197 protein-coding genes, 5 pseudogenes and 1 riboswitch (1 of these 203 cut by a window edge) are annotated in these 230,686 nt (G+C 66.5%); of the genes and pseudogenes, 77 read left to right on the top strand and 125 right to left on the bottom strand.

Translation table 11 applies throughout. The features are described 5' to 3' along the window. Positions 1–58 precede the first annotated feature (58 nt). The 4 genes and pseudogenes from ABD05_RS39465 to ABD05_RS28595 form a co-directional block, all read left to right on the top strand. Positions 59–361 (top strand): annotated as a pseudogene (locus tag ABD05_RS39465) (hypothetical protein); the annotation flags it as partial. A 209-nt stretch (positions 362–570) separates the two neighbouring features. Continuing rightward, entirely contained in the window at positions 571–1,449 is an 879-nt protein-coding gene (locus ABD05_RS28605; protein WP_047903301.1) for a MipA/OmpV family protein, read from the top strand. Between the two features lie 91 nt (positions 1,450–1,540). Beyond that, entirely contained in the window at positions 1,541–3,235 is a 1,695-nt protein-coding gene (locus ABD05_RS28600) for a VRR-NUC domain-containing protein (protein ID WP_047903300.1), read from the top strand. Beyond that, positions 3,232–5,532 (top strand): ATP-dependent DNA helicase, encoded by a 2,301-nt coding sequence (locus tag ABD05_RS28595; RefSeq protein ID WP_047903874.1) that lies wholly within the window; start codon positions 3,232–3,234, stop codon positions 5,530–5,532. The genes ABD05_RS28600 and ABD05_RS28595 overlap by 4 nt, the downstream gene beginning before the upstream one ends. Before the next feature lie 95 nt (positions 5,533–5,627). On the opposite strand, the gene ABD05_RS28590 is transcribed toward ABD05_RS28595, so the two are convergent. Next, positions 5,628–6,398, bottom strand: a complete 771-nt coding sequence (locus ABD05_RS28590; protein ID WP_047903299.1) for an IclR family transcriptional regulator domain-containing protein — start codon at positions 6,396–6,398, stop codon at positions 5,628–5,630. A gap of 159 nt (positions 6,399–6,557) precedes the next feature. Between ABD05_RS28590 and ABD05_RS28585 the strand changes: the two genes are divergently transcribed. Both ABD05_RS28585 and ABD05_RS28580 read left to right on the top strand, forming a co-directional pair. Beyond that, complete coding sequence (locus tag ABD05_RS28585; protein ID WP_047903298.1) at positions 6,558–6,791, top strand: AbrB/MazE/SpoVT family DNA-binding domain-containing protein; 234 nt, start codon at positions 6,558–6,560, stop codon at positions 6,789–6,791. After that, a complete protein-coding gene (locus tag ABD05_RS28580) occupies positions 6,778–7,191 on the top strand; it encodes a PIN domain-containing protein (protein WP_047903297.1) in 414 nt (137 codons plus the stop codon). Before ABD05_RS28585 ends, ABD05_RS28580 begins: the two co-directional genes overlap by 14 nt. A gap of 42 nt (positions 7,192–7,233) precedes the next feature. On the opposite strand, the gene ABD05_RS28575 is transcribed toward ABD05_RS28580, so the two are convergent. Next, the gene (locus ABD05_RS28575; RefSeq protein WP_047903296.1) at positions 7,234–7,629 is read right to left on the bottom strand and encodes a DUF4440 domain-containing protein; all 396 of its coding nucleotides are present in this window, start codon (positions 7,627–7,629) and stop codon (positions 7,234–7,236) included. Positions 7,630–7,805: 176 nt separating this feature from the next. Between ABD05_RS28575 and ABD05_RS28570 the strand changes: the two genes are divergently transcribed. Beyond that, positions 7,806–8,417 carry a hypothetical protein gene (locus ABD05_RS28570; RefSeq protein ID WP_047903295.1) on the top strand — a complete coding sequence of 204 codons (612 nt, stop codon included), beginning with the start codon at positions 7,806–7,808 and terminating at the stop codon, positions 8,415–8,417. A gap of 128 nt (positions 8,418–8,545) precedes the next feature. Here the strand turns inward: ABD05_RS28570 and ABD05_RS28565 are convergent, their stop codons facing one another. After that, positions 8,546–9,847: a UDP-N-acetylglucosamine 1-carboxyvinyltransferase gene (locus ABD05_RS28565; protein WP_047903294.1), complete on the bottom strand. Its 1,302-nt coding sequence runs from the start codon at positions 9,845–9,847 to the stop codon at positions 8,546–8,548. A gap of 203 nt (positions 9,848–10,050) precedes the next feature. Beyond that, positions 10,051–11,358, bottom strand: coding sequence for a shikimate transporter (gene shiA / locus ABD05_RS28560; protein WP_047903873.1), 1,308 nt, complete (start codon positions 11,356–11,358; stop codon positions 10,051–10,053). Positions 11,359–11,716: 358 nt separating this feature from the next. Here shiA and ABD05_RS28555 point away from each other — a divergent pair, with 358 nt between their 5' ends. Then, positions 11,717–12,844, top strand: coding sequence for a 4-hydroxyphenylpyruvate dioxygenase family protein (locus tag ABD05_RS28555; RefSeq protein ID WP_047903293.1), 1,128 nt, complete (start codon positions 11,717–11,719; stop codon positions 12,842–12,844). A 32-nt stretch (positions 12,845–12,876) separates the two neighbouring features. On the opposite strand, the gene ABD05_RS28550 is transcribed toward ABD05_RS28555, so the two are convergent. From ABD05_RS28550 to ABD05_RS28530, 5 genes are all read right to left on the bottom strand, one after another. Next, complete coding sequence (locus ABD05_RS28550) at positions 12,877–14,112, bottom strand: NADH:flavin oxidoreductase (protein ID WP_047903292.1); 1,236 nt, start codon at positions 14,110–14,112, stop codon at positions 12,877–12,879. Between the two features lie 354 nt (positions 14,113–14,466). Then, positions 14,467–15,798 carry a type II toxin-antitoxin system HipA family toxin gene (locus ABD05_RS28545; protein ID WP_047903291.1) on the bottom strand — a complete coding sequence of 444 codons (1,332 nt, stop codon included), beginning with the start codon at positions 15,796–15,798 and terminating at the stop codon, positions 14,467–14,469. A gap of 2 nt (positions 15,799–15,800) precedes the next feature. Next, positions 15,801–16,250, bottom strand: a complete 450-nt coding sequence (locus tag ABD05_RS28540) for a helix-turn-helix domain-containing protein (RefSeq protein WP_047903290.1) — start codon at positions 16,248–16,250, stop codon at positions 15,801–15,803. 157 nt (positions 16,251–16,407) lie between these two features. Next, positions 16,408–17,532, bottom strand: a complete 1,125-nt coding sequence (gene ribBA, locus ABD05_RS28535) for a bifunctional 3,4-dihydroxy-2-butanone-4-phosphate synthase/GTP cyclohydrolase II (protein WP_047903289.1) — start codon at positions 17,530–17,532, stop codon at positions 16,408–16,410. After that, on the bottom strand, positions 17,529–18,467 hold the full coding sequence (locus ABD05_RS28530; RefSeq protein ID WP_047903288.1) for an alpha/beta hydrolase: 939 nt from the start codon (positions 18,465–18,467) through the stop codon (positions 17,529–17,531). The genes ribBA and ABD05_RS28530 overlap by 4 nt, the downstream gene beginning before the upstream one ends. A gap of 280 nt (positions 18,468–18,747) precedes the next feature. Here ABD05_RS28530 and ABD05_RS28525 point away from each other — a divergent pair, with 280 nt between their 5' ends. Then, positions 18,748–19,938 carry a helix-turn-helix transcriptional regulator gene (locus ABD05_RS28525; RefSeq protein WP_047903872.1) on the top strand — a complete coding sequence of 397 codons (1,191 nt, stop codon included), beginning with the start codon at positions 18,748–18,750 and terminating at the stop codon, positions 19,936–19,938. 213 nt (positions 19,939–20,151) lie between these two features. Here the strand turns inward: ABD05_RS28525 and ABD05_RS28520 are convergent, their stop codons facing one another. Then, positions 20,152–20,817, bottom strand: a complete 666-nt coding sequence (locus ABD05_RS28520) for a cation diffusion facilitator family transporter (protein WP_047903287.1) — start codon at positions 20,815–20,817, stop codon at positions 20,152–20,154. A gap of 220 nt (positions 20,818–21,037) precedes the next feature. Next, a complete protein-coding gene (locus ABD05_RS28515; RefSeq protein ID WP_047903286.1) occupies positions 21,038–22,222 on the bottom strand; it encodes a thiolase family protein in 1,185 nt (394 codons plus the stop codon). A gap of 364 nt (positions 22,223–22,586) precedes the next feature. Between ABD05_RS28515 and ABD05_RS28510 the strand changes: the two genes are divergently transcribed. Beyond that, complete coding sequence (locus ABD05_RS28510; protein ID WP_047903285.1) at positions 22,587–23,606, top strand: DNA-binding protein; 1,020 nt, start codon at positions 22,587–22,589, stop codon at positions 23,604–23,606. 120 nt (positions 23,607–23,726) lie between these two features. On the opposite strand, the gene ABD05_RS28505 is transcribed toward ABD05_RS28510, so the two are convergent. Beyond that, positions 23,727–25,298 carry a hypothetical protein gene (locus tag ABD05_RS28505; RefSeq protein ID WP_047903284.1) on the bottom strand — a complete coding sequence of 524 codons (1,572 nt, stop codon included), beginning with the start codon at positions 25,296–25,298 and terminating at the stop codon, positions 23,727–23,729. A 308-nt stretch (positions 25,299–25,606) separates the two neighbouring features. Here ABD05_RS28505 and ABD05_RS28500 point away from each other — a divergent pair, with 308 nt between their 5' ends. From ABD05_RS28500 to ABD05_RS28470, 7 genes are all read left to right on the top strand, one after another. After that, entirely contained in the window at positions 25,607–26,227 is a 621-nt protein-coding gene (locus ABD05_RS28500) for a TetR/AcrR family transcriptional regulator (RefSeq protein ID WP_047903283.1), read from the top strand. A gap of 234 nt (positions 26,228–26,461) precedes the next feature. Continuing rightward, the gene (locus tag ABD05_RS28495; protein ID WP_047903282.1) at positions 26,462–27,505 is read left to right on the top strand and encodes an NADP-dependent oxidoreductase; all 1,044 of its coding nucleotides are present in this window, start codon (positions 26,462–26,464) and stop codon (positions 27,503–27,505) included. Positions 27,506–27,598: 93 nt separating this feature from the next. Continuing rightward, complete coding sequence (locus ABD05_RS28490; protein WP_047903281.1) at positions 27,599–27,898, top strand: putative quinol monooxygenase; 300 nt, start codon at positions 27,599–27,601, stop codon at positions 27,896–27,898. 140 nt (positions 27,899–28,038) lie between these two features. After that, a complete protein-coding gene (locus tag ABD05_RS28485; protein ID WP_047903280.1) occupies positions 28,039–28,494 on the top strand; it encodes a (2Fe-2S)-binding protein in 456 nt (151 codons plus the stop codon). Between the two features lie 84 nt (positions 28,495–28,578). Then, complete coding sequence (locus tag ABD05_RS28480; RefSeq protein ID WP_047903279.1) at positions 28,579–30,798, top strand: xanthine dehydrogenase family protein molybdopterin-binding subunit; 2,220 nt, start codon at positions 28,579–28,581, stop codon at positions 30,796–30,798. 15 nt (positions 30,799–30,813) lie between these two features. Continuing rightward, complete coding sequence (locus ABD05_RS28475) at positions 30,814–32,112, top strand: c-type cytochrome (protein WP_047903278.1); 1,299 nt, start codon at positions 30,814–30,816, stop codon at positions 32,110–32,112. A 153-nt stretch (positions 32,113–32,265) separates the two neighbouring features. Next, a complete protein-coding gene (locus tag ABD05_RS28470; protein WP_047903277.1) occupies positions 32,266–33,711 on the top strand; it encodes an NAD-dependent succinate-semialdehyde dehydrogenase in 1,446 nt (481 codons plus the stop codon). An 81-nt stretch (positions 33,712–33,792) separates the two neighbouring features. Here the strand turns inward: ABD05_RS28470 and ABD05_RS28465 are convergent, their stop codons facing one another. Beyond that, positions 33,793–34,842 (bottom strand): hypothetical protein, encoded by a 1,050-nt coding sequence (locus ABD05_RS28465; RefSeq protein ID WP_047903276.1) that lies wholly within the window; start codon positions 34,840–34,842, stop codon positions 33,793–33,795. 858 nt (positions 34,843–35,700) lie between these two features. On the opposite strand from ABD05_RS28465, the gene ABD05_RS28460 reads away from it, so the two are divergent. Beyond that, the gene (locus ABD05_RS28460; RefSeq protein ID WP_047903275.1) at positions 35,701–36,072 is read left to right on the top strand and encodes a DUF4430 domain-containing protein; all 372 of its coding nucleotides are present in this window, start codon (positions 35,701–35,703) and stop codon (positions 36,070–36,072) included. A 43-nt stretch (positions 36,073–36,115) separates the two neighbouring features. Here the strand turns inward: ABD05_RS28460 and ABD05_RS28455 are convergent. The 3 genes and pseudogenes from ABD05_RS28455 to ABD05_RS28445 all read right to left on the bottom strand — a co-directional run. Further along, positions 36,116–36,406, bottom strand: a pseudogene (locus ABD05_RS28455) (type VI secretion system-associated FHA domain protein); the annotation flags it as partial. A gap of 2 nt (positions 36,407–36,408) precedes the next feature. Beyond that, positions 36,409–37,491, bottom strand: a complete 1,083-nt coding sequence (locus tag ABD05_RS28450; protein WP_158361687.1) for a phosphotransferase family protein — start codon at positions 37,489–37,491, stop codon at positions 36,409–36,411. Positions 37,492–37,728: 237 nt separating this feature from the next. Further along, positions 37,729–38,130 (bottom strand): annotated as a pseudogene (locus ABD05_RS28445) (type VI secretion system-associated FHA domain protein); the annotation flags it as partial. Positions 38,131–38,298: 168 nt separating this feature from the next. On the opposite strand from ABD05_RS28445, the pseudogene ABD05_RS28440 reads away from it, so the two are divergent. After that, a pseudogene (locus ABD05_RS28440) lies at positions 38,299–39,237 on the top strand (ISNCY family transposase); the annotation flags it as partial. Positions 39,238–39,267: 30 nt separating this feature from the next. Here the strand turns inward: ABD05_RS28440 and ABD05_RS28435 are convergent. After that, positions 39,268–39,657 carry a hypothetical protein gene (locus ABD05_RS28435; RefSeq protein WP_047903272.1) on the bottom strand — a complete coding sequence of 130 codons (390 nt, stop codon included), beginning with the start codon at positions 39,655–39,657 and terminating at the stop codon, positions 39,268–39,270. A 769-nt stretch (positions 39,658–40,426) separates the two neighbouring features. Between ABD05_RS28435 and ABD05_RS28430 the strand changes: the two genes are divergently transcribed. Genes ABD05_RS28430 through ABD05_RS28415 form a run of 4 tightly spaced genes read left to right on the top strand, consistent with a single transcriptional unit; the run spans position 40,427 to position 45,133 of the window. Beyond that, a complete protein-coding gene (locus ABD05_RS28430) occupies positions 40,427–41,101 on the top strand; it encodes a hypothetical protein (protein ID WP_047903271.1) in 675 nt (224 codons plus the stop codon). Next, the gene (locus ABD05_RS28425; protein WP_148669156.1) at positions 41,098–42,141 is read left to right on the top strand and encodes a hypothetical protein; all 1,044 of its coding nucleotides are present in this window, start codon (positions 41,098–41,100) and stop codon (positions 42,139–42,141) included. Before ABD05_RS28430 ends, ABD05_RS28425 begins: the two co-directional genes overlap by 4 nt. After that, positions 42,138–43,772 (top strand): Dyp-type peroxidase, encoded by a 1,635-nt coding sequence (locus ABD05_RS28420; protein WP_047903270.1) that lies wholly within the window; start codon positions 42,138–42,140, stop codon positions 43,770–43,772. Before ABD05_RS28425 ends, ABD05_RS28420 begins: the two co-directional genes overlap by 4 nt. A 14-nt stretch (positions 43,773–43,786) precedes the next feature. Next, positions 43,787–45,133: a cytochrome P450 family protein gene (locus ABD05_RS28415; RefSeq protein WP_053059988.1), complete on the top strand. Its 1,347-nt coding sequence runs from the start codon at positions 43,787–43,789 to the stop codon at positions 45,131–45,133. A gap of 154 nt (positions 45,134–45,287) precedes the next feature. Here ABD05_RS28415 and qhpG read toward each other — a convergent pair whose 3' ends face one another. From qhpG to ABD05_RS28380, 7 genes are all read right to left on the bottom strand, one after another. Continuing rightward, positions 45,288–46,823: a flavin-dependent monooxygenase QhpG gene (gene qhpG, locus ABD05_RS28410; protein WP_047903269.1), complete on the bottom strand. Its 1,536-nt coding sequence runs from the start codon at positions 46,821–46,823 to the stop codon at positions 45,288–45,290. After that, a complete protein-coding gene (locus ABD05_RS28405) occupies positions 46,820–47,980 on the bottom strand; it encodes a radical SAM/SPASM domain-containing protein (protein WP_238594142.1) in 1,161 nt (386 codons plus the stop codon). Before ABD05_RS28405 ends, qhpG begins: the two co-directional genes overlap by 4 nt. A 241-nt stretch (positions 47,981–48,221) precedes the next feature. Then, the gene (locus ABD05_RS28400; protein ID WP_047903267.1) at positions 48,222–49,085 is read right to left on the bottom strand and encodes a hypothetical protein; all 864 of its coding nucleotides are present in this window, start codon (positions 49,083–49,085) and stop codon (positions 48,222–48,224) included. Then, positions 49,075–50,511 carry a hypothetical protein gene (locus tag ABD05_RS28395; RefSeq protein WP_047903266.1) on the bottom strand — a complete coding sequence of 479 codons (1,437 nt, stop codon included), beginning with the start codon at positions 50,509–50,511 and terminating at the stop codon, positions 49,075–49,077. The genes ABD05_RS28400 and ABD05_RS28395 overlap by 11 nt, the downstream gene beginning before the upstream one ends. A gap of 9 nt (positions 50,512–50,520) precedes the next feature. Then, complete coding sequence (locus tag ABD05_RS28390) at positions 50,521–52,038, bottom strand: ferritin-like domain-containing protein (protein ID WP_047903265.1); 1,518 nt, start codon at positions 52,036–52,038, stop codon at positions 50,521–50,523. Positions 52,039–52,251: 213 nt separating this feature from the next. After that, on the bottom strand, positions 52,252–54,243 hold the full coding sequence (locus ABD05_RS28385; RefSeq protein WP_047903264.1) for a flavin monoamine oxidase family protein: 1,992 nt from the start codon (positions 54,241–54,243) through the stop codon (positions 52,252–52,254). Between the two features lie 33 nt (positions 54,244–54,276). Beyond that, a complete protein-coding gene (locus ABD05_RS28380; protein ID WP_047903867.1) occupies positions 54,277–55,473 on the bottom strand; it encodes an FAD-dependent oxidoreductase in 1,197 nt (398 codons plus the stop codon). Between the two features lie 325 nt (positions 55,474–55,798). On the opposite strand from ABD05_RS28380, the pseudogene ABD05_RS36875 reads away from it, so the two are divergent. Further along, a pseudogene (locus tag ABD05_RS36875) lies at positions 55,799–56,227 on the top strand (transposase family protein); the annotation flags it as partial. Positions 56,228–56,402: 175 nt separating this feature from the next. Here the strand turns inward: ABD05_RS36875 and ABD05_RS28375 are convergent. The 6 genes from ABD05_RS28375 to ABD05_RS35360 all read right to left on the bottom strand — a co-directional run bounded on the left by ABD05_RS28375 (position 56,403) and on the right by ABD05_RS35360 (position 60,833). Further along, the gene (locus ABD05_RS28375; RefSeq protein ID WP_047903263.1) at positions 56,403–57,170 is read right to left on the bottom strand and encodes a glycine betaine ABC transporter substrate-binding protein; all 768 of its coding nucleotides are present in this window, start codon (positions 57,168–57,170) and stop codon (positions 56,403–56,405) included. A 67-nt stretch (positions 57,171–57,237) separates the two neighbouring features. Beyond that, a complete protein-coding gene (locus ABD05_RS28370; protein ID WP_082146285.1) occupies positions 57,238–58,374 on the bottom strand; it encodes an L-dopachrome tautomerase-related protein in 1,137 nt (378 codons plus the stop codon). A 128-nt stretch (positions 58,375–58,502) separates the two neighbouring features. Beyond that, positions 58,503–58,805 (bottom strand): response regulator transcription factor, encoded by a 303-nt coding sequence (locus ABD05_RS28365; RefSeq protein ID WP_238594191.1) that lies wholly within the window; start codon positions 58,803–58,805, stop codon positions 58,503–58,505. Between the two features lie 107 nt (positions 58,806–58,912). Next, positions 58,913–59,515 (bottom strand): helix-turn-helix domain-containing protein, encoded by a 603-nt coding sequence (locus ABD05_RS28360; RefSeq protein WP_148669155.1) that lies wholly within the window; start codon positions 59,513–59,515, stop codon positions 58,913–58,915. Positions 59,516–59,840: 325 nt separating this feature from the next. Next, positions 59,841–60,179: a DUF3331 domain-containing protein gene (locus ABD05_RS39560; protein WP_158361684.1), complete on the bottom strand. Its 339-nt coding sequence runs from the start codon at positions 60,177–60,179 to the stop codon at positions 59,841–59,843. Positions 60,180–60,239: 60 nt separating this feature from the next. Next, a complete protein-coding gene (locus ABD05_RS35360; RefSeq protein WP_053059984.1) occupies positions 60,240–60,833 on the bottom strand; it encodes an acetolactate decarboxylase in 594 nt (197 codons plus the stop codon). A gap of 23 nt (positions 60,834–60,856) precedes the next feature. Here ABD05_RS35360 and ABD05_RS28345 point away from each other — a divergent pair, with 23 nt between their 5' ends. Beyond that, positions 60,857–61,666, top strand: a complete 810-nt coding sequence (locus tag ABD05_RS28345) for a response regulator transcription factor (RefSeq protein WP_338012464.1) — start codon at positions 60,857–60,859, stop codon at positions 61,664–61,666. Here the strand turns inward: ABD05_RS28345 and ABD05_RS28340 are convergent. The 5 genes from ABD05_RS28340 to ABD05_RS28320 all read right to left on the bottom strand — a co-directional run bounded on the left by ABD05_RS28340 (position 61,663) and on the right by ABD05_RS28320 (position 71,386). Continuing rightward, on the bottom strand, positions 61,663–67,227 hold the full coding sequence (locus ABD05_RS28340) for an ATP-binding sensor histidine kinase (protein WP_047903261.1): 5,565 nt from the start codon (positions 67,225–67,227) through the stop codon (positions 61,663–61,665). The genes ABD05_RS28345 and ABD05_RS28340 overlap by 4 nt on opposite strands. A 271-nt stretch (positions 67,228–67,498) precedes the next feature. Next, positions 67,499–68,422, bottom strand: a complete 924-nt coding sequence (locus ABD05_RS28335) for a LysR family transcriptional regulator (RefSeq protein WP_047903260.1) — start codon at positions 68,420–68,422, stop codon at positions 67,499–67,501. A gap of 123 nt (positions 68,423–68,545) precedes the next feature. Further along, on the bottom strand, positions 68,546–69,103 hold the full coding sequence (locus ABD05_RS28330; protein ID WP_047903259.1) for an ester cyclase: 558 nt from the start codon (positions 69,101–69,103) through the stop codon (positions 68,546–68,548). A gap of 65 nt (positions 69,104–69,168) precedes the next feature. Continuing rightward, positions 69,169–70,350 carry an MFS transporter gene (locus ABD05_RS28325; RefSeq protein ID WP_047903258.1) on the bottom strand — a complete coding sequence of 394 codons (1,182 nt, stop codon included), beginning with the start codon at positions 70,348–70,350 and terminating at the stop codon, positions 69,169–69,171. A gap of 151 nt (positions 70,351–70,501) precedes the next feature. After that, positions 70,502–71,386, bottom strand: coding sequence for a LysR family transcriptional regulator (locus ABD05_RS28320; protein WP_047903257.1), 885 nt, complete (start codon positions 71,384–71,386; stop codon positions 70,502–70,504). Between the two features lie 127 nt (positions 71,387–71,513). Between ABD05_RS28320 and ABD05_RS28315 the strand changes: the two genes are divergently transcribed. Further along, positions 71,514–71,981 (top strand): cupin domain-containing protein, encoded by a 468-nt coding sequence (locus ABD05_RS28315; protein ID WP_148669154.1) that lies wholly within the window; start codon positions 71,514–71,516, stop codon positions 71,979–71,981. Between the two features lie 105 nt (positions 71,982–72,086). Here the strand turns inward: ABD05_RS28315 and ABD05_RS28310 are convergent, their stop codons facing one another. The 3 genes from ABD05_RS28310 to ABD05_RS28300 all read right to left on the bottom strand — a co-directional run bounded on the left by ABD05_RS28310 (position 72,087) and on the right by ABD05_RS28300 (position 75,120). Continuing rightward, positions 72,087–73,127, bottom strand: coding sequence for a polysaccharide deacetylase family protein (locus ABD05_RS28310; RefSeq protein WP_420796374.1), 1,041 nt, complete (start codon positions 73,125–73,127; stop codon positions 72,087–72,089). 229 nt (positions 73,128–73,356) lie between these two features. Beyond that, positions 73,357–74,691 carry an MFS transporter gene (locus tag ABD05_RS28305; RefSeq protein ID WP_082146247.1) on the bottom strand — a complete coding sequence of 445 codons (1,335 nt, stop codon included), beginning with the start codon at positions 74,689–74,691 and terminating at the stop codon, positions 73,357–73,359. Positions 74,692–74,727: 36 nt separating this feature from the next. Then, on the bottom strand, positions 74,728–75,120 hold the full coding sequence (locus ABD05_RS28300) for a 5-carboxymethyl-2-hydroxymuconate Delta-isomerase (RefSeq protein WP_148669153.1): 393 nt from the start codon (positions 75,118–75,120) through the stop codon (positions 74,728–74,730). A 98-nt stretch (positions 75,121–75,218) separates the two neighbouring features. Here ABD05_RS28300 and ABD05_RS28295 point away from each other — a divergent pair, with 98 nt between their 5' ends. Continuing rightward, positions 75,219–76,181 carry a LysR family transcriptional regulator gene (locus tag ABD05_RS28295; protein ID WP_047903253.1) on the top strand — a complete coding sequence of 321 codons (963 nt, stop codon included), beginning with the start codon at positions 75,219–75,221 and terminating at the stop codon, positions 76,179–76,181. A gap of 55 nt (positions 76,182–76,236) precedes the next feature. Here the strand turns inward: ABD05_RS28295 and ABD05_RS28290 are convergent, their stop codons facing one another. The 5 genes from ABD05_RS28290 to ABD05_RS28270 form a co-directional block, all read right to left on the bottom strand. After that, positions 76,237–77,139 carry a LysR family transcriptional regulator gene (locus ABD05_RS28290; RefSeq protein WP_175804783.1) on the bottom strand — a complete coding sequence of 301 codons (903 nt, stop codon included), beginning with the start codon at positions 77,137–77,139 and terminating at the stop codon, positions 76,237–76,239. Positions 77,140–77,287: 148 nt separating this feature from the next. After that, complete coding sequence (locus ABD05_RS28285; protein ID WP_047903251.1) at positions 77,288–77,998, bottom strand: SDR family oxidoreductase; 711 nt, start codon at positions 77,996–77,998, stop codon at positions 77,288–77,290. Positions 77,999–78,066: 68 nt separating this feature from the next. Further along, positions 78,067–79,194 carry an alkene reductase gene (locus ABD05_RS28280; RefSeq protein ID WP_047903860.1) on the bottom strand — a complete coding sequence of 376 codons (1,128 nt, stop codon included), beginning with the start codon at positions 79,192–79,194 and terminating at the stop codon, positions 78,067–78,069. Between the two features lie 99 nt (positions 79,195–79,293). Then, positions 79,294–79,698, bottom strand: coding sequence for a VOC family protein (locus tag ABD05_RS28275; RefSeq protein WP_047903250.1), 405 nt, complete (start codon positions 79,696–79,698; stop codon positions 79,294–79,296). 308 nt (positions 79,699–80,006) lie between these two features. After that, positions 80,007–81,137 carry an alpha/beta fold hydrolase gene (locus tag ABD05_RS28270; RefSeq protein ID WP_047903249.1) on the bottom strand — a complete coding sequence of 377 codons (1,131 nt, stop codon included), beginning with the start codon at positions 81,135–81,137 and terminating at the stop codon, positions 80,007–80,009. A 254-nt stretch (positions 81,138–81,391) separates the two neighbouring features. Here ABD05_RS28270 and ABD05_RS28265 point away from each other — a divergent pair, with 254 nt between their 5' ends. Then, positions 81,392–82,024 carry a TetR/AcrR family transcriptional regulator gene (locus ABD05_RS28265; protein WP_047903248.1) on the top strand — a complete coding sequence of 211 codons (633 nt, stop codon included), beginning with the start codon at positions 81,392–81,394 and terminating at the stop codon, positions 82,022–82,024. A gap of 51 nt (positions 82,025–82,075) precedes the next feature. On the opposite strand, the gene ABD05_RS28260 is transcribed toward ABD05_RS28265, so the two are convergent. From ABD05_RS28260 to ABD05_RS28240, 5 genes are all read right to left on the bottom strand, one after another. Further along, entirely contained in the window at positions 82,076–83,617 is a 1,542-nt protein-coding gene (locus ABD05_RS28260; protein WP_047903247.1) for a UxaA family hydrolase, read from the bottom strand. A 48-nt stretch (positions 83,618–83,665) separates the two neighbouring features. After that, a complete protein-coding gene (locus tag ABD05_RS28255) occupies positions 83,666–85,003 on the bottom strand; it encodes an MFS transporter (RefSeq protein ID WP_047903246.1) in 1,338 nt (445 codons plus the stop codon). A gap of 39 nt (positions 85,004–85,042) precedes the next feature. Continuing rightward, on the bottom strand, positions 85,043–86,350 hold the full coding sequence (locus ABD05_RS28250) for an enolase C-terminal domain-like protein (RefSeq protein WP_047903245.1): 1,308 nt from the start codon (positions 86,348–86,350) through the stop codon (positions 85,043–85,045). Positions 86,351–86,432: 82 nt separating this feature from the next. After that, on the bottom strand, positions 86,433–87,545 hold the full coding sequence (locus ABD05_RS28245; RefSeq protein ID WP_047903859.1) for a mannitol dehydrogenase family protein: 1,113 nt from the start codon (positions 87,543–87,545) through the stop codon (positions 86,433–86,435). Positions 87,546–87,562: 17 nt separating this feature from the next. Further along, positions 87,563–88,585, bottom strand: a complete 1,023-nt coding sequence (locus tag ABD05_RS28240; RefSeq protein WP_047903244.1) for a zinc-binding alcohol dehydrogenase family protein — start codon at positions 88,583–88,585, stop codon at positions 87,563–87,565. 366 nt (positions 88,586–88,951) lie between these two features. Here ABD05_RS28240 and ABD05_RS28235 point away from each other — a divergent pair, with 366 nt between their 5' ends. Then, positions 88,952–89,653: a FadR/GntR family transcriptional regulator gene (locus tag ABD05_RS28235; protein WP_238594141.1), complete on the top strand. Its 702-nt coding sequence runs from the start codon at positions 88,952–88,954 to the stop codon at positions 89,651–89,653. A 300-nt stretch (positions 89,654–89,953) separates the two neighbouring features. On the opposite strand, the gene ABD05_RS28230 is transcribed toward ABD05_RS28235, so the two are convergent. Together ABD05_RS28230 and ABD05_RS28225 are read right to left on the bottom strand one after the other, a co-directional pair. Continuing rightward, positions 89,954–90,721: a coniferyl-alcohol dehydrogenase gene (locus tag ABD05_RS28230; RefSeq protein WP_047903242.1), complete on the bottom strand. Its 768-nt coding sequence runs from the start codon at positions 90,719–90,721 to the stop codon at positions 89,954–89,956. 57 nt (positions 90,722–90,778) lie between these two features. After that, positions 90,779–92,257 carry a benzaldehyde dehydrogenase gene (locus ABD05_RS28225; protein WP_047903241.1) on the bottom strand — a complete coding sequence of 493 codons (1,479 nt, stop codon included), beginning with the start codon at positions 92,255–92,257 and terminating at the stop codon, positions 90,779–90,781. Positions 92,258–92,539: 282 nt separating this feature from the next. Between ABD05_RS28225 and ABD05_RS28220 the strand changes: the two genes are divergently transcribed. Then, on the top strand, positions 92,540–94,393 hold the full coding sequence (locus ABD05_RS28220; RefSeq protein ID WP_047903240.1) for a sigma-54-dependent Fis family transcriptional regulator: 1,854 nt from the start codon (positions 92,540–92,542) through the stop codon (positions 94,391–94,393). 118 nt (positions 94,394–94,511) lie between these two features. Here ABD05_RS28220 and ABD05_RS28215 read toward each other — a convergent pair whose 3' ends face one another. After that, a complete protein-coding gene (locus ABD05_RS28215) occupies positions 94,512–106,883 on the bottom strand; it encodes an LWXIA domain-containing protein (protein WP_047903239.1) in 12,372 nt (4,123 codons plus the stop codon). Between the two features lie 589 nt (positions 106,884–107,472). Between ABD05_RS28215 and ABD05_RS28210 the strand changes: the two genes are divergently transcribed. Both ABD05_RS28210 and pal read left to right on the top strand, forming a co-directional pair. Next, positions 107,473–108,684 carry a porin gene (locus tag ABD05_RS28210; RefSeq protein ID WP_047903238.1) on the top strand — a complete coding sequence of 404 codons (1,212 nt, stop codon included), beginning with the start codon at positions 107,473–107,475 and terminating at the stop codon, positions 108,682–108,684. A 412-nt stretch (positions 108,685–109,096) separates the two neighbouring features. After that, on the top strand, positions 109,097–109,588 hold the full coding sequence (gene pal / locus ABD05_RS28205; protein WP_047903237.1) for a peptidoglycan-associated lipoprotein Pal: 492 nt from the start codon (positions 109,097–109,099) through the stop codon (positions 109,586–109,588). A gap of 152 nt (positions 109,589–109,740) precedes the next feature. Here pal and ABD05_RS28200 read toward each other — a convergent pair whose 3' ends face one another. Next, complete coding sequence (locus ABD05_RS28200) at positions 109,741–110,178, bottom strand: hypothetical protein (RefSeq protein WP_238594140.1); 438 nt, start codon at positions 110,176–110,178, stop codon at positions 109,741–109,743. A 241-nt stretch (positions 110,179–110,419) separates the two neighbouring features. Between ABD05_RS28200 and ABD05_RS38680 the strand changes: the two genes are divergently transcribed. Further along, entirely contained in the window at positions 110,420–110,593 is a 174-nt protein-coding gene (locus ABD05_RS38680; RefSeq protein WP_167347858.1) for a hypothetical protein, read from the top strand. Positions 110,594–110,688: 95 nt separating this feature from the next. Here ABD05_RS38680 and ABD05_RS28195 read toward each other — a convergent pair whose 3' ends face one another. The 3 genes from ABD05_RS28195 to ABD05_RS28185 are packed head-to-tail and all read right to left on the bottom strand — an operon-like array spanning position 110,689 to position 115,519. Further along, positions 110,689–111,948 (bottom strand): cytochrome c, encoded by a 1,260-nt coding sequence (locus tag ABD05_RS28195; protein WP_047903236.1) that lies wholly within the window; start codon positions 111,946–111,948, stop codon positions 110,689–110,691. Next, positions 111,945–112,631 carry a (2Fe-2S)-binding protein gene (locus ABD05_RS28190; protein WP_047903235.1) on the bottom strand — a complete coding sequence of 229 codons (687 nt, stop codon included), beginning with the start codon at positions 112,629–112,631 and terminating at the stop codon, positions 111,945–111,947. Before ABD05_RS28190 ends, ABD05_RS28195 begins: the two co-directional genes overlap by 4 nt. Further along, entirely contained in the window at positions 112,628–115,519 is a 2,892-nt protein-coding gene (locus ABD05_RS28185; protein ID WP_047903234.1) for a xanthine dehydrogenase family protein molybdopterin-binding subunit, read from the bottom strand. Before ABD05_RS28185 ends, ABD05_RS28190 begins: the two co-directional genes overlap by 4 nt. 534 nt (positions 115,520–116,053) lie before the next feature. Between ABD05_RS28185 and ABD05_RS28180 the strand changes: the two genes are divergently transcribed. The 11 genes from ABD05_RS28180 (at position 116,054) to ABD05_RS28120 (ending at position 127,502) form a co-directional block, all read left to right on the top strand. Further along, the gene (locus ABD05_RS28180; RefSeq protein ID WP_047903233.1) at positions 116,054–117,604 is read left to right on the top strand and encodes a sensor domain-containing diguanylate cyclase; all 1,551 of its coding nucleotides are present in this window, start codon (positions 116,054–116,056) and stop codon (positions 117,602–117,604) included. Positions 117,605–117,861: 257 nt separating this feature from the next. After that, positions 117,862–118,137, top strand: a complete 276-nt coding sequence (locus ABD05_RS28175) for a hypothetical protein (protein ID WP_047903232.1) — start codon at positions 117,862–117,864, stop codon at positions 118,135–118,137. Between the two features lie 346 nt (positions 118,138–118,483). After that, a complete protein-coding gene (locus tag ABD05_RS28165) occupies positions 118,484–119,518 on the top strand; it encodes a succinylglutamate desuccinylase/aspartoacylase family protein (protein WP_047903230.1) in 1,035 nt (344 codons plus the stop codon). 108 nt (positions 119,519–119,626) lie between these two features. Then, complete coding sequence (locus ABD05_RS28160; protein ID WP_047903229.1) at positions 119,627–119,923, top strand: type II toxin-antitoxin system MqsR family toxin; 297 nt, start codon at positions 119,627–119,629, stop codon at positions 119,921–119,923. Between the two features lie 2 nt (positions 119,924–119,925). Continuing rightward, the gene (locus ABD05_RS28155; protein ID WP_047903228.1) at positions 119,926–120,327 is read left to right on the top strand and encodes a type II toxin-antitoxin system MqsA family antitoxin; all 402 of its coding nucleotides are present in this window, start codon (positions 119,926–119,928) and stop codon (positions 120,325–120,327) included. 315 nt (positions 120,328–120,642) lie between these two features. Next, on the top strand, positions 120,643–121,203 hold the full coding sequence (locus ABD05_RS28150) for a GNAT family N-acetyltransferase (protein ID WP_047903227.1): 561 nt from the start codon (positions 120,643–120,645) through the stop codon (positions 121,201–121,203). A 54-nt stretch (positions 121,204–121,257) separates the two neighbouring features. After that, positions 121,258–122,199: an ABC transporter substrate-binding protein gene (locus ABD05_RS28145; protein WP_047903226.1), complete on the top strand. Its 942-nt coding sequence runs from the start codon at positions 121,258–121,260 to the stop codon at positions 122,197–122,199. A gap of 51 nt (positions 122,200–122,250) precedes the next feature. Then, complete coding sequence (locus ABD05_RS28140) at positions 122,251–123,300, top strand: LLM class flavin-dependent oxidoreductase (RefSeq protein WP_047903225.1); 1,050 nt, start codon at positions 122,251–122,253, stop codon at positions 123,298–123,300. A gap of 7 nt (positions 123,301–123,307) precedes the next feature. Then, a complete protein-coding gene (locus ABD05_RS28135) occupies positions 123,308–124,660 on the top strand; it encodes an LLM class flavin-dependent oxidoreductase (protein ID WP_047903224.1) in 1,353 nt (450 codons plus the stop codon). Positions 124,661–124,741: 81 nt separating this feature from the next. Beyond that, positions 124,742–126,532, top strand: a complete 1,791-nt coding sequence (locus ABD05_RS39325; protein WP_082146246.1) for an amino acid ABC transporter permease/ATP-binding protein — start codon at positions 124,742–124,744, stop codon at positions 126,530–126,532. Positions 126,533–126,566: 34 nt separating this feature from the next. Beyond that, positions 126,567–127,502 (top strand): ABC transporter substrate-binding protein, encoded by a 936-nt coding sequence (locus ABD05_RS28120; protein ID WP_047903223.1) that lies wholly within the window; start codon positions 126,567–126,569, stop codon positions 127,500–127,502. A 355-nt stretch (positions 127,503–127,857) separates the two neighbouring features. On the opposite strand, the gene ABD05_RS38405 is transcribed toward ABD05_RS28120, so the two are convergent. Genes ABD05_RS38405 through ABD05_RS39460 form a run of 4 tightly spaced genes read right to left on the bottom strand, consistent with a single transcriptional unit; the run spans position 127,858 to position 129,416 of the window. Continuing rightward, on the bottom strand, positions 127,858–128,001 hold the full coding sequence (locus ABD05_RS38405) for a hypothetical protein (RefSeq protein WP_158361681.1): 144 nt from the start codon (positions 127,999–128,001) through the stop codon (positions 127,858–127,860). Positions 128,002–128,009: 8 nt separating this feature from the next. After that, a complete protein-coding gene (locus ABD05_RS28110; protein WP_047903856.1) occupies positions 128,010–128,810 on the bottom strand; it encodes a Fic family protein in 801 nt (266 codons plus the stop codon). 34 nt (positions 128,811–128,844) lie between these two features. Next, the gene (locus tag ABD05_RS28105) at positions 128,845–129,099 is read right to left on the bottom strand and encodes a hypothetical protein (RefSeq protein ID WP_047903221.1); all 255 of its coding nucleotides are present in this window, start codon (positions 129,097–129,099) and stop codon (positions 128,845–128,847) included. An 8-nt stretch (positions 129,100–129,107) separates the two neighbouring features. Next, entirely contained in the window at positions 129,108–129,416 is a 309-nt protein-coding gene (locus tag ABD05_RS39460; RefSeq protein ID WP_338012469.1) for a hypothetical protein, read from the bottom strand. A gap of 461 nt (positions 129,417–129,877) precedes the next feature. Between ABD05_RS39460 and ABD05_RS28100 the strand changes: the two genes are divergently transcribed. The 3 genes from ABD05_RS28100 (at position 129,878) to ABD05_RS28090 (ending at position 133,139) form a co-directional block, all read left to right on the top strand. Further along, on the top strand, positions 129,878–130,795 hold the full coding sequence (locus ABD05_RS28100; protein WP_047903220.1) for an alpha/beta hydrolase family protein: 918 nt from the start codon (positions 129,878–129,880) through the stop codon (positions 130,793–130,795). Further along, complete coding sequence (locus tag ABD05_RS28095) at positions 130,792–131,223, top strand: MarR family winged helix-turn-helix transcriptional regulator (RefSeq protein ID WP_047903219.1); 432 nt, start codon at positions 130,792–130,794, stop codon at positions 131,221–131,223. The genes ABD05_RS28100 and ABD05_RS28095 overlap by 4 nt, the downstream gene beginning before the upstream one ends. A 473-nt stretch (positions 131,224–131,696) precedes the next feature. After that, positions 131,697–133,139 (top strand): sialidase family protein, encoded by a 1,443-nt coding sequence (locus ABD05_RS28090; protein WP_047903218.1) that lies wholly within the window; start codon positions 131,697–131,699, stop codon positions 133,137–133,139. A 60-nt stretch (positions 133,140–133,199) separates the two neighbouring features. Here the strand turns inward: ABD05_RS28090 and adhP are convergent, their stop codons facing one another. After that, positions 133,200–134,228 (bottom strand): alcohol dehydrogenase AdhP, encoded by a 1,029-nt coding sequence (gene adhP / locus ABD05_RS28085; RefSeq protein ID WP_047903217.1) that lies wholly within the window; start codon positions 134,226–134,228, stop codon positions 133,200–133,202. A gap of 229 nt (positions 134,229–134,457) precedes the next feature. Then, the gene (locus tag ABD05_RS28080; RefSeq protein WP_047903216.1) at positions 134,458–134,967 is read right to left on the bottom strand and encodes a 6,7-dimethyl-8-ribityllumazine synthase; all 510 of its coding nucleotides are present in this window, start codon (positions 134,965–134,967) and stop codon (positions 134,458–134,460) included. Positions 134,968–135,033: 66 nt separating this feature from the next. Then, a riboswitch (FMN riboswitch) is annotated at positions 135,034–135,190 on the bottom strand. Between the two features lie 378 nt (positions 135,191–135,568). Between ABD05_RS28080 and ABD05_RS28075 the strand changes: the two genes are divergently transcribed. From ABD05_RS28075 to otsA, 3 genes are all read left to right on the top strand, one after another. Continuing rightward, complete coding sequence (locus ABD05_RS28075; protein ID WP_238594139.1) at positions 135,569–137,647, top strand: TonB-dependent receptor; 2,079 nt, start codon at positions 135,569–135,571, stop codon at positions 137,645–137,647. Positions 137,648–138,112: 465 nt separating this feature from the next. Then, entirely contained in the window at positions 138,113–139,732 is a 1,620-nt protein-coding gene (locus ABD05_RS28070) for a methyl-accepting chemotaxis protein (RefSeq protein ID WP_082146244.1), read from the top strand. A 655-nt stretch (positions 139,733–140,387) separates the two neighbouring features. Beyond that, complete coding sequence (gene otsA, locus ABD05_RS28065; RefSeq protein WP_047903213.1) at positions 140,388–141,794, top strand: alpha,alpha-trehalose-phosphate synthase (UDP-forming); 1,407 nt, start codon at positions 140,388–140,390, stop codon at positions 141,792–141,794. Positions 141,795–141,818: 24 nt separating this feature from the next. Here the strand turns inward: otsA and ABD05_RS28060 are convergent, their stop codons facing one another. Both ABD05_RS28060 and ftsH read right to left on the bottom strand, forming a co-directional pair. Continuing rightward, complete coding sequence (locus tag ABD05_RS28060; RefSeq protein ID WP_047903212.1) at positions 141,819–142,268, bottom strand: OsmC family protein; 450 nt, start codon at positions 142,266–142,268, stop codon at positions 141,819–141,821. 83 nt (positions 142,269–142,351) lie between these two features. Beyond that, on the bottom strand, positions 142,352–144,325 hold the full coding sequence (gene ftsH / locus ABD05_RS28055; protein ID WP_047903211.1) for an ATP-dependent zinc metalloprotease FtsH: 1,974 nt from the start codon (positions 144,323–144,325) through the stop codon (positions 142,352–142,354). A 473-nt stretch (positions 144,326–144,798) separates the two neighbouring features. Here ftsH and ABD05_RS28050 point away from each other — a divergent pair, with 473 nt between their 5' ends. Then, entirely contained in the window at positions 144,799–146,463 is a 1,665-nt protein-coding gene (locus tag ABD05_RS28050) for an acid phosphatase (RefSeq protein WP_047903210.1), read from the top strand. A gap of 111 nt (positions 146,464–146,574) precedes the next feature. Here the strand turns inward: ABD05_RS28050 and ABD05_RS28045 are convergent, their stop codons facing one another. Further along, positions 146,575–148,071: an FAD-dependent oxidoreductase gene (locus ABD05_RS28045; protein WP_047903209.1), complete on the bottom strand. Its 1,497-nt coding sequence runs from the start codon at positions 148,069–148,071 to the stop codon at positions 146,575–146,577. 338 nt (positions 148,072–148,409) lie between these two features. After that, complete coding sequence (locus ABD05_RS28040; protein WP_047903855.1) at positions 148,410–148,619, bottom strand: hypothetical protein; 210 nt, start codon at positions 148,617–148,619, stop codon at positions 148,410–148,412. 461 nt (positions 148,620–149,080) lie between these two features. Between ABD05_RS28040 and ABD05_RS28035 the strand changes: the two genes are divergently transcribed. From ABD05_RS28035 to ABD05_RS28015, 5 genes are all read left to right on the top strand, one after another. Then, positions 149,081–149,497 (top strand): nuclear transport factor 2 family protein, encoded by a 417-nt coding sequence (locus tag ABD05_RS28035; protein WP_047903854.1) that lies wholly within the window; start codon positions 149,081–149,083, stop codon positions 149,495–149,497. 3 nt (positions 149,498–149,500) lie between these two features. Then, entirely contained in the window at positions 149,501–150,358 is an 858-nt protein-coding gene (locus ABD05_RS28030; RefSeq protein WP_047903208.1) for an SDR family NAD(P)-dependent oxidoreductase, read from the top strand. Between the two features lie 40 nt (positions 150,359–150,398). Beyond that, positions 150,399–151,157: an SDR family oxidoreductase gene (locus ABD05_RS28025; protein WP_047903207.1), complete on the top strand. Its 759-nt coding sequence runs from the start codon at positions 150,399–150,401 to the stop codon at positions 151,155–151,157. Positions 151,158–151,194: 37 nt separating this feature from the next. Further along, positions 151,195–152,031, top strand: a complete 837-nt coding sequence (locus tag ABD05_RS28020) for an SDR family NAD(P)-dependent oxidoreductase (RefSeq protein ID WP_047903206.1) — start codon at positions 151,195–151,197, stop codon at positions 152,029–152,031. A gap of 73 nt (positions 152,032–152,104) precedes the next feature. Then, positions 152,105–153,013: an NAD-dependent epimerase/dehydratase family protein gene (locus ABD05_RS28015; protein WP_047903205.1), complete on the top strand. Its 909-nt coding sequence runs from the start codon at positions 152,105–152,107 to the stop codon at positions 153,011–153,013. A gap of 115 nt (positions 153,014–153,128) precedes the next feature. On the opposite strand, the gene ABD05_RS28010 is transcribed toward ABD05_RS28015, so the two are convergent. The 5 genes from ABD05_RS28010 to ABD05_RS27990 all read right to left on the bottom strand — a co-directional run bounded on the left by ABD05_RS28010 (position 153,129) and on the right by ABD05_RS27990 (position 158,578). Further along, positions 153,129–154,994, bottom strand: a complete 1,866-nt coding sequence (locus ABD05_RS28010) for a phosphoenolpyruvate carboxykinase (GTP) (protein WP_047903204.1) — start codon at positions 154,992–154,994, stop codon at positions 153,129–153,131. Between the two features lie 527 nt (positions 154,995–155,521). Further along, entirely contained in the window at positions 155,522–156,298 is a 777-nt protein-coding gene (locus ABD05_RS28005) for a glucose 1-dehydrogenase (RefSeq protein WP_047903203.1), read from the bottom strand. A gap of 97 nt (positions 156,299–156,395) precedes the next feature. Continuing rightward, the gene (locus ABD05_RS28000) at positions 156,396–157,151 is read right to left on the bottom strand and encodes an SDR family NAD(P)-dependent oxidoreductase (protein ID WP_047903202.1); all 756 of its coding nucleotides are present in this window, start codon (positions 157,149–157,151) and stop codon (positions 156,396–156,398) included. A 9-nt stretch (positions 157,152–157,160) separates the two neighbouring features. Next, a complete protein-coding gene (locus ABD05_RS27995) occupies positions 157,161–158,027 on the bottom strand; it encodes an SDR family NAD(P)-dependent oxidoreductase (RefSeq protein ID WP_047903201.1) in 867 nt (288 codons plus the stop codon). A gap of 50 nt (positions 158,028–158,077) precedes the next feature. Further along, entirely contained in the window at positions 158,078–158,578 is a 501-nt protein-coding gene (locus ABD05_RS27990; protein ID WP_047903853.1) for a nuclear transport factor 2 family protein, read from the bottom strand. A gap of 212 nt (positions 158,579–158,790) precedes the next feature. Here ABD05_RS27990 and ABD05_RS27985 point away from each other — a divergent pair, with 212 nt between their 5' ends. Together ABD05_RS27985 and ABD05_RS27980 are read left to right on the top strand one after the other, a co-directional pair. Further along, positions 158,791–159,303: a nuclear transport factor 2 family protein gene (locus ABD05_RS27985; protein WP_047903200.1), complete on the top strand. Its 513-nt coding sequence runs from the start codon at positions 158,791–158,793 to the stop codon at positions 159,301–159,303. A gap of 51 nt (positions 159,304–159,354) precedes the next feature. Further along, positions 159,355–160,071, top strand: a complete 717-nt coding sequence (locus ABD05_RS27980; protein ID WP_047903199.1) for an EthD domain-containing protein — start codon at positions 159,355–159,357, stop codon at positions 160,069–160,071. Between the two features lie 411 nt (positions 160,072–160,482). Here the strand turns inward: ABD05_RS27980 and ABD05_RS37985 are convergent, their stop codons facing one another. The 5 genes from ABD05_RS37985 to ABD05_RS27965 all read right to left on the bottom strand — a co-directional run bounded on the left by ABD05_RS37985 (position 160,483) and on the right by ABD05_RS27965 (position 164,167). Further along, positions 160,483–161,277, bottom strand: a complete 795-nt coding sequence (locus ABD05_RS37985; protein ID WP_148669149.1) for a hypothetical protein — start codon at positions 161,275–161,277, stop codon at positions 160,483–160,485. Positions 161,278–161,429: 152 nt separating this feature from the next. Then, positions 161,430–162,623 carry a hypothetical protein gene (locus ABD05_RS37980; RefSeq protein WP_148669148.1) on the bottom strand — a complete coding sequence of 398 codons (1,194 nt, stop codon included), beginning with the start codon at positions 162,621–162,623 and terminating at the stop codon, positions 161,430–161,432. A gap of 397 nt (positions 162,624–163,020) precedes the next feature. Further along, positions 163,021–163,401 carry a DsrE family protein gene (locus tag ABD05_RS27975; protein WP_047903198.1) on the bottom strand — a complete coding sequence of 127 codons (381 nt, stop codon included), beginning with the start codon at positions 163,399–163,401 and terminating at the stop codon, positions 163,021–163,023. A 10-nt stretch (positions 163,402–163,411) separates the two neighbouring features. Next, positions 163,412–163,825 (bottom strand): DsrE/DsrF/TusD sulfur relay family protein, encoded by a 414-nt coding sequence (locus ABD05_RS27970; protein WP_047903197.1) that lies wholly within the window; start codon positions 163,823–163,825, stop codon positions 163,412–163,414. 15 nt (positions 163,826–163,840) lie between these two features. Beyond that, positions 163,841–164,167 carry a DsrE family protein gene (locus ABD05_RS27965; RefSeq protein ID WP_047903196.1) on the bottom strand — a complete coding sequence of 109 codons (327 nt, stop codon included), beginning with the start codon at positions 164,165–164,167 and terminating at the stop codon, positions 163,841–163,843. A 526-nt stretch (positions 164,168–164,693) separates the two neighbouring features. Between ABD05_RS27965 and ABD05_RS27960 the strand changes: the two genes are divergently transcribed. The 4 genes from ABD05_RS27960 to ABD05_RS27945 all read left to right on the top strand — a co-directional run bounded on the left by ABD05_RS27960 (position 164,694) and on the right by ABD05_RS27945 (position 167,290). Continuing rightward, positions 164,694–165,209 (top strand): YbaK/prolyl-tRNA synthetase associated domain-containing protein, encoded by a 516-nt coding sequence (locus tag ABD05_RS27960; RefSeq protein ID WP_047903195.1) that lies wholly within the window; start codon positions 164,694–164,696, stop codon positions 165,207–165,209. Positions 165,210–165,259: 50 nt separating this feature from the next. Beyond that, on the top strand, positions 165,260–165,898 hold the full coding sequence (locus ABD05_RS27955) for a helix-turn-helix transcriptional regulator (RefSeq protein WP_047903194.1): 639 nt from the start codon (positions 165,260–165,262) through the stop codon (positions 165,896–165,898). Between the two features lie 51 nt (positions 165,899–165,949). Next, entirely contained in the window at positions 165,950–166,924 is a 975-nt protein-coding gene (locus ABD05_RS27950) for a threo-3-hydroxy-L-aspartate ammonia-lyase (RefSeq protein ID WP_047903193.1), read from the top strand. Between the two features lie 117 nt (positions 166,925–167,041). Further along, positions 167,042–167,290 carry a hypothetical protein gene (locus ABD05_RS27945; protein ID WP_047903192.1) on the top strand — a complete coding sequence of 83 codons (249 nt, stop codon included), beginning with the start codon at positions 167,042–167,044 and terminating at the stop codon, positions 167,288–167,290. 39 nt (positions 167,291–167,329) lie between these two features. Here the strand turns inward: ABD05_RS27945 and ABD05_RS27940 are convergent, their stop codons facing one another. From ABD05_RS27940 to ABD05_RS27920, 5 genes are read right to left on the bottom strand one after another with little or no spacing between them, the layout of a single operon-like run. Beyond that, positions 167,330–168,154 carry an SDR family NAD(P)-dependent oxidoreductase gene (locus ABD05_RS27940; RefSeq protein WP_047903191.1) on the bottom strand — a complete coding sequence of 275 codons (825 nt, stop codon included), beginning with the start codon at positions 168,152–168,154 and terminating at the stop codon, positions 167,330–167,332. Position 168,155: 1 nt separating this feature from the next. Next, the gene (locus tag ABD05_RS27935; RefSeq protein WP_047903852.1) at positions 168,156–169,031 is read right to left on the bottom strand and encodes an SDR family NAD(P)-dependent oxidoreductase; all 876 of its coding nucleotides are present in this window, start codon (positions 169,029–169,031) and stop codon (positions 168,156–168,158) included. Between the two features lie 30 nt (positions 169,032–169,061). After that, the gene (locus ABD05_RS27930; RefSeq protein WP_047903190.1) at positions 169,062–170,054 is read right to left on the bottom strand and encodes an NADP-dependent oxidoreductase; all 993 of its coding nucleotides are present in this window, start codon (positions 170,052–170,054) and stop codon (positions 169,062–169,064) included. A gap of 43 nt (positions 170,055–170,097) precedes the next feature. Continuing rightward, positions 170,098–170,730, bottom strand: coding sequence for a Dabb family protein (locus tag ABD05_RS27925; protein WP_047903189.1), 633 nt, complete (start codon positions 170,728–170,730; stop codon positions 170,098–170,100). Continuing rightward, positions 170,720–171,064, bottom strand: coding sequence for a hypothetical protein (locus ABD05_RS27920; RefSeq protein ID WP_047903188.1), 345 nt, complete (start codon positions 171,062–171,064; stop codon positions 170,720–170,722). The genes ABD05_RS27925 and ABD05_RS27920 overlap by 11 nt, the downstream gene beginning before the upstream one ends. A 168-nt stretch (positions 171,065–171,232) precedes the next feature. Between ABD05_RS27920 and ABD05_RS27915 the strand changes: the two genes are divergently transcribed. The 4 genes from ABD05_RS27915 (at position 171,233) to ABD05_RS27900 (ending at position 174,381) form a co-directional block, all read left to right on the top strand. Next, positions 171,233–172,252 carry an AraC family transcriptional regulator gene (locus ABD05_RS27915; RefSeq protein WP_047903187.1) on the top strand — a complete coding sequence of 340 codons (1,020 nt, stop codon included), beginning with the start codon at positions 171,233–171,235 and terminating at the stop codon, positions 172,250–172,252. Positions 172,253–172,348: 96 nt separating this feature from the next. Next, positions 172,349–172,921, top strand: a complete 573-nt coding sequence (locus ABD05_RS27910; RefSeq protein ID WP_047903186.1) for a TetR/AcrR family transcriptional regulator — start codon at positions 172,349–172,351, stop codon at positions 172,919–172,921. A 22-nt stretch (positions 172,922–172,943) separates the two neighbouring features. Further along, a complete protein-coding gene (locus ABD05_RS27905) occupies positions 172,944–173,939 on the top strand; it encodes an alpha/beta hydrolase (RefSeq protein ID WP_047903185.1) in 996 nt (331 codons plus the stop codon). A 19-nt stretch (positions 173,940–173,958) separates the two neighbouring features. Further along, positions 173,959–174,381: a DUF6331 family protein gene (locus ABD05_RS27900; protein ID WP_047903184.1), complete on the top strand. Its 423-nt coding sequence runs from the start codon at positions 173,959–173,961 to the stop codon at positions 174,379–174,381. Here ABD05_RS27900 and ABD05_RS27895 read toward each other — a convergent pair. Further along, the gene (locus ABD05_RS27895) at positions 174,378–175,010 is read right to left on the bottom strand and encodes a LysE family translocator (protein ID WP_047903183.1); all 633 of its coding nucleotides are present in this window, start codon (positions 175,008–175,010) and stop codon (positions 174,378–174,380) included. The genes ABD05_RS27900 and ABD05_RS27895 overlap by 4 nt on opposite strands. 116 nt (positions 175,011–175,126) lie before the next feature. Between ABD05_RS27895 and ABD05_RS27890 the strand changes: the two genes are divergently transcribed. Next, a complete protein-coding gene (locus ABD05_RS27890; protein ID WP_047903182.1) occupies positions 175,127–175,588 on the top strand; it encodes an Lrp/AsnC family transcriptional regulator in 462 nt (153 codons plus the stop codon). Positions 175,589–175,705: 117 nt separating this feature from the next. On the opposite strand, the gene ABD05_RS36835 is transcribed toward ABD05_RS27890, so the two are convergent. From ABD05_RS36835 to ABD05_RS27835, 10 genes are all read right to left on the bottom strand, one after another. Continuing rightward, positions 175,706–177,073, bottom strand: coding sequence for a collagen-like triple helix repeat-containing protein (locus ABD05_RS36835; protein WP_082146243.1), 1,368 nt, complete (start codon positions 177,071–177,073; stop codon positions 175,706–175,708). A 372-nt stretch (positions 177,074–177,445) separates the two neighbouring features. Beyond that, entirely contained in the window at positions 177,446–178,237 is a 792-nt protein-coding gene (locus ABD05_RS27875; protein ID WP_047903181.1) for a DUF2182 domain-containing protein, read from the bottom strand. Continuing rightward, positions 178,234–178,878, bottom strand: a complete 645-nt coding sequence (locus ABD05_RS27870; protein WP_047903180.1) for a DUF1326 domain-containing protein — start codon at positions 178,876–178,878, stop codon at positions 178,234–178,236. The genes ABD05_RS27875 and ABD05_RS27870 overlap by 4 nt, the downstream gene beginning before the upstream one ends. A gap of 179 nt (positions 178,879–179,057) precedes the next feature. Further along, a complete protein-coding gene (locus ABD05_RS27865) occupies positions 179,058–179,357 on the bottom strand; it encodes a hypothetical protein (RefSeq protein ID WP_047903179.1) in 300 nt (99 codons plus the stop codon). Positions 179,358–179,655: 298 nt separating this feature from the next. After that, positions 179,656–179,904 carry a hypothetical protein gene (locus tag ABD05_RS39060; protein WP_047903178.1) on the bottom strand — a complete coding sequence of 83 codons (249 nt, stop codon included), beginning with the start codon at positions 179,902–179,904 and terminating at the stop codon, positions 179,656–179,658. Positions 179,905–179,985: 81 nt separating this feature from the next. Next, a complete protein-coding gene (locus tag ABD05_RS27855; RefSeq protein WP_047903177.1) occupies positions 179,986–180,513 on the bottom strand; it encodes an acyltransferase in 528 nt (175 codons plus the stop codon). A 2-nt stretch (positions 180,514–180,515) separates the two neighbouring features. Further along, positions 180,516–181,460: an electron transfer flavoprotein subunit alpha/FixB family protein gene (locus tag ABD05_RS27850; protein WP_047903176.1), complete on the bottom strand. Its 945-nt coding sequence runs from the start codon at positions 181,458–181,460 to the stop codon at positions 180,516–180,518. A gap of 21 nt (positions 181,461–181,481) precedes the next feature. Next, complete coding sequence (locus ABD05_RS27845; protein ID WP_047903175.1) at positions 181,482–182,231, bottom strand: electron transfer flavoprotein subunit beta/FixA family protein; 750 nt, start codon at positions 182,229–182,231, stop codon at positions 181,482–181,484. 38 nt (positions 182,232–182,269) lie between these two features. Further along, complete coding sequence (locus tag ABD05_RS27840) at positions 182,270–183,058, bottom strand: SDR family NAD(P)-dependent oxidoreductase (RefSeq protein ID WP_047903174.1); 789 nt, start codon at positions 183,056–183,058, stop codon at positions 182,270–182,272. A gap of 61 nt (positions 183,059–183,119) precedes the next feature. Then, entirely contained in the window at positions 183,120–183,956 is an 837-nt protein-coding gene (locus ABD05_RS27835) for an alpha/beta fold hydrolase (RefSeq protein WP_047903173.1), read from the bottom strand. Between the two features lie 139 nt (positions 183,957–184,095). Here ABD05_RS27835 and ABD05_RS27830 point away from each other — a divergent pair, with 139 nt between their 5' ends. From ABD05_RS27830 to dmpG, 6 genes are all read left to right on the top strand, one after another. Continuing rightward, positions 184,096–184,875: an SDR family oxidoreductase gene (locus ABD05_RS27830; protein ID WP_047903172.1), complete on the top strand. Its 780-nt coding sequence runs from the start codon at positions 184,096–184,098 to the stop codon at positions 184,873–184,875. 154 nt (positions 184,876–185,029) lie between these two features. Then, positions 185,030–186,595, top strand: coding sequence for a DUF1302 domain-containing protein (locus ABD05_RS27825; protein ID WP_047903171.1), 1,566 nt, complete (start codon positions 185,030–185,032; stop codon positions 186,593–186,595). A gap of 41 nt (positions 186,596–186,636) precedes the next feature. After that, entirely contained in the window at positions 186,637–188,019 is a 1,383-nt protein-coding gene (locus tag ABD05_RS27820; RefSeq protein ID WP_047903170.1) for a DUF1329 domain-containing protein, read from the top strand. 94 nt (positions 188,020–188,113) lie between these two features. After that, positions 188,114–188,896, top strand: a complete 783-nt coding sequence (dmpE, locus tag ABD05_RS27815; RefSeq protein WP_047903169.1) for a 2-oxopent-4-enoate hydratase — start codon at positions 188,114–188,116, stop codon at positions 188,894–188,896. Between the two features lie 10 nt (positions 188,897–188,906). Next, complete coding sequence (locus tag ABD05_RS27810) at positions 188,907–189,806, top strand: acetaldehyde dehydrogenase (acetylating) (protein WP_047903168.1); 900 nt, start codon at positions 188,907–188,909, stop codon at positions 189,804–189,806. A 16-nt stretch (positions 189,807–189,822) separates the two neighbouring features. Continuing rightward, positions 189,823–190,854: a 4-hydroxy-2-oxovalerate aldolase gene (dmpG, locus tag ABD05_RS27805; protein WP_047903167.1), complete on the top strand. Its 1,032-nt coding sequence runs from the start codon at positions 189,823–189,825 to the stop codon at positions 190,852–190,854. 63 nt (positions 190,855–190,917) lie between these two features. On the opposite strand, the gene ABD05_RS27800 is transcribed toward dmpG, so the two are convergent. Continuing rightward, the gene (locus ABD05_RS27800; protein ID WP_082146242.1) at positions 190,918–191,820 is read right to left on the bottom strand and encodes a LysR family transcriptional regulator; all 903 of its coding nucleotides are present in this window, start codon (positions 191,818–191,820) and stop codon (positions 190,918–190,920) included. Positions 191,821–192,003: 183 nt separating this feature from the next. Between ABD05_RS27800 and ABD05_RS27795 the strand changes: the two genes are divergently transcribed. Next, on the top strand, positions 192,004–193,362 hold the full coding sequence (locus tag ABD05_RS27795) for an alpha/beta fold hydrolase (protein ID WP_047903165.1): 1,359 nt from the start codon (positions 192,004–192,006) through the stop codon (positions 193,360–193,362). A gap of 226 nt (positions 193,363–193,588) precedes the next feature. On the opposite strand, the gene ABD05_RS27790 is transcribed toward ABD05_RS27795, so the two are convergent. Next, positions 193,589–193,837, bottom strand: coding sequence for a hypothetical protein (locus tag ABD05_RS27790; protein WP_047903849.1), 249 nt, complete (start codon positions 193,835–193,837; stop codon positions 193,589–193,591). After that, entirely contained in the window at positions 193,834–195,081 is a 1,248-nt protein-coding gene (locus tag ABD05_RS27785) for an alkaline phosphatase family protein (RefSeq protein ID WP_053059982.1), read from the bottom strand. The genes ABD05_RS27790 and ABD05_RS27785 overlap by 4 nt, the downstream gene beginning before the upstream one ends. Before the next feature lie 144 nt (positions 195,082–195,225). Between ABD05_RS27785 and ABD05_RS27780 the strand changes: the two genes are divergently transcribed. After that, complete coding sequence (locus tag ABD05_RS27780) at positions 195,226–196,299, top strand: alpha/beta fold hydrolase (protein WP_420796364.1); 1,074 nt, start codon at positions 195,226–195,228, stop codon at positions 196,297–196,299. 167 nt (positions 196,300–196,466) lie between these two features. Here ABD05_RS27780 and infA read toward each other — a convergent pair whose 3' ends face one another. The 31 genes from infA to ABD05_RS27625 all read right to left on the bottom strand — a co-directional run bounded on the left by infA (position 196,467) and on the right by ABD05_RS27625 (position 228,631). Further along, positions 196,467–196,730, bottom strand: a complete 264-nt coding sequence (gene infA, locus ABD05_RS27775; RefSeq protein ID WP_047903163.1) for a translation initiation factor IF-1 — start codon at positions 196,728–196,730, stop codon at positions 196,467–196,469. A 474-nt stretch (positions 196,731–197,204) separates the two neighbouring features. Then, positions 197,205–197,408, bottom strand: coding sequence for a cold-shock protein (locus ABD05_RS27770; protein WP_006483056.1), 204 nt, complete (start codon positions 197,406–197,408; stop codon positions 197,205–197,207). Positions 197,409–197,690: 282 nt separating this feature from the next. After that, the gene (locus ABD05_RS27765; protein WP_047903162.1) at positions 197,691–198,770 is read right to left on the bottom strand and encodes a 3-ketosteroid-9-alpha-monooxygenase, oxygenase component; all 1,080 of its coding nucleotides are present in this window, start codon (positions 198,768–198,770) and stop codon (positions 197,691–197,693) included. A 71-nt stretch (positions 198,771–198,841) separates the two neighbouring features. Then, positions 198,842–201,301: an efflux RND transporter permease subunit gene (locus ABD05_RS27760; RefSeq protein ID WP_047903161.1), complete on the bottom strand. Its 2,460-nt coding sequence runs from the start codon at positions 201,299–201,301 to the stop codon at positions 198,842–198,844. A 64-nt stretch (positions 201,302–201,365) separates the two neighbouring features. Further along, on the bottom strand, positions 201,366–202,325 hold the full coding sequence (locus ABD05_RS27755; protein WP_047903160.1) for a WD40/YVTN/BNR-like repeat-containing protein: 960 nt from the start codon (positions 202,323–202,325) through the stop codon (positions 201,366–201,368). Positions 202,326–202,481: 156 nt separating this feature from the next. Further along, positions 202,482–203,687, bottom strand: a complete 1,206-nt coding sequence (locus tag ABD05_RS27750) for an acetyl-CoA C-acyltransferase (RefSeq protein WP_047903159.1) — start codon at positions 203,685–203,687, stop codon at positions 202,482–202,484. 17 nt (positions 203,688–203,704) lie between these two features. After that, a complete protein-coding gene (locus ABD05_RS27745; RefSeq protein WP_047903848.1) occupies positions 203,705–204,190 on the bottom strand; it encodes a MaoC family dehydratase in 486 nt (161 codons plus the stop codon). Further along, complete coding sequence (locus tag ABD05_RS27740) at positions 204,190–204,990, bottom strand: SDR family oxidoreductase (RefSeq protein WP_047903158.1); 801 nt, start codon at positions 204,988–204,990, stop codon at positions 204,190–204,192. Before ABD05_RS27740 ends, ABD05_RS27745 begins: the two co-directional genes overlap by 1 nt. Then, positions 204,987–206,183 (bottom strand): acyl-CoA dehydrogenase family protein, encoded by a 1,197-nt coding sequence (locus ABD05_RS27735; protein WP_047903157.1) that lies wholly within the window; start codon positions 206,181–206,183, stop codon positions 204,987–204,989. Before ABD05_RS27735 ends, ABD05_RS27740 begins: the two co-directional genes overlap by 4 nt. After that, entirely contained in the window at positions 206,180–207,514 is a 1,335-nt protein-coding gene (locus ABD05_RS27730; RefSeq protein ID WP_047903156.1) for an acyl-CoA dehydrogenase family protein, read from the bottom strand. The genes ABD05_RS27735 and ABD05_RS27730 overlap by 4 nt, the downstream gene beginning before the upstream one ends. 3 nt (positions 207,515–207,517) lie before the next feature. Further along, positions 207,518–208,408, bottom strand: a complete 891-nt coding sequence (locus tag ABD05_RS27725) for an SDR family oxidoreductase (RefSeq protein ID WP_047903155.1) — start codon at positions 208,406–208,408, stop codon at positions 207,518–207,520. Positions 208,409–208,441: 33 nt separating this feature from the next. Then, positions 208,442–209,593, bottom strand: a complete 1,152-nt coding sequence (locus ABD05_RS27720; RefSeq protein ID WP_047903154.1) for an acetyl-CoA C-acetyltransferase — start codon at positions 209,591–209,593, stop codon at positions 208,442–208,444. After that, entirely contained in the window at positions 209,593–210,660 is a 1,068-nt protein-coding gene (locus ABD05_RS27715) for an acyl-CoA dehydrogenase family protein (RefSeq protein ID WP_047903153.1), read from the bottom strand. Before ABD05_RS27715 ends, ABD05_RS27720 begins: the two co-directional genes overlap by 1 nt. A 35-nt stretch (positions 210,661–210,695) precedes the next feature. Then, complete coding sequence (locus ABD05_RS27710; protein WP_047903152.1) at positions 210,696–211,865, bottom strand: acyl-CoA dehydrogenase family protein; 1,170 nt, start codon at positions 211,863–211,865, stop codon at positions 210,696–210,698. Next, positions 211,862–212,671, bottom strand: coding sequence for an enoyl-CoA hydratase family protein (locus tag ABD05_RS27705; RefSeq protein ID WP_047903151.1), 810 nt, complete (start codon positions 212,669–212,671; stop codon positions 211,862–211,864). Before ABD05_RS27705 ends, ABD05_RS27710 begins: the two co-directional genes overlap by 4 nt. Positions 212,672–212,690: 19 nt before the next feature. Next, positions 212,691–213,791 carry an NAD(P)H-dependent flavin oxidoreductase gene (locus ABD05_RS27700; RefSeq protein WP_047903150.1) on the bottom strand — a complete coding sequence of 367 codons (1,101 nt, stop codon included), beginning with the start codon at positions 213,789–213,791 and terminating at the stop codon, positions 212,691–212,693. After that, on the bottom strand, positions 213,788–214,708 hold the full coding sequence (locus ABD05_RS27695; protein ID WP_047903149.1) for an enoyl-CoA hydratase: 921 nt from the start codon (positions 214,706–214,708) through the stop codon (positions 213,788–213,790). The genes ABD05_RS27700 and ABD05_RS27695 overlap by 4 nt, the downstream gene beginning before the upstream one ends. A gap of 8 nt (positions 214,709–214,716) precedes the next feature. Next, positions 214,717–215,514: a CoA-transferase subunit beta gene (locus ABD05_RS27690; protein ID WP_047903148.1), complete on the bottom strand. Its 798-nt coding sequence runs from the start codon at positions 215,512–215,514 to the stop codon at positions 214,717–214,719. A gap of 10 nt (positions 215,515–215,524) precedes the next feature. Then, the gene (locus ABD05_RS27685; RefSeq protein ID WP_047903147.1) at positions 215,525–216,418 is read right to left on the bottom strand and encodes a CoA transferase subunit A; all 894 of its coding nucleotides are present in this window, start codon (positions 216,416–216,418) and stop codon (positions 215,525–215,527) included. A 9-nt stretch (positions 216,419–216,427) separates the two neighbouring features. Further along, positions 216,428–217,324: a VOC family protein gene (locus ABD05_RS27680; protein ID WP_047903146.1), complete on the bottom strand. Its 897-nt coding sequence runs from the start codon at positions 217,322–217,324 to the stop codon at positions 216,428–216,430. Between the two features lie 268 nt (positions 217,325–217,592). Then, entirely contained in the window at positions 217,593–218,009 is a 417-nt protein-coding gene (locus tag ABD05_RS27675; protein ID WP_238594138.1) for a type II toxin-antitoxin system VapC family toxin, read from the bottom strand. Then, entirely contained in the window at positions 217,996–218,232 is a 237-nt protein-coding gene (locus ABD05_RS27670) for a FitA-like ribbon-helix-helix domain-containing protein (RefSeq protein ID WP_014899176.1), read from the bottom strand. Before ABD05_RS27670 ends, ABD05_RS27675 begins: the two co-directional genes overlap by 14 nt. Positions 218,233–218,645: 413 nt before the next feature. After that, positions 218,646–219,305 carry a hypothetical protein gene (locus tag ABD05_RS27665; RefSeq protein WP_047903847.1) on the bottom strand — a complete coding sequence of 220 codons (660 nt, stop codon included), beginning with the start codon at positions 219,303–219,305 and terminating at the stop codon, positions 218,646–218,648. Positions 219,306–220,092: 787 nt separating this feature from the next. Beyond that, entirely contained in the window at positions 220,093–220,866 is a 774-nt protein-coding gene (locus ABD05_RS27660; protein WP_047903144.1) for an SDR family NAD(P)-dependent oxidoreductase, read from the bottom strand. Between the two features lie 32 nt (positions 220,867–220,898). Next, the gene (locus ABD05_RS27655; protein WP_047903143.1) at positions 220,899–222,485 is read right to left on the bottom strand and encodes a FadD3 family acyl-CoA ligase; all 1,587 of its coding nucleotides are present in this window, start codon (positions 222,483–222,485) and stop codon (positions 220,899–220,901) included. A 41-nt stretch (positions 222,486–222,526) separates the two neighbouring features. After that, on the bottom strand, positions 222,527–223,570 hold the full coding sequence (locus ABD05_RS27650) for a ferredoxin--NADP reductase (protein WP_047903142.1): 1,044 nt from the start codon (positions 223,568–223,570) through the stop codon (positions 222,527–222,529). Between the two features lie 10 nt (positions 223,571–223,580). Beyond that, the gene (locus ABD05_RS27645; RefSeq protein WP_047903141.1) at positions 223,581–223,808 is read right to left on the bottom strand and encodes a hypothetical protein; all 228 of its coding nucleotides are present in this window, start codon (positions 223,806–223,808) and stop codon (positions 223,581–223,583) included. A gap of 38 nt (positions 223,809–223,846) precedes the next feature. After that, the gene (locus ABD05_RS27640; RefSeq protein WP_082146283.1) at positions 223,847–224,365 is read right to left on the bottom strand and encodes a flavin reductase family protein; all 519 of its coding nucleotides are present in this window, start codon (positions 224,363–224,365) and stop codon (positions 223,847–223,849) included. Continuing rightward, positions 224,365–226,122: an FAD-dependent oxidoreductase gene (locus tag ABD05_RS27635; RefSeq protein ID WP_047903139.1), complete on the bottom strand. Its 1,758-nt coding sequence runs from the start codon at positions 226,120–226,122 to the stop codon at positions 224,365–224,367. Before ABD05_RS27635 ends, ABD05_RS27640 begins: the two co-directional genes overlap by 1 nt. A gap of 10 nt (positions 226,123–226,132) precedes the next feature. Beyond that, complete coding sequence (locus ABD05_RS27630; protein ID WP_047903138.1) at positions 226,133–227,326, bottom strand: acyl-CoA dehydrogenase family protein; 1,194 nt, start codon at positions 227,324–227,326, stop codon at positions 226,133–226,135. A gap of 165 nt (positions 227,327–227,491) precedes the next feature. Then, positions 227,492–228,631: an LLM class flavin-dependent oxidoreductase gene (locus ABD05_RS27625; RefSeq protein WP_011355016.1), complete on the bottom strand. Its 1,140-nt coding sequence runs from the start codon at positions 228,629–228,631 to the stop codon at positions 227,492–227,494. Between the two features lie 261 nt (positions 228,632–228,892). Between ABD05_RS27625 and ABD05_RS27620 the strand changes: the two genes are divergently transcribed. Both ABD05_RS27620 and ABD05_RS27615 read left to right on the top strand, forming a co-directional pair. Further along, on the top strand, positions 228,893–229,243 hold the full coding sequence (locus ABD05_RS27620) for a VOC family protein (protein ID WP_047903137.1): 351 nt from the start codon (positions 228,893–228,895) through the stop codon (positions 229,241–229,243). A gap of 232 nt (positions 229,244–229,475) precedes the next feature. After that, positions 229,476–230,686, top strand: partial view of a DHA2 family efflux MFS transporter permease subunit gene (locus ABD05_RS27615; RefSeq protein WP_047903136.1) — the 5' portion only. The gene runs 178 nt beyond the window's last position; only the first 1,211 of its 1,389 coding nucleotides appear in the window; the start codon lies at positions 229,476–229,478; its stop codon lies beyond the right edge, outside the window.

Here is a 230,686-nt window from a genome sequence, read left to right as displayed (position 1 = left end):
CCGGCCGGTGCGCCGGGCATGGCACACGCACCGTCGGCGTGGACGAGAGGACATCGTGATGAATGCAATCAAGGAAAGGATACGTTACGACGCGAACGCATGCGGTGGCGATGTCGAATCGCACTCGTTGCGTCATCACATCGAGGCATTGCCGGGCGGCGTGCTGCATATCGGCTTTCGCGCCAACGGCCGCCCGGTCGCCGTCACCGTCTCGTTCGACGATGCCGCATTCGACACCTGTACGCAATGGGACGCCAGCCAGAAACAACTCGCGCTCGGGCGGCTCGCGGACGGCTTCCCGCGGATGATGTCGACGCGCAACCCGGCCACGCTGGCCGGCGACTATCACATCGAGCGTTTCCGATTGGGCAACGCTGCGCCCATTCACTCCGGAACGACGCAAAGTGCCCGCGCGCAGCGGGCGCTTTGCGTCTGCGCGCGTGTCGCGTAGGATGTCCGTTAATTCAGCGCACGCTACGTTCGCGCCGCAGGCAGTCAGCTGCTGCAGCCGAAGAGGCGCGAAGCGCTTTCCCTCAGGTTCGTTTCGCGCAACCGACGGAGATCGCCTTGATGACTGTTGCTCGCCCGTTGCTGTCACCCGGCGCACGCCGGTTCGTATCCGGCCTGTCCGCATGCGCGGCGCTCGCCGCGGCCGGCGCCCGCGACGCGTCGGCCCAGACGCCTTCGCCGCTCGGCGAGTGGCAATACTCGGCGGGCGTGCCGCTCGAGAAACTGTTCGATCCGACCATCTCCACGTGGCAGGTCAGCGTCGGCGCCGCAATGACGCTGCAGCCGCGTTATGCGGGCTCCGACCGCTATCGCGTGCTGGGCGGCCCGAATCTCGACATCCGCTATCGCGACCTGTTCTTCCTGTCGACCGGCGAGGGGCTGGGTGCGAACGTGCTGCGCGGGCCGAACTGGCGCGTGAGCCTGTCGGTCGGCTATGACCTCGGGCGCCGCTCGGCCGACGATCTCGGCCACCTGAACGGCCTCGACAACATCAACGCGGCGCCCGTGATGAAGCTGGCGGCCGATTACGTGATCTCGAAGGAATTCCCGCTGGTGCTGCGCGCGGATGTCCGGCGCAGCATCGGCGGCTCGAACGGCTGGACCGGCGATTTTTCCGCGTACATGCCGATGCCCGGCAGCAACGAAAACTTCTTCTGGTTCGCCGGGCCGACCGTGTCGTTCGCCGACTCGCGCTACATGAACAGCTGGTTTGGCGTGAGCCAGGGCGCCGCCGCGCGTTCGGGGCTGCCGGCCTATTCGTCGGGCGCGGGGATCAAGTCGGCTGGCGTGGGCGTGACGATGGTCTGGTTCGTGAACAAGCACTGGTTCGTGACGATGGACGGCGCGATCGAGCAGCTCGTCGGCCGCGCGGCACGAAGCCCGATCACGCAGCAGTCGACCAACGGCGTGTTCGACATGTCGGTGAATTACCAGTTCTGATCCCGGCGTTCTGGCCGGGCAGCGGCATGCGGCACTTCCCGTCACATTTGATATGATTCCGACCTGTACAAACGTACAGTGATCGATTCCCGTGACGCCCGCTTCGCCGACGCCCCCGGCGTTTTACTACCTGACCAATTTCGAACGCGCGCTGGCCTGGCTCGGCGAGCGTTACGACGACCTGCTCGACCATCAGGAGCAGGCGTTCGTTCGCGATTTCGCGACGCTGCCGCAGGCGTCGCGCGCGCTGCTCGTGCGGATGCTGATGCGCAACGGGTCCGACTTCCGCGCCAGCAAGCTCGCGTACGACGAAATCGGCTGCACGCTCGATGCGGCCGCGCCGCTCGTCGAACTCGGCTGGGTCGATCCGGCGCCCGCGCTGACGCTCGACGAGCTGTTCGCGCTGTCGACCAAGGTCGACCTGCTGCGCATCTTCCCGTCGCTCGCCGCACATGCCGGCGAGCGCAAGCCCGAATGGCTCGAACGGCTGCGGCCCGCGCACGATGCCGCGCAGCCGCTCGATGCCTGGTGCGCGCAGGCCGGCGACCGCGTGCTGCGCGTGACGGTCGGCGCGCTGTGCGACCGGCTGCGCCTGATGTTCTTCGGCAATCTCCATCAGGACTGGAGCGAATTCGTGCTCGCCGATCTCGGCGTGTTCCAGTACGAAAACGTGCCGATCGCGCCGTCGTCTCGTGCGTTCCAGCAGCGCGGCGACGTCGACGCGTATCTCGCGCTGCAGATGTGTCGCGACGCGCTCGACGCGTGGCCCGACGATCTGCCGTTCGACGACCTGCTGCGCGCGATCGACGCGGTGGGCTGCGCGCAGCCGTGGCTCGCGACGCGTCGCGCGAAGCTGCTGTTCGCGCTCGGGCAGACCTGCGAGCGCCGCGCCGACTGGGCCGCCGCGCTCGACGCTTACACGCGCAGCGCATGGCCCGGCAGCCGCCATCGGCGCATCCGCGTGCTCGAGCGCTGCGGGCGTGACGACGACGCGCTCGCGCTGGCGCTCGATGCGCGCGGCGGTTTCGAGAGCGACGAGGAGCGCCAGCGCGTCGAGCGCATGCTGCCGCGCCTGCAGCGCCGCGTCGGCCAGCGAGTCGAACGCGCGGCTGCCGCGCCGGACGTGCCGCGCGAAACGCTCGTGCTGGTGCGCCCCGATGCGTTCGTCAGCGTCGAATTCGCGGTGCGCGACCATCTCGCGCAACCGGCGTCGCCGGTCCATTACGTCGAGAACACGCTGATCAATTCGCTGTTCGGGTTGCTGTGCTGGGAGCCCGTGTTCGCAGCCGTGCCCGGCGCATTCTTCCACCCGTTCCAGCGCGGCCCGGCCGACCTGCACGCGCCGGATTTCGCCGCACGCCGCGCGGACGCGTTCGCCGCCTGTTTCGCGCAGCTCGATTCGGGCGCGTACCGCGACACGATCCGCCGGCATTTTGCGACGAAGGCGGGGCTGCAGTCGCCGTTCGTGTTCTGGGGCGTGCTGACTGACGAACTGCTCGACGAGGCGCTCGCGTGCCTGCCGCCCGAGCACTTGCGGCTGTGGTTCGCGCGCCTGCTCGCGGATATCCGCAGCAACCGCTCGGGGCTGCCCGATCTCGTCCGCTTCTGGCCCGGCGAACGCCGCTACGAGCTGATCGAGGTGAAGGGCCCCGGAGACCGGCTGCAGGACAACCAGACGCGCTGGCTCGCGTACTGCGTCGCGCACGGCATTCCGGTGCGCGTCGTCGATGTCGAGTGGGCTGGCGCTGGCGTTGCGCACGCCGAAGCGGCGGGGCTGTCCGCGTGAGCTACGTCGTCGCGGTGCGGGCGATGTGCGAGTTCACCGCGCGGCGCGGCGATCTCGACCTGCGCTTCACGCCCGCGCCGACCGCGCTCGAAGGCATCGCCGGCCACGGCGCGGTCACATCCAACCGCGGCGCGCGCTACGAAACCGAGATCGCGCTGACGGGCACGTGGGGCACGCTCACCGTGCGCGGCCGCGCGGACGGCTACGATCCGGTGGCGAACCGTATCGAGGAAATCAAGACCTACCGCGGCAGCCTCGACGCGATGCCGGCCAACCACCGCACGCTGCACTGGGCGCAGGCGAAGGTCTATGCGCACCTGATGTGCGATGCGCGCGGCCTCGCGGAAATCGACGTCGCGCTCGTGTATTTCGACATCGTGTCCGAGCGCGAGACCGTGCTGACGGAAACGCTGGCCGCGAGCACGCTTGCGGCATTCTTTGCCGAGCAGTGCGCATGCTTCGTCGGCTGGGCCGAGCGCGAGACGGCCCATCGCGCTGCGCGCGATGCGGCGCTGCGTGCGCTCGCGTTTCCGCACGGGCAGTTCCGCAGCGGCCAGCGCGAGCTGGCGGTTGCCGTCTATCGCGCGGCGCGCGACGAACGCTGCCTGATGGCGCAGGCGCCGACCGGCATCGGCAAGACGGTCGGCACCGTGTTCCCGCTGCTGAAGGCGTGCGGCGAGGGCGAGCTCGACCACGTGTTCTTCCTGACCGCGAAAACGCCCGGCCGCGCGCTCGCGCTCGAAGCGGCGACGACGCTCGGCGCCGGCACGCCCGCGCTGCCGCTGCGCGTGCTGGAGCTCGTCGCGCGCGACAAGGCGTGCGAGCATCCGGACAAAGCGTGCCACGGCGAATCGTGCCCGCTCGCGCAAGGCTTCTACGACCGGCTGCCGGCCGCGCGCGACGCGGCGATCGGCGCCGGGCTGCTCGATCGCGATACGGTGCGCGCGGCCGCGCTCACGCACGATGTCTGCCCGTACTACCTCGCGCAGGAACTCGCGCGCTGGTCGGACATGATGATCGGCGACTACAACTACTACTACGACGGCAGCGCGATGCTGCACACGCTCGCGCAGCAGAACCAGTGGCGCGTCGGCGTGCTCGTCGACGAAGCGCACAACCTGCTGGACCGTGCGCGCAAGATGTACAGCGCGTCGCTCGATCCGTTCGCGTTCGCAGCCGCGCGCGAAGCCGCGCCCGCGGCGCTGCGCAAGGCGTTCGACCGGCTCGCCCGCGCGTGGGGCACGATCAATCGCGCGCAGGCCGAGCGCTATGTGGCGTATCCGGACATTCCGGGCCCGATCGTGTCGGCCGTGCAGAACCTCGTCGCGGCGATCGGCGAACACCTGACCGACGCGCCGCGCGCGAACGGCGACGCGCTGCTGCGCTTTCATTTCGAGGCGATCCAGTTCGGCGTGCTCGCCGAAGCCTTCGACAGCGCGTCGATCTTCGACGCGACGCTGCACGGCGTACCGATGCCGCGCCAGCCGGCGCTCGACGGCGTCGCGTCGGCCGGCCGCCGGCGCCGCGTCCAGTCGACGCTGTGCGTGCGCAACGTGATCCCGGCCGGATTTCTCGCGCAGCGCTACGAAGCCGCGCGCGCGACCGTGCTGTTTTCGGGCACGCTGAGCCCGTTCCATTTCTACCGCGACACGCTCGGGCTGCCCGGCGACACGGGCTGGCTCGACGTCGACGGGCCGTTCCGCGCCGAGCAACTGACCGTGCGCGTCGCGAGCCACGTATCGACGCGCTGGCGCGACCGCGACCGTTCGCTCGAACCGATCGTCGACCTGATCGCCGCGCAATACGCAACCAGGCCCGGCAACTACCTCGGTTTCCTGAGCAGCTTCGACTACCTGGGGCGCGTGGTCGCGCTGATGCAGACGCGCCATCCGGACGTGCCGGTGTGGGCGCAGGCGCCCGGCATGGCCGAAAGCGAGCGCGACGCGTTTCTTGCGCGCTTCGACGCGGGCGGGCGCGGCGTCGGCTTCGCGGTGCTGGGCGGTGCGTTCTCGGAAGGCGTGGACCTGGTCGGCGAACGGCTGATCGGCGCCTTCATCGCGACGCTCGGGTTGCCGCAGGTCAACGATGTCAACGAGCAGATGCGGCGTGCGATGGACGCGCGCTTCGGCAACGGCTACGACTACATGTACCTGTATCCGGGCTTGCAGAAGGTCGTGCAGGCGGCCGGGCGCGTGATCCGTACCGAGCACGACGAAGGCGTCGTGCATCTGATCGACGATCGTTATCGGCGGCGGGAGGTGCGCGATCTGCTGCCGCGGTGGTGGCGGATCGGGTGAACGGGCGAAAGCCCGGCCGGCAGACGACCGGTTGCGGCGCAGCGGTGTTGTCCGTCGCGTAGCGGTGTCGCGGCGTCACCCTGGGCCGGGAGGCACTACAGCACGTTCAGCATCGCGAGCGCGGCTTCCTGCAGGTGCGGCAGCACGCGCCGCACGGCGGCGTCGGTCGTCTCCGTGCCGATCGGCATGTTCGTGCTCAGCGCGGCGACGACTTCGCCGTGACGGTTCTTCAGCGGCACCGCGATCCCGCGCACGCCGACCTGCAATTGCTGTTCGATCGCCGCGTAACCGGCGTCGCGCGCGTGGTCGACCTGTTCGAGCAGGCGCGCCTTGTTGGTGATCGTGTGCGGCGTGAACGGCGTCAGCTCGGTGTCGTCGAGCCACGCGCGCACCGCCTCGCGATCGGGATGATGCGCGAGCAGCACGACGCCCGGCGATGTCAGCGGCGCCGGCACGCGCGCGCCGAGCACGAAGCCGGTCGTCATCACGCGCGACACGCCGTTGCGCGCGATGAACACGAGTTCCCAGCCGTCGAGCACGCTCACGTAAGCCGATTCGTTCAGCGACGCGCTCAGTTGCTGCAGATAGGGCTGGACCGTGCGCGGCAGCCGCGCCGAGTCGAAGTACGACCAGCCGACCCGCAGCACGCGCGGCGTCAGGCCGTACAGCTTGCCGTCGGTGTAGACGTAGCCGAGCGATTCGAGCGTCAGCAGGTAGCGCCGCGCGGCCGTGCGCGTGAGGCCGGTGCGTGCAGCGGCCTGCGTGGGCGTCATGCGCGCGTGCTGGCTGTCGAATGCTTCCAGGATCATCAGGCCTTTTTCGAGGCCGGCAATCCAGTCGCGTCGGTCGAGCTCGGGCTTTTTCATCGTCGGGGAGCGGCGCCATCATGCGCGGTGATCGCGCGGGAGTGGGCGATTATCGCGCGATTCGAACGACGGCGGCATCCGATGCATGCGTTATGCCCCGATTTTGCAGGCGAGATATGGAGGATATACAATCATCGATGTATATCCGAGGAGGTACGTATGCAAGTCGCAAAGTGGGGCAATAGCCTGGCCGTCCGCCTTCCCGCCAGTGTGGTTGATGCACTGGAGCTGCGCGAAGGGGACGATATCGAAATCGTGGTCGATAGCCCGCGCGTTTTTGCCGTCAGTCGCAAGCCCAGGCCCGATGAACTTCTGCAACGGCTGCGGCGTTTCAGGGGCAAGCTGCCCGCCGATTTCAAGTTCAGCCGGGACGATGCGAATGAGCGGGGTTGAGTCGGCGAAATCGTTCGTCGACAGCAATGTCGTGCTTTATCTGCTGTCCGAGGACGAAACCAAGGCAAATCGCGCGGAGGCGCTGTTCCTTCGGCGGCCCACCGTCAGTGTCCAGGTACTGAACGAAGTCGCCAGCGTCTGCAGCCGAAAATTGCGGATGCCGTGGAGCGACGTGGGGCAGTTTCTGGAACCGATCAGGAGCTTGTGCCATGTCGTACCGGTCACGATCGATACGCATGACCTGGCGCGAAGGCTCGCGGAGCGGCATGGCTTGTCCTTCTATGACGCGTGCATCGTCGCCGCCGCGTCGCTCGAGGGTTGCGAGTACCTGTACACCGAGGACATGCACGACGGCCTGCGCGTGGACGGCGGTCCGGTGCTGCGAAATCCGTTTGCCTGAACGTCGCGAATTCCGGGCGTGCTACCGACAGGAACGCTGCGGTCAGGCCAGGCGATGCGCGTCGATTTCCTTGTGCTCGTAGCACAGGGCCGCAATCCGCCATCGTGCGTCGTTGATGCACCACAGCTCCAGAAAATCGAAGCGGGAGTCGATCGCCCGGTCCTTCCATATTGACCCGACACCCGATATCGTCGCCCATTGTCCGTGCTCGACGATTTGCATGGCTTCGTCCCGATACGCGACACGCGGTGTGCCCGACGCGCAGTCGGCCGCAAGGGAGCGCATCCGTGCGAGATATTGCGTCTTCGTCCGAACTCGATTCTCGTGCTGGATGAAAAAGTGCGGGCTCGCCACGAAATCGATCTGCTCGAAGTCGGCATGACAATACGCATCGAGCCAGACGTCCCGCATCTGCGTCAGGGTGAATCGGGGTTTCATGTGCTACGTCATCTCCTGTCGGATCGCTGGTTGAGTGGCGATCGTCGGCAATCGCTCGGGAAGGAAAGCAGCCTAAGCCGGGGCAGGCGCGGGAGCAATTGGACAAGTCTGAATCAGTTTTTTCCGTGAGCCATCGGATCGTGCGCATGACACGATCATCGTTTTTGGAACCCAACATGAAATTTCGTGAATTCGCGGTGGCCTTGTTCGCTGCGGCCGTGCCGGCGCTCGCTGGCGCCAGTCCTGCAAGTGACGCCGGGCTGACTCGTCCGGCCATCGACATCCGCGCATGGCCGCGCATGTCGTCGCCGGCATTCGGCTGCACCCTCGAAAAGACTTTCGACTACCGCGACAAGCGCTTCAATTGCACGCTGAAGAAGTACCGGAACACTGGCGACGCTTGCAAGAACACGAAGGCGTACTACGAAGGCCCCGCATTCCCCGACCGGCTCGCGGCCCGCGTGCATCCGCTCGCGACGAAAGTCGAGCTCGACTGGGAGCATGGCGACCTGCAGATGGTCACCGTCACGCTGAAGGGAACGTGGAACGAAGCGGACGTGCGCAAGGCGTTCGGGTTGCCGCACGCGGCGGGGCGCAAGCTGACCGAAGCGGAACTGCGCAAGCAGCCGGACAACCTGATGGACACGAGCATCCAGTATCCGTCGAGCCCGACCGACGACAGCCTCGGCAGGCGGCCGAGCGATCCCGCGCACGGGACGACCGCCGTGATGCTGTACGGCTTCGACCATATGGGAGCAGGCGACGTCGGGTGCGGGGAGGGCGAGTAACGCCCGGAAGCGAAACGGCGGCCCTTCAGGGCGCGCCGGTTGCCGGGCAGTCTGCCGACGCCGGCCAGGGAAGGCGGGAAAACGGATGCGGCGCCGACTTCACGCGAGCCGCACCCGCCCGAGCGGCATTATTCGCTGCTCGTCCACTCGACGTTCGCGCCGACCGAGCGCAGGTTCTCGACGAAATGCGGATGCGCGCGGCGGATCGGCAGCGCGTTCATGATTTCCGAGCGGCCTTCGATGCTCGCAGCCACCATCAGCAGCGCGATCGCGACACGGATGATGTACGGGCTCTCGACGCGTGCCGGCGTCAGTTGCAGCCCGCCGAACGTGATCAGCCGGTGCGGATCGGACAACAGCACGTGCGCGCCGAACTTCGACAGTTCGCCGGACCAGCCGAGCGCACCGTCGTAAACCTTGTTCCAGAACATCGCGCTGCCTTCCGCGCGCACGCCGAGCGCGATGAAGATCGGCAGCAGGTCGACCGGCAGGTACGGCCACGGCGCGGCCTCGACCTTGGTCAGGATGTTCTGCGTGAACGGCCGGCGCACGCGCAGCGGGCCGTCGCGTTCCGCGCGCGACCAGCCGTCGCGGTGCGTGACGTTGACGCCGAACTTCGCGAACGTGCGGTCGATCAGCGGGAAATGCTCGGGCGACGAGTTGCGCACCGTGATGTCGCCGCCCGTGATCGCGCCGAGCGCGAGGAACGTCGCGATCTCGTGGAAATCCTCGGCGAAGCGGAATTCGCCGCCGCCGAGCTTGCCGCCGCCCGTCACGCAGAGCCGCGACGTGCCGATGCCCTCGATCGTGACGCCGATCATCGCGAGGAACTGGCAGAACTCCTGCACGTGCGGCTCGGACGCCGCGTTCATCAACGTCGACGTGCCGCTCGCGGCCGTCGCGCACAGCGCGAAGTTCTCGGTAGTCGTCACCGACGCGTAGTCGAACCAGTGATCGTTGGCCGTCAGCGGGCCGTCGGTGCGGACGATCAGCGAATCGGGCGTGCGTTCGATGTGCGCGCCGAAGCGCTCGAACACCTCGACGTGCGGATCGATTTCGCGCACGCCGAGCGTGCAGCCTTTCACGTCGTTCTCGAGGCGCGCGACGCCGAAGCGCGCGAGCAGCGGCGGAATCAGCATGATCGACGAGCGCATCGCCTCGGGCAGCCGGTGGACGGCTGGATCGAACTTCGTGTTGCGATGGTGGAGTTCGAGCAGGCCCGTCGTGAAGTCGACCGACACGTCGCTGCCGAGCGTGCGGAAGATGTCGAGGATCTTGCGCACGTCGGTGATGTCCGGCACGCCGACAAGGCGCAGCGGCTGATCGGTCAACAGGGTGGCGCACAGGATCGGCAGGACGGCGTTCTTGTTCGCGGACGGCTTGATGTCCCCGCGCAGCGGAGTGCCGCCGTGGACGATGAGATTCGACATGATATGGGGGCGTATCGGTGACTGACGTAGGCCCATATGATGCCATTGGTCGGCGGGCGGCGTGGAATGTTCAGAAGGGAAAAGGGGGATCGGCGCGCGCGATTGACGGTGTTTGACGTTGAGTTGGGGGGTACCGCCGTTCGGCTGGCGGCCGACGCAGGGAATGGCCGGCCGCGGATCGGGCCGGCCACGCGCTCACTTCGTCACTGCGCTGCCCGCATCCGCGCGGCGACCACCAACGAGATCAGGCAACCCACCGCGAGGTAACCGGCGACGAGGTGCCACGAGCCGCCGGCCAGGCTGACGAGGCCGATCGCGATGAACGGTGTGAACCCGCCGCCGACGACGCTCGCGAACTGGTAGCCGACGCCCGCGCCGCTATAGCGGTATTCAGCGCCGAACAGCTCGGTGAACAGCGGCTGCTGGACGCTCACGACCATGTCGTGCGCGGCGTTCGCGAGCAGGATCGAGAAGATCACGATCCACGCGATCGACCGCGCTTCCAGCGCGACGAAGAACGGCACCGCGGACGCGAGGCCGATCAGCGCGCCGATCAGGTAGATGCGGCGCAGGCCGTAGCGGTCGGCCAGCCACGCGAAGCACGGGATCGTCACGCAGCTCACCGCACCGACCAGCAGGCCGATGTTCAGGAACAGGTCGCGCGACATGCCGAGGTTGGTCGTCGAATAGCTGAGCGCGAACGCGGTGACGATATACATCGTGAACAGTTCGGCGAGCCGCAGCGCGATGATCAGCAGGAACGCCTTCGGATGGCGCGTCAGCGCTTCGAGCACCGGCAGGCGCAGCTTGCGGTTGCCGTGTTCGACCTTCTCGACGAACTCCTGCGATTCGTCCATGCTCTTGCGCACCCACAGCCCGATCAGCACCAGCACGATGCTGAACACGAACGGCAGGCGCCAGCCCCACGACTTGAACGCGGCTTCGCCGAGCGTGTGGCTCAGGATCGACACGATGCCGGTGGCCAGCACGAGCCCGACGCCGTAGCCGACCTGCACGCCGCTGCTGTAGAACGCCTTCTTTTGCTTCGGCGCGCTCTCGACGGCCATCAGTGCCGCGCCGCCCCATTCGCCGCCGACCGCGAAACCCTGGATCGCACGCATCAGCACCAGCAGCACCGGCGCCCACCAGCCGATGGTTGCGAAGGTCGGCAGCAGGCCGATCGCGACCGTCGACAGCCCCATCAGCATCACGGTCAGCACGAGCATCCGCTTGCGGCCGAGCCGGTCGCCGTAGTGGCCGAACACGACGCCGCCGAGCGGCCGGAACAGGAAGCCGACGCCGAACGTCGCGAACGCCGCGAGCGTGCCCATCGTCGGGCTGACTTTCGGGAAGAACTCGGAATTGAATACCAGCGCGGCGACGATCCCGTACAGCAGGAAGTCGTACCAGTCGACGACGGCGCCGACGAAGCTGCCGATCGCGGCCTTGCGGGCCTGGCTGCGCGCGCGGACGCCGGCAGCGGCGTCGAGGGTGTCGAAGGTTGGGGTCATCATGGTGTCTCCTGGCACGGCGCATCGTGGAATCGTGGCGGCGCCGCGTCCGATGCTGCATTGAAGTCGATGGGTGAACGGAGAATAGGGCGCACGCCGCACGGCGGCAATTGGCCGATCGGACAAAGTGCGCGATTATCGTTCATATTCGTGCGATTATCGAACGCTTTCCGGGTTTGCACTAGGCGGCGCGTCGATATCCCATTCGGCCAGGGTGTGCCGCCGTGAACGATCTGGTTAAAATCTGCAGCATGAAAACTCGCCCGTTCGGGGCGGATGCGCGATCGCCACATCGGCCGCGCATACCGCACGCGCCGGGCGCGCCATCCCCATCGACCGCATGCCCCCGGAGACTGGAATGCCCGGCAATACCCACCCCTTGTCCAGCGATACGCCGCCCGTCGCCGATCCGGCCGCCAATCCGCTCGGGATGGCCGGCCTCGAATTCGTCGAGTTCGCGGCGCCCGTGCCGGAAGCGCTCGCGCAACGCTTCGAGCAGCTCGGGTTCAAGGCGATCGCGCGGCATGTCAGCAAGAACGTCACGCTGTACCGGCAAGGGCAGATGCATTTCCTGATCAACGCCGAGCCCGATTCGTTCGCCGCGCGCTACGCGGAGGAATACGGGATGGGGGTCTGTGCGATCGGGCTGCGCGTGGCCAGCGCACGGCGCGCGTTCGAGCGTGCGATCGAGCTCGGCGCGTGGGCGTTCGAGGGCGAGCGGGTCGGCGTCGGCGAGCTGAAGATCCCGGCGATCCAGGGCATCGGCGATTCGCACCTGTATTTCGTCGACCGCTGGCGCGGACGTGACGGCCAGCGCGGCGGCGTCGGCGACATCTCGATCTTCGACATCGATTTCCGCCCGATCGACATCGCGACCGCGCATACCGATCTCGATTGCGTGGGCGTCGGCCTGCAGCAGGTCGACCATTTCACGCAAACCGTCGGCGCGGGGCGCATGCGGGAGTGGCTGGATTTCTACCACGACCTGCTGCATTTTCGCGAAATCCACGAAATCGACGCGCACTGGCATGTGTCGGAGGACTCGCGCGTGATGGTTTCGCCGTGCGGCGCGGTGCGGATCCCGGTCTACGAGGAAGGCACGCGGCGCACCGAGCTGATGCACGCGTATCTGCCCGACCATCCGGGCGAGGGCGTCCAGCACGTCGCATTGTCGACCGACGACATCCTGTCGTGCGTCGACGCGCTGCGTGCGAACGGCGTCGAATTCATCGAGCCGCCCGCACGCTATTACGACGACGTCGATGCACGGCTGCCGGGGCACGGCGTCGATCTCGACGCGCTGCGCCGTCGCGCTGTGCTGGTCGATGGCGAGATCGGCAGCGACGGCGTGCCGCGCCTGTTCTTCCAGACCTTCGTCAAGCGCCGGCCCGGCGAGATCTTCTTCGAGATCGTGCAGCGCAAGGGGCACCACGGGTTCGGCGAAGGAAACCTCGCGGCACTCGCCCGCGCGCGCGACGCCGGCTGAGCGGCCTGCGCACCTGCGTCACGCGTCAGGTTTCACGCGGCGGCGGCCGGCACGCGGTTCGGCGCGGGGTCGTTCGGCTCGCGCAGTACACACGCCGTGCCGCCCGGCGTGTACATCGACACGACGCAGCGGTTGCACGACGTGCAGCCCGACTGAGTCAGCCGGCCGTCGCGCAGCCCGTTCACGAAACCCGGTTCGAACACGAGCGCCCGCGCAAGCGCGACCGCGTCGAAACCTTCGCGCATCGCCTGCTCGACGTTTTCGCGCGAACGCACGCCGCCGAGATAGGCGAGCGGCATCCTGACGGCCGCGCGCACCTTCGTCGAATGTTCGAGGAAATACATCTCGCGAAACGCGCCCATCTTCGGCTCGGTGAGCTTCTGCAGCGTCATCGCGGTGCGCACGATCGCGTTGTCGGCGTTCGCGCGCGCTTCGCCCGGCAGCGGGCTGCCGAACAGCTGCCACACCGATTCGACGTTCATCCCGCCGCTCAGCACGAGCAGGTGCGCGCCTTCGGCTTCCAGCCGCCGCGCGATCTCGCATGCGTCGTCGGCGGTGCCGCCACCGCGCACGCCTTCGGTCACGCCGATCTTGCAGACGACGGCGAGATCGCGGCCCACCGCATCGAGCACGCGGCGCAGCACCTCGACCGGGAACGCCGCACGGCGTGCCGCGTCGCCGCCGTATGCATCGCGGCGGCGGTTGTACAGCGGCGACAGGAACTGGCTCAGCAGATAACCGTGCCCCATGTGGATTTCGACCGCATCGAAGCCGGCGTCGCGCGCATGCCGCGCCGCCTGCGCGAATTCGTCGGCGATCGCCGACATCTGGTCGCGCGTCATCGCCTGCTTCAGGAAGCGGCCGCTCATCACGCCGACCTTGTTGAAGCCGCCCGATGCACTCAACGGGCGTTTCGTCGACAGCGACGGCAGGAACGTGAAGCAGCCGCCGTGCGTGATCTGCGCGGAGGCGGCCGCGCCGTGGCGATGGACGGCGTCGGTCAGCGCGCGGAATTGCCGGACGGTCGGCACGTCGAGTCGCGCCTGGTCGACGAACGTGCGGCCGTCGTCGCTGATCGCGCAGTACGCGACGGTCGTCAGCGCGGCGCCGCCTTCGGCAATGCGCTCGTGGAAGCCGACGAGCGCGCGCGACGGCACGCCGTTCGGCGTCATGCCTTCGTTGGTGGCGGACTTGATCAGGCGGTTGCGCAGCGTCAGCGGACCGATCTGCAGCGGGCTGAACGCGGTCGTGAGGTCGGCGGATTCCATGAGGGCGCGGGCGTCGGGATGGGCACGGCGACCATTGTGCGGCGGCGGTGCAGGCGCGCATCGTCCGGGTGGATGAGCCTTTCGTCCGGACCGGCTTGAAATGAAATGCCCGCAGGCTTCACCGCCCGCCGGGATGAATTGCCGACAACGTCCGATCCGGTACGCGTGCGACGTGTCGATGCGCTTGCCGCCCGCGCCATCGTTACGCGGCGGTTCGCTGTCGTCTAAAGCGGCGAGCACCATGTCGCGCAATCGCGCGAATCCGGACGAATCCGGACGAACCATCGATTCGACGCGTTGAAGCGCCGCATCACGCCCCAGGCCCGGCACACCGCGGAGAAACATCGCGCGCGATCACCCACCCCCAAGCTTGCGGCTCTGGCGACGCATGCCGCCGAAGATCGCGTCCGCCACATCCGCCGGAAAATCCGCGGGGATCTGCGCGGCGACTTCGGCAATCGCGGGCTCCGTGCGCGCTTCGACGGCCGCCATCGCGGCGCGCACGTCATCTTCGGTCAGGCCGACGCGCCGGCCCTGCGCGATCCAGTGACGCGGCTGGATCTCGCCGATCACGTAGTGCCGGTTCTTCCCGCACACGGCCATTGCGAGCCGCGTGCGGCGCGGCGGCAGCTGGTTGCGGCGCGTGCCGACGATCGGATGCGCGGACAGCACGTCGTACAGCGGCGTGCTGCGGTAGGTGTTGCCGGGCAGATGCGCGATGCTGAAGTTCTTCGCATGGCCGTCGATCGCCGCCAGTACCCAGAACACGAGCTGCGCGACGAAGAAATTCCGCCTGTCGTGCGCGGCGTCGGCCGAATTCGCGAGGATGCCCATGATCGTCTCGATGCCGGGGCCGCCGTCGGATTCGTATTTCGCGCCCGACGGCGTGCCGGTCGCCTGGCACATGTCCTCCTGCGGCAGCCGCAGGATCCACGTGCCGTCGCGCGAAGGACGCCGGTCGAAGCGCTCGACGATCAGCGCCTTCTGGTCGTCGAACCGGCCGATTTCGCACGGCGCGACCGGCAGGCCATATGCGGCGACGAGCTTCGAGCACAGCCATTCGTTCTCGACGGACGTCCGCATGTCGGCCTGCATGTTCCCGACGCGCCCGAGCGGCAGCTTGAAGATGTGCGTCGTCGGCGTGCTGCCCGACGGCCGCAACCAGCGGTTCCGCTGGCGCAGCAGCGCGGTCTTTTCCTGCGCGCCGGCGATCGACAGGCGCAGGTCGACGTCCGGCTCCGCGCGGCCGGGCAGCGGCGCGGCGGTCGCGTGACGCAGCACGTCGGCGACGGCTGCGTCGTCGAGCGTCACGCCGTCGATCGCCTCGAGGTCGACCGGCGTCTCGCCGGGCGGCAGCATCTGGATCGCGCCGACGCAATCGCGGCCGATCGACGCGAGCAGTTCGAACGGCGCCGTCGATCGGAGCCGGTAACGCTGCGCGATGCGGCGGCGGATCGGCTCGCTGTCCGGCAGCAGGTTGTCGAAGTAGTCGGCGACGATCGTGCCCTGGTGAGGCTGGTTGCCGGGCGTGAAGGGCAGCGACAGCGACAGCGGCCGCCCTTGGGGATCGTCGAGCCAGCCCGGCAGGTAGACGAGGCGCTCGACGCCGCGCCGGACTTCCCAGTAGCCGACCGGAATGCCGTTCATCCACAGGTCGAGCCGGTCGTGGCGGGTACGCGCGGCCACTGTCACCAGTCCTCCCGTTTCGAGACGCGCGGCTTGCCCGGTGCTGCCGTCGCCGGCCGCTTGCGCGCGGCGCCGGTCGCGGTTCCCGTTTGGGCTTTTGCGGATTTTGCTGCCGTTACACCGCGCGTCGCATCCGGTGTGCGTGTTTTCGCGGCCGGCTTGCGAGCCGCCGGCCGGGCATCTGTACTGGCACCGGCTTCGGCTTCGGCATCGGCGGGCTCCCCCAATTCATCCTGCACGCCCAGGTCGAGCGTCATCCGAACGCCGAGCGTGTTCAGCACCTTGAAAAGCCGTTCGATGCTGACTGCCGACGGATTGGCTTCGAGCTGCGCATAGGATTGCTGCGTGACGCCCAGGCGGGCGGCCAATTGCGCCTGCGTGAGCCCCGCGGACTTCCGGAAGCCGACGAGTATCGGGCGCAACTGGGTCAGGGTCTGGACAGGAAAGGCCATCGGGCGCTCCGCAGGATGACAGGCGATCGTTTGTAATCGGAAAATACAGTCTATGGCATGTATTGTCAAAATACAAATCTTAGACTGTATTTAACAAAAACAAACGATAGCCTGTTTCTCGAAATGCCGACCGGCCATCCCGCGCATCAGCCGCGCATCACGCCGCCCGAAGCGGGTTCGCGTGCGCGCTCCGCGTGCTTTCCGGATCGTCGTCCCCGAGCGGAATGAACGCCATGATCTCCAGGTCGTGCCCCGACAGCGCCGGCAGCCGGAACGGGCTCGACAGCACGTTCAGCCGCCGCACGCCGACATCGCGCAGGATCTGCGATCCGATCCCCGTCACGCGTCCGTCGCGACGCACATTGCCGGCCGGCATCCGCATCGCGTCGCCGCGCATGTCGCAGTCGAGCAGCACCGCGACCCCGCAGCCGGCCGCATCGATACGCTGCAGCGCGGCGTGCAGCGGCCACGAATGCGCGGACGGCTCCGCGTCGAGCAGGTCGAGCAGCGAATGGCATTCGTGCACGCGCGTCAGCACGGGCGTCGCCGGATCGGGTTCGCCGCGCACGAGCGCGAGATGCGGCGCGCCGTGCACGCTGTCGCGGTACTCGATCGCGCGGAACCGTCCCCACGGCGTATGCAGCGGCCGCTCGCCGACGCGTTCGACGAGCGACTCGTGCTCGCGGCGGTAGTGGATCAGGTCGGCGATCGTGCCGATCTTCAGCCCGTGATGCGCGGCGAACGCCTTCAGCTCCGGCAGCCGCGCCATCGTGCCGTCGTCGTTCATCACCTCGCAGATCACCGACGCGGGCGTAAGCCCGGCCAGCGCCGCGAGATCGCAGCCTGCCTCGGTGTGCCCCGCGCGCACGAGCACGCCGCCCGGACGCGCGGCGATCGGGAACACGTGGCCGGGCTGCACGAGATCGTCGGGGCGGGCACCCGCACGGACCGCCGCGCGGATCGTATGCGCGCGATCGGCCGCCGATATGCCGGTCGTCACGCCTTCGGCCGCCTCGATGCTGACGGTGAACGCGGTGCCGAACGGCGTGCCGTTGCGATCGGCCATCGGCGGCAGCCGCAGTTGCTCGCAGCGCTCGGCGGTCAGCGTCAGGCAGATCAGCCCGCGCCCGAAGCGCGCCATGAAATTGATCGCGTCGGGCGTCACGTGATCGGCCGCGATCACGAGATCGCCTTCGTTCTCGCGATCCTCTTCGTCGACGAGCAGGACCATGCGGCCCGCACGAAGCTCGTCGACGATCTCCAGCGTGCCGGCGAGCGTCATTGCGCCTCCGTCGCGTCGAATGCGCGGCGCAGCGCGTCGGCGCCGAACGTCAGCACGCGGTCGGCCGCATCGACGGCGCCGAGCATGCTCGCGAAACCGTGCAACTGGCCGGGCCAGCGCACGAGCGTCACCGGCGTGCCGGCCTGCGCGAGACGCAGCGCGTACGCTTCGGCCTCGTCGCGCAGCGGATCGAATTCGGCGCTGACGATCGTCGCCGACGCTGTGCCCGCGACGTCCGGTGCGGCAAGCGGGCTCGCGAGCGGCGACGCGCGATCGGCGCCGTCGTCGAAATAGTGGCCCTTGAACCAGCGCATCATGTCCGCCGTCAGGAAATAGCCGTCACCGAGCGATTCGTACGACGGATGCTCGGTCGCGCAATCGACGACCGGATACAGCAGCAACTGATGCGCGATGGCGATGCTCGAGCCTCGCAACTGCAACGCGGCGACCGCCGCGAGATTGCCGCCGGCGCTGTCGCCGGCCACGGCCACCGCGCCGGCGCGCGCGCCGAGATCGCGCGCGCTGGCGGCGGCCCAGCGCACGGCATCGCACGCGTCGTGCGCGGCCGCCGGGAAACGCGCCTCGGGTGCGAGCCGGTAGTCGACCGACAGCACGAGCGTGCGCGCCCGTTTCGCGAGGCTGCGGCACAGGTTGGCGTGCGAATCGATGCCGCACGACACGAAGCCGCCGCCGTGGAAGAACACGGTCAGCGGCAACGGCCCGTCGGCATCGGGCCGATACAGCCGCGCTGACAACTGACGGCCCGACGCGGGGATCTGCCAGTCCTCTTCGGCGGCGACGGCGTCGCCGGGCGCGAAGGCACCGCCCGCGGCGAGGCTCGCGCGGTACGCGGGAACGGTGAGCTGCGCGAAATCGATCGCGGGTGCCTGGGCGAATGCGGCGAGCAGCGCCTGCGCCTGGGGGTCGAGCGGCATGGGAACTCCTGTCTGAATCGGATTCGTCTGAATCAGGTAAACCCGTGTCGCGGTTTTCCCTGAGTCCGCGCCGGATGCTTGCCGGCACGGCCTGACGGGCATTCCAGCGCAGCGGGCAGCGCGCCACATCATCCGATTGGACGATGGTTCGCACGCCCGGATGGCCAATTCTCACCATTCAGTGAATCTCCCGATGACGCCGGAATTTAGACGCGTCTTAATCAAGGCGGCGCGGCTGAGTCGCACCGGAAACATGTCGTATGGAGGATGGAGCGTGCTGATGGAGACGAGATGGGCTCCGCAAGAGAGCCAGGCAACGAGTGACGAGGCCGATATCGGCGTCGCGGATTTCAGCGAGCTGATGGCGCGCATCTACCAGGGGCCGCTGGAGACGCCTCCATGGGCCGGTGCGCTCGAACTGGTCCGCCGCTGGCTGCAGGCGAACTACGTGACGCTGATCCTGCGCGCGGCCGCGAGCGACCGCCGTGCGCCGCTGTCCGTGCATGCATCGGAATTCGGCCCGGTCGTCCCGGGCGATGGCGAGGCTTCGTACAACAACTACTACTATTCGCTCGACCCGTTCGTCGGCCTGCCGGCCGATCGCGTGGTCACGGTCGACGACGTGTTCGGCGACACGGGCTGGCTGTCGAGCGAACTGTACAAGCAGTTCCTGAAACCGCAGGACGTGCGCTATATCCTCGGCGCCGACCTGCGCACGCCGTCGGGCGTCGAGTGCCGGTTCCGCGTGTGCCGCAACCATGCGTCGAAGCAGTTCTCCGCGCGCGACAAGGCGATCTGCGCGCTGCTGCTGCCGCACCTGAAGCGCGCGGTCGAACTGCATTCGCGGCTCGACACGGCCGAGGTCGAACGCTCGATCTATGCGAACGCGATCAACCGGATGCAGATCGGCACGATCACGCTCGACGAGAACGGCACGATCATCGACCTGAACGGCGTCGCCGACGAGATCCTCAAGCAGAACAACGGTCTGACGATTGCGCGCGGCACGATCGAGGCAACCGACGCGCAGGAGAACCGCACGCTGAAGCGGCTGATCCGCCACGCGGTGATGGGGCACCACGGCACGGCCGCGGCGACCGTCGAGGCCATGCCGATCACGCGCAGCTTCGACAAGCCGCGCCTCGGGCTGCTGGTGCGCACGGTGCTGCTGTCCGACTGGTCGGAGGACAACAAGCGGCGGCCGGCCGTCACGCTGTTCCTGCGCGACCCCGACCGCAAGCCGCAGGGCGCGCAGGAAATCATCCGCAAGCTGTTCGACCTGACGCCCGCCGAGACATCGCTCGCGCTGCTGCTGACGAACGGGCTGACGCTCGAGGAAGCGGCGGAGGAATCGGGGATCAGCAAGAACACCGCGCGCACGCACCTGCGTGCGATCTTCTCGAAGACGGGCGTCACGCGTCAGGCGACGCTCGTGCGGATCCTGCTCGGGAGTGTGGTGCCGCTCGGGTAAGCGGCTCCCGATGTCGATCCATCGAAACTGGCCGTATTCGTCTGGGGAACCATCGACATCGGTCAACGCGTCGCGTAACGCACGGAGATGACGGCATCACGCAAAAGAGGCTCGCATTACGCGAGCCTCTTTGCCATTCCGCTCAGCCGATCACCGGTAGCGGGTATCGGGTGTTTCATGCCTAGGCGCCATGCACGACGCTGCCGACAGCGTTCACGAACCGCGCGTCGAGCGATTCGCCCATGTAGCGAACACCGGCCATTGCGCACAGCCGCGCCGGATAAAGCCGGCGCCCGTGCGGATCACGAGCGCGCCGATCGTGAGCGCGGCCACGTCGTCGAGACGGCCGAAGCCGACCAGCGCCGCGCTCATCGCAAGCGCCGCCAGCAACGACGACAGCGCATCGGTACGCACATGCCAGCCGCTCGCCTCGAGCAGCGCGGAGCCCGTCTCGCGCGCCTTGCGCAGCATCCAGTGCGACAGCGCGGCCTTGCCGGCGAGCGTGACGGCAACGAGCGCGAGCGTCGTTGCGCCCGGCTGCACGACGGGCGGCGTGTCGAACCGGTTCATCGCGTGCCAGATCATCTGCGCGCCCGTCGCGGCGAGCAATGCGCCGAGGCCCGCGAGCGCAAGCGGTTCGTAGGTCGGGCGCCGCTCCGGCGGCAGGCGCGCGTCGAGCCGGCACGCGACGAGGATCAATGCATCGGCCGCGAGATCGATCGCCGCGTGCGCGACGTCCGCGAGCAGCCCCGACGAATGCGCGGACCATGCCGCGCCCGTCTCGACGGCGAGCAGCAGCAGGTTGATCGCGAGGCTGACGGCGAGGGCGCGGGACGTGGCCGCATAAACGTGGGGCGTGGCGCGCGACGTACGCTGCATGGCGAATTCGTCTGTCGATAGCGTGGGTGAGCCCCGAACGCTACCGGTCGACAGTGGCAGCTCCGTGACACGGGCGGAGTCGCCGAATCCGCGCGGGATGCGCAGGCAAACGCGCTGACCGTCCACGCAAAAAGCGATGAGCGGCGAAGCTTGCCGGCCGTCCCGCTTCCCGGAAAGCCTGCACCGCGGACGTTTTCGCCCGCGGCTTTGCCGTTTCGGCTCAAAGCGCCTCGATTGCCAGCGCGATGCCTTGGCCGCCGCCGATGCACAGCGTCACGACGCCGCGCCTGATGCCGTCACGCCGCATCGAATGGATCAGGCGGGTCGTCAGCACCGCGCCCGTCGCGCCGATCGCGTGACCGTGCGCGATCGCACCGCCTTCGACGTTGACGATTTCCTCGGCGATGCCGAGCTGACCCGCCACCGCGAGCGGCACGACCGCGAACGCTTCGTTGATCTCGAAACGCTCGACGTCCGCCAGCGCCCAGCCCGCACGTTCGAGCGCGATCTTCACGGCCGGAACGGGGCCGAGCCCGAACATGCCCGGCTCGACGGCGGCGACGCCGAACGCAACCAGCCGGGCGCTCGGTGCGATGCCGTGCGCATCGGCGAACGCGCGATCCGCAACCAGCATCGCCGACGCGCCGCTGTTCAGGCCCGGCGCGTTGCCTGCGGTAATCGTGCCGTCCGGGCGGAACGCGGGTTTCAGTTTCGCGAGTGCTTCGAGCGTCGTCTCGGGGCGCGGCGTCTCGTCGCGCGCAAACGCGACGCGCGCCTTGCGCTGCAGGACCTCGACCGGCACGAGCTCGGCGTCGAACTTGCCGTCCGCGAGCGCGGCGGAGAAACGCTGCTGCGAGCGCAGCGCCCAGCGATCCTGGCGATCGCGCGAGATGTCGAGCTGGCTCGCGAGATCCTCGGTATGCCATCCGGAATGCTGGTCGGAGAACGCATCGACGAGGCCGTCGCGCAGCATGCTGTCGCGGATCGGTGCGTCGCCCATCCGGTAGCCCGAGCGTGCGCCGTCGAGCAGGTACGGCGCACGCTCCATGCTTTCCATGCCGCCGGCGACCGCCGCATTCGCGTAACCCAGCAGGATCTCCTGCGCGGCATTGACGACCGCCTGCGCGCCGGAACCGCAAACGCGGTTGACCGTCAGCGCGGGCACCTTGACCGGCAAGCCGGCGCCGATGGCGGCTTGCCGGGCCGGGTTCATCTTGTTGCCGGCCTGGATCACGTTGCCCAGCACGACCGTGTCGATCGCCGCGCCGTCGAGGCCGCTGCGCCGCAAGGTTTCGCGTACGGCGATCGCCCCGAGTTCGGTGGCCGGCGTGTCCTTCAGGGACCCGTTGAACGTGCCGATCGGCGTACGGACGGGGTGGCAGATGACGACTTCACGTGTACTCATGATGCATTCCTGGATCGCGTTGCAAGGTGCGCGGGCGAGTCGGTCGCGAACGGGGCACGCCGCGCGCTTCGCGTCGCCGTTTCGATTGCGCCGTGATGCGGGCAGGGCCGCCGACGCCGTGCAGGGTGGCTGCATCCGATGCCCGGATCGCAGGCCGCTACGTGTGGGAAAGGTATCTATGCATATGCATACTGTCAACGGGGCTATTGCGAACGACCAAGGAAGAGCGGCGACTCCGGCGGGGGCATACCGATACTCCAAGATCTCGACATTATAGAAATAATGTCAAAACAATAAGCGGTGATGATTGGATATCGAACGGTTTACGTTATATTATTTACGAAATTCACGACGAAACCCCACCATGTCCGATCTCGCCGCTGACGAACCCCGCCTGACCGCCGAAATCGAGCGCCTCAAGGCCGACTTCCCGAAAACCCGCGAGCTGTATCGCGAGGCCTGCGCGCTGCTGTTCTTCCGATTCGGCATCACGCCCACCGCGAACCGCCTGTACCAGCTCGTCCGCAAGGGCAGCATGAGCACGCCGACGGCCGTCCTCGGCGAGTTCTGGGCCGAACTGCGGGAAAAGAGTCGCGTGCGGATCGAACATCCCGACCTGCCGGCCGATCTGCAGACGGCAGCCGGCGAGCTGGTCGCGGCGTTGTGGAATCGGTCGAGCAACGACGCGGCAACAGCGCTCGATGCACTGCGCGCGGAAGTCGAAGCCGAACGGACGACGGCGAAGGCGGAAGTTGCGACGCTGCAAGCCGAGCTGGCCCGCACCGAAACCGCGCTCGAGCAACGCACGGCCGCGCTGCTGGCTGCGCAGGTGCGCATCCAGGAACTGGAGCAGGCGAGGGCAGCCGACGACGCATCGCGGCGCGCGCTGCAAGCGGAGATCGAACGCCTGAAGGCAGACAACGCGGAAGGCGACCGCGCACTCGCGCAGGCGCGCGCGGATTTCACGACCCAGCTCGATCGGCTGCGCGACGACGCGGGCCGGGCCGAGGAACGCTTGCGCGCATCGGAAAAGCGGGCGCTTCAGGAGATCGATCGCGAGCGGCTCGCGGCCGCGCGGCTGCAAAAGGAACTCGACGCGACAGCATCGCGCGCCGAGCAGCGCGATGCGCAGCAGCGGAACGATGTCGCGGCACTGCAGGCACAACTCGGCGATGCGCTGCATCGATGCGGGGTGCTTCAAGGGCAGCTCGACGGCGCGCAGGCGACCGATGCGGCGCGCGTCGAAGAGCTCGATGCGTTGAGGCGGGAGATGGCGGTGCTTGCACGGCGGGCACCGCTGCGCGGCGCCAAGACGGCTCCCGCCGCGCAGCGAAGCGAGCGGCGGGAGCGCACAAGAAAGCGCGCCGACGACGCGCCGCGCTGACGGTGAAACCGCTGAAACCGCAAGCGTGCGTCAACCGATCGCGACGCACGTCCGAAGCAGGCAAGCGGACCAACAGCCGAGCGCTACACACGCCAACGCTCGCCCACCCGCCCATCCGGATCAACTCGACACATACCGCGACGGCAGCGGCGGCGCGTCCGCCGGGATCGTGACCAGCGACGTGTTCAGCCAGCCCTGCGGCGTGCCGTTCGACTGCGCATAGGCGCCGACGTACGGCATCATCCGCGTCGTCTGGTAGACCTGCGGCGTCCAGCCGGCCGGCGCGAGGAAGATCGACGTCGCGCGCTTCTCGCTGTACGCGGACGCCCCGTACGTCGAGATGTTCCACAGCGTCTGCTGATACGTCGCGTAGTCGGCGTTGTGACGCGAACCGCCGGCCTGCCAGCCTTCGAGCTGGATGAACGTGTTGTACGTGCCGGCGCCCGCGAGCAGGTTGTTGACCGTGCGCCCGTACAGGAACGACAGGATCAGGCCGCAGTTCGCCGGCGCGAAATCGCTGCCGACGCTCAGGTAATAGCGGCCCGTCGTGTTCACGACCGACGCGTAGTGCGAGTTGCCGATATCCGTCGACGTCGTCAGCCCGCTCGCGCCCATGAAGCCGTCGAACGCCTGCATCGTGACACCCGCCGGCAGGTCGCTCGTCGCGCTGATCGCGACGATGTGCGAACCGGCCGCCAGCAGCGTCAGGAACGCGGACAGCGTGCCCGCGATCCAGTTGCCTTGCGCATCGACGAACGGAAACGCGCGATAGCCCGTCAGCGCGAAGACCGCCGGATCGGAGCCGGCCTGCCACGTGATCTGCGGCACCCACATCGTCAGCGGGCCGGCACTCGACGCACCGGACACGTATTGCTTCAGCGCGTCGATGAGTTGCGCATCGGCGTCGGGCAGCACCGTATACGACGCGCCGTTCTGCCAGCGCTGCACCCATTGCGCGACGAAGCCCGCGAGCTGGCCGCCGGTGAAATCGGCGGGCGGCACGTAGCCGAGGGGGCCCGTGCCCTGGTACGCGGACTGGATCGCCGCGGCCGTGCGCACATTGCTGCCGAACATGCTGTTCGCGAAATCCTGGCAGTTGTTGGCCGGCGGCGTCGCGAGCTGCGCGAGCGGGACGACCCATGCACCGTTCGCGGTCGCGACCCCGCGATACAGGTTGAGATTCGCGACCGAGTCGTGGCCGGGAAACGTGGCGGCATCGGCGCCCGACACATAGCCGGCCGACGGCGTGACGCTGACGGTGGTCGGTTGCGATCCGAACGGATGCGTGTACGAAATCGCAAACGATGCGTCGCCACCGGCCAGGCTGAACGATCCGGTGCAATCGCCCCAACTGTTCGACGCGCTGACGGCGGTCGATTGTCCGGTCGCGACCAGTGCGTGCGATGCCTGCGGCAGCGAGCCGCTCTGGCTCGCCGCGTTGCCGTACGCGAGCGTCGTCGACGGGATCGCATTGACGACGTTGATCGTGATCGAGCGGTCGGCGATGCCGTAGCTGCGCGCGGACGCATCGGCGGCGCCGTTGGCGGCGAACGACGACGCGGACGTCGTGTTGGCGTCGCCGCCGCACGCGGCCAGCGTGCCGACGAGCGGCGACAGGGTCAGCGCGGCGCCGTGCTGGATGAAGCGCCGGCGGTTCGGCGCGGTCGGGCGGGCGGGTTTCGAAGCGGTCATGAGCGTTCCTGGTCGCGGGGTTCGGGAAGAGGCAACGACGGTCCGGCGCATTGCACACGTGTGCAATGCCGGCCGCAGCTTCGCGTTTCGCCGGCACATGCGCCGCGCGTATTTATGCGTGAGATCGATGAAACGCCCGCGACGAAACCGAGTCGCTCGTGTGACGGCGCGCACGTGGCAACACCGCAGCGGGTGGGGGAACGCCGGCGGGCCATTGGGTGCCACGCGGGGATCGGGTAAAGTGCCGCTCAACATGCCGGTTCGACGCTGCTAGACGACCGGTCTAATCGTTGCTACCATACGCCATCATGAATGCATCTTCAGGCGCGGAAGTCCGCCAGCACATCCTGAACATCGCGAAGCCGATCATGCTCCACAAGGGGTTTTCGGCGGTCGGTCTGAACGAGATTCTCGCTGCGGCGGGCATCCCGAAGGGCTCGTTCTACCATTACTTCGGCTCGAAAGAGGCATTCGGCGAAGCGCTGCTCGAAGCGTATTTCGAAGGCTATCTCGCGCATCTCGACAACCTGCTCAAGCATCAGGCCGGCACGGGCGCCGAACGCCTGATGACGTACTGGGGCAACTGGCTGCACACGCAATGCGCGGACGATCCCGAAGGCAAGTGCCTCGCGGTGAAGCTCGGCGCGGAAGTGTCGGACTTGTCGGAAGCGATGCGCGCGGTGCTGCGGCATGGCACGAGCCAGATCATCGAACGGCTCGCGGGCGGCATCGAGGCAGGGCTGGCCGACGGCTCGCTGCGTGCGGTCGACGATCCGCCGCACACGGCCGCGATCCTTTACGAGCTTTGGCTGGGCGCAACGCTGCTGGAAAAGATTCACCGCAATCGCAAACCGCTCGAAAGGGCGATGGTCGAAACGCGGCGCATGCTGAACCTGCCGCCGGCCGCGCTCGACGAAGTGCAGTCGTAACCCGGGCGCGCATTGGCGCGCCTTGTTTTTGCCTTGATTCTAGACGACTGGTCTACTTATATACGCATGACGAACGCCTCGCTCCGCGTTACGCTGTCCCGATTGTTCCAACCGCACGCATGCAACCGCGACGGCCCAACCGCCGACGCTGCCACGCGTGCGCGCCTTCTGCTGGTCCATCCCTGATCCGATCGTGCCCACGAAGCACGTTAATTCCCGTTGACGGAGACTCACATGCCGCAAAGCAAGACCGCAAATCGCCAGATCCTCCTGACTTCGCGCCCGGTCGGCGCACCGACGCCCGGCAACTTCCGCACCGAGTCCGGCGACGTGCCCACGCCCGGCGCCGGCCAGGTGCTGCTGCGCACGGTCTGGTTGTCGCTCGACCCGTACATGCGCGGCCGGATGAGCGACGCGCCGTCCTATGCCCCGCCGGTCGAACTCGGCCACGTGATGGTCGGCGGCACGGTCAGCCGCGTCGTGTCGTCGAACCTGCCCGCGTTCCGCGAAGGCGATCTCGTCGTCGCGGGCGCCGGCTGGCAGGACTATGCGCTGTCCGACGGCCGCGACCTGATTCCGCTCGGCCGCGACTTCGCGCATCCGTCGTACGCGCTCGGCGTGCTCGGCATGCCGGGCTTCACCGCATACACCGGGCTGCTGAAGATCGGCGAGCCGAAGGCCGGCGAAACCGTGGTCGTCGCGGCAGCCAGCGGCGCGGTCGGCTCGGTCGTCGGCCAGATCGCGAAGCTGAAGGGCTGTCGCGTGATCGGCGTCGCGGGCGGCGCCGACAAGTGCGCGTACGTGACCGACACGCTCGGCTTCGACGCGTGCGTCGACCACCGCGATCCGGCGTTTGCCGCGAAGCTGAAGGACGCGTGCCCGAACGGCATCGACGTCTATTTCGAGAACGTCGGCGGCGAGGTATTCGACGCCGTGTGGCCGCTGCTCAACGATCACGCACGCGTGCCGGTGTGCGGGATCATCGCGCATTACAACGACACCGCATTGCCAGCCGGCCCCGACCGCCTGCCGGCGCTGGTGTCGACGATCCTGCGCAAGCGCATCCGCATGCAGGGGTTCATCATCCTCGATCACTATGCGACCGGTTATGCGCCGTTCCTGAAGGAGATGAGCGAGTGGGTCGCGCAGGGCAAGGTGAAGACGCTGGAAGACGTCGTCCCCGACCTGGCCGACGCACCTGAAGCGCTGATCGGCCTGCTGGCCGGCAAGAACTTCGGCAAGGTCGTCGTGCGCGTGGGCCCGGACGAACTGGCCTGATGCCGCGGCACGGCAACACACCACGGTTGCACGCTGGCGTCGCGCGACGCCGGCTTGTGGCATGCTCGATTCCGTTTCGAAAGGAGTGACAAGATGGCGCTTCACGTGATTGCTTCGCTGTTCCTGAAACCCGAACACGCGCAGGCCGCCGAGGCCGAACTGCGCAGCATGGTCGTCAAGACGCGCGCCGAACCGGGCAACCGGCGCTATGACCTGTTCCGCGAGCAGGACGGCTCGCCGAACCTGCACCTGTACGAGATCTACGACGACCAGGCCGCATTCGACGCGCACCTCGCCAGCCCGTATTTCGGCGAATTCCGCACGAAGTCGGCCGACTGGTTCACGGCACCGCCGGTCATCAAGGTGCTGTCGGGCGTCGACGTGGCCGAGTAACTGCGCAGGACCACCGCCGCGGCTCGTCCCACCCGGGCCGCGCGGCACCCGTCGCGCACCGCGCGACGGCGATAACAACGACGACACCGCGCGGCGCGTCATGCGCGCCGCTTCCCCAATACACCGGCCCCGGAGGCTGAATGGTCACCCTCAACATCAACGGCGAAACCCGCACGGTCGACGCCCCCGACGACATGCCCTTGCTCTGGGTGCTGCGCGACGTCGTCGGCCTCACCGGCACGAAGTTCGGCTGCGGGATCGCGCAATGCGGCGCGTGCACCGTGCATCTCGACGGCGTCGCCGCGCGCTCGTGCGTGCTGCCGGTCGCGGCCGTCGCGGGCCGCAAGATCACGACGATCGAAGCCGTCGGCGCGACGCCGGCCGGTCACAAGGTGCAGCAGGCGTGGCGCGAGCTCGACGTCGTCCAGTGCGGCTACTGCCAGTCGGGGCAGGTGATGGCGGCCACCGCGCTGATCGCGTCGAACCCGGACCCGAGCGACGCCGACATCGACGCGGCGATGGCCGGCAACATCTGCCGCTGCGGCACGTACAACCGGATTCGCGCGGCGGTCAAGCAGGCCGCGAAGGGGGCGTGAGATGAAACAGCCCCCACGTTCACTTTGTTCACTGCCCCCCGAGGGGGCGGTCAGCCCCCTTGAGGCGGCTCTGCGGAGGCTGACATGTCGCGAGGACTGATCGAAGCAGGCCGGGCCGGCGCGGGCGTGTCGCGGCGGTCGTTTCTCAAACTCGGCATGACGCTCGGCGCGGCGGCGGGCGGCGGCTTGCTGCTCGGCTTCAGCCTGCCGGCGGCAGGCGACGACACGCGCCGTTCGGTGATCGGCGGCGACGGCGATGAAACCGCGCGCGCCGGCGTGTTCGCGCCGAACGCGTTCGTGCAGATCGACCGCAGCGGCAAGGTCACGCTGGTGATGCCGAAGGTCGAGATGGGGCAAGGTGTCTATACGGCGCTGCCGATGCTGATCGCCGAGGAACTCGAAGTGCCGCTGTCGAGCGTGACGCTCGATCATGCGCCGCCGAACGAGAAGCTGTTCCTCGATCCGCTGCTCGGCGGCCAGCTCACCGGCGGTTCGACGTCGGTGCGCTACGCATGGGAACCGCTGCGCCGCGCGGGCGCAACGGCGCGCACGCTGCTGGTCGCGGCGGCCGCGAAGCAATGGAATGTCGATCCGGCAACCTGCCGCGCGGCGAACGGCGAAGTGCAGCACCCGCCGAGCGGCCGGCGCGCGTCGTACGGCCAGTTGGCCGACGCAGCGGCGAAGCTGCCGGTGCCGAAGGACGTCGCGCTGAAGAAGCCGGAGGATTTCAAGCTGATCGGCACGCCCGCGAAGCGCCTCGATTCACCGGAGAAAGTCGACGGCACCGCGCAGTTCGGGCTCGACGTGCGCCTGCCCGGCATGCTGTACGCGGTGATCGTGAACAGCCCGGTGTTCGGCGGCACGGTTGCAAGCGTCGACGATACCGCCGCGAAGAAGATTCCCGGCGTGCGCCAGGTCGTGCGCGCCGACAACGCGGTCGCGGTGGTCGGCGATCACACGTGGGCCGCGAAGCGCGGCGCGTCGGCGCTCGTCGTGAAGTGGAACGAAGGCGCGGACGCGAAGGTGTCGATGAAGGACATCGTCGCCGATCTCGCGCAGGCCGCGGCGAACGGCAAGGGCGCGGTCGCGCGCAAGGACGGCGACGTCGGCAAGGCGTTCGCTGGCGCGAAGACGCGCATCGACGCCGTCTACGAACAGCCGTTCCTCGCGCACGCGACGATGGAGCCCGTGAACTGCACGGTGCACGTGCGCAGCGACGGCTGCGAAATCTGGGTCGGCACGCAGGTGCCGACGCGCGCGGTCGACACCGTGCAGCGGCTCACGAGCTTTCCGCCGGACAAGATCGTCGTGCACAACCATCTGCTCGGCGGCGGTTTCGGCCGGCGGCTCGAGACGGACATGATCGGCCAGGCCGTGAAGATCGCCAAACAAGTCAACGCGCCCGTGAAAGTCATCTGGACGCGCGAGGAGGACATCCAGCACGACATGTACCGGCCGTACTACTACGACCGGATCTCGGCCGGACTCGACGCGAACGGCAAGCCGGTCGCGTGGCAGCACCGGATCGTCGGCTCGTCGATCCTCGCGCGCTTCGCGCCGCCCGCATTCAAGGACGGCGTCGATCCCGACGCGGTCGAAGTCGCAACCGACCTGCCGTACGACCTGCCGAACCAGTTGATCGATTACGTGCGGCAGGAGCCGCGCCACGTGCCGACCGCGTTCTGGCGCGGCGTCGGGCCGACGCGCAGCACCTTCGTCGTCGAGAGCTTCATCGACGAGCTGGCCGCGCAGGCCAGGACCGACCCCGTGCAATACCGCCGCGCGCTGCTCGGCAAGACGCCGCGCGCGCGCAACGTGCTCGACGTCGCGACCAAGGCGGCCGGCTGGGGCCCGTCGCTGCCAAAGGGGCAAGGGCGCGGCGTGTCGGTGATGCACGCGTTCGGCAGCTTCTTCTCGATCGTCATCGACGTCGCGGTGGACGATGGCGAGGTGCAGGTCAAGCGCGTCGTGTGCGCAGTCGACTGCGGGATGGTCGTCAACCCGAACACGATCGAGGCGCAGGTACAGGGCGGCATCATTTTCGGGATCACGGGCGCGCTGTACGGCGAGATCACGATCGAGGACGGCCGCGTGACGCAGAGCAACTTCACCGACTACCGGATGCTGCGGATCAACGAGACGCCGCCGATCGAGGTACACCTGGTGAAGAGCGGCGAAGCGCCGGGCGGGATCGGCGAACCGGGCACGGCCGCGACCGCGGCGGCGCTGTCGAACGCGATTTTCGCGGCAACCGGCAAGCGGCTGCGCAAGCTGCCGGTCGGCAACCAGTTGAAGACGGTCTGAGGGGAGGGAACGAACATGCGAAACCTGACCCTGAACACGCTCGGCGCATCGCTGCTCGCGCTGTCCGCACTGCTGGCCGGCCCGGTCGCGCACGCCGCGCAAACGGCACCGGCCGACAGCGAGCTCGTCGCGCGCGGCGCCTATCTCGCGAAAGCCGGCGACTGCGTCGCGTGCCACACGGCGCCGCGCGGCACGCCGTTCGCGGGCGGCCTGAAGATGGTCACGCCGATGGGCGCGATCTACACGACCAACATCACGCCCGATCCGGACACGGGCATCGGCGGCTACACGGAGGCCGAGTTATCGAGCGCGTTGCGCCGGGGCGTTGCGAAGGACGGCCACCACCTGTATCCGGCGATGCCGTATCCGTCGTACGCGAAGCTGAAGGACGACGATGTCAAGGCGCTGTATGCGTACTTCATGCACGGCGTCGAACCGGTGAAGCAGGCGAACCGGCCGTCCGACATCCCGTGGCCGCTCAACATGCGCTGGCCGCTCGCGCTGTGGAACGCGGTGTTCCTCGACACGACGCCGTATGCGGACAAGCCGGCCAAGGACGCGACGTGGAACCGCGGCGCGTATCTCGTGCAGGGGCTCGGGCATTGCGGGTCGTGCCACACGCCGCGCGGTGTCGGCTTCCAGGAGAAGGCGCTCGACGAAGGCGGCACGGCGTTCCTGTCGGGCGCGCCGATCGACAGCTGGTTCGCGTCGAACCTGACCGGCGAGCACAACACGGGGCTCGGCCGCTGGAACGAAGCCGACGTCGCGCAATTCCTGAAGACCGGCGCGAACCGGCACGCGACCGCGTTCGGCTCGATGGTGAGCGTGATCAACCACAGCACGCAGGCGCTGAGCGACGACGATCTGGCCGCGATGTCCCGCTATCTGAAATCGCTGCCGGCCGCGGGCGGCACGGGCGCGCCGCCGTACAGCTACGATCCGAAGGCGACGCAGGTGGTGCTGGGCCGGCCGGCAGCCGATCCGGGCGCGAAGGTGTATAACGCTTACTGCCTGCATTGCCACGGCGCGGACGGGCGCGGTTACGCGCCGCTGCTCGCGCCGCTCGCCGGCAATCCGAACGTGCTCGAAACCGATGCATCGTCGCTGATCAACGTGACGCTGAACGGCAGCGACACGCTCGTGATCGACGGCGTGCCCTCCGCGTATCCGATGCCGGCGTTCTCGAACCAGTTGAACGACCGGCAGATCGCCGACGTGCTGACGTTCATGCGCGCCGGCTGGAACAACGGCGCGCCGCCGGTGCAGGCGGCGGACGTCGCGAAACTCCGCAAGGCGACGGCGGCCGCGCGCTGAGCGCGGCTCCATGCGGAACGAAGGCAGGCCGATGCGCCTGCCGTCTGCACCGCCGGGTGGATGTCAGCCCCGGCGGCCTTGCTCTTTCTGTCAACCTGCGCGCGGCCGTTCGCGGCAGCGCGCGTTTTATCGACGCAATGTAGGGGTGTCTGGATGGCTAACGTGACTTATACGGATACGCAGCTGCTGATCGACGGCGAGTGGGTCGACGCCGCGAGCGGCAAGACGATCGACGTCGTGAACCCGGCGACCGGCAAGACGATCGGCAAGGTGGCCCACGCGGGCATCGCCGATCTCGACCGCGCGCTCGCCGCCGCACAGCGCGGCTTCGAAGCATGGCGCAAGGTGCCCGCGAATGAACGCGCTGCAACGATGCGCAAGGCGGCCGCGCTGGTGCGCGAGCGCGCCGACGCGATCGCTCAGTTGATGACGCAGGAACAGGGCAAGCCGCTCACCGAGGCACGCGTCGAAGTGCTGTCGGCGGCCGACATCATCGAATGGTTCGCGGACGAAGGCCGCCGCGTGTACGGCCGGATCGTGCCGCCGCGCAACCTCGGCGCGCAGCAGACGGTCGTCAAGGAGCCGGTCGGCCCGGTCGCGGCGTTCACGCCGTGGAATTTCCCGGTCAACCAGGTCGTGCGCAAGCTGAGCGCCGCGCTCGCGACCGGCTGCTCGTTCCTCGTGAAGGCGCCGGAGGAAACCCCCGCATCGCCGGCCGCGCTGCTGCGCGCGTTCGTCGACGCAGGCGTGCCGGCCGGCGTGATCGGCCTCGTGTACGGCGATCCGGCCGAAATCTCGTCGTACCTGATCCCGCACCCGGTGATCCGCAAGGTCACGTTCACGGGTTCGACGCCGGTCGGCAAGCAGCTCGCCGCGCTCGCGGGCCAGCACATGAAGCGCGCGACGATGGAGCTGGGCGGGCACGCGCCGGTGATCGTCGCTGAAGACGCCGACGTCGCGCTCGCCGTGAAGGCCGCCGGCGGCGCGAAGTTCCGCAACGCGGGGCAGGTCTGCATTTCGCCGACGCGCTTCCTCGTGCACAACAGCATCCGCGACGAATTCACGCGCGCGCTGGTCAAGCATGCCGAAAGCCTGAAGGTCGGCAACGGCCTCGAGGAAGGCACGACGCTCGGCGCACTCGCGAACCCGCGCCGCCTGACCGCGATGGCATCGGTCGTCGACAACGCGCGCAAGGTCGGCGCGAGCATCGAGACGGGCGGCGAGCGGATCGGCTCGGAAGGCAACTTCTTCGCGCCGACGGTGATCGCGAACGTGCCGCTCGACGCGGACGTGTTCAACAACGAGCCGTTCGGCCCGGTCGCGGCGATTCGCGGCTTCGACAAGCTCGAAGACGCGATCGCGGAAGCGAACCGTCTGCCGTTCGGGCTGGCCGGCTATGCGTTCACGCGTTCGTTCGCGAACGTGCACCTGCTCACGCAGCGCCTTGAAGTCGGGATGCTGTGGATCAACCAGCCGGCGACGCCGTGGCCGGAAATGCCGTTCGGCGGCGTGAAGGATTCGGGCTACGGGTCGGAAGGCGGGCCGGAAGCGCTCGAGCCGTACCTCGTCACAAAGTCGGTGACGGTGATGGCGGTTTGACAACAGGTTGAGCGTCGTGATGCCGCCGCTTCCGCGTATGGGGCGGCGGCGTTTTCTTGGCGCATTGACCGACGGCGAACCTCAGCGGGCCGGCAGAATGCCTTCAAAGACGCCTTTCACTGCCTTCTGCTGGTCGGGGTTCAGACTTCCGTAGGTTAGCGGAACCGTGCCGCATTGGGCGACCTTCGCGCTTGCGACCTTTCCTTTCGCGACTGCCCATTCGGCCGACAGATTGCCTTCGAATGTCACGCCGAAGGGGCTATTGGCACCTGCCGCCTGGCCCCAGCCGTTCACCATCATGGTTTCCTGCGCTCCGCCCCACGCGATCGGGTGCTTGCCGTTCTGCGACTCGCCGCGGTTCTGGCAGGACCCGGCATTCGGCACGCAGTGGCCCCCGATGATTTGCTCCGGCGTGGCCTTCTTCACGCCCGCCAGGTCCATCAGCATGTAGTTCTCGAGATTGACCAGATAGTCGCGATTGCTTTCGGCGATCAGGATCGCCGCCATCGCGTTGCCGAGCGCCTGATCGTTCGCGGCGGTTCCGCTCAGGCCGCCCGAGTAAACCGTCTTCATCGCGTTGAGCAGGTCCGCCGGCGTCCTGCCTTTGGTGGCCCTGGCAAACATCGTCGGGTAGTCGCTGGCGAAACACGTGCTCGAGTTCCCGTTCGCGCGTCCCCAGAAGTGAATGTAGTTCGAGTATTGCCCGCCTCCACACTGACGATAATAAATGGCCTGGTTCATCGAGAAGAACTGACTCTGGTTTCCTGCTCCCGCGCATTGATACGCCGCGAGACGCAGGAACTTCGACGGGCTCACGACATTGCCGAAGTAGTTGCGGGTGCCGGGACCGTCCGCAGGGAGGTGATCGTTCGCCCCGTCGCAACGTTTCGGGTCGGGCGGGGGCGTTACCGGCGTCAACGCCGTATTCCCGGCGGCGTCGACTCTCGCGTTCGCGACCTTGAGCGCGGCGTCGCGCAACACATCCGACGTCACGTAGAGCGGCGATCCGCGCATGTCGACGGCATAGCAGGCGGTCGCCCCCTGCGCCTGCGTGGCGAAGGAAAGTGCGGCGGCAAACGAGCATGCGGCGATCCCAAGGGTGCCGCCGGTAAGGTTACGATCGATATCCATGAACGGGCTCCAGTGATTTCGTGGATGGGAGAAGGCCCACGAGCGGGCATGCGTCAACGACAAGCAGGCGCACGCAGACGGCCTGTGGGCCGAAAGCGCTGCCCGACGTCATGGGGTGAAGGACACAGGAGGAAGGGACGTTCGGGGCGAGCTGTTGTGACCTGCCCGGGGAGCGGAGGGGCGCTGTGCGTTAATCACGCCCGAGCGGTATTACGGGCCGCCGGTCCATTGGCTATTCTCTGATCGATACGAATATCGGAATTTCACGGACGGCAAGGCGCGCGTAATGGAGAAATGACGATTGCGCCATAGGCTCTTCAACTGCGTCGCCCACATAAATGCGGACAGGTTCTCGAAAACCAGCTCAGTTCAGTCGCCCCTTGCATCCCCAGCCGTCTTCAGCCATCGCGGGCGAAACCGTGCTGTCGCCACGCCGAGCGCGCCGTCGGCACCGGTGATCGTCGGGGTTCCTTTGTTTGTCGTGACGATCGACGTCCGCGGCGAAGCGAACCCGGACCAGTCGAGTGACTGACATTGCGGGGTGGCGGTCCATCGCCTATTCTCTGACCAATACGAATATCAGGATTTCACGGACGGCAAAGGCGCCTGTAATAGAAAAACGGAAAATGCGCCATTCGAAACGGAAATCATGCTGACAGAATTTGCAACAATCACCGAGCGATGCCATTTGATTGAAACAGTCTGCCTGTGATTCGGCGATCGGCTTGAATCGAGCGATCAGCAAACGATCGATACAGCTTTCCGGCACCCAGGTCAGAACCTGGCGCTTTCGACAAACAACGAAAAAGAGCAGAGAGACGCAGTTCAGGCATTAACCACCACTACGGAGATATCTTCATGGCCAGCTCGGTAGCGAATCAATTCGTCGATTGGGGTTCAGAATTTCACAATCCGCCGTGGCAAGCGAACGACAGCATCGCGATTGCCCCCGGCGTGACAACCGTATTCGATCTGCTGACGGCCGACGGCGTGTCGCCGGCTCTCAGCCCGCAATGGCAGGGTTCAGGCGCGAGCCTGTTCATTACGGCCTTGGGGGGAGTAGAGGCCAACCAGGGCGGCAACGGCTACTGGTGGGTGTATTTCGTCAACGGCCAGATGCCCGACGTCTCATGTGCGGTCTACACGCTGCAACCCGGCGATAGCGTGGCCTGGGACTACAAGCACTACTCGAGCGGCTTGAAGCAGGCGGTTCATCCGCCGCTGGTTTGACGTTCGTCGCGCGATCCATGCGACGCGGCCGGCATCGGCCCCTTCAATGCCGGCCGCTCCCCCGATAACGCTCCACCTCCGCGTCGTACGCCGCCAGAAACGCCTTGCCGAACACCGACGCGAAATCGTCCTCGATCGCGAACACCGTATCGCGATGGGTTACCGCGTAGCGATCCCACATCCGCGCCTTGTACAGCGCGGGCACGCGCTTCTCGTACCAGCGCATCGCATCGTCGCGCTCGCGCAGCCGTTGCGGCGAAAAGCGCGTCAGCATGTCCATCAGCGCGGCGCGCATGCCGGCGACCATGCCGATCTGGTGCGCGTGCAGATCCTGGATCAATCCTGCGTCGCGACCAGCGCCGCCGTCTGGCCCAGCCAGTCGGCCGGATCGCCGCGATGATAGATCTGCTCCGACGGTTCGATATTGTCGATGAATCGCTGGTAGATCACGGCCCGTCTGGCCGTGGCGATCGGTGCAAGCAAGGCGGCGGCACGCACCGGGTCGCAGCCCGGCACCTTCGCCAGCCATTCGCGATTCCAGTGATCCTTGATCGTCGCCGCGTAGTCGCGCGGAACGGCGTCGAGAAACGCGGACTGGTCGAGCAGCGGGTGGCCGATTCCGCTGTCGCCCCAATCCAGCAGCGTGAGTTCCGATCGCGTGCCGCGAAAATTGCCGGGATGGCAGTCGCCATGAACCAGCGTATTCGGCAATCCGCATGCATCGATCCCGGTGAACCGCTCTTGAAGGCCGCTCACGAAATGCCGTAGCGATGCACATTCGGCGCGCGACAGTCCTTCGCCGGTCCGTTCGACGACATCGGCGATATCGGCAGCCAGACCCGCGCCGCGCCAGTCGGGTAATCGCATCGCGTGCAATTCGTCGACGCGATCGATCCACGAAGCCTGGATGTCGACCAGCAGCGTCACCATGCCGAGCAGTTGCGGCAGCGCTGCGTCGAACAGGTCATTGCCGGGGATCTCCGCGAGCAGGATGCGTCCGCATTCGTCGTGCCCCAGCAGCGTCGGCACGCGCCGGCCGGCCAGCGCCGTGATTACGCGGCCTTCGTGATCGAGGAAGGGCGGCACCACTTTCAGCCAGGCCGATTGCGCCCCGATCGGAATACGCCAGACGCTCGAAAGGTTCCAGGTTCGGACCTGCACGGGTTTGGCGGTAGGCGACAGGCCATGACCGGCGAGCACGCGCGCCGCCCAGCCGAGATCGTCCGCCGGGCCGCCCGGCCGCGCGTAACTTCGGCGCAGCGAATGGGGCTCGATATTCCCCGTCCAGGATTCGGCCGCAACCGGTTCCGCAATCTCAGCCAGATAGGTGACTTCGCCGCCGGGCGCGCGGTCGCGAACGGTTTCCAGCAGGCGCAGGATCGTCACGTCGACGCCATGGCGTTCGCGCGCGGCCCGCACGACCGACTCGACTTCCTGCCACCACGGGATCGCGACTGGCATCGGCGGCAGGCAACCGACCACCGCGCCATCCGGCGTCACCAGCACCAGCCGCGCGACGCGCGGCGGCAGTGCCGCTGGATCGAAAGTCCCCGTCATCGTGCTCATTTCGCTCCTGACCGGCGTCGGTTGCCTGTGCAGGGCGAGCGTATCCCAATTCGCGAATGCTCGGCTACGGGGGTTACGCGGTGACGCGACTCAGTGCCGGCTGCTGCCGCGATAGCTTTCCACTTCCGCGTCGTACGCCGCCAGAAACGCCTTGCCGAACACCGACGCGAAATCGTCCTCGATCGCGAACACCGTATCGCGATGGGTTGCCGCGTAGCGATCCCACATCCGTGCCTTGTATAGCGCGGGCACGCGCTTCTCGTACCAGCGCATCGCATCGTCGCGTTCGCGCAGCCGTTGCGGCGAGAAGGGCGTCAGCAGATCCATCAGCGCGGCGCGCATGCCGGCGACCATGCCGATCTGGTGTGCGTGCAGATCCTGGAACGCATCGCTGACCGCGCTCTGCGGCGACATGAAGCCCGGCAGCGGCAGCCCGAACATCTGCCGCAGCACGGCGCCGCCGTCCGGCAGCAGCTTCAGCGGGGTGCGTTTCCCGCGCAATCAATACGGGCGAAGGGCAAGACGGATCACCTGGTAAATTTATTATTTTACATAACGTGAATTATCGATAGTTTGCGTTGTAGTGGCTAGATTGAAATGTCCGCTTTTCGACCCATCGTAAGCTGACCGACCGCTGGCAATCCAGCGCCGGAGGCTGCGATGGCTGCAACGGAACGGATCACGATGACGATGCGCGAGTTGGACAGGTTCAAGGTCATTCAGGACGTGGCGGACGGCAAGCTCACGCCGTGGCGCGCAGCGGAACGGCTGGAACTGACGACGCGGCAGGTTCGCCGGCTGGTCGCCAGGCTGCGGGAACACGGGCCTCAAGGTCTCGTGTCGGGACGGTTTGCGAAGCCCAGCAACAATCGGCTGGACGCTGTCATTGCCGACCGGGCACTATCGATCATCCGCGATCGCTACGCCGATTTCGGACCGACGCTGGCCTGCGAGAAGCTCTGGGAATGTCACGGCATTCGGCTGGCCAAGGAGACGGTCAGGACGCCGATGACGGAGGCTGGGCTCTGGATTCCGCGTCGGCAGCGTCCGCCGAAGGTTTATCAGCCGCGAGCGCGCCGGGCCTGCCTGGGTGAATTGATCCAGATCGATGGCAGCGACCATCGGTGGTTCGAGGAACGGGCGCCGGCCTGCACGCTGTTGGTGTACGTCGACGACGCGACGAGCCGGTTGATGATGCTGCACTTTACGCAAACCGAATCGACCTTCAGCTACTTCGAAGCGACGCGCGCGTACATCGAACGGCACGGCAAACCTAGGGCGTTCTACAGCGACAAGGCCAGCGTGTTCCGCAACGTGAAGCCAGGCAAGACAGGTAACCGCGTGACACCGTTCGGCCGCGCGATGTACGAACTGAACATCGACACGTTCTGCGCGAACAGCAGTTCAGCCAAGGGACGAGTCGAGCTCGCACATCTGACGTTGCAGGACCGATTGGTCAAGGAGATGCGATTGCGCGGCATCAACACGGTGGCCGACGCCAACGCTTACGCGCCCTCCTTCATGGCCGCCTACAACGCGCGCTTCGCGAAGCCGCCGAAGAGCGGCTTCAATGCGCACCGGCCGTGCGGCAGCGATGATTTGCCGCCGCCAACGTCATGACAAATCAGCTTAGCCGAGTGCGAACTTCAACGTGCCCAGGCTGCCGACTTCGACCACGCCATCGCTATTGACGAAGGAACGCGTACCTTCGGCAACGATTGTGTTGTTGGTCAAATAGGCGCCGTTCCAGCTATCGACAATGTTGTAGGGACGTTGGTCGGGGCGCTGGCTGCCGCCGAAGCTAATGTTGAATGGCGCGACGCCGTCCTTGCCTTGGGCCTTGCTGAACACCCAGCCATAGTGTCCAACGTTGCCTTCGGAAGTGAACGCGCCGATCGGACTATAGTTGGTGGTATAGACACCGGCGATGACGCCATTGGATGCATCGGCGGACGTGATTTTGAATGTGAAATTCTTGTCCGACGAGATATAGGTGCCGGTGAGAGGTACATTGGCCATGGGAATCTCCATTTTTTATGAATTTGGAGGATGCAGTCAAGCGCGTCGGTCGCGCACCTGCCAGAGCAATATAGGCGTCGGATATCGTGGATACACCCTGTAAAGCTTGACAGGGCTGAAAAGCAAAGACGCATGTTTTTCCGCGTAGATATCCATACGAGTGAACGCCTGTGGCATTCGCAGCCCCTCACGGCGCCACTAGCGCTGCGTCGACCAGTGCAAAAAGTCAGCGCAATTTCACATTCTCAATCACGCCTCCCACGTCATTTCGAGGGTCGGCACGTTTTGATGTTTGCTGCGATTGCGGGGAAGTTTGGGTCCGGTATGTCGTCGAGAGCGGTTTTTGATAGCACGGTAACCCGAGTCCAGGGCCCCCCTCTGCGTCACTGCTCGTCACTATTGAGCCAATTATTCAACAATCCTGCGGTTGTGGGCGTTCGGCCATTCCATTTATGCTCACAAAAGTCCCATTGATACCGGCCTCCGCAAGTTCTCCGTAAAGTGTTTATCTTTTGTGCGCGGACATGACCTCGTTTTTTTGCCGAAAAAGATGAGAAGAAACCATTTTTAATTGCTCATAAAAAAGTCGTTGCCGACGAATTTCACTGTGCTATTCTCACCGCCAAGGAGTGCTGCGGCTTCAAACTCCGAAAACCTGAAAACACGTTATATGACGGGACCGGCTGCCAAAGCCTGTCCGCCGAAAAAGCAAACGACCAACCTCCCCGTTCCGCGATCGCGCCGGTGAGGGCCTGACGGGAGACGGGGCATGTCGAATGTTGCTGGCAAAGCCTATGGCATGAACGTCGTGACGCCGATGCCGCCGCATCGGACGTGGATCAACCGATTCATCTTCATGATCGCGCGGGCGCTGCCCGCCACGCTGACCGGACTGATCGGTCTATCGATCATCCATTTTGCGCGCTGGGCCATCATCCGCCGAAAAGACTGGCCCGATCTCGGCCAGCCCAAGTCCGATCTGAAAAACGATTACATGCTGTTCATCAGCAACTTCAACGGCACCTGGGATCAGTATATCGACGCCTTTTCGGACGGCATTCCGAGTGGCCTTGACCTGTTCTGGTATGCCAGTACCAAATATCCGCATTCCATTCCGATCACGCCGTTCAAGAATTACATTCGCGCGAATCAGATCGATACCGACTACTACTACAACGCAACGCCCGGCGCCGCTCAACGCGACATCAAGGCCGCATTGCGTGTGCGGTCGAATTTGGTCACGCTCGCGGATCAATATGCGACGTTGTCCCCCGATGCTTTTGCGCAAGCCTATCGCGCAATGCTCGTCGCCGTGCAGAACGATCTCGGCACGCACGGCTTCGCGCCCGTCGCGTCGAACGACACGGCCAACGCCGATACCAACCGCCAGCCCTTCGTCGATCGGGCCTGGCCCAAGAGCAAGGCAGGAGGCACCCAATCGTGAACCTTGACGGTGGTCATTATTTCCTTACCGTGCTGTCGCCGGTTCGGGTCGAGCCGTGGAAGGACAACGACGGCAACGTGACGTCGCCCACGTCGTCGCTGCGCCAGGTGCTCGCCACGCTGCCGACTGCGATGCAAAGTAAGGCATGCGAGGCCGGCGGCCGTAACAGCCCGTTCTCGCGCTCCCACAGCACGCACTTCGCCCGCTTCGCGGTGATTGACCAGCCGGCCTTCAACGGTCGCGTGCCGGTCGACTCGCTCGTCGACGCGATCCGGAAAACCAATCTTCTCGAGGATCAGCACGTCGACAACCTATCGACGTCGTGGCTGCTCCTGAGCGTGGATTTCGATCCCGCGCCCAGTCACGCCAGCGACAACGACGGCGGCCTGCACGATTATCTCGTCAGCTTGTGGAATGTGATGCGCGACGAGCTGAGCGCGGTCTATCGACATTGCTACGGCTTCGAGGCCGTCGGCACCGGCGACGAATTCGCGCATTACATCAAGCGCTGCCAGGTCGAAACGACGATGCCGTTCAACGATTACTGGATCACGACGCCGCCATTCCTGTCGCGGTCGATTTCGATTCCGAAGATTGGCGCGGCGATCGCGGTTTTCACGCTGGTGGTGACGCTCATCGTAGCGATGGTGGCGGGCAAATTGGCATGGCTCGCGCTGCCCGTAGCGCTCGCGTTGGGCATCTACGGCGCTTATCGGTACGTGATGAAGTGCGGTGAAGTACCGTTCGATACCGCGCCGTTCTCCGATCTGCGCTCGGTGCTGAAGTCGTTGTATCTCCAACAGAATTTCGCGCGCTTCGCGATCGATCACCAAGGCGACGATCCGGCGAGGCTTCACGCGGCGTTCGGCGATTTCCTCAAGGCGCACCGCCCCACTGACATCGTGAGCCCGACCCAGCCGCCGGGCGTCATCGACACCGACGTTCCTGCCGCCGACAGAGTCGGCCCGAGCGTCAGGGCAACCGTTCCCGCCGCCGCCATGGCCAACTCGAACGAGGCACCAGGGGTGACCCAGTCATGACAGAGCAACAGTACGACGTCGATCTCGATCTCGCCGATATCCAGGGCAACATCCTCACCGCATATGGCCGTCAGGGCTTTCCGAAAGGACGCTTCATGCTGCTCAACGTGCGTAACGCCGCCAGGGGACGCGCGTTCGTCGAGCATATGCGCCGGAAAGCGACCACCGCGATGCGATGGCCTTCCCTTCGTCATCCCACGTTGAGGCCCACGGGCAAGGTCTCGGTGGAGCGGCCGGACGTGACGATCAACCTCGCATTCACGTTCTGGGGGCTGGTCGCGCTCGGCGTGCCGACGCGCACGCTGCGCGGAATGCCCGACGATTTCATCGACGGCATGGCGGCACGCGCATCGATCCTCAGCGACGACGCGACCGACTGGGACCCGGTCTGGAACCAGTCGGAAACGAAGGACCCAAGGAACCAGCCGCACATTCTCGTGATGCTCAATGCGCGGATGCAGGATGACGGCACCGCTGTTCCCGGTTTGCAGACGGTCACCGACGAGATCATCGGCTGGTGCACACATGCCGACAGCGGCGTTGCTCTGTGCGTGGGTCATCGTGGCTCGGACGAGCGCTGGCAGGATCTGTCCGCGATCACCCGGGAATTCGGCGGCAAGATCGTGGCGACGCCCGACGAGCATTTCGGCTTTACCGACGCGATCAGCGATCCGGTCTTCGACGGGCAGGTGCCCGGCAACAGGAAGGTCGCGATGGAAGCGGCCGTCGGCCAGGGCAAGGTGGACGGCCAAGGCAACTGGTCGCCGCTCGCGCGCGGCGAGTTCCTGCTGGGTTGGCCGGATGAAGCGCAGGAAATCCCCGGCGCCGCGATGCCGCTCGATTTCAGCCGCAACGGAACGTTCTTCGCGTATCGCAAGCTGCATCAGGACGTGAGCGGTTTTCACGGCTGGATCGACAAGACGGCGGACCAGCTGAATGGGCTTTGGCGCCTCGGGTCGCAAGACGAAGCGAAGCAGACACTGATGGCAAAAATGGCCGGCCGCTGGCAGGACGGGGTGCCGCTGATGGCGGCGTCGACCTTTGCCGAATGGCAGGCCTTCAACGCCCAATACCCGCTTTTCGACAAGGACAAACCAGGCGAGCTCAATCCGGAACGGTCGCGCCGCCTGGTCGATTTCGTCTATCGCGGCGATCTCGATGGCCTGCGCTGCCCAATGGGCGCGCATACGCGCCGCATGAACACGCGCGACCTGCTCGATCCGCACGTCGGCGACGACAATCCGGCCAACCGTGCCGGGTCCGCGCTCAACAACCGCCGGCGCATCCTGCGCCGCGGTCTTCCATACGGCAGCAAGGACGACGCCCACGGCGAGCACGGGATCGTCATGCTTGCGGTCTGCGCGAACCTGTCGCGCCAGTTCGAGTTCGTTCAGCAGCAGTGGCTGAACTACGGCCTCGATTTCAATCTCGGCAACGACACCTGCCCGCTCGTCGGCAGTCATGCGCCGAATGCGCGTTACGTGATCGCGGCCGATCCGAAATCGGGCAATCCGCCATTCATCGCGAGCGGCATCCCGAACTTTGTCGAGACGCGCGGCGGCGACTACTTCTTCATGCCCAGCATGACGGCATTGCGCCTGATCGGCATGGGCCTGACCGATCCTACCTGACGCGGAGCGGGCCGATGTCCTTTGCTTTTGCATCGAACCTGTTCCATGCGATCGCGCTCGAAGCCCACTCGCTGGGCAAGGGTGTGCTCGCCGGCGACGAGATCGCGGCGAAGCTCGCGAGCGGCAGCGGCGATCTCGCGGCGCGGCTGAAAGCCGTGCTGACGGATCCTGCCGGCCAGCGCTCGGTATTCACGTCACTGCGCGCGTTCGCGCCCAATATCGCCACGGACAAGACGTTCGTCACCGCCTATCCGTGCGACGGGTCGGTCATCGTCACCCTGGCGGCAGACGTGCGCGAGGTGCTCGATCGGCAAGGCGACTTCGAGGTCGTCTACGAGCCGAGGATGCGCAAGATCACTGGCGGCCCGAATTTCTTCCTCGGGATGCAGGATGGCGCCGAGTATCAGCTCAACGCGTCGATCATGCGACTCGCCGCGCAGCGCGGCGACGTGGTCGACATCGTCGTCCCGAAGGCGCGCGATGCGGCCCGGCGGATCGTGGCCGCGCATCCGCACGAGATCGATCTGCCGCAGGTGCTGACCACGGTCGTGCCCGCACTGATGGTGCGGGAGTATTTCGGCGTCGATACCGCGTCTGTTCCCGATCTCGTCGAATGGACGACCGCGATGTTCTGGTATCTGTTCGCCGATCTGCAAGGCGATCCGGTGGTGGAAAGCAAGGCGCTCGATTACGCGGGCCAATGCCTGAGCGCGATCGATGCGGCAATCACCAGGCTCGACGCGAACCCCGGCGGCCCCGTCACCGTGCTGAAGCGCGCGGTTGCACTGCGCGATGCCGGCACGGGCGGATTCGGCGGCGCCGGTATTCGCAACAACATGATCGGCCTCGTGATTGGCGCGATTCCGACCATTTCGAAGGCGTGCGTGCAGGCGCTCGACGTGCTGCTCGATCATCCGGACATGCTCGCGCAGGCCCAGGCCGCGGCGGCGCGCGGCGACGAGCAGGCGGTCGGCTCGATCCTTTTCGAGGCGCTGCGGTTCAATCCGGTCAATCCGGTGATCTATCGTCGCGCAACGCGTGACTGCGAGATCGCGTCGGGCACGACGCGCGCGTGCCAGGTGAAGAAAGGCGCGATGGTGTTCGCGTCGAACCTGTCCGCGATGTTCGATGCGGCCGTGGTCGACGATCCGGACGCGTTCCGCACCGACCGGCCTTGGGACATCTATATCCTGTGGGGCTATGGCCTGCATCGCTGCTTTGGCGATGCGATCAATCGCGCAATCATTCCGGCGCTGATGACGCCGCTGTTGGCAGGCGCGCCGCTGGCGCGCGCCGACGGCGCTGCGGGGCGGCCGGATACCGAAACGCCGTTCCCGCAACATTTCACGGTCATGCGATGAACCAAAAATTGAGGTGCTGCGGGGAAAGCCAGGATGGCGGCTGCAGTTGTTGAACGCCTAAGAATGGTGTCGGAACGAAAACGAGTCGGTCAACAAAACGGGGGAGCCGCGATCGTTCCGGCCGCGCTGAGCGCGTTCGCCTGAATCAGGAATCCTATGATGGTTGGATAGGTATTCCCGCGCTGAAGACAGCGGGCTCGACCATTTGCTTGCTCCACAGCCATTCGAGCAGCTGTTGCGCCCTGGCCGCTTCCATCGATCTGCCGAGAAACGCAATCAGCTCGAGCGGATGCGTTGCCCGCGTCAGCATGTCGAGGAGCGGAAACAGCGCCACGCCATTCCAGAACGCGACGGGTCGATCAAGACTCGGATGCTGCAAGGCAGGATGCGCGGTGACGCGGTCGCCGGTCGCGCAAGGCACCACGACAATGCCGGTATTGCGGGCGAAGCGGATCGGACTGTGCAAGGGCAACGGAGGCGCGGGCTCGCTGGGCTGGGGCTGGTTCGACGGCACGTGCGCCAATTCGTCTTGCAGCGCGTGCGTCATGAGGCCTACGCGCGCCGCGGTTTCGTCGCCGAGCGAGGACGTCGCAACCGTATCGGACGTCAATGCGGGCGTCGAGCGCAGGCGCCAGAAAGGCGATTCGGCGCACCATGCCTGACGGTAGTACCCGGCGGTCCATGCGAGGTGACGCGCCGCGCTTTCGATCAGGCGCGATTCGTAAAAGCGCTGCGCCAGTTCGTGCTCCGAGGCATCGCTTGCCCGGCACCACGTGTTGATCGCGATAGCGGCCTGGAGCGAGAAGCGCATCGCCTTCTCGACGCCCGAGGATGAGATCGGGTCGAGCGCGAAGGCCGCGTCGCCGAGCTTGATGCGTCCGTCCTGCCAGGAGAGCGCGTCGACGTAGGGCGTCGATACGCACATGCGCGGCGAATCGCACCAAGGCAAACCTGCAATGTCCTTGAACAAGGCGCTTCGCGTGCAGGCGTTGCGCAAGACAGACTCCGGCTCGCGTTCGAGCGCGTCGTCCCGCGCGGAGGGATCGAACGTGAACATGACGCGGTAACGGCCGCCCGGCAGCGCAGCGCCCCACATCCATCCGTTATCGAGCGCTTCCACGCGCGTGGCGGCATCGGCATGCGCAGCCGGTGTTTCCATCGCGGCTTCGGCCCATACCGTGGACAGCCGAGGCGCGTGCAAGCGCTGCGGCTCGCGCCGGCTCTGCCGGCCCTGGGCATCGAGCAGCACGTGCGCCTCGACGTTCCGCAGCCCGTCGGGCGTAGCGATTTGCACGCGCCAGGCACCGGGCGCTCCGCCGACTTGCGCGAGGCTCGCCGGCCGCAGCACTTCCACGCCGCGCGCCACGGCCAAGCGCAGCAGCGCCGCATCGAATGCGGCGCGCTCCACGACGGCGCCGTCGTGCGCCACCGTCTCGATCGATTCGCTCGTCCAACGTACGCGCGTGGGCTTGCCTGCGAGGATGGGAACGGATTCGAGCACCTCGTCCGCGTCGAGGTAGCCGATGATGTTTCTGACACCCGGCGTCAGCGCTTCCCCGATCTGCGGACGAGGCCATAACGGGCTTCGCTCGACGAGCAGCACGCGATGCCCGAGATGGTTCAAGCGAAGCGCCACGCACAGGCCCGCGGGACCTGCGCCGGTCACGAGCATGTCGAACGTGCGATTCACGCCGTTCCCGCACCACTGGACGACGCGCCAGGCGAACCGGCAAACCAGGCCGGCGCATAGCGCGCGAGCCTGCCGTGCGCGCCGATTGCATAGTGCAGCCAGCCGCGGATGTAATCGCAGGCGCTGCGTCCGCGCTCGAGGACCTCGTGATGGCATCCGCCGCCGCAAAGATAGCGCGCCCAGCATGCATTGCAGGGCTGTTGCTTGTGCACGTGACGCTCGGCGAGCCAGATCGTCTGGCGCGCCTGATCGACGCCCGTGGAGAGATGCCCCATGACGCCGGCCTCGTCGCCGACGAAGCGGTGACACGCCGCCAGCTCGCCATCGGCGGAGACGCCGAAATACCCCGCCCCTGCGCCGCACGGATACGGCCGATGCGTGCCGCGCTGGATTTCGCGCAGCGCGTTCTGCATGTTCGAGAACGGGTAGCGCTCCCCGCGCATGACCTTTTGCTCGAACGCGAGCCCGCAGGCGATCATCCCTTGCAGCATGTCTGCCATATCGTCCGGGCCCATTTCCGCGCGGCCGTTCGAAGCGCGCAGCAGCGGCGAGAAGCCGACGCTGTGGAACCCCATGTCGACGAAAGTATCGAGCGTGCTCGGCAAGTCGAGATTGAACGGCGTGACGGTCACGCGCGCCGAGACCTGCATGCGCCGCTGGCGCGCAAGCAACGGCGTCACGCGCTCGACGATGTGATCGAACGAGCCCATGCCGCCCTTGAACGGACGCAAGCGGTCATGCACGGGCGCGGGGCCGTCGAGGCTGACGGTGACAGCGAAGCCGTGCTCTTCGAAGAACGCCCCGTCGTCTTCCTGCAGCAGACTGCCGTTCGTCGTCACTGAAAATTGGCATCGGATTCCGCGGGCATCGGCGCGCTCCCGCGCGTGGACCGTCGCCGCGCGCAGCACCGCGCGATTGGCGAGCGGCTCACCGCCCATGAATGCAAGATTGATCTTGCCGCCCTCGCTCGCCTGCTCGATCAGCAGGTCGACTGCCGCAAGCGCGGTTTCGAGCGGCATGTTCTTCGCCTTGCCGCCAAATTCCCCTTGCTGGGCGTAGCAATAGGTGCAGCCGAGATTGCATTTCTGCGCGACGGCAAGCGACAACGCGTGCACCGGCATCTCGGTCAAAGGCTCGTCGTCGATCGCCGGGCGCATGTCGAGCCCGCGGCTCGCGACCAGCGACGCGACGGCCTGCGCATCCCCGTCCTCGAGCGCGGCCTGAAACGCGTCATGCAGATCGTGCGGCACATGAAACAGGCGGCTTCCGTTCACGAGCAACAGTTGCGCGCCCTCCGCATCCTCGACCACGTGGATCCCGGGATGCCGCGGGCGCGACGCCTCGACGATGCGCGCCGCCATCGCCGACGCCAGCGGCGCGAGCGTCTCGACGGCGGGGTCAGGTTTCATCGGCATCCTTGCCGCGGATCACGAACTGCAGATCCTCCTGCCAGGACCGGAACAGATCGTCGTAGGACCACAACCGCGTGTCGACGCGATTGTCCGGCACGTACGTGCCCGTGCGGCGCTTGGCGAGCCACATGTCGCCGCGCGCCAGCCCGTCGTCGCCCGGCTCGACATTGACGAAGTCGGGTCGCGACGCGGCCCAGTAGTAGCACGCGCATTCGCGATAGTCGTTCTGCCAGGGCGCGCAGAGGCCTTGCGTCAGCTCGCCCGGCTTCAGCATCTCGAGGTTGAAGCTGGCGGTGTCGCCCTCGAAAAAGCGCCTCAGCGTGAGCGTCGCCTTCAGGGTCTCGGTTTTGCCTTGGTCGTAGTACACCTCTTCCAGGGCGTTCTCGTGAGCCGTGAATTCGCATTCGACCGACTTGCCCTGCAAATGCACGATGCGGGCGATGGAGTTCGACCACTCCATGAACGACACCGCATGGGGATTGGGCGCGCTCGCCAGCGTGACAGGATCCCCGTCCGGCAGCACCGGCCCTTTCGTGAGGACCATCGTGCCGACCTTGTGGCCGTCGAAGCTCAGCAGGCGGCGCGTCTTGAGATACTCGTAGCCGCGCTCCGCATCGACGACGTAGTTGTTGTTCTCGACCAGGGTGATGCCGACGAATGCGCGCCGCCAGAGATTGCGGAAATCGAACTCCAGGCCCGGGAAGCAATTCGAAATCGCCGTGCGCGGCATCGCCGACGCAGGGTTGCCCACGCCGCGATGGTGAATCTGCGCGGTCAGGTTGGACGCGCGGATCTCCCCGTTGCCGGGCTGCTCGAGGTCTTTCGGAACGTTCGGATCGTTAGCCGACATGCTTGTCTCCCTTCGGATCAGGTTGTCCGAACATCGCGTCTCGCGCCGCCTTGATCACAAGGTTGATGTGGCGGCGCGTGAGCGTCAGGCTACGGCCATCCGCCCCGCGCATCAGGGCCGGCATCTTGCGCAAGCCCTCGGCGGTCAGGTCGCCGATCTCCTCGGGCTGGCGCAGCAGCTTGGCGAACCACGGCGCGCCACCCGCCGCCAGCGTGCTGAACACGCGCTCGTGCAGCGCACGCAGCGCGAGATTGTCGACGATCGATTCGGCGGCGATCGGCTCGTAATAGCGCTCGAAGTCGGCCGTGTTCTGCCGCACCATCGTGCTCGCGACGTTGAGCCTTCCGTTGACCGGGTTGCCGTTCATGACGGCGGTGTTCATGAGGCGGATCGTTTCGAGCGCACGCAGGACGATCTCCGTGGCTTCGTCGATCGATACGCTCTCTTCCGGGACGTGGATGCCGTGGAGAATCTGCTCCATCTCGTCAGACACCACGCGCACCGGCATGGTATCGGGCGCATAGGCCGGCGGCCCGGCGCCGATATAGCCGTGCGCGCGCAGCGTGGAGCCGTCCTTCCTCGTCAGCACGACTTGCACGTGGCCATCGCATTCGTCGTCGAGATAGCCCCAGCTGACTTGATTGCCATCCTTGTCGGCGTATCCGGCAAAAATCTGCGCGGGGTTGGTCGGCGCGGGATGCGCCTTCGTGGGGCCACCCGCCTCCCTGAAGCCGAGCCACTTGCCGGGCGTCTCGGCGTAGAGCAGGAGATCGTCGCGATCGATGACGGGATCGGGCTTCAGCTCGTCTTCGCGTTCCTTGTCCGAGGTGCGGCGCACCAGCCGCGTGCCGTACACGATACCGGCGGCAGGGGTGTAGCGCAGGCGGATCTCGGGGAACTGCGCCGTCGGCTTGACGAACTGGACGTGGCCGAGCGGAAGATACCGCCCCTGGCGAAAGTGCTCGCAATGGCCTTGCATCGCGTGCCGCTTGTGATCCTTGAGGCCGGTCAGGTTCGCGTGGATCTTGTCGTTCGCGTCGTTGGTGCGGCGGTAGATCTTGATGTTGCCCAGATGGATATCCCAATGCAGGGCGTCGAGATCGAGTTGTTCCGTCGCGAGCAATTGCAGCGTGAGCGGCTGCAGCGTATGGGGCGCCTCGCTCGTGCGCGCAAACACTTCGAGAAAAGGCGCGACAGGCCGCACCTTCCTGTTCTCGTCCTTGAAGCGAATCGTGTCGGGCACATAGGCTTTCACGATCTCGCCGCTTTCGGGATCCACCTCCAGCGTGGTGCACGGCACGATGCGTCGAAAGTCGAGCGGGTTGTCGGGATCGACGACGAGGTCGAACGCTTCCAGCGGCGTCGCCGCAGCGCCCAGCCTGCCGACCGCGATGGGCGGCAAGATCCGGAGTTCCAGTATCGGCATGTGCGGCTCCTAGAGTAGCGCCAGGTCGACGTCGCCGGACAGGATGCGCCTGGCGACAGCGGCCAGGTTCTTGTCGGCTTCGCGCAGACTGAGCAAATACGGATGGCGCGCGGCATCGGTCCTGGCCAGCAAGGCCACCACGAGGTTCTCCGAGGCCGCGAGCAGATCGAGGTGCCCGCGCCAGCGGTTTGCCTCACCGAACGGGCTGTTGAGCGTATAGGGCATCTGGAACGGCGGCCCCGCGAGCGACGCGTCCGGCTCAATCGACACGCGCGACTGCATCAGGATCTCCGAGAGCGCGCGCAGGTTGTACATCTCGCCGAACGCCGCATTGACGATCGTGCCGCGCGGCGTGAACTGCCCGGCCGCAGTGAGCCCGCCGTAGAGCGTGAAGCTGTGGATCAGGTACTGCAGCAGCATGCGGTAGCGCAGGTTGAACAGCGACGCCCACAGCTGGGTCACCGGCTCGGTGATGGGCGTCACGGGTGCGCCGCCCTGCTCCGGCTCGAGCTCGGGGTCGAGCGCCACGTAGGGATTGACCGCGACGGGCCGCGAAGGCCGCCAAGTGTCGACTACCTTCGCCGCGTGCAGCTCGGCCGCCGCTGCCGGATAGGCTTCCGTCCAGGCTTCTTCGAGAAAGTCGTCGGGGCGTGCGGCAAGCCAGATGTCGACGCCGCACAGCTCGCCTTCGAGGACCGCAAGCATCTCGACATAGATCCGCAAAAAGCGCACGAAATGCGAGGGATCCTTGCCGTGGGGCGCCTCCCCTTGCTTGGAGATTTTATCCAGCGCGTTCACCGCGTCGTCGCGCGAGGTGGCGGGCATCACGAGCACGTCCGGCGTTCCGCCTAGAGAGCGACCGCCGCTGCTGCCCCGGTGGCCGCCCTTGTACCCGCGTCCCCATTCGGCGAAATCCGCCTGGCAGCGGTAGGTGTCGGCCTGGAAGACATCATCGGGCAGGTGGTCCCTGACGAGCGGAATCAGCGTATGAAACAGCTCGGCGACCTTATGAGGCCTGGATGCCTGCTTTCCGACGCGTCGGCGGATATCCTTGCCCAGCTCGCCGCCGTCCCAATCGAGCGGCGCCTCCGTATAGACGTATTTCGCGAGCGAATCCAGCGTCAGCGGTTCGAGCATGAAAGGGAACGGATAGAACGGCGTATCCCACGGGTAATCGTCACGCTCGAAATGCAACGGCGAGCCGATCAGACGCAGCACGTTCTGCACCGTGATCAGGTGGCCCATCTCCTCCTTGGCGATGCCGAGGATGGTTTCCTGCCAACTGCGGACCGTGTCGCGAAACGCCGCCGGCACCTGCGGCCCGCCCAGCGAATAGCCGGCGTACAGATACTGCACCATCAGGCAATGCTCGATTTCCGCGTCGATGGACAGCAGATAGGTGACGTAGTCGCGCGTCGAGAGCTCATGCTTGATGGAATAGTCTTCGGCGACCGGCTCGCCAAGCGCAAGCCGCTCCAGGGATGAACCGCCGGGCGCGAGATGCCGCCACAATCTGAGAGATTGCATTGCCGCTCCTTATTACCTGCGTCTGAAAAAGAGGGTCGTGCAGAACTACAGGGAATGGCTGGTACTTCGGTATTGATGCGCGCCAAACGTCTTTCGACTAGCCGCGCGGTCGTTCGAGCGGGCGCGTCACCGCCCCTCCCGCTCGTCTTTCTCGGCTCCGGCTCTCCGTAGAGATCCGCGGCACGTTTGACTGCGACCGCATGCGCCGAACAATCAGATTGGCCGGCAGATGAACGGGTATTCGGAATCATCGATCAACGGCTCGATGTCGAAGAAATCGTTGAGCACCGATTCCGCCGTGCAATAGGCGCCTTCCACCCAAGCCTGATCGTTTGAGTAGCATTCCCCTACGATAAAGACGGGCGCATCCTTGCCGTCAATCAGCTGCGACGGCTTGCGTATTTTTTGCTGGACGTCGGCAACGTCGTAGTGCGCAGCCCACGCATGGTAGCCCGCACGGAACGGCGGCAGCGACCAGTCGACATAGGCCGCCTCGAGCGGCTCGGGCACGTCCGCAAAGTCCGAGTTCGGCCCAAAGTGCAATTCCGCCAGCTGCTTTCGCAGCATCTTGACCATTCTGTCGGGCACCTTGCGCGGCCCGATCAGGGGTTGGATATCGTCGGCGATCGGCACATGCCGCTCTTCGTTCGGCCCGAGCTCCAGCTCGCGCCAGAACGTCGTGAAGGTTTCGTCGTCGTAGGAAGCCAGCAGGCCGTAGACCGGCTTTGTATTCTTGTCAGCCGCGTTATTGCCGAAGTAGACCACCATGCGGATCGGCGTGTCGGTCACGCTCGGTCCCATGGTGTTGCGCTTTGCGACGGCGAGCAGCAACGTTTCCTGCTTGACGGTCATCCGCTCGTCGGCAGCTTCTTCCACAGCCTTGACCAGCTCGTCGGCGCTCGCGAACTGGACATTCAGGATCGTGTCCGAACCGGACATCGCCTGCACGAACACGGGCGGAAAGTCCTGCTCCTTGAGCGACGCGATCACGGCATCCGTTACTTCATAGCCGTTGATCTTTGGCGGATAGGGCGTAACCGGGTCCAACCACCATTCATTCTCGAAGAACATGCCGACCTTGTAAGACGGTTGCATGATGGCCGACTCGAGATAGAGCTTGACCTTCTGGTCGTTCAGGACGTCCAGTCCGCCCCGATCGTCATAGCGGGAGCCCTGGGCAACCTGTTCGAGCGCCGCGCGCGGCATGGCCAGCCAGGCGGCCGACGTGGTCTGACGGGCAGCCTCCCGGTAGGGATCTTCCCGCTTCGCGATCGTGTAATGGACGACGCCGTCCTCGACATGGATGGAGCGCAGCCGCTGGTTCGGGTAGTACTGAAGCGTGACGCCTCGCTGCCTCGCCAACTGCTCAATGGCCGCAAACAATGCGTGAAACATGCCCGAGTAGCCGGTCGTCAGCGTCATGTACTGATTGCCCGGCGTGAATTCGTTGTTCGACTCGAAGGCGACCGCGGCATTCCAGTTGATCACGTTGGACGAGTATCCGTTGCCGTCCGCGGCGTACTGATAGCCTTCCGAGCCGAGCTGGTCGTACATCAGGTTCCAATAGCCGATGTCCTTGAGCAAATCGCCTTTCTGGAAGATGGAGCTCGACGGCAGTTCGGCCGTGATGCGGCCATGCTGATAAAACGCGTCCCACTGCTTGCGTGTGCTCGGACCACTGGTGCTCGTGACCGACAACGCTTCGACGACGGCGAAGCCCTGGTCGGGCGTGGTCGCGGCACCAAAGTTGTTGGCCGCGTACGGCGCCGGCGTGCGCGAAGAAATATCGTTTTGATAGAGATTCCTGGCGCGCAGGTAGTAGAGGGGATTGCTCGATTCGTTGAAAGGCACGGCATAGCGGTCGAGCCCGAGCTTGGCGATCACCGTCGTGACCAGCCGGTGGCCCTGCGCTTTACCGTCGTTTTTGCCGTTCCATTGCGAATAGCGCATGCCGCCCAACTCGAGGTACGAATGGTCGGGATTGTTCTGGTAGTGCCAGGTGCAGACCCGGGCACCGGGTGCACGGGTGCCCCGAAATTCCTTCGAAAAATCGTACTTGCCCCAGTCGAAGAGTTCCAGGACGTCGCCCTGCTGCAACTGCCGATGCGGATCGCCCCCCGCTCGCGTCCGGCCATTCAACAGTCGCCAGGCCGTGTATAGACCGGCGGCACCGCACCCGAAGATCGAATAGGTCTTGCTTGCCATGGTGTCCTGCTCCCGTAGATGCCCGGCCTGCGCTCAGGCCAGCTTGTTGAAATAGCGGCTGCCGGTGGAGAAGTGCGAGATGTCGAATGGGGTATGACCGTCCAGGGTCAACTGGCAAAGAATTTCGCCTAGCAGCGGAACGAACTTTCCGGCCCAGCCGGTCGCATAGATGACGATGTCGCGGTGGTTCTGCACATAGTCGGGCGCGAAGTCGATCAGCAATTCCTTGTTCGCAATCTTGCTGAGTGCAACGAGGCAGGTCGACGTGAAGCGCGGAACCGGCTCGAGACCATCCATATGCTCGCCGACCCACTCGGCCGTGAACGCGAGCTCCTGAGGATTCGGAATGGGCGTGCGCTGATCGGGGGACGTCAGCGGCGCGAGGACGAAATCGGAGGCGACACGGATATAGCCTGGGTAATTCCAGGCTACCTCCGGGAAGCCGTAGAACTGATTGCCGTTGTCGCCCACCGGGTTCTGGAAAACGAACCAGGTGGGGTACTGGATATCCGGCCGAGTCTTGCGGTAGTAGGCCGAGGCCATATTCCAGTAGGTCGCCGCGATACGGAACCCCAGCAGCTTGAACACGTCGTCGGCATAGGGGCCCGGCGTCAGCACCAGCTTTTCGGCACTGAAGGTCCCAAGCGGAGTCTTCACTTCAAATAGGCCCTGCCGACGCTCGATGCCGATGACCGGCGCCTCCTGCAACAGCTGCACGAAGGGGGAGCGCTGATTCCAGTCGAGCAGCGTCCGCTGCGTGGCCGCGAGATCGATGCTGGCGCCCTGGGCCTGAAATAGTCCCGTATACGTCGACGGCAGATTGCGAAAGTGAAAACGCCTCTCCAATTCGCGCGCATCCAGCGTTTCATAGGCAACCCCTTCGGCCTTCAGCGCTTGCTCGGCGGCGGGGATATTGCCCTCTGTCGACTTGACTGACGGATCGCCGAACCACAAGGTGCCGACCGTGTCCATGAGCGGCAGCGGCGTCAAGCCTTGCAACTCGTCCCAATAGGGGATCGACTGCTTGACCAGCTTGACCATGTAGGCGTCGGGATAGGGAATGCGGAACTGGCGCGACACGCCAGCCGAGCTGCCAAGCTGGTTCACGAAGGTGAACTGCTCGAGCACCAGCGTCCTGGCCTTGCGCTTGCCGAGATGGTAGGCGGTCGATAGGCCCATGGGCCCTCCACCGACAACGATGACGTCATAGCGATGCGTTGTGTCGTGCATGTTGGGGCTCCAGGGCATCCGGAAGCACATCGATTTCAGCGATCCGCGAGATCACGGTCCTGATTGATGCAGCAATGGCCGAGTCGCTAAGTCGAGCTTCAGAGAGGCTTTGAAAAGCGGGATTGAATACGCCAATTTCATGCGTGGGGATGCGTCGTCGTCCGTATCACGCTTAGCCAGCCGCTGCGGTCGAATTACATGCCTGGCCACGGATGTGAGCAAGCTGGCAATCCTGACAGGAGGTTGAGATCTCAATCCCGGTTCGTCGCGACGAATCAGGGTTTCCTCCAATGTTCTTATGGATGATGTAGATGTGGTACATGAGAAGGTTTACCAGCCGCGGGCGCGGCGTGCTTGCCTGGGTGAACTGGTGCAGATCGACGGTAGAGATCATCGGTGGTTCGAGGAGCGGGCGCCAGCCTGCACGTTGCTGGTGTACGTGGACGACGCGACGAGCCGACTGATGATGCTGCACTTCACGCAGACAGAGTCCACTTTCAGCTACTTCGAGGCAACGCGGGCATATCTGGAGCGCTACGGCAAGCCGGTGGCGTTCTACAGCGACAAGTACAGCGTGTTTCGCAGCCCGAACGCGGGTAAATCAGGCAGCAGCGTCACGCAATTCGGCCGGGCGATGTACGAGCTGAACATCGACACGTTCTGCGCGAACAGCAGTTCGGCCAAAGGGCGTGTCGAGCGTGCACACCTGACGCTGCAGGACCGATTAGTCAAGGAGATGCGATTGCGCCGGATCAAGCCGGATCAACACGGTGGCCGACGCCAACGCTTACGCGCCCTCCTTCATGGCTCCGCGGCGCCCCATTCACTCCAGTACCGGGATCGCCCCGTTTGCACCAGCTCGACCAGGCGCCAGCCCACCTCCACGATCTCCCAAATCATCCCGCAAACGGATCATTCAACAGCGGCACTCAGGTGGCGCGAAGCCAAACATCGGCTGCCTCGAGGGGCGTCTTGCCTTCTCGGCAGACGAGGTAGTCGAGCTGGCTGACTGCCTCGTTGCCGAGCGTTAGCGATGCAAGCGTGCCGAGCAATTCAGAGCTGAGCCGTTCTACACAACCGCGGTGAGCAATCAGTGTCGCGCGATCCGCGCCGCGCAGGAGCCCGAGCGGATCGCGCAGCTCGCGAATGCGATATCTTGCATGCAAGAACTGCGGCCGCCAAAGCGGCAAAACTACCCAAGCACGGCGCTCCACGGCGTCCTCGAAGCGCCGATAGCACGCTTCTTCGTCGCCAGTTTGGAACTGGTAGCCGTCTGCATCAAGTTGGTAGCGGTGCACAATCTCCCGCGAGAACCTGCTGATACCGGCACCCGGATTGATGCCGCGTATCTGTTTCTCCATACGCCTGACGACTTCAGGTCGCTTCAGGTCTCGAATCTCGGCAACCTCGTCTTCCGGCACGTAATCCGGTACACCCCATATGCAATACGGCTCATAGAGTACCCCAAGGGAATAGGTATCTGCAGCGTATGGCCGCAGATAATCGCCATGACTGTCCGGCAGCCATGCGGATACCAGCATGTCCACACGGCTTTCGCCATAACCTCGAAACATCGCCTCGTGCGGCTCGGCGGAAGTAATCACCCTGTGTCCCGCACGTTCGAGCAGGCGCTGCACAACGGCAGCGCTTGCAGCGTGAAAGCTCAGGTCAATGTGACCGAGACGGATTGTGCTCATGGGTGCTCCCGAATTGACGAACTAAAACTCTGGTCGACTGATCCTCGACGTCGACGCCATACAGATCTCACAGCTTTAGCTTGTAGAGATGAATCGGCATCTTCATGGTGGACCGGCCGTTATTGAACACCGCCGCACCATCAAGTTGCGCTGCGGGCAGATAGATATTCCCTTTGCCGTCGAGAAACGGCGCATCGACCCAGCGAAGGCGGCTGTCACGTGCGACCAACGCAACCGACCCGTCAGGACTGCGACGCATTAGCGCGTTCTCATCGAGCTGCGTGTAGTACAGCGTGCCGTCCCGTGCCATCGCCGTTCCGCCCACGGCCGGAAGATCGAACCATTTGACGACATGCTGGGCAAGCTGTGCGTCGGCAAGCGTTTCGTCATCCAGATAGCGCGTTTCGATCCGATACATCGGGCCCGAGAGCGGTGCGAAATAGAAGTATCGGCCGTCCACGCTAAGTTCGAGGTCGTCGGCATTGACATGCAGCGGCGCGCCATCCGGCGCGCTCAGAACTTTGCCGTTCACGACGATGAGATCTTCAGGGCGCGCCTTCGTAAAGTGCTCATCATCAAAGCGGCGTCTCACCGCCCCACTGTCGAGATTGAGCACCATAAGTGCGCCCGCTCCTGCGTCCGTAAGATACGCGCGCCGACCGTTGAGCCGGATGTCGTCCACATATGAATTCGCACGCAGAGCCGCAGCAGGGATCGGATAGATCCTGAGCACCTTGTCATCATTCGCGTCGACATGAACAACCTTCGCGCCGCCGGGAACAATCGCACCGCCGAACAATGGTGCGCCGGTATCGACCACCCAGAAGGAACCATCTGCATCCACGTGTAGCGCATTGACACTCACGAATGTGTGCGTTGCATCAGCCCCGGGTCGCCAACTGTTCCATTCGCGCGATGGCCAGGGAATGAGCGCGCCGTCCGGCTCGGCCACGGCGACGGCCGGCCCAATATTGCCTGCCCAAATGGGGGCGCTTACGATGATGCGGCTTCGCGAGTCGACCGCGACGGCGTTCCATGGCATCTGCGAAGACGTCCTGACTGTCTCGAGCTGCGCGGCAACCGTACGCGACGGATCATCGGGCGCACCCGCCGAAGCCGCCAGCGCGGCGAATAGCACGCCGGCACCGCAAAGGGATCTGTAAAAGAACACGATCGAACGCAAGATTGCCTCCGCCAGTTGCATGTACACGACCAAGTATCGTTCGATGCCGCGCTTCCGTCTTGGATCAGATCAGCACACTTTGAACGAAATGCATGGCGCCCCCCTTCCCGGCTTACGACCGGCAGACCGCGTTATGGCGCTCGCAATATTCATATGGACTCCAGCACATACTTCAGCCATCCTGAGAGCAGTGCGAGATCGAACGGTTTCTGCAGCAATGCAAGACCACCGGCGTCGACTGCTCGCCGGGCCATCTCGGCCGTCGCATAGGCCGTGATGAAGATGACTGGCGGTGCGTACCCGCCGGTCAGAAGTTCACGATGTAACTCAATGCCAGACATCCCAGGCATGCAGACATCTGCTATCAAAAACGCGATTTCGCGAACGCTGGCGCAGTCGAGAAGCGACCGAGCCGAATCAAACGTATCCACTCGCCACCCCGACGAACGCAAAAAACTCGACAAAGCAAGCCGAACAGCCTCGTCGTCGTCAACGATACAAATCGTCTTTCCAGTGCGCAAGACAAGGACCTCTCGCCGAACGGAGCTACCCGCCGTGCCTAGTCATCCGGGCGTGTGCCTGCAGTTTCCGTGGTTGTCGCGGATACAGTCTCGAGGCAGACGCGTCGCCATTGTCCCGGTGGCATGCCGAATCTCGCCGAGAACACACGTGTGAAGTGACTCTGATCGGCAAAGCCACAAGTCCCTGCAATCTCGGCGATGGAATTGCGAGCGTCACGCATAAGCGCCATGGCTGCCGCCAGGCGTTGCGACATAAGCCAGCGATGCGGCGTCGTACCTACCGATTCGCGAAACGCCCGGACGAAATGATTGACCGAGAGATCGCACTGTGCGGCGACATGTCCCACACAAATATCCTCGTTCAAGTGCGTACTCATATAGTCCTGCGCCCGTCTCAACTGCCACGGTGCCAGCGCGCCGCGCGGCGGCCGCGAATCTCGAGCACGACCGTAAGTGCGGATCACATGTTCGCGTAGCGCCAGCACAAGATGGCGAGTCAGGTCTTCGCTCCCGTTCCGCCGGTCATCGAGCACGAAGACGAGAATCTCACTCAACAGGCGAGTCACCGCCTCTTCATTGGTCCGGCTCGGCGGCTCATCCGCCATGATGTCACTTCTTGCGATGCCACCATTGGTCGACATACTCTTGTTCCGTCCCGTCGTGATAGCCAGCACATTCGGCAACGAAATCGCGAGTCGCACGTCAAGCGCAATCGACTGCCGCCGCTCAGTAAAGGCACGATAGCGCAACGCGAACACGCGAAGGGCCGCTCAATCCACGTGAATCAGGCAGAGGATCCACCCGGATTCAAAGTTATAGCCGGCACGGGTGGAATACCAGCCTACGTTCGAATGGACGTAACGCGCCGAATGGTGAAGTCACCATACTCGGGTATGAGCCGTCGAACTAACCGCGCGGGATTGCCACTTGTGTATTGCCGTCGCTCCGCAGACCAGCATCTGGCGCTCAGACAGCGTGAATCGCAATCACGTCGGCTCGAATCATCGAGTGTGCGTTACGTGGCCTGGCGGCACGACGACTGAGTGGCCGAAACACACTGTCGCCACGGTTGATCGGTCGCCCGGAAAGCGCGCAGCGCCCTCCACGAGCGGCCTTGCCCACGATCCACTTCTGCTCTTCGTAGTTGCACTCCGTGGCATCGTGCCACGACAGCGAAATGGTCGTTGCATCAAGCTGCTCAAGGAGCACGATCGTTGGAACCGCGCCGGCCGACGACCCACGTTCGGGTGATTGCACGCGTGCCGCCAATACCCTGTGTTCACATTGGCTCACGGAGAACAACATTCGCAGCGTATGTCTCCAGATCTCAAAGTCGTCACATTGCATGGCTGCCCCGTCTTCCATTCAGGTTTGCAACGATTGCGTCCGCAGGCAGTGCCAGATGAAATCGGTAAGTGGTTCCATCCTGAGTCGCAATGTGCCTGAGATGCACGCGACGAGATGACCGGTTCCACGACGCCCCGGCGAGACGAATTGAAAGTGATAGCCGGGCAGACTGAACACGCTGGACACACCGGGCGACCACAGACCGACGACGGTGCCGGACACGTCCGTCAGCTCACACACAGAAATATTGCCGCGAATGGCGTGGGGATATAGCCCGGCAGACTTTGTATCATGCGTAGGCTCGGTACGAATCAGCGGAAACACGCCATCGAGCCGGAACGCGTAGAAAATATGACTTGACGGACGCCTCGCATCACACAAGGCCTGGAGCTTCGAGAGCGATTCGGAAGGCGGGATCTCAACGTCGATCAACGGTTCGAATTCGGTGAAGGTGGCAAGTGGCATCGCTGCGGGATCGGCCCATGGCCCGATTTCGCGCCTCGTGTCCGTTGCATGCACGGCCCGGCATTTCGTATCGAATGAGTCGGCCGGCGCGCCAACGTCATGAGCAGACTCGCGCAGCGTCGTGAGTGCGTCGGTGTCATTCAACATCGGAACCTCTGTTCGGCTGGAAGATGGCCGCGCCACGTCCAGACCAGGAAGCGGACCGCCGCTCATACGCGACATGGCAACGTCGACGTCCCAAGTATGCGTTTGACCAACGACTTTTTATTGAACAAAATCACCGGCAGTTTTTTGAAATGAACGCCGCGACGCCGGAAAGCCCGGCGCTCGCCTTATACACTCATAGGCGCCAGATGGGGAACACCGAAATAGCCATGGTCCATATCGTCGACGACGACGAACCGTTTCGCGACGGCCTGAGCCGCTTATTGCGCTCGGTAGGGCTGCGAACTGCGCTCTACGACACGCCTGAAGCGTTCGTGACCAGCCACCGACCACTCGTCCCTTCATGCCTCGTGCTCGACGTGCGTCTGCGCACCAGGAACGGGCTGGCACTCCATGAGGAGTTCATGAAGCTCGGTCTGAACATGCCTGTCATCTTTGTGACCGGCTACGGTGATATCGAGATGTCCGTCAAGGCGATGAAGGCCGGGGCGCACGACTTCTTACCCAAACCGTTCCGCGAGCAGGACATGCTCGATGCCGTGTCCCACGCGATCGAAAAGGACCGCGAACGTCTGGCTCGAGAACACGAACTCGCCGACCTGAGAAATCGCTATGAATCTCTGACGGCCCGCGAAAAGCAGGTATTGGGATTCGTGCTGGGCGGACTCATGAGCAAGCAGATCGCGACGGAAATTCACCTGAGCGAAATCACCGTCAAGCAGCACCGCGGTCAGATCATGAAGAAGATGGATGCTCGGTCGATTGCCGAATTGGTACTCATGACCGCTTCGCTCGGCATTCAGCCGACTCGCTAATTGCGCATTTCTGACGGATCACCCGTTCGCCGGCCGAATTCTTCTGCAGCCGATATCTGTTGCGCGGGCAGAACGAATCGGAACGCGGCCCCGACAGAGTCGACCGCCGCGACGTCGAGCGTGCCGCCGTGTGCTTCCACAATCGAACGACAGATCGACAGGCCCATACCGAGCCCGTCGACCTTGGTTGAGTAGAATGCCTCGAAGAGCCGCTGCAGGTCGCCGTCGCCGAGGCCCGGGCCATTGTCACGCACCACAACGGCAATCTGACCAGTGCCGAACGCATGCGCATCGACGAAAATACGGCGCCGGCGATCCGTAATGGCACGCAGCGCTTCGATTGCGTTGAGCATCAGATTGATCAGCACCTGTTGGATCTGCACGCGGTCGGCAACGATATTCGCCAGATCCTTGGCTACGTTTTCCTCGATCACGACGTGCTGGTTTCGGCATTCGCGGTGCAACAGAACTTTCGTTTCTGCAATCAGATCTCCGAGGCTCACGAGCCCACGATGCGGCGTTGCTCCACGTGCGAGGCTGCGCGTGCCGCGGATCACGTCGTTCGCGCGGTTTCCCTCGGTCACGATACGCTGCAATGCACAGCTGACCTCGCCGAGATCGGGCTCCTCGCGTAGTAGCCAGCGCAAGCCCGCCGTGCCGTTCGCAATAATGGCCGAGAGCGGTTGATTGACTTCGTGCGCAATCGACGCGGCAAGCTGACCGAGCATATGGACCCGCATCACGTGTGCGAGCTCATTTCGGGCGACCTGCAGGGCTTGCTCACGCTCCTCGCGATCGGTGATGTCCATCGTCGTGCCGACGTAGCGCGGCGACTCTTCATTACGCGTCTGGATATCGCCGACTGCCTCGAAATGCCGGCTCCCTGCTTCGTCCTCCAGACCGCGGAACTGAAAACGAAATCCTCTCCTGTTCCGCACCGCGTCATCAAGCACATGTCGCACGTGATCGCGGTCGTCAGGGTGAGTCGCCTCGAGAAGGCGGTCTAGCGTCACCGGTTTCCCTGCACTCTCCAGCCTTAGCATATGCAGAAGTTCGATAGAACACGTCACCTTGCCCGATTCCACGCACCAGTGCCAGTTTGCCGTACCACTGATTCGCTGCGCCTGCGCCAGTGCGGCCTCCTTTTCGCGCAGCATTGCCTCTATCCGTCGCCTCTCGCTATTTTCCTCGGATATGTCCGCGTACAGCCTCGCGACCTCCATCGAGATAACGGCCTGGGCGAGCATCCTCTCCAGCACCGCCAGCTTTCGAGCGGGAAGCGCACTCGCAGCCCGGTGACACTCGAGATACAACGCGCCGACCGATTGACCGTGCTTGACCACCGGCACGCACAATGCGCCGACTATGCCGCCCGAACGGAAATAGGCATCCGACGCGTAACGCTGTCGAATTGCCGTCTGGTCGAGCACGAGCGGCCGGCAATCTGCGATTACGCCATGAATGAACCACAACGGGAGCGAAGCCGAGACGGGGCCATCCAACCCAAGCTCCACCGTTACCGCCTCCCCGTCACGCCGCGCAATCGCGAATGTCTCCAGTAGCGCGCCACGTCGCAAGAACGCACCGAAGTCCGCATCCACGTACGCGAGCGTCGACGTCATGAGGTTTCGCATCAGCCGCTCGACAATGACCTCGCCCGAAATCGCGTGCGTCGTGTCGATAAGGTAACGTACGTCGTCATCACTCAGATGCTGATCGTTCGTGGTGTCCGGGCGTGCGCGGGCGTTGCTGTCCTGAACGGCGTACTCCATTTCGAGTTGCTCGGCCTTTGCCGAGGCGCCCCATTTTCGATAGGAGGAACAAGCTCGGTCGGCGTAGCTTTGGCCGAGTCCTTCGAGCCCGTGCCGTAGACAAAAGGTAGCCGCGCGCTCGAGTGCGATGGCTTCGTAATGTACGAAGCCGTTTTGCTTCGAGAGCCGCACGGCTGATTCGTAATGCCCGAGCACTTCGAAATGGCGACCGTCACATCGCGCAGCCTCGGCGACCAGTAAATCCCGCTTGTCGGAAAAAGTGGCATCGCAAGAATTGGCCCACTGCGTCAGCTTCTCGATGGATACCTGTAACTGCTCGCGACGCGCACGAATTCCTTCACGGTCCGTCGTGCCTCGCTCGTTCGCATCATGAATTAACGCGGCGCAGGTCAGACCGCGGAAGAATCGAAGTTCGAACAGCTGAAAGAAGCCAGTCAAGGACCAGGCTACCGCTTCGGCCCGAACGAACGCGTCCTCCGATTCCGCATAAGCCCCTGCCATATAACACGCCACGCCCTTCATGATCCAGTACATACAGCAAAGGCTGGCATTTCCGTCATCCTTCAGGCGACTCTCGAAGTCAGCTTCGCTGAACGTCTCGTGATCAAAGCACGCGAGCGCTACGGTCCGGCCGGTCATCGCGTCGACGAAACAGCGCTGGACGACCATCATCTCCGCAAGATCACGAAAACCGGCACGCAGTCCGAAAATCCGCCCTGCTTCCACTTCGCGCCGCACTTCGTCGAGCGGAACTCCGATGGCCAGCGAGTTCGTCACCAGGATGCTGCGTACCGTGCACGCGATATCGAACTCGCCGGATTCGTGTGCCGCCTCGTACGCCTGCTGGATGATCTCCCGTGCCACGTACAACGGCTGCGTCCAGCAACTGACTAGTTCGAGTCCCACCAGTGTCTTGGCCTTGGCTGCGAGAAGCCCTCGTGACAGTACCAGGTCCCGCGCCAGCAAACCGAATCGGTAGCCATCGTGGTAACGGCCCAGCAATTCACCGATCGCCACACCGAACGAGCTGAGCGCATGTGCCGAATTGGCCGTTACGCCGTAATCAAGCGTGAGCTCGACCATCTTAGCCAGATGGAGCACGAAGAGGTTGCGGCTGGTATAGAAGCTCGGCAGCAACAGACTTGATAGCACATTGACCGCCACGACCATTCGGTGATCCGTCATGTCGGGCAAGTTCATCAGCGACTCGATCGACCGGCCCGTCAGCTTGGCGAATACCACCTCGCAGCCCGCGTGGACCGCATCGTCTCCCGGATACTGAGCCAGGCTGATCCCAAAGTCATCCCGCAGAAATCGAAGCGCAATGGCCGCCGCCGCCTCGTTGCGCGATCTCAACATGTTGAGGGTTACCTCGAGCTGTACCACATCGGCTCTCTGCTCCCGGGTGAGTCGCGCGTTGTGCAATCGGGTTATCGAAGCCTCGGCGGCGTCGAGCGCGCCGCGCAGCAGGTCACAATGCGCCGCTTCATGGACGATCTGCACATGGAGGGGATCACGCACCTCAAGGTCGTGCGGATGCATCAGCCCACTGCCTGCTTCGAGGTACTGCGCCGCTGCGCCGTGCGCACCGGAGGCTTTCGCACACATGGCTGCCTCCAGATTGCTCCGCGCCGCGTCCACACGCTGCTCGCGCGAAACAAGCAACGATCTCGCACGATTCAAATGGTCGGCGACGTCGAATCGCAGTGCCGGATCGTTCGGCATGGCCCTCAGGATCGTGGCTATCCGCAGGTGCCATTCCGCGCGTTCGCTTGGACGCTGCATCGAATGCATCACTTCCCGAATGCGATCGTGAACGAACGAGTAATCACCGCTGCGACGCATGATCATTCCGGCGACTACAGCTGGTTGCAGGCGAACGTGCAACGCTTCCTCGTCGAGGTCGACGGTGCGGGCGAGCACATCCACCTGCGCGACGTTGCCGATGCATGCCATGGCGAAAAGCACGTCGCTGGTGGGTTGCGGCAATGCGCCGGCACGTGAGCGTATCAACGCCACGAGATTCGGTGCGCCCAGCGCGGCATTGACTTGTTCCGGCGTCCATTCCCAACGTCGACTCACCAGGTTGCGCGTGACGATGCGCTCATCGACGAGCTTCCGGACGAGTTGGAGCGTGAATAGCGGATTACCGGATGTGCGTGCATACAGGAGTTCGGCAAGCGGCATGGTCTCGCCTGGATTCGTGCCGAGTACGTCGCCGAGGAGTTCGGCTGCCGCGTTGCCTTGCAACGCGTCGATCCGCAGGGAATGGATCGTCGCCGCGCATGCGGGTTCTACCTTCAATTTCCCCTGCGGGTCATCGCGCACATCATCGGCTCCGTCGCGCGAGACCACCACAAGAAGGAGGAAAGAGATCGCACTGCGCTCCAGCATTTCGGTCACGAATCCGAGGGTCGCGTCATCGGCCCATTGAATATCGTCGAGAAAGATCACGAGCGGATGAGCTGGCAGTGCAAACACATGCAGAAAACGGGCCAGCGTTTCATGCCAGCGTGCACGTACCGAGTCCGCTCTTATGTCAGGGGCAGGCGGTGGATCGCCCAGCAATGTACGCGCCTCTGGAATCGCGTCGGTGATCAGCGCACCAAGGCCACCCACTGCGCTCAGCGCTGCCTGCCGCAGTTGCTCCAGGTCGGTGCGTTCGGCGATCTCGCGGCTAATGAGACGACCGAGCATCTCGCACAGCGTCCGATATGGAGACACACCAGGGTGCGGGTCGAACTTGCCCGCCGCAACGAGCCATCCGTTCTCCCGCTGAATACGACAGAACGTATCGACGACAGCCGACTTTCCTGATCCCGCTGCACCGGATGCGCACACTAGCGCGGTGGTGCCACGCTGGGCGACCTCTTCGGCCCACTGATTCAGCACGTGGAGTTCGGAGTCGCGCCCGTACAGACGACGCGGCCGGTTCAGCGGCGGTGGCGCATCGTAAGCACCGAGTTGGAATGCGGGTATCGCGCGCCCCCGTGTCAGCGCTGCGAGCGCACACCGCAGATCTGCTTCCACGCCAGCCGCAGACTGGTAGCGATCGTCGGCCTCATGCTCCAGCAAGCGCGCAACGATATCGGCAAGCGGTCGCTGAATTTGGCTGATGCTCCCGACTCCCACAGATCGAACAGACGCAACGGGCCACCGTTGCGCCTCGCTCGCGGATGTGGATAACGGTTCGATCAGCAGCCCGTGCATCCAGCAACCGAACGCATACAGGTCAGCGCGATGATCGACGTAGCGGTTCGACCCTAGCCGCTGCTCCGGTGCACACCAGACCGGTGCGAGTCCGCAATCCGACATGCGCTCATTCGAGTCCGGCATGAAGCGTACGCGCGACGCAATTCCGAAATCGGTAAGCCATGCTCGGCGTAGATCGACGCTGACGAGTATCGCATGCGGGCTCAGGCCTCCATGCGTGATACCGCGACCGTGCAGTCGCCTGATTGCGTCGACCACGCCAAGCGCCAGCACGAGCCGCTGCGTAATATCGAGCGTCTCGGCACATAGGGCGGCGAGCGGATCACCGCCAGGATCGGCAAGTGCCAGTGCAATCTCGTTTTCGTGGCGCGTGAGACCGATCGGCACGGCGGCCCAGTCGGGGTCGAGCTGGTTTGCCAGCGAGAGTTCGTTCTGAAAGCGGGCCTCGGCCGAGCGCGATGGTACGTTGGCGGGAAGCGTTACGAGCAGGACCGGTCGTCCCCCGTCGCTCAAGCCGCGTTTGACGATCAAGCGGTCGGATCGAATGACTGCAAGCTGAATGAACGATCGCTGCATGTTCTCGGTGATTTCGTGGCAACGCTTTCGGGATGATATGCCGGGCATACGAGCCGTATAAGGACGGCGAGCGGACATTCCGTGAAGGGATACCACGCGCCCGGCCCACGCATGATAGGTCCAAGTCGCCTTGGACAGGCGACAAACATTCGCGGCATTCCGGCATCACAGAAACGACTCGAAGCCATGAGAGCCGCCGACATCCCCTCGCCTCGCTCACAGGCCGCAATGATCTCCACAGGTCCAATCGACCGCCACCGAGAGCCGCAAACTATCTCAGGAACGGCGCCAATGCTTCTGAGGCTTCGGAGAACCGCTTCTCGAGGAAGTCGAGCAATGTGCGCACGCGCGGAGCCATATAAGGCGTGCGTTGAAAGAGCGCGTTCACAGGCACGTCCGGGCAGCGCCACTCCGGCAGGAGCAGCTTCAGCCGCCCAGCCTGCAGATCGGCGCCGATGTCCCAGATCGACTTCATGGCCACGCCGCAGCCTTCCATAGCCCATTCGCGGGCAAGCGAACCATCGTTGGTCTGACGTGAACTGTCGAGCGGCGCGGTGAACAACGCGGTCTCCCCATCGCGCGCGAAACGCCAGTTGTTCGCCGCGCCCGCTGCCGAAGAAAGTACGATGAACCGATGCTCGCGCAAATCGTCGGGATGGCTCGGCATACCGTGCGCAGCAATGTAGTCGGGCGACGCACATAGCGCGCGGCGATTGTCGGCCATGCGCTTGGCGACCATCGAACTGTCGGCCGGCACGCCGAAGCGGATCGCGAGATCGATGTCGTCCTGCAGCAAATGCGACAGCGAATCGGAGAGGACGAGCGTCAGCGTGACGTTCGGATGGCGTTCGTTGAATTCGTCGAGCCATCGACGTAGCACGGTGCGTCCGAAATCGGAGGTGGCCGATACGCGCAACGCCCCACTCACCGATTCCCGTCCGGCCTGCAACGCCGCGCGCGCATCTTCCAGGGTTTGCAGCGCATGCTGGCAGTGTACGAGATACAGGCGGCCTTCGTCCGTGAGGCGCAGCTTGCGGGTCGAACGCTCGAACAGCTGCGTATGGAGTTCTCCCTCGAGCTTTACGAGCCGGGCGCTCGCCGCGGCGGGAGACAGACCGAGCTTTCTGCCGGCAGCCGAAAGACTGCCTTGGCTTGCTGTTTCAACGAAAAGGCGAATATCACCGAGATTGTCCATGATCGCGTCACGCGAAAAGAATATTGGGTTGTGCCGCGCGATGCCCCGCGTGGACCCGGGCATGGTAACGCGATGCGGATCGACCAAGGAAAGGCCGACCGGCAGGATCGGCCCCAGACCCGCTTACTTGGCGACCACGCCGAGCTGCTGGAGGAACGTCAGATTGTCTTCGAGATGCCAGTTGTCGGCGATCTTGCCGTCGCGAATGCGATAGATGTCCGTAGCGATGAAGTCGACCACCTGCCCCTTTCCCTGCACGCCGTTGAAGCTGCCCGTGAAGTGACCGGTGAAGTGCAGATGGGTGATGACGCGATCGCCTGCGACGATCATCTGTTCGACCTCGGCGTGAACGTCCGGCACGGCGCCATGGAAGCCCTTCGATGCCGCCAGGGGCCCCGCGATGCCCTGCGGCCGGCCGGCGGGCAACGTGCGGTCGGTGAAATCGGCCGCTAGCGCCTCGCGAGCCTGTGCCTCGTCGCCCGTGCTCCAGAACGTATCGTAGAGGCGTGCCGCACGGATCTGTTGTTCGGCCTGATGCTTCGAGAGACTCTTGTCGACAATCAGCGTTTTCGGCTGCACGAGATTGTCGTCGGTGGCGGAAACGGCAGGCAATGCGGCAGCGGCCGTGGCGGCTGCCAGCGCGACGCGGGAAACGGTGGAAAGGACGGTGCTGGATTTCATGTCAGGCTCCTTGGTGGTGTGCTCGATGAACGGATTGAATCCGGAAGTGACGCGACTTGGGATGTTCAGGCTGTAAGACGTGCTGCGCGATTCGTTTGTGCTGCCTCGCGTCGATCGATCCGGGACGCGAAAGCGGTCACCGCAATCGCCATCAACGTCACCGCGGCGGCCACGAGCGGCAGCGTGTCGAGTGCCTGCCCGTGCGAAAGCGCCAGGCCGCCGAGCCACGCCCCCATCGCGTTACCCACGTTGAACGCGCCGATGTTCAGCGTCGATGCGAGGTTCGGTGCGCTTGCAGCTTTGCTCAGCACGCGCATCTGCAGGCCCGGCACGGTCGCGAATGCTGCAATGCCCCAGATGAAGATCGTCACAACCGATGCCACGGGATGATGCATGGTGCGACTGAACACCACCATGATCGCGACCAGCAGCACGAACACTCCCATCAACGCCCGCATGACGCCGCGATCCGCAAGCTTGCCGCCAAGTGCATTGCCGATAGCCAGGCCGATGCCGAACAGCACAAGAATCTTCGTCACGCCGCTCGGCGCGAACCCGCCCGCCTGCTCGAGCACGGGCGTGATATAGGTGAACACAACGAACATGCCGCCGAAGCCGAGCACGGTCATCAGCAGCGCGAGCAATACCTGCGGGTTCTTGAGCACACCGACTTCATGCGCAAGGCTCGCGGACTGTACTTCGTGCGTTTTCGGCACAAGCGCCACCAGAGCCAGCGCCGCAAGCACGCCAGCACCGGCGACGGACCAGAACGCGGCGCGCCAGCCGAGCATCTGGCCAATGAAAGTGCCGAGCGGCACCCCAAGCACATTCGCGAGCGCAAGACCGGTAAACATCAACGCTACGGCGCTTGCACGCTTGTCCTGCGGCACGAGCGACGCGGCGACGACCGACCCGATGCCGAAGAACGAACCATGCGCGAACGAAGTGACGACGCGGGCGATCATAAGGCTCGTATAACCAGGCGCGACCGCGCACAGAATATTGCCGACGATGAAGATCCCCATCAGCAGCAGAAGCGCCCACTTGCGCGGCATGCGGCTCGTGAGAACGGCGAGCAGAGGCGCGCCGACGGCGACACCCAGCGCATAGCCGCTCACGAGCAGCCCCGCCGACGGGATGGAAACCGAAAGCGACTGCGCGACATCAGGCAGGATGCCCATGATGACGAACTCCGTGGTGCCGATGGCAAAGGCGCTCAAGGCCAGCGCGAGAATGGGAAGTGGCATGGCTGTCTCCAGGAAGGCGGCGAAGCCGCAGTGGACATGGAGTCATTCTGCTTGCCACCGTGCCGATTGATAATTGGCCTGCGTCTTGAATTATTTTCAATCCACACAAGAAAATCGGCGGGATCGCGGCACTCGCATGATCTGGCCCCGATCACTCCTCACCGGCCAGGGCGTTGACCAGCGCACGCACGCGAGCGGGTCTCGTACGCGATCCCGGCATCACGAGATTGATGGGCAGCGGAGCGGGACGACAGGTCGGCAACACTTCCACGAGCGTGCCGCTACGCAGGTGGGCATTGGCGAGGAACGCGGGGAACTGCGCGAGGCCCGCGCCGAGTGCGGCGGCTTCCGCGAGCGCTTCACCGTGGTCGATGCGGAAGCCCGACTCGATAGTCAGCGCGACCGTTCGACCGTGCTCGATGAACTCGAGTGGCCGGTCGCGGCCGGTGGTCGGCATGCGAAACGCAATCAGGCGATGCTTCCGCAAATCGTCAACTGAACGAATCGTCGGGTTGGCCGCCAGGTAATCCGGATGCGCACAAAGGATCAGCGCCTGCTCGCCGATGCGACGGGCGACAAGCGAAGAGTCGTCCAGTGCACCGAACCGCACCGCCGCGTCGATACCCTCGTCGAGAAGGTTGACGCGCCCATCGGCAAGGCGCAGGTCGATTTCCAGTAGCGGATGACGTTGCTGCAAGCGCGTAAGAATCGGCAATAGAACGCGTGAACCATAGCCGACCGGCGCCGCGATGCGGAGTGGGCCGGCAGGCTCGTCGCGCGCGCCGACCGCCCCCAAATCGAGTGCCTCGATTTCTTCGATCAAGCGTTCACTTTTCGTATATAGCTGCCGCCCTTCCGCCGTGAGACTGACCGAACGCGTCGTGCGATGAAAAAGCTGTACGCCGAGATCCTTCTCGAGCCGTGCCACGCTTTTCGCAACGGACGAAGGCGCGAGGCCGAGGTCGCGCGCGGCCTTCGCAAAGCTGCAATGACGCGCGACGGCCGCGAAATGGACAAACTGGCTCAGGTTCTTCATCAGGCAATTCCGGACAGCATGTCTTCAGTGATACGACTCACGCATCGGTTGAATCCTCGCGTCGTTCGCATAAATTAAGTGGCATCACGCTTATCCCGCCCATCTCCCATTGAAAGGACCATGAACGGTGTTCATCCTCAACCAGACACCCGCTGAATATGATTTCGGCGGCTCCCGCACCCGGCTTGTCGTACCTGGCGAGCACACCGGCGGTGCGTGGTGCATGCTCGAAATCTTCGCGCCCGCCGGTCGCGCCACACCCGTGCACCGCCATGAGCGTGAAGACGAAACACTGATCCTGCTGAGCGGCGATCTGGAGGTCGTCGTCGACGGCACGCCGCATCACTTGCATCCCGGCGAAAACGTGGTGCTTGGACGCGGCACGACGCATCAGTTCGTGAATCGCGGCGCAACGACTGCGCACTATCTGCTCGTGTGCTCGCCGGCCGGCTTCGATCGCTTCGTCGAGACGTGCTCCGATACGTACGACGGCGCTGCGGTGCCGGCACCGCCCACCGACGCGTCGAAGACTCGCATGCGCGAAGCGGCAAGCCGGTTCGGCATCGTCCTGATACCTCCTCCAGCGCAGCAATGACACCTCGCACAACGACCACGCCGAGCAGGGGCTCATGCTCTGCCGGTCCGGCAATTCGAGCGACTCCGCACGATCGAACCGGTGCGGAGCCGCTCGGGCAGCGCCCTAGATTGTCTCGCTTTCGCGTACCGTAATCGGGCTTTTCAGTACGAACCGTGCAATGTCGTCCTTGCGCATGAACGCAACGCCGGGATGGCTCTTCGCATAACGCAGGAACGCGTCCCATGCACGCGTCATCTGCGGCGTTCCGCTGATACGATCATGCGCGCTGATCGACATCATGCGTCGACGCGTTCCCGCCTCTTCGTACAGCTGATCGAAGTCGAACTTGATCTGTTCGAGGAATTTGTCCGGAGAGTAATTCCGGCCCTCGACCAACAGGATGTCGTTATTGCGCAGCGTGTACGGAACCACAACGAAATCCTTGCCATTGACCTTTTCGATGAACGGCTCATCACGGCTCGTATCATCGATGTGATACACGTAGCCGAGCTCCTGCAGCAACGACAGCGTGTTCGGACCGCGTCGCAACCAGTTCGCGTTATAGCCGATCGGGCGTTGACCTGTCACCTCTTCTACCATCGATCGCGCCTGGATCAGGAATTCGCGTTCCTGTGGTCGCGACATCGCGTACTGCGAGTTCCACGTCGGCCCGTGGCCCGACGCTTCGTGGCCGCGCGCCACGATCTCCCGAGCAAGCTCCGGATGCCGCTTCGCTGCCTCGCCGATCATATGAGTCGTCACCTTCACGTCATGACGATCCCAGAGATCCAGCATCCGGGGAATCCCTTCGCGGTATCCATACGCAAACCACGCTTCGGCGGCAAGATCGGCGGGGACACTCGCCGGGAAATCGACCTTCGGGAACGGATTGTCTGCGCCCTTCGGGGGCTGCCCGCCCGCCTCGAACTGCATCGAGATTGAAATAACCAGCCGCGCGCCGTTAGGCCAGAATTCTCCCTGCCCAGACGCAGCTACCGCGCTCAATCGGGGACTACTCGTTTGCGCGCTGACCTGTGCCGTTTGAAGCATCGCACCGACGGCGAAAGCGCCTGCGCCGACGCCGGCCTTGGTCAGGAAGGAACGGCGCGTCGGCTGATCCGGCGCCTGATTGGCTGGATCACGATCCGCTTGATCGACTTGAATTGCCATGGATAATCTCCTCATGACGCGCAAGCGCGTCTCTGTCACCGCATTGCGGTGCATGATGACGAATGAACAGGTATTGAATGTCGCGCCAAACCGTGCGCGTGAAATGAATTTTCGGCAAGCACCCATACTTTGAAAATGGGCCTTGAAATGAATAGACTTTCAATCCAGACCAAAAAATTCCTATCCCATCGAGACACGGCACGCAAACTCCGCATGCATCTCTTCAAGGCCTCGCCGCCCGCCGATAAATAGCGGTGAGTACCGCCGCAGCCAAAGCACTCAGTGCCAGCAACATGGTCGGCCCGATCGCATCGTGATGACGGTCCTTCAACCACCCAAACGCGATCGGTCCGGCAAAGCCCGCGAGGTTCCCGAAACAATTGATCGTCGCGATCCCCGCTGCCGCGGCCGTGCCGGTCAATCGCATGGTCGGCAGGTGCCAGAACAGCGGCAATGCCGTCAGCGTGCCCGCAGCGGCTAGCGAAAGCCCCGCGATCACTGCAGGCAGAACGCCACTGAACAACGCGCTCACGATGAAACCACCCGACGCCACACAGGCGCCGCCTACAACATAGGCTGCCCAGTTACCTGCACGGTCCGCGCGACGTGCTCCGATATTCATCGCCAGCACCGCAATCAAATAAGGAATCGCACTGCAAAAGCCGATCCATGACAGTTTCGTCAGACCCGCGTCCTTGACGAGCGTCGGAAGCCAAAAGCCGATTCCGTACAGACCGACGAGAAGCAGGAAATAAATCGTCGTCAGCAACACCATCTCCGATGCCGACAACCGAGATGCGCGCTGCGTCTCCTCGGCACGACCTGCGTTGACATCGAGGCCTCGCAACACCGTGTCCGCCTCTTCCGGCGACAGCCAGCGTGCATCGGCCGGGCGGCTCGGTAGCAGATAATGCACGACGAGACCCACGACGACCGTCGGCAGGCCTTCGATGACAAACGTCCATTGCCATCCGGACAGCGCCGCGAACCCGTCGAGATTCGTCATGATCCAACCCGACAACATGTTGCCGACAATGCCCGCGACCGCCGTCGCGCTCATGAACAGCGTCGTCATCCGACCGCGCCGGTGAGCAGGAAACCAGTAGGTCAGGTACAGCACGATGCCAGGGAAAAATCCGGCCTCCGCTACGCCAAGGATCAACCGCTGCAGATAGAAAGTGGCTGGAGAATTGACCCACGCCGCAGCAGCCGAAACGATACCCCAGGTCACCATGATGCGGGCAATCCACAAGCGCGCGCCCACACGATGCAGCAGAAGGTTGCTCGGTACTTCGAACAAAAAATAGCCGACGAAGAATATGCCGGCGCCGATACCGTAGACGGTATCGCTCAATCCAAGCTCACCCGCCATCTGCAGCTTCGCGGCCCCGACGTTAACCCGGTCGAGATACGCAAGAACCTGTGCAACCAGAAGCAACGGCATCAGTTTCCAACCGATGCGTCGATAAAGTGCGTCGAGATCCTTTGGCAACAAGTTTGCCGGGATTGCTTTTCGTTCGTCGGGCGTATCGCACCCGGTGCTGCGCGTGATGTCCATTTCAGTCTCCATGAATTCTTGTTGACACGTGCCAGGTCACGTAGACGCGCCGGTCTCGGCGTTGGTCCCGTCACGAACGGTCTTGATGTAAGGCGCACCGCTGAAATCGCAGACGAGTACGCAGCACTGCCAGCCGAACGCCGGTTGGATACGCTCGACGTCATCTCGCACGACGTCGTGAATCAGTCTCCCCATTTCGTGCAGTACCCGCTCGCTCCTGGGCTTCGTCAGCAACAACCTGACGACGACGAATTCGTTTGTCGGATCATCTCCGGACAAGAACTGTTCGGCCGTATAGGTTCGGCTCTTCAATTCGGCGAGCAAAGCATGCCCTTGTGCTGCGAGCCGTTCGTGCAACGTACTCATCAACGATCGGAAATCGACCAGCCGCGCAATTCGGGGCGTAGATTCAATGATCAGATGCGGCATATCTTCACCTCTGTTGAGAGCATGCGTTGGCGAGAGGTTAGGACCCGGGCCAGTTGATGTAAATTAATGTCTTACGTATCGATTCATTAGCCCCCGTTATGCATTCAGCTATCGATCTTCGCCTGTTGCGCAGCTTCGTTGCGGTCGCACGCTCCGGCAGTGTGACCCGAGGGGCAGCCCGGCTGCACTTGACTCAATCCGCACTGTCGCAGCACCTCCGTGAGCTGGCGGATCTGCTCGGCGTGACGTTGTTCGATCGAGTGGGCCGCGGCATTCTGCTCACTCAAGCGGGCGCGGATCTGTTCGGGGAAATCGAGCCGATCCTGGATAAACTCGACGTGACGCTTGCCAACGTCCGAAACCGCTCGCTCGAAGTTCACGGCACGTTGCGCATTGGTGCGATCGACACATACGCAAGATCGCTCGTGATACCGACGATATCAACGCTACTCGCGCGACATTCTCAGCTACACGTGTCCGTTCACGAAATCCCGGCCGCAGCGATCGATCAGGGGCTGATCGAAAATGAACTGGATATCGGCGTGTCGTTCTCTCACTTGTCGAATGCGGACATCGAGCAGAGAACGTTGTTCACGGAACGGCTGGCGCTCGTCCGGCGATCTACCCATCGCAGGATCGGAAAGACCGTCAGCCTGCAGGAAGTTGCGCCCCACCCGCTCGCGCTGCTGAATCGGGCATTCGCCATGCGCGGGCAGATCGACGCCGCATGTGCGAATGCAAACATCGCGCTGAACGTTCGGGTGGAGGCCGCCAATGTCGATTCGCTGATACGGCTCGTCGAGAGTGCCGACTACGCAACGATCGCGAGCCCGCTGGCAGTGCAGCCCGGCTCGCGAATCGTAACGATGACTATCGTGGACGACGGCCTGGCGCGCATCGCTGCATTGCGCTGGCGACGCGGCAAGACCTTTACACCCGCCATGGAGCGTTTTGAAGAGGCGCTGTTGCAAACGATCCGTTCGTCTGGCCTGGAAACGCCAGGCGACGATTCGGTACGCACGTCAGAGCCATCCCGCCGTCCGCGTATTGGGAAGCGCTAACGGCATTCTGAACACGCCTGCGGCGCAGACGTAACCGCTGCTCCGGAGGCGGATACTACCCGTCGCCCCAACTCCGTACGGACGTGAGCGATTCGCGGAGAAATTCCGCGAAAACACGGACGCGCGGTACCAGCAGGCGGCCGTGAGGCAAGATCGCATGCAACGGCGCGGCAGCTAGCTTGTATCCGGGCAGCACACGCCTCAGGCGCCCGGCACGAAGATCGTCACCGACGTCCCAGATCGATTTCACTGCGATTCCGGCACCGGCAAGCGCAAAACGATGAGCGGCCTCACCGTCGTTCGTCAAAACCCTTGCCGTGACGCGGATCGACGTTGGCTCGTCGGCGATAAATTGCCATTCCACACGGCGTTGCCGGCCGATCAGAATACAGGCGTGGCCCGTCAGATCCGATGGTGTTTTGGGCACGCCGGCACGCTCAAGATAGTCCGACGATGCACACAGCACGCGGAAATTGGGCGCGAGCGTTCGGGCAACCAACGACGAATCGGGTAGTTCGCCGAACCGTACAGCGAGATCCCAACCACCGTCGAGCAGATCGGCGACCGCGTCGGAAAGATGCAGTTCGACAGTCACATCGGGATGAAGGTGCTGGAACCGACTGACAATCGGTACGATCCATGCACGCCCGAGTTGCCCCGGCGCAGTCACTCGCAAGCTACCGCTCACATCGTTGCGACGCGACTGCAACAGCGTCTCTGCCTGTGCGATTTCATCAATGATGCGCAGAACCTGTTCGTGGAATAACGTGCCCTCTTCCGTCAACACTTGCCGTCGCGTCGTTCGCAGCAGCAAGCGCACACCGACGGTGGCTTCAAGTTGCGTCAGTCGCTTGCTCACGACGGAAAGCGGCAAATCCAGATGACGCGCGGCCGCGGACAAACTACCGTGGGATACGATTTCCGCGAACGTGAACAGCGCCGGAAAATTGTCTAACAAGCGTCTCTCCCCGAAATCGATATTCGCGACAAATACAGCGCGCGGCGTGTCCCGAAGAACGACGATCGAGCATTCCCGACTAGTCGATCGGCACGCCCCGCCAGGACCACGCTGGTCCTGGCGGGATCAAAGTTCAATCGACGAGGCGCTACGCGATCGCGCCACCCCCGTCGACCAGCACCGTCGAACCCGTCGCGTACGGGGTCGACGCGAGGTAGAGTATGGCGTTCGCAACGTCCTCAGGTTGCCCGACACGACCGGCCGGCAATCGTGCCGCGGCGCCTTCGTACATCCTGTCGCGCGTTTGCGCATCGATCTTCGACCAGAGAGGTGTCGCAATCAGGCCCGGGGATACCGTGTTGACACGTACCGGTGATAGTTCAAGCGCAAGTCCTCGCGCCAGCGATTCGAGCGCTGCGTTGATCGCGCCTTGCAAGACCGAGGTCTTGCTCGGCCGCACACTCAGAAAGCCCGACACGAATGTCAGGGAACCGCCTTGCCGAATGCGGACGGCCCGCGCGACGCGATACGCTCCCCAGAACTTGCTGTTCATCGCCGCGTAGGCGTCGGCGAGTTCCAGACCGCGCACCGGACCCGTGGGTGTCTGGGCGGCCGACACGACAACGTGGTCGAATTCGCCTGCCGAATCGAGAAATGCACGTACGCTCGCGTCTTCGGTAATGTCCATGACGCCGGTGCGCACGCCATAACCGATCCTATCTGCGCTCGCCGTCAGCTTTGCCGCGTCGCGCGATGCAATCGTCACGCTCGCTCCGCACTCCGCAAATGCACGCGCGGTCGCTTCTCCAATCCCGGAGCTTCCGCCAACCACCAACACCTTTTGATCATTGAGTTTCATCGCCCGTTTCCTCCGTTAAAAAGTGCGTTCCCGTACGCAAAGCCGTGCCCGTAGCACGCATCAAAAGTTCAGGACGCCGCTTGTGGCAAAGAGTCGTTGGCTCTCCAAGCCGGATAGTCGCTGTAGCCGTGGGTGTCACCGCCGAACAACGTGTCGCCGTCGAAGTTGGCAAGCGGCAGATTCTCTGCGAGACGGCGCGGTAAATCCGGGTTAGCGATGAAGTTTCGGCCGAAAGCAACGAAGTCGGCGTAGCCATGCGAAAGGACCCAGTTTGCGCGCTCGACGTCGTACTTTCCCGCGACGATGATCGGTCGCGTGAAACGTGCGCGAACCTCCCGCCGAAAGATCTCCGTGAATTGCGGTGCGTCGTCCCAATCGGCTTCGACGAGGTGCAGGTAAGCCACGCCGCGCGCTTGCAGATACCCCGCGACATCGAGGATCGTCGGCAAGATGTCAGGACACGCCATGCCGCGAGCCGTCAAAAACGGGGCGATACGGATTGCCGTGCGCGATGCGCCGACCTCGTCCGATACGGCATCGACGACCTCCGTCAGGAAGCGTGCCCGGTTCTCGCGCGAGCCTCCGTATTCGTCGGTCCGAACGTTCGACGTCGTTCGGAGAAACTGATCGATCAGGTAGCCGTTTGCACCGTGGATTTCGACGCCGTCGAAGCCTGCCGATATTGCGTTGCGCGCGGCCCGCCTGAAATCCTGGACGACCTGCTTTACCTCTGCCGTCGACAACGCACGCGGTATCGGACAGTCGACCATCGCTCCCTTTCCCGTGAGCGGATCGACTTTCCAGATCTGCCCTTCGAACGCCACCGCCGATGGCGCGACCGGCAATGCACCGTCGTGGAAAGCCGGATGCGACATCCTGCCTACATGCCAGAGCTGTAAAAAAATGCGCCCTCCCTCCGCATGCACCGCCTCTGTCACGGTACGCCAGCCTTCGATCTGCGCGTCGCTGTGAATGCCAGGTGTAAACGAGTAGCCCTTGCCTTGCGGAGAAATCTGCGTGGCTTCGGTCACGATCAGCGCCGCTGACGCACGCTGCGCGTAATAACGCGCGTTGTCGGCGGTCGGAAAATCGCCGGGCTGAGCGCTTCGAGCCCGGGTCATCGGGGCCATCACAACCCGGTGCGTGACGTCGCGTCCGGCGAGCGTGGCGGCGGTAAAAAGATTAGGATCGCTCATCATGAAGAAATATTCGGTGTATTGAATCGGCAATCGCCATCTGGCAAATGCACCAGGCGTGTCCATCGCTAACGGGTGACGTGCGGCCGACACACCGACTTAAATTGTCGGAATCTCGCTTTGACTATTGGTTGTGAGCGTCGTAACGAATTCGACGCAAACGCCCGGCGCAATAGACACGAACAGCTGCAGCTCGTTGGACAACGGTACGTCACTCAATGTGTAGCGGATCCGCCTGCTGGTCAGCCGCTCGATCAACGCCTCCCATTCGCGGTGTGCGTCGACGCGCAGCGCAATGTGATCGATACGTGGTGCGCTACGGCCTGTCTGCGCAGGAAGCGTCGCGCGCGTAACGTGAATCATCGGGTGACTATCGAGGTACAACCAATAGCCGTCCACGCTGAACGGCGGTCGAGGCCCGGTATCGAGACCGACAACCTCATCGAAAAAGCGGCGGGTACCGTCTATGTCATCGGTGACGATGGTGGCGTGGTCGAAATGCATAACTCATGTCTATACGAGAGCGCGATGTTGTATTTTGTTGCACCTCGGTCGATCTTGATAATTGGCTTCGCGATTGAATGATTTTCAACGACGACAAGAAGATGGGAAGTGCATGTTTCCACCCTTCCGATCAGCCGAGTCAGTTGCGGAGAAAATTGAACAAGATCAAAAAGGAAAACGGGTGCGCCCCACAAGGTCGCACCCGTTACGTCCCCTCGCCATACCGGGATATCTCCCGATCACTAGCATAAGCCGACCGGCAACTCCTGGCCGATCGCCCGCGCGAACCGGATAAGACGGTTCTCGTCCTAACTGTTGACGTGATTCACCCCGCCCACCTGCCTGGCGAAAGCGAGGAGAAGCGCGCTGAGCCGAGCCGGCTGCTCCTGTTGAATCCAGTGACCGGCGCCGTCGATCAACTCGATGCCACCCATCCTCGTCGTCGCCTTCGTCCTCATGAGATCGAGCGCGCCCGGCGACACATAGGTCGCCCAATCGCTCTTGCCGCCGATGAAAAGCGACGGGACATCGATCGTCCTGCCCGAGAACAGGCGCAATTCAGCATTCAAGGCAGGATCGGTATAGACACGGTAAGTCTGCAAGCCGCCCTGGAACCCGGTGCGGCCATACTCCTCCGCATACACGGCAAGTTCGGGTTCGGTGAGCCATTGACAGGCCTTGACCTCGGCAGCCGAAGGTTGGAATGGAGCGACGTTCTCGGGCATCGTCTTGCCGCGTTCCATGACGTAATAGGTCGGTACCTGTGCAAACTCTTCGGCCGTTCGCGCCTTCAATGGACGCGGCCTGTTACCCGGCCAGTCCGCGCTCTTTACGTAAAAGAATGTCCGAAGAAACGCGTGCAAGCCTTGCGGGGGGTGTGATAAGTCGTGGTTTGCTTCGCTTGTGCTGAGATATTGCTGATAGATCACTCTGGGCGGATCGAGCGCTGCCAGCGCGGCGGCCAGCTTCTGATTGTCGGTGTTCGGTTGAACCGACGATGCGCCGCTTTCCGCAGTGTTGAATGGGAATGCCGGCGTGCCGGGGAACGGCGCACTCAGCAGCACCACCGACGGAAACACATCAGGTCGGGCCACCGCACAATAGGCCGCGACGGGCGATCCGAAGTCGTGCCCGACCAGCATGGCCGTCCGCTGATACCCCAAGGCCGAAACCAGCCCGAGTGCGTCGCGCGTCACGTTCAGCAGGCTGAAAGGCGCAAGCGGCGCGTCATAGTCGTTCACCCAGCCGGTGGTGCGACCGAAACCTCGCTGGTCGGGCGCCACGACATGGTAGCCGGCATCAGCCAACAAGGGCATCAGGTGTCGCCAGCCATAGGCCAAATCCGGGAAGCCGTGTAGCAGCAGCGCGAGCGGCCGGCCGGGGCTCTCGAAACCGGCCTCGAGGATATGGACATCGAGGCCGTTGACGCCGTGGATCATGCGCGAGCGTACCTGCTTGGGGAGCGTTCCACCCCCATACGGTGATGCGGTCACGTCAGTTCCTCCCCCAGGGTTTGCACTCGCTGGTCGAAGCAGGGCCACAACCAGGCTGGCCGCCCCCATCGTCAAGACAGCTCGCCGGGACGCCGACGGCTCGATCTGGTCGCGTGGCATAGTTCACCCCAAAATATGGTGATCACCATACTATGGCGATTGCCATATATGAGTCAAGCGAGACGTGATATGGTCGCGGCATGACACGTAAAACCGACGCCCGCACACGCGCGATTGCCACGGCCACGCAACTGTTTCGCGTTCAAGGCTACACAGCGACTGGATTGACCCAGATCCTCGAGGAAAGCGGTGCGCCCAAAGGATCGTTCTACTTCCACTTCCCGCGCGGCAAGGCGCAGCTCGCAGAAGAAGCCATCGATCAGTACGTCGCGAGCAGAATGGCCGTGCTACGGAAAATATCCGCGGATACGGCGGGTAACGCGCTGGATTTTGTCCATCGGCTCTTCGAAACATTCGCGGCCGAGATGGTCGACTCCGATTTCCAGTATGGTTGCCTGATGCAGAACCTGGCGAACGAGCTGCCTGCGCTCAACGCCGAGCTGACCGAACGGGTAGCGCGCGGGTTCGTGGATTCGACCGAGATCATTGCGGCGCATTTCAGGGGCTGCGGGTTCTCTCCGATGCATGCGTCCTCTACCGCAGCCGCGTTGGTGGCCGCCCTCGAAGGCGCACGAACCATCGCCCGCCTGGAACGCACGCCGGCCATATTCGAGGCGCTGGCGAAGGTCAGTGTCCAGACGTTGGCAGCTTCGGAGTGCGATCCGAACTCGATCGCTCCACCCGAGCATGGAAAGTCGAACCAGGCGCTTTAACAGTTGGGGAATGCCAGAGAGTCGAGTGCGCGCCAGGTTGAGCACCTCGTGTTACGTCACCACGCCGACCTGCCAGGGCACGAACTCGTTCTGCCCATAACCGTGCAACTCGCTTTTCGAATACGCGCCCGATGCGCAGTCGAGCATGCGCCTGAAAATGTCGTCGCCGAGCTGGCCGACCGTCGTCGTGCCGTCGATCACGCCGCCGCAATTGATGTCGATGTCCTCTTCCTGACGCTCCCACAGCGCCGTATTCGTCGCAAGCTTCAGCGACGGCGCCGGCGCGCAGCCGTATGCGGATCCGCGCCCCGTCGTGAAGCAGATCAGGTTCGCGCCCGACGCGACCTGCCCGGTCGCGGACATCGGATCGTAGCCCGGTGAATCCATGAAGACGAGGCCGTGCGCATCGATCCGCTGTGCGTACTCGAACACGTCGACGAGGTTCGTGGTGCCCGCTTTCGCGATCGCGCCCAGCGATTTCTCGAGGATCGTCGTGAGTCCGCCCGCCTTGTTGCCGGCCGACGGATTGTTGTCCAGCGCGGCGCCATTGCGCGCGCAATAGCCTTCCCACCACGCGATTCGCGCGAGCAGTTTCTCCCCGACCTCGCGGCTGACGGCGCGCCGGGTAAGCAGATGCTCGGCGCCGTAGACCTCCGGCGTCTCGGAGAGTATCGCGGTGCCGCCCTGGCGTACCAGGCGGTCGACCGCCGCACCCAGCGCAGGATTCGCGGAGATGCCCGAATATCCGTCGGAGCCGCCGCACTGCAGCCCCACCACGAGATGCGATGCCGGCACCGCAACACGCGCCGTGCGGTTCGCATCCGCGAGCATGTCCGTGACCATCGCGATGCCGCGTTCGATCGTCTTGCGCGTGCCTCCGCTTTCCTGAATCGTGAAATGCCGCAAGCGTGCGGCATCCGCGTGCCCGCCTTCGCGAAGCACATCGCCGATCTGATTGGTCTCGCACCCGAGGCCGATGAACAGCACCGAATGGAAGTTCGGATGCACGGCGTAGCCGGCCAGCGTTCGGCGCAGAATCTCGATCCCCTCGCCCCGCGAGTCGATTCCGCAGCCGAGCCCGTGCGTGAGCGCGATCACCCCGTCGATGTTCGGATATCCGGCCAGTGCCTGCGGGTGCACATCGCGCCGGAAATGGTCGGCGATCGCGCGGGCTACCGTCGCGGAACAATTTACGCTCGTCAGGATGCCGATGTAATTGCGCGTCGCGATCCGTCCGTCAGCCCGGCGAATGCCCATGAAGGTCGCCGGTGTTTCGTCGAACAGCGTCGGACTCGCGGCCATGCCGAAGTCATGCTCGCGCGCGAACTCGGCCATGCCGAGATTGTGCACGTGCACGTGCTGGCCGCGCACGATCGCTTCGCGCGCGACGCCGATGATCTGGTTGTAGCGCCTGATCGGCTCGCCTTTCGCGATGTCGCGCGTCGCGATCTTGTGACCGGGCGGAATCAGGCCGGCAACGACGAGCGCCTCGGATGCGATCCGGGCGCCGGATACGAGCTGGCGCGTCGCGATCACGACATCGTCATTCGGATGCAGTCGGATCGCGGCCTGTTCGGTGGCGGAGATGGTCATGATGATGATCCTGGATAGGTCGTGTGAGGTGGCGAGCCGGTGGAGGCTTCACCGATGCGTGCCGACCTGTGCACCGCCGTGCGTGCCTTCGGCCGCCGCGTGCCCCATGCCGCGCAGCGAACGCAGCAGCAGCACGCTGACGAAGCACAACGCGGCGACGACCACGAAGCCGGCGCGCGCATCGTGCGACGCCGCGTCCGCGAACGCCTTGATCTGCGGCGACACGAAGCCGCCGAGATTGCCGATCGACACGATGAACGCGATGCCGCTCGCCGCGCCCGTCCCGCCGAGATAGCGTGTCGGCAGGCACCAGAACACCGGCTGGCACGCGACAAGGCCGGGAATCGCGATGCAGAATGCGAGCAAGGTCAGCGCCGGCGTATTGATCACGGACAGCGACGCGAACGCGAGAATCCCGACCGTCAGCATGCCGGCCGCGACCTGCAGATGATTGTCGCGACGATCCGCGAAGCGGGTCGCGACGATCATCGCGGCGATCGTGCACAACCAGGGAATCATCAGCAGCAGACCGATTTTTCCATTGATCTGGGAGCCCATCGTCGCGGCGAATTTCGACGGCAGGTAGAACGCGAGCGGCGCATTGCCGATCTGGATGCAGAAGTACGCGGCAATGAACGTCAGCACGCGGCGGTCCTTCAGCACGCCGAACACGGTCGTCGACAGATGCCGCGGCTTCGCGCGCTCCTCGGCGTCGAGTGCGCCGCTCAGCGCCCGCTTCTCGTCCTCGGTCAGCCAGCGCGCGTCTTTCGGCCGGCTCGTCAGGTAGAAGAACGCGATCACGCCGACCACGGTCGCCATCAGGCCCTCGACCAGATACATCCATTGCCAGTTCCGCAAGCCGAACATGTCATGCATCTGCAACAGGAAGCCCGACAGCGGGTTGCCGATCAGCATCGCGATCGGCACGCCGAAGTAGAAGAGCCCGAGCGCGCGGGCGCGCCCCTTCGCCGGAAACCAGTAGGTCAGGTACAGGATGATCCCGGGAAAGAATCCGGCCTCCGCCGCACCGAGCAGGAAACGGATCCAGTAGAACTGCGTCGGCGTGTGGGCAAACATCATCGATGCCGACACGAAGCCCCACGTCACCATGATTCGGCTCATCCATACGCGGGCGCCGACGCGGTTCATGATGAGGTTGCTCGGCACCTCGAACAACGCGTAGCCGATGAAGAAGATACCGGCGCCGAATGCGAACGCGGCGTCGCTCAGGCCTGTGTCGGCCTGATAGGCGATCTTTGCGAAACCGACGTTCGCGCGGTCGATGAACGCCAGCGCGTACATCAGCGTCAGGAACGGCAGGAGCCGGATCGCGGCCTTCCTGACCGCGCCGGCGAGGTGCTGCGATTGTTGCGGATCATGGGTCATCGTTGTCTCCGGGATTGTTCTCGTCGTGGGGCCGATCGCTCACGCCCGCCATTCGGGCCCGTTCGGGTACGCAAATGCGTCGAGCGATGCCGCCTTCATCGTGACGCCGTAACCGGGCGCCTCCTGCGGCATGTAGCGCCCGCGGCGAATCACGATCGGCGCCTCGAAATGCTCGTGCAGGTGATCGACGTATTCGAGCACGCGCCGATCCAGCGAGCCCGACACCGCGATGTAGTCGAACAGCACGATGTTCTGCGAGTACTGGCACAGGCCGACGCCCCCGCCGTGCGGGCACACCGGCACACCGAACTTCGCGGCCATCAGGACGACGGCAAGCACTTCGTTCAACCCGCCGAGCCGCGCGGGATCGAGTTGGCAGAAGTCGAGCGCGCCCGCCTGGAAGAACTGCTTGAACATCACGCGGTTGTGCGCGTGCTCGCCGGTCGCGACGCCGATCGGCCCGATTCGCTGCCGGATCGTCGCGTGACCGAGAATGTCGTCCGGGCTGGTCGGCTCTTCGATCCACCACGGGTCGAACTGCGCGAGCACGCGCATGTTCGCGACGGCCTCGTCGACGCCCCAGTTCTGGTTCGCATCCATCATCAGCTTGCGCTCCCAGCCGAGCTCCTCGCGCAGGATCCGCGCGCGCCGCACGTCCTGCTCGAGATCCGCGCCGACCTTCTGCTTCAGGTGCGTCCACCCGTCCGCGACCGCCTCGCGTGCGAGCATGCGCATCTTGTCCTCCGGGTAGCCGAGCCAGCCCGCCGCGGTCGTGTAGCCCGGGTAGCCGTGCTCGTGCATCTCCCGTTCGCGCAGCGCCTTGCCCGGCGCCACCCGGCGCAGCATCGCGACGGCTTCCTCGCGGGTCAGCACGTCGTCGATGTACGTGAAGTCGACGCAACTCACGAGTTGTTCCGGCGTCATGTCGACGAGGAGCTTCCAGACCGGTTTTCCGGCAGTTTTCGCCCAGAGGTCCCAGATCGCATTGATCAGCGCGGCCGTCGCGAGGTGCACCACGCCCTTCTCGGGGCCGACCCAACGAAGCTGGCAATCGCCCGCGACCATCTCATGCCAGTACGCGCCGAAGTCTGCCGTGATCTCCACGAGCGAGCGGCCGATCACGAACAGCTTCGCGAGCGACTTCACCGCCTCGACGCACAGTTCGTTGCCGCGGCCGATCGTGAAGGTCAGGCCGTGCCCGTCGATGCCGTTCCGCGCATCGGTGACGAGCGTCACATAGGTTGCCGAGTAGTCCGAATTTCCGTTCATCGCGTCGGAACCGTCCATGCTCTTCGACGTCGGGAAGCGGATGTCGCGTACCTGCACATCGATAATGCGTGTCGTCATCGCCGTTTGTCTCCTTGTCGTTTCATCTTGTCTTGTCGCCGCGCCCGGACGCCACTGCAACGGGCCCGCACGCTGCGGCCGTTCATCCAAGCGCCGCGATCAGGCGCGGCTGCCCGATGGGCAACTTCAGCGCGCGCGCCATGTCGAGCACCGGGCGCAGGCGTCGCATCTTCTTCATGTCGTGATTGCCGGCAATGTCGGCCAGCCGGTGCGCAAGGAATGGATTCGCGAACCGGTCGCGAACCTCGTCCAGATACGAGAGCGCCGCGTCGCGCTCGCCGAGCGCGACGAACACCGGCATCACCTCTTCGTTCCACACCGCTTCGAGCGGTTCGCGGTAGGCGGGATCGTCCATCGCCGCGCCGACCGTCATGTCCGCCGCACTGCCGAGCGCGAGCCATTGCTGCGCGAGCATCGTGTGTCCAAGATTGAGCAGCAGCAGTTTCAGGCGCTCGTAGCGCTCGAGATCGTCGGTCACGACGATGTCCGGGTGTTCGCACGGCAACGTCATCCCGGCGGTGCGCTGGACGGCCCACAGCGCATACGGCTCGGCAACCGCGCCGACCGGATGGATCGGCTCCGACACGATGCGGTCGACGAGGGAATTGACCCACACGCAGCCCCCGATCAGGTAATCGACGAATGCCGCGTCCGCGCGCCAGCCCCGCGCGACGCCGACCACCAGGTCGCGCAGCGTGTCGCCGTTGCGGGCGACGAGTTCGCACGGCAGCAGCGTAATGGGCGCACCGCCCGCCCGGAAGCGCTCGTGCAGGAGCACCGCAAGCTTCGCCGCGAAGCCGCGCGGCGTGCGGCGCCCGTCGAGCAGGTCCGCACCGTCGTCGTCGAACAGCGCATAACCGCTGTCGCCGGTGTTCGATACGATCACCCGGACGTCGAGCGCCACGCGCTCTCGCAACAGCGCCCAGTCCTCGCTCGCATGCAGCGCTTCCGTGATCGCGACGCAGTCGACCTGCCGGTCGATCGTCGCGCCGCTCCGCCTGCCGCGGATTCTCACCGGATAGCGCCCCGCCGCGCGCAGCGCATCGATGCGCGCGCGACTCTCGGCGCTCGACGTCGTCTGCACGACCGTCACCGCACCGAGCGCACGGCCGACGGCCAGCGCTTCCGACGTGAACAGGTCGACATGCGCCTGCAGGAAGCGGCTGGTACCGAATTGCAGGATCGGATTGGTCATCGGTTTGCCGTCCGCGCTCAGCATTCGACGAGCGCCTTGATCACGCCGGCGTCCGGTTCGAGCAGCTCCGCGAAGCGGTCAGGCAGATCGGCCAGGCTCAGCGCGTGCGTCTTCAGCGAATCGGTCGGGACCTGGCCGGCACGCATCGCGGCGAGCACCGTTTCGAAGTCCGTCGGCGTCGCGTTGCGGCTCGCGAGCAGCGTCGTTTCGCGCTTGTGGAATTCCGGGTCCGAGAACGAGATGCGACCTTTCACGAGCGAGATCAGCACGTACTTGCCCCCGTGCGCGACGAAGTCGAGGCCGCGCTCCATCGCTGCGAGATTGCCGGTCGCATCGAACACGACGTCGAAAAACTCATCGTCGGTCAGCGCGGCGAGACGCTGCACGTCCGCCCCCTCCCCCGTCGTATCGAGCGGCACGGTGGCGTGCGCACCCAGCGCCGTCGCGCAAACCGCGAGCCGGTCTGCGCGACCGTCGAGCACGCTGACCTGCGCGCCGCGCAGCGTCGCGAAAATCAGCGCAGCCATGCCGATCGGACCGGCGCCGACGACCAGCACGCGCTGCCCGGAGCGGACGTCGGCACGCGCCACGGCGTGCGCGCCGATCGCGAGGAATTCGATCATCGCGGCCTGATCGAGCGTGACGCCGTTCGCGTCGAACACGAATGCCTGCGGGACGGCGAGGTATTCGACCATGCCGCCGTCCGCGTGCACGCCCAGCACCTGGATTCGCGTGCAGCAGTTCGTCTTGCCGGCACGGCACGCGACACACGTGCCGCATGACAGGTACGGCATCACGTAGACCTGGTCGCCCGCCTTGACGCGCGCGCCCGCCGGCGCGCTCTCGACGATGCCGGCCAGTTCGTGGCCCATCACGCGCGGATACGCGAGGTACGGCTGGTTGCCGGTAAAGATGTGCATGTCGGTACCGCATACGCCGACCCGCTTCACGCGAATCAGCACATCGTCGGGCCCCGCGGCCGGCATCGGACGCTCGGCAACAACGAGGCGGCCGGGTTCTTCGCAAATGACTGTTCTCATCGGGATCTCGATAACGTATGAAAAGAGGACGGTTCTGACATAAATTGGCCTGACCAGCCGAAGACTATTGGCCTGACCTATTGTGGTCAAGCCAATTTCATCGAATCCATGGAAAACACCTAGTCGCGTCGCCGCCGAGAAATCCATGGAAAGCCCAACACGCATGGCACACGAGGGGATTAGCCCGCACGCGCGGAGCATCGGACGATACCGATTCACGACGATTTGGTAAGGCCAATTCAAAGCCAAGTGCGAACCACTCCGGCGCCGCTCATCCGAACGCTTGGCAAATTGGTCAGGCCATTCGAAGTGCAGTAGACTCATTGCTCCGGAACACACATGCGCGGTACGCGGCGAGGGGGAGCATTGCTGGGCCAGTTCAATCAGGTGGATACCCGCCGTCTCTATCAGCGCATCGCCGACCAGATTCGCTCGCTGATCGAGGAGGGGCGCTTTGCCGACGGAGAACGCCTGCCGCCCGAGCGGGATCTCGCGCAACAGCTGGGGGTCTCGCGGCCGTCCGTTCGGGAGGCGCTCATTGCCCTGGAGATCGAAGGCATCGTCGAAGTGCGGATGGGGGCCGGCGTGTTCGTGTGTGCTGTCGCGAAGGCCCCGGCCGCGCCGGCGACATCGCTGGGTGAAAACCCGATCGAGCTGATGAATGCCCGTGCGGCGCTGGAAGGCAGCGTGATCGAGTTGGCCTGCGCCCGCGCGACGCCTGAACTGCTGGCACCCGTGCGTCGCGCCGTGGAAGCGATGCGATCCGCGATTGCGGAAGGCCGCTCCCCGCTTCAGCACGATCGCGAACTTCACGTGGCAATTGCCGCGATGACGGGCAATTCCGTTCTGGTCCGACTGGTGGGCGAGCTCTTCGATGGACGCCATAGCCCGATCTCGTCACGCGTCAGCGCACGGGCCGAGAGCGGGCAAACGTGGGCCAAGGCATTCGAGGAGCATGAGTCGATCCTTCATGCGCTCGAGAATGGCGAAGTGCTGATGGCACAGGCAGCCATGCGGACACATCTTTACGCGTCGCAAAGACGCTGGCTGGAGCAGGAGCGCAACTGACCTACCCGGCGCCGTCGCCAGTGGACGATTCGCACTGCGAGGGTGGATCCGCTTTCACGTGATACTGCGACCCGCGCAGCCCGTGGCGGCGCAGGGCTGATGAAAATGCCAACGGCCTGCTGCGACAATGCTTCCACAAGGGCACTGACATCAGATGTTTCGCACCACTATGAATCCCGGCCCCGCCTCCATGTCGCCGCGCTGGATCACACGGCGAATGAAGGCATGCGGGAAAGCCGCGAAGCCGACCTATCGGCCGACAGGCTTTCCCCGCCTGGTTTCAGCCGCAGGAAACACCCGTCAGTAGTAGGTCGAAGCGAGCCCGCCATCGACGGGCACGTTCACGCCGTTGACCCAGCGGGTCTCGTCGGCGCATAGCAGCGCGATCACCGGAGCGACCTCGTCCGGATAGGCGGGCCGCTTCATGCGGTGCGCGTCTTGTTCCACGCGCTCGGTGCCGAGCATGGTGACGAAGTCGCCCAGGATAGGCGTGAACACCGGCCCGGGCGCCACGCAGTTCATGCGCACGGCGTGCTGCAGGAACAGCTTCTGCGCCTGCGTCAGCGTCCACACGATCAGTGCTTCCTTGAAGTACTGGTAGCAGGTGGCCTGCGGCACGGGATGCTCGTTCAGCCACACGGCGCCCGCATCGAAACCGCCGACCTCGGCCAGCGCCTTGTGCAGGTGAATGCGCTGCGGCCATTCCGCACCCAGGACGGATGCGACGTTGACGATGGCACTGCCCTCCCCCATGCGCGGCAGCAGGCTTTCGGTCAGATGCCGCAAGCCGAGATAGTTGACGCGCGCAACCAGATCCAGTGGCGCGGTGCCCGGCACGCCGGCGATGTTGCACAGCGCGTCGACCTGCGTCGGCAGTTGCGCCACGGCGCGGTCGATCCCTTCGACCGTGGACAGGTCGGCCTGGACATAACCGTCCAGGGTAATGCCCGGCGCGTTGCGATCCACGCCGATCACGCGTGCGCCATGAAAGCGCAGCAGGCGCGCGGTCTCCGCACCGATGCCCGATGACGCGCCGGTCACGACGATGGTCTTGTTGCTCAGTTGCATGGTTGTCTCCTGTCGATTTCTATTTTTACGGGTGCCGGGTTGGCCGGCACCCCTGGTTCAGAACGGGTACCGGGGCGCTCGCTCCTTGACGGTCGTCCACTGCCATTGGGTGTATTCCTCCCAGTCCGCCGGACCGCCCACGCTGGTGCCGTTGCCTGCGATGCCGGGGCCGCCGAACGGGTTCACGCAGTCGTCGTTGACGGTCTGGTCGTTGATATGGACCATGCCGACGCGCAAGCGCTGGCCCAGCGCCATCGCGCGCCCGACCGAGGCCGAGATCACTCCGGCGGACAATCCGCCCTGGCTGTTGTTGGCCAGCTCCACCGCTTCGTCGTCGCTGTGGAAGGTGATGATGTTGGCCACGGGCCCGAACACCTCGTCGTCGAATACGCGCATGCCCGGCCGTACGCCGCCGAGCACGGTCGGCCGGTAGAAGAGTTGCTCGTACGTGCCGCCTGCGAGCAACTGGGCACCTGCTGCGACGCTGTCCTGCACCATGGCGTGCACGCGTTGCAACTGCTTCTGGTCGATCAGCGGCCCCAGCGCGACCTGTCCGCTGGCGCCGTCGCCCACCGGCAGGTGCCGGGCCTTGTCGACCAGTCGTGCCGTCAGCTCGGCGGCCAGCGACGCATGCACCAGGATGCGGTTGGATGCCATGCAGATCTGCCCCTGGTGCAACCAGGCCCCCCACGCAGCGTTGCTCACCGCAAGATCGAGGTCTGCATCGTCGAGGATGATCAGCGCGTTTGCGCCGCCCAGTTCGAGCGAGACTTTCTTCAGGTGCTGCCCCGCCAGCGCGCCGATGCGGCGACCGACACCGGGCGAGCCGGTAAAGGCAATCATCGGTACCTGCGGATGCACCACCAGGGCCTCGCCCGCTTCGGCCCCGCCGGGCAGCACGTGGAGCAGCCCCGCCGGCAAGCCGGCCTCCTCGAAGATGCGCGCGATCAGAAATCCGCCCGACACCGGCGTGCGCAGATCCGGCTTGACCACCACTGCGTTGCCGGCTGCCAGTGCGGGCGCCACCGAGCGCAGCGTCAGGATCAACGGGAAATTGAACGGCGAGATCACGCCCACCACGCCGAACGGCGCGCGACGCGCATAGCTGAGGCGGCCTGCGGGACTCGCCAGCACGTGGCCCTGTGCGTCCAGCGGCATGCCCGCAGCCAGATGACACAGCGTGACCGCTTCGCGTACTTCGTGTTGGCCCTTGAACAGCACGCCGCCGGTCTCGCGTGCGACGGCCAACGCCAATTCATCCAGGTGCTGCGCAAACAGCGCAGCGGCGCGGCGGAACACCTCGGCGCGCTCGCGCGGTGCCATCGACACCCAGGCCCGCTGGGCGACGCAGGCGGCCTGCACGGCGGCAGCCACGTCATCGGCGTCGGCAACGCCGACATGTGTCAGTCGCTGACCGGTTGCCGGTTCGATAACGTCAACCGTTTGCTGGTGCAGCGGCGGCACCCAAGTGCCCTGGAACAGCAGGCCGTCCCATCGGGCGGAATCCAGAAAGCGCGTGGCTTCGGGGGCATTCATCGATCGTGTCTCCTGTGAGTGGGATCGTGTCCGGCTGCTCGTCTCGAGCCGGCTGTCGGCACCCTGATTCGCAAGCGCCGTGCCACTGACGACCACGCACGCGTTTGCCGTCCGGCAACAAGTTGTGTGCGCCTTGACCGGTATCGCATTGCTCGCCGATCAAGCATCCATCTGCCGCGGCGCAACAATGCCCTCGCCCGGATCGCGGTTGCGGATTTGATGAAAACGATACATTATCAGGTCGCCTGATATATTCATTTGAAGAACCCACCCGGAGTCGCCATGGCACAGCTGTCCCGCATCTCCCTTGCCGAAGTGGCCCGCACCACCGGCAAGGTGCTCAGCCCGGCCGGCACCGACCGCTGGAGTGCCGACTCGCAGCCGACTCTCGCCGACATCAGCGAATGCCTGTACTTCTCGCCCGGCGACGGGCGCATCTGGCTGAACGACCAGCGCATGCTGTTGCTGCACAGCCGGGCGATGGGCACATTGCGGCGCGAGCTGATCGACAGCCTGGGTATCGACAAGGCACGCGGGCTACTCACACGCTCGGGCTACGTGTCGGGCGCGAACGATGCGAGACTGGTCCGCGAGCGATGGCCGGACGCCGAACCCTCGGCCATCTTCATCGCCGGCACACGGCTGCATACGCTCGAAGGCGTGGTCAAGGTGGTGCCTGTCAACTTCAGCTACGAGCCCGAGAGCGGCCGTTACCAGGGCGAATTCCTGTGGCACAACTCGAGCGAGGACGACGAGCACCTCGACGCCTACGGTGTGGGTACCTCGCCGGCCTGCTGGCTGCAGCTCGGCTATGCAATCGGCTACGTCAGCACGCTGCTCGGGCATCTGGTGATCTTTCGCGAGGTGGAATGCCGCTCGATGGGTGCGGCAGTCTGCCGGGTGATCGGCAAGTCGGCCGAGCTGTGGGACGACGCCAGCGAAGACCTGCGCTACCTGAACGCGCAGGACTTCGTCGACTCTGGCATGCTGACCGCCAGCGTGCCCGGGCCGACATCGCGGCCCGGCGACGCGGAGCCAGGCGGCGCAGCCGCCACGTCGGAAGAGCGCGACAGCGAGGACGTTCCCGGCGCGGCGCTGGTGGGTGCGTCATCGTCGTTCAACGCGGCGTGCCATCTGCTCCAGCGGGTGGCGCCTACCGACGCCACCGTGCTTTTCACCGGCGAATCCGGTGTCGGGAAGGAGCGCTTTGCGCGCATGCTGCACCAGATCAGCCGGCGTCTGGACAAGCCATTCATCGCCATCAACTGTGCCGCGATTCCGGAAACGCTGGTCGAGGCCGAGCTGTTCGGTGTCGAACGCGGCGCCTATACGGGCGCCACACACTCGCGCGCAGGGCGCTTCGAGCTCGCCCATGAGGGCACGCTGTTCCTCGACGAAGTCGGCACGCTGAGCCTCGTCGCCCAGGGCAAGCTGCTGCGTGCGCTGCAGGAAGGCGAATTCGAGCGCGTCGGCTCCACTCGTACGCAGCGGGTCAACACGCGGGTGGTGGCCGCAACCAACGAAGACCTGCAGCAAGCCGTGCGCGAGGGGCGCTTCCGCCAGGACCTGTTCTTCCGGCTCAACGTGTTCCCGATCCACCTGCCGCCGCTGCGCGAGCGCCGCGACGACATCCCGCTGCTGATGAGCCACTTCGTCAAGAGCTACGCGCACAAGCACGGGCTGGCCGTGCGCGGGTTCAGCCCGCGCGCGATCAAGGCACTGCTCAACTACAGCTTTCCCGGCAACATCCGCGAACTGCAGAACCTGGTCGAACGCGGCGTGATCCTCGCGCAGGCGGGGCTGGTGGACCTGTCGCACATGTTCATCAGCGGCGAGACGCTCAACCGGGAAGTGCTGTCCCTGGCCATCGCCGGCGAGGTCGCCACGCTGGCCTCGGAGCAACCCGGCGACACGCCCGCACCCTATCCCGAGACGCTGCTGGACCTGGTCGACGGCTGGAGCCAGCACGTGCGAGGCAGCGGCACCTCGTTGCCGGCGCTGGAGCAGCAACTGCTGGACGACGCGGTGCGGCGCGCCAACGGCAACCTGTCGTCAGCGGCGCGCACGCTCGGCATTACCCGTGCGCAACTGGCTTATCGTCTGCAGCGACGGGCGGGCGAGTCCACCAAGGGCTGACTTGCTCTCGGCGATCGGCCGGGCGATGCTCCGTGACGATCGCCGGAGCGCGGCGGCCTGATCCACGCCCGGCCGCCGCGATACGCCGGCAAGCACCACCCGAACTCGCCTACCTCCATCACCCGACAATCACCTGCTGCCCGGGAGAGATCGCGCCCGGATTGCTCGCCAGATTCTGGTTGAGCTGCAGGATCTCGTTGAGCGCGACGTTGATCCGCTGACCGTCCGACATCCGCTGCTGTTGATCGGCCGGCACCTGGGCCGCGGCAAGCAGCGATCCTTCGTGACGCTCGGCGATCGTCCACAACGAATCGCCCGCGGCCACGTTCACGGTCAGCGGCGTGGCGCTTGGCGAACTCGACGGAGGCGGCGCCGGTTGCGACGGCGTCGCGGAAGCACTCGGCTGGGCCGGCGCCGACGCCGACGGCGTCGCGGAAGCACTAGGCTGGGCAGACGCCGGTGCCGACGGCGTCGCGGCAGCACTCGGCTGGGCCGGCGCCGTCGTCGCGCCGGCCGACGGCGTGGGCGACGCGCCCGGCGTCGGCGTGCCGGCGTTCGGACCGGCCGGCGGCTGGTTCTGCTGGTCCGGCGCCATCGCCGACGTGACGAGATTGATCCCCTGCATGACCCCGAAGATCGCGACCGGCGCCAGCGCGATGCCGGTCGGCAGGCGCTCCAGCCACGGCGTCGCATTCGGGAAATGCGTATGCAGGCGGCCTGCGCCGAGCAGCATGCCGGACATCGTCGTCAGCGCGCCGGTGGTCGGATCGCCCGTCATCGCGGTATGAATGCCGCTCGCGATGCTCATGGCCGAGGTCAGGTAGTCGCCGGTCGCACTCACGGTGCGCGCCAGCTGGCTGCGATTGTCCGCATTCACGCCGCGCAGGCTGCCCTTGTAGACGATGCCGGTATAGAGCCCACTGAAGATGCCGCCCACGGCCTGCCCGCCGGCCAGCCAGTCGCCCTTTGCGATCGCCCGCGCCGCGTTCATCGTGATCGAGCCGCCGTAACCGCCGAGCGCGAGCACGCGGCCGACCCGGCCCACCGAGTGCCGCGGGCTGCCGTGGTGCAGCAGCTTCAGCGACGTGCCGCCCACCACGCCCTGCATCTGCGCGAGCATGTCGGCGGCGATCGCCTTGGTGTGCGTCACCGTGTCGTCGAACGACAGCACGCCGTCATCGTTGAGCGCGCGCAGTTGCGCGGCCTTGGCCTTGCCTTCGTGCGCGATCTGCACGAGTTGCGCGCCGCGCCCGTCCACGTCGAAGCCATTCACCTTCAGTTGCGTCTGCAACCCGCGCACGAGCCGGTCGACCACCCGGTCGAACACGCGCGGGTCGCCGTTCTTCAGGCTCGCGACCGCGCCGTGATGCAGCGCCTGGAACACGCGGCCGACCCGCAGCCCCGCATACAGCGAATTCGACGCGGTGCGAAGCGACTCCCTGCCCAGCGTGACGAGCGCGAACGCCCCGGCGCCGCCGGTCGCGGTGGCCGCCGCAATGTCGCCGGCAATCCGCTGCGGCGACGGCGGCGGCGTCTGGTTGCCGAGCGGCTCGTCATGCACCCGCAGCGCATGCAGTTCCGCCTGCGCTCGCTTCACGTCGGGAATCTTCACCTTGGCGAGCTGCGCGGCTTCCCGACGGCTCGCGCCGATCGGCTTCGTGCCGTCGTCGATCAGCGCCGGATCGCGCACGACCGCGCGCCAGTAGTCGAGCGGGTCCGCGGCGGCCGGCCGCGCGCGCGTGGTCACGCGGTCGGGCACGCCGGCGCCGTACCGTTCCAGCCAGCGCCCGCCGAACGTGCGCGCGCCCCGCTCCGTCTCGTTGCGCGGCGGATTGCCGTCGGCCTCCCATAGCGGCATCGCATGCTCGATCGTCGCCTTGCGCGCCTGGTTCAGCCACACGGTCGTGTTGCCTTCGTAGAGCTTCTGACGCAGCGCGGCCACGTCGGCGGGCGTCATCCCGTGCGCCGCGCCTATCCGCTCGACTTCCGCGAACAGCAGCTGATGCTGGTTCGCCAGCGTCTGCCGGTCGACGCGCTCGAACACGCGCGTCAGCGCGTCGGCGCCGTGCAGGCGGCCGATCACGTCGGGCCGGTTGCGGTATTCGACGATCAGCTTCGCGAGCGCGCCGGTGAGATCGTGGTTGCCGATGAAGTCGGCGCCGTGCGTGCCGTACGACAGGCCCATGTGCACCCACTCGAGCCCGTTGCGTTCGAGCACCGCGCGCAGCAGCTTTTCATGGCCGCCGCCCGGCACCGACTCCGGCACCGCGTCCCAACCGTGGAACGTGACCATCACGTTCGGCGCCGCGACGCCCGGATTCGCGTTGGCCCAGCGTTCGAGCGCCGTAAACATCCGTACATAGTCGTGATAGGTGTCGTTGGTGCCCGACTGGAAGCGGTAGTCGGCGCCGGACACGAGCGCGCGCGACGGCGCGGTCTCGAGCCGGATCGCGAAACCCGAGCGCGCGGCCTCGTCGAGCCAGCGATGCAGATGCGCGAGATCGTCGAGCACGAGCGCCTTGCCGTCCGTGCCGGGCGCGGGATGGATCGTTCCGTTCTCGCCGTCGAACACCGCGTTCTTCTGATCGCCGAGCGCATCCACCGCGCGCAGGAAATCCGGGTCGTGCGCCTTGCCGAGCGCCGCCGCGAGCGAATGCGGATCGACCACGAGCGTGGCGACCGGCATCACGCCGCCGTGCCGCTCGACCTGCTTCGTCATCAGCGCCGGATCGTCGCTCAGCGAGAACGAACGCGCCATCGGCACCATGCGGTCCTGCAACTGCGCGTTCGAGCGCGTGAAGATCTGCCGGATCCGCTTGTCGGCAACCGTCGCCGCGCCGAACCGGCGCGTGTGCTGTCTGCCCGGCACCGGCAGGAAGCGCGACGCCGACGTCGACACGTCGCGCGCGACATACAGCTTGTTGAGCAGCGTCCGCCACATGCCCACGTCGACCATCACGGCCTGCGGCTCGCCCTTCAGCACCAGATCCTCCACGTTGCCGGCGCGCTGCGCCTGCTTGTTGAAGGCCTCGACCTGCTCGTGCGTGGGGAAGTACTGCTCGGGTTTGGCCGCGCCGTTGCGCAAATTGAACTCGACGACCGTGGTCGACGACAGCCCCGGCTGGTACGGCTCGATCGCCAGCGTCTCCGGCGCCGCGCCGTTGCGGGAGAAGCCGCTGCGCCGCAGGCGCTGCAATTCGCCGCGCACTTCGTTGTAGCCGAGCCGCGTGCGCGCCGCGAGCGCGCGGAACGGCGCGGACTGGCGGCCGCGTGCCTCCGCGTCGCGCAGTTGCCCGAGCAGCGCCTGCTCGCGCGCCTCGAGCGCCGCAATGCGCGTCGGCCGCGCGGCCTTCAGGAATTCGCGCGGCGACAGTTGTGTGAGCACGAAATGCATGTCCGCGCCGAACCGGTCGGTGCCGATCGGCATTTCGTCGAGTGCGGCACCGTTGCGGCTCGCGTTGTTCGCGTCGCGGACGTTGTCGAACCAGCGCATCTCGCCGTTGCGCTCGGCGATCACGCCGCGCGGGTCGCCGAGCGCTTCCGCCACCGGGCCGTCCGTCTCGAACACGTAGATCACGTGCTGGCTGCCGCTCACCGAGCCGTTCCTGATCGCGGTCAGCAGGTGCGGCACGCTGTTGCCGCTGAAGTCGACCGCGTTGAACGCGGACTGGTCGGACGGCAACAGGTGCGGATCGACGAGCGGCGAGCGCGACGCGGTGTCGCCCGCGCCCTGCTCCGCGTCCGCGCGCACCAGCGGCCGGCGGGTCGGCACGATCGACTGGAACGTGTCGCCCGCCGTGCGGCGCGGCTTCGTGTCGGTATCGGGCTCCTTCGCCGGCCGAAAGCCGCCGATCCGGTCGACCGTCTCGGGCTTGACGTCGCTGGCCACGAAGCGGATGCCGCGCCGCGGCGAACGGCCGACCGGAATGCCGCCCCTGCGCTGCCGCCGGAACGCCGCGCGCAGATCCTGTTCGGGAATCTCGGTGTCGGCGAGCGGCGCCTTCTCGTAGTACTTCCATTCGTGATCCGCGTTGCGCTCCGCGTAGCCGAGCACCTTGCCCGTCTCGTCGTCGATCACGTGGATCCAGCGACGGTCGCCTTCGACCGCGCGCACGGCCTGGCGCGGCCGCTTGAAGCGCGGTGCGTCCTGCAGCTTCGCGATGTCGGCGGCCAGCTCGCCGTCGACTTGCCGGTTCGATGCCGCCACCGTCCACGACGATTTGCCGTCCGGCGTCTTGATCGTCGACGGGCCGCCGAAGTGCGTCAGTTCGTCGTGCGCCACCGGCGACACATAGAAATCGTAGCTGCGGCGCGTATTGCGCCCCTTGCTGCCGGCATTCGTCAACGCCTTCTTGAGCGCGTTCGGCACACGCTTGCCGTCCAGCATCCGCACCGGCCCGAGCGCGCCGTTCGCGTCGGTCTCGAGCACCGCGATGACGGTCGGCGGCGCATGTTCGGCATCGGCGGCAGGCGGCGCGGTATGCGTCGTGATCAGCACGTGCGCGTTGGGTCCGAGCTGGCGCGCCAGCCCGTCGAGGGTCGGCTCGTGCCGGCCGTCGATGCGTGTGAGCGCGCGCCGGCCGACGCTGTCGAGCCAAACGGCGGCACGCGCCTGCTGTTCGGCCGCTGTGGCCACCGCGGCGCCCTGCGGCGCGGCGGGCGCACCCGCTTGACCGGCGACGGTGGCGGGCGTCGCCGCGCCGGACGGATCGCCGGCGGTGCCCGCGAGGCGGCCGGCGGCCGGATCCGCTCCGCCGAGCATCGGCCAGACCGGGCGACCGCCGACCGAGCCGACCGCGCGCAATCCGGAGGCATGCACGGGCGCATATCCTTCCGGCAATCCGGAACGATCGACGCCCGCAAGCCGGTACGACACGTCGCCGGTAGTCGCGTCACGGGTTCGCACGACATACATGTCGACGCCGGCTGGCTTGAACAGTTCGCCGCCGGGCGTCGTGATGCGCAGCGCGCGTGCCGGATCGTGGCCGAGCGCCGACAACAGCACGACGTCGGCCGGCGCGGCGGCCCCGACGGCGTCGAGGTTCGCGGCCGCGTGGGCCGCGACCCGTTCCTGCGCCGTCAGGTCGCCCTGCGCGAAGGCGGTTTCGTCCGGCAACGCATCGGCCGGCACGTACGCGTAATTGCGCGGCGCGGGATGCGCCGCATCGAGCGCCTGCCCCAGATCGTCGTGCGCGACCACCCGCGTACCTTCCGGCAACGCGCGCTGCCCATCGGGCGTCGCGCGGCCCTGTGCGTGCGTTGCCGCCGCCGTGGCGTCGGACACCGTGCCGCTGAACCGGAACCAGCCCTCCTCGGGATCGAGCGCGCCGAAATCGGTGCCTTCGCCGAGCACGACGGTGCCTTCGCGCGTCACGAACTCGACGCGCAGGTTCGTCAGCCCGGCCTCGTCGAACGCCTGCATCACGCCGTCGATCACGCGGGTCGGCTCAGGTCCGTCGAGGAAACCGCTCGGCCAGTGCTGGCTGACGGTGCCGCCGGCGCGCGTCACGCGCGCGGCGTCGCCGATCACGCCGGGCCGGTCGGCCAGCGCGCCGCGGAACGCATGATCGAGCGTGACCGATTCGAACGTATCGTCCGGAATCGGCGTGAAATCGTAGTCCGGATCGGCGAACGTCGGATCGGGGACGCGCGGCACGGTCGGGCGCACCGGTCCGTCGGCCATCGGCCGCGCCGCCGTGCGCGCCGTTGCCGGCGACGGCGCCGCGTCCGGCGCGGCGGGCAATGCCGGGCGGCCCGCGCGTGCGGGCTCGCCGCGGAACACCCGCATCGCGAGACGATCCTTGTCGACCTGGCCGGTCGGCCGCGTCCCGCGCACGGTGGCGGAACCGTCGCGCTCGACGAGCAGGATGTCCGGCGGCGCCCAGACCGACGTCGGCCGCCCGGTCAGCTCGGACAGGCGCTGCGCGAGCGCCTGGGCGAACGTCGCGCTCGCGGCCCGCACCTGACCGGGCGCGATGCGCAGCGGATCGTGCTTGCTCGAGCCGCCGTAGCAGGAATACAGCGTCACGTCCTGGTCCGGCTCGAGAAGCGGCGCGACGCGCTCGGCCACCTCGTCCGGCGTGAGATGCCGCCCGTCCGGGCCCAGCATCGCGTCGGCGGAAATCCCGTGGCCGAACACCACGTGATGGCCGGGCGGCGACATCAGCCCGCGCGCGCCGATCGCATGCAGCGGATCGTCGGCGGGCATCAGCAGCGTGTCGGCCGGGCGCAGGAATTCGGGATGCTGTGTCGCGTCGACGCCGGTCACGTCTTCGAAGCCGGGCTGCAGCACCGTCTGGCCATGAACCGTCGTCGTGACGACGCCGTCGTTGACGACCTTGCGGTCCGTATAGACCCGGCTGTTCTTCGGATAAATCTTCTGCGGGATGCCGGACAGGCCATCGTCGGCCTCGGCCGCGGCGGCCTGCTCGGTGCGCGCCGCCCATTCGTCGGCGGTGAAGATCCGGCCCGGCTCGACCTCGTCGAGCGGTGTCGGCACGTAGACGGGCGGCTCGGACGCATCCGGCTCCGACGCGAGACGCGGATGCGCGGGCCCGCGCGGCGTCGGCCCAGGCGCGGGTCGCCCGGTTTCCTCCGGCGCGCCGGCATGGCCGCGCCGTCCGCTGTCCGCGTCCGGATCGATCTGCGCTTCGATCGGGCGCACCGGTTCGACCGGCGCATCGCTGCGCGCGGTCGCCGGCGGCACGGCGTCGCCGCGCCGCGCGAACACCATCGGCGGATCGCTCGCGTCGGGCGTCTCCGGAATGTGCAGGTAGAGCCGTGTCGACACGTCGGGATCGTGGGCCGGCACGACGATGTCGTCGCTGTTCGGATGCAGGAACAGCGCACCGGTGCCGCGCACCGAGTTGGACGCGATCGACGCGATCACGGGCACCTGCAGCTCGTATGCGAGCTCCTGTGCGAACGGATAGTCGCCGGAGCCGAGATAGCAGCCCGTCAACAGCACGCCGTTGCCTTCCGTATAGGCCGGATCGTCGAGCAGCCTGCGGGCGAACTCCTTGGGCGAGATCCTCGTGCCGCCCTGCATGACGGCGGTCGCGCTGTCCCACTTCACGTCGCGCGGCGTCGTGCCGTGCGATTCGGCGATGTCGAAGCCCGACACCTTCAGGAACTGCCGCGCGGTCGCGTGGCCGAGCAGGTTCACGACGCTCGAGCCCGGCACCGGCCGCAGTTCCAGCGGATTGAGGCGCACCGGCTGCGCGCGGCCCGGCGAGAACTTGCCGTTGACGTCGGGCTCGATCTGGAAGCGCGCGAGCCGGCGGCCCGGGTTGGGGATCGCGCGCCGCCACCCGGCCGCGTCGTCGTCGCCGAGCCGGCCGAATACCGGCGCCTGGATCAGGTCCGCGAATTCCTGCAGCAACTCGGGATCGGCGCCGCTGTGCGGCCCCTCCAGCGCGACCGGCGTGCCCGGCGTGTAGCCCTTCCACGCCAGATCCTCCAGCGCGTACGTCATCTCGAGCGCGCTCGCCGAGCGGCCGCTGCGCGGATTGACGATCGCCCCGCGATTCGTCAGCACGCGCCACACGTACACGCCGAGCGGCACGCGTGCCTCGCCCGAGGTATCGCCGCCGCCCCAGCGGTTCGAGACCGGGCGCAGCGCCACGTTGCTCCAGTTGACCGGATGCGCGCCCTGGTCGATGATCGCCACGGCCGGCGAGAAACGGTAGGTGCGCGGCGCATGCTGCACCGAATGATCGGGCACCCCCGCGTAGTTGGGGGCGCCGGGCTCCACCACGATGCCGCCCGCATAGCCCGAGGCGGGGCTGCCGTCGTTGCGATAGCGCGGCGAACGCCACGCGACGAAGCCGCTCGCGCCGTAGACGTCCACCCCCAGCACGTTCGCCAGCAATTGCGCGAGCGAAGTCACCCGCGTGCCCGCGCCGCATGCATAGAGGATCACCGGCGATTGGCCGTCCCAGCCGGCCTGACGCACCATTTCCGCGAGATCGTCGGCGCTCAGCGGCCTGCCGGTCGCGCTCGCGAACGCATCGGCCCACGCGTGCGCATACACCGCGAAATAGCCGGGCGGCACCGGCATCAGCGGCCGTTCGCCGGCCGGCAGCTGGTTCTCGGGCTGCTGCGGGTGGTCCGAATAGATCGCGAGATCGGCTTCGCGGCGCGGATACGCGCCCCACTGCGTTTCCCTCAGGCCGTGCGGCGCGTTGATCACGTCGACGCGCCGGCCGTCCTCGCTGCGGATCAGCGGCTTGGCCGGATCGAACCCGCGCGGATACACCACCTGCAGCGTGCGGTCGTACGCGTCGTTCATCGACAGCACGAACGTATTGCCGGCGTCGTTGAGCCCGATGTGGCCGACGACCGCCTCGGGCGGCACCGTGCCGTCCGCGGCGAGCGCGCTGCTGTCGACCAGCGCGATCCGGTAGCGGCCGGCCGCCACGCCTTCGCCGCCGACCATCAGCGCGTCGTAATAGGCCGTATAGCGGGTCACGCCGATCGTGCCTTCGCCGTCGGGCGACGCGGCCGCGCGCGCCGCCGCAGCGTCGACCGCGCGGGCGCGGCGCAAGTCCGCCTTCGCCACTTGCATGTCGTCCCATATGTTGCCCCGTTCGGTAGCGGGCAGTCCGTCTTCCTCCGGCACGCGCGCGTTGCCTGCCGCATCCTCCAGGGCGTACACGTAGTACTCGACATGCTCGAGACGGTTGCCGCTCTCGAGGATCGACCCGACCACGCTGCTCAGGATCTCCGGATCGGCTGCGACATGCGCGGGAATCGCCCACGATGTGGGGCGAGCGACCGTCCCCGGCGCACCGGCCTCGGTGTGCGCCGCCTCATCGCCTGCCAGCGCGCCGGCGACCGCCGGCGTCACCGCGCCGTCGCCCGCTTCGGTGTCGGGCGCGAGCCGCAGCGGCATCACGTCGCCGTCTTCAGGCGTGCCCTGGGTGCGGCGCGCGCGCAGCCCGGTGTCGGCCGGCGCGACCGGCTCGCCGTTGTCGGCCGGTTCGCCGAAACTGCGCGCCTGCTGCTCGGCGTGCTGCCACGGGTTGCCGATCTCGCCCACCGCGAGACGCTGATTCACCAGTCCGCTGGTGAGCATCGTGTGCACGACGTCGATCGTCGTCGGCCGCGGCGCCGGCGGCGCGGGCGTCTTCGTGATCGCGCGAATCGGCCGCTCCATCAACGTGTGCGAGCCGAGGCCCATCTGCGCGACGCCGATGCCGAGGTTCAGCAACTGCTGCGCGCGATCGGAATCGGACATCGCGTCCCAGTTCTTGATCAGCGACGCGCCCTGGTCGACCATCTGGTAGCCGCCGATCGCGCCGCCCGAGAGGTTGAACACCTGCGACGTGCGGCCCGTCGTCTGCGCAAGCGACTGGAACGCGTCGGCTTCCTGCGCGAAGCGGCCGAGGCCGGCCGTTTCGACCGTGGCGCCCTCGCCGCGCGACGCAATCGTGAGGATGTCCGACATCTTCCCGGTGGTGCGCAGCAGCGACGACGCTTCCGCGAGCGACTTCGCCGCCACGCCGAGCCCGCCGCCCGCGATGCCCGCGCCGCTGCCGATCAGGCTGATCCAGTCGCCGCGCGCCTGCGCATTGCCGAAGCCGGTCGACTGGCCGTGATCGCTCAGGTTCTTCAGGTCGGCGATGGCGGTCGGCACGCCGACCGCCATCCCCACGCCGACCGTCGTCCACGCGGCGCCGAGCAGCGCGCCGCCGACCGGCGCGCCGATCCCGCTCGCGACCAGCACGACGCCGCCGGCCGCCGCGAGAATGCCCGCGCCCATCTCGAGAATGTGTTCGGCGTGCTGGTACCACTCCGTCTTGTGCGCGTCGATCGGTTCGTATTGCCCGAGATCGACGGGCGACCCATCGAGCTTCAGGTTCTTCGGGACATACAGCTTGCCGTCGTCGGACAGCGCATTGTTGTGCTGGTAGTCGTCGACGGTGTCGTACTTCCAGCCGCGATCGTCGATCAGCTTGTACTGGTCCGGATGGTCCGCGACCTGCACCTTGAACAATGCGCTCGGCGCGGTACCCGTTCCCTTCGACACGTAGTAGATCGGCACCAGCGACACGACCGCATGATCGCCGCCGACCTTGCGGATCTGGTCGACGACGGCCTGGATCATCTGCGTCGCGGCCGAATTCTTCGCGTACAGCGACTGGCTGTTCACGGCCGTGCCGTTCGGCAGTTGCCCATTGCCGACGATCATCTGCTCGAGCAGCGCCATCGACGGCACGTCGTTCGCGTCGGTCGGCACCGCGCCCGGGTCGTCGGGCTGCATCCCGAGCCCCGCGCCGACGAAGTTGGTGAGCTGGTTGGAACCGACCGTAAACGTCCGGGACTGGCCGTCGAAGTTCTTCTGGAAGTCGTTGAAGTACGCCTTCAACTGCTTGTCCGGATCGGACTGGAACAGCTTGTAGCTGGCCGTCGCAGCCTGCTTGTTCTGGTTGCTCTGCGCGTGTTCGGTGCCTTGCTGGTAGCGGAGCTGGAAATCGTTCGCGAAGCCCGAGCGGAACCGGTCGTCGCCCTGCATCTTCGTCAGCAGCGCCTTCGACAGCGAAGGATCGACGCCGGACGAAAGCGCCTGGCGCACGCCGTCGAAACCGTATCCCGTGTCGCTGCCGCGCAGCGTGTAGATCATCGTCTTTGCGTTGCCGTTGGCGTCGAGCAGCCAGCTGGCGACGTCGTCCTCGCGATGCACGGGCACGCCGTTCGCGGTCGGCTGCTGGTCGGCCAGCCCGACCGCCTTGCTGAGCCCCTTGTAGAACTCGGTGCCGTCCCCGTAAGGCTGCGGCGTGCCCGTGTTCGACTGCGTCCACTTGTTGCCGAAATCCTTCTCGACGGTGTCGAGCACGACGCCCGCGAATTCCGGCGGCGCATCGGCGAGGATGTCCTGCATCCATTTGCCGGCCTTGTCGGCGTTCATCCTGCCGTCGGAACGCGCCTGCATGCTCGCCTGGTCCGTCGCCTTCGAATCGGGCTTCTGCATCAGCGGATCGATCTGCGAATGGATGAAGTTCGCGTCGAAATGCGGCTGGCCGGCCTGCGTCCACAGCGTCTGGCGCTCGTCCAGCGAGAACGACGCGTCCATGTTCGTCTTCAGCACCTGGAGCGCGGCGCCGGGATTGCTGCCCGGGTTCTGCATCAGCTGGTCGACCTGCTGCTTCGTGAATTGCAGCCGCACGTCGGGTGCGGCCGCGAGCAGCATCTGGATCTTCTGATACCCGGGCCCGGGCGCCTTCGGGTCGACCTGCGACATCGCATACTGGAACACGCCCTGCCGGTCGATCTGATCCTTCAGCGTCTTGGCCGCGGCCGGATCCTTCAGGTTGGCCGGGTTGACTTCGACGCCCGTCAGCTTGACGAACGCCTCCGCGAGCGGGTTCGCCGCCGCGAGCGCCTTTTCCTGCGTCGACAGCTTCGGGTCGTTCGGATCGACGGTCTGGCCCGTGTCCTGCAGCAGCGCGAACGTGACCGGATCGGACTGCGCGAGCTGCTTCATCTGCGGCGACAGCGACGGATCGTCGGGATTGATCGTCGCGATCGTGCGCTTGAGCTGGCTTTGCTCGCCGAATACGTCGACGAGGCCGGTGTACCACATGCCGTCGTGGTTCTGCTTCACGGACGCGACAGCCTGCTTCTGCTCGTCGGCCGTCACGTAGGTCAGCGCGCTGTCGTCGCCGCCCGTCACCACCTTGTCGTACTGGCTCTGGGCCTGCGACATCTCCCGCATGATGTCGGCTTCGTCGGCACGGCGCAGCCCGCCCGGTTCCTTCTGCCACGCCGCATAGTCGGCCTTCGCGTCGTTCAGGCGCAACGTCGCGGCCGACACGCCGTATTCGTGGCGCAAGGCGGTCGTGAGCGCCGTGTTGGCGTTGTCGGCATTCGTGTCGGCCGTGCTGACCGCCTGGCGCAGTTGCACGCCCGTGTCGGCATCGGCGCGGCGGATACCGCCGGGCAACGCGTTGTACTGCTTCAGGTCGGCATTGGCGTCCTGGTCCTTCTGGACCGCCATCGCGAACTGGAACGCCTTCTCGTTGGTCGCCCGCTGCGGCGCCGATTCCGCCGAGACCGCCTTCTGCGCGTCGTCGAGCACCTCGCCGAGCACGGGATCCTGCGGCGATGCGTTGCGCAGATCCGCTGCGACGCCCGCGATCGCCTTGTTGGTGTCGCCGCCGCCGTCGGCCGCGACGCGCATCTGGTTCTCGACGGCCGCCTGCACCGCGCCCCACGCGACTTTGGCCTTGTCGACCTGTTTGTCGAGATCGGCTTGCGACGCGTCCTGGTCATGCAGGCGCTTGAGCGCCGCCATCTCTGCCTGCGCAAGCTCGAGCAGGCGCTGCGTCTCGGCCTGCGCCGCGGCGAGGGCCTTCTGTTCGGGTGTCTGGGCCGGCGGAGCGCCGGCTGCAGCGTTGTTGTTCGACCCGCTGTTGTTCGTCGGGTTGTTGTCGTTCTGCGGCTGCGGCACGTCCACCGGTCCGCCCCCTCCCACTGCCATCAACACCATGTCCGTTCTCCCGCGGCATGCGTGACGTACCCGGCAAGCGGCAGGCCGCCACGCGTAATCGTCCATTGTGCCGACCCGATTGCGCACAAAAAGTCGCGAATTACGTAGTCGCCGGCCCGGTTACGCGGGCACCGGGAAACGTGCGCTACGAATGTGGTGCGGGCAACGGCCGTTGCTTGCCGATACCGGTTCGGCGCAGCACGAACGGTAAATTCTTCCCGTTGCCTGCGGCCGTGTCGTCCATCCATACTCATCGGTCTGGCGAAAGCCGCGGCGGTCGCGGCACTGCTTCGACGTTCATCGCCGTTTCCGGCTGGCTTGAACGACGAACGCCAACACGCCATCGAAAGCGACCTTCGCGATGCACGCCCTCCTGCACCACACGCGCCCCGCTTCCGACTGAATCCCCAACGCCGCCCCCGGCACCGACACCGACACGCCGCGATTCCGCTCGATTCCGCAGAGGACCTTTCCTGTGCAACGCCTTAATCGACCGTCGCACGATCTCCAATAATGGCCGCTCGATCCGTCGGCCAGCACGCCGGCGCGACCCGCCGGCCACCGGGCCGGACCAACGATAAAAATTCCTATGCATTCCTACCAGATAAACCAACATGCCAGCGCGCGCGTCGCGGGGACCGTTTTTGCCGCATGCCTGGCCGGCTTCGTACCGGCCGTCGCGCACGCACAGAGCGGCGTGACGCTGTACGGCCTGATCGACACGTCGATCACCTACTCGACCAACCAGCGCACACAGGGCGCCGGCTCGCCCGGCAGCGGCAGCGTCGCGATGACGAGCGGCGCGCTGAACGCGTCGCGCTGGGGGCTGCGCGGCCGCGAGGATCTCGGCGGCGGGATGGCCGCGGTCTTCACGCTCGAAAACGGCTTCTCGGGCACCACCGGCAAGCTGTCGCAGAAAGGCGTCGACCTGTTCGGCCGCCAGGCATGGATCGGCGTGAGCTCGAAGGCGGCCGGCACGCTGACGTTCGGCCGCCAGTACGACCTGATCCTCGACTTCGTGACGCCGCTCGGTGCGTCCGGCCCCGGCTGGGGCGGCAACCTCGCGGTCCATCCGTACGACAACGACGATTCGAACCGCAACCTGCGCATCAACAACGCGGTGAAATACACGAGCCCGACGGTCCACGGGCTGACGTTCGGCGCGATGTTCGGTTTCTCGAACGCAGCAGGCCAGTTCGCCAACAACGCGGCATGGAGCGCGGGGCTGTCGTATGCGAACGGTCCGCTGAAACTCGGCGCCGGCTACCTGAAGATCAGCCGCGACCGCAATTCGCCGAACCCGGACGGCGCGCTGAGCACGGTCGACGGCTCGGCGACGATCACGGGCGGCAACCAGCAGATCTGGGCCGTGGCCGGCCGTTATGCATTCGGGCCGCATTCGGTCGGCGCCGCGTGGTCGCACTCGACCACCGACGGCGTGACGGGCGTGCTCCAGGGCGGCAATATCGCGCCGCTGAAAGGCGAATCGCTCGTGTTCGACAACTTCACGGTCGACGGGCGCTACTTCGTCACGCGCGCATTGAGCCTCGCCGCCGCATACACGTACACGATGGGCCGCTTCGACACGCGCACGGGCCAGACGCGCCCGAAGTGGAACCAGGTCGTCGCGCAGGCCGACTATGCGCTGTCGAAACGCACGGACGCGTATCTCGAAGGCGTCTACCAGAGCGTGAGCGGCGGCAACGGCAATCCCGCGTTCAACGCGACCGTCTGGACGCTGACGCCTTCGGCGAACAGCAACCAGGTCGTCATCGCACTGGGGCTGCGGCACAAGTTCTGACGATGCGGCGCTTCGGCGCTGCACCGCCCCGCCGGCTGCCTACGGCACGCGTTTCAAGCGCCGCGTGATCGTCGTGACCCGTGCTGAAACGGCTGCGCCCGTGCGCGGCCTTTTCGCAGTGTCGTTGCGTGCCGTGTGTGCCGACGGCGGGAGCAAGAATGCATTCCGAACTGTCGCGTCCGCGCAAAAAATGCGGGGGAAACTGGTGACGTTGCGACATTTTTCCTAATCTGTTTGCAGCGACGCCGAAATTCGGCGTTCCGGGCGCAACAATCTTTCATATGGCGCACCACCGGCTCACGGGCATGCATCGCGTCGACGAAGCCGGACCTTTCGCGCCGTTGCAGCCGGATACGTACGTGCGGATGGCACGCACCACGCTTCCAACGCAGTCAACCGCTGGAGACGAACGATGAGCAAAACGAACCGATTTGCGGTCCTGGCAGCCGTCGCACTGCTGGCCGGTTGCCATCACGCGGCGAAGACACCCGAGAATGCCGGCATGGAGCCGACGCCATCGAGCGAAGCCGTCGCAACGGTGACGGCCGACGATCTCGACAATCCGAACAGCCCGCTCGCGAAGCGCAGCATCTACTTCGATTTCGACGCGTACTCCGTGAAGCCCGAATACGAGTCGCTGCTGCAGGCGCACGCCGGCTACCTGCGCAGCCATCCGTCGCGGCGCGTGCTGATCCAGGGCAACACCGACGAACGCGGCACGTCCGAATACAACCTCGCGCTCGGCCAACGCCGTTCGCAAGCCGTGTTGAGCGCACTCGAAACGCTCGGCGTGCCGGGCACGCAACTCGAAGCGGTCAGCCTCGGCAAGGAAAAGCCGGTCGCGCTCGGCCACGACGAGGATTCGTGGGCGCAGAACCGCCGCGCCGATCTCGTCTATCGTTGAGCGGACATCGCCGCGACGGCGGCATCCGCGTAAAGGAAAGCATCGGACATGCGTAGCGGGCCGCGGGCCGCAGTCGCGGCCGGGCGGTGCCATTCGGCTCGCGAGGTTCATGCGCGTCGCCGGTCATGCGCCCGATGCGCGGCACCTTTTGCTCATCGCCGGCGTTCGAGCCGCCGATGCAGCCAGTGCGACATCACGGCCGACGTGACGATCGCATCGAGCGTGGCGATCGCGTTGATATCGCCCACCTTGTCCGCCTTGATCAGCCAGGTCTGGAGCAGCACATAACCGACCATCGTGCCGGCGCCCACGATCACGCCCAGCAACACGAACCAGCGGCGCCGGATGCGCGTGCCGAGCGCCCCCATGATGCCGCCGGTCACCATTGCGGGCAGGAAGTAGCCGAACAGGAACGACGCAAAGAAGATCAGCGGCACCATGCCGGCGCTGATTTTCAGTTCGTCCCATGACGGACCGTCGATCAACGTCCACGCGATCAGCATCACGGCCGGCCAGACGAGCGACGCGACCAGCGGGCCGCCGACGGCAAATGTCAGGCAGCCGAACACGGCACGGCCGGACGCACGCACGCAACGGTTTGCGCGAAGGGCGCTCGAGAGTGGCACTCATGGTTTTTATTCGGAATCGGAATGGCGGCGTGCTGGAGTGTACCAAGGCACCGCGCGGCGGATCCGATCCGGCACCATCGTGCGCGACGATACGCAAAAAGCATGGAATAAGCGGCCCGCCCGATCCGTTTCTTCATCGCGCAGACGTGCGGTTCACGCGAACCGGCCTGTCCTGCGGCCTGCGCGCTGCAAGGAGATTGCAATGAAATCGGCAACGTTGGCCGCGGCGCTGATCGCGGCGCTGATGCTTGTGCTGTCGACGGGATGTACACCGTCGAGCGGCGGCGCTTCACAAGGGCCCGGCATGAGCCGGTACGGCGGCGGCGGGTCAGGAGGCAGCGGAGGTGGTGGTGGCGGAGGTGGCGGCGGCTACTGACGAACCACCGCAAGAAGTCGGGCGACGCATCGCGCGCGATCACCGGAAACCGGCTGGATCGCGCGCGACGCCCCGCCCTGCGGCACGACCTGGACTTAACGCATCGCCTTCACGTCGGCCGGCGTGACGCTCGCGGGCTGGCCGCCCCACGTCGCGCGCAGGTAGTTCGCGAGCTGGGCGAGTTCGTTGTCGCTCAGCGTGTACGCGAAACCCGGCATCGGCTGCAGGTTTTCGAAACCGGCAAACTTCTGCTCTTCGATGCCGTCGAGCATCGCGACCAGCAGGTTGCGCGGATCGCCCTGGCGCACCGTCGAGTTGCCGTTCATCGGCACCGCGACGTGCGGCTTGCCTTCGCCGTTGAAGCCGTGACAGCCCGCGCACACCGCGAGATACACCGAGCGGCCGGCCGCGAGCTGCGCGGCATCGGCCGACACCGGCTTCACCGGTTGCGGCGCGGGCGGCGTATCGCCGAGCAGGTACACGGACAGCGCGCGCAGGTCGTCCTTCGTCAGGGTCTGCGTGCTCAGGTGCACGACCGGATACATCTCGCCGAACGCCGAGCCTTGCGGCGCGATGCCTACGCCGAAGAACGTCTGCAGGTCGGTGCCCGTCCAGCCGCGCGCGGCGAGGCCGGCCGGCGTGATGTCCGGCGCGGCCACGCGGCCGAGCGCGGCGCCCGCGAGCGGCTTTGCGCTGTCGAGCTGGCCCGTGAACGTACGCGGCGTGTGGCATTCCGCGCAGTGGCCGAGCGCGTTCGCGAGATAACGGCCGCGCTGCCAGTCGGCGGATTGCCCGGCCGACGCGTCCGGCAGGCTGTCCTTCAGGAAGAACAGATCCCACACGGCCATGCCGAAGCGCAGGTTGTACGGGAACTTCAGTTCGTGCGCGCGGTTCTCCTGCGCGACCGGCTTGACCGTCATCAGGTACGCGTACATCGCGTCGGTATCGGCACGCGTGAGCTGCCGGTACGACGTGTACGGCATCGACGGATACAGCCGCTTACCGGGCGCCTTGCCGTCGTGCAGCGCGGCGTAGAAGTCGTCCGCGCTCCAGCTGCCGATCCCGTGATCCTTGTCGGGCGTGATGTTCGAGCCGTAGAACGTGCCGTACGGCGAATCGAGCTTCGCGCCGCCGGCGAACGGCGCGCCGTCCTTCGCGGTGTGGCACGCCGCGCAGTCGGCGGCCTTGACGAGATAACGGCCACGCGCGACCTGATCGGCGCCGGGCGCGCCGGATGCCGCGTTCGACGCCGGCGCGTCATGGCCGCCGCAGGCGGCGAGCAGCAGCGCGCAGGCCGCCGCGAGCGCGGGCAGGCCCGCGGCCCGCGCGACACGATGGGCGAATGTGCGTTTCATGCGGCGTCCTTCACGAGTCCCGGCGTCGTCAGCACCACGTCCTTCACGGCTTCGTAGTAGCGGACGTAGCCCGTGCAGCGGCAGATATGCGCGTCGAGCGCGTCGGTGATCGTGCGTTCGACGTCGGCCTTCGCGACCGGCTCGCGCTTCAGGCGTTCGATCAGCACGGTCGCCGCATTGACGAAGCCCGGCGTGCAGTAGCCGCACTGGAAGCTGAAGTGCTCGAGGAACTTCTGCTGGATCGGCGACAGCTCGACCACTTCGCCCCCGTCGTTGCGCTTCGCGTGGCCTTCGATCGTGCGGATCGAACGGCCGTGGAAGAAGTGCGCACCGGTGATGCAGGTGCGCATTTCCTCGCTCGTGCCGTCCGGCTTGTCGACGATCACGACGCATGCATGGCAGACGCCCTGCCCGCAGCCGAGCCGCGAGCCGGTGAGGCCTGCGTACTCGTGCAGGAACTCGATCATCATCAGCCCTTCGGGCACCTGCATCGGGCCGACGGACTTGCCGTTGATCTTGACCGACAGCGGCTTCTGCTGGAACCGGACGAGCGGACGCTCGACGGCGGCCGGCGCAGCAGCCGGGGCGGACGCCGGTGCGGCCGAAGCCGCGGTCGGCGCGGCAGCCCCGGTCGCAGCCGCGCTGGCGCTCGCGGCCGAAGCCGCGGTTTGGGCGGTCGTCATGCGAGCACCTCCTGAATCTTTTGCGGGGTCACCGGCAGGTCGGTGAAACGATGGCCGATCGCGTGCGCGATGCCGTTCACGATCGCGCCGACGACGGGGATCATCACCACTTCGGCGACGCCCTTCGGCGGATCGGTCTCGGACAGCGGCGGCAGGATGTCGCCCGTCTGCGACCACACGGCGACGTCGGACGCGCGCGGCAGCTGGTAGCGGTTGAAGTTCCACGTGCCGTTGCCGGGGCCGTCCTCGTAGAGCGGCAGGTATTCATGCAGCGCATGGCCGATGCCCATCGCGAGGCCGCCCTGCAACTGGCCCGACACGAGCTGCGGCGAGATCTGGTTGCCGCATTCCATGATCGAGTGGTGCGTGAGCAGTTCGACCTTGCCGGTCGCTTCGTGCACGGCCAGCTCGACGAGCGTGCCGACGGCCGTGTAGTACGTGACGGCCGCGTTGTTGCGGCTCGTCGGCGGAATGAACACGCGCTTGCGGTCGAGCACGCGATAGCCGTTCGCGGTCGGCGGCAGCGTGCCGCGCATCGCGATCGCGCCGGCCGGCGCGGCGGTGCCCGGCACCGGGCCGCTGCCGTCGCCCGTGTTGTCGCCCGTCTTCGGCGCGCCGACGCGCAGCGACAGCCCGTCGATCGGCAGGCGTTCGACCGTGCCGCCCACGTCGAACTCGGCGTCGGTCCATTGCCAGCGGTTGAATACGTGCACGACGGCGCCGGTCGGCAGGCCGAGCGCATGCGCCTGCTTCGCGAGCTGTTCGAACGTCAGCGGCTCGAGGCCGTCGGCGGTCAGCTTGCCGTCGACCCAGCGCGCGTCCTCGATGCGGATCGTGTACGGCGCGGCCTGGCCGCCGCCGAGGCCGCGCGTCCAGATCGACATCGCGGCCGGCCACAGCCCGTAGCGGAACACCGCGCGCGCGGCTTCGCGCGTACTGTGCGTGAAGTAGTACGCCGAATTCGTCGCGCTCGACGGCGACGCATAGTTCGGCGACCAGCGCGGGTTCGCGCTCAGCCGATCCTGGTCGGCCTGCGACATGATGTACGGATCGCCGCTCGTCTCGATCGGCAGGTCCGGCCACTCGGTCACGGCGACGCGCACGTCCGTCGCCGGACGGCCGAGCCACTTCGCGACCGCTATGGCCTGTGACGTCGACATCCCCGTGCCGATCTCGGCAGCCGTGTGCTGCAGCGACACCTTGCCGTGCTCGTCGAACTCGACCTTCGCGAACGACGCTTCCGCACCCGTGCCGAAATCCTTCTGCACGCAGGCGAAGCCGACGCCGTAGCGCCTGCCCGGGTTCGCGGCCTCGAATTCGGCCTTGCGCGCGGCGCGGCGCGTCCACAGCGGATGCTGCTTCGCGCGCTCCAGCACTTCGTCGACGCGCAGCGCGCCGGCGGGAATCGCACCCTGCGTGTTCTTCATCCCCGAACGCAGCGCATTGCGCAGCCGGAAATCGATCGGGTCGAGGTTCAGCTGCGCGGCGATCTCGTCGACCGCCATCTCGGTCGCGGCCATGCTCTGCAGCGTGCCGTAGCCGCGTGCAGAACCGGCGTCGATCGCGCGCGATGCGATCGCCACCGCCGCGAGGTCGCTCTTCGGGAAGTAGTAGATCGATTGCGCGGCCGTTGCGCCGACCATCGCCACCGACGGCGAGAAGTTCATGCGCCCGCCGCCGTTCGCCTCGAAGTTGCCCTTGAACGACTGCAGCAGGCCCGTGTTGCGGTCGACCGCGATCCGGTAGTGCATCTTGAACGCGTGACGCTTCAGCGACGTCTGGAACTGCTCGTAGCGGTCGTTCGCGAAACGCACCGGGCGCCCGTCCGCGTACAGCGCGCAGACGAGCCCGTAGAACGGCACGTTGAAGTGATCCTTCGAACCGTAGCCGACCGTGTAGCACGGATGCACGAACAGCTTCTTCACCGGGAAGCGGCATTTCGCGACCATCGCGGCCGCGTTCTCCGCCACTTCGAGCGGCGACTGCGTCGGCACGACGAGGTGCAGCGACTGCGTCGCGGCGTCGTACCAGCAGTTCGCGTTGTCGGGTTCGAGCGCGGCCGTATCGACCGACTGCGTGTTGTACTCGCGATCGAACACGAGCCAGTCGGCGGACGGATGATCGAGCTCGCTGGCGATCTGCCCGGCGAGGAACATGCCCTGCTCGTCGAGCTTGCCGTGCTCCTTGCCGTCCGGCCAGACCGGCAGGTGCTTGCGCATCATGCTCGGGAAGATCGGCGCGTCCTTCAGGCTCGAATAGACGTCGTCGTCGTAGGCCGTCTTGCCGCCCACGCGCACGTAGCGGAAGGTGCCCCACGGATCGCGCTCGAGCGGGCCCGTGACCGCGCCGTAGCGGATCACGTCGTCGCGGAACTTGAGTGCGTTCTTCGCGAAGCGGAAGCGCGCGAAGTCGTGATAGATCAGGATCGCGACCGCGTGGCCGAGATACGCGGGCGTCTTGCCGGCCGGCAGCAGCATGTCGTCGCCGTAGAACGCCGGGAACGCAACGCCGTCGCGCGCGAGATCGTCGGCCGTGACCACGCGGTCCGGCTTCAGGTCGTCGCCGAGCAGCGACAGGTCGAAGCCTTCGTAGGTGCGGTCGGCCTGCGTGACGCGCAGGATCAGCGCATGCGACTGCTGCTGTGGCCAGTGCGGCATGTCGGCCGCGCGGACGTCGCGGGCGAACACTTTCGCGCCCGTGACCTTCGCGATGCCGTCGATGCGGAATTGGGGGATGCCGGTGACGCTATCCCATTTGACGGGGGTGAGGAGTTTTTCTTCGAAGAGCGCCGCGAATGCGCGGCTGCCCAGGGGCGCGACATACACTGCGACGCCCGCCAGCACGCTGGCTTTCAGAAAACCCCGCCGTGACAGGCCGTGGTTTTTCATGTGGGGGAACCTCCTGATGCGGCTCGGACGGCGATCGGGTGTCGCGGCGTTCGGAGCGGCGCGCATTCTGGCATTGTTTTTGATATATCGCCTATAGTATTTCTCGCATGAAATACTTATTGAATTTCTTATAACGCAATTCATACGGGCTGCGGCAGACGGTCGCGCGCACAATGCGTCGGCGATTTGAGCGCGTTTGCCTCCCGTCGCACCGGCTTCGGCCGGCATCGGCATCTGCCGACGGGCAAGCGCGCCACGCATCGCGGCCGGTCTCCGGTCGGCCGCCGCACATTGTTCCGTTCGCAACGATGCTGCCTCCGCGCCGTCGAATGCGCAACAATTTCGCAGGCGTGGTTTACGACTAGCGGCCGGCGCGATGTCCAGTGTCGACGGACTGCCTCTGCGATGCGCCCGGGCATCCCGCGCCGCCCGTGTTTCATGGTAATGTCGCGCGTATCCGGCTTGCCGGTGCTCCCGCCACGTGCCGTGCGGGCGCCGCCAGCCATCGCGCCCATCGTGTCGAGGTCAAAATCCATGGCAGTCAGGGCATCTCTCCTGAACTCCGTTCTCGCCACTCCCTCCTCCGGCAATTACAGTGTCACGGCGGCGCTGCGCCCGTCGATGCTGGTCACGCTGTTCGAGGATATTCGCCCGATGGCGATGTCGGGGCTCGCGAGCGGCTTCGTCGCGGCCGTCGCGCTGATCCGGCTGCAGCAACTCTGGTGTCTCGTGTGGTTGATCGTCGACGTCGGCCTGCTCGTCACCCGGCTCGCGATCGCGCGCGCCTACATCGTGCGCCGCGACGCCGGCGACGATCGCGCCGAATTCTGGGCGAGGCGCTATGCGCCCGTGTCGCTCGCCGCATGCTTCGTGCTCGGCCTCGGCGTGATGGGCTGCGTGGACGCCGTCGACGTCGAGCTCGGCACGCTGTCGGTGATGGTGGCGGGCGGCGTGTTCGGCGGGATCGCATCGCGCAATTCGGCGCTGCCGCGGCTCGCGATGACGCAGGTCACGCTCGGCGTGCTGCCGATCGGCGTCGGCGCATTGCTGGCCGACCGGCCGGGCGCGTGGCTGCTGCTGCCGCCGCTCGCGATCTATCTCGCGGCCATGCGCACGGTCGTCCAGCGCCATTACCGCGTGCTCGTCGCACTGATCGCCGCGCGCCAGCGCAACGCCGAACTCGTCGCGCGCTTCGACGCCGCCCTCACCTACATGCCGCACGGCCTGTGCATGATCGACAGCGAGACCCGCGTGACCGTCGCGAACCGCCGCACCGCGCAGCTGTTCGGCTCGCCGCGCGAGATCATGCTCGATACGCCGCTGGCCGACGTCGTCGCGGCGCTCGGTGCGAACGCGATGTCCGATTCCGGCGACGCCGGTCTCGCCGCGCAGTGCGATGTCTGGCTGACCCGCGACGAACCCGAGCCGTTCGACATCGTGCTCGCCGACGGCCGCCAGCTCGAACTGACGCGCCACCGCGTGCCGGACGGCAACGCGGTGATCATCGTCGAGGACGTCACCACGCGCCGCCAGACCGAGCAGCACATCCGGCATCTCGCGCGGCACGACGCGCTGACGGGTTTGCCGAACCGCCACGAACTGCATGCCCAGCTCAAGCGGATGCTCGCGCACCGGCCGCGCCTGCCGGGCCCCTCGCTCGCCGTCATGTATCTCGACCTCGACGGCTTCAAGGCGATCAACGACCACTTCGGCCACCAGTCCGGCGACGAGGTGCTCACGCAGGTCGCCGCGCGGCTCGGCAAGACGCTGCCGCCCGGCGAGCTTGCGGCGCGCATCGGCGGCGACGAATTCGTCGTCGCGATCGACGACACGACGATGCACGCGTGTTCGCTCCTCGCCGCGCGGATCATCCGGCAGATCTCGGCGCCGTACACGCTGTCGATCGGCGAGACCGTCAGCCTCGGCATCAGCATCGGCATCGCGCTCGACGACGGGCACGGCTCCCCCGACGAGCTGATCCGTCAGGCCGACAGCGCGCTGTACGACGCGAAGTCGGGCGGCAAGGGCATCTACCGCTTCTATTCGAGCGGCAGCCGCCGCGTGGCACCAGCCGCCGCGAACTGACCTGGCGGTGCGCGCGGCCCGCTCATCCTCGTTTCCACTACCGGCCTCATCCTCCCGACGATTCACTTCCGAAACGCTTTGCGTGTTCGCACGTCCCGCCTGCGCTCGCGTGTCACGTGACGTGTTCCGTAACATCGGCGTTCGCCACCCGTCACATTGACCGCAGAAGCCTGCACGATCGATGCAGCGCAAGGCTTTTCGAGGCTGGCACTCTTATTGCTCCCTGACAGGAAAACAGGTTGTCCGGGAGACCCAACATGAATACCGTCGAAGTCCTCAGCCGCAGCGAAACCATCGACGAACAGGCCGTGATCGACGGCGCATCGCTGATCCGGCGGCTCGTTTCCGATCGCCGCATGCCGGCCGCGCGTGAAGCCGCTTGCGTCGACAATCCGCCGCTGACGTTGTACGGCGCGTTTCGCCAGGGCGTCACCGATCACGGCGCGCGGCGCGCGAATCCGTATCGCGCCGGCAGCCGTTTCTGGGCACTGTGGGAAGAAGGTCGTATCGAAGCTGAAACATCGGGCCGCTGAGCCGGCCGTACGCGCCGGCCCCGTCGCGACAAGGGATCGGCGCGAAACCGGATGCACGAATGCGGCCGGCCCGCGCGCCGGCATGCGTTCATCGATGCAACATCGCGCGCGGTCTCGCGAGTCGTCGGCGAGTCGGCGAGTCGGCGAGTCGGCGAGTCGGCGAGTCGGCGAGTCGGCGTATCGACGTATCGACGTATCGGCGTATCGACGTATCGGCAAGGCGGCTCGCTCATGCGCATCCATGCACATGCCGGTTAACGGCGTTCGGCGTTGCGCGCTCCCCGCGCGCCGCGCGGCGGTCGTTTCCCGATAAGATGACAGATTCCGTTCATCGAACGATGCCGCCATGACCGCCCCTTCCTCACAGCGAAACCCCATCCACTGCGAAATCGATCTCGACGCGCAAGGCAAGCACGCGGGCTACCTGCGGCTGCCGCATTCCGTGCACCGCTCGGCGTACGGGTGGCTGCCGATTCCGATCGCGTCGATCCGCAACGGCGACGGTCCGGTCGCGCTCGTGATGGCCGGCAACCACGGCGACGAATACGAAGGCCAGATCATCGTGTCGCAGTTGATGCGCGAGATCGAGCCCGAGATGGTCAGCGGGCAGTTGATCCTGCTGCCGATGGCGAATTTCCCCGCGGCGGACGCGGGCCTGCGCGTGTCGCCGCTCGACGAGGGCAACCTGAACCGCAGCTTCCCCGGCGAGCCGACCGGCACGCCGACGCAGATGATTGCCCACTACATCGAACATGCGCTGCTGTCGCGTGCGCAGTACCTGGTCGACCTGCATTCGGGCGGCAGTTCGCTGCTGTACCACGGCGGCAACATGCTCGCGATCGATCCGCTCGACGCCGACGAAGCCGCGAAGCTCAACGGGCTGCTGGTCGCGTTCGGCTTGCCGAATGCGCTGCTGCACGCGCCGAACCCGGTGCATTCGGCGTCGGCCGCGCGCCGGCAAGGCGCGATCTCGATCGTGACCGAACTGGGCGGCGCGGGCATGGCCGATCCGTCGCTGATCCGGCTCGGCCGCCACGGGCTGCTGCACTACCTCGGCTATATCGGCCTGCTGCGCGGCGCGCTCGTGCCCGACGCGCCGCCGACCGTCACGCGCTTCATGCGTGTCGACGGCGACCGCCACTTTGTCTATGCGTACGAGCGCGGGCTGTACGAGCCGCTCGTCGAACTCGGCGACCAGGTGAAGGCCGGACAGCCGGCCGCGTGGGTGCATTTCCCCGATACGCCGCTGCGCGAACCGATGCTGCACCGGTTCAAGGGCGACGGCGAAGTGGTGTGCAAGCGCGTGCCCGCGCAGGTGCGTCGCGGCGACTGCCTGTTTCAGCTGGCGGAGTTGTCGGCGGCGCCGAGCGTTGGCCAATAGGCTAGTTCCAGATTCATCTCTTTTCCGTGCAGTCTGCCATTCATGGCGGACTGCATACGTGCGTCATTAACCAACTTGACAAATTAACCCACTTGGTTATGATCATCAATGGAAAAGAGAAGGCCTCATTGCAAGCTGCCCCTCGTCAAGGCGCTGGTCGAATCCGGCAAGGTCCGGTTGACCACGAGCGCAGTACTCGGCGCCCGGCAACTGGGTTTCACGGAAAGGGAGGCGCTCGATGTCGTGATGTCGCTGACCGACCTCGACTTCCACAAGAGCATGACGACGTACGCCGACCACACGATCTGGCAGGACGTCTACCGGCCGTTGACGGTGCGTGGCGACGTGTACCTGAAACTGACGGTGATCGACGAGGTGCTGATCGTGTCTTTCAAGGAGCGATGAAAATGAAGTGTCCTGCATGCGGTGCCGCCAAGCTGGTCCGCGACACGCGAGACATCCCTTATACCTACAAGGGCCGGTCGACTGTCGTCCGCGATATCACCGGCGATTTCTGCCCGGCCTGCGGGGAATCGGTACTGGATCTCGACGAGGCGACCCGTCTCGGCGAAGCGATCGCCGAGTTCAACAAGCAGGTGAACGCAACCATCGTCGACCCGAAGTACATCGCGAAGGTGCGCAAGAAGCTGAGGCTGGATCAGCGCGAGGCGGCCGAGCTCTTCGGCGGCGGCGTCAACGCGTTCTCCCGTTACGAGACAGGCAAGACGAATCCGCCGCTTGCCCTCGTGAAATTGCTGAAGATCCTGGATCGTCACCCCGATCTACTCGCCGAAGTCCGAGCGGCATAAGCGCTCGCATGTCGGCATCGCGCATGCGTCAAGCACAGGCTTCGACGCGTGCGCCCGCTCCCCGCCATCCCCACCCCACTCCCGCTGCAAGCCTTCTGACGCCTGCCGCGAAATCCTTATCGAAATTGCTTCGTTCGCCTTTGCCGGCCGCGCCGCTAACGTGTTCAAAACGGCGGCGGCCCGCCACATGCATCGCAGGATGCGCACCGGCCGCCGTCATCACGACAACCGCGCCGCGATAACGGAACAGACCGGACGGGCCGCGTGCCCGCGCCCCGACGGGAACGTCCGCATCGCGCGCCCTCCGCGATGCCCATGGCCACGACCGACCGCCTCATCGACACGACGCCGCTCGACGTCCGCGCGCAGCCGCTGATCGACGCGCTGATCGACGAGTATTCGACCCGTTACGACGCGTACCGCCCCGACAGCCGTGCGTCCGCGCGCGACGAACTCGCGCGCTACCCGGCCGAACTGTTCGCGCCGCCCGAAGGCGCCTTCGTGCTGCTGCTGCGCGACGGCGAAACGATCGGCGGCGGCGCGTTCAAGCGCTACGACGCGCAGACCGCCGAACTCAAACGCATCTGGACCCGCACGGACCTGCGCCGCCAGGGGCTCGCGCGGCTCATCGTCGACGCGCTCGAACTGCGCGCCGCGCAGCAGGGCTACCGGCGCGTGTACCTGACCACCGGCTTTCGCCAGCCCGAAGCGTGGGCGCTGTACGACCGCACCGGTTATACGCGGCTGTTCGATTCGTCGATCGCGCCCGAAGCGTATTTCCACTTGCGGTTCGGCAAGGATCTCGCCGATCCGTCGCGCACGTCGACGCTCGCCGACCTGTGGGCGCCCGTGCCCGAACCCGCGTTGCCGCGCTGAGCGCGCGACTGCCCCGCTTTCCCCCGAATCCGCTTTCCACGACAGGACGTTTACATGCAACGAGCCGTACCGCTTTCTTCCCGTGCCATTCGCACGCTGGCCGCCGCGCTGATCGGCCTGAGCGCATTCGCCGCGGCCGCCGCGACGTTCGACCTGAGCCCCGAGCAGCGCAGCCGCCCGCGCGGCGTGGCCGATGCGGCCGTCGAACGTGCGGTGCCCGCGTCGTTCAAGTTCGCCGAGCCCGGCACGCTGACGATCGGCATCGCGCCGAGCCTGCCGCCGATCAGCTCGTATGCGACCGACGCGCGTACGGTGGTCGGCTTCGACGCCGACGTCGGCCAGCTCGTGTCCGACAGCCTCGGCCGCAAGCTGAAGATCGTCGCGCTCGCGTGGGCCGACTGGCCGCTCGCGCTCGAATCGGGGAAAGTCGACGCGGTGATTTCGAACGTGACCGTCACCGAGGAACGCAAGCAGAAGTTCGATTTCTCGTCGTACCGCCACGATCTGGTCGGCTTCTACGTACGCAACGACAGCAAGATCCAGGCGATCCGCGAGCCGAAGGATGTCGCGGGGCTGCGCGTCGTGACCGACGCCGGCACCAACCAGGAAAAGATCCTGCTCGCGTGGGACCGCGAGAACGTCGCGCACGGGCTGAAGCCGGTGCAGATCCAGTACTACGACGACCAGGCGATGCGCATCGTCGCCGTGCAATCGGGCCGCGCCGATGCCGTGTTCAGCGTGAACTCGGTGCTCGCGTATCAAAGCGCGCAGCAAGGCAAGACGCGGCTCGTCGGCGCGATCAGCGGCGGCTGGCCGCGCACGGCCGACATCGCGATCGCGACGCGCCGCGGCAGCGGGCTCGCCGATCCGCTGACCGTCGCGCTGAACGGGCTGATCAAGAACGGCCGCTACCAGCAGGTGCTCGACCGCTGGAACCTCGCGCCCGAAGCGATCGACCAGTCGCGCACGAATCCGCCGGGGCTGCCCAAGAGCTGAGCGCCGCGCGCGCCCCGTCCATCCACGTCTCACGCAGGAACGCCGCTCACCATGTCTTATTCGCTTTCGTTGCTGGACAAGAGTCCGATCGCCGACGGCGCGAACGCCGCCGACGCGCTGCGCTTCACCACGACGCTCGCGCAACGCGCCGAACAGCTCGGCTACGAGCGCTTCTGGGTCGCCGAGCATCACGGCACACCGGGCTTCGCAAGCTCGGCGCCGGAGATCGTCGTCGCGCACCTGCTCGCGCACACGTCGCGCATCCGCGTCGGCTCGGGCGGCGTGATGCTGCAGCACTACAGCCCGTTCAAGGTCGCCGAATCGTTCAAGCTGCTGGCCGCACTCGCGCCGGGCCGCGTCGATCTCGGCATCGGCAAGGCGCCCGGCGGGCTGCCGCTGACCACGCGCGCGCTGCAGTGGTTCCACGACAAGGCGCGCAAGCCCGACTTCGCGGGCCAGCTCGCGGAGCTCGACGCGTTTCTCGGCTGGGGCGTCGCCGAAGATCATCCGCTCGCCGGCGCGGTCGCGATGCCGGTGCCGCCGCAGCCGCCCGAACGCATCCTGCTCGGCGGCTCGCCGGACAGCGGCGCGCTCGCCGCGCGCAACGGCTGGCGCTTCTGCTACGCGGGGCATTTCAACGGCGACGACGTGAATCTCGAGCGCTCGCTGGACGCGTACCGCAGCGCGGGCGGCACGCGGCCGCTCGTCGCGCTGTACGCGGTGGCCGCGCCGACGCGCGACGAGGCCGAGCAACTGATCGGGCCGCTGAAGATCTTCAAGCTGCAATTCGCGGGCGGCCAGAGCTTCAACCTCGCGAGCGCGCAGGCGGCCGCCGAATTCGCGCGGCAAAGCGGCGCATCCGACTACCGGATCGACGAACTGCGCCCGACGGTGCTGGCCGATACGCCCGAGCGCGTGCACCGCGCGCTCGATGCACTGAGCCGGCGGCTCGACGTCGATGCATTCGTGATCGATTCGCCGGTGACCGACTACGCGGCGCGGCTCGCGTCGGCCGAATGGCTCGGCGGTGCGCTGTCGGCCACGCCGTTGCAGGCGGCCCTCGCGGCCGACCGCTCCCTCTCCCCTGACCAGAACGCGTGACGCTCCCATGACGACCCGACGATCGATCCCCTTCGGCCTGATGCTGCAAGGCGCAGGCAGCCACATGAACGCATGGCGGCACCCGAGCAACCCGCCGGACGCGAGCATCAACCTCGACTTCGCGATCGGCATCGCGCGCAAGGCGGAAGCCGCCGGCATCGCGTTCGCGTTCGTCGCGGACGGCCTCTACATCAACGAGAAGTCGATCCCGCACTTCCTGAACCGCTTCGAGCCGCTGACCGTGCTGTCGGCGCTCGCGGTCGCGACGAAGAAGATCGGGCTCGCGGGCACGATCTCGACGTCGTACAGCGAGCCTTTCACGGTCGCGCGCCAGCTCGCGTCGCTCGACGCGATCAGCGGGGGGCGCGCGGGCTGGAACGTCGTGACGACGCCGCTCGAAGGCACCGCGAAGAATTTCGGCAAGGCGCATCCCGATCACGAGCTGCGCTACGAGATCGCCGACGAATACCTCGACGTCGTGCAGGGCCTGTGGGATAGCTGGGACGACGACGCGTTCGTGCGCGACCGCGCGACCGGCCGCTTCTTCGATCGCGACAAGCTCCATACGCTCGATCACCACGGCCGCTTCTTCCAGGTCGCGGGCCCGCTGAACATCCAGCGCTCGCCGCAGGGGCAGCCGGTGATCTTCCAGGCCGGCTCGTCCGACACCGGCATCGGGCTCGCCGGCAAATACGCGGACGCGGTGTTCACGCATTCGCCGTCGCTCGACGAGACGGCCGCGTTCACGCGGCGCGTGAAGCAAAGCGCGGTCGAGCACGGGCGTCATGCCGACGACGTGAAGATCTTCCCCGGCGTCGGGCCGATCGTCGGCCGCACGGCCGCCGAGGCCGAAGACAAATACCAGGCGATCCGCGACCTGCTGACGATCGACGAGGCGCTCGCATATCTCGGCCGCTATTTCGATCACCACGATTTCACGCAATACGCGCTCGACGCGCCGTTCCCGGAACTCGGCGAGCTCGGCCGCAACAGCTTCCGCTCGACCACCGATCGGATCAAGGCCGACGCGAAGCACAAAGGCCTGTCGCTGCGCGAGACGGCGCTGGCGGTCGCGACGCCGCGCCCGAACTTCATCGGCACGGCCGAGCATGTCGCCGACGAGCTGATCCGCTGGCACGACGCGGGCGCCGGCGACGGCTTCATCCTCGGCTTTCCGGTGCAGGCACAGGGCGTCGACGATTTCGTCGAACTCGTGATTCCGGTGCTCGAGGCGCGCGGCCGCTACAGCCGCGACCTGCCCGGCGCGACGCTGCGCGACCACCTCGGCCTGCCGCGCAAGGCGAGCCGCCACGCGGCGCCCGGCGCCGCGCAGGAAACGACGGCCGAAGCGCACGCCTGACACACCGCGGCCCGGCCACGGGCCGACGCGCCGCGCCGCCCGTGCGCGGCGTTCCCGACCGATTCGAGGACTTCCAACGACATGAGCGACACGACCCACCTCGGCGGCGCGCTGCCGCCGCTCTCTTCCCCCGGCGCGCGCGAGCCCGGCACGCGTTCCCGGATCGTGCCCGCGCGCCACCGGGCGCGCACGGCCGGCACCGTGCTCGCCGTCGTGCTGATCGCGATCGCGCTGCATTCGATCCTCGGCAACCCGCAATGGGGCTGGCCGGTGTTCGCCGAATGGTTCCTGTCGCCGCCGGTGCTGTCGGGGCTAGCTCGCACGCTGGTGCTGACGCTGCTCGGCGCGGTGTTCGGCTTCGTGCTCGGCGCGTTCGTCGCGCTGGCCCGGCTGTCGCGTTCACGCCTGCTGTCCGCAAGCGCGTGGACCTTCGTGTGGCTGTTCCGCTCGATTCCGCTGATCGTGCTGCTGCTGATCCTGAACAACCTCGGCTACCTGTACGAGCATGTGCGGCTCGGCGTGCCGTTCACCGACATCGTGTGGTTCGAAGCGCCGACGACCGACCTGATCAGCCCGTTCCTCGCGGCCGTGCTCGGCCTCACGCTGAACCACGCGGCGTTTGCCGCGGAGGTGATCCGCGGCGGCATTCTCGCGGTCGATCCGGGGCAGCTCGAAGCGGCTGCCGCGCTCGGGCTGCCGCGTGGCCGACAGACCGCGCGGATCGTGCTGCCGCAGGCGATGCGCGCGATCCTGCCGACCGCATTCAATGACCTGATCACGCTCGCGAAAGGCACGTCGATGGTGTACGTGCTCGCGATGCCGGAGCTGTTCTACACGGTGCAGGTGATCTACCGCCGCAATCTCGAAGTGATTCCGCTGCTGATGGTCGCGACCGTCTGGTACCTGATCATCCTGACCGTGCTGTCGGCGATCCAGGTGCAGGTCGAGCGGCACTATGCGCGCGGCGCGCTGCGCAATCCGCCGCCGTCGGTGCTCACGTTCGCGCTCGCGCGCATCGGCGTGCTGTGGCGGCGTGCCACGTCGCGCAATGCGGCGTCGATCGTGCCGGCCGAAGGCGATACCGAAACCGTTGCCGCCGCCGTGCCGCGCGCCGGCGGCGAAGTGGTCGTGCACGGCGTATCGAAGCAGTTCGGCATGCAGCGCGTGCTCGACAACGTGTCGTTCGTCGCGCCGCGCGGCAGCGTGACCGTGATCGTCGGGCCGTCGGGCTCGGGCAAGTCGACGCTGCTGCGCACAATCAACCATCTGGAACGCGTCGACGACGGCTTCATCGACATCGACGGCGAACTGATCGGCTACCGGCGCGACGGCGACGTGCTCTACGAACTGAAGGAGCGCGACGTGCTGAAGCGGCGCACGGCCGTCGGGATGGTGTTCCAGAACTTCAACCTGTTCCCGCACCTGACGGTGCTCGAGAACCTGATCGAGGCGCCGGTCTCCGTCGCTGGCGTCACGCGCGACGCCGCCGAGCGCACCGCACGCATGCTGCTGGCGCGCGTCGGTCTCGCGGATAAAGCCGATGCGTACCCGCGCCAGTTGTCCGGCGGCCAGCAGCAGCGCGTCGCGATCGCGCGGGCGCTCGCGTTGCGTCCGAAGGTGCTGCTGTTCGACGAACCGACGTCCGCGCTCGACCCGGAACTCGTCAACGAGGTGCTCGACGTGATCAAGGAACTCGCGCGCTCGGGCACGACGCTCGTGATCGTCACGCACGAGATCGGCTTCGCGCGCGAAGTCGCGGACAACGTGCTGTTCATGGAGCGCGGGCGCATCGTCGAAGCCGGGCCGCCGGCCGCCGTGCTCGACGCGCCGTCGCATCCGCGGACGCGCGCGTTCCTGTCGCGGGTGCTGTGATGCGAATCCCTGCCGATAACCGGGGCGCCACACGATGATCGATCGTCGTCAATTCATGACCGCCGCACTGGTCGCGGCATCCGGCAGCCTGCCGTGGCGCATCGCACACGCGGCGGCCGCAACCGCCGACCTCGACCCGCGCCAGGCCGGCCGCCTTCGCGCGGAGCGCGACGACGCGGCGATCCGTGCGGCAGCCGGCTACCGCTGGGTGCGCGACGGCGCGATCACGGTCGCGATTTCGCCGCACGCGCCGCCCGTGTCGACCTACGCGACCGATGCGCGCACCGTGGTCGGCGCCGATCCCGACTATGCGCAGCTCGTCGCCGACGCGCTCGGCCGCACGCTCGCGCTGGTGCCGATCGCGTGGGCCGACTGGCCGCTCGGGCTGACGTCCGGCAAGTACGACGCGGTGATCTCGAACGTCGGCGTGACCGAGAAGCGCAAGGAGAAATACGATTTCACGACCTACCGGCTCGGGTTGCACGGCTTCTATGTACGCACCGGCAGCCCGATCGCGAAGATCGCCGAACCGAAGGACATCGCGGGCCTGCGGATCATCACCGGTGCCGGCACGAGCCAGGAGCGCATCCTGCTCGAATGGAGCCGGCGCAACGTCGCGCAGGGGCTGAAGCCGACCGAGCTGCTCTATTTCGACGACGATGCGACCGCGCGCGTCGCACTGCTGTCGGGCCGCGCCGATGCGGAACTGAACCCGAACGCGTCGCTCGCGTACGAGGCCGCGCGCAGCGGCAAGATCCGCCGCGTCGGCGTCGTCAATGCGGGCTGGCCGAACAATGCCGACGTCGCGATCGCGACGCGTCGCGGCTGCGGCCTCGCGCCCGCGCTGACGCTCGCGACGAATGCACTGATCGGCAGCGGCCGCTACGGGCAGGCGCTTGCGCGCTGGGGCTTGCAGAGCGAAGCGATCGCGCGCGCGGAGACCAATCCGCCGGGGTTGCCGTCGTTCTGAAGGCCGCCTTGTTTGGAAACCGGGGCCACGCCAATGTTTTCCGATCTATCGCTCGACGTTGTTCCAAGCCCTTATCACGGCAGCCAGAAGCTCGCGTTCAGGTACGTCATTTCTGACCAATACTTCAGGCCCCTTATGCCCGCATGTCTTATGTTCAACGTAGGCAACACCGGCCGCTTTGACCGTCTCGATGTCGGTTCGTCCATGACATTTCGGGCACGGATCGAGTGTGAAGATTTCGTTCGTCATATGTTTGCTTTTCCCGTCTACGCGACGTAGATCTTCTGGCCGAACAAGTCGAGGCTGTTGAGGCATCGCTTCTCTGCGTCATCGGTCGCCTGTTCGTCAGCTTGCGTCACCGCAACTGCTCAGTAACGGTCTGATGTACGTCAATGCCAAAGCGCTTGCCGAATCGCCCTACACCGGAGCCCTCGTGACCTGTCACCCACACGGTGTCGCCGCCCGCCGAGACGTCGATGCTGTAAAGCTGTTCCAGCATCTCCTGAATTACGCCCGAAAACCCGGCGACGGCGGAGCCGTATCCGACGCGGGTGCATGACGCAGCCCGAGCACGTCGAGATACGTGTCGAGCGAGCGCTGCACGGATTCGGCAACTAAGCACGTGACGTCGCCGTAATCGCCACTGACGCAGGCTTTGTCGAGCGAGTCGTAGTAGGCCAGTCGATCCTCTTTACGGATGATCGCGGGCGGATAGCCTGCCTTCATCAGCTCGAAGTTGAGCAGCAGCCGTCCCGTCCGCCCGTTGCCATCAACGAACGGATGGATCTTCACGAATCGCGTGTGCAGTTCCGCCGCCCGCTCGACCGGATGCGTGTCTCCAACCGCCCCGTACCAGTCGATCAGCGCGGCCATCTCGGCAGACAGATGCATGAAGTCCGGCGGGATCGTACTCGCGCCTGCGATCACCACGTTTTCGCGGCGATACCGGCCCGCTTCTTCAGCGTCGATGCCTTTCAGAACAAGACTGTGGATGTTCCGGATCTGCCATTCCGAAAGCGCTTCCCCCTTCGACACGATGTCCTCGACGTAGACAATCGCATCGCGATGGTTCGTTGCCTCGAAGTGCTCGCGAAGGGACTTACCGCCGACCGTGATTCCTTCGAGCACCACCTTCGTCTCACGCAGCGTCAGCGTGTTGCCCTCTATCGCGTTCGAGTGATACGTCCACTCAAGCAACAGTTTTTCGCGCAGCGAGGCAACCGTGTGCTGCGGGAGCGGGCGCGCAGCGTCGAGTGTCGCCCTATCGGCGTCGATCGTATTCAGCAGCGCGGCAGTTTGATTCGGCATTTGCTTCTCAAGGCGAGGTTCATTGTCCGCCATCTTATATCCCCATTGGGGATGGTCGAGCGGGTTTCCGCTTTTTCTGCCATTGCAGGATTTCCAGCACGTATGACCGGCCCATATCGGGCATAGTGCGCGAATCAGGAGAGTCTGCTGGCAGAAGCCACTTGTCCAGCGTGCGCACGGCAATGCTCAAGCGTGCGGCGAACTCCGCCCGCGTCATACCCAGCCGATCCATCGCTACACGCAGCAGTTCCTGTTGGGAAAGTGCTGCGAGATCTTGCTTCGTTGTCATGCGTCTAGTTAACGGTCAAAGTCACTTCCGCCTTTATATCCCCAACGGGGACAACAATCAAGCATCGAAGAAAACCCCGATGAGAGGATTGTTTGGCATAGGTTCCGCCACTTGCTCCGCTCGAGCGCCGTCACCTTGGCGTGCTTCCAGCGCCCTTCGATGTACCGCGCGAGAGCAGCAACGGTTTTGGGATGACTCAGATAGACACAACGGACCTTCGAGCCTTTGGTGATCGCGCCTCGCAAACTCATTTCTTCGCGGAGACGGCCGGACGGTAGCAGCACGTCGGCGATTTCGATTTGAGCAATTTCCGACACTCGCAAGCCGCAGGTGAATCCGAGCAACAGCACGAGGACATCGCGCTCAGGGTGTCGGCTCGTCGCGTCTGTTCGCGTCTGTGACACGCAGAAAGTGAGGAATCAGTGAGGGGGGGTGAGGGTCTTTGCACGCTTCGGTTCCATCGGTTCTCCATCTCGGAATCCGGTCGACTTCGAGCCTGTTACGAGAGAGAAACGACACGGTGCTCCTTTTCAGTGTAACCCGCGCCGAGCCTGAGATCTTCGGAACAAGCGACGAAGCGGCGTCCGCGCGCATATTTTCGCCGCATCGCCACAGCCATCAGCCGCAAAATACAAACACCCAATTTTGTGAAAAAACGTGCCGTGCACGTTCGCCCCCGGGCGCAGCCTTCGAATGATCCTTCGACAGATATTTCGCACGCGAAATACATTCCGGACTATATTTCGCATACGAAATAACTCCCGGAACGAGGACGGCCATGACCGCTCAACCCATCGAGTTCTCCGCCATCGACGGTTATCCGCTGCGCGGCACGCTGTGGACGCCCGACGCCGAACCGCGCGCGCTGGTGCTGATCCATCCGGCGACGGCGGTGCCGGAACGGCTGTACGCCGGTTTCGCACGTTTCCTGACCGGACGCGGCTTCGCGGCGCTGACCTACAACTATCGCGGCATCGACGCGTCGCGGCCCGCGCGCCTGAGCGAGCTGCAGGCCAGCATGCGCGACTGGATGGAGCTCGACGTCGGCGCCGCGACCGCGTGGGCGCGGCAGGCGTACGACGGATTGCCGCTGCTGGCGGTCGGCCACAGCGTCGGCGGGCATGCGATCGGGCTGTCCGCCGGCACGGTGCATCTGCGCGCGGCCGTGCTCGTCGCGGCGCACGCGGGCACCACACGGCTGATCGCGAGCGCGGCCGAACGCGTGAAGGTACGCCTGATCCTGCGCGTGCTCGGCCCGCTGATGTCCGCGCTGCTCGGCTACGTGCCCGGCAAGCGGCTCGGGCTCGGCGAGGACCTGCCGGCCGGCGTGTTCCGTGAATGGAGCCGCTGGACCACGCTGCCGCATTACTTCTTCGACGATCCGGCGCTCGGCGCCGCCGAACGCTACGCGAAACAGCGGCTGCCGATCCTCGCGCTGGGCTTCGACGACGATCCGTGGGCGACGCCCGCCGCGATCGACCTGCTGGTAAGCTACCTGACCGGCGCGGCGGTCGAGCGCCGCCAGGTCGATCCGCATGCGGCGGGCAGCGGCCCGGTCGGGCACATGGGCTTCTTCCGCAGCCGGCCCGGCTCGGTGCTGTGGCCGGATGTCGCCGACTGGCTCGCGCAGGCGCTCGACGCGCCGCGCCACGCGGGCCGTCCGTCCCTTTCCATTGCTGTCGGGAACCCAGCTTGAGCGAACAACGACGACTGTTTTTCCTGTTGAACCTTGGCCAGCGGCGCGTGCAGCGCTGGGTCGACCGCAAGGCGGAGACCGACACGCGTGCGAGCGCCGCGCAGGCCGGCGTGCTGTTCTTTCTCGACAAGCAGGACGGCGCGCTGATCGGCGAAGTCGGCGCGGCGCTGCAGCTCGCGCCATCCGCGATGACCGGCCTCGCCGACCGGATGGCGAAAGCCGGACTGATCGCGCGCCACGCCGATTCGGACGACGGCCGCGCGACGCGCCTGTTCCTGACCGACGCGGGCCGGGCGGCACTCAAGCATGCGCGCGTGCTGCTGCGCGAATTGAACGAGAAGCTGTGCGACGGGTTTTCCGACGACGAACTCGATGTCGTCGCACGCTGGCTGCACGCGTTGCAGGAGCGGTTTCCGTCGGAACGCTGAGCAACGCACGGCAACGCAGGTCGCACGGAAACGATAGCGATTCATCTTTCCGTTTCGATTTCGCGCGCTCGCCACGGCAAATTTTGCCCGCGCGTTTGCTCTCGTTCGGCAACGCTTTCCGGCTACGCGCTGTTACAAAAAATTGCCTGCCGCGCCGCATCCGGATCATCTACATTGCAATCCACTTCTACGCATTCTTCGCCTGCCCGAACCGGCCTCCTGGCCGGGCGGCATCAACGACACATCCGTCACAAGCAATAAAAACGAATAGGAGTCTTGACCGAAGTGCTGGCGGTATCCAGCGCACGCGGATCGCGATGGCTGAAGCGGCATCCTGAACGACACGTCCCGGCGGCATGCATCGTGCGCGTCGCCGCGACACCCCGACCCGGGCGGCCCGTGCCGCCGCGCATCGGCTCGCACGGCCTCGTTCCACCGCACCATCGCGGCCGCACGTCAACGAGGAGCAGTTCATGCGACGCACTATCGTGTCCCACCCGCTATTCACCTGCCTGCCCGCCGCGATGGCACTGGCCTGTGCCGCCGCGCATGCCGATCCCGTGCTCGTGTCCGGCCCCAGTCCATACGCCGCCTGCACCATCGGCGGTCCCGGCACCGTCTATGTGAATGCCGAGGTCGAACCGTGGCTCGCGGTCAATCCGGCCAACCCGCAAAACATGATCGGCGTGTGGCAGCAGGACCGCTGGTCGAACGGCGGCGCGCACGGCCATGTCGCGGGCTACACGTTCGACGGTGGTGCCACCTGGGCGCGGACGACGCAGCCGTTCAGCGCGTGCGCGCCGGGCGGGCTGTCGTACGAACGCGCGTCGGACCCGTGGGTATCGATTGGGCCGGACGGCACCGCATACTCGGTCGCGATCACGTTCAACCAGTCGAACAACGGCAACGCGGTCGCCGGCTCGGTATCGACCGACGGCGGGCAGACGTGGAGCAGTCCCGCGTTGCTGATCGCGAACAACGAACCGACGACGCAGTTCTTCAACGACAAGGAATCGGTGACGGCGAACCCGGTGAAGGCCGGCACCGCGTACGCGGTATGGGACCGCCTCGAACTGCCGAACGGCAACCCGTACGCGAACCTGCACACGCAGGCGTTCCGCGGGCCGACGCTGTTCTCGAAGACGACCGACGGCGGCAAGACGTGGAGCAAGGCGAAGGTCATCGTCCACGTGCGGTCGCGCCAGCAGACGATCGGCAACCAGATCGTCGTCGATCCGAAGAGCGGCACGCTCTACGATTTCTTCGACCTGATCCAGCCGCCGTTCAGCAAGGCCGCCGGCAAGGTCGCGTTCATCAAGTCGACCGACGACGGCGCGACGTGGACGCAGCCGCGGGTGATCGCGGGGCTGCAGACGGTCGGCGTGACGGACCCGAACACCGGCGAACCCGTGCGCACCGGCGACATCATTCCCGAGCCCGCGATCGATCCCGCGTCGGGCCAGCTTTACGTCGTGTGGCAGGACAGCCGCTTCAACGGCGGCAAGTACGACGAGATCGCGCTATCGACGTCGAAGGACGGCGGCGCATCCTGGAGCGCGCCGCTGCAGGTCAACACGCCGACCGGCCGGCCTGCCTTCAATCCGTCGGTGCGCGTCGACAACACGGGCGCCGTGATGGTCACCCACTACGACTTCCGCGACCTGCTGGCCGGGAACACGACGACGCTGCCGACGGGCTTCTGGCGCAAGATCTCGCTCGACGGCGGCACCACGTTCGTCGCCGAGCGGCGCGTCGCCGGCCCGTTCGACATGAAGCCCGCGCCGAACGCGGAAGGCTTCTTCATCGGCGACTATCAGGGCCTCGACGTCGGCCCGTCGTCGTCGTTCCATCCGTTCTTCGTCCAGACCAGCGCGGGCAACCTGACGAACCGCACGGACGTGTTCTTCGCCCAATAAGCAGAACCGGGCTGCACGGCCGCCGTCGCGACGCCTCCCGCCGCGCGGCGGCCGCCCGCCTCAGTGCATGTCGGTCAGCACGATGCGCCCGTCGACCTTGCCTTCGCGCAGCTTCGCAAACACGTCGTTGATGTTGCCGAGCCGGTCGCGATGGATATGCGCGCGCACGAGGCCATCGGCCGCGAAGTCCAGCGATTCCTGCAGGTCGCGCCGCGTGCCGACGATCGAGCCGCGCACGGTGATGCCGTTCAGCACCGTCGAGAAGATCGGCAACGGGAAATCGCCGGGCGGCAGCCCGTTGAGCGCGACCGTGCCGCCGCGCCGCACCATCCCGAGCGCCTGCGCGAACGCGCTGCGCGACACCGCCGTGACGAGCACGCCGTGCGCGCCGCCGATCTCCTTCTGGATCACCTTCGCCGGATCGTCGACCGATGCGTCGATCGTCAGTTGCGCGCCGAGTTGCCGTGCGAGCGCGAGCTTGTCGGGTGAAATGTCGATCGCCGCCACGTGCAGGCCCATCGCGCGCGCGTATTGCACGGCCACGTGCCCGAGACCGCCGATCCCGGAGATCGCGAGCCATTGCCCCGGACGCGTGTCGGTGACGCGAATGCCCTTGTAGACGGTCACGCCCGCGCACAGGATCGGCGCGATCTCGTCGAACGCGACCTGTGCCGGCAGATGGCCGACGTAGTCGGGATCGGCGAGCACGTATTCCGCGTAGCTGCCGTTCACCGAATAACCGGTGTTCCGCTGGTCGTGACACAGCGTTTCCCAGCCCGTGTGGCAGTACTCGCAATGGCCGCAGGCCGTATAGAGCCACGGCACGCCGACGCGGTCGCCCTCGCTCACGTGCTTGACGCCCGCGCCGACCGCCGCGACGACGCCCACGCCTTCATGCCCCGGGATGAACGGCAGCGACGGCTTCACGGGCCAGTCGCCGTCGGCCGCGTGCAGGTCGGTATGGCAGACGCCCGATGCCTTGATGTTGACGAGGATCTGGCCGGGGCCCGGCGTCGGCACGGGGACTTCCTCGATGCGCAGCGGTTCGCCGAAGGCGTGCACCACGGCCGCTTTCATGGTTTGCGTCATGCGTCGCTCCTGTCTGGTCGATGAGCGGCCCAGTATCCGGTTTCGGATTCGAACGACGTTGATGTGTGTCAACGCGCGGGACAATGCCCGGCGCTTGCCGCTGATTCAACGCGTCGCACCGTGGCGCGACGCCCGATCGCGCCCCGGCAGACGCCGCGCGACGTCATCCGTCGCGCGGCGGCCTGCCCTGAACAGCGTGTGTCGCGCGTCAAATCGCGCGGCACAAGCGTCAGGCGGCCTGCTTCATCGCAGTGGCCGCGGATTCCGCCTTGAGCGCCGCAACCTTGCCGATCGTATCGACGCATGCGTGCGCGAGCTCCGCACCTTTCACGAGGAAGTGTTCGTGGAAGAACTTGACGTGCTCGTCCGATCCATGGAAATGATGCGGCGTCAGCACCGCCGACAGCACCACCACCTCGGTTTCGAGCTGCACCTGCATGAGGCCCGAAATCACCGTCTGCGCGACGAAGTCATGGCGATAGATGCCGCCATCGACAACCAGCCCGGCGCAGGCGATGGCCGCGTATTTGCCGGTTTTCGCGAGCAATTTGGCATGCAGCGGAATCTCGAAGGCGCCGGCCACTTCGAAGAAATCGCAATCCGATTCGCTCATGTTCGCGTTGCCCAGCGCATCGACAAACGCGATTCGGCACTGGTCGACGATCTCCTTGTGCCAGCACGACTGGACAAAGGCGATACGGGGAGTGGCAGTGGGGGAAACGTGGGAAATCTGGGTCATCGACTGATCCTGTGTGAGTTGAATGGGCGCACAGGGACAAGCCGCGTACCTTGCGTACGCAACGAACCCCGCTCTCTCTCATCCGGACTTTAACCGTCGGCCCCGGAATCACACCGGGTCTGCTGACCTTGCCGTGACAACCATCGCCGGCAAGCGCTCGCGGGCTACGCGCAATCGCGCGATTACCGCCGGTGGGGAATTTCGCCCCGCCCTGAGAACGTTCGCGGCAAATTTGCCGCGACGGAAATCTATCACAGTCTCGTCGCGCATGTTGCTCGAAGCCGGCTGATCCGTTTCGTGCGTTCGACGCGCCCGACGCATGCCGGCCGACGCTTTCCGTCGCCGGTTTTCCGCTCCCGCCTCCCATTTCACCGATCCGACAGAAACCCGACGAAACCCCGCCAGCCGGCTTGGAATTTGAAATGATATAACATATCATTTCGCGTGCTCGTCCGCCCGACGCCGTTCCACCGTGGGTGGCCGAGCCTCGCCGAGCCATGTTCCAACGGGTCACTGCGCGCCGCTGACGCAACAATATATCGTATCCAGCCGTGGCCCGTATCGCTCGTTATCCGATCCGATTCCAACCGATTCACCGACCATGCGCGACCTCCCTCGTTTACCGCTTCGCCCGCTTTCGTCCCTTTCGCTGATGCTGTTCGCCGCCGTCGCGCACGCGCAGTCCGATGCACCCGTCGCGTCGGGCACGCCTTCAACCACGCCGCTCGCACCGATCTTCGTGACCGCGAACCCGCTCGGCGATACCGAACCGATCGCGCCGACCGTCCAGCTTTCCGGCGACGCGCTGACGCGCCGCCAGGCCGATTCGCTCGGCGAAACGCTCAACGGCCTGCCCGGCGTGTCGACCACCACGTACGGGCCGATGGTCGGCCGCCCGATCATCCGCGGGATGGACGGCGACCGGATCCGGCTGCTGCAGAACGGCGTCGCGTCCTACGACGCGTCGTCGCTGTCGTACGACCATGCGGTGCCGCAGGATCCGCTGTCGATCGAACGCGTCGAGATCGTGCGCGGCCCGGCCGCGCTGCTGTACGGCGGCAACGCGGTGGGCGGAGTCGTCAATACGATCGACAACCGGATTCCGCGCGAAGCGATCGAAGGCGTGACGGGTGCGCTCGACGCGCGCTACGGCGGCGCGAATTCCGTGCGCGCGGGCGCCGCGCAGGTCGAAGGCGGCAACGGCCGCTTCGCGTTCCACGTCGACGCGTTCGACCGAGAAACGAGCAAGCTGCGCATTCCCGGCTACGCGCGCAGCAGCGCGCAACGCGCGATCGACGGCCCCGACACGCCGCAGCCGGAAGGCAGCGTGCCGAACAGCGACGGCCGCGTGCACGGCGGCGCGGTCGGCGCGTCGTACACGTGGGCGGACGGCTTCGCGGGCCTGTCGTACAGCGGCTACGAATCGAACTACGGCTCCGTCGCGGAGAGCGACGTGCGGCTGCGGATGCGCCAGGAACGCCTCGCGCTCGCGTCCGAGGTGCGCAACCTGAGCGGGCCGTTCACGAAGCTGAAATTCGACTTCGCGTACACCGACTACCGCCACAAGGAAGTCGACAACGGCGAGACGGCAACCACCTTCCGCAACCGCGGCTACGAGGCGCGCATCGAGGCGCGGCATCGCAAGATCGGCCCGTTCGAGGGCGCAATCGGCGTGCAGTTCGGCCAGAACACGTTCTCCGCGCTCGGCGACGAATTGCTCGTGCCGTCGACGCGCACGAACAGCGTCGCGCTGTTCGGCCTCGAGGAATGGCAGGTCGTCCCCGCGCTGAAGCTGAGCGTCGGCGGCCGCTTCGAGCACGTGAAGGTCGACCCGGATCCGGCCGGCGTCGAGAAATTCGCGGGCGCGCAGCCGCGCGACTTCAACGCGGGCAGCCTGTCGGCCGGCGCGCTGTTCTCGCTGACGCCTGTGTGGTCGGTCGCGGCGAACGTCGCGTACACCGAACGCGCGCCGACCTTCTACGAGCTGTATTCGAACGGCCCGCACGATGCGACCGGCCAGTTCCTGATCGGCAACCCGAATGCGTCGAAGGAAAAGGCCGTGTCGACCGACCTGTCGCTGCGCTATGCGAGCGGCCCGAACCGCGGCAGCGTCGGCGTGTTCTACAACCGCTTCTCGAACTACCTGACCGAGTACAACACCGGCCGCGTCGTGAACGGCGACGACGAGCCCGTCGCGCCCGGCACCGACGGCGCGCTGAACGAGGCGATCTATCGCGGCGTGCGCGCCGAGTTCTACGGCATCGAGCTGGACGGCAAATGGCGCGCGTTCTCGCGGCGCGGCCATACGGTCGACCTGGAACTGACGGCCGACTACACGCACGCGCGCAACGTCGACACGGGCCAGCCGCTGCCGCGCATCGCGCCGCTGCGCGCGACGCTCGCGGCCGACTACGGCTACGGCCCGTTCGGCGCACGCGCGCAGGTCACGCACGCGTGGTCGCAGCACCGCGTGCCCGACAACGACGTCTCGACGGACGGCTACACGTCGCTCGGCGTGATGCTGACCTACAAGTTCCGCGTCGGCGCGACGCACTGGCTCGCGTACCTGCGCGGCGACAACCTGGCGAACCAGGAAATCCGCTATTCGACTTCCGTCGTGCGCGGTTTCGCGCCCGAAGGCGGCCGCAGCGTGATGGCCGGGTTGCGCACCACGTTCTGACCCTCACACGGCTCGCGGCGCCCGCCGCGGGCCTGTCCGGTGCGACGACATCCGGCGCCGATTCAGCTTTATCCCCCATCGCCGCCAACCGCGCGGCGCACGCCGACAACGTATATCGGCCCCTCCCGGAATTCGCCCGCAAGAAAATTCCGTTATTCATCCATAAATCGAAACACATTCATCAGACAATTATTAACAAAAAGAAGATTATTGTTTCACCAATAAAGTCGATTTCGAATTCCGCGTATAAAAACTTGAATCACGGGCGATACACGGATTTTTGACCAGGATCAAGAAAGCCCGCCGGACAAGGCTTTCATCACTAGAAAAACCAATATCAGGGTTTTCGAAGGCTAAAGAATCATTCTGCATACCCGTTAATGTCGGCACGAGCCCGTATCTGGTCGAACAATAAATTCCATTTGCCAACCACACGCACAGGGGCACAACGTGAAAATCGCCAGAATGAGCATCAAAACAAAACTCCTTGGCGGCTTCGGCCTGCTCGCCGCGGTCGTCGTGATCGTGTCGGGCATGGCCCTCAAGGCGCTGTCCGATACGAACGCCGAGTTTTCCCGCTACATGAACGGCATCAACGCGCGGGCGAACCTGTCCGCGCAAATCCGCACCGCGGTCGACCGGCGCGCGATCGCCGCGCGCAATCTCGTGCTCGTGACCAAACCCTCCGACATCGAGCTCGAACTGGCCGAAGTGAACCAGGCGCACAAGGACGTGCAGGAACATCTCGCGAAGCTCAAGGAGATGATGGCGAACGCGACCGACACATCCGATCGCGCGCGCGAACTGGTGGCCGACATCGTGCGCATCGAAACCCGCTACGGGCCGGTCGCGCTGCGCATCGTCGGGCTCGCGCAGGCCGGCAAGAAAGACGAGGCGACCGCCGACATCGACGAAAATTGCCGCCCGCTGCTCGCGCAGCTGGTGCGCGCGACCGACGCGTACGCGGCTTATACGCATGAACGCGAAGTCGCGATCGCGCAGCAATTCGCGGACCGCTACGCGATGGAGCGCAACGTGCTGGCCGGCATCAGCCTGATCGCCGTCGCGATCGCGGCCTGCGGCGGCCTGTGGCTCACGCGCAAGATCACGGCGCCGATCGGCTCGGCCGTGGACGTCGCGCGCACGGTGGCGAACGGCGATCTCGGCAGCCGCATCCAGGTGACCGGCAACGACGAAACGCGCGACCTGCTCGACGCGCTGCGGACGATGAACGAGCGGCTGATCGGCATCGTCGGCCGCGTGCGCGATTCGTCGAACAGCATCGCGCATGCGGTGGGCGAGATCGCGTCGGGCAACCTCGACCTGAGCCAGCGCACCGAGGAACAGGCCGCGTCGCTGCAGGAAACCGCCGCGACGATGGAGGAATTCACGTCGACGGTGCGGCTGAACGCGGAAAACGCGCAACAGGCCAGCACGCTCGCCGCGAATGCGTCGGATGTCGCGCAGCGCGGCAGCTCGGTGGTCGGCCGCGTGGTCGACACGATGACGGAAATCGGCCAAAGCTCGTCGAAGATCGCCGACATCACGGGCATCATCGAAGGCATCGCGTTCCAGACCAACATCCTCGCGCTGAACGCGGCCGTCGAAGCTGCACGTGCGGGCGAACAGGGCCGCGGCTTCGCGGTCGTCGCGAGCGAGGTGCGCAGTCTCGCGCAGCGTTCGTCGACGGCGGCGAAGGAAATCAAGGAGCTGATCTCCGCGTCGGTGCAGACGATCCAGGACGGCTCGGCGCTCGCGGGTGAAGCCGGCAAGACGATGTCCGACGTCACGCAGGCGGTTGCGCGCGTGACGGACATCATGGGTGAGATCGCGGCCGCGTCGGCCGAGCAGAGCCGCGGCATCGACCAGGTGAACCTGACGATCACGCAGATGGACGAGACGACCCAGCAGAACGCGGCGCTCGTCGAGCAGGCCGCCGCCGCATCGAAGTCGCTGGAAGCGCAGGGCCGCGAGCTGTCGGAAACGGTCGCCGCGTTCCGGATGCCGTCCGGCGCGCACGCGACGTCGCCGGGCGCGCACGCGCATGAGGCCGACACGCGTCGCTGGCAGCCGGCCGCCGCGTAATGGATGCGGCAAGGCGATGACGATGCGCATGCTGTTCCGGTTGTCCGCCTGCATCGCGTTCGCGCTTGCGCGTACCGCGCGATGCGCGGCCGCGCGCGGCACGCGGTGCGGCTGCGCATCGTCGTCATCCAGCGGACCAAATACGCGCGCACGACATCGCGCGACGCCGATCCGTGCCGCACATTCGCGGCACGCATGCATGTAGGCCGCGCATCGGCGTAGATGTATCGAAAGCCTTCGCCGTCGATCGACGCGGCATCGTGCGCGTGCACGTGTGCGAAAGTGCGCATGCGGCACTCATGCACGCACACCGGCACGAACGATCGCGCCGGATTATCCCCATCCGCTGCCGTGCAGTGCACACGCTGCGTTTGCAGCGCCGCGCAAGCTTCGATCCCGCCTTTGCATCGAGCGTTGCCACACCGATGTCATGGATATCGCGCTCCACTCGCGCCCGCGTCGCTCGCCGATGGAGCCTTTTAAAACTGGCGAATGACGAGTATCCTAAAAAAAGCACTCCCCGTTCGGACGGCGAATCGCGTGCCCTGACTCCCGTCCGATCGCATTGCGGCCCCATCGCAGCACGCCGATGGCGGCGTCCGCTTCGCGCCGCCGGCCGCACGAACCTTTCCCCCAACAATCGTCAGGAGAGCTGGTGAGCCGACTCGTCGTCGTATCCAATCGCATCGCAGACCCCCGTAAAGCCGCGGCCGGCGGCCTCGCCGTCGCCGTGAAGGACAGCCTGCAGGAAACCGGCGGCGTATGGTTCGGCTGGAGCGGCAGGCTACGCGGCGGCGACGATCAGCCCTCGCATGGCGACGAGGTGCAGATCCAGAACGTCGGCGGCATCCAGCTTGCGACGATCGATCTCGATCCGCAGGATTACGACGCGTACTACCTCGGCTACTCGAACAACGTGCTGTGGCCGGTGTTTCACTACCGGCTCGATCTCGCGCAGTTCGACCGGCGCTTCGCCGACGGCTACCGGCGCGTGAACCAGTTGTTCGCGCGCAAGCTGCGCACGCTGCTGCGGCCCGACGACATCGTCTGGGTACACGACTACCAGCTGATTCCGCTCGCCGCCGAGCTGCGCGCGATGGGCTGCACGAATCCGATCGGCTTCTTCCTGCACATCCCGATGCCGCCGCCGCCGATCATGGCCGCGATCCCGGAACACGAGTGGCTGATGCGCTCGCTGTTCGCGTACGACCTCGTCGGCTTCCAGACCGAATCGGATCTGCTCCACTTCGAGCATTACGTCGAAGCGGAAGCCGGCGCCGCGCGGCTGCCCGACGGCCGCCTGCGCGCGTTCGGCCGCACGCTGTCGGCCGGCGCGTTTCCGATCGGCATCAACGTCGACGAGTTCGAGGCGCTCGCCCGCGATCGCGACGGCATCGACATGTTCGACCGGATGCGCGACGAATATTCGCGCCGCCAGTTGCTCGTCGGCGTCGACCGGCTCGACTACACGAAAGGGCTGCCGCAGCGCGTGCATGCATTCCGCCAGTTGCTCGAACAGTATCCGGAGAACCGCAACCGAGCGACGCTGATCCAGATCGCCGCGCCGAGCCGCGAGGATCTCGGCGCGTACGACGACCTGCGGCGCGAGATGGACAGCCTGTGCGGCGCGATCAACGGCGACTACGGCGAACTCGAATGGATGCCGATGCGCTACATCCACCGCACCGTCGCGCGCAAGCGCTTGCCGGGCCTCTATCGCGCGAGCCGCGTCGCGCTCGTCACGCCGCTGCGCGACGGGATGAACCTCGTCGCGAAGGAATTCCTCGCCGCGCAGGACGCGGCCGACCCGGGCGTGCTCGTGCTGTCGCGTTTCGCGGGCGCGGCCGAGCAGTTGAAGCCGGCGCTGCTCGTCAATCCGTACGACACGCAAGGCACCGCGCAGGCGATCCAGCGCGCGCTCACGATGCCGCTCGAAGAGCGTCGCCAGCGCCACTCCGCGCTGATGGCGATCGTGCGCAAGACCGACGTGCACTGGTGGCGCACGCGTTTTCTCGAAGCGCTCGCGGAAGCGGCCGAAGTCGCCGCGGCCACCGAGCACTGACCGCACTCACGCATCCGTCGCTGCCTATTCGAGCGCCGCGCCGTTGGCATCGCACAGGTCGACCGAGATCGGGATGCCCGCGCGCATGCTCTCGGTCACCACGCAATACGCATCGAACCGGTCGAGCACGCGCGTCGCCGCCGCGAGATCGGCCCACGCTTTTCCGATCGACAGCCGCACCGCCATCGCGCCCACGCGCACCCTGCCCGATTCGTTCTGCACCATGTCGACGTCGATATGCGCGGCAATCGGCTGCGGATCGACGTGCTGCTTTTTCAGCGCAAACAGCAGGCTCGCCGCAAGACAGCTCGCGACCGCCGCGGCAAGCAGCCGGACCGGATTCGGCCCGCGCCCGTCGCCGAGCGGCGGCGGCTCGTCGATGAGCACCGGCGACAGCGTCGTGCCGGCAAACGTGACTTCGAAACAAAAACGCGCCTGCTGCGCGACCTTGACCGATACGTGCGGCTCGCTCATGGCGACTCCGTAACTGGAAAGGGGGAAAGGAATTCCGGCGCAGCGCCGCATCGGCACGCGCCGTTCGCAGGCTTGCAGCGCATTCAGCGTTCGGGCTCGCGACGCGGCCCGTACGCGATGAAATCGCGCTCGACCGCCGACGCCTGCTCGGGCGCGAGCGCGTCGCCGCGCGGGCCGGCATCGCCGTCGGGTGCCGCTGCCGCGGACGACGGTTCGATACGCCCGTCGATCAGCGCCTGCAGCGCGTCTCGTTCGAGCACTTCGCATTGCAGCAGCCGTCGCGCGATGCGTTCGAGCGCATCGCGGCGTTCGCCGAGCGTCGCCGCCACCCGCGCATGCGCGTCGGCCAGCAGCGTGTGCACTTCGTCGTCGATCATCCGTGCCGTGTGCTCGCTGCAGCGTCCGGCGCCCGCATGCCATGCGCCGGGCATGCCCTGGCGCGCATCGGCGTCGTCGAACGTCACGAGGCCGATCTTCTCGCTCATCCCGTACTGCATGACCATGTGGCGCGCCATCGCGGTCGCGCGTTCGAGATCGTTCTGCGCGCCCGTCGACACGTCGCCGAACACAAGCTCTTCGGCGACCCGCCCGCCGAGCAGTGCATCGATCCGGTCGAGCAGCTCGCTCCTGCGCAGCACGTAGCGATCCTCGGTCGGCACTTGCTGCGTGTAGCCGAGCGCGGCGACGCCGCGCGGAATGATCGACACCTTCTTCACCGGATCGCAATGCGCGCGGCTTTCCGCGACGAGCGCATGGCCGGCCTCGTGATACGCGATGGTCAGCTTTTCCTGCGCGTTCATCACGCGGCTCTTGCGCTCGAGGCCCGTCAACGCGCGGTCGATCGCCTCGTCGAAGTCGGCCATGCCGATCGCCGGCTTGCCGAGTTCGGCCGCATGCAGCGCAGCCTCGTTGACGACGTTCGCGAGATCGGCGCCGACGAAGCCCGGCGTACGCGACGCGAGTTCGCCGAGGTCGACCTCGGCCGCGAGCTTCACGCGCTTCACGTGCACGCCGAGGATCTGCCGGCGGCCGTTCACGTCGGGCCGGTCGATCGCGATGTGGCGATCGAAGCGGCCCGGCCGCAGCAGCGCGGGATCGAGGATCTCCGGCCGGTTCGTCGCGGCCATGATGATCACGCCGGAGCCGGCCTGGAAGCCGTCCATCTCGACGAGCAGCTGGTTGAGCGTCTGCTCGCGTTCGTCGTTGCCCGACGTCGGGCCGACGCCGCGCACCTTGCCGAGCGCATCGAGCTCGTCGACGAACACGATGCACGGCGCCTTCTGCTGCGCCTGCTCGAACAGGTCGCGCACGCGCGCGGCGCCCACGCCGACGAACATCTCGACGAACGCCGAGCCGCTGATCGAGAAGAACGGCACGGCCGCCTCGCCGGCCACCGCGCGCGCGAGCAGCGTCTTGCCCGTGCCCGGCGCGCCGACGACGAGCACGCCCTTCGGGATCTTGCCGCCGAGCCGCTGGTAGCGGTCGGGGTTGCGCAGGAACGCGACGAGCTGCTGCAGTTCGGCCTTCGCCTCGTCGATGCCGGCGATGTCGTCGAACGTGATGCCGGTTTCCTGCTGCACGTACACGCGCGCGCGGCTCTTGCCCATTCCGGTGAAGTCCTGCAGCCCGCCGCGCTTTCGCAGCATCATGTTCCACACGAACACGAACAGCACGAGCGGCAGCAGCCACGACGCGAGCGACGCGATCCAGCCCGTGTCGGGCGTGCCGTGATAGCGGATGCCGGCGGCGGTCAGCGTGTCGGTCAGGTGCTCGTCGGTCACGCGGTTGGTCGTGAAGCGCCACGGCGCGCCGGCCTGCTGCACGGCCGCGGCTTCGGACGCCGGCAGCACCGTGGCGGCCTGCGGCATCTTCAGCGTGCCCGTGATCGACGCGGGGCCGACCTCGAGATCGTCGACGAGCCGCGCGGCGACGAGCCGGTGGAAATCGCTGTATGCGATCGACGCCGACGCCGGGTGCAGCATCAGCAACTGCGCGGCGAACAGCACGAAGAAGCCCGCCGCGATCAGCAATCCCGGGTAGTCGAATTTCTTGTCCATGGCATCGGCCCGGCCGCACGCGCGGTGCGGCGCGCGCTCACGCGGGCAACCGCGCGCGACCGGCGCGCGGCATCGGCGGCCATGCGGAAACGGCAAACATCCGCGTCATCGTCGCCTCGCTGTGTCGCCTCGTTTCGTCGCATCGATGACGCCGCGGCGGCGCCGTCGGCCGGCGCCGTCGGGCGATCCTCGCCCGGGCGGCACGCCGCGACGTGCCGCCCCTGAATTCAGTCTAGTCCCCGCGCGGGCGTCGCGCATCGCCTGCCGCGCGAGTCGAATCGTCCGACAAACACCTTTCGTCGGCGGCCCCCGTCGCGTTATAGTCGCGTTCGTGACCTTTTTATGACAAATGAGCCGCGCGCGCTGGTTGCGCCATGCCGGCCGTTGCTTTCCGTCCCGCATCGCGGCAGCCTGAGCGACGCCGCCGCGCATCGAACGACATCGCCAACCCGCTCATTCGAGGAGCCCACGACGTGACCGACACCCCCGATCGCCCCGACGACCTTCCCGCCGATCCCGACCGCCGCCGTGTGCTCGGCGGCCTCGCCGCACTCGGTGCCGGTGTCGCGCTCAGCGGCTGTGAAACCACGGCGGGCAGCGCGCCGCGCTCCGCCGCCGACCTGCGCATCGACGAAGCATTGCGCCAGCGCGTGCGCCACATCGTCGTGATCTATGCGGAAAACCGCAGCTTCGCGAACCTGTACGGCGATTTCCCGGGCGTGCGCCATCCGCTGAGCGAGGTGCGGCCCGAGCACGCGCAGCAGCTCGACCGCGACGGCAAGACGCTGCTGCCCGTGCTGCCGAAGATCTGGGGCGGGCTCGTGCCGCAGGCGCAGGAAGTGGACGGCAAGCGCTACGCGATCGCCGAGCGCGACCTCGACAAGCTGCCGAACGCGCCGTTCCGGATCGCCGACGCGCAGGGCAAGCCGCTGCCGAACGGCGTGATCACGCGCGACCTGTGGCACCGCTTCTACCAGAACCAGATGCAGATCGCGGCCGGCCGCAACGACCAGTTCGCCGCGTGGGCCGATTCGGGCGGCCTCGTGATGGGCCACTACCGCAATTCGGCCGACACGCTGCGGCTGTGGAATCTCGCGCGCCAATACACGCTGTGCGACAACTTCTTCATGGCGGCTTTCGGCGGTTCGTGGCTGAACCACATGTTCCTGATTTCCGCGCAGGCGCCGCGGTATCCGGACGCGCACAAGCATCCGCACGCGGCGAAGCTGCTGTCGAAGGTCGAAGGCGACGATCCGGCCGGCACGCGCCTCGCGCTCGCCGCCGATTCGCCGGCATCCGCGCTCGACGGCCCGCCGAAGTTCGCGGGCGACGGCCCGCTGACGCCCGACGGTTACGGCGTGAACACGATGGCGCCGCCGTACCAGCCGAGCTACGTGCCGCCGCCCGACCCGGGCAATGCCGCGTATGCGGATCCGGACGACCATCGCGTGCTGCCGCCGCAGGGCTACGCGACGATCGGCGACCGCCTGTCGGAGAAGAACATCGACTGGGCGTGGTACAGCGGTGCGTGGCAATACGCGCTCGAGCATCGCGACACGGGCACCGTGCCCGATTTCCAGTACCACCACCAGCCGTTCAACTACTTCCGCAACTTCGCGCCGGGCACCGAAGCGCGCCAGCGGCACCTTCGTGATGCAGGGCTCGGCGACGAGCCGTCGACGAACCGCTTCATCGCCGACATCGACGCGGGCCGCCTGCCGGCCGTCACGTTCTACAAGCCGCAGGGCAACCTGAACATGCACGCGGGCTACGCGGACATCGAATCGGGCGACCGCCACATCGCGACCGTGATCGACCATATCCGGCGCGGGCCGCAATGGGACAACACCGTGATCGTGATGACGCACGACGAGAACGGCGGCTGGTGGGATCACGTTGCGCCGCCGGTCGGCGACCGCTGGGGGCCGGGCTCGCGGATTCCGGCGCTCGTGATCTCGCCGTTCGCGAAGAAGGGTTACGTCGATCACACGCTGTACGACACGAACTCGATCCTGCGCCTCATCAGCCGCGTGCACGGGCTCGCGCCGCTCGACGGCGTGGCCGCGCGCAACAACGCGTTCGCCGCGCGCGGCGAGCCGCCGCCGGGCGATCTCACGAACGCGCTCGATCTCGGCTGACGGACGGTTGGTCGTTTGACTGCTTAACTGCTTCACCGCTTGACCGCTTGAAACGACGACGCCCCGGGCAATGCGATCGATTGCCCGGGGCGTCGTTCATTTGCGGCGACGCTACGCGGCGCTGCGCAATGCGTCGCGCACCGCGTGCGCCGCGTGACGGCCGGCCTGCCGGCCGAAGAACGTCGCGTCGGCCAGCGACAGCCCCGAACTGTAGCCGGCGCCCCAGCGCGGCAGCCCGCACGTCGTGCGGCCGGCCGCATAGAGGCCCGGCACCGGCACGCGCGCCGCATCGAGCACCTGCCCGGTCGGCAGCGTGTCGAGCCCGCCGAGCGTGAAATGCGGATAAAACGCGTAGTCGATCCGGCAATCGAGCGCGACGAACGGCGGTTCGATCAGCGGCTGCAGCCACTTCTTCGCCTTGTGGAACAGCGGATCGGCGCCTTCGGCTGCATGGCGGTTGTACACGTCGACGGTCGCCGTCAGCGTGCCGGCCGGCATCTGCAGGTCGCGTTCGACCTCCTCCCACGTTTCGCCGGCCGCCGCGATGCCGATCCGCGCGATCGCGGGCGGTTCCTGATAAGTCGCGTGGTCGACGAGCAGGTAGATCCGGTCGTCGGCCTGGTGGAACGCATGATGGCCCGTGCGGCCGTGATAACCGTCCTCGTTGATGAAGCGCTGCCCGCGCGCGTTCACGAAAATGCCCTTGATCAGCGATTCGGGCGCGTAGAACGGCAGGCTGACGAAACCCTGGTCCATGTGGATCGCCGCGCCGCCCGCGCTCTGGCCGAGCAGGATGCCCGAGCCGTCGTCGCCGGGGCTGCCGATCGGCTCGTCCGAGCGCAGGAACTGCGGCGCATGCCGGCGCACCATGTCGCGGTTCATCGCGAAGCCGCCCGCACACAGGATCACCGCACCACGCGCACGCACGAACACCGTGTCGCCATACGCACGCAGCACGACGCCGCACACCGTGCCGCCATCGTCGACGATCAGCGCGAGCGCGCGCGTGTCGTAGCGCGTCGCGACGCCGAGCGCCGCCACGCGTTCGGCCAGCACGCGCATCAGCATCTGCCCGCCGCCCCAGCCCGGCCATTGCGGCGTGTGGCCGCGCGGGCACGGTTTCGCGGCCTCGCTGAACGGCCAGGCTTCCTCGCTGCCCGACCAGATCAGGCAGTCGTCGGTTTCCGGTTCGACGATCCGCTCGGCGATGAACGTGTTCTTGTACGTGAGCCCCTGCGCGACGAGCCAGTCGTGGTGTGCAAGGCTCTCGTTCGCGTAGAGGCGCACCTTGGCGTCGTCGGCGTCGCGGCCGCCCGCGAGCATCAGGTAGCGATACAGGTCCTCGGTGTCGTCGGTAAAGCCGGCCTGCCGCTGGGCAGGCGTGCCGCCGCTGCCGCCGAGGTAGATCTCGCCGCCCGACAACGCGCTCGTGCCGCCGTAGCTCGATGCGCGTTCGACGATCAGCGTATCGGCGCCGACGCTCGCGGCTTCGATCGCCGCGCACGCGCCGGCCGCGCCGAAGCCGACGATCACGACATCGTGTTCGGCGTCCCAGCGATGCACGTCGCGGGCGTTCAGGGGGCGGGTCAGGGAATAGTCGGATGACATGGAGAATGGGTCAGCGTGAAGGAAATCTGCGGGAAACGAGGAGCGTGACGCTGGCGTGCCGGGCTGGTCGCCTGACGTGGGGGTCGATACGTTGTCACTGCGCCGAGTTATCGCGTCGTCACGGTGCCGCGTTGTCGCGTTGCCGTTAAGAGCACGCTGTGGTGTTGATGCAAGCCGTGCGCCGTGTCGGGCGCGGCGAAAGTCGAACGGCGTGAAGCGGGACCGGCCGCGCAGCCTGGCCGATGCGCAACGATTACTTGGCGCCCCCGGCGAAAGCTGCCCGTGCGCTGTCGCGTCGCGGCGGCGTCCGGCCGGCGCGGCGCGCGGCCGCGCCGGCGTCACATGCCGCGCAACGCGGCGAAACCGAAGTGCGACGGGTCGATCGGCACGCAACCGGTCGGCAGGCCGTTCGGGTCGACCGAGCGACATTGCAGGATGCCGGCCGCATACGGCGGAGACGGGACCTGGTCGGCTCCGTATCGCGCCATTGCCATGGCAGCGAACGTGCCCATCGCCAATACGCACAGTTTGCGAGTCGTCAGTCTCATGATCGTCGTCCCCTCCGGTTGGCCGCTCGTGCGGTTCGTGTCCGGCGCGCATCGCATGCCGCACCGGATGACTGCACGGTAGCCAGCGCCCGGCCGCCGGCCATCGTCCGTTTCGACTAGGGGCAAACGCTGAGCGGCGCGCGAGTGACGTGCCGCGTCGCAACATCGCGAACCGCCGATTCACACGCATGGCGCAAACGCGGCACGTCGCGCGCCTTTCGTAACAGGCCGCGCCAATCGTCGGACGCATGCCGCGCATCGGTTGTTGCGCCGCGCCATCGATGCGCCATCGAACCGCGTGCGGCAGCCCGCCCCGGTGTTTTCCCCGACCCTCGCCCTGCTCCGTATGGATGACGAGTCCCGATCGGTTCGATGCGAACCTGCGCATCGACGTCGCAATGCCGCCCGCGTCCGCACTCGCGGCGCGGCCGACTCTTTCCGTCCTTCAACGGGAGTACTGCATGACCGATTCGAATCCCCGCCACGCGCTGTACGAACTCGCGTGCCGCTACGCGCAAGCCGTCGACCGGCGCGACTGGCCGCGGCTCACCTCCCTCTTCACCGCCGATGCGCAGCTCGCCGGCCCCGGCTTCCGCTTCGACGACCGCGACGCGATCGTCGCGGGCATGCGCGTGATCGAGCGCTACGAGACGACCCAGCATCACGTGCACAACCAGCTCGTCACGCTCGACGGCGGCGAGGCCGACGTCGAGACCTACGGCGTCGCATGCCACGTCTACGTGCGCGACGGCGTGAAGCGCAAGCTCGACTGGGGGCTCCGCTATCGCGACCGCTGCGTATTCGACGGCGGCACGTGGCGCTTCGTCGCCCGCACGCTGCACGTCGACTGGTCGCAAGACCTGCCGCTGGAGGGCTGAGCGATGCGCACCTCCCTTCCCCTCGATGGCCGCACCGCGCTCGTGACGGGCGGCGCCGGCGGCATCGGCGCGGCCTGCGCGCACGCGCTCGTCGCCGACGGCGCGGCCGTCGTGTTGATGGGCCGCCGCCGCGACGCGCTCGAACGCACGCAGCGGCAACTGACCGACGCAGTGCCCGGCAGCCGCGTCGCGATCCACGCGGGCGACGCGTGCGACGAAGCCGACCTGCAAGCGGCGCTCGACTTCGCGTGGGCGCTCGACAACCGCCTCGACATCGTCGTGCCGACGGTCGGCGGCGCCGGGTTCCGGCCGCTGCTGCTGCACGACGCCGACAGCTTCCGCGCGGAAATCGACCTGAACCTGCACAGCGCGTTCGCCGCGATCCGTCATGCGGCGCCGCGTCTGGCCGACAGCGGCGGCGGCGCGATCGTCTGCATCTCGTCGACCGCCGCGCGGATCAATTTCCGCTGGCTGTCCGCGTACTGCACCGCGAAGGCCGCGCTCGAAGCGCTCGTGCGCGGCGCGGCCGAGGAGCTGGCCGGCGCGAAGATCCGCGTGAACGCGGTGCGCCCGGGCCTCACGCGCTCCGAAGCGACCGCGCCGATGTTCGACAACCGCGCGCTCGTCGACAGCTTTCTCGAACAGATTCCGCTCGGCACGCTCGGCGAACCGCAAGCGATCGCGCATGCGGTGCGCTATCTCGCAGGCCCCGAATCGGGCTGGATGACCGGCCAGAGCTTCGCAGTCGACGGCGGCCACGAATTGCGCACGAACCCGCGCGTCGACGACACGATCGCGCAGCTCTACGGCACGGCCGCGCTCGATGCGGTCAAGGCCGGCCGCGCGCCGGGCGCCGCGTGAGCACCCACCTTCTTTCAACCTCACAGGAATCGACCGACACATGAATCGAGTCGCAAACAAGGTCGCGCTGGTCACCGGCGCGGCAAGCGGCGTCGGCCGCGCGGATGCGCTGCTGCTCGCCGCCGAAGGCGCGCGCGTCGTGCTGACCGACATCGACGAGGACGCGGGCCGTGCGCTCGCCCGCGAGATCGGCGACGCGGCGCTGTTCGTGCGCCACGACATCGCCGACGAAGACGGCTGGCGGCACGCGATCGCGTCGACGCTCGACCGCTTCGGCCGTCTCGACGTGCTCGTCAACAACGCGGCGATCTGCCCGGTCGGCTCGATCGAGGACACGAGCCTCGACACGTGGCGGCGCGTGATGCGCACCAACGCGGACGGCTATTTCCTCGGCTGCAAGTACGCGATCGGCGCGATGAAAGGCAACGACACGCCGGGCTCGATCGTGATGATGTCGTCGGTCGCCGCGCTCGGCGGGCTGCCGATGATGTGCGCGTACACCGGGTCGAAAGGCGCGGTGACGGCGCTCGCACGCAGCGTCGCCGTGCACTGCAAGCGCAGCGGCTACCGGATCCGCTGCAACTCGATCCATCCGGACGGGATCTGGACGCCGATGACGCAGGCGCTGATGCCCGATCTCGATCCGGCCGCGCTCGGCATCGGCAGCGATCCGATGGCGCGCATGTGCGACCCGCAGGACGTCGCGAATCTCGTGCTGTTCCTTGCGTCCGACGAATCGCGTTTCGTGAACGGGGCGGAACTGCGGATCGACAACGCCCAACTGGTGTCGTCGCTGTGACGCGGCTCGACGCTTTTCCATTCAGAGGAGTCCTTCGATGATTTCATTCACCGGCAAGACCGTGCTGGTCACCGGCGGCGGCGCGGGCATCGGCCGCGCCTGTGCGGAAGCGTTCGGCGCAGCGGGCGCACGCGTGGCCGTGGCCGAGATCGACGCGGCACGCGCGCAGGACGTGCGCCACGCGCTCGAAGCCGCGGGCGTCGACGCGCTCGTCGGCACCGTGGACGTCACGCGCCGCGACGAGGTCGATGCGTTCGCGCGGACGGTCGACGCGCGCTTCGGCGGCCTCGATGTGCTCGTCAACAACGTCGGCGATTTCCTGCAGATCGCGAAACCGTTCGACGACTGCACCGACGACGATATCGCGCGGCTGTTCGACGTGAACCTGCGCCAGGTGTTCATCGTCACGCGCGCGATGCTGCCGTTGCTGCGCAAGCGCGGCGCGGGCGGCAGCATCGTCGGCGTGTCGTCGATCGAGGGCTTCCGCGCGATTCCGAACTGCACCGTGTACGCGTCGTTCAAGGCCGCGCTGACCGGCTTCACGAAAAGCCTCGCGCTCGAACTCGGGCCGGCCGGCATTCGCGTGAACCAGATCGCGCCCGAAACCACCGAGACGCCGCAGGTGCCCGTCAGCGCGATGGTCGCGGCCGAACACCATGACCACATCCCGCGCTGGATTCCGCTCGGACGCTTCGGTGCGGCCGGCGACATCGCGGGCGCCGCGCTGTTCCTTGCGAGCCCGCTCGCCGCGTGGGTCACCGGCACGACGCTGCACGTCGACGGCGGCGCGCTCGCGGCGGCCGGCTGGTATCGCGATCCGAACGGCTTCTGGACCAACATGCCCGTCGTCACGGGCAACGGCTTCAATTTCTGAGCGACGCAGCGCACGCGTTTGCGGCTTCCCCCGTTCAATTCACGCGGCGCGCCTGCGCCGCCACGGAGACACCATGAAAATCCTGATCGTCGGCGGTACCGGCCTCATCGGCGGCCACGCCGCGCTGCACCTGCATGCGCAGGGCAACCACGTGACGCTCGCCGCGCGCAAGCCGCCCGCGGCCGGCAGCGCGCTCGCGCAGTTCGACGTGCTGCTGCGCGACTACGTGGCCGGCAACTTCACGCGCGACGATCTCGCGCCGTTCGACGCGGTCGTGTTCGCGGCCGGCAACGACATCCGCCACCTGCCGCCCGGTACCGACGAAGCCGCGCACTGGGAACGCGCGAACGTCGACGCGGTGCCGCGCTTCTTCGCGCTTGCGCGCGACGCGGGCGTGAAGCGCGCGGTGCTGGTCGGCAGTTTCTATCCGCAGGTCGCGCCCGCGCTCGTCGATACCGTGCCGTACGTGCGCTCGCGCCATCTCGCCGATGAGCGCGTGCGCGCGCTCGCGACGCCGTCGTTCGCGGTGTGCAGCGTCAATGCGCCGTTCGTGGTCGGGTCGGTGCCGGGGCTGCGCAACGAGATGTTCGCCGCATACACGGGTTATGCACGGGGCCAGTTCGCAGGGCTGCCCGTGTACGGGCCGGCCGGCGGCAGCAACTTCATCTCGACGCAATCGCTGTCGGAAGCGATCTGGGGCGCACTGCAGCGCGGCGAAGCGGGCAAGGCCTACCTCGTCGGCGACGAGAACCTCAGCTTCGCCGACTACTTCGCGGCGTTCTTCCGCGCGGCCGGCAACGCGCAGGATGTGCCGTCGCTCGACCAGGAGCATCCGCTGCTGCCCGACATCGCGATCTACACGGGGCGCGGCAACGTCGTGTCGTACGAACCCGATCCGGCCGATATCGCGCTGCTGCGCTACCGACGCGGCGACGTGCAGCGCGCGGTCGACGAAGTCGTCGCGCATTGCAGCGCGCAGTAAGCGGCATCGATGCGAAAACGTCCCGCCGCCGGCGATGGATGCCGGCGGCGGGACGTCAGGGTCGGTGCGTCAATGCGTCAATGCGACGATACGCCGATACGCCGATGCAGATCGTTCAGGCGCCGAGGCGCTGTTCGATCTTCTTCATCGTGTCGGTCATTTCGACGGGCAGACGCAGCTTCAGCATGTCGAACAGCGCAGCGTGCAGCTTCAGTTCCTCGCGCCATTCGTCTGCGTTCATCGACGTCACCGCGTCGAACTGCTCGCGCGTGAAATCGAGCCCGTCCCAGTGCAGGTCTTCATACGCAGGCGACACGCCGAACGCATGCTCGCCGCCACCACCGGTGCCTTCGAGACGGTCGAGCATCCACTTCAGCACGCGCATGTTCTCGCCGAAGCCCGGCCACACGAACTTGCCGTTCGCGTCCTTGCGGAACCAGTTCACGCAGTAGATCTTCGGCAACGTCGCACCCGCGCCTTCGAGCTGCTTGCCGAGCTTCAGCCAGTGCGCGAAATAATCGCTGACGTTGTAGCCGCAGAACGGCAGCATCGCGAACGGGTCGCGGCGCACGATGCCCTGCTGGCCTACTGCCGCGGCGGTCGTCTCCGAACCCATCGTCGCGGCCATGTACACGCCTTCGACCCAGTCGCGCGCCTCGGTCACGAGCGGTACCGTCGTCGAGCGGCGCCCGCCGAAGATGAACGCGTCGATCGGCACGCCGGCCGGGTTCTCCCAATCCGCGTCGATCGACGGGCACTGCGCGGCCGGTGCCGTGAAGCGCGAATTCGGATGCGCGGCCTTGCGGCCTGTCTCCTTGCCGATCTCCGGCGTCCACGGGTTGCCCTGCCAGTCGGTCAGCTTCGCGGGCGGCGTGTCGGTCAGCCCTTCCCACCACACGTCGCCGTCTTCCGTCAGCGCGACGTTCGTGAAGATCACGTTTTCCGTCAGCGTCGAGATCGCGTTCGGGTTGGTCTTCACGCCGGTGCCCGGCGCGACGCCGAAGAACCCTGCTTCCGGGTTGATCGCATACAGGCGGCCGTCGCGGCCCGGTTTCAGCCACGCGATGTCGTCGCCGATCGTCGTGACCTTCCAGCCGTTGAAGCCCTGCGGCGGAATCAGCATCGCGAAGTTGGTCTTGCCGCACGCGGACGGGAACGCGGCCGCGACGTGATACTTCTTGCCGGCCGGCGACGTCACGCCGAGGATCAGCATGTGCTCGGCGAGCCAGCCCTGGTCGCGGCCCATCGTCGACGCGATGCGCAGCGCGAAGCACTTCTTGCCGAGCAGCGCATTGCCGCCGTAGCCCGAACCGAAGCTCCAGATCTCGCGCGTTTCAGGAAAGTGCACGATGTACTTGACCGGGTTGCACGGCCACGGCACGTCTTGCTGACCCGCTTCGAGCGGACGGCCGACGCTGTGCACGCACGGCACGAATTCGCCGTCTTCGCCGAGCACGTCGTACACGTCGCGGCCCATGCGCGTCATGATCCGCATGTTCACCGCAACGTACGGGCTGTCGGACAGTTCGACGCCGACGTGCGCGATCGGCGAGCCGAGCGGGCCCATCGAGAACGGCACCACGTACAGCGTGCGGCCGCGCATCGAGCCGCGGAACAGGCCGTCGAGCTTCTCGCGCATTTCGGCAGGCTCGATCCAGTTATTGGTCGGGCCGACATCATCGCGCGATGCCGCGCAGATGAACGTGCGATCTTCGACACGTGCAACGTCGGACGGATCGGATTGCGCGAGATACGAGTTCGGGCGCTTCGCCGGGTTCAGGCGCTTGAGCGTGCCCTGGTCGACCATCGCCTGGCACAGCGCGTCGTATTCCTCCTGCGAACCGTCGCACCAAACGATATGCTCGGGCTCCGTGAGCGCCGCGATGCGCGACACCCAGTCGATCAGCTTGCGATGTTTGACGAAGGCCGGGGGAGCGATCAGCGGGCCGTGTGTCGCTTCGGCCAGATTGTTTTGCGACATGGGAACGTCTCCAGATTATTGGGCGGGGATGGGGGTTGCGGGGTGAACCCGCCAGATGGGGAATGCGATCGGAATGCAGGACGCAGCAACGCGCAACGCGGGGCACGCGAACTGTGCGCGTGTCGATGCCGCGATGCGGGCGAGAGGATGTGATGTCTCGTTAGAAGATGCGAACGCGAGTTTCGCCATGCATGCAACCTGCCTTACAACTTCCATGCCGGCCAGCATACCATCGCCGTTATTGAGCGGGCGTTGCGTTGCAACAAGAAACAAGTGTGACGACGTGCAGGCACATGCGTTGCCGGCAAGCCATTCTGACTGCGTCGATGCGATCGCTGTCGGGGACGAAACCCGCGGAAGGTCCGTCGCACAAGGGTTTGGCGAAACCGCCAGGTTCGGCCCGCCGGCTGCGCGCATGAAAATTGCGAATGCGCGCCCGGCGGATTCTCGTTTTCGCTACTCAGGCAAACCCTGAATTAGGTTGCGTACACAAACATCCGACCTGAATGCGTGATGGACGCCCCCGCTCAAAACGGCGCGCCCGGCAATCCGGGGTAATACGCGCCCGCCGCCATCCCGCCGTCGACGGCCAGTTCGGCGCCGTTGCAGTACGACGCGTCGTCGCTCGCGAGGAACAGCGTCGCGCGCGCGATCTCGTCGGGCAGGCCGACGCGCTGCAGCGGCACGTTCGCATAGTGCTTGTTGATTTCCTCGAGCGGCGCGCCGGTCGGGTTCGACATCACCGTGTTCACGCCGCCCGGATGGATCGAATTCACGCGCACGCCCTGGTGGCCGAGTTCGAGCGCCGCGACCTTCGTCAGCCCGCGCACGCCCCACTTGCTCGACACGTACGCGGCGAGTGCATTCACGCCACGCAGGCCGTCCACCGACGAGATGTTGACGATCGACCCGCTCTTCTGCGCGATCATGCGCGTCGCAACCGTGCGGATGCCGACGAACGTGCCGACGAGGTTGATCGACACCGCGCGCTCGAAATCGCGTTTCGACAGCTCGGTGATGCCGCCGAACGTCAGCACGGCCGCATTGTTGACGAGCACGTCGATGCGGCCGAACTGCTCGACCGTCGCGTCGGCCACGCGCGCCCAGTTCGCTTCGTCGGCGACGTCGAGCCGCATGAAGCGCGCCGCGCTGCCGAGTTCGCGCGCGAGCGCTTCGCCTTCCGCGTCGAGCACGTCGCCGATCACGACGCGCGCGCCCTCTTCGACGAACAGCCTGCAAGTTGCCGCGCCCATCCCGCGCGCGCCGCCCGTCACGATCGCTACTTTTCCTTCCAGTCGACCCATGTCGTCCTCTCTTCGATTCCGGTTTGCCGGCAGTCACGCGCAAACGTGCGTGCCGGACCCATGATTGGTGCGCGGCTCGCGCCGTCAGCCCCCGCCTTTAGCCCCAGTAAGCCTGCCCGCCGTCGAGCGGCAGCGTCGCGCCCGTCAGGTACGCGGCATCGCGGCTCGCGAGAAACACGATCGCGCGCCCGATGTCCTGCTCGCAGTCGCCCACGCGGCCGAGCGGGATCGTGCGGAAGAATGCTGCCGCTTCCTGCGGATTCGCATCGACCCAGCCTTTCAGGCCCGGCGACAACGCATGCGGCGCGACCGCGTTCACGCGGATGCCGTCCGCGCCCCATTCGCACGCCGCCGCGCGCGTCAGCGCACGAATCGCCTCCTTGGTCGCCGCGTACGCGCCGTAACCGGACGCATCCCAGCGCACCGCAGCCGACGACGCGAAATTGACGATCACGCCGTCGCCCTTCAGATGCGGATGGCACGCGCGCATCATCCGCAGCGTCGCAATCGGCCCCGATTCGAGCCCCGCCAGAAAATCCGCATCCGTCACGTCGAGCAGGCGGCCGAGCGGCACGACCTGCGCGTTGTTGATCAGGATCTGCACGCCGCCGTACCGTTCGACGACGGCATCGACGCAAGCCGCGATCTGTGCGGCGTTCATCACGTCGCACACGAACGGCTCCGCGATACCGCCACGTGCGCGGATCGCGTCGCAGGTGGCAAGCAGCTTGTCGCGCGTGCGACCGACCACCGCGACGTGCGCGCCTTCCGCCGCGAGCGCATGCGCGACGCCCTGGCCGACGCCCTGCCCCGCGCCCGTCACGAGCGCGACCTTGCCCTTCAGGATGCCCATGCGCGCTCCTTAAGCGACGATCGCCGGATGGGCCTGCACGGGCCCGCCGAGCAGCTCGCGGTACGACGGCGGCTGCTTGCCGTCGAGATCGGCGATGCCGTATTGCAGCGCGGCTTCCGCGCCGACGAGCACCTGCCCCGACAGCGCCATGCGCTGCGGATCGCCGTGGATCGCGTGAATCACGCGGCCCGTGAATTCCGGGCTTTCGGCGACGAGCGAGAACTCCTTGTAGAGATCCGGATGCTCGTCCCACACGCGCGTCGTGCGCTCGGTGCGCAGCGGGCCCATCCAGATCGACACGGCCGCGACGTCGAACGGTTTCAGGTCGACGGCCATGTCCTTCGCGAACTTGTCGACGCCCGATTTCTGCGCGCCGTAGGCCGCGCCGTGCATGTAGCAGCTCGCGCCGAACGAAGACGTGAATGCGATCAGCCCGCTGCGGCGCTTCGCCATCAGCGGCGCCGCATGCCAGCTCGCGACGTAGGCCGAGCGCAGCCCCACGTCGAGGATGTTCACGAGGTCGAGCGATTTTTCCCAGAACGGGCCCGGCAGGATCAACTGGTCGTGCAGGTAGGTCGCGTTGTTGACGAGGATGTCGAGCCGTCCGCTGTCGCGTTCGATGCGCTCGAACAGCGCCTTCACCTGCGCATCGTCCGCGTGGTCGCAGGCCACCGCGATCCCGCGGCCGCCGAGCGCGTCGATCTCGCGCGCGGTCTCGTGGATCGTGCCGGGCAGCGGTGCATCTCCTTCGTTCTGCGAACGGCCCGTCACGTAGACGGTCATGCCGGCCGCGCCGAGCGCGCGCGCGATACCCTTGCCCGCGCCGCGCGATGCGCCCGTCACGATGGCAACCGGCGCATCGTGGTTCTGTGTCATGTTCGATGTCTCCTGTGGAATGTCCGCCACGTGCGTGGCAATGGCGTGCGTCAGGCACCCGGCGGCTGTGCGCCGGCGAACAGCACGCCCGACGCATCGCCTTCGTAGCGGGCCGACAGCGTCGACGTGACGACGCAGCGCGTGCCCGCGATCTTCCATTCGCCGTCGACCTTCCGGTATTCGTCGTCGTAATACGCGCCGAGCTGCGTGAGCGTGTGCGCGTTCGTGTCGATCATCTGGTAGTGCAGGCCCCACGTGCCGCGCGCATGCGTGTCATCGAGCACGGTGATGTCGGGATTCACGCCGTGGTGCATCTCGACGATGTTCGGATGGCAGCCGAGCCGTTCGAACACATCGACGAGCGCGTCGCGCGTATCGAACGTGCCGATCCGGCCGTAGTCGATGTGCACGCGGCCGGGCACGAAGCAGTCGCGCATCCCTTGCGGATCCTTGCGGTCGCAGCACGTGAAGTAGCGCGCCTTCAGCCGGCGGATCGCATCGGCATCCTCCAGCCTGCGCACTCGCGTTTCCAGCGATTCGATGAGGGTCATCCCGTCTCCTTGTTCGGTGCCGGCGCGGATCGGATGCCGCGTCGATGCCACGTTACCGCCGCGCGACGCGCCGGCCATCACCCGTTCGGATTAAGCCGGCGGTTCATCGCGGCAGCGCAGGCTGCATACGTGCGAGCCTTTCGTCCGAACAGACGATGCGATGCAGGCGGCTTCGTTCCTACCATCGAACGACACCACCACGAGATACGGCGATGGACGACACGACCCGCACGCTCCATGAATACGAGCAGATCCGACAGTTGAAGTACCGGTATTTCCGCGCGGTCGATACGCACGACTGGTCGTTGCTCGCCGATTGCCTGACCGAGGATTGCGAGGCGCGGCTGTATGGCGGCCGTTATGCGTATGACGGCCGCGACGCTTTCGTGTCGAGCCTGCGCGAGCTGATCGGCAAGCCGACCTTCCTGACGATGCATCACGGCCACCACCCCGAACTCACGCTGGTGTCCGCCGATCATGCGTGCGGCGTGTGGTTTCTCGAGGATCACGCGATCAATCTCGAGGACAACTACCTGCTGCACGGCACCGCGTTCTACGACGACCAGTACGTGAAACGCGACGGCGTGTGGCGCATTCACGCGACGCGCCACGAGCGGCTGTTCGAAACCGTCACGTCGCCGATTCCGCCGTCGTTCACGCTGACCGCGAACCGGTTCGCGCCGGGTGCACATGGTGCGCATGGCGCGGCCGTCACCGCTTCCTGAACCCCGGCGGCAACGCCGCCGATCCCGTCATTCCCCTCTGGAGCCGTAGCAATGGAGAAAGTCATTTACGTGTTGTGGCGCGACGCGCAGGCCGCGCCCGATCAGTGGAGCCGCACGGTGCGCGCGCAGCTCGCCGACACGCTGCTGTCGCTTGGCGCGCACGGCGTGCAGGTGAACGTCGCCGATGCCGATGTCGCGCCGGCCGCCGGCCTGAAGCAGACCAACACGCACCCGGGCATCGACGGGATCGTCGCGGTGTGGGTCGACAGTGCGAACGCGATGTTTCGAAAGCCGTTCGACGATGCGGTGCGCGCGGTCGTGCCGCACACGGCAGCGTATCTCGTCACCGAATCGCAACCGATTCCGAACACGCGCTTTCCGGCGCGGCCGGGCGAGCGCACGACTGGCTTCTCGCAGCTCGCGTTCCTGAAGCGGCCGCCGCGCCTCACGCACGAAGCGTGGCTCGATGTGTGGCACGGGCATCACACGCGCGTCGCGATCGATACGCAGGACAATTTTCTGTATGTGCAGAACGTCGTCGTGCGTGCGCTTACGCATGCGGCGCCCGGGTATGACGCGATCGTCGAGGAATGCTTTCCGGCTGCGGCGATGACCGATCCGCACGCGTTCTTCGATGCGGTCGGCGACGACGAAAAGTTTCAGCGCAATGTGGCCGAGATGATGGATAGCTGCGGGCGGTTCATCGACTTCGACAAGATCGATGTGGTGCCGACCAGTCAGTATGTGGTGAAGGCTGTGCGAGGTTAAGTTGCGGGGGGAGGTTGAGGCGGTCGGGGACCGCGCGGGTTGAGTCGCGCGGTCTCGGATAGCCTTCATTTAGGGTTCGTCTTATGTTCCTCCGCGGGCCGACGGCCGCCGTCTATCGCGTGTCGTCGGCCTGGTTTCTTGGGTTTGTACGGATTTCTATGGATGTCGTTGAACCCTCATCAACAGCCCTTCGTCCCAGTTCCATACAAGAAACTGATTCCAGGGTGAAGAGGCCGATTTAACTTATCGCTTCAGTATGCCCCATCAAATAACACATTCACAAACAACGCTTTCAGCCCGACCAAATATGTTCACCTGAATTACAAAAACATCACCCCCCAAAAGACAATATCCGCACCGCGAATCAAAAACCCAGCATCCAATTATTCCATCGGCGAGCCATAGAAATAGTCATTGCGACCGACAAATTTCTTTATTTGATGACATGTAATCTCGAAGCTCGGAGAACATTGCTACGCATGACGGTTTAATCTCGTCCGATTTCGTATTAATTGGTCCGTAGTGCTTGCGATCCACTCGCAACATTATTGAGTGATATTTCGCCGCAAATCCTTGACATGATTTTGTGATTTTTTGAAAGTTGACACCCTCACCACTTCCCCAGTTTTTTAACCTCGGAAGGCCAGACACCTTATCCACGCCAGTGCAGGCCGCATAGAAATTCGAAAAACACTGAACATCTCCCGCCTTGGCATCTTCGTACAGTTTTCCAAGCTCACTGCTTTTATTGATTGAATCGTAGCTGGTTTGGAATATTCCAGCCTCTGCCTTCGGACCGGTCCTGTTTTCAGGAGCACTGGAGTCTTGTCCGCAGTCAGTACCGCCAGAGGATTCCTGCATCGCCGAACCGATCATTAATGCGTATAGATTTTCGATTTTTGCCGGCACCTCATAATAAGCAAGAGCATCTTTTTCAGGACTCCCCAAATTATTAGCTGACGCCCCAGATGGAGAGCAAATTTCCTGGGCAAAATTAGATACCATGCCTCTCAATAATTTTGCGGGAGCCCGGCCACGATTGTTCTTATAAGACTCCAAATAACATTCACTTCCGGCACTTTTCGAGATTACTCTTTCATAATCCACACCCGCCTTTCCCGGCTCATCCAACATAGGCGCCGCCAGCAAATTTCGAGCCGCCAAACAGCCAATCAAAAGTAAAAATTTAATTTTAAAATTCCTCACGCCACCCCCGAATTATAAACTTCCATCACAACACAGCCGATATTGAAAATGGCTTAATTCAAAAAACGCTTCGAGAAATTTCGTTATCGAATCGAGTTATCCGCTCGCAGCCGAGCATCTATCCGGATGCGCATAATTGTCGGGGGCTCAAGCTACAGACATTCTGCAGGAGGGACTCCGACGATTGCACATCGTTTGAGCGCAAGTGCAGCAGAGACATCTGCGGGCGTCGCGTTCTTGAGTGCTTGATCAAATCGTTGCGAAGCAGAAGTTTTCGCTTGCGTGAAATTGCTAAACAGATCTTTGACAATTTCTGGATTGATGGAAAAATTTACAGGTGAATGTGCTTTTGTCGTTGTCACGAAATTCGCGATCGATGCATCGCTTGGTATGGCGCCGACATTGGACGGCGTTTGATTGTTCGCCATTTCAGCGGGCGGTTTTGCATTGGCATTCGGCAATGCCCACGCCGAAACAGTGAACACGACGAGCGGATTGCCAAGACTTTTGGCATCCTCCGGCATTGTTGCCGGACATTGTGCTGCATTCCTGGCTTTAAAAACAATGTTGCTCGTAGGAGCGTTATACCAAAAACAATATTTTCTGGTATCTGCGATGCTGATCATGTCATCCGAGAGTTTTCCCTTATAGTCGAAAACGACCGCCTGCACCCCTTCTCTCAACGCGGTCGAAGGGCATGTAGCCGGCTTTGCTTGATCGGCATTGGCAGCGAGATCGAACGAGAACGATGCAACAGGATATTTATCGGCGCCACTCGAGAGACTTCCATTCACTATTTTCTGCGCAAACTTCCCAAAATACTCCATTCCGGTAATATACGGATTCGGCGGAAGCGGCAAAGCACTCGAGAAATCAACGAACGCCATGACATCAGAAAAAGCAGCACTACCTTTTTCCAGGGACATCAAATACAGATCGATCGAAGTGTTTTTGTAAACGACATTTTTATCATCAACAAGTGGATATTTCGACATGATCGGAAATCGCATCGGCAAGTATCCGACGTCGGACCGCGTCGAAGATACTGCCAACTGTTTAGCCCGCGGAAAATTAAAAGACGTTCCCTGACTGTTCTCTATTGAAACGTCGAATTTTACACCCAATGCTGCTTTCGATTTAAACAATGCACTCCACCATGATTGCGAACGCTGGAGTTGCGCACTCACCAGCATCAAAGACACCAGGTTCTTTGAGGCATCCACGCAGCCATGGTCGGACCCATCGTAGACATTGATGATTGCACCGCCGTTGGTGCCGACTTGTGCATCTGCCTCCCCGTAGGAAAATACGATCAGGAGGCACACCCCGATTAACAATAATTTCATGAAGATCCCCTTTTTATTAACCTTTATATTCCGATCCGGAATTATCTTGATTATATTTTCGGAACTCCAATATCAGCACCTCTCACCAGCCTGTTCACTATAGGTGAAGCATGTCGAAAAATCAAAAGACCGAGGAAGCAAATGCCGACAGCGTATCGAGGTGCTTGAGCCGAAGTGCAAGGACTCGATTGCCTGATACGACCCATTTGCGCCGCTCAGTCAAAGTTCGCAACCGTCCGCCCCAGCCTGCACGCGACTCTATCGGGAATCACTGCAACGCTCCGCTCGGCGACCGTTGCGTATGGCCGGCGCGCCCCATTGACGGCATGCCGCAACGGTTGCGAGCGAAACGCAGGCGTTCCCTCCGATCCGCAGAATGCGGTGCAGCCTCGAGCCGTTACCAGTGCCAGACCTGATCGAAGCGGTCGAACAGCGCGGGAATCTCGGCACGCGCGAGCAGCGTCAGGCCGCCGATGACATCTTCCTGTGCCAGTCCACAGTCGCGCATGTCCTCGTTGACCGCATACACGGCAACGCCGGCGCCGATCATCTTGTCCAGATCCTTATCGAGCGCCGGCGGATGGACCTGCCGGCGCGTGCCGAACGCGAGGCCGGTGGCATCCTGCCCGCGCGCCGCATAGTTCACGGCGCTTCCGTACAGCAGCAGGCTGATGTCGGCGCCGGCATTTTTCAGCACATGGTTCAGCCACAGGATGGTGTCATCCTGTTCTTCCAGCGTAGCCCGGTACGCTGTCTCAACAATGCTCAGGATTTTCATCGCGCAGCTCCTATTTCGTCGGGATTACCAGCACAGCGTTGCTCTGGGTCGCGGAGTCGAGAAAATCCTTCGGGCTGCCGCGGCGGGGACCCTCAATCCAGTCACCTGCGCCGCGTTCGTCCACGCACAGGCCGCAGTTGATCCAATCGAGCTTGACACCCTGCCGGGCAGCGAGTTGAAACAAGGCTGCCACCCAGTCCCTGGTTGTCGGGTGATCCTCCTCCTCCACGGACGTGCCCTTGACCGGATTGGCATGTGGGGCTTGCGCCTTCATGGTCAGATTGACTGCACCTTCGTAGGCGAACACGGTGACGTCGTGCCCCCGTCGCAGCGCGGCATCCACAATGCGCAGCGCCGTCGTGCTGGCTGCCTTCTCATACGGGGGATCCATCAGTGCCAGGGTCAATTTCATACCAGTAGCCATCACGCTCTCCTTGGTTCAGTGCCAAATGGCCTTGGTCCCAGCCACACAGAGAAGATCCACGAGTTGTCCGATGTCCGCCTTCTGGACACCTTCCGCCAGCCGTTCGATCGCCCGTTCGCGCAAGGAGAATTCATCGGCAAGGACGGTGACGCCGCTGCGCGTCAGATCCGCATATCGCTCGCTGAATTTTGCGCCCGGGCGAGTGGAAAGCACGCCGTTCTGAACCAGGAACAGTGTGACCGTGTTGCCCCTCTGGCGTACGCCCCTGACCAGTTCCTCGACGTGCTCGGTATCCCCGGCACCATGTGGACCGCGCGATTCTACGAACAGGTAATTTGCCATGTCAGCCTCCTGCCAGCTTCCAGCCCGAAAAAGCAGTTCCCACCGACGTGTTGCTCCCTGTGTCGCGCCAGTCGCAACGGGCACTCGACTCACCGTGCGGCGCGTGGGCCGCGCACAGCTCATGAATTGGGTATAGCAGAACGGACGGATAGTCCAAGTAACTCCACGTGTCGCTGCACGGGATGGCTGATGCGTGTGGTCAGGCCATTGTTGAAGCACGGCACAAGCAGGCAACTTCGCCGGGAAGTTGCGGCCGGGACGGAGCGAGCAGCGGACATTCCCCGGCAGGCGCGAACGTCACTTCCTGGCCGAACGCCGACAGTTCTCTCCGTGTTCCGCACCAATCCGTGGCGAGTCATTCTTTCGTCCCCCCGTTTCCTATGACAACGGTCGCTGCTCCGCGACAACGGACGCTTTTGCCCACCCATGACAAAACGTCTATAATTGGACAATCCATCGACCAGCCCGCCGCCACGCCTCACCGCGCGTACCCCGCGATTCCCCGGCCCAACTTCCCCGGAGCGACATGAACGCCTACCCCGTTTTCGATACGCTTTGCGACCTGCTGACAACATCCGGCGCCCGCTTCCGCGTGCTGGAGCACCCGGCAGAAGGGAAATCCGACGTCATCGCCGCGATCCGTGGCACACGCCCCGAACAAGGCGCGAAAGCAATGCTGTGCACCTTCAAGGACGGCGGCGACGCAACCGCCCTCGCCGTCATCCCCGGCCACCTGAAGATCGATTTCCGCAAAGTCGCCGACGCCGTCGGCCGCCGCAAGGCGACGCTCGCGCCGCCCGATCTCGCAGCCACCGTTACCGGCTGCGTGATGGGCGCCGTGCCGCCGTTCGTGTTCGACGGCAACGTGACGCTCGTCGTCGATCCCGCGCTGGTCGAACGCAACGACGAGATCGCATTCAACGCCGGCCGCCTCGACCGCTCGGTCGTGCTCGATGCGGACGACTACGTACGGATCGCGCGCCCGTTGCTGGCCGACATCACGCGGCCGGAAACGACAGCCGACCAGGAACGCGCCGGTTGACCATTTCCCGAAGCCGCCGCATCGATCCGAAACCTGAACGCGAGCCCACCATGACCACCACCCGGAACAAAGCGCTGTCGGAGCACGCGTCGCTGATCGAACAGGTGCAGCGCATCGCCGAAGGGCTCGGCGAGATGTTCGCGCCGTTCACCGAGGTCGTGGTCCACGACCTGCGCACGCCGAAGCACGCGATCCTCGCGATCCACAACAACCTGTCCGGACGCGCGGTCGGCGACCCCGCGACCGAGCTCGGCCTCGCCCGCATCGAGGACGACGATTTCCCGCAAGTGCTCGCGAATTACCCGAACCGCTTCGCCGACGGCCGCACCGCGAAGAGCACGTCGATCGGCATCAAGGATTCGACCGGGCGCTATGTCGCCGCGCTGTGCCTGAATGCCGACGTCACGCTGTTCCGCGGCTTCCAGGGCATGCTGAACCAGTTCTGCCGCACGGACGGCGATACCATCGCGGAAACGCTCGACCCGGCCGGCGCGGACGCGATCCGGCAACGCATCGACGCGTTCGCGACGCGCCTCGCGACGACGCCGCGCGAACTGAAGACCGACCAGCGCCGCGAGCTGATGCAGACGCTGAAGGCCGACGGCTTTCTCGAGGTGCGCCGCGCGATGGAGATCGTGTCGCAGCATCTCGGCGTATCGCGCGCGACGGTGTACAACGATGCGAAATGAAACGAGCGCGCTGCTTTCATGTTGACTAAACTTTCCGACCCTCGATCGACCATGAACTCTCCGACTCTCCCCACGTACGACGACGTCGCCGCCGCCGCGGCCCGGCTCGAAGGCCATGCGCACCGCACGCCGGTGATGACGTCGCGGACGATCGACGAAGCGCTCGGCGCGCAGGTGTTCTTCAAGTGCGAGAACCTGCAGCGCATGGGCGCATTCAAGTTCCGCGGCGCGTTCAACGCGCTGTCGCGCTTCGATGCCGAGCAGCGTCGCAACGGCGTCGTCGCGTTCTCGTCCGGCAACCATGCGCAGGCGATCGCGCTGTCGGCGCGCATCCTCGGCATCCCGGCGACGATCGTGATGCCGCAGGATGCGCCGGCCGCGAAGGTGGCCGCGACGCGCGGCTACGGCGGCAACGTGGTGACCTACGACCGCTACACCGAGGATCGCGAGCAGATCGGGCGCGATCTCGCGGAGCAGCACGGGCTTACGCTGATCCCGCCCTACGACCATCCGGACGTGATCGCCGGCCAGGGCACGGCGGCCAAGGAACTGTTCGACGAAGTCGGGCCGCTCGACGCGGTCTTCACGCCGCTCGGCGGCGGCGGGCTGCTGTCGGGCACCGCGCTCGCCACGCGCGCGCTGTCGCCGCACGCGAAGTTGTACGGCGTCGAGCCGGAAGCCGGCAACGACGGCCAGCAATCGTTCCGGTCGGGCGCAATCGTGCATATCGATACGCCGCGCACGATCGCCGACGGCGCGCAGACACAGCACCTCGGCAACCTGACGTTCCCGATCATCCGCCGCGACGTCGACGACATCCTGACCGCGACAGACGCCGAACTCGTCGACTGCATGCGCTTCTTCGCGACGCGTATGAAGATTGTCGTCGAGCCGACCGGCTGCCTGTCGTTCGCCGCCGTGCGACGGATGAAGGACCAACTGCAAGGCAAACGCGTCGGCGTGGTGATCAGCGGCGGCAACGTCGATCTGGAGAACTTCTGCGCGCTGGTGTCGGCATCGGCATGAACGTCATCGCGCGCATGAACATCCTGTCATGCGCGCGCCGCCGCTCCTTCACGCCGCGTTAAGTTTCGCGCCCTAGACTGATTACGTTGTCCCGCAGTCTGTCGTGAAGGAGCCACCATGAACACGCACGCGATCGTCGCCGCCGCCCTGGCGGCCGCTTCCCTTTCGGCGTTCGCTCAACCGGGCGCTACGTCATCCGGTTTTCCCGCCGCATCGCCGCGCGACGCCGTCGCGCAGGCGACCCACCGTTCGCCCGGCGCATTGCCGTCCACCGGCTTCGTGCTCGCGAAGATCGATCAGAACAATACGCCGCCCGACCGCGGCGGCGACCCGAGCGGCCGCACGCACACCGGTACCCGCATGTAACGGCGCGCCGGTCGGCGCTGCCGCGCCCGGTCGTCGTTGTCAGAACGACGGCAGTGACGGATCGCGCGCTGCGAGGATGTCGTCGGTGCGCCGCTGCAGCGCGCCGTCGATCGTCTCCGGCTGCGGAATCAGCCAGTAGCGCCCTGCGCGGATGCCGTCGAACACCCGCCCGGCGAACGCGTCGGGCGTGAGCCCGTGCGCGTTCAGCATCGAGCGCATCGTATCGACGAAGCCGCGCACCTCGGGCCGGTCGTGCGCGGCGCCGAACGGATCGTTGAAGATGCCGGACTGCACGGGGCCCGGCGCAAGCAGCGACACGCCGACCGGTGCGCCGAGCATCTTCAGTTCTCCGTACAGCGATTCGGTCAGCGCGACCACCGCGAATTTCGTCGCCGAATAAGGCGACATCAGCGGGCTCGGCAGGAAACCGCCGACCGACGCCGTGTTCACGACCCGCGCCGGCACGTTGCGTTCGAGCATCCTCGGCACGAAGCTGCGGATCCCGTTCAGCACGCCGTGCACGTTGATCGCGAAGCTGCGCTCGAAGCTTTCCGGCCTGATCTCCCAGCTGAAGCCGGTCGCCATCACGCCCGCGTTATTGAACAGCAGGTCGACGCCACCGAAGCGCCGCCATGCGGCTTCCGCGAGTGCGTCGACGGCTTCGGCGCGGCTGACGTCGGTCGGCACGCACAGCACGTCGGTGTCGAGCGTCGCGGCGAACGCGTCGAGCTTCGCCGGATCGAGATCGGCCAGTACGACGCGCATGCCGAGCGCGGCCGCGTGGCGCGCGAGCCCGCTGCCGATGCCGCTGGCCGCGCCGGTGATCACGGCGGTGCCGCCGTCGAAGCGAATCGAATTCGTCATGTCAGAGTCCTGTCGGGTCGATGTGGGGATGCGCGTACGCGGGAATCACCGGCGGCGGCAGCGACGTGCGGCCGTCGAGCGAACGCACCGCGAGCTGCTGCGCGAGCGGGAAATGCAGGCTGTGCGTGACGAGGCCGGTGCGTTCGCGCGCCGGCAGGCTGCACAACGCGAGCGCGGTTTCGGCCAGATACGCGACGTCCTCGGTCGGATAGCCTTCGGGGATATAGCGCGCCGCGCCCGGCGTGCGGATCGCCGTGCTCGGCGCGACGAGATTCACCGCGATGCCGTCGGCTTCGAGTTCGGCCGCGAGCCCCTGCGTGAAGCGCGACAGCGCTGCCTTCGCCGCCGCGTAGACGGTCGCGCCGCCCGCGCGCGAGAAATCGTCGAACGGCCGCAGCGGCGGCAGCGCCGTCACCGAGCCGACGTTCACGATCCAGCCCGCGCCGCGTGCCCGCATCAGCGGGATCGCGGCCTGCGCGAGCGCGAACGGAATCCGCAGATAGTGTTCGATCGTCGTGTCGAACATCGTCATCGGCATCGCGTCGACGCACGCGTAGTCGGCCACGCCCGCGTTGTTCACGAGAATGTCGAGGCCGCCGGCCGCGTCGGCCGCACGCGCGACGAGCGCGTCGCGCTCGGCCGCGTTCGACAGGTCGGCCGCGAGCGCGATCGCACGGCCGCCGGCCTGTTCGATCAGTGCGACGGTTTCGGCGAGCGTGCCGGCGGTCGTCGCCGATTGCGTGAGGCTGCGCGCCGTCACGACGACGGTCGCGCCTTCGGATGCGAGGCGCTGCGCGATCGCGCGGCCGATGCCGCGGCTCGCGCCGGTCACGAGTGCGCACTTGCCCGCGAGGATCGCGGTTCGGGTGTCGGTCATCATGTCTCCAGTGATTTGAGTGCGAGCCGTTCAGCCCGCGATATCCGCAACGTGCAGCACGAGCTTGGTTTTCGCGTCGCCCGTTTGAACGAGATCGAGCGCCCGCGCGGCCTGTTCGAGCGGGAAACTGTCGAAACGCGGCACGCGCAATGCGCGCCGCCCGAGCCGTTCGGCGATCGATGCGAGCGTGTTGCCGCTCGGCATCCGGCTGTAGGTCATCGCGGTGCGCAGCCCGCGCCGCGCGGCTTCGGCGCCCGTCGCGGCCAGCCGCTCGGTGTCGCCGGCCGCGAGCGTCATGATGTTCACGAGCGTGCCGCCCGGCGCGAGCAGGTCGAGCGCGTCGGGCAGCGTGTCGCCGCCGACTGCGTCGAGCACGAGATCGACACCGCTCGGCGCCCATGCGCGCACCGCTGCGGCAATGTCCTGCGCGCGATAGTCGATGGCGACCTCCGCACCCAGCGATTCGACCGTGTCGCGGTTGCGCGCCGAGCACGTCGCCACGACGCGCGCGCCGGCCTGGGCCGCGAGCTGGATCGCGAACGTGCCGACCGCGCCCGCGCCGCCGTGCACCAGTACGGTCTGCCCCGCGCGCAGCCCGCCGTCGTCGAACAGGCCGGCCCATGCGGCCAGCGCAGGCGTCGGCGTGGCGGCCGCTTCCGCGAAGCTCACCGCGTCGGGCAGGCGCACGACCGAATCGTGGCGCACCGCGACGAATTCCGCATACGCACCCCAGCGCCCTGCGCCAACGTCGGTCTGCGCGAACACGCGCATGCCGGGCGCGAAACCGTCGACACCTTCGCCGACCGCTTCGACGACGCCCGCCGCATCGAAACCGATCACGAACGGAAACGTGTACTGCATGAACGCGCCGAGATAGCCTTCGCGGCATTTCCAGTCGGCGGGATTGACGCCCGCGTATGCGACGCGGATCAGCACGTCGCCGGGGCCCGGCTTCGGTACGGGAACGTCGGCCAGCCGTAACGCGTCGGCATGCCCGACGCGGTCGATCAGAAGGGCTCGCATCTTCGTGTCTCCAGGTTTTTGCAGGTTTGGTCCGCGCTGCGCGTCACGCCACCGTGTCGACCAGCAGGCTCGACGCGAGCGGACAGAACGCATGCGAGATCGCATCGACCGTCCAGTCGGGGCTTTCGGCGTCGAACCGGCGGTCGACCCAGCCCCAGTGATACGGATGCATCAGGTATTCGCCGAGCAGATCGCCGGCGTGCGCGAACTCCTGTTGCCACACGTGCGTCCAGGCGCCCGGCGTCTCGATCCGGCTCAGGCGCCAGTTGCGGATGCCGCGCATGAACGCGGGCATGTGCAGCAACTCGTGCTCCAGCGCGACGACCTGAGCTTCGCTTGCCTGCGGCCGTACGCGCAGCATCAGCGTGCGCCAGATGCCATCGCGCAACGTCGGCTCGCGCAGGCCGCCTCCGATCGCGCGGCACGCGGCGCCGTCGATGCGAACGACGCCCGGCAGTTGCGCCAGCGCCGCGAAATCCGTTGCACGATCAACCGCCCGTTCGTCGCGCAGCACGTCGAGCGTGTAGTCGCCCGCGCCCCAGCAGCCTTCCTGATTGCGTGCGAGCGCGACACGGGTTGCGCCGGGCAGCGCGCGCACGGCTTCGCGCAACGCACGTTCGATTGCGTCGGCGTCGTGATCCGCCGAAACGAATACCTGCGCCGTGTCATGCCGCATGGTCGACCTCCGTCAGTGCGGGCAGCGGCACGTCGGCGTCCGTCATTACATGGCGGCGGCGTGCATCGCACAGTCCGTCGACGGCCATCCAGAATGCGACCACGTCGCCATCGGTCAGCGCGCGCATCCGGTAATAGGCCGGCGCATCGGCGACGTGCCACGTCAGCCACAGCGTGCTCGGCTGCCCCGGCACCGCGACAGGCGGCGACACCCAGCGGCCGGCCGCCGTCAGCCCGCGCGCCGCGTGGCCCGGCAGGTAACGGTCGCGTAGCAGCGCCAGCACGTCGGGAATGCGCTCGGGCGCGAGCGTGATTTCGTCTACGATCTGGATCATTCGCGTGTCGTCCTTGGTCGTTCTTGGCGGGATGCGTCGTGCCGGCCTACGCCGTTCCGGCGAGGCCGAAGGCGGCCGGCGTGGATAGCATTCTTGCGTGGCGACGGTTCGCAGACCCCTACCGGCCCGCTCACCGGCCCCTGTCGCAACGATCAGAACGGGAGACATATGAAACAGCGCGCCATGCCGGCCAGCGGCCGCGTCCTGCCGGGCTTCGGCGCGCGCCTGCTGGGCGAACTCAAGCGCAGCGGCGCACCGCCGACCGAACGCGACGCGCAGCCGCCGAAAGACGCGGCCACGGCGAGCGACTTCGTCGCGCTGTACCGCGACGCGATCGAGCGGCTCGAGGCGCAGGTCGCGCGCGGCGACGGCCATCCGCCGATGCGCAAGCAGGAAGTCGACCTGATGTGCCGCTGCCTGCTGAGCTGCGCGACACTCGCCGACGCGATCCGCTGCGCGCGCGAATTCTGCGAGATGCTGACGCCGCGCGCCGGCGCGCTGTCGCTTGCGGTGCGCGACGGGCGTGCAATGTTCCGGATGGACTCGCTGCGCCGCACGGGCAGCCCGGCCACGTGCCTCGTCGACTTGACCGGGCTGTTCTGCTATCTGCAGCTGTTCGGCTGGCTGATCGGGCAGCCGTTGCGGCCAGCCGAAGTGTGGCTCGGCCATCCGCGCCGCGACGACGCGGTGCCGCTGCTCGGGCTGTTCAATGCGCCGGTCCACGTCGGCCGGAAAACCTACGGCTTCGCGTTCGACGCGACGCTGCTCGATTGCCGCGTGATCCGGCAGCCGGGCGAAGTCGATGCATTCCTCGTCGATTTCCCGTTTCGTCTGATCGATTCGACGCCGGCCGTCGTATCGTGGGCGCAGCAGGTGCGCGGCTTTCTCGATGCGGCGCTCGCGCACGAACAGGCGCTGCCGGCGCTCGCGGAACTGGCCGCGTGGCTCGGTGTCAGCGAGGCGACGTTACGGCGGCGGCTGGCGACCGAAGGCAGCGGCTACCACGTGCTGCGCGAGCAATGCCTGGCCGACGCCGCGCGACGATGCCTGCACGAGACGGACTGGCCGGTCGCGCGGGTAGCCGCGCATCTCGGGTTCGGCGGCGAGGAGGCGTTCCGGCGCGCGTTCGTGCGCTGGACCGGCTTGGCGCCGAGCCGGTTCAGGCGAACGGCCGGCGTCGACGCGTGACGCGATGCGGAGCACCCGAACGCAACACGCGGGAAATTGACATCGCCACAAAAACTAATAGAATTAGTTTTTTGACTAACACCCATAGCATCCGTCATGGCGCGTGCCGGCATTACCGTAGACAGGCTCGTCGAAGCCGGCGCGCAGCTCGCCGATGAAACCGGCTTCGAGCAACTCACCGGCGCGGCGCTCGCGCGGCACTTCGACGTCAAGCTGGCCAGCCTTTACTCCCACATCCCGAGTTTCGACGATCTCAAGAGCCGGATCGCGCTGTTCGCGCTGAAGGAACTGGCCGATCGCGCGACCGACGCGCTGGCCGGCCGCTCCGGCAAGGACGCATTGGCCGCGCTTGCGAACGTCTATCGCGACTATGCACGCGCGCATCCCGGCCGCTTTGCGGCTGCGCGCCATCCGGTGAGCACCGAGCGCGCCGCCGAAAGCGCGGGTGGGCAGCTCGTCAGGATGACCTCGGCGATGCTGCGCAGCTACGACATCCCGGAAGCCGAACAGGCGCACGCGATCCGCCTGCTCGGCGGCTTCTTCATGGGCTACGTGACACTCGAAAGCGCGGGCGGTTTCTCGCACGGCGCGCCGGACTCCGACGCTTCGTGGGCGCGCAGTCTCGACGCGCTGGACGTGATGCTGTGCAACTGGCCTTCGGCCGCATGACACGCCGAATGGAAATCGATAGATGAAAGACAAACCCGACGGCGTCTTGCTGCCGCGCCGTGTCGTTCCCTTCCCGACCTCGATCAGCGACGAAGCGCGCACCGCGTTGCAGCGGCTCGTCGGCGACGACGGCGTGCCGCTGAACGCGCTGCACGTGATGCCGGCGCCGGACGATATCGACGCGTGGATGCGCGTCAAGACGGCCACCGATGCGCATTACGCAGCCGCCGTCGCGAAGCTCGGCGGGTATCTGCGGTCGAGCGTCGAGACGATCCGCGCAGGCGATGCGGACGTGCACGTCGCGACGCCCGAAGCCCCGGCTTCCGGCGAATGTGCGTATATCGACCTGCATGGCGGCGCGCTGATCTTCGGCGGCGGCGACGCGTGCCGCGCCGGCGCGCAGATGCAGGCCGACCGGCTCGGCATTCGATGCTACGGCGTCGACTACCGCCTGCCGCCCGAGCATCCGTATCCGGCCGCGCTCGACGATTGCATCGCGGCGTATGCGTATGTGCTCGAACGCTTTGCGCCGGAAAACATCGTCATCGGCGGCCGCTCGGCCGGCGGCAATCTCGCCGCCGCGATGGTGCTGCGCGCCCGCGACGAAGGCTGGCCGCTGCCGGCTGCGCTCGTGCTGCTGTCGCCGGAAGCCGACCTGACGGAATCCGGCGACAGCTTCGAGACCAACCGGCTCGTCGATGTCGTGCTGCCCGCATCGCTGATGTCGAACAACCTGCTCTATGCGAACGGCGCCGATCTCGCGCATCCGTATCTGTCGCCACTGTTCGGCGATTTTTCCGCCGGCTTTCCGCCGACGTTCATCCAGAGCGGCACGCGCGACCTGTTCCTGTCGAACGCCGTGCGCCTGCATCGCGCATTACGCCGCGCGCAGGTGCCGACCGAGCTTCACGTGTTCGAAGGGATGCCGCATGGCGGGTTCATGGGCGCGCCGGAGGATAGGGAACTGAGCCAGGAGATCGCACGCTTCGTGCGCGCGCATTTGCGGGCGTTGAATTGAGCCCGGCGAGGATCGACCGATGAACCGAAAACCGCACAAGGACGACATCAGCATCGGCCAGGATCGCTGGATCGAATTCGGTGATCTGGCGAATGGCCAGGGGCATGCGGTCGCGATCGATCCGTATCTGGCCGCGGTCATGCCGTTGATCGACGCGCTGGAGACGGATTGTGTCGCCGCATGCTGCGGCATCGACGCGTTCGGTTTCTGGCCGGACGAGATCGCGGTTGCGGTGGGCACGTGGCATCGCGACGCGCTGGTGCGGCTCGCCGACGATCTGCAGTCGGTTCGACATGCGATCGAAGCGCTGCCGACCGATATCGTCGTCAGCACGCGAATGAACCAGTACTTTCGGAAAGCCGTGATGCTCGAACTGCTGGCGCACCTGCAGAAGGTTCTCGACGACATCCGGTCGAAAGGCGATGCCCCGCTTCAGGACTAGACAAGGCCGCGCATGCCCGCGACCAACTGGATCGCGCCGAATGCCGCGATGACGACGGCCGACACGCGCGACAGCCCGTGCATGAACGCGAACGACATCTTCGTGCGCAGCGCGGCGGTCGCGCTGCTCAGGCACAGCCACCAGGTCGCGGAACCGATGAACACGCCGGCGACCATCAGCGCCACGGCCGGCCACATCGCGCCTTCACGCGTGCCCGACAGCGGGCCGAGCGCCGCGAAAATCCCGACGAACGACAGGATCGTCATCGGGTTCGACAGCGTGAGGCCGAACGTCGTCAGGAAATCGCGCAGGACGGTCGTGCGCGGCAGGTCGCGTTGCAGCGCCGACGCGGCCGGCGCCTGGCGCGCGATGGTCCACGCAAGCCACACGAGGAATGCGCCGCCGCCGATCTTCAGGCCGACGGTCAGCATCGGGAATGCGGTGACGATGCCCGCGATGCCCAGCGCGCCGAGCAGGCCGTAGATCGCATCGGCGCACGCGGCGCCGACACCCGTCGCGAACCCGGCCTGAAAGCCGCGGCTCAGGCTGCGCTGAATGCACAGCATGCCGATCGGGCCGACCGGCACCGCGATCGACAGCCCCATCACGACGGACTTGATGAACAGCATCGCCTGCTCCTTGCGACATGCAACGGGTTGAACAGGCATCGTAGGGAAAGTCCGGTCACCGCTGAATGCGGTTTTTAAGGAAAAATGGCCACTCCGCCTTAAAAAATTCCGCCGCGATGGACGATCTGGACTGGAAGGTACTGGCGCTGTTGCAGGCCAACGGCCGCATCAGCTATACGGAGCTGGCCCGCCAGGTGCACCTGTCGGTGCCGGCGGTGACCGAACGCGTGAAGCGTCTTGAAACTGCCGGCGTCGTCGAGGGCTACACGGCCCGGATCAATCCGGCCGCGGCCGGCTATCCGGTGAGCGCGCTGATCGGCATCACGGTGCCGCAACCGGCGAAAGCGAAATTCCTCAAGCTGCTGGAGACGATTCCCGAAGTCGTCGAATGCCATCACGTGACGGGAGCCGACTCGTATGTCATGCGGTTCGTCGCCACCAGCATGACCCACCTCGAACAGTTGATCGAACGCATCAACCTGTACGGCGAAACGCGCACGTCGATCGTGATGTCGACGCCGCTGTCGGCGCGCGGGCTGGCGCGGCCGCCGTCGAAGTTCGATGGCGGCCGCAAGTAGCTGGCCGGGTTTTCATGACCGTCCGACAGATCCCGTCCCGAACTTTGGGCGGCCGATGCCGGCCGGCCGACCAAGGCCATTCGGCCGGTTGCCTCTGTGACGTTCGGCGCCGCTCGGTTATTTGCCGACCGCGCCGCCGAGCAGGCCGCCCACCAGCGATGTCACCGGCGCGAGCGGATTGGCGAGACTGCCCAACGGCGTGCCGCCGCCCGTGCCGGTCGCGGAGCCGCTGTGCACGGCCGCCGGCATGCCGCCGACCACGCTCGTCACCAGGCCGGCGATCGGCACCGCGCCGTTCGCGCCGCTCGGGTTCACGAGACCGCCCACGTTGGTCACCGTATTGCCGACTGCACGGACGAGGTCGCCGACACCGCTAACGACCGGCTGCGGCGACGTGGATGTCACCTTCCATCCGGCCGACGTGATTGCCCCGCCGATTTGCCCGAGCAGGCCGGCGACCGGCTGGCCGAGGCCGGTTGCCGTGCCGACCTGTTGCGTGAGCTGGCCGGCCGTCGTCACGAGCGGCGTGATCGCCGTGCTGAGCGCCTGCGTCGCCTGCTGGACCGGGCCCGACGACAGGGCCGAGCCGAGCATCGTGCCGCCCGACTTCAGACCGCCGGCCACCGTGTCGAGCAGGACACCGACCGGCGTCGTGATCGGCGCCAGCGGCGACAGCGGGCCGGAGCCGAGCGCCTTCACCGTTTCGCCGAGACCGGCGACCGGGTTGCTGGTCGAGCCGACGACGGTGCCGAGGCCGGCGACCGTCGTGCCGACCGGGTTCGGCGTGAAACCGATCTGGCCGATGCCGTTGCTCAGCGCGTTCGACGTATCGCGGACGATCGTGCCGACGCCGGTGACCGTGTCGGCCGGCCCGGCGGTCACGCCCTTGCTGACGCCACCTGGCAGGCTCGCGCCGCTTATCGTGACGCCCACGTCCGTGACGACCGAGCCGACGGAACTGATGATGCCGTTCGTGCCGGGGGTGCCGCTGGTTCCGCTTGTGCCGCCGATTCCGCTGGTGCCGCCGCTGGTGCCGCTGCTGGTGCCGCTCGTGCCACTCGTCCCGCTTGTGCCACTGGTGCCGCTTGTGCCGCTGGTTCCGCTCGTGCCACTGGTTCCGCTCGTGCCGCTGGTTCCGCTCGTGCCGCTGGTTCCGCTCGTGCCGCTGGTTCCGCTCGTGCCGCTGGTTCCGCTCGTGCCGCTGGTTCCGCTAGTACCACTGCTCCCGCTCGTGCCACTGGTTCCGCTGGTTCCGCTAGTACCACTGCTCCCGCTCGTGCCGCTGGTTCCGCTCGTGCCACTGGTCCCGCTAGTACCGCTGCTCCCACTGGTACCACTGGTCCCGCTCGTGCCACTCGTACTCGTCCCGATGTTGGCACCGGCCAGCTTCGGCGCCGTAACGTCGCTGCCGCCGCACGCTGCCAGCGCACACGCCGCAGCAATGGCGGCGAGCGCAACGTTCGCCTTGATGAAATGATTTTGCATGGAAGTCCCCGTCAGCTATTCAGCGCGAACCTTCCAGCAAGCATCTACCGTGCCACCTTCATCGGCTTCGTTAACAATTCAGCAACCGAGCCGCAGCGGCTTTGCCGACGGCACTTTCCGGCACGACGCATCGCATGCGGGCCCGGCTCTGCCGTTCGATCCGCCCTTGCGTCCCCGCGACGCTGACGTAACATCGGCCCGGCGTTACGTAGCATGAATGGTGAAAGGCCGGCCGTGACCGCACGTCGCTTGCTCCAGTCGAGGCAGCTCGCGCATGCCGCTGCCTCATCGAAAGTCTCCCGTTGCCCGAAGACGTTTCCGTTGCGCGTGGAAATCGCGCATCGCGGATGACTGGCGAACCCGGATGGCCGTTCAAACAAGCAACGTCACACCGGCCCAGGCAATCAGCACGACGCCCAGCACGCGCCCGACAAGATCGCCGCCGGGCAGGACTTTTTCCGCGAACACGAACAGCGACAGCGCGGCAATCCAGACGACATTCATCACGCCGCCGACGAACAGCAGCGCCATCAGCAACCAGCAGCAGCCCACGCAATACATGCCGTGGCGTGCGCCGAGCAGGAAACTGCCGATGACGCCCCGACGCCAGTGCGCGACAAGAAAGCCGGCCGGCGCGCGGCATTGCCGAAGACACGCGCGTTTCAGCGGCGAGAATTGATAGAGCCCGGCCAGCGCGAGAACGACCGCGGAAAGAACGGCGCTCTTCGACCACAGCATCATCGCGGAGATCAGCCCGGCCGGCTGCAGCAGCAACTGAAGCAACGCCGCGCCGATCGAGAACGCGAGCCATGCGGTCAGATAACCGGCCAGCAGCGACACGGACGTGAACGCGGCCCCCGAACCGTCCGCGCCGTGATGCCGCAGCACGCGCCGGTACAGCATCACGAGCGGCGCCGCGCTGGGCGTCATCATCGCGATCATCATCACCCACCACATCACGATCACGGTCGGCAGCGACGGATCCATGCTGCCCATGTCGCCCGTCAGCCGATGCGGGAAGAGCGCGACCGTCGTCATGTCCAGCGCCGACATGCCGGTTCCCGCGCCCGTCCACAGGTAGAACCAGCACACGCCGACGAGCGCGGCCATGCCGAGCAGCGTAACGACGCGCTCGCGCCCGAGCCAGGTGTCGAACGGAGTCATGCGGCGGCGCGATGCCGGATCAGCCCGTGGTTGTTCAGGTGCAGCCGCGCGAACTGCGCGTAGGTTCCGTCGAGATTCAACGCGATATTGCCTTGCGAGCGCCCCGAACCCGAACCGATCTCGGCCAGCTCGTATTCGAAACCCTGCGGCAGGTCGATCCGCACGCGATGCTCGGCGCCCGACACCGGGTTGAGGATCGGTTCGCCCGCGACGTCGAACACGCCTTCGACATGAATCCGGCCGCGCCGCGCATCGACATCGACGTCGAAGTCGATCCTCGTGAAGATCGGCTCGAACGCGTGATCGAGCGTCGACGCATATACCGAGAACATCGTCGCAAACGGATCGGTATCCTGACCGGTCATGATCTTCAGCACCGCTTCGCGCTGTGCCGGACTGGCACGCTCGTCGACGATCGGCTGGCACTTGCCCTTGCCTTCGTGGACCGGCCCCGGCCACTGAAACACGACCGCGATCCTGACACCGTCGAGCACCACGTCGCCGTAGTGGCCGCCGTCGATCGATATCGCGCCCATCGCTTCGCAATTGCCGTTGGTCGGCAACGCATTGAACTGGCAAGGACAACCGTATGAGCAATTGCAACTGATCATTTCGGTACCCTGAATTTCCCACGGAGTCATGGCTCCACCTCGCGCGCTGTGACACATGAATTCTTCGAATCTAGTGCACGGCATCGGGGAAATCAAAGCCGGAACTGCGGCCCGGTTCGACGCGTAAAACCCGTGCGTTCCGGCCCCACGCATGACGTTTCGAACCGCTCGACGCAGGCGATTCCGGCCACCGTCGCCACATCCGGATCTCACGCGAACAGCGACGCGACGATCGCACACCACACCGCACTCGCGCCGCACAGAAACACGCGCCGCGCGACGAACATCCGCGTCTCGTCGTCGGGTGTTTTCATCGGCGATGTCGCGAGAAACGGCACGCTGGCGAGGCACGCGAAGCCCGACAGTGCGGGCAGGATCACGATGTAGTCGCCGAACCGCCAGGGCAGCGGCTCGTGCCATCCCCAGTAGCCGAGAAACAGCATGCCCATCGAAAACATCGTCGCGGCTGCCGAACTGAGCGCGACCACCGATCCCGTCGGAAATTGCATGGGAGCCTCCCCTCGCGCATCGCGCGCGACGCCGGTCAATTATCCCGGCAGGGAAGGAAAAAACACAACGATTGACGACCGGTCCGAACGCGTCGCACGTGCCGCGCTCACCGGCTTCTGTCGCCAAGGATCGCCATGATCTCTCCCGCCGACAGCACCTCGCGAGTTCATTTCCGGTTCGAATGGATCGGAAACGGCTTCGCCATCGATCGGCGAATACGCGTTGTCACGGATTGACAGAGCTGATTCGATCGAGCTTTATGTCGCGTTCGTTTCATCGAACACGGGGGTCGCACAGTTACCCCGGTTTCCTCCCCGCCTGTGCGACGGTCACCCAGCTCACTACGGCGGCGGCAACCCAGCAACACGTGATCAGCAGGTCGAGATCCATCCAGCCTTCGAAATTCGTGCTGTTTTCGAAACTGCAGCGGTGATGGCCCCTGACCCATATGCAGCCGCTGATGAACTGCTGGATGTGCATGTAAGCGTTGAACACCGCAAAGGCGGAGGTAATGACGGCGACCCGCAGGCTTATGCTCGTTTTCATTGGCGCTGAAGGCGTGGGATGAACTGCTGCCGATCTTAAGCCAACGGCGATGTGTGACGCAATCGTTCGATACCGCCCCGCTCACCCGTCGATCCGCCGGATCGTCCTCAAACAATCCGCCGCCAACTGCTGATAGATCCGCGTGCCATTCGCCTTCGCGTCGATCTCCGCGTCGCTCAGCCGCCGCACGACGCGCCCCGGCACGCCCGCGAGCAGCACGCCGCGCGGCACGTCGTACCCGGCCTTCACGAACGCGCACGCGGCGACGATCGTCGTCGCGCCGATCGTTGCGCCGTCCATCACGACCGCATTCATCCCGATCATCGTGTCCGGTTCGAGTGTCGCGCCATGCACGATCGCACCATGGCCGACGTGGCTGTTGACGCCGAGCCGGCACGTCTCGCCGATCCCGACATGCAGCACGCAGCCGTCCTGCACGTTGCTGCCGTCGGCGACGACGATCGCGCCGAAGTCGCCGCGCACGCTCGCATGCGGGCCGATGTAGCAGCGCGCGCCGATCGTCACGTCGCCGATCACGACCGCGCTCGGGTCGACATACGCGAACGGATCGACGCGCGGCCGCATCCCGTTGAATTCGAACAGCGGCATCGTCAGAGCGCCGCGACCGCTTCCGGCACGAGCGTGAACAGATCGCCGACGAGGCCATAATCGGCCACGCTGAAGATCGGCGCTTCCGGATCCTTGTTGATCGCGACGATCACCTTCGAATCCTTCATGCCGGCCAGATGCTGGATCGCACCCGAGATGCCCACCGCGATGTACAGCTGCGGCGCGACGATCTTGCCGGTCTGGCCGACCTGGTAGTCGTTCGGCACGTAGCCCGCGTCGACTGCCGCACGCGACGCGCCGAGTGCGGCGTGCAACTTGTCGGCCAGCGGCTCCAGCACCTTCGTGTAGTTTTCGCCGCTGCCGAGGCCGCGCCCGCCCGACACGACGATGTTCGCGCCGGTGAGCTCCGGACGGTCCAGCTTCGTCACTTCACGGCTCACGAACTGCGACTTGCCTGCGTCGGCCGCCGCTTCGTTCTTCTCGACCGCTGCGCTGCCGCCAACGGCCGCAACCGGATCGAAACCCGTCGCACGCACCGTGATCACCTTGACCGGATCGGTCGACTGCACCGTCGCGATCGCGTTGCCTGCGTAGATCGGGCGTTCGAACGTATCGGCCGAATCGACCGCCGTGATGTCCGAGATCTGCGCGACGTCCAGCTTCGCGGCGATACGCGGTGCGACGTTCTTGCCGTAGGCCGTCGCCGGCGCGAGGATGTGCGAGTAAGTCTTCGCGACGTTCATCACAGTCGCTTCGACGTTCTCCGCCAGACCCGCTTCGAGCTGCGGCGCGTCGGCCAGCAGCACCTTCGAAACACCGGCGATCTTCGCTGCTGCGTCCGCCGCTGCCTGTGCGTTGTGTCCCGCAACCAACACGTGAATATCGCCGCCGCCCGCTGCACCAAGCGCCTGAGCCGCCGCCACCGCATTCAACGTAGCGGCCTTGATCGAAGCATTGTCGTGTTCCGCGATTACCAGAATCGTCATTTCGTTGCGTTCCCTTCCCTGTTACAGCACCTTGGCTTCGGTCTTCAGCTTCCCGACCAGCGTCTGCACGTCCGGCACCTTCACGCCGGCCGCGCGCTTCGGCGGCTCGTTCACCTTTAGCACCTTCACGCGCGGCGTCACATCCACGCCAAGGTCTTCCGGCTTCACGACTTCCAGCGGTTTCTTCTTCGCCTTCATGATGTTCGGCAGCGTCACGTAGCGCGGTTCGTTCAAACGCAGGTCCGCGGTCACCACGGCCGGCAGTTGAAGCGACAGCGTTTCCGCGCCGCCGTCGACTTCGCGCGCAACCGTCGCGCGGCCGTCGGCGATCGCCACCTTCGACGCGAACGTCGCCTGCGGCAGACCCGCGAGCGCGGCCAGCATCTGCCCGGTCTGGTTCGAATCGTCATCGATCGCCTGCTTGCCGAGGATCACGAGCGAAGGCTGCTCCCGATCGACCAGCACCTTCAGCACCTTCGCGACACCGAGCGGCTCGACGCCTTCATTCGATTCGACGAGGATCGCGCGATCCGCGCCGATCGCGAGCGCCGTGCGCAACGTCTCCTGCGCCTGCGCGACGCCGACCGACACGGCGACCACCTCGGTCGCGACACCGGCCTCCTTCAACCGCACGGCCTCTTCCACCGCGATCTCGTCGAACGGGTTCATCGACATCTTCACGTTCGCGATGTCGACGCCGGTCCGGTCGGATTTCACGCCGACCTTCACGTTCGCGTCGACCACGCGTTTCACTGCCACGAGCACTTTCAATTGCCTGCCTCCTGTTCCGTTGCGCGTACCGTGTCGCGTCAGCGCGCGGTGTACCCGCCGTCGATCACGAGTTCCGCGCCGGTCACGTAACGGCCGGCCGGCGACACGAGATACAGGATGCCGGCCGCGATGTCGCGCGGGCTGCCGATCTTCGCCATCGGCACGTGCGTCTGCAGATAACCGAACACGTTGTCGGGGTCCTGCCCCATCTGTCGGAACGCATCCTCGAGCATCGGCGTGCGGATATAGCCGGGGTGGACCGAGTTCGCGCGGATGTTCTTCGCCGCATACAGCATCGCGTCGACCTTCGCCATCATCCGCACCGCGGCCTTCGACGCGTGATACGCGGGCACGTCGGGGCCGCCGACGATCCCGTACATCGACGACAGGTTCACGATCGACCCGCCGCCGGCCGCGTCGATATGCGGAATCGCCGCGCGCGTGCACAGGAACACGCCGTTGACGTTCACGTCCTGCACGCGCTGCCATTGCGCGAGCGTGAGTTCGTGCGTCGGCACGTTGTGCCCTTCGATACCCGCGTTGTTCACGAGCACGTCGAGGCGCCCGAAGCGCGCGACGATCTCGCCGAACACGCGCGACACGTTGGCCTCCTGCGTCACGTCGAGCGACCAGAACGCGGCCTCGCCGCCCTGCGCGCGGATTTCCTCGACCAGCGCTTCCGCCGGCTGCGACAGCACGTCGAGGATCGCGACGCTCGCGCCGGCCGCGGCCAGCGTGCGCGCCGTTTCCGCGCCGATACCGCGCGCGCCGCCGGTGATCGCGGCCACCTTGCCGCGCAGGTCGAACAGTTCTTCGATGAGTTTCATGGTGTCTCCGTGGATTCGGATGGGCGGCCCATGCCGGGGCGGCCTTCAAGGGCATCCGGCGTTATCGCGTATTCCGCGTCGCAAGAAAATCGAGGCATTCCCGATTGAAGTAAGCGGCGTGTTCCACCATCACCCAGTGGCCGCACCGGTTCATCAGCACGAAGCGCGCGTCGCGGCAGCGTTCGAGGAACTTCAGCGCACCGCCGACCGGATTGAAGCGGTCGTCCGTGCCCCAGAAACCGAGCACCGGACTGCGCAGGTCACCGAGCGCGTCGGTCAGGTTCGGCACGCTCATCGTCGACAGCACTTCGGTCGGCTGTTCGACGCACACCTTCATCCGCTCGGCAACGAGCGCGTCGGTGACGATCGCCGGGTCGTGCACGAGCAGCGTCAGCAGCTCGCGCATCGTGTCGTCATTCATCTGGCGATTGGTGAACAGCTTCACCATGCGCTGGATCCCTTCCATCCGGAAATAGGTGTCGCGATCCTCGACGCCGCCCGGCGCCATCATGATCAGCCCGTCGACTTCGTCCGGATAGTCGAGCGCGTATTTCAGCGCGATCGCGCCGCCGAGCGAGTTGCCGAGCAGCACGGCCGGCCCGATGCCGAGCGCGTCGAGCTGCGCATGCAGCGCGCCGACGAAGAAATCGAGCGTATAGGCGACGTCGGACGGTTTCGACGATTGCCCGTAGCCGGGCAGGTCGACGACGATCGCGCGATAGCCCGCCGCCGCGAACGCCGGGACGTTGTGCTTGAAGTTGCTGAAGCCGCTGGCGCCCGGCCCGCTGCCGTGGATGAACACCACCGGCCGGCCCTCGCCCGCCTCGTAGTGGTGCAGGCGCAAGCCGCCCGGTACGTCGGTGAAGATGCCGGCCGGCGGCGTCGTGGGGATCGTCATCGCGGGTTGTCTCCTTCGTCGTTCGATGGATGCCTGGCCACGATGATTGCGCCGCCGGCGCCGGCCGGCATCATCCTTTCAGACTACGAAGCCGCGCGCGCTTCTTCCTATCATCGGCCCACCGAAACGGAGGCTGACGATGAACGGATTCGACTACAGCGGCAAGACGGTGCTCGTGACGGGCGGCACCAAGGGCATCGGGGGGCGCATCGCCGAACGGTTTCTCGCGGCGGGGGCGCGCGTGTTCGTCTGCGGACGCAGCGCGCCCGATACGCCGCCTTCGGCCGGCGGCCGCACGGCGGCGTTCGTCGCGGCCGACCTGCGCGACATCGAGCAGGTCGACGCGATGCTCGCGACGATCCGCGATGCAGCCGGCGGCCTCGACGTGCTCGTCAACAACGCGGGCGGCTCGCCGTTCGCGCTCGCGGCCGACGCGTCGCCGCGCTTCACCGAATCGATCGTGCGACTGAACCTGATCGCGCCGCTGCAACTCGCGCAGCGCGTGAACGCGATCATGCAGCCGCAGCCCGAAGGCGGCGTGATGCTGTTCATCGCAAGCGTCAGCGCGTCGCGGCCGTCGCCGGGCACAGCCGCGTACGGCGCCGCGAAAGCGGGCCTCGTCAACGCGGTCACGTCGCTCGCGGTCGAGTGGGCGCCGCGCGTGCGCGTGTGCGCGATCAGCCCGAGCCTCGTGCAGACGGAATCGGCCACCGAAGGCCACTACGGCGACGACACGGCGCTCGACGCGATCCGCGCGACGATTCCCGCCGGGCGGCTCGCGACGCCCGACGACGTCGCATCCGCATGCCTGTTCCTCGCGTCGCCCGACGCGTCGTACACGTCGGGAACGAACCTGCGGCTCGACGGCGGCGGCGAGCGGCCCGCGTTCCTGACCGCCGCGCAGGCGGCCGCGCGTTGATGCCCGCAATGCAAGCGGTGCGGGGCTAATCGTTTCCAGTCCTAGGGAAGTCATCTAGTTCATTTCGACGATTCCCTGCTACCGCGATCTCCCTACTCTGCCTCTCACGACAACACATAGTCGACCGTCGTCGATACCCCCAAGAGGAGACACCATGCATCAACGGATTTCGCGCCGTACCGACAAGCGGGCAACCGCCACGCTGTCGACGCTGGCCGCCGCGCTGCTGACGTGCGCCGTTCCCAACGCGCACGCCGGCAGCACGATCGAGCTTGGCGCCGACACGACGCTGGACTACACGTTCACGCTCAGTTACGGCCTCGGCATGCGCACGCGTGCACCGAGCGGCAATCTGCTGACGCCGGCGAACATCAACGGCGACGACGGCGACCGCAACTTCGCGAAGAACAAGCTGATCGAGAACCAGGTCAGCCTGCTCGGCGAAGTGAACCTGAAGCACGACGACTGGGGTGTGTTCGTCCGCGCGAACACGTTCTACGACCAGGCGTACCACCACCCGAACTACAACGACGCGCCGGGCACCGTGAACCACTCGGGCCAGTACAACAACTTCACGAGCGATGCGCGCTACTGGTCGGGCGGCCACACGACGCTGCTCGCCGCGTATGCGTACAACACGTTCCACCTCGGCTCGACGAGCCTGAACGTGAAGGTCGGCGACCAGGTCGTCGCGTGGGGCGAAAGCCTGTTCTTCCCGAACATCGCGGGTGCGCAGGGCCCCGCCGACGCGACCAAGTCGTATATGGCCGGCGCCGAGGTGAAGGACATCCTGCTGCCCGTGCCGCAGATCTCGACGCAGTGGCAGATCACGCCGAACTTCAGCCTGCTCGCGTATTACCAGTTCGCGTTCAAGGAGAACCGCCTCACCGCGCCGGGCACCTACTGGAGCTATTCGGACGTGGTTGGCCCCGGCGCGCAGTACATCATCGGCCCGGGCGGGATGCAGATTCCGCGCGGCCCCGACGACAAGCCGAGCGCACGCAACCAGTGGGGGATCGGCGCGCGCTTCCGCGTGCTCGGCGACACCGAGCTAGGCCTGTACCACCTGCACTACAACGACATGAACCCGAGCGTCGTCACGACGTTCTTCCCGACGCTCCAGTACCAACAGAAGTATTTCAGCAACATCAAGCTGACCGGCGCGAGCTTCTCGACGCAGGTCGGCCCCGTGAACGTCGCGGGCGAAGTGTCGTACCGCCAGGGTGCGGCCGTGCTCGTCAACACCGCGACGGGCCCGCAGTCGACGCGCGCGAACGTGCTGCAGACCAACCTGTCCGGCATCTACTCGATCGGGCCGAGCTTCCTCGCGAACTCGCAGTCGCTGGTCGGCGAACTCACGTACGTGCACGCGGGCAGCATCTCGGAACTCGACGGGTCGACCACGCTCGCGAATTCGCGCAACGCGCTCGCGATGGAGATCGCGTGGACGCTCAGCTACAAGAACGTGTTCAACGGCTGGGATCTCGACGTGCCGCTGACCTACACGCACGACCTGACGGGCACGTCGCCGCTCGCCGGCGCGCTCGGCTCGCTGACGGGCCAGGGCGACCATCGCGTGACCGCCGGCGTGACCTTTACGCGCCTGAGCAACCTGCAGCTGTCGCTCGTCTACGCGAAGTTCCTCGGTTCGCCGAACCCTGCCACGCGGCCGCTCGCCGATCGCGACTACGTGCTGGCCACGGCGACCTACCACTTCTGAGCGGCCCGGCCGCTCGTCACTCAGCAAGAAGAGGATTAGTCATGAAGCGAATTCGTCTCCCCCTCATGCGCGCGTCGGTGATGGCCGCTTGCGCGCTCGTCGCGACGGCGTCGTTCCCGAAGGTCACGCCGGACGACCTGAAGGCGCTCGACGGCCAGTTGACCCCGATGGGCGCGGTCCGCGCCGCGAGCAAGGACAGCAGCGTGCCCGAGTGGTCGGGCAAGTGGCTCGGCACGCCAGCGGACGTGCAATACAAGCGCGGCAGCCGCTACCCCGATCCGTTCGCGAGCGAGAAGCCGGTCGCGACGATCACCGCGGAGAACATGGCGCAGTACGCGGAGCACCTGACCGACGGTCAGAAGGCGATGTTCAAGCGCTATCCGGCCAGCTTCAAGATCATCGTCTACCCGAGCCACCGCGACTTCCGCTACCCGGATGCCGTCTACAAGGACATCCGCGCGTACGCGCCCGATTCGACGATGACGACCGACGCGAACGGCCTCACGAACGCGCCGCCGACGGTGCCCTACCCGATCCCGAAGACCGCCGCGGAACTGCTGTGGAACCAGCGCTTCTCGTCGTCGATCGGCACCGAGCAGGCCACCTACGACCAGGCGGTCGTGTACTCCGACGGCAACATCGCGTGGGGCAAGGTGCGCTACGACATCTACTCGCCGCGCAACGTCGGCAAGTACGACGTGAAAAGCGACCTGAACAATCGCACGTACTACCGCAACGCGACGGAGCTGCCGCTGTCCGACCGCGGCTCGCTGATCGTCGGCTTCACGAACTGGGACAAGGCTGGCGCCGACAACTCGTCGCGCACGTGGATGTACAACCCCGGCACGCGGCGCGTGCGCCAGGCGCCCGAATACGGCTACGACCAGCCGCAGGGCCCGGGCGGCTTCCGCACCGTCGACGACGACCGCCTGTACAACGGCCCCGGCGACCGCTACGACTGGAAGATCGTCGGCAAGCGCGAGATCTACGTGCCCTACGACAACTACAAGGTGATGGACAGCGCGGTGAAGTACGGCGACCTGCTGACCAAGGGCCACGAGAACCCGGCGTATATCCGCTACGAGCTGCATCGCGTGTGGGTGCTGCAGGCGACGCTGAAGAGCGGCTATCGCCACCAGTATGCGAAGCGCGTGCTGTACATCGACGAGGATTCGTGGCAATCGCTGCTCGCGGACAACTACGACGCGCGCGGCCAGCTCTGGCGCACCAACGTCGCGACGTCGCTGTACGCGTATGACGCGAAGGTGTTCTACCCGAGCGCGGTGTTCTTCCACGACCTGATCTCGGGTGCGTACATGGCCGACCGCCTGACGAACGAAGGCCCGATGCCGAAGCTCGACAACAGCCCGCAGTTCAACGAGGCGTACTTCTCGCCGGACGCGATCCGCAGTTCGGGGAACTGATCGACGCGGCACGCCCGCGCCCCACGCGCCGGAGCCCCGCTCCGGCGCACGACGCCGCCCGCGACGGCGGCCTTTTCCATTCGAGGGCCCATTCATGTCTTCCCGCCTGCATACGACGCTCGGCGACGAGCTGTACGCCGCGTGGCACGCGCGCGCGCCGGTCGCGCCGCTGTCGAGCCGCCCGCGCCGGCTGTCGCTCCATGACGCCTACCGCATCCAGCAGCGCTTCATCGAACGCCGCGTCGAACAGGGCGAAGCGGTCGTCGGCAAAAAGATCGGCGTGACGAGCCAGGCCGTGCAGGACATGCTGAACGTGCGCCAGCCCGATTTCGGCATCCTGCTGTCCGGCATGCACTACGCGGCCGGTGAGGCGATTGCCGCCGACTCGCTGATCGCGCCGCGCGCCGAGGGCGAGATCGCGTTCATCCTGTCGCACGACCTGCGCGGCCCCGGCATCGACCGCACCGACGTGATCGCCGCGACGGCCGCCGTCGCGCCCTGCTTCGAGATCGTCGATTCGCGCATCCGCGACTGGGCGATCCGCATCGAGGACACCGTCGCCGACAACGCGTCGTGCGGCGTGTACGTGCTCGGCGACGCGCGCGTCGACCCGCGCACGCTCGATCTCACCGCATGCGAGATGACGATCGAGAAGAACGGCGAACCCGTCGCGCAAGGGCGTGGCGATGCTGCGCTCGGCCATCCCGCCGACGCGGTCGCGTGGCTCGCGAACACGCTCGCCGCATACGACGTGCCGCTGCTTGCCGGCGAGATCGTGTTGTCCGGCTCGCTCGCGAAACTGATTCCGGTCACGGCCGGCGACGCACTGTCGATGCATATCTCCGGCATCGGCAGTTGCGACGTCCGCTTTATCTAAAGGAACCCCGATGAAGAAAATCAAATGCGCACTGATCGGTCCCGGCAACATCGGCACCGACCTGCTGTACAAGCTGCGCCGCTCGACGGTGCTCGAACCCGTGTGGATGGTCGGCGTCGACCCGGCGTCGGATGGCCTCGCGCGCGCCCGCGAATTCGGCCTGAAGACCACCGACAAGGGTGTCGACGGGCTGCTGCCGCACGTGACCGCCGACGACATCCGCATCGCGTTCGACGCGACGTCGGCCTACGTGCACCGCGACAACTCCGACAAGCTCACCGCGCTCGGCGTGAAGATGATCGACCTGACGCCCGCCGCGATCGGGCCGTACTGCGTGCCGCCGGTGAACCTCGACGCGCATCTCGACAGCGCGCAGATGAACGTGAACATGGTGACCTGCGGCGGCCAGGCGACGATCCCGATGGTGTACGCGGTGTCGCGCGTGCAGCCGGTCGCGTACGGCGAGATCGTCGCGACGGTGTCGTCGCGTTCGGTCGGCCCCGGCACGCGCAAGAACATCGACGAATTCACGCGCACGACGTCCGGCGCGATCGAACAGGTCGGCGGTGCACGCAAGGGCAAGGCGATCATCGTGATCAACCCGGCCGAGCCGCCGCTGATCATGCGCGACACGATCCACTGCCTGACCGACGGGCCGCCCGACGTCGACGCGATCACCGCGTCCGTGCACGCGATGGTCAAGGAAGTGCAGCGCTACGTGCCCGGCTACACGCTGAAGAACGGCCCCGTGTTCGACGGCAATCGCGTATCGGTGTTCATGGAAGTCGAAGGGCTCGGCGACTACCTGCCGAAGTACGCGGGCAACCTCGACATCATGACCGCCGCCGCGGCCGCCACGGCCGAGCGTTTCGCCGAACAGATGCTGGCCGCGACGGCCGCCACCGCTTGAGTTGAGGAGCCACGCGATGTCACTTGCAGGCAAGAAGATCACCGTCCACGACATGTCGCTGCGCGACGGGATGCACCCGAAGCGCCACCAGATCACGCTCGACCAGATGCGCAACATCGCGCGCGGGCTCGATGCGGCCGGCGTGCCGCTGATCGAGGTCACGCACGGCGACGGGCTCGGCGGCGCGTCGGTCAACTACGGTTTCCCCGCGCATACCGACGAGGCGTACCTGAGCGCCGTGATTCCGGAGCTGAAGCAGGCGAAGGTGTCGGCGCTGCTGCTGCCCGGCATCGGCACCGTCGAGCACCTGCGCATGGCGCACGAGCTCGGCGTCGGCACGATCCGCGTCGCGACGCATTGCACCGAGGCCGACGTGTCGGAACAGCACATCGGCCTCGCGCGCACGCTCGGGCTCGATACCGTCGGCTTCCTGATGATGGCGCACATGTCGTCGCCGGAGCAGCTCGTCGTGCAGGCGAAGCTGATGGAGTCGTACGGCGCGAACTGCATCTACATCACCGATTCGGCCGGCTACATGCTGCCCGACGACGTGACCGCGCGGATCGCCCAGGTGCGCGACGCGCTGAAGCCGGAGACGGAACTCGGCTTCCACGGCCACCACAATCTCGCGATGGGCGTCGCGAACTCGGTCGCGGCGGTCGCCGCCGGCGCGAACCGGATCGACGCGGCCGCAGCCGGCCTCGGCGCCGGTGCGGGCAACACGCCGATGGAAGTGTTCGTCGCGGTGTGCGACCGGATGGGAATCGAGACGGGCGTCGACGTGTTCGCGATTTCGGACGTCGCCGAGGATCTCGTCGTGCCGATCATGGACGCGCCGATCCGCCTCGACCGCGATGCGCTGACGCTCGGTTATGCGGGCGTCTACTCGTCGTTCCTGCTGTTCGCGAAGCGCGCGGAGGCGAAGTACGGCATTCCCGCGCGCGACATCCTCGTCGAACTGGGCCGGCAGCGGCTCGTCGGCGGGCAGGAAGACATGATCGAGGACGCGGCGCTGACGATGGTGCGGGCGCGGGAGATTGCGGCGTAACCGAATGCGGCCGGCACCAGTCCGGAAGCGGTGTGAACGGGGCGCAAGCCCCGTTTTCTTGTATTAGCAATGCTCAAGCCCCGGGATGCGTTGCGCTGCTGCTCGCAACAACTCGACCAGCATCTGCGCGTTTGCCGACAAACTACCGTCCGCCCGCGTGAGCAAGCCGATAATCGTCTCCGGCAGCGAATCGGTCACGTCAAGCAGCACGATGTCAGGATTGGCGACGATCTGAGCGGCCAACTCACCGGGCGCGATCGAGATTGCGTCAGTGCTTGTCACGGCGACGATACCTGCGGTGACGTTCTGCGCCTCGATGATCAACGGCTCGTCGGCCGCACCGGAGCGTGGATGATTGAAGAACAAGTCAAGCACGCTCGCGCGCGATCCGGCGTAAATCCATCCATAACGCACCAGATCGCCGATACCGCATGGCCGCCCTGCCAACGGGTGGTCTCGTCGGGCGACCACCACCGCGCGTGATCGAAACCATGGTTCGAACCTGAAGAAGTTCGTGAGCCTGTCGGATTCGATCGCACATAGGCCGAAATCGAGCGATCCGTCTCGCAGGCCGGGTAGAACACTGGACAGAAAACCGTCGGCGATGCGCAGCGGCGCGTGCGGCCGGGACGCGACAAAAGCAGGCAATGCATGGGGAAGCAACAGGGCCGTTGCTACAGGCAAAACGCCCATTGAGACGCGGGCGCGCTCATCAGAACGAATGTCGCCGGGCAGGAGCTCCATCTGGCTGACGATAAGCATCGCCCGCGGTAACAGCGATGCGCCGGCGGCAGTCAGCGTAGCCCCGCGTACACCACGTGAGAACAGCGCGACACCGAGATCCTCTTCGAGCGTCTTGATCGTCTTCGTTACCGCAGCCTGCGATATGTCCATGGAACGCGCTGCCGCACGAATGCTGCCCAACGTTGCTGCGCGAACGAATGCCAGTACCTGCGGGTATTTCATTGACGACAATCCCAGGTTATCGCATGTACCAAAAAAGCGTCTTTTGCGAGTTTATTTTCCGCACCACTATTCCTCGACTTCCTTCGGGGAGGCGGGTCCGGACGAGAACGGCACGTCAGTGTAGCCATTCTCCGTCCGAGACCGACATCCAGGTAATTTCATGGACCACTCAAGTGGATACATATGAAAAAAATCAGATGGTTTGGAGACTCGATCTGGCTGGTTTTGATCGGTAGCGCCGTGATGCTTCTGGCGTCGGGCTGCGGCGGGAGCGCGGACAGCGCCCCCCAACCGCCAAGCGGCCCTGTTCCCGTGTCCAACGCAGCGGTTGGCGACGGCGGCGTCCCGTCGTTCTACGTGTGGAGCAGTCGAGTGCCCGGTACGCCGGGCCAATTGTTGCGTCAGCAACCGCTGGATGCCAGTCTTGCGCTCGACAACTCGGACCCGTCGCAGAATGTTCGCATGCTCTACACGTCGACTGACGGCGTCGACGGAACGACGCCCGTTGCCGTTTCCGGTGCTGTCTATTTTCCGAAGGGGTCCCCGCCGGCAAACGGTTGGCCCGTCATCGCGTGGACGCACGGCACCGTCGGCGTGGCCGATGTGTGCGCCCAGTCGTACGCGCAGCGGTCGGATCGCGACAAGGCTTACCTCGGTACGTTGCTGGCGCAAGGCTACGCGGTTGTCGCAACCGACTATCAGGGCCTCGGCACGCCCGGCCCCCACCCTTACGTGCTGACGCGCGCCGAAGCGTACAGCACGCTCGACAATCTGCGTGCGGCGCTGGCGATGTTTCCGGGCGTGCTCGCAAACAAGGTTGTATTGGTCGGCCAGTCGCAAGGTTCGGGCGCCACGATCGCCACGTTGCAATATGCGCCGACCTATGCCCCTGACGTGCACATCGTGGGCGGTGTCGCGACGGGTGTCGCCTTCGGGTTTTCGGGCGCCAATCCGGCACCGCAGATTCCTGCGCCCGTCGTCGGCAACGCGCTTCTGCCGGTCTCGGGGGATGCGCTGCTCGACATGTTGATTTGGCTCGGCACCGCGCCCGCGGAGAATCCGGCCTTCGACATCACGCCCTATCTGTCCGACAGCGCCAAGCCGCTCTTCGCCGCTACGACAAAGAATTGCGTCGACGCGCTCGAAACGATGGAGCACGCGGAAGGCATCACGGAAGCCAATTACCTGAGGGCAAGGCCGCCCGTGAGTCTGGTTGGACCGGTGCTGGGCCGCTTACCGACACCTATCGCGGGCTTCTCCCTGAAGGTACCGTTGTTCACGGGAACCGGGCTTGCCGACTCGGTAACGGGGACGCCTGCCGCGTACAACTTTATCTCTACCGCGTGCAGCCTCGGGGCCGACATCGAGTGGCACTACTACCCGGGCCTGACGCACAACGGCGCGGTAAACGGTTCGCTCGTGGACTCGCTGCCCTTCATCAGGAAGGTTCTGGCGGGCAAGCCGGTGGTGAGCAACTGCAGTTCGCTGGTGGTTCCGGGTCCGTTGCAACCGGCCACACCCGGGCTGCCGTTCAATACGTAGTCCGCAAGATGCAGTGCAGTTGATCGACGCCCCGGCTCGAGCTAAAAATGCGCGGCAAGTCGGTGAGCCTGGCATCCCGAATTCGTGACGAAATCGGGATGCCACAGTCGAGGCCTACGGCTTCGCGCTCATCCGGTGCGGCGGGCCGCGTGACGCGTCGCAGCCGCCGCTCTCATGCGCGGCAGGCACCGCCCTACACTGCGCCAACCGCTCGCCGCCCCGCCCGTCAGCGATGCTTCCCGCCGTGCCGGCGCCGCCGATGCTCCGCACGCGCCTGCAGCAGCGCCGGCATCAATTCGTCGATGTATTGCCGCGCCTGCCCGCGCGTGACGATCTCGCTGAAGCGCAGATGGGCGCTGTCGTGACCGACCAGCGCCGCATGCGCTTTCCTCAGGATGTGCAGATAGGCGATCAGGCTCGTGCCGTCGCGCACGGGCAGTGCATCGCGCGGGTCCGGGACCGGGGTCGTGCTCATGATCCAATCCTTTGCGGACAGTCGGTGCGGCAGGTAGCCGTCACGAGCGCCAGCAGGTCGTTGGCGAGGCGGTCGCGGTCGGTCAGCGGCGCGAGGCCGAACAGCCGCTCGAGCGTCGCGGCGACCGACGCATGATCGTACGGCGTGTGGTCGACCTGCCCGGCCGCGACCCACGGCGAAATCACGATCGCCGGCACGCGCACGCCGTACACGTCGAACCCGAAGCCGCTCGCGTTCAGCGTCGCGGCCGCGCCGTCGTTCGGCGGCGGCGCGGCGCCTGGCCTGACCGAATCGTAGAAGCCGCCGTGCTCGTCGTAGACGATCACGAACAGGCTGCTGTTCCATACCGGCGAATTGCGGATCGCGTTGTACACGCGCGCGGCGAGCTGGTCGCCGCCGGCCAGCCCGTCCATCGGGTGTTGCGAGCTGCCGTTCTGGTAGGTGCCGTGCACGATGTCGCCGTAGCCGGGCTCGATGAACGTGTAGCGTGCCGTGTAGCCGGCCGCGAGATCGGCTTCGAAGTGCGCGAGATCGTCGACGTCGAAGAAGCTGATGCCCTTCAGCGACGCGACCTGCGGCACGTGGCCGAGCGGATCGCCCGACTGGTCCTGGTAGATGCGCCAGTTGCCGTCGCCGAGCGCGCCGAAGATCGAACCCTTCGGATAAGGGAAGCCGTCGAATGCATCCCACCCGGCCATTTCCGCCTTGGTCGGCGAATGGTCGAGCCCGGCCGACGACGCGCCGTGCAGGAAGAAGCGGTTCGGCCAGGTCGGCCCCGGCATCGACGCATGCCACGCGTCGCACAGCACGAACGCATTCGCGAGCGCGTACAGCGACGGCGCGTGCGTCCGCACGTCGGCGCCCTGCATGATCCTGGCCGCGTCGGCCGGCTGCGGCGGCGTGCCTTCGGAATGCGACGTCGCGTAGTTCGACACGAATCCCGAATTGTTAACGGGCGGATAGGCCTGCCCTTTCGCGAACGGCACGCCCGCCCCGCAGAGCTGTTCGAGCACGTCGGTAAATTCGTGGCACGGGTCGGTCGGCATCCGGTCGGGCGCGCCGCCGCCAAACGGATAGACCGCGCCGCCGTATGCATTGCTGTCGCCCGGCGACGCGGCAACGATGTCGGCGACGCCCGACAGCGCGAACAGGTGATCGAAAGAACGGTTCTCGAGCATCAGCACGAACACGTGCTGGATGCGCTGCTGAACCGGCGGGGCGGCGGGGGCTGCGTCTGCACTCATGGCGCCTCCTGGCGTCGCGCGACGAATGTCCGGCGGGCACGATCGGCGGCGCGCTGAAAGCGATTGAAGGCAATTGAAAGCAATGCCCGCGAGCCGCGAATTGCCGACGAGTGTACGACCGCGCCGGCCCGCACGTAAAGCCATATGCGAACCGCGCTGCCGCGCGTGCGTTCAACCATCGGCCGGCGCGATGTTCCGCGTAACGAACATCGGGCCGACGATCGCGTCGCGGCTGTCGGACGACAACCGCCGGGTCAATGCGCCTCGCATCGAGGTGTCCGGCGGGATGGCGCGCCGAACGTTGACTTTCGCCGGTCGGCCCGATACGATCGATGCACTTTCAAGACGCCCTCCCGGTCCGCCGGGAGGGCGTTTCGTTTTGGTTCACCCACCAAAAGGAAACCACTTGAAATGAACCCTGTCGATACCCTCACCTCCCGCCCGAACGCCGACCACGACGGCCTCGGCTACCTGCAACACGGCACGGGGCCCGAATGCGTGATGGTCATGCACGACTGGCTCGGCGACCGGACCAACTACGCAGCGCTATTGCCGTATCTCGACGAAACGGCCTTCACGTACGCCTTCGTCGACCTGCGCGGCTACGGAACCTCCATCCAATTGAACGGCGCCTGCACCGTCGACGAGATCGCGGCCGATTGCCTCGCGCTCGCGGACCGGCTCGGCTGGCAGCGTTTTCACATCATCGGCCATTCGATGACCGGCATGGCGGCGCAACGGATCGCCGCCGACGCGCCATCGCGCATCAAGAGCGCGATCGCCGTGTGCCCGGTGTCGGCGGCCGGCAATCGCCTGAGCGACGACGCGCGCGCATTCTTCGCGAGCACGGCCGAAAACGACGACGCGTTTCGCCGGCTCGTGCGATTCGTGACGGGTGGGCTGTCGGCGCGCTGGGCCGACGTGAAACTGCAGCAGAACCGCGAGCGCGTGGCGCCGGGTTGCCGGCTCGCCTATCTCGACATGCTGACGGGAACGGATTTCGTCGACGACATACGCGGGCTGGACACGCGCTTTCTGGTGATAGTCGGCGACAAGGATCCGGGGCTCGACGAAGCGGCGATGCAGGCGACGTTCCTGGCCTGGCACCCGAACGCGCGGCTCGTGACGATTCCGAATTGCGGGCATTACCCGATGCAGGAATGTCCGCCGTACTTCGCGATGATCGTCGAGGATTTCCTGCGGGACGCGGCCGCTTGAGCGTGGAACACGCAACGCGACCGGAAAAGAGGGTGTTGGCCACCGCGGCGTGACGACGCCGCCGGCGACCGACGAACGGCACGACGCGTGCCGTCCATCCGGTTCGTCCGGCCGCCTGGCCGGACGGGAATCGATCGGTGCGGTGTGACGCGCCCGATCGTTGCTGCTCAGCGGCGCGGCCCGCCGGTGCGCGCTGGACGCGGCGAATTCGCGTCCTTGTGCCGGAAGTTGATGCGCCCCTTGGTCAGGTCGTACATCGACAGTTCCAGCGTCACGCGGTCACCCGCGAGAATGCGGATGTGGTTCTTGCGCATGCGGCCCGACGCGTACGCGCCCACCACCACGCCGTTTTCCAGCGTGACACGGTATTTGCTGTCCGGCAGCACTTCGTCGACGATTCCGTCCAGTTCCAGCAGTTCTTCTTTTGCCAAACCAATTCCTCCAGACAAGGTGATTGACCGCGGCCGCGGCGATCTGCGCGACGCCGTTTCCCGCAACGGGACGGCGGCCGGCAGGCTGCCGGGTATCGGTTCGTTCAGACGGGCCACGGGCCTGTCTTGCGATCGGAGCCCGGCGCGTTGCGGCGTTCGGGCGGTCGGTGGCGGCGGCGCGATGAGCGCCGCGCAAGTAGTCGGGACCGCGCCGGCTGCTACGGCATGGCGTCGGTCTGCTCGGGTTGATGCGTTGAAGCGGTGATGCGCTGGCGAAGCGGCGGGCGCTTCGCGAGGGCGTTGTGTCGCACGCGGGTCACGCATGCGATGAGGGAGGCGTCACGACCGATGCATCGAGAATGTCGCGATGCATCGGTCGTGCGCATCGGAACGCGCAGGCCGCCGGAACAGCGGCGCCCCGCGCGAAACTCCATCCGGCACCCGCCGCCGATCGGCGGCCGGTGCCGATGCGGCTTACTGCGGCGTGATGTTCGACGCTTGCAGACCCTTCGGGCCGCGCTTCACTTCGAAGCTGACCTTCTGGCCTTCGGCCAGGGTCTTGAAGCCCGTGCCGCGAATTTCGGAGAAATGGGCGAACAGATCGTCGCCGCCGTTGTCGGGGGAGATGAAACCAAAGCCCTTGGTTTCGTTGAACCACTTGACGGTACCGGTATCCACAAATACTTCCTTAATACGAATAATTGAACATGCGCCCGCGACGGGCACAGAAAGAATCAAAGAGGGAGAGACCAACGACTGCCGCACGGAGTGCGGCCAATGATGAGCAATCGAACTTCTTGAACACTTCGGTCACGGACACTACGCGGTAGCAGCCGTTCCGTCAAGCTCTTTCGGTGCGACGCGCGCGCGCGGGCGACGCGCGCGCCTTATCTGGCGGGTGTTGCCGGCCGACGGAACCTATTTCGATACGCCCCCGATTTTCGGCCGGCCCGCCGGTTTTTACTGCGGCTCGAACACGTGATGCAGCACCGGCGGCTCGGCGCCGTCGCGAATCCGCATTTCAAATGCCTTACGCGCGACGCTCGTCGGCCGCACGTCGGCCACGTCCAGATAGAACTGCGAATACCAGTCGCGCATCTGGTACAGCGGCCCGTCGCCTTCGCACAGCAGCGGGTTGTCGATCCGCGTCTTGCTGTGCCAGATGTCGACGTCCTCGTAGAACGCGCGCTGCGCTTCCTTCACGTACGCGTTCGCGATCTCCAGGTTCTGCTCGTCGGTCAGCCCGGCCACCTTCTTCACGATCACGCCGTATCGCAGCTCGAAGCTGTTCATGTCGATCGGCACGTGGCAGTTCAGCAGCACCGAATGGATCGGCTGCCCGTTGCTCTGCCCCGTCATCTGCGTGATGTGCACGGCCGGCCCGAAATACGTCGACAGCGCGGTCAGGCTGTCGCCGCCGAGCTTCTCGCTGCGGCCGACCATCAGCTGCGTCGCCTTGTGATCCTCGAACAGGTTCGCGAAGTAGTCGATCGGCGCGCGGTGCACGGTCGCGAAGTGCGCGACGTCCGAGATGTTGTCGACCAGCTCGCGGCAGTTGGCCTGGATCACCATCTTGTCGACGACCCAGTCCGACCATTCGTCGGAGAAGCACACGTCGAGGCGCGGAATCGCGACGTCGGCCGGCGGCGCGTTGCCTTCCGGGTCGTTCCACACGAACAGCAGGTTGTTTTCCTCGCAGGTCGGCCATGCGCCGATGCGCGCCTTCGGCGGAATCCGCTTGCAATACGGGATCGATGCGCACTGCCCCTCGCCGCTCCAGGCCCAGCCGTGGAACGGGCACACGAGGTTGTCGCCCTGGACCGTGCCGAGGCTCAGGTCGGCGCCCATGTGCGGGCAGTAGGCGTCGACGACGTTGACCTTGCCGGTCGAATCGGCGAACGCGGCCAGCTTGCGGCCGAACACGTTCAGCGTATGCGGCTTGCCGTCCTTGTAGTCGCGGGCGAGCCCGAGGCAGTGCCAGCCGCGCGCATAGCGCTGCGCGAGCGGCTGGGCTTCGATCTTGTAGGGGCGTGCGGACATGTGGGTTGACTCCTCTTTTGGAGAGCGCGCGGCGGCCAGCCGCGCGCGGGGGAAATTTGGGGGTGCGCGGTTCAGCGCATCGGATTGCCGTGTTCGAGCGCGCGGGCCGGCTGCAATTGCGGCGCGGCCGCCGGCGACGGCTGCGCCTGCTGCATGCGGCGCTCGGCACGCTCGACGCCGAGCCACGCGGCGAGCGCGGGCAGCAGGAACACCGCGCCGAACAGGTTCACGAGGAACATGAACGCGAGCAGCACGCCCATGTCGACCTGGAACTTCAGCGCGGAGAACGCCCACGTGCCGACGCCGATGAACATCGTGACGGCCGTGAACAGCGCCGCGGTGCCGCGCTGGCGCATCGCGTCGGCAAACGCGTCCGGCAGCGTCGCGCCGTGGCGGAGGTCGTGCTGCAGGCGCTCGTACAGGTAGATCCCGTAGTCGACGCCGACGCCCACGCCGAGCGTGATCACCGGCAGCGTCGCGACCTTCAGCCCGATGCCGAGCCGCGCCATCACCGCATTGCACAGGATCGACACGAGCGTGAGCGGCACGACGATGCACAGCACCGCGCGCCACGAGCGGAACGTGAGCGCGCACAGCAGCGCGATCGCGCCGAAGATCGACAGCAGCATCGCGATCTCCGCATCGCCGACGGCCTCGTTGGTCGCGGCCATCACGCCGACGTTGCCGCCCGCGAGCCGGAGCGCGACGTTCGGCGTCGGGTTTTCGGCCGCGAAGCGCTTGATCTCGTCGACGATGTGCGCGATGGTCGTGCCTTCGTGGTTCTTCGTGTAGATCAGCACCTGGATCGCCTTGCAGTTCGCGGTGTTCATCCCGTTGTCGGGGTCGAACGCGTTGGAACCCTGCGTGAGCCCGTCGCTGGAACGCGGCAGCGCGGCCCAGCGCGGGTTGCCTTCGTTGAACGCGGCGATGAACACCTTGCCCTGCGACGACACGCTCGTCACCGACTGCACGCCGGCCACGCCGCGCATGTTCATCTCGAACTTCTCGATCGCGCTCATCACCGGGTAATGCAGGCACGCGTCGTCGAAGCCGGTCGTCTCGACGATCACCGACAGCACGTCCACGCCGATGTTGTACTGGTGCGTGATCGCCGCGTTGTCGATGTTGTAGCGCGAGTTCGTGCGCAGCTCCGGCGCGCCGGTGCCGATGTCGCCGATCTCCAGCTTGCGCGATTCGAGCGTGCCGTACGCGAGCAGCGCGAGCGCCACCGCGAACACGCCGAGCGCGGGCGCCGGCCGCGCGAACACCGCGAAGCGCGACCACATCGGGCTGCCGCCGGCCGCCGCCGTGCGCTGTGCACGCGCCAGCGTGCCGCGTTCGAGCCGCGTGTACGACAGCAGGATCGGCAGGAACACCTTGTTCGTGACGATCATCAGCAGCACGCCGAGGCACGCGGTGATGCCGAGTTCGCGCACGATGTCGATTTTGATCCGCATGATCACCATGAAGCCGAGCGCGTTGGTCAGCAGCGCGACGGTGCCCGGCACGAACAGCTTGCGAAACGCGTCGCGCGCGGCATCGACCGACGACGCGCCGCGCACCAGTGCCTGCTTCCATGCGTTGGTCATCTGCACCGCGTGCGACACGCCGATCGAGAAGATCAGGAACGGCACGAGGATCGACATCGGGTCGATGCCGAGCCCGAGCAGCGGCAGCGCGCCGAGCAGCCACACGACCGGCAGCAGCGCGACGACGAGCGCCAGCACGGTGGTCTTCAGCGAGCGCGTGTAAGCGAACAGCAGCGCGGCCGTCACGAGGAACGCGAGCGCGAAGAACGCCATCACGCCCGCGATGCCGCTCTCGACGTCGCCGACCAGTTTCGCGAAGCCGATGATGTTCACGTCGATGCCCTGCTTCGCGTACCGCGCGCGAATCTCCTCGAGTTGACGTGCGACCGCGCTGTAGTCGAGCCGCTTGCCGGTCGCCGGGTCGGTCTCGCGCAGCTCGGCGCGGATCAGCGCCGACTTCAGGTCGTTGCCGACGAGCCGGCCGATCTGCCCGGAACGCGCGACGTTGCGGCGCACCTTGGCGAGATCGTCCGGGTTCGCGCTCGAGAACTGGCCGGGCACGACCACGTCGCCACGAAAGCCGGCCTCGGTCACCTCGGTGTAGTGGACGTTCGGCGTAAACAGCGAGAACACGCGCGAACGGTTCACGCCGGGGATGAAGAACACGTCGTCGGTCGCATGGCGCAGCGCGTCCATGAACGTCTGGTTGTAGATGTCGCCGTCGCCCTTCCAGCGCAGGCTCACGAGGATCGTGTTCGCGCCGGGGAACGCGCCCGCATAGCGCTCGAACACCTGCATGTACGGGTGCTGCATCGGGATCATCTTGTTGAAGCCCGGGTCGAGCTTCAGGCGCGTCGCGGACAGCCCGAGCGCGAGCGTCACGGCCACGCAGAGCAGCATCAGCAGCCGGCGCCGGCGAATGATCGTGTTGGCGCAGCGCGCGACGAACGCGGCGAGGCGCGACGCGGGAACGGCTTCAGGGGGGCGTGACAGGTCGTTCATGGGATTCTCTTGTCGGTGCGGACGATGCGAAACGAACGGAAGCAGACGGCCGGGCCGCCGCGCATCAGGACGGCGACGCGGCGAGCGGCGCGACGCCGGCCTCGCCGCCGAGCAGCAGCGCGCCGTGGCCCATGTCGAGCACGGCCGCGAGGCTCTGCACGCCGCCGAGCTTGCGCACGTCGAACGTCAGCCCGCCGTCGCGCGACGCGACGATCGCACCGCCCTGGCCGACCAGCACGAGTTCGCCGTCGCCGAGCTGGGTCGCGCCGAAGTACGACACCGGCACGTGGCTGTCGACATGCGTCCAGGTCGTGCCGCTATCGGTGCTGCGCAACACGTTGCCGCGCATCCCGTACGCGACCCAGTCGCCGTTCGCGAGCATCAGCGCGCCGAACAGCGAACCGGCATACGGCGACGGCAGCTTGTCCCACGTGGCGCCGTTGTCGGTCGAGCGCAGCAGCGTGCCGCTCTCGCCCGCGATCAGCAGGTTGCCGTGGCCGTCGCCGACGATCGCGTTCAGGTGACGGTCGCCGGCCGGCGTCTTGACCGTCTGCCAGTTGATGCCGGCGTCGTCCGAGCGCAGCAGTTGGCCGAAGCTGCCGGCCGCGAACAGCGGGCCGTCCGCGGTACCCCACACGGACAGCAGCGGATCGGGATGCGCGCGGTCCATGTGCACCTCGCGCCAGTGCACGCCCGCGTCGTCGCTGCGGAGGATCCGGCCGTCGTGGCCGACCGCGATCCCGAGCGTCGGCGTGATGAAGCGCACCTGCGTGAGCGTCGACGCGTCGTCGGGCGTGACCGATGCCGGCCGCCAGTGGCCGCCCGTGTCGTCGCTCAGCAGGATCACGCCGCGTTCGCCAACCGCGACGATGCGCGTGCCGGCCCTCGCGAGCCCGTTGATCTGCAGCCGGTCCGCATGGATCGCGGTGACCGGGAACGCCGGCAGCGGGCGCGGCGAAAACGCGAACAGCGCGGCGCCGAGCACCAGCGCCGACATCGCGAGTCCGGGCAAAGTTCGTTTCATCGCTTGTCTCCTGTGTCTGCGTGCGACGGCGGTTCGCGCCGAAGCGCCAACATCCGTCGCCTGCAAGTCTCCGGGCCGTCGGTCGTTGCCGCGGCCTCGAATCGTCCTGATGGGTGTGCGGCCGTCTCCGGCCGCCCTACCGCGTGCCGCGTGCCGCTACGCGCCGACTTCGAACAGCGCGGCTGCGCCCATCCCGCCGCCGATGCACATCGTCACGACCGCGTGCCGCACGCCGCGCCGCGCGCCTTCGAGCAGCGCGTGCATCGTCATCCGCGTGCCCGACATCCCGAACGGATGGCCGAGCGCGATCGCGCCGCCGTCCACGTTCAGCCGGTCGTCGGGAATGCCGAGCGTGTCGCGGCAGTACAGCGCCTGGCACGCGAACGCCTCGTTCAGTTCCCACATCCCGATGTCGCCGACGGTCATCCCGAAGCGTTCCAGCAGCTTTGGAATCGCGAACACCGGGCCGATGCCCATTTCGTCCGGCTCGCAGCCGGCCACCGACAGGCCGCGGAATGCACCGAGCGGCGTCAGCCCGCGGCGCTTCGCCTCGCTGCGCGACATCACGACCACGGCCGCCGCGCCATCCGACAACTGCGACGCATTGCCGGCCGTCACGAACTCGCCGTGCTCGACGACCTTGCCGCCGCTCCACGACGGCTTCAGCCCCGCGAGCCGTTCGGCCGTCGTGTCGGCGCGCACGCCTTCGTCGCGGGCCGCGCGTACGTCCTCGTGGCCGGCCGGGTTACCTTCCTTGTCGAACAGCGCGCGCCGCACGTCGAGCGGCGCGATTTCCGCGTTGAAGCGGCCTGCTGCCTGCGCTTGCGCGGTGCGCTGGTGGCTCTGCAGCGCGAATTCATCCTGTGCGGCACGCGAGATCCTGTAGCGGCGCGACACGATCTCGGCCGTTTCCATCATCGCGATGTACGCGGCCGGCTGGTGGTCGAGCACGGCCTGCGAACGCGCGCGATACGCGTTCTTGTGCTTGTTCTGCGTGAGCGAGATCGACTCGACGCCGCCCGCGACGACGATCCGCGCGTCGCCCGCGCCGATGCTGCGCGCGGCGCTCGCGATCGACATCAGGCCCGACGAGCACATGCGGTCGATCGCCATGCCGGGCACCGACGCCGGCAGCCCGGCCGCCGCGGCCGACAGGCGGCCGATGTTGTAGCCCTGCGTGCCCTGCTGCGCGGCACAGCCGATCAGCACGTCGTCGACGTCGGCCGGCGCGACGCCCGCGCGGTCGAGCGCCGTGCGCACGACGTGGCCGCCCAGCGCGGGCGCCTCGGTGTCGTTGAACATGCCGCGAAACGCCTTGCCGATCGGCGTGCGTGCGACGGAAACGATGACTGCGTCTTCCATGGGCTGGCTCTCTGGAACTAGAAGTAGTAACGGCTGATGGTGTCGGCAACGCAGCCGGGCTTGCCTTCGCCTTCGATCTCGACGGTCACGCGTATCCACGCCTGCACGCCGCCTTCGAGCGGCTCGACGCGCAGCAGTTCGCCGACGCCGCGCACGCGCGCGCCGACCTTCACCGGTGCCGGGAAACGGATCCTGTCGCAACCGTAGTTGACGCCCAGCCGCGCGCCGTCGATGCGCACGATCTGCGGCAGGAAATGGTTGACGAGCGACAGCGTCAGGTAGCCGTGCGCGATGCACGCGCCGAACGGGCCGTCCTTCGCGCGCACCGGATCGACGTGCACCCACTGGTGATCGCCGGTCGCGTCGGCGAAACCGTCGATGCGGAGCTGGTCGATCGCGAGCCACGCGCTCGCGCCGAGCGTGTCGCCGACGGCGGCCGCGAGTTCGCCGGGATGCGCGAACACGCGGGGCGTCGCGCGCACGGGGTCGAGGGTCGCGCTCATCATGCGTGCTGGCTGCTGACCGACAGCACTTCGCCGGTCATGTACGACGCGTAATCGCTTGCAAGAAACACCATCACGTTCGCGACCTCCCAGACTTCGGCGGCGCGCCCGAAGGCTTCGCGCGACGCCAGTTGATTCAGCAAGTCGGCCGGCGCCGACTTCTTCAGAAAATCGTGCATCGCGATGCTCGGCGCGACCGCGTTGATGCGCACGCCGTACGGCGACGCTTCGAGCGCCGCGCAGCGCGTGAGCGCCATCACGCCCGCTTTCGCCGCCGCGTAGTGCGCCTGTTCCGCCTGCGCGCGCCAGCCGAGCACCGATGCGTTGTTGACGATCGCGCCGCGGCCTCGGGCCTGCATGTGCGGCAGCATCGCGCGCGTCATCCGGAACGTCCCGGTCAGGCTAATGTCGATCACGCGCGACCATTCGGCATCGTCCATATCGACGATGCGGGTCGACCCGCCGAGCCCGGCGTTGTTGATCAGCACGTCGACGCCGTCGAGCTGGTCCTGCGCGTCGGCGACGAGCGCCTGCACGTCGGCTTCGACCGCGACGTTGCACAGGCGGCCGTAGACCTGTTGCAGCCCCGTTTCGGCGCGCAGCGTCTGAACCGCCTGTTCGAGGCGCTTTTCGTGGATGTCGGAGATGAACAGCGCGCGGCAGCCTTCCTCCGCGCAACGGCGGGCGGCCGCGAAGCCGATGCCGGCGCCGGCGGCGGCCGTGATCAGCACCGATTTTCCGGCGAGCAGTTGGTGGCCCGGTACGTAGGCGGGAGCCTTCTGGATCTGGGGTTCGGTCATGCGTTACCTCGTGGTTCTCTCGGCATGCCGAGCCCGCGCTCGGCCATGATGTTGAGCTGGATTTCGTTGGTGCCGGCGTAGATCGTGTCCGCACGGGAGAACAGGAATACGCGCTGCAGATGGGTGAGCTTCTCGTCGGCCGGATCGATCACGTTCGCGCGCGGCCCGAGCGCGTCCATCGCGAGCTGGCCGAGGTCGCGGTGCCAGTTCGACCAGTAGTACTTGTAGATCAGCGCCTCGCGGCGCAGCGGCGCGCTGGCGTCTGCATCGTCCGCGCCGGACAGCATCCGCAGCGCGTTGTAGCGCATCACGCGCAGCCCGGCCCACGCGCGGCCGATCCGCTGGCGCAGCACGGGATCGCGGTCCGCGCCCGATTCGCGCGCGGCGTCGATCACCCATTCGAGCTCGCGGACGAACTGCATCTGCTGGCCGAGCGTCGACATCCCGCGCTCGAAGCCGAGCAGCGTCATCGCGATCCGCCAGCCGTCGCCCGGCGCACCGACGAGGTCGCGTGCTTCCGCGCGCGCGCCGTCGAAAAACACTTCGTTGAATTCCGCGCCGCCGTTGAGCTGCTTGATCGGCCGGATCTCGATGCCCCGCTGGTCGAGCGGCATCAGCAGGAACGACAACCCCTTGTTGCCCTTCGACGCCGGATCGGTGCGCGCGAGCACGAAGATCCAGTCGGAATCGTGCGCGAGCGACGTCCATACCTTCTGGCCGTAGACGCGCCACGTGCCGTCCGCATCCTGTTCGGCACGCGTGCGCACGTTCGCGAGATCCGAACCCGCGCCCGGCTCCGAATAGCCCTGGCACCAGAACTGCGTGCCGGCCAGGATGCCGGGCAGGAAGCGCGCGCGCTGGTCGTCGGTGCCGCACGCGACCAGCGTCGGCCCGAGCAGCCCTTCGCCGATATGACCCATCCGGCCGGGGCCGCCCGCACGCGCGTATTCCTCGTGGAAGATCACCTGTTCGGCGACCGAGAAGCCGCGCCCGCCGGCAGCGGTCGGCCAGCCGAGCCCGGTCCAGCCGCCCTGCGCCAACTGCCGTTCCCACGCCTTGCGCAGTTCGGGCCACGCTTCCTCGTCGCCGGGGCCGCCGCGGTACTTCAGGCACGCGAATTCGCCGGTCAGGTGCGACTGCACCCAGTCGGCCACTTCGTGCCGCAATTGCTGATCATGCGTTTCGCTGTTCATTGCAGGGCTCCTGCGCGCGCGGCTGACGGGCGGGCTACCGCAACCGGCGCAACCGCCGCCGCGGGCGTGTCGTCGCGGTTCGCCACGCCGCCGTCGATCGCATGGCATGCGATCCATTCGAGCAGTTGCGGCGTGCTGCCAAACTGCGCGCCCGACGCCTGCGCGCGCTTGAAGTAGAGATGCGGGTCGTATTCCCACGTGAAACCGACGCCGCCGTGCAGCTGGATCGCCTCCTGCGCGCAGAACGCATACGCGTCGTTCGCGGCAACCTTCGCGGCCGCGATGTCGGCGCGCAGCGCGGCGCCCGGCGTCGCGCCGGCTTCCGCGTCCCATGCATGCGCGGCGCCGAGCACGGCCGAGCGCGCCGATTCGATCAGCACCATCATCTGCGCGCAACGGTGCTTGACGGCCTGGAACGACGCGATCGCGCGGCCGAACTGCACGCGCTGGCTCGTGTAGTCGAGCGTCAGGTCGAGGCATTGCTGTGCGCCGCCAAGCTGTTCGGCGGCCAGCGCGAGCGCCGCGAACCATGCGGTGCGTTCGAGCACCTGCGCCGCGTCGCGGCCCGCGATCAGCGCGTCGCGGCTCACGCGCACGTCGTCGATCGCAATCCGTGCAAGCGGCCGCGTCGCGTCGAGCGTGTCGAGCGGCGTCACCGCAACGCCGGCTGCGCCGGCGGTCATGTCGATCGCGAACAGGCCGACCGACTGCCCTTCGTTCGCGATCCGCGCCGGCACCAGCAACAGGTCGGCCCGCGCACCGTCGAGCACTTGTGCCGCGACGCCGGACAACGCGAAGCCAGCCGCGGTTTCTTCCGCGATGAACGGAAGCGGTCGCGCACTGGCCGGTTCGTCGAACGTGTCGCCGAACGATGCGCCGAACGCATTGGCGCCCGGCCCGCCGTATGGCCGGCCGACCCGCGCGCCACTTGGCTCGCCGAACGGCCAGTCGAACGGCAGCGCCAGCGTCGCGCTGCACGCGCCTTCGGCGATCTTCGCAAGCCAGCCGGCCGCCAGCTGCGTATCGCAGCCGGCCAGCGCGGTCGCCGCGAGGCACGCGGTCGAAAAATACGGCACGCACGCGACACGCCGGCCGAGCTGTTCCATCAGCATCGCCTGCTCGACCGCGCCGAGCCCGAGCCCGCCCGCCGCTTCCGGCACCGCGAGTGCGTTCCAGCCGAGCTCGCCCGCGAGCGCGGCCCACAGCGCGTCGTCGCGACCGGCCGACTGCTCGAGCGCGCGTCGCACGTCGGCGGACGCGCTGCGCTCGGCGAGCACGTCGGCTGCCGCATCGCGGATCATCGCCTGTTCGTCGGTGAGCGCCAGATCCATCGCTCAGCTCCCGTACACGCGCTGCGCGGGTCGCGCATCGGCGAGCAACTGCGCGACCGCCGGGCCGACCTCGGCCGCCGCCCAGCGCGCGCTGCGATCGACGCGCGGGCCCGTGCGCCAGCCTTCCGCGACCGCGATCATCCCGCCCGCGACCTCGAACACCTGGCCCGTCACGTCGGCAGACAGCGCACTGCCGAGCCACACGACCAGCGGCGCGACGTTGGCCGGATCGAAATAGTCGAAACCGCCGTCCTCGGGCTTCTTCATCATGTCGGCGAACACGCCTTCGGTCATCGACGTGCGCGCGGCCGGCGCGAGCGCGTTCACGCGCACGCCGTAGCGCTGCAGCTCGGCCGCCTGCATCAGCGTGAGCGCGGCGATCCCGGCCTTCGCCGCGCCGTAGTTCGACTGGCCGATCGAGCCTTGCAGCCCGGCGCCCGAACTCGTGTTGACGATCCGCGCGTCGACCGCGTGGCCGGCCTTCGCGGCATCGCGCCACACGCGCGCCAGCACGCTCGACAGGCAGAAGTGACCGCGCAGGTGCACGCGCATCACGTCGTCCCAGTCCTGCTCGGTCATGCTCGTGAACATCTTGTCGCGGCAGATGCCCGCGTTGTTGACGAGCACGTGCACGTCGCCGAACGCTTCGCGTGCCGCGTCGACGATCCGCTGCGCGGTGTCGACGCGCGTGATGTCGTCCGAATTCGCAAGCGCGCGGCCGCCGCCGCTTCCGCCTCGTTTGGTGATCTCGTCGCACACGGCCTGCGCGGCGTCGTGCCGGATGTCGTTGACGACGACCGCCGCGCCTTCGGCCGCGAACGCGAGCGCGTATTCGCGCCCGAGCCCGCCGCCCGCGCCGGTGATGATGACGGTGCGTTCGTTACAGATTCCCATGCTGGTGCCTCGTGGATCGTGAAAGTGACGCGCTCACAGGCGCTCGATGATCGTGACGTTCGCAAGACCGCCGCCTTCGCACATCGTCTGCAGCCCGTAGCGGCCGCCGGTGCGCTCCAGCTCGTGCAGCAGCGTCGTCATCAGCCGTGCGCCGGTCGCGCCGAGCGGATGGCCGAGCGCGATGCCGCCGCCGTTCGGGTTGGTCTTTTCGTGCGGGAAGCGCGTGTCGGCGAGCCAGGCCTGCGCGACCGACGCGAACGCCTCGTTCATCTCGACGACGTCGATCTGCGACCAGTCGAGCCCGCTCTTCGCGAGTGCGGCCTTAGTCGCCGGGATCGGTGCGGTCAGCATCCACAGCGGATCGTCGCCGAGCACGCTCAGGTGATGGATCCGCGCGCGCGGCGTGAGGCCGTAGCGTTTCAGCGCATCCTCCGACACGATCAGCAGCGCGGCGGCCGCATCGCAGGTCTGGCTCGCGACGGCGGCCGTCAGCGAGCCGCCCGGCGTGAGCGGTTCGAGCGTCGCCATCTTTTCCAGCGACGTGTCGGGGCGCGGCGTTTCGTCATGCATCACGCCTTCGAACGGCACGATTTCGCGCTTGAAATGGCCGGCCTCGATCGCCGCGACCGCGCGGCGGTGGCTTTCGAGCGCATAACGCTCCATCGCGTCGCGCGACAGGTTCCAGTGATCGGCGATCCGCTGCGCGGCGACGAACTGCGACACCGGCGCATCGCCGAAGCGCGCGCGCCAGCCGACGCTGCCCGAGAACGGATCGGTAAAGCCGAGCGGCGCCGCGCAGGTCATCGCGGACGAGATCGGGATCTGCGTCATGGTCTGCACGCCGCCCGCGACGACGACGTCCTGCACGCCGCTCATCACGGCCTGCGCGGCGAAGTGCACGGCCTGCTGCGACGAGCCGCACTGGCGGTCGACCGTCACGCCCGGCACCTGCAGCGGCAGCCCGGCCGCGAGCCAGCAGGTGCGCGCGATATTGCCCGCGAGGGGGCCGATCGTGTCGACGCAGCCGAACACCACGTCGTCGTATTCGTCGGCCGGAATCGCGTTGCGTTCGACGAGCGACTTCAGCACGAAGCCGCCGAGATCCGCCGCATGCACGTGCGCGAGCCCGCCCTTGCGGCGGCCGGTCGGCGTGCGCAGCGCGTCGACGATATAGGCTTGTTTCATTAGTTCGGTTCCTCGAGGTCGAAGGTCTGCGCGGGGCCGATCGGCAACGCATCGCCGAGGATCGCGTCGGCTACGCGGGCCTTGTGGAACGCGCTGTCGCCCCAGCTGCCGGCGAGCGCCCAGATGCGCTTCATGAAGATTTGCAGGTCGAGCTCCCACGTGTAGCCGATCGCGCCGTGCACCTGCATCGAGTGGCGCGCGGCCAGCTGCGCGGCCGACATCGCCGCGAGCTTCGCGTGCGACACGAACACCGCGCGCTGCGGGTGATCGTCGGCGATCGCCTGCGCGGCGCGCGCGACCACCGGCCGCGCGAACTCGTAGCGGATCGCGACGTCCGCGAGCAAATGCTTGAGCGCCTGGTACGAGCCGATCGCCTTGCCGAACTGCTTGCGCTGCGCGCTGTAGTCGATCGCCACGTCGAGCACGCGCTGCGTAAGGCCGAGCAATTGCGCGGCGACCGCGAACGCACCGTGGTCGAGCGCACGATCCAGTAGCGGCCCGGCCTCGGCGGCGCCCGCGATGCGCGTGGCCGGCGACGGTTCCCAGTCGAGCGTGAACAGGCGCCGCGACGGGTCGACGCTGTCCACCGCGCGCCACGCGCATTGCGCGGGGTCGACGCGGTGCAGCTCGCCGCGGTGTTCGCACAGCAGCACTTGCGCGACGTGCACGTCGGCCGCATACGGGTTCACCGGATGCACGAGCGCGACGCGCGCACGCCCTTCGGCGATGTCGCGCAGCAGTGCGTCGCGCCAGTCGCTCGCGGGCAGCCGCGCGAGCACGCCGGCCGACACGAGCGCCGTGTCGAGCAACGGCTCGGGGCTGCCGAAATAACCGTAGGTCTGTGCGAGCAGCGCCCATTCCGCTTCGGTCAGGCCGAGCCCGCCGTGTGCCTCTGGCACCGACACGGCGGTCAGCCCCTGCGACGCGAACAGCGCCCAGAGTGCGTCCGAGCGCCCGGTCGGCGTGGCCCACAGCTCGCGGATCAGCTCGGGCGTCATCTCGGTCATCAGCAGGCGCTTCACGCTGTCCGCGAGCGCTTCCTGGTCTTCATCGAATACGAAATCCATACGATGTCCGTTCAGTGAGAGAGTCGCCGGCGCCGTTACGCGCGCGGCATGCCGAGCATCCGTTCGGCGACGATGTTGCGCTGGATCTCGTTGGTGCCCGCGTAGATCGTGCCGGCCTGCGCGAACAGGAAGCCGTCTAGCCAGTGGCCGAGCGTCGCGTGCTGCGCGGCCGTCTGCGGGACGACCTCGCCGTGCGCGCCGAGGATGTCGAGCGCCGTCTGGTGCATGCGCAGGTCGAGCTCCGACCAGAACACCTTGTTGGTGCTCGACTCCGCGCCGATGTGGCCGCCCTTCAGCAGCCGGCTCGCGGTCGCGTAGGTCGACAGTGCATACGCCTGTGCATCCATCCATGCCGACACCACGCGCTCGCGCAGCGTCGGGTCGCGGTCCGCGCTGTCGCGGTGCGCGAGATACAGGTCGCGCAACGCTTGCGCGGTGCGCTGGAAACGCGCGGGCGAACGCAGCATCAGCCCGCGCTCGAAACCGGCCGTCGCCATCGCGACCTGCCAGCCCGCGCCTTCGGCCGCGAGCCGGTTCTCGACCGGCACGCGCACGTCGTCGAAGAAGATTTCCGCGAAGCCCGTCTGCCCGTTCAGTTGCCGGATCGGCCGCACCGTGATGCCCGGCGCGGACAGCGGCACCATCAGGAACGTGAGCCCGTGGTGGCGCGACGATTCGGGATCGCTACGGAACAGCCCGAACAGCCAGTCGGCCCACACCGCGCGGGTCGACCAGATCTTCTGGCCGTTCAGCACGTATTCGTCGCCGATGCGGGCCGCCGTCGTGCGGATCGCGGCCATGTCCGAGCCCGCGTTCGGCTCCGACCAGCCCTGCGCCCACACGTGCTCGCCGGCCGCCATCGCGGGCAGGAAGCGCGCCTTCTGCTCCGCGGTGCCGAAATCCATCAGCGTCGGGCCGAGCAGGAAGATGCCGTTCTGGTTCACGCGCATCGGTGCATCGGCGCGCCAGTACTCTTCCTCGAAGATCAGCCACTCAATCAGGTCGCAGCCGCGCCCGCCCAGCTCGCGCGGCCACGTGACCATGCTCCAGCGGCCCGAGTGCAGCGTGCGCTCCCATTCGCGGTGCGCGGCGAAGCCTGCCTCGGTGTCGAAGCTCGGCAGCCGCTCGCGCGGCACGTGCGCCGCGAGCCATTCGCGGATCTCCGCGCGGAACGCCTGCTGTTGCGGCGTGTAGGTCAGGTTCATGCGCGTGCCTCCTCGGCCGGTGCGTCGAAACGCGCGTCGCGCTTCTCGACGAACGCGGCGCGCGCCTCCGTCGAGTCGTTCGTCATGTACGCCTGCAGCGTGAAGCCCTGCTCCCAGCGGTACTTGTCCTCGAGATCGCCGTCCTCGACGCCGTTCAGCGCCTCCTTTGCGAGCCGCACCATCGCCGGGCTCTTGTCCGCGATCTTGCGGGCGATCGCAAGCGCCGCGTCGCGCAGCGCATCGCGTGCGACGACCTGCTCGACCGCGCCGAGCCGGTACGCTTCGGCCGCGTCGATCATCTCGCCGGTGAAGTACATCGTGCGCACCTTCTGCACGCCGAACAGCCGCTGCAGGTGCGCGCCGCCGCCCATCGCGCCGCGGTCGATCTCGGGCACGCCGAAGCGCGCGCAATCGGCCGCGACGACGATGTCCGCCGCGCCGCAGATGCCGATCCCGCCGCCGAGCACGAAGCCGTGCACGGCCGCGATCACCGGCTTCGGGTTGCGGTGCACCGCGCGGAACGTCGCGTAGTTGCCGGCGTTGACCGCCACGATCCGCTCCGGGTGCGCAGCCAGTTCCTTGATGTCGACGCCCGCGCAGAAGCCGCGGCCTTCGCCGCGCACGACGATCACGCGCACGTCGTCGTCTTCGCCGAGCGCGTCGAGCGCGCGGGAGAGCGCGTGCCAGCCCTGCGCGTCGAGCGCGTTCACGGGCGGATGCGCGATCACCAGTTCGGCGATGCCGTCTGCGCGGTCGATCCGGAACGGCATCGCGCCGGCCGGGTGATTGGATGCTGTCATCTCCATTGCCTCCCTGTGATGTTCTTCATGCGGTCTGCGCCGCCGCCGCGCCACGCAGCGCGGCCAGTGCGTCGAGCCGCTCGCCGGCTTCCGCGACGATCCGCGCGATCAGCGCGTCGCACGATTCGATCGCGCCGATCATCGCCGCCGCCTGGCCGCTCGGCAGCACGCCTTCGTCGGGGCGGCCCTCGACAATCGCGCGCTGGATCAGGAACGGCGCGTTCGCGGCCATCAGCGTCTGGCTTGCCGTGTAGTCGTGCGAGCGCAGCGCCTTGATCGCGAGGCCGAGCATGTCGCTCGCGCGCAGCCCGTTCTGGCGCCGCCAGGCGTCGGCCGTCTTCAGCGCGAACAGCGTGCGGCGCAGCCGGCCGAAGCGTTCGAGCTTCAGCAGATACGGGTTGTCGATCATCCGTTGCGGCAGCCCGTCGAGCGCGTCCGACACGCGGATGCGCGCCGGGTCGCCGACCGCGACATAGCGGTCGAGCGTCTCGCGCGGCACCGGCGATTCGGCGCTCATCAGGAAGCGCGTGCCCATCGCGATGCCGGCCGCGCCGTATGCCAGCGCGGCAGCCAGCCCGCGCCCGTCGAAGAACCCGCCGGCCGCGACGACCGGCACCCGCACCGCGTCGAGCACCTTCGGCAGCAGCAGCGTGGTCGGCACCGAGCCCGTGTGCCCGCCGCCTTCCGCGCCCTGCACCGTCACGACGTCCGCGCCGAGTTCGACGGCCTTCGCCGCATGCTTCGGCGCACCGACGGTCGGCATGCAGACGATGCCGGCATCCTTGAAGCGGCGGATCGTCTTCGCATCGGGCCCGCGGCCGTAGCTCACTGCGCGCAACCGGTGCTCGATCGCGAGATCGACCACCTGCGCGGCGTTCTTCTGGAACATGTGGAAGTTGATGCCGAACGGCTGGTCCGTCAGCGACTTCACCTTCAGGATCTCGGCCTCGACCTGATCCGGTTCGAGCGTCGCGCCGGCCAGGAAGCCGAAACCGCCCGCATTGGAGGTGGCCGCGACGAGCCGCGCGTCGGCGACCCAGCCCATCGCGGTCTGCACGATCGGGTAGCGGCAGCCGAGCAGGTCGCAGAGCGGCGTATGCAGCGGGCCAGGAAGCATCGTGCTCATGCGGCGGCTCCGTTGACGGCGACCGGCGCCGCCGCGTCGCCGCGGTCCGCGCCGTTCGGCTGGCGCTGCGAACTGGCCATGCTGCGCGCGTCGTAACCACCGAGGCGATCGCCGCTGACGAGCTCGTTGTGCGCATGCGCAAAGTGATGCCATGCGAACGCCGCGTCCATCGCAGCGCGCTTGCCTTGCAGCTCCTCGACGTGATTCAGCGCCTGCTTGGTCAGCGTGAGCCCGAGACGCGGCATCGTCGCGATCTTCGCGGCGATCGCGTAGGTCGCGTCGCGCAGCCGCTCGCGCGGCACCACGCGGTTGACCATCCCCATCTGGTACGCGCGCTCGGCCGGCATCCGCTCGCCGAGGAACAGGAATTCCTTCGCGATGCGCGGGTTCAGCTCATACGCATGCGCAAAATACTCGACGCCCGGGATCCCCATCCGCACGACCGGATCGGCGAAGAACGCATCCTCCGACGCGACGATCAGGTCGCACACCCACGCGAGCATCAGCCCGCCCGCGATGCACGCGCCCTGCACCATCGCGATCGTCGGCTTCGGCAGGTCGCGCCAGCGCCGGCACATCCCGAGGTACACCTCCTGCTCGCGCGCATAGAGGAATTCGCCGCCTTCCTTGTCGACGTGGTCGTACCACAGCGACGCGCGCTCGAACGACTCGTGGATGTCGCGGCCCGGCGTGCCGATGTCGTGGCCCGCCGAGAAGTGCTTGCCGGCGCCCGCGAGCACGATCGCCTTCACCGCGTCGTCGTGCGCCGCGCGCCGGAACGCCGCGTCGAGCGCATACGTCATCTTCGAGTTCTGCGCGTTGTGATACTCGGGGCGGTTCATCGTGATCGTCGCGATGCCGCCTTCGACCGCGTAATCGACGACACCGTCGCCGAACGTCACCTGGGTCGCTTCCATGTCGGACCTCATCCCCGGCGCGGCGCCGGATTGTTGCGCACGATCGTCGCGCGCAGGTTGTGCGGATCGAGCGCGCGGACGATGCGCAGGTCTTCCGCGTTCGGCGCGGCCGTCGTGGCAAGTTCCGGGTGCGCGATCAGCGGGAAGCCCGTCGCGTCCTGCACCTCGTCGAAGCTCACGCCCGGATGCAGCGAGCGCACGCGGATCGCGTGGTCGGGCCCGCCGAAATCCATCACGCACAGGTCGGTGACGATGCTGCGCAGGTCGACGAAGGTCTTCATCCCGGGCAGCCGGCGCGCCGGGTTGTAGCCGACCGTGCACACCATGTCGACTTCGCCCGCGACGAACGTGCGCTTGCCGTGGCCGCTGACGAAGAACGAGTTCGCGTGGTTCGTCGAATTGCCGGGAAAGCCGCGTGCGCCGAGCAGCTGGGTCTTCGGATGCGCGTAGTCGGCGCCGAGCCACGAGATATTGGCCTGGCCGAAGCGGTCGATCTGCGTCGGCATCACGAGCGCATGGCGGCGGCCGTGCCACAGGCAGTCGAACACGCGTTCGTAGGTCATCCAGCCGCTCGCCTTCACGCGATAGCCGTCGGGGCGCGGCCCGAGCGGCACCGGCTCCTCGACGAGATACGCTTCGCCGTCGGTCAGCATCAGCGCGTTGTTGTACGCGAGCCGCGCGAGGCCGGCCGCGAGCCGCGGGCCCGTGCCGATGCCGGTCGCCAGCACTTCGCCGTCGTCGCGCCAGAGTCGCGCGGACGCGACGATCATCAGTTCCGCGAGGGAATGGTCGAGAGATTCGCTCACAGGCGCTCCTTTACAGAATCGGCAACGGCAGCGTCGTCACATGCGGCAGGCCGCCGACGCCTTCGAGATACTGGCGTTCGTCCTGGCCGACCACGTCGCGCAGGTACGCCGCCGCTTTCTCATCGTCTTCCGCGCTGGCGCAGTACGCGCGCAGGTGCGGCAGGTCCCAGCCGTAGGCCGGCCCGCACGACGTCGGGTGCGCGCCGCCCGGCGCGTGCACGACGCCCGTGACGAGCGAGCGCTCGAACGGGTTGCGTTTCGCGGCGTCGAGGTCTTCTGTCGCGAGCGATGCGTCGACCGTTTCCGCCGACACGTAGCAGCGCTGCGCGGCACGCGCCATCCATGCATCGAAGAACGGATCGGGGCCGTCGATGCGCGTGTTGCCCATCCGGTCGGCCGCGTTCACGTGCAGCAGCGCGACGTCGAGTTCGATCGCCGGCATCGCCAGCAGCGTCTCGCCGTCGTCGTACGGCGAGCTCACCGTGCGCAGTTGCGGCGCGTGATCGAGCAGCGCGGTGCCGAGCCCGGCGCGCGTCGGCAGGAACGGCAGGCGCGCGGCGGCCGCGCGCAGGCCGAGCTGCAGCATCCCTTCGTCGAGTTCGAGCACGTCGATGCGGCCCTGCTCGCGCGCCCGACGGAAATGCGGTTCGAGCGGAATCACGTCGAGCGACACGAAGCCGAACACCACCTTGCGGACCTTGCCCGCCGCGCACAGCAGGCCGACATCGGCGCCGCCGTACGCGACGATCGTCAGGTCCTTCAGGTTCGAGCGCGCGATTTCGCGCACCAGCGCCATCGGCTTGCGCCGCGGCCCCCATCCGCCGATGCCGATCGTCATGCCGTCGGCGAGTTGCGCGATCACGTCGCGCGCGGACATCGTCTTGTCGAGAGGTTTCATCGTCATCGTGCTGGCTTACCGGTATCCGATGCTGAAATCGTGGCCCCACTGGCTCACCTTGGTGGCCTCGAATACCGCGTGCTTCGACCAGTCGACCGTGAGGCCGCCGAAGCCGTATTCGAGATCGAAGCCGCCGGGGGTCTTCATGTAGAAAGAGATCATCTGGTCGTTGCAATGCCGGCCGAGCGTCGCCGACATCTTCACGTCGTGCGCGGCGACACGATCCAGCGCGCGGCCGACTTCGTCCATCGAGTCGACTTCGGCCATCACGTGCACGCAGCCCGACGGCACGGCCATCTCGAACAGCGCGAGGCTGTGATGGCGTGCGTTGCGGCAATGCATGAAGTGGATGCGTTTTTCGGGTTCGGCCGGATCGGGCGTGAATTTCACGCGATAGATGTCGGACAGCTCGAAGCCGAGCACGCCGCGCACGAATGCGTCGGTCGCGTCGAACTGCGGCGCGGGCAGCACCGCGTGGCCGAGCCCCATGTCGCCGGTGACGAAACGCGCGACGCCCAGCGGCGACACGAAGCGGCGGAAGTCGCAGCGCGCGCCCCAGTACAGCTCGTGGCGGTTGCCGGACGGGTCGGTGCACCACGCCATCGCCTGCACGCGGCGCAGCGCGGCTTCGGCGGGCGTCGCGCGGATCGGCTCGACGCCCGCGCGCTGCAGCGCAGCGAGTGCGGCGTCGAACGCGGCGCCGTCGGGCAGTTCCCAGCCGGACGCGAAATAGCGGTCGGTCGCGCCGGGAACGATCACGTAGCGGAAATCGCGCTCGTCCATCTTCAGGTACAGCGCGCCGTCGGGCGCGTCGAGCGCCTGCATGCCCAGCACGTCTTCCGCGTAGCGGCGCCACGCATCGACGCGCGTCGCCTCGACGACGACATAGCCAAGCGCACGGACATCGATCATGTCGGCCTCCTCCTGGTTCAGAATCCGTTGTTCGTGAAAGGATTCTGGCCGGTCGGGGGTGGTGTTACATCGTCTGTTGGGACGAGAGGACGGGCGGGAAAAGGCGGGGGTTGCCGCGCGGGGGGTGTGACGGAGGGGGATTCGTTGGCGGCGGGTGAAATACGCCGGTCGTGTCGCGCACGATCACGGGAGCCGGCGTGGCGCGTGAGCCGGTTCGCCAGCCGCCGCCCGAATCGCCTTCGCGCGACGGCTGACCGCTGCGGCCACGCTAGTCGAACGGGTTCAGCAGCCGGACGCCGGTGCGAGCGAAATCGTCGACATTGCGCGTGACGACCGTGAGATCGTTGATCAGCGCGGTGGCCGCAATCAGTTTGTCGAGTTCGTGCGCCGGATCGGGTACGCGCAAATGCCCCCACATCTGGCTGATCTCGATATCGACCGGCAGGATGTTCGGCGCATAGCCCGACAGGATCGTCGCCATCCATGCCTCGAGCGCCGACGCTTGAGGGTGATCGCCGCGATGACGGATCAGGTCGACGCCGCGCCGAAGCTCGGCCACCGTCACGACGGACAGGTAAAGCGGGCTCGCGTCGGCCTCGGCCTGCCTGAAGAACGCCCGCACGCCGCGGTTGGTTCGCTTGCCCTTCCTGATTTCGCTGATGACGTTCGTATCAATCAAAAACACGCCTGACCTCGCCGGAATCCTGAACACGTTGGAAATCCGCGTCTTCGCCAACATCGGGCATGCTCATCAGCACTTGCGCAAATGTCCTTCGCTTCGGCCGGCCGAGCGCATCGGCCAGAATGGCCCGATGTTCGGCCTCGGCACTCCTGCCATTTGCCGCAGCCTGCTCGCGCAGGCTCTGAACGATACTGTCATCCACGTTACGCACCAGAAGATTTGCCATAGGTCCCTCCATCCAGGTTGCTATCAATGATAGCGCCATGACGGTGAATTGCAAGCATTGCTATCATCGTCATGCGTGAACGGAAGACGGTGGTTGGCGTCGGCGAACGGCGGCAGCCGGCATGAATCCCTCCAGCTTCCGCCGCTCGCCCGACACGTCGAACTACTGCCCCCAAGGTAAGGCGGATCGGAACGACGGAAAAGACGGCTGAATGGCTATGCGTTGATGGACGGGCTGCGCATTCACGCGCAGTCCCACACGGAGCGGCTTCATTCACCGCCGCCGGGTCGATCACGCAACGCAACCTCGACCCATCCGGCCAGGCGTTCCGGATCGCAGGCAGTCGTCGCCACACCCTTATCGGCAAATATCGGCAATACCCCGGTCCGCACGCACAACGGCAACCCGACCGCTCAGAACCGATACGAAATCCCGATCTGCAAGACCGGGTACCACCGATAGCGCGACATCACCCGCCGCAGTTCGTCGAGCCCGCTCGCGACGAGGATCTGGCTCTTCGCCGGCCCGGCCGCGGCGGCCAGCTCCGGCGACAGCGTGTACGAACATCTCGGGATCCCGTACGCGACGCCGACGTCGGCGACGAATCCCAGCCCTTTCGACGCCGGCCGGTGCCCGTAGCCGATCCCGACATACGGCATCACGGTCGGATAGCGCGCTTCCGCGACCGCATACATCCCCGGCAACGCCGGAAAGCGCTTGCCGCCGAACGCGTAAGTGCCGTTGGTCGGCACCGATACGCCGTGGAGTTCATCGTCGTTGAAGCGCAGCCCGATCGTCGCGCGGAAGCCGCTGCCCCGCCACGGAAAGATATCCCCGTACAAGCCTCCCTGGCGCAGCTTCAGGTCGTCCTGATAGCGATTGCCGGCCACCGTGAAGTCATGCGAAAGATCGATCGCATTGAAATCCGCATGGGCACCCAGCATCGAATTGAAGCTCACGGCCGCACCGATGCCGACGCCCTGCGTGCCGCCCTGCAGGTAGATCTCCTGCGCGTGCGCACTCGCGACGAACATCATCGCGACCGCTGCCCATTGGTTCGCTGTCGTTTTCACGGGCGCCTCCCCCGACATGTGCCGGGCGCGCCGCCCCGACGCACGCGGCCTCCGTCGCGATGCGCAGTGCGAACCCCGGCACGACACCTTGCAAGCAAGCTTGCTGTTCGACGGACCGGGAACGCGTTGCCCCGTGCGCATGACCGATACGACATGCGCGGCGCATGCGCCGCAACACGCGGCGCCCGCGACCCGATCCGATTCCCCGTTTCTATCGATGTCGTTGCATGCCGCAGATGCGCTCATCGTTCTGGCGAAATTCGTTTGCGCCAGCGGCACCGGGTCAACCGCAAAGCGCGTGCCATGCGCCGCAAACCAAAGCGGGAAAAGCGTCACCGCCACGCACGGGCGGTCACGCGGGTCGCAATCGGGCGGAAATGTTTCAGGAACGTATCCGTATTCGGCGGGACACGCCGGAACACGCGATTTGCTCTATCGCGCATCGAGATCGGAACGCATGCCGGACGAGGCTGGACAGCCGTCAGCGCGTGCGAGTCGTCGTTGCGGTCAATCGAGCACGGCGAAATACACTGAAGAAACGTTGCAGAAGTGTGACCTCGCGCGGGGCGCACGCGATGCCGATACGCAATCGTGCGTGACGAGGCAGGGTGAATACCGATGCGTGCGCGTGCATCTTGTCCGTGTCACGCAAGGAGGCGATACGCGAGCCGATCGGCAAATCGGCCGGCGGCGTCGACGGTCTGAAGACGAGGGAAAGGCGGGCTATGTCAGCGCCCGGGACAACCGACACGCAAGCGCGGCCGCCCGAACGTGCTTTTGCACTCCGCTACAACCCGTAGCCGCCCGACACATTCAACTGCTGCCCCGTCACGTAATCCGCCCGGTCCGACGCCAGAAACACCGCTGCCCGCCCGACGTCGTGCGCCTTCCCCCAACGCTTGAGCGCGAGCATCTTCTGCGTCTCGTCGATCCACGCCTGGTCGAACTGCCCCTGTTCGAGCAGCACCGGAAACATCCCGGCCTCGATCACGCCGACCAGGATCGAATTCGCGCGAATGTTGTAACGCCCCTCCTCGCGCGCAAGCCCCTTGACCAGCGCCTCGTTCGCCGCCTTCGGCGCGACCGACAGCCCGTCGCGATCGGGCCAGCGCAAATGTCCGGCCGAACCGAGCGTCACGAACGACCCGCCGCCCGACGCACGGAAGTGCGGCAGCGCGGCTTTCGCCGCGACGAAGAAACCGATCGTCTCGACCTCGATCGCGCGGCGCCAGTCGTCGTGCGTCATGTCGCCGACGTGGCGCTGGTTCACGAACGGCCCGGCCGCCCAGACGACCGTATGCACGCGGCCATGCGCGGCGATCGCGGCCGCAAGCGCGGCGTCGACCTGCGCGGGATCGGTCACGTCCACGCAGTGCGTGGTGGCCGCCACACCTTCGCCGCGAATGTCGCGCGCGACGCGCTCGGCCACGTCGGCCTTGCTGCGGTAGCCCACCGCGACCGGCACGCCGGCGCGCGCGAACTCGAGCGCAACGCCCTGCCCGATCCCGCCGCTGCCGCCGAACACGAGCACCGCGCCCTGCGGAAATCCGTTGTCGTTCATGCGTTCATCCCGTTCGTGTATCGCGGCGGCGCTCAGGCCGCCGCTTCGGTCCCCGCGCGCAGCCGGTACTTCAGCACCTTCCCCGCCGCGCTCGTCGGCAGTTGCTCGACGAACGTGAAATGCCGCGGCACCTTGTAGTTCGCCATGTTGCGGCGTGCCCAGTCGTTCAGCTCGTCGGCGTCGGCATGCGCGCCCGGCCGCAGCACGACATACGCGTGCCCGACCTCGCCGAGCCGCGTATCGGGCACGCCGACCAGCGCGACCTGCGCAATCGCCGGATGCGCGGCGAGCAGCCGCTCGATCTCCGCCGGATAGCAGTTGAAACCGCCGACGATGAACATGTCCTTGATGCGGTCGGTGATCTTCAGGTTGCCGTTCGCATCGACGCAGCCGAGGTCGCCCGTATGCAGCCAACCGTCCGCATCGACGGTCTCGCGCGTCGCGTCCGGCTGGTTGAAATAGCCGCGCATCACGTTGTAGCCGCGCACCCAGATCTCGCCGGTCTCGTCCGGCCCGAGCGACACGCCGCCCGGCCCCGCGATGCGCAGCTCGACATCCGGCATCGGCCGGCCCGACGTACAGGCGACGGTTTCCGCATCGTCGCCGTGCCGGCACAGCGTCGCGAAGCCGCACGATTCGGTCAGCCCGTAGCCGGTCAGCACCGTTTCGAAGCCGAGCTCGGCGCGCATCCGCTCGATCAGGCTCGGCGCGATCGCCGCCGCGCCCGTCACCGCGATCCGCAGCGACGACAGGTCGCGCGTCGCGCGATCGGGCGCGTCGAGCAGCGCGTAGTACAGCGTCGGCGGGCCGGGCAGCACCGACACGCGATCGTCGGCGACACGCCGCAGCACGTCGGCCGGCTGGAACACGAGATGCGGCAGCACCGTCGCGCCGCTCGACAGCGCGGCGAGCCAGCCGGCCTTGTAGCCGAACGTGTGGAAGAACGGATTGACGATCAGGTAGCGGTCGTCGTGGCGCACGCCCGCAATCGCCGCCCACGCCTGCGCGGCGCGCAGGTTCTGGCCGTGCGCGGTCATCACGCCCTTCGGGCGGCCCGTCGTGCCGGACGTGAACATCAGGTCCATCACGGTGTCGGGCGTGACCTGTATCTCGCGTTCGCGCACCGCGGCCAGCGGCACCGCCGCGCCGCGCGCGAGGAACGCGTTCCAGGTTTCGTCGCGCGCGCCGGGTGGCGCGTCGCCGTCGAACACGACCACGCGTTCGAGCGTCGCGGGCCGGTGCGGCGCGAGCATCGCCGGATAGGATTCGCCGAGGAAGGTGCCGCAGCAGAACAGCAGCCGCGCGCCGCCGTCGTGCAGGATGCCGCCGACCTCCATCCCCTTCATCCGCGTATTGACCGGCACGAGGATCGCGCCGACGGTGTGGATCGCGAGCGCCGCGACGATCCATTGCGGCAGGTTCGGCGCCCAGACCGCGATGCGGTCGCCGGCGTCGATGCCGCTCGCAAGCAGCGCACGTGCCGCTTCGAGGCGCGCCGCGTCGAGTTCCGCGTAGGTCAGCCGGCCGTGCTCCGACTCGATCGCCGGATGCGCGCCGTGGCGCGCGGCAGCCCGCGCGATCAGCGCGGGCGTGGTCAGGATTTCATTGTCCATCGTCATAGGCATCAGGGTTGCCGTGCGCGCCGCGGGCGCAGTACGGCTCAGTCGGGAAACACCACGCGCAGCGCGTCGCTCGCGGGCCGCGCGCAACAGGCAAGCGTCCAGCCGGCCGCAATCTCGTCTTCGTCGAGCACGTGGTTGCTGTCGAGCTCGACCTCGCCGCGCTCGATCCGGCACATGCACGCGCCGCATTGCCCCATCCGGCAGGAGTTCGGCGCCGGCACGCCCGCGCGCAGCATTGCATCGAGCAGCGTTTCGCCGGGCGCGCTGTCGAATGCGAACGCATCGCCGTCGAGCACCGTCTCGATCGCCGCGCCTTCGCCGGACGCCGCCGTTGCCGCGGCCGACGCCGCGGTATCGGCCTGCGCCGGCGCATCGGGCAGCGACGCGAACCGCTCGACATGCACGCGTGCGCGCGGCAACCCGAGGCCGAGCATCGCGGCCAGTGCGTTCTCCATGAACATTGCGGGCCCGCAGATGAACGTCTCCTGCTGGCTGAACGGCCGCGCGAGCTCCTCGAGATGGCGCTGCTGCGGGATGCCCTGCACGCTGTCGAGCCAGTGGATCACGCGCACGCGGCCAGGATGCCGCTGCGCGAGCTGCTGCAGTTCGTCGCGGAAAATCACCGAGCGTTCGTCGCGGTTCGCATAGATCAGCGTCAGCATTCCGCGCCCGTGCACGAGCGCCGATTTCAGGATCGACAGCACGGGCGTGATGCCGCTGCCGCCCGCGAACAGCAGCAGGTCGCCGTCGAGCGTGCGCGGCGTGAACACGCCGGCCGGCGGCAGTACGTCGAGCGCGTCGCCCGCATGCACGCGGTCGCACAGCCAGTTCGACGCGCGGCCGTCGCGCACGCGCTTGACGGTGATCTTCGGCGCGGCGTCGATGCCCGGCGCGCTCGACAGCGAATAGCAGCGCGCGACGGTCGCGTCCGCGCACGGCACGTTCAGCGTCAGGAACTGCCCGGGCCGGTACGCGAATGCGTCGCGCAACGCGGCCGGTACGTCGAATACGAACGAGCACGCGTCGTCGCTTTCGGAAATCACTTCGGCAACGGTCAGCCGGTGGAAGCGCGAATCGCTCATGGCCGGCTCCTCATGCTGCGCCGGCAATGTGCCACGCGCTCACGCCGCAACCGGCTTCACGCCCGGCGACGACCAGCGCCGCGTTCGACGCCAGTGCCGGCGCGACGCACGCGAACGCGTTCAGCACATGCGATGCCGCGCCGCCGAGCGTACGCACGATCTCGCGCGCGGCCGACACGCCGGCATCGCGCCGGGCGTCGTCAACGTTCGCGGTGTTGCCGTTCAGTCTGCGTGTCATGGATCGTCTCTTGCGAATGCTGGAAACCCGTGCGGCCGTCACGCGGCCACGCGGCTCGCGGGCGCGCCGGGCGTCGTATAGGCGCCGTCGAGATAGACGAGCGGATCGACGTCGCCGCTCATCAGCACCTCGCGGATGCGCCCGATGAACACCGTATGCGTGCCGTATTCGAAGCGGCCGTCCTGCTCGCACACGAGGCTCGCCTGCGAATCGCGCAGATACGGCACGCCGTGCGGCGACGTGTGCCAGTCGCCGGTCGTGAAGCGCGCTTCGCCCTTCAGGCGGCCGCTGCAGTCGATCGCGATGCCTTCGTGGCGCGCCGACAGCACGTTCACGCAGAACGGCGCGCCCGCATCGAGCGGCGGATACAGCGACGCGGTGCGGTTGATGCAGATCAGCAGCGAAGGCGGATCGGTCGACAGCGAATCGACCGCCGTCGCGGACATCGAGTAGCGCCGGCCGTCGTGCGCGCTGCTGATGACCGTGACGGAGCGCGCGAGGCGGCGCATCGCGAGCAGCATGTCGGTGCGCAGCGGATGGGTGGTGAGATCGCTCATCATTGGACTCCGTCAAGTTCAGTCGTGGATGGCCGGGCTGGCCGGCCGCCGGCGTCGGCCGCCTGCGCGGCCAGGTGGTCGGCGGCGATGAAACCGAAGGTCATCGCCGGACCGAGCGTCGAGCCCGCGCCGGGGTAGCTCGCGCCCATCATCGATGCGCTGGTGTTGCCGATCGCATAGAGGCCGTCGATCGGCTCGCCGTCGGCGCGCAGCACGCGGGCCAGCGCGTCGGTGACGAGCCCGCCCTTCGTGCCGATGTCGCCCGCGTCGATCCGCACCGCATAGAACGGCGCCTGGTCGACCGGCCCGAGGCACGGGTTCGGCTGGTTCCGCGGATCGCCGTAGTACGTGTCGAACGCGTTGTCGCCCTTGCCGAACGCTTCGTCGATGCCGGTGACCGCGTAACGCGCCATGTCGCGCAGCGTGTCGCGCAGCCCGGCCGCATCGACGCCGATCCGCGCGGCCAGCGCGTCGATCGTGTCGGCCTTCACGAGCACGTCGCGGAACGCTTCGGGAATCCGCGCATCGGGCATCATCGACGCCGGCATGATCGGCCCGCACGGATACTTGCGGCGAAAGCGCGCGTCGAACACCATCCACGCCGGCACGCTCGCGCCGGTGCGCGCATGGTCGCGATACATCGCCGGCACGAATTCGGAATACGGCGCGGCCTCGTTGACGAAGCGCTTGCCGAGGCGGTTGACGATCACGCAGCCCGGCAGGTTGCGCTCGACGAACAGCGCGCGCTGCTTCTCCTCGCCCGCGACGCCGACCGTCGGCGCGCCCCACACGTGCTCCATCAGCGCCAGCGCGCCGCCGAGCCGGTGGCCTTCGGCAATCGCGTCGCCGGTGTTGGCGGGCGGCGTCGCGCTCCACTGCGCCTGCGTCGGCTGCGGCAGGTAGCGTTCGCGCATCGGCTGGTTGCGCTCGAAGCCGCCCGCGCCGAGGATCACGCCGCGCCGCGCGGCGATCGTCACGGGCTGCCCGAAACGCTGCGCGCGCACGCCCGTCACACGGCCGTCCGTATCGAGCAGGTCGCGCATCGGCGTGTCGAGCCACACGGGCACGTTGCGCTCGAGCAGCGCGCGGCGCAGCCCGCCGATCAGCGCGTTGCCGAGCGTCAGCCGCCGGTCGCGCCGCGTGCGGCGGCGCATGCCGAGATCGAGCCAGTAGCGGCCGAACTGCGCGATCGCGAGCTTCATGAAGCCTGGCCCGCGCGAGAACAGCGTATGCGCCTCCTTCGACGTCACCGCCACGCGCCCGCCGATCAGCGTGCCGGGCGACGGCGGCCGCAACCGGTCGAACTCGTCGCCGAGCAGCCCGCCGTCGAACGGCAGCGGATCGAGCGCGCGATAACCCGGCATCGCGCCCGGCACCTTCTGGTAATAGTCCGCGTACTTCGGCAGCGACTGGTAGCGCACGGGCGTCTTCGATTCCAGGTAGCGCAGCATCTCCGGCGCCTGGTCGAGATACGCGTCGATCTTGTCGGGCATCGACGCGCCGGCCACGCACGCGTCGACGTAGCGGCGCGCGGCCTCGCGCGAATCGGTCGCGCCGAGCTCGGCGATATGGTGGTTGCACGGCACCCAGATCCCGCCGCCCGACACGGCCGACGTGCCGCCGTACAGCGCCGTCTTCTCGATCACGACGACGGACAGGCCGCGGTCGGCCGCGCGGCACGCCGCGAGCAGCGCGCCCGCGCCCGAACCGACGACCACCACGTCGAACACGTATTGCTGTGCTTGCGTGTCGTTCATCTCGGCCCCGTCAGATGAAGAAGTCCGTGTTCTCGCGGCCGAGCATCACGGCGCCGAGGTTCTGACCGAAGCGGTCCACGTTGTTCGCGTAGTGCGCGCGGGCCGCATGCAGGTCGAGGAAGCGCCGCACCAGCGGATTGCGGTGATAGATGCCGTTGCCGCCCGCGTAGCGCAGCAGCGCGTTCGCGGCCTGCGCGCAGCGCTCGGCGACCTGCGCGGACTGGTAGCGGAAATGCACGCGGCGCTCGATCGACACGGCCGGGCCGCCGGTCACCGACGCCATCAGCTCGGCAAAATTGCGCTTGAGCAGCACCTTCATCTCGTCGATCGCGACGGCCGCATTCGCGCACGCGTTCTGCGCGCCCGGATCGTCCGTCGTCTTCGCGCCGCTGTTCGCGGACACGCGCGTCGCCGCATAGCCGGTGAAATCGTCGAGCGCGCCCTGCAGCGCGCCGATGCACGACGTGCACACCGCGCGCACGAAGATCTGCGCGAACGGCAGCTTGAACAACGGCGCGTCGTTGACGGCCAGGCCGGGGCTCGTGCCCATCATCCCGTCGATCGCCTTGTGCGTGCGGTACGCGGGCACGAACACGTCGTCGACGACGATGTCGTGGCTGCCCGTCGCGCGCAGGCCGAGCACGTCCCAGTCCTGCTGGATCCGGTAGTCGGATTTCGGCAGCAGGAAGGTCCGGTATTCGGGCGGCTGGCCGGCAACGGCTGCCGGCACCAGCGCGCCGAGGAACACCCATTCGCACAGTTCGCTGCCGCTCGAGAACTTCCAGTGGCCCGACAGGCGGAAGCCGCCGTCGACCGGCGTCACGCGGCCGACCGGCATGTAGGTCGACGCGATCAGCGTCGCCGGGTCGTTGCCCCACACGTCCTGCTGCGCGCGCTCGTCGAACAGCGCGAGCTGCCAGTTGTGCACGCCGACGACGCCGTACACCCACGCGGTCGACATGCAGCCGCGCGCGAGCGCCATCTGGATGTCGAAGAAGGCCTGCGGATCGAGCTCGTAGCCGCCGTAGCGCTTCGGCTGCAGCACCTTGAAGAAGCCGGCGGCCTGCATGTCGGCGATCGTCTCGGCCGGGATGCGGCCCTGCGCTTCCGCCTGCGCGGCGCGGCCGGCCAGCGTCGGCGCCAGTGCCTCGGCCCGGGCGATCAGCGAGGCGGCCAGTGCGTTCGAATCGTTGTCGCGATGCACGAATGTCTCCTGTGAAACGGGGCGTGCGCCGCGGCGCCTGCCCCGCTCTCGTTCATGGTTGTTCTGCGCGGCCTGGCCGCGGGCGACGCTCGCCACCGTCGATGGTCGGCGTCGCGCGGCCGCGCCGCATCGTCCGAAGGGACGACGGGCGCGGCTCGTCCCGCGTTACGCGCAGGCCCGTTCCTTCTCCTTGTTGAAGAACGGGATCACGTGCTCGCCGATGTTGCGAATCGTCTCCATCTGCGCTTCGTGCGGCACCGTGCCCATCTGGCACAGGAACAGCACTTCGTCGACGCCGGCTTCCTGCAGGCGGCCGACATAACCGATGCAGTCGTCCACCGTGCCGTACGCGTGGTTCGGGTTCATCATCGCGAGCGCCGGGTCGGCGAAGTTCACGACGACTTCTTCCGACGCGAAGCGCGAGCGGATCACCATCTCGCCGGTGTCGGCCTGCACGAGGTCGTCGCCCCACTTCGCCGGGTCCGGACGCTCGCCGCCCGTGTACCAGTACGCGAGCGATTCCATGAAGTAACGCTGGCCGCGGATGCCGATCTTGCGGGCGGCCTGCCCGTCGGCCATCACGACCGTCGGGCACAGCGCCGCGAGGTGCTGGGTCGGGCGGAAGCCGACCTGGTCTTCCGGCTTGCGGTTCGCCCATGCTTCGCGGTACACCGCATTCTTCTTCGCCACTTCGTCGGGGCCGCCGAAACCGAGCACCAGCGCGCCCATCCCGCGCTGGCCGGCGCGCAGCAGCGCGTCGGTGTTCGTGCACGCGAGGTACATCGGCGGGTGCGGATCCTGGAACGGCTTCGGGTGGATCGGGCGCTTCGGGATCTTGATGTACTTGCCGTCGTGCTCGATCTCGTCCTGCACGAACATCTTCGGCACGAGGTACATCGATTCGTCGATCATCGGCTGCAGTTCGTTGAGGTCGTAGCCGAACGCGCCGGCTTCCTGCTGGCTGCCGCCCTTGCCGACGCCGAAATGCACGCGGCCGCCCGACAGGATGTCGAGCAGCGCAACGCGCTCGGCAACCTTGATCGGGTGATTCATCGCCGGCGGCAGGCACACGACGCCGTGGCCGAGGCCGATGCGCGTCGTACGGCCGGCCAGGTACGCAAGGAAGGTTTCCGGCGCGCTCATGTGCGCATAGTTGGTCAGCGACGTGTGCTCCACGCACCAGATCGTGTCGAAGCCGACCTGCTCGGCGAGCAACGCCTGTTCGACCGTCTCCTTGAACACCCGGTGGTCGCCCTCGCGCGATGCGTCGGTGGTCTGGGCTTCGTAGATGAGGGAAAACTTCATTGCGTGCGTCTCCATGTGTGTTGGACGAGTCGGGGTCGTGCGGCCCGCCCGCACGATACGGACGAATAGCGACGGTCCACGAATGGGAGTGTCGGCGCGCGGGCGGGCGCGGGCATCGTCTGTTTGGAGTAACGGCACGCCTGTGGGGACAGAGGGGTTTCACGGTCATCCGATCGGACTGCGTGAGCGCGCGGACGGCGCGCTAGCATCGGTCGGGCGGCACGTTGCATGCCGCGCACATCAAGACAAGGGAGAACCGGGATGAAGGTATCGATGCTGCTGTATCCGGTCGACGACATCGACACGGCGTTGCCGCTGTTCGTCGACGGACTCGGCCTGAACGTGAAGTTCCGCGACGGCGACCGCTATTGCGCGCTCGACGGCGGCCCGCTGACGATCGCGCTGGTCGCGGGCGACGAGCAGATCGTCGAGCGCGCGGCGCTCACGCTGCGCGTCGACGAGGACGACGATCTGTACGCGGCGATGGCGCGGGTCGTGAAGGCCGGCGCGTCGGTGCGCGTGCCCGTGCAGGCCGGGCCGCACGAATACCGCGCGGTGCTGGAGGACAAGAACGGCGCGCTGCTCGTGATTTCGCAGAAACGGTCAGCGTGACGAAGCGCGGTGCGCGTGCGGGATGCGGGCGCATCACGCGTGGCAGGTGCGCTACGCCAGACGGGATCGAGCATCACGCATTGTCATCGGCATCGTCGATGGCATTCAACGTCTTCAGGCCGCTTCCCGATGAGCGCCGGAATCGGTACCATCGAGCGCTTGAAGACCGGCAGGCGCCGCGCGACCACGCACCGGCGCCGCCCGCGCCGGGCCTTCGCACCGCCATTTCGCCATGTCCCGGGAACCCACACACTCCGCGCTGCTCTGGATCGTCGCCGCTGCATTCTTCATGCAGTCGCTCGACACGACGATCGTCAACACCGCCCTGCCTTCGATCGCACAAAGCCTGCATGCGTCGCCGCTCGCGATGCAGCCCGTCGTGGTCGCCTACACGCTGATGATGGCGATGCTCACGCCGGCATCCGGCTGGTTCGCCGACCGGTTCGGCACGCGCCGCGTGTTCTCGGTCGCCATTCTCGTGTTCGTGCTCGCGTCGATCGGCTGCGCGGCATCGCATACGCTCGGCCGGCTCGTCGTCGCGCGAGCCGTGCAGGGCATCGGCGGCTCGATGCTGCTGCCGATCGGGCGGCTCGCCGTGCTGCGCCGCGTGCCGGGCGAACAGTACGTCGCGGCGATCGCGTTCGTGTCGATCGCCGGCCAGCTCGGCCCGATCGTCGGGCCGACGCTCGGCGGCTGGCTCACGCAGGCAATTTCGTGGCACTGGGTGTTCATCGTCAACGTGCCGGTCGGCGCGGTCGGCTTCATCGCCGTGCAGCGCTACCTGCCGCACGACCACGCGAAACAGCCGCCGCCGTTCGACTTCGTCGGCTGTGCGCTGCTGTCGGTCGCGATGATCGCGCTGTCGCTCGCGATCGACCCGCCGATGCCCGCGCATCGCGCGGCCTGGGCGGCCGGGCTCGCCGTGCTGGGCCTGACGAGCGCGCTCGCGTACCTGCCGCATGCGCGGCGGCGCGCGCAGCCGCTGTTCCGGCTCGGGCTGTTCCGCGAGCCCAACTTCGGTTCGGGGCTGCTCGGCAACCTGCTGTGCCGGATCGGCACGAGCGCGGTGCCGTTCATGCTGCCGCTGCTGATGCAGGTGCAGCTCGGCTATACGCCGCTGCAGTCCGGGCTGATGATGCTGCCGGCCGCGATCGCGGGCGTCATCGCGAAACGCTGGATCGCGCCGCTCGTGAAGCGCTTCGGCTACGCGACGTTCCTGGTCGTGAACACGGGGATCGTCGGCGGTGCGATCGCGGGGTTCGCGCTGGTGTCGGTGCGGCCTGCGCCGGTGCTGGAGATCGTGCTGCTGATCGTGTTCGGCGCCGCGAACTCGATGCAGTTCGCGGCGATGAACGGTGTCACGCTGAAGGGGCTGTCGCATGCCGACGCCGGCAGCGGCAACAGCCTGTTCACGATGATGCAGATGCTGGCGATGGGGCTTGG

This window comes from Burkholderia pyrrocinia (genome assembly GCF_001028665.1).
Taxonomy (GTDB): Bacteria; Pseudomonadota; Gammaproteobacteria; order Burkholderiales; family Burkholderiaceae; genus Burkholderia; species Burkholderia pyrrocinia.
This window is presented reverse-complemented; position numbering and strand designations above follow the sequence as displayed.

Coding starts and splice junctions, on each gene's coding strand:
- ABD05_RS27830 (WP_047903172.1), top strand. CDS start 184,096: ATGAACGGATTCGACTACAGCGGCAAGACGGTGCTCGTGACGGGCGGC.
- ABD05_RS27935 (WP_047903852.1), bottom strand. CDS start 169,031: ATGACCGACACCCGAACCGCGATCCTCGCGGGCAAGTGCGCACTCGTG.
- ABD05_RS28370 (WP_082146285.1), bottom strand. CDS start 58,374: ATGCAACTGGCGGAGGCAATCTTGCGTTCGATCGTGTTCTTTTACAGA.
- ABD05_RS27890 (WP_047903182.1), top strand. CDS start 175,127: ATGGACGATCTGGACTGGAAGGTACTGGCGCTGTTGCAGGCCAACGGC.
- ABD05_RS27905 (WP_047903185.1), top strand. CDS start 172,944: ATGAAAGACAAACCCGACGGCGTCTTGCTGCCGCGCCGTGTCGTTCCC.
- ABD05_RS27655 (WP_047903143.1), bottom strand. CDS start 222,485: ATGACGATGGACAATGAAATCCTGACCACGCCCGCGCTGATCGCGCGG.
- ABD05_RS28250 (WP_047903245.1), bottom strand. CDS start 86,350: ATGACGACACGCATTATCGATGTGCAGGTACGCGACATCCGCTTCCCG.
- ABD05_RS28405 (WP_238594142.1), bottom strand. CDS start 47,980: ATGCGCCCGGCGATCGACGACGAGCCTTTGACCGAGATGCCGGTGCAC.
- ABD05_RS28220 (WP_047903240.1), top strand. CDS start 92,540: ATGGCACAGCTGTCCCGCATCTCCCTTGCCGAAGTGGCCCGCACCACC.
- ABD05_RS27785 (WP_053059982.1), bottom strand. CDS start 195,081: ATGAGTGCAGACGCAGCCCCCGCCGCCCCGCCGGTTCAGCAGCGCATC.
- ABD05_RS28325 (WP_047903258.1), bottom strand. CDS start 70,350: ATGCCACTTCCCATTCTCGCGCTGGCCTTGAGCGCCTTTGCCATCGGC.
- ABD05_RS28575 (WP_047903296.1), bottom strand. CDS start 7,629: ATGAAACCCCGATTCACCCTGACGCAGATGCGGGACGTCTGGCTCGAT.
- dmpE (WP_047903169.1), top strand. CDS start 188,114: ATGTCTTCCCGCCTGCATACGACGCTCGGCGACGAGCTGTACGCCGCG.
- adhP (WP_047903217.1), bottom strand. CDS start 134,228: ATGACGCAAACCATGAAAGCGGCCGTGGTGCACGCCTTCGGCGAACCG.
- ABD05_RS27705 (WP_047903151.1), bottom strand. CDS start 212,671: ATGGAGATGACAGCATCCAATCACCCGGCCGGCGCGATGCCGTTCCGG.
- ABD05_RS27835 (WP_047903173.1), bottom strand. CDS start 183,956: ATGACGATCCCCACGACGCCGCCGGCCGGCATCTTCACCGACGTACCG.
- ABD05_RS27730 (WP_047903156.1), bottom strand. CDS start 207,514: ATGGATCTGGCGCTCACCGACGAACAGGCGATGATCCGCGATGCGGCA.
- ABD05_RS27725 (WP_047903155.1), bottom strand. CDS start 208,408: ATGGGAATCTGTAACGAACGCACCGTCATCATCACCGGCGCGGGCGGC.
- ABD05_RS28580 (WP_047903297.1), top strand. CDS start 6,778: ATGAGCGGGGTTGAGTCGGCGAAATCGTTCGTCGACAGCAATGTCGTG.
- ABD05_RS27660 (WP_047903144.1), bottom strand. CDS start 220,866: ATGAACGACAACGGATTTCCGCAGGGCGCGGTGCTCGTGTTCGGCGGC.
- ABD05_RS28080 (WP_047903216.1), bottom strand. CDS start 134,967: ATGACCCAGATTTCCCACGTTTCCCCCACTGCCACTCCCCGTATCGCC.
- ABD05_RS36835 (WP_082146243.1), bottom strand. CDS start 177,073: ATGCAAAATCATTTCATCAAGGCGAACGTTGCGCTCGCCGCCATTGCT.
- ABD05_RS28320 (WP_047903257.1), bottom strand. CDS start 71,386: ATGAAGAACCTGAGCCAGTTTGTCCATTTCGCGGCCGTCGCGCGTCAT.
- ABD05_RS28340 (WP_047903261.1), bottom strand. CDS start 67,227: ATGCAGCGATCGTTCATTCAGCTTGCAGTCATTCGATCCGACCGCTTG.
- ABD05_RS27740 (WP_047903158.1), bottom strand. CDS start 204,990: ATGACCGAACCCCAGATCCAGAAGGCTCCCGCCTACGTACCGGGCCAC.
- ABD05_RS28165 (WP_047903230.1), top strand. CDS start 118,484: ATGACCGCCCCTTCCTCACAGCGAAACCCCATCCACTGCGAAATCGAT.
- ABD05_RS28295 (WP_047903253.1), top strand. CDS start 75,219: ATGCATTCAGCTATCGATCTTCGCCTGTTGCGCAGCTTCGTTGCGGTC.
- ABD05_RS28395 (WP_047903266.1), bottom strand. CDS start 50,511: ATGCCGATACTGGAACTCCGGATCTTGCCGCCCATCGCGGTCGGCAGG.
- ABD05_RS28335 (WP_047903260.1), bottom strand. CDS start 68,422: ATGGACAATCTCGGTGATATTCGCCTTTTCGTTGAAACAGCAAGCCAA.
- ABD05_RS28570 (WP_047903295.1), top strand. CDS start 7,806: ATGAAATTTCGTGAATTCGCGGTGGCCTTGTTCGCTGCGGCCGTGCCG.
- ABD05_RS28020 (WP_047903206.1), top strand. CDS start 151,195: ATGATTTCATTCACCGGCAAGACCGTGCTGGTCACCGGCGGCGGCGCG.
- ABD05_RS28360 (WP_148669155.1), bottom strand. CDS start 59,515: ATGTCGACCAATGGTGGCATCGCAAGAAGTGACATCATGGCGGATGAG.
- ABD05_RS27760 (WP_047903161.1), bottom strand. CDS start 201,301: ATGAACGACCTGTCACGCCCCCCTGAAGCCGTTCCCGCGTCGCGCCTC.
- ABD05_RS28305 (WP_082146247.1), bottom strand. CDS start 74,691: ATGGACATCACGCGCAGCACCGGGTGCGATACGCCCGACGAACGAAAA.
- ABD05_RS27650 (WP_047903142.1), bottom strand. CDS start 223,570: ATGAGCGATTCGCGCTTCCACCGGCTGACCGTTGCCGAAGTGATTTCC.
- ABD05_RS27720 (WP_047903154.1), bottom strand. CDS start 209,593: ATGAAACAAGCCTATATCGTCGACGCGCTGCGCACGCCGACCGGCCGC.
- ABD05_RS27940 (WP_047903191.1), bottom strand. CDS start 168,154: ATGACGAATTCGATTCGCTTCGACGGCGGCACCGCCGTGATCACCGGC.
- ABD05_RS27855 (WP_047903177.1), bottom strand. CDS start 180,513: ATGCCGCTGTTCGAATTCAACGGGATGCGGCCGCGCGTCGATCCGTTC.
- ABD05_RS28420 (WP_047903270.1), top strand. CDS start 42,138: ATGACAGAGCAACAGTACGACGTCGATCTCGATCTCGCCGATATCCAG.
- ABD05_RS28565 (WP_047903294.1), bottom strand. CDS start 9,847: ATGTCGAATCTCATCGTCCACGGCGGCACTCCGCTGCGCGGGGACATC.
- ABD05_RS28215 (WP_047903239.1), bottom strand. CDS start 106,883: ATGGTGTTGATGGCAGTGGGAGGGGGCGGACCGGTGGACGTGCCGCAG.
- ribBA (WP_047903289.1), bottom strand. CDS start 17,532: ATGACGCTCGCCGGCACGCTGGAGATCGTCGACGAGCTTCGTGCGGGC.
- ABD05_RS28175 (WP_047903232.1), top strand. CDS start 117,862: ATGAATACCGTCGAAGTCCTCAGCCGCAGCGAAACCATCGACGAACAG.
- ABD05_RS28460 (WP_047903275.1), top strand. CDS start 35,701: ATGGCCAGCTCGGTAGCGAATCAATTCGTCGATTGGGGTTCAGAATTT.
- ABD05_RS28155 (WP_047903228.1), top strand. CDS start 119,926: ATGAAGTGTCCTGCATGCGGTGCCGCCAAGCTGGTCCGCGACACGCGA.
- ABD05_RS28210 (WP_047903238.1), top strand. CDS start 107,473: ATGCATTCCTACCAGATAAACCAACATGCCAGCGCGCGCGTCGCGGGG.
- ABD05_RS28430 (WP_047903271.1), top strand. CDS start 40,427: ATGTCGAATGTTGCTGGCAAAGCCTATGGCATGAACGTCGTGACGCCG.
- ABD05_RS27745 (WP_047903848.1), bottom strand. CDS start 204,190: ATGAGCGCGACCCTCGACCCCGTGCGCGCGACGCCCCGCGTGTTCGCG.
- ABD05_RS28605 (WP_047903301.1), top strand. CDS start 571: ATGACTGTTGCTCGCCCGTTGCTGTCACCCGGCGCACGCCGGTTCGTA.
- ABD05_RS28495 (WP_047903282.1), top strand. CDS start 26,462: ATGCCGCAAAGCAAGACCGCAAATCGCCAGATCCTCCTGACTTCGCGC.
- ABD05_RS28415 (WP_053059988.1), top strand. CDS start 43,787: ATGTCCTTTGCTTTTGCATCGAACCTGTTCCATGCGATCGCGCTCGAA.
- ABD05_RS28510 (WP_047903285.1), top strand. CDS start 22,587: ATGTCCGATCTCGCCGCTGACGAACCCCGCCTGACCGCCGAAATCGAG.
- ABD05_RS27680 (WP_047903146.1), bottom strand. CDS start 217,324: ATGATCGATGTCCGTGCGCTTGGCTATGTCGTCGTCGAGGCGACGCGC.
- ABD05_RS28230 (WP_047903242.1), bottom strand. CDS start 90,721: ATGCAACTGAGCAACAAGACCATCGTCGTGACCGGCGCGTCATCGGGC.
- ABD05_RS27900 (WP_047903184.1), top strand. CDS start 173,959: ATGAACCGAAAACCGCACAAGGACGACATCAGCATCGGCCAGGATCGC.
- ABD05_RS27715 (WP_047903153.1), bottom strand. CDS start 210,660: ATGGATTTCGTATTCGATGAAGACCAGGAAGCGCTCGCGGACAGCGTG.
- ABD05_RS28025 (WP_047903207.1), top strand. CDS start 150,399: ATGAATCGAGTCGCAAACAAGGTCGCGCTGGTCACCGGCGCGGCAAGC.
- ABD05_RS28010 (WP_047903204.1), bottom strand. CDS start 154,994: ATGTCGCAAAACAATCTGGCCGAAGCGACACACGGCCCGCTGATCGCT.
- ABD05_RS27635 (WP_047903139.1), bottom strand. CDS start 226,122: ATGAACGACACGCAAGCACAGCAATACGTGTTCGACGTGGTGGTCGTC.
- ABD05_RS27670 (WP_014899176.1), bottom strand. CDS start 218,232: ATGGCAAATCTTCTGGTGCGTAACGTGGATGACAGTATCGTTCAGAGC.
- ABD05_RS28245 (WP_047903859.1), bottom strand. CDS start 87,545: ATGACCAATCCGATCCTGCAATTCGGTACCAGCCGCTTCCTGCAGGCG.
- ABD05_RS28015 (WP_047903205.1), top strand. CDS start 152,105: ATGAAAATCCTGATCGTCGGCGGTACCGGCCTCATCGGCGGCCACGCC.
- ABD05_RS28160 (WP_047903229.1), top strand. CDS start 119,627: ATGGAAAAGAGAAGGCCTCATTGCAAGCTGCCCCTCGTCAAGGCGCTG.
- ABD05_RS28005 (WP_047903203.1), bottom strand. CDS start 156,298: ATGGGTCGACTGGAAGGAAAAGTAGCGATCGTGACGGGCGGCGCGCGC.
- ftsH (WP_047903211.1), bottom strand. CDS start 144,325: ATGGACAAGAAATTCGACTACCCGGGATTGCTGATCGCGGCGGGCTTC.
- ABD05_RS27865 (WP_047903179.1), bottom strand. CDS start 179,357: ATGCAATTTCCGACGGGATCGGTGGTCGCGCTCAGTTCGGCAGCCGCG.
- ABD05_RS28260 (WP_047903247.1), bottom strand. CDS start 83,617: ATGACCATCTCCGCCACCGAACAGGCCGCGATCCGACTGCATCCGAAT.
- ABD05_RS27975 (WP_047903198.1), bottom strand. CDS start 163,401: ATGAAAATCCTGAGCATTGTTGAGACAGCGTACCGGGCTACGCTGGAA.
- ABD05_RS28075 (WP_238594139.1), top strand. CDS start 135,569: ATGCGCGACCTCCCTCGTTTACCGCTTCGCCCGCTTTCGTCCCTTTCG.
- ABD05_RS27960 (WP_047903195.1), top strand. CDS start 164,694: ATGAACGCCTACCCCGTTTTCGATACGCTTTGCGACCTGCTGACAACA.
- ABD05_RS27810 (WP_047903168.1), top strand. CDS start 188,907: ATGAAGAAAATCAAATGCGCACTGATCGGTCCCGGCAACATCGGCACC.
- ABD05_RS28135 (WP_047903224.1), top strand. CDS start 123,308: ATGACGACCCGACGATCGATCCCCTTCGGCCTGATGCTGCAAGGCGCA.
- ABD05_RS27645 (WP_047903141.1), bottom strand. CDS start 223,808: ATGACACGCAGACTGAACGGCAACACCGCGAACGTTGACGACGCCCGG.
- ABD05_RS28070 (WP_082146244.1), top strand. CDS start 138,113: ATGAGCATCAAAACAAAACTCCTTGGCGGCTTCGGCCTGCTCGCCGCG.
- ABD05_RS35360 (WP_053059984.1), bottom strand. CDS start 60,833: ATGTTGAATGACACCGACGCACTCACGACGCTGCGCGAGTCTGCTCAT.
- ABD05_RS28465 (WP_047903276.1), bottom strand. CDS start 34,842: ATGGATATCGATCGTAACCTTACCGGCGGCACCCTTGGGATCGCCGCA.
- ABD05_RS27970 (WP_047903197.1), bottom strand. CDS start 163,825: ATGGCTACTGGTATGAAATTGACCCTGGCACTGATGGATCCCCCGTAT.
- ABD05_RS28540 (WP_047903290.1), bottom strand. CDS start 16,250: ATGGCCTTTCCTGTCCAGACCCTGACCCAGTTGCGCCCGATACTCGTC.
- ABD05_RS28435 (WP_047903272.1), bottom strand. CDS start 39,657: ATGGCCAATGTACCTCTCACCGGCACCTATATCTCGTCGGACAAGAAT.
- ABD05_RS28590 (WP_047903299.1), bottom strand. CDS start 6,398: ATGAAAAAGCCCGAGCTCGACCGACGCGACTGGATTGCCGGCCTCGAA.
- ABD05_RS28090 (WP_047903218.1), top strand. CDS start 131,697: ATGCGACGCACTATCGTGTCCCACCCGCTATTCACCTGCCTGCCCGCC.
- dmpG (WP_047903167.1), top strand. CDS start 189,823: ATGTCACTTGCAGGCAAGAAGATCACCGTCCACGACATGTCGCTGCGC.
- ABD05_RS28280 (WP_047903860.1), bottom strand. CDS start 79,194: ATGAGCGATCCTAATCTTTTTACCGCCGCCACGCTCGCCGGACGCGAC.
- ABD05_RS28400 (WP_047903267.1), bottom strand. CDS start 49,085: ATGTCGGCTAACGATCCGAACGTTCCGAAAGACCTCGAGCAGCCCGGC.
- ABD05_RS27920 (WP_047903188.1), bottom strand. CDS start 171,064: ATGATCCAGATCGTAGACGAAATCACGCTCGCGCCCGAGCGCATTCCC.
- ABD05_RS28330 (WP_047903259.1), bottom strand. CDS start 69,103: ATGAAATCCAGCACCGTCCTTTCCACCGTTTCCCGCGTCGCGCTGGCA.
- ABD05_RS28385 (WP_047903264.1), bottom strand. CDS start 54,243: ATGGCAAGCAAGACCTATTCGATCTTCGGGTGCGGTGCCGCCGGTCTA.
- ABD05_RS28585 (WP_047903298.1), top strand. CDS start 6,558: ATGCAAGTCGCAAAGTGGGGCAATAGCCTGGCCGTCCGCCTTCCCGCC.
- ABD05_RS27950 (WP_047903193.1), top strand. CDS start 165,950: ATGAACTCTCCGACTCTCCCCACGTACGACGACGTCGCCGCCGCCGCG.
- ABD05_RS28045 (WP_047903209.1), bottom strand. CDS start 148,071: ATGTCATCCGACTATTCCCTGACCCGCCCCCTGAACGCCCGCGACGTG.
- ABD05_RS28530 (WP_047903288.1), bottom strand. CDS start 18,467: ATGCCGCTCGACCCCCAGGCGCAGGCGCTGCTCGCCGCATTCGCCCAG.
- ABD05_RS27925 (WP_047903189.1), bottom strand. CDS start 170,730: ATGCGGCATGACACGGCGCAGGTATTCGTTTCGGCGGATCACGACGCC.
- ABD05_RS27695 (WP_047903149.1), bottom strand. CDS start 214,708: ATGGAAGCGACCCAGGTGACGTTCGGCGACGGTGTCGTCGATTACGCG.
- ABD05_RS27875 (WP_047903181.1), bottom strand. CDS start 178,237: ATGACTCCGTTCGACACCTGGCTCGGGCGCGAGCGCGTCGTTACGCTG.
- ABD05_RS28060 (WP_047903212.1), bottom strand. CDS start 142,268: ATGAGCGAGCCGCACGTATCGGTCAAGGTCGCGCAGCAGGCGCGTTTT.
- ABD05_RS28000 (WP_047903202.1), bottom strand. CDS start 157,151: ATGGGCATCCTGAAGGGCAAGGTCGCGCTCGTGACGGGCGCGGGGCAG.
- ABD05_RS27980 (WP_047903199.1), top strand. CDS start 159,355: ATGGAGAAAGTCATTTACGTGTTGTGGCGCGACGCGCAGGCCGCGCCC.
- ABD05_RS28300 (WP_148669153.1), bottom strand. CDS start 75,120: ATGCCGCATCTGATCATTGAATCTACGCCCCGAATTGCGCGGCTGGTC.
- ABD05_RS27840 (WP_047903174.1), bottom strand. CDS start 183,058: ATGAAACTCATCGAAGAACTGTTCGACCTGCGCGGCAAGGTGGCCGCG.
- ABD05_RS27915 (WP_047903187.1), top strand. CDS start 171,233: ATGAAACAGCGCGCCATGCCGGCCAGCGGCCGCGTCCTGCCGGGCTTC.
- ABD05_RS28190 (WP_047903235.1), bottom strand. CDS start 112,631: ATGACGACCGCCCAAACCGCGGCTTCGGCCGCGAGCGCCAGCGCGGCT.
- ABD05_RS27700 (WP_047903150.1), bottom strand. CDS start 213,791: ATGAGCACGATGCTTCCTGGCCCGCTGCATACGCCGCTCTGCGACCTG.
- ABD05_RS27930 (WP_047903190.1), bottom strand. CDS start 170,054: ATGCGAGCCCTTCTGATCGACCGCGTCGGGCATGCCGACGCGTTACGG.
- ABD05_RS27985 (WP_047903200.1), top strand. CDS start 158,791: ATGGACGACACGACCCGCACGCTCCATGAATACGAGCAGATCCGACAG.
- ABD05_RS28040 (WP_047903855.1), bottom strand. CDS start 148,619: ATGAGACTGACGACTCGCAAACTGTGCGTATTGGCGATGGGCACGTTC.
- ABD05_RS28265 (WP_047903248.1), top strand. CDS start 81,392: ATGACACGTAAAACCGACGCCCGCACACGCGCGATTGCCACGGCCACG.
- ABD05_RS28035 (WP_047903854.1), top strand. CDS start 149,081: ATGACCGATTCGAATCCCCGCCACGCGCTGTACGAACTCGCGTGCCGC.
- ABD05_RS28475 (WP_047903278.1), top strand. CDS start 30,814: ATGCGAAACCTGACCCTGAACACGCTCGGCGCATCGCTGCTCGCGCTG.
- ABD05_RS28030 (WP_047903208.1), top strand. CDS start 149,501: ATGCGCACCTCCCTTCCCCTCGATGGCCGCACCGCGCTCGTGACGGGC.
- ABD05_RS28375 (WP_047903263.1), bottom strand. CDS start 57,170: ATGAGCACAATCCGTCTCGGTCACATTGACCTGAGCTTTCACGCTGCA.
- ABD05_RS28525 (WP_047903872.1), top strand. CDS start 18,748: ATGGAGACGAGATGGGCTCCGCAAGAGAGCCAGGCAACGAGTGACGAG.
- ABD05_RS28270 (WP_047903249.1), bottom strand. CDS start 81,137: ATGATCCACGGCGTCAACGGCCTCGATGTCCATATCCTCGAGGCCGGT.
- ABD05_RS27850 (WP_047903176.1), bottom strand. CDS start 181,460: ATGACGATTCTGGTAATCGCGGAACACGACAATGCTTCGATCAAGGCC.
- ABD05_RS28555 (WP_047903293.1), top strand. CDS start 11,717: ATGCCCGGCAATACCCACCCCTTGTCCAGCGATACGCCGCCCGTCGCC.
- ABD05_RS27755 (WP_047903160.1), bottom strand. CDS start 202,325: ATGAAACGAACTTTGCCCGGACTCGCGATGTCGGCGCTGGTGCTCGGC.
- ABD05_RS27800 (WP_082146242.1), bottom strand. CDS start 191,820: ATGAAATACCCGCAGGTACTGGCATTCGTTCGCGCAGCAACGTTGGGC.
- shiA (WP_047903873.1), bottom strand. CDS start 11,358: ATGACCCCAACCTTCGACACCCTCGACGCCGCTGCCGGCGTCCGCGCG.
- ABD05_RS27750 (WP_047903159.1), bottom strand. CDS start 203,687: ATGGAAGACGCAGTCATCGTTTCCGTCGCACGCACGCCGATCGGCAAG.
- ABD05_RS27995 (WP_047903201.1), bottom strand. CDS start 158,027: ATGACACAGAACCACGATGCGCCGGTTGCCATCGTGACGGGCGCATCG.
- ABD05_RS27685 (WP_047903147.1), bottom strand. CDS start 216,418: ATGACGATGAAACCTCTCGACAAGACGATGTCCGCGCGCGACGTGATC.
- ABD05_RS27710 (WP_047903152.1), bottom strand. CDS start 211,865: ATGAACCTGACCTACACGCCGCAACAGCAGGCGTTCCGCGCGGAGATC.
- ABD05_RS27790 (WP_047903849.1), bottom strand. CDS start 193,837: ATGAGCACGACCCCGGTCCCGGACCCGCGCGATGCACTGCCCGTGCGC.
- pal (WP_047903237.1), top strand. CDS start 109,097: ATGAGCAAAACGAACCGATTTGCGGTCCTGGCAGCCGTCGCACTGCTG.
- ABD05_RS28195 (WP_047903236.1), bottom strand. CDS start 111,948: ATGAAACGCACATTCGCCCATCGTGTCGCGCGGGCCGCGGGCCTGCCC.
- ABD05_RS28225 (WP_047903241.1), bottom strand. CDS start 92,257: ATGAATGCCCCCGAAGCCACGCGCTTTCTGGATTCCGCCCGATGGGAC.
- ABD05_RS27895 (WP_047903183.1), bottom strand. CDS start 175,010: ATGCTGTTCATCAAGTCCGTCGTGATGGGGCTGTCGATCGCGGTGCCG.
- ABD05_RS39060 (WP_047903178.1), bottom strand. CDS start 179,904: ATGAAAACGAGCATAAGCCTGCGGGTCGCCGTCATTACCTCCGCCTTT.
- ABD05_RS27910 (WP_047903186.1), top strand. CDS start 172,349: ATGGCGCGTGCCGGCATTACCGTAGACAGGCTCGTCGAAGCCGGCGCG.
- ABD05_RS27965 (WP_047903196.1), bottom strand. CDS start 164,167: ATGGCAAATTACCTGTTCGTAGAATCGCGCGGTCCACATGGTGCCGGG.
- ABD05_RS28490 (WP_047903281.1), top strand. CDS start 27,599: ATGGCGCTTCACGTGATTGCTTCGCTGTTCCTGAAACCCGAACACGCG.
- ABD05_RS27765 (WP_047903162.1), bottom strand. CDS start 198,770: ATGTCCGCACGCCCCTACAAGATCGAAGCCCAGCCGCTCGCGCAGCGC.
- ABD05_RS27620 (WP_047903137.1), top strand. CDS start 228,893: ATGAAGGTATCGATGCTGCTGTATCCGGTCGACGACATCGACACGGCG.
- ABD05_RS28480 (WP_047903279.1), top strand. CDS start 28,579: ATGTCGCGAGGACTGATCGAAGCAGGCCGGGCCGGCGCGGGCGTGTCG.
- ABD05_RS28150 (WP_047903227.1), top strand. CDS start 120,643: ATGGCCACGACCGACCGCCTCATCGACACGACGCCGCTCGACGTCCGC.
- ABD05_RS28345 (WP_338012464.1), top strand. CDS start 60,857: ATGGCCGCGCCACGTCCAGACCAGGAAGCGGACCGCCGCTCATACGCG.
- ABD05_RS39560 (WP_158361684.1), bottom strand. CDS start 60,179: ATGTTGTTCTCCGTGAGCCAATGTGAACACAGGGTATTGGCGGCACGC.
- ABD05_RS28500 (WP_047903283.1), top strand. CDS start 25,607: ATGAATGCATCTTCAGGCGCGGAAGTCCGCCAGCACATCCTGAACATC.
- ABD05_RS28390 (WP_047903265.1), bottom strand. CDS start 52,038: ATGCAATCTCTCAGATTGTGGCGGCATCTCGCGCCCGGCGGTTCATCC.
- ABD05_RS27825 (WP_047903171.1), top strand. CDS start 185,030: ATGCATCAACGGATTTCGCGCCGTACCGACAAGCGGGCAACCGCCACG.
- ABD05_RS28380 (WP_047903867.1), bottom strand. CDS start 55,473: ATGCACGACACAACGCATCGCTATGACGTCATCGTTGTCGGTGGAGGG.
- ABD05_RS38680 (WP_167347858.1), top strand. CDS start 110,420: ATGAAATCGGCAACGTTGGCCGCGGCGCTGATCGCGGCGCTGATGCTT.
- ABD05_RS27625 (WP_011355016.1), bottom strand. CDS start 228,631: ATGAAGTTTTCCCTCATCTACGAAGCCCAGACCACCGACGCATCGCGC.
- ABD05_RS27945 (WP_047903192.1), top strand. CDS start 167,042: ATGAACACGCACGCGATCGTCGCCGCCGCCCTGGCGGCCGCTTCCCTT.
- ABD05_RS39325 (WP_082146246.1), top strand. CDS start 124,742: ATGAGCGACACGACCCACCTCGGCGGCGCGCTGCCGCCGCTCTCTTCC.
- ABD05_RS38405 (WP_158361681.1), bottom strand. CDS start 128,001: ATGCTGGAACAGCTTTACAGCATCGACGTCTCGGCGGGCGGCGACACC.
- ABD05_RS27955 (WP_047903194.1), top strand. CDS start 165,260: ATGACCACCACCCGGAACAAAGCGCTGTCGGAGCACGCGTCGCTGATC.
- ABD05_RS37980 (WP_148669148.1), bottom strand. CDS start 162,623: ATGAAATTATTGTTAATCGGGGTGTGCCTCCTGATCGTATTTTCCTAC.
- ABD05_RS27870 (WP_047903180.1), bottom strand. CDS start 178,878: ATGACTCCGTGGGAAATTCAGGGTACCGAAATGATCAGTTGCAATTGC.
- ABD05_RS28185 (WP_047903234.1), bottom strand. CDS start 115,519: ATGAAAAACCACGGCCTGTCACGGCGGGGTTTTCTGAAAGCCAGCGTG.
- ABD05_RS28505 (WP_047903284.1), bottom strand. CDS start 25,298: ATGACCGCTTCGAAACCCGCCCGCCCGACCGCGCCGAACCGCCGGCGC.
- ABD05_RS27990 (WP_047903853.1), bottom strand. CDS start 158,578: ATGACCCTCATCGAATCGCTGGAAACGCGAGTGCGCAGGCTGGAGGAT.
- ABD05_RS28120 (WP_047903223.1), top strand. CDS start 126,567: ATGATCGATCGTCGTCAATTCATGACCGCCGCACTGGTCGCGGCATCC.
- ABD05_RS28110 (WP_047903856.1), bottom strand. CDS start 128,810: ATGCCGAATCAAACTGCCGCGCTGCTGAATACGATCGACGCCGATAGG.
- ABD05_RS28180 (WP_047903233.1), top strand. CDS start 116,054: ATGGCAGTCAGGGCATCTCTCCTGAACTCCGTTCTCGCCACTCCCTCC.
- ABD05_RS28275 (WP_047903250.1), bottom strand. CDS start 79,698: ATGCATTTCGACCACGCCACCATCGTCACCGATGACATAGACGGTACC.
- ABD05_RS28145 (WP_047903226.1), top strand. CDS start 121,258: ATGCAACGAGCCGTACCGCTTTCTTCCCGTGCCATTCGCACGCTGGCC.
- ABD05_RS28105 (WP_047903221.1), bottom strand. CDS start 129,099: ATGACAACGAAGCAAGATCTCGCAGCACTTTCCCAACAGGAACTGCTG.
- ABD05_RS28285 (WP_047903251.1), bottom strand. CDS start 77,998: ATGAAACTCAATGATCAAAAGGTGTTGGTGGTTGGCGGAAGCTCCGGG.
- ABD05_RS27780 (WP_420796364.1), top strand. CDS start 195,226: ATGCGAACCGCGCTGCCGCGCGTGCGTTCAACCATCGGCCGGCGCGAT.
- ABD05_RS28520 (WP_047903287.1), bottom strand. CDS start 20,817: ATGCAGCGTACGTCGCGCGCCACGCCCCACGTTTATGCGGCCACGTCC.
- ABD05_RS28255 (WP_047903246.1), bottom strand. CDS start 85,003: ATGACCCATGATCCGCAACAATCGCAGCACCTCGCCGGCGCGGTCAGG.
- ABD05_RS27795 (WP_047903165.1), top strand. CDS start 192,004: ATGAAAAAAATCAGATGGTTTGGAGACTCGATCTGGCTGGTTTTGATC.
- ABD05_RS28485 (WP_047903280.1), top strand. CDS start 28,039: ATGGTCACCCTCAACATCAACGGCGAAACCCGCACGGTCGACGCCCCC.
- ABD05_RS28100 (WP_047903220.1), top strand. CDS start 129,878: ATGACCGCTCAACCCATCGAGTTCTCCGCCATCGACGGTTATCCGCTG.
- ABD05_RS27735 (WP_047903157.1), bottom strand. CDS start 206,183: ATGAACAGCGAAACGCATGATCAGCAATTGCGGCACGAAGTGGCCGAC.
- ABD05_RS28515 (WP_047903286.1), bottom strand. CDS start 22,222: ATGAGTACACGTGAAGTCGTCATCTGCCACCCCGTCCGTACGCCGATC.
- ABD05_RS28550 (WP_047903292.1), bottom strand. CDS start 14,112: ATGGAATCCGCCGACCTCACGACCGCGTTCAGCCCGCTGCAGATCGGT.
- ABD05_RS28470 (WP_047903277.1), top strand. CDS start 32,266: ATGGCTAACGTGACTTATACGGATACGCAGCTGCTGATCGACGGCGAG.
- ABD05_RS28240 (WP_047903244.1), bottom strand. CDS start 88,585: ATGAGAACAGTCATTTGCGAAGAACCCGGCCGCCTCGTTGTTGCCGAG.
- ABD05_RS28140 (WP_047903225.1), top strand. CDS start 122,251: ATGTCTTATTCGCTTTCGTTGCTGGACAAGAGTCCGATCGCCGACGGC.
- ABD05_RS27640 (WP_082146283.1), bottom strand. CDS start 224,365: ATGAGCGATCTCACCACCCATCCGCTGCGCACCGACATGCTGCTCGCG.
- ABD05_RS27820 (WP_047903170.1), top strand. CDS start 186,637: ATGAAGCGAATTCGTCTCCCCCTCATGCGCGCGTCGGTGATGGCCGCT.